Source organism: Acidovorax sp. LjRoot38, assembly GCF_964252975.1.
GTDB classification, from domain to species: Bacteria; Pseudomonadota; Gammaproteobacteria; order Burkholderiales; family Burkholderiaceae_C; genus Acidovorax; species Acidovorax facilis.
The window spans coordinates 337,171-522,333 of record NZ_CAXUPT020000004.1 but is presented as its reverse complement, the minus strand read 5'-3'; the positions used below and the strand labels follow the sequence as shown (position 1 = coordinate 522,333).

Genomic DNA, 185,163 nt, shown 5'->3' with positions numbered 1-185,163 from the left:
ACTTTCCTTCCTGATGAACAGAAAGGTGTCAACCTCATTCAGGACGGGTCACTGCCAAAACAAAGGGGCCTATTCAGGCCCCTTTTTCTTTGCCGGAAAAACTGCTCAGGAGTTCATGCTCAGTAGGTGAGCGTTTTCACACCCTGTGCGGTGCCCAACAGGCAGACAGACGCCTTCTGGTGGGCAAAAACCCCCACCGTCACCACCCCCGGCCACTGGTTGATGTCGGATTCAAACGCCAACGGGTCCGCGATCGAGAGCCCACGGACATCCAGGATGTGTTGACCGTTGTCGGTCACCAGAGGTTGCCCATCCCGCATCCGCAGCTGCGCCTGCCCCCCCATCGCCGCAAAACGCCGTGCAATGTGGTTGGCAGCCATGGGGATCACCTCGACCGGCAAGGGAAACTGCCCCAGCGCCTGGACCAGCTTGGATTCATCGGCAATACACACAAAACGCGTGGCCAGTGCCGCGACGATCTTCTCGCGCGTCAGCGCAGCGCCACCGCCCTTGACCATATGGCCTTTGCCATCGATCTCGTCGGCACCGTCGATGTAGACCGCAAGCGAAGCCACTTCGTTGGCATCAAACACTGGAATACCGAGCGCCTTGAGCCGCTCCGTGCTGGCCACCGAGCTGGAGACAGCACCCTTGATCTGGTCCTTGATGGTAGCCAGTGCGTCAATGAACTTGTTGACGGTGGAGCCGGTGCCTACGCCCACAATCTCGCCAGGCACCACATATTGCAGTGCGGCTTGGCCTACCAGGGTCTTGAGTTCGTCTTGGGTCAGGGAAGGAGTGGTCGTCATGGGAGAAAATCAGGGGTAATCCTTGAATTATCCCTCCATGTCCCTGATCCCCTACGCCCTCACCCGCCCCTTTCTCTTTGGCATGGATGCCGAGACCGCCCACGAACTCACCATGGACATGCTGGCACGCGGGCAGCGCACTCCGCTGCAGTGGGCCTGGTGCAACGAAACCGTGGACGACCCCGTGGAACTGGCAGGCCTGACTTTTCCCAACCGCGTGGGTATGGCGGCAGGCCTGGACAAGAACGCCCGCTGCATCGACGCGCTGGGTGCCATGGGCTTCGGCTTTGTCGAAGTGGGCACGGTGACGCCCAAGGCGCAGCCCGGCAACCCCAAGCCGCGCATGTTCCGCCTGCCCGAAGCCCGGGCGCTGATCAACCGCCTGGGCTTCAACAACGAGGGCCTGGACGCCTTCCTGCACAACGTGCAGCAGGCGCAATTTCGCACCCAAAGCCGCAAACATCCCCTTCTGCTGGGCCTCAACATCGGAAAGAACGCCACCACCCCCATCGAGAATGCCACCAGCGACTACCTGACCTGCCTGGAGGGCGTCTACGCCCACGCTGACTACGTCACAGTCAACATCAGCTCACCCAACACCCAGAACCTGCGCGCTCTGCAAAGCGACGCTGCCCTGGACGCCCTGCTGGGTGCCATCGCCGAAAGGCGTGAGGCCCTGGCCACACAGCATGGCCGCCGCGTGCCGGTGTTTGTGAAGATTGCCCCCGACCTCGACGAAGCCCAGGCGTCCGTGATCGCCGCCACACTGCAACGCCACGGGATGGACGGCGTGATCGCGACCAATACCACCATCAGCCGCACTGCCGTGCAAGGCCTGCGCCATGCAGGAGAGACCGGCGGCCTGAGCGGAGCGCCGGTTTTGGAGGCCAGCAACCAGGTCATCCGCCAGTTGCGGGCCGCACTGGGCAGCCGCTTTCCCATCATTGGTGTGGGCGGCATCATGAGCGCAGAGGATGCCGTCAGCAAAGTCCGCGCGGGCGCCGACGTGGTGCAGATCTATACCGGACTGATCTACGAAGGCCCCGCTTTGGTGGTGAAGGCCGCAAAGGCCATCAAAGCCATGGGTTGAGTCCAGGTCGCCCCGCTGAACCGGAAACACAAAGAGCCGCTGTGATCAGCGGCTCTTTGTGTTTGCGAGAGGCAGGCCGCCTTGCGCAGGTGCGTGCAGCACCGGCCTAGCGCCGCAGCCGCATCAACATGGGCAGCAGCACACCCGCCCAACGAATCAGGCGGCGCGGCCCTGCCACCAAGGCAACCCCTGCCATGGCCGCAACCGCCAGGGGATGCTCCCGCGCAAACCCTGCGGCGCGAAGCGCCAGGGATTCGTCCATGCCGCCTGCCCCAGGGTCACGCTGCGCCAAGGCCAGCGACTGGGCCCGCGCAGCCCTGCGAGCGCGAAGACGTTCGCGTTGCAGGGCAATGCGGTCCAGCACCCGCTGCTGGGCAGCCGTCGGCGGGGGAAACACAGGCTGCGACATGGGAGATGGAGATGAAGGGGTCGTCGCCATTACAAACGCTCCTTGATGTCACGCCAGTCCTGTGCGAGTTCGCGGCGCGTGAGGGCGAAGCCATTGCCCGCCTTCTGAACCACGGAAACCAGCGACATCAGCGTCGCGGCCCATCCCACAGTCCACACGGCCGCGACCAACCAGGCCACCAGCGTGCGATGGGGGGTATCCCAGAAATGAACCAGAACCGCCAACGAAAGCATGATCAAGGCCACCACCGTGAGCCCTGCCACCACGATGGTCAACACCAGCATCTGCTGCAGGCGTTGTTTCTGATCCTGCCATTCCAGACGGGCGAGGTCCATCCGGTCTTCGGCCGCAATGGCGCCTTCGATCACATTGGCGCGCCACCGGGCCACCAGCGACTCCAGCCCCAGAAGAGAAAGCCAGTTCATGCGCAGCCCCCGTGTTGTGCAACCGAGCCCTGACGGCCCGGATCAGCGGCGTGCAAGCAGGAAGCCCACCAGCGCGCCCACCGCCAGTGCGGCCCCGGCCACGCGCCATGGTTCATCATGCGCATAGCGGTCGGCCGCAAGTGCCGCTTCTTTGGCCTGGCGGGCGGCATCTTGCGCCGCACGCACGGCAGACTCGCGCACGTTGTGCATGCCATCGTCAAGACGCTGGCGCAGCAGCTTGATTTCCGGAACCGCGTCGAGATCTTTGTTGGCCAGTAGCCCCCGCAGATCAGAAACCAGCTTTTCCAGTTCGCCCTGGGTCGTGGTGGTGTCGGAAGCAGTCATACAAGCCTTTCTTTAAGCAACAAAAAAATCAGTCAGCCCTGTCGGCAGAGCCGTGCAGAACACCAGTTCATCTTAGTCACCCGCTCTGTTCCCCTTCGTAGGACGGGGTCTCAAGAGGTTACCGATTGCAAATGGCTTGCCCCAGATCAAACGAGTGCGGCCACATGTTCTGCAATCGCCAGAGAACTTGTCAACCCCGGGGACTCAATGCCAAACAGGTTCACGAGACCGGGGATGCCATGGACTGATGGTCCCTGGATCACAAAGTCCGCTGCCGGCTCATCCGGTCCGTGGATCTTGGGCCGCATGCCCGCATAGCCGGGTGCCAGCGCCCCGTCGCGCAGTGCGGGCCAGTACTTGCGGACCTCGGCGTAAAACGCATCTCCGCGTGCGGGGTCTACCAACAGGTCATCTGGCGAATCCACCCACTGCACGTCGGGGCCGAACTTGGCCTGCCCACCCAGGTCGAGTGTCAGATGCACGCCCAGGCCTGCGGCCTCGGGCACGGGGTAGATCAAGCGGCTGAAGGGGGCTTTGCCGGACAGCGTGAAATAGCTGCCTTTGGCATAGCGGGCATGGGGCACATGATCCACCCCCAGCCCTGCGAATCGGCGGGCCAGCGCGGGGGCGTGCAGCCCTGCTGCATTGACCACCGTGCGCGCTCGCAAGCGCGCACCGTCGAATGCTTCCAAATTTATAGCATCTTGCGCACATTCCGCAAGCGCCAGGGGCGAATTCAGTGCAACAAGTCCCCCCGCATGCTCCAGATCGCCCTGCAGCGCGAGCATCAGGGCATGGCTGTCCACAATGCCGGTGCTGGGCGAAAACAAAGCGGCAACACATTCCAGCGCAGGTTCCATGGCCTGGGCTTCATGGCGACCCAGCCAGCGCAAATCCAGCACGCCATTGGATTGCGCGCGTGCCTGGATGGACTCAAGACTTGACAACTGGCCCGGCGAGGTTGCCACCAGGAGTTTGCCGCAGCGGCGGTGAGGCACATTGCGCTCAATGCAGTAGGCATACAGCATGTCTCGGCCTCGCACGCACAGCTTGGCCTTCAACGAATCGGTAGGGTAGTAGATCCCGGCATGGATCACCTCGCTGTTGCGCGAGCTGATACCCGTTCCGATGGCATCGGCAGACTCCAGCACCATCACTTCGCGGCCCTGCAGGGCCAGCGCCCGCGCGACGGCAAGGCCCACGACACCCGCACCAACCACCACACAATCCACAGCATCCGCCATCACTCAGCCCTCCAATAGGCACCGCATCCTCAAACCTGCTCGAACCCGTCGAGCACATTGACGGCGTTGGTGCCCAGTTCTGCAGCCGCATAGCCACCTTCCAGCACAAAGACGGTGGGCAGGCCCGCCCGTGCAAGGCGCTCACCCACCCGGGTGAAATCGGCGGACGCCAGCGCAAACTTGGAGATGGGATCGCCCTCAAAGGTATCGAGCCCGAGGGAGACCACCAGGGCGTCGGCCCCCTGGCTGGCAATACGCGCACAGGCGCTTTCCAGCGCATCGAACCAGGTCGTCGCACTGGTGCCTGCAGGCAGCGGCAGGTTCAGATTGAATCCCGCGCCCTCGCCCACCCCGGTTTCGTCCGCATGGCCCAGATAAAACGGGTACTCGGTGCGGGGATCGCCATGGATGCTGATGAACAGCACATCGGCCCGGTCGTAGAAGATGCTTTGCGTGCCGTTGCCGTGGTGGTAGTCCACATCAAGCAACGCCACACGCTGTGCACCCTGGTTGCGCAGCACCTGTGCGGCCACGGCAGCATTGTTCAGAAAACAATAGCCGCCCATGAAGTCGGGGCCGGCATGGTGGCCGGGCGGCCTTGTGCAGCAAAACGCCGCGCGGGCCCCTCGCGCCACAAGGGTCGCAGCGCTGGCGGCAGCATCGGCTCCCGCCTTGGCTGCAGCCCAGGTACCCGACGCCATGGGCGTGCCGTTGTCCATGGAGTACAGGCCCAGGCGTGCCACAAAATTCTCAGGCTCCAGATCACTGCGCAAGGTACGCACGGGCCAGACCGACGGGAATGGCTGCACTCCAGCGTTGGCAGGGTCGAGGGCCAGCCAATGCTGCCAAGCGGTCTGCAAAAAGGCCAAATAGCGTGGCGCGTGCACCTGAGACAAAACGGGGGCACTATCCACATCCGGGGCCATCAGGCCATGGCCCCGCGCCCGCAGCGCCCCTTCGACATAGTCCACGCGTGCAGGCTTCTCAAAACACGGCACGCGTTCGCCGCGAAAAAATTCGTGGACGGGGGCGTGACCCTGGTGAAACGGATTGTGGAAGGTGATCATGGGTCAGGGCGTATCGATAGCGGCAAAGAGGCCAGAGGACAGCGAGTGCGGTTCCAGGAAATGCAACTCCCGTGGAATCATGGTCCGACACTTTAGTCTCTCTGCGGCGTGCAGCAGGCGAAACAGCCGCCTATGCAAACGCCCATGAAAAAACCCCTGCAGACCAAAATCTGCAGGGGTTTTCAAATTGGTGGGTGATACATGGATCGAACATGTGACCCCTGCCGTGTGAAGGCAGTGCTCTACCGCTGAGCTAATCACCCGACGTAGGCACCCTGAAACAGAGTGCATTCGCAAGAAGTCAAAAAGCGTGGTGGGTGATACATGGATCGAACATGTGACCCCTGCCGTGTGAAGGCAGTGCTCTACCGCTGAGCTAATCACCCGTGTCTCTGTGACAGCCCTCTATTATGGCACAGCTTTTCAGGCCGCCTGAACAGTTCTCCAAATTGTTTTGCCACCACTGGCCTTGTCGATCTGCACCAGTAGCTCCGCGTGGGCCACCTGTTCCTGCTCACTGGCACGCAGGACGGGCAGGCTCAATCCGCGCAGGTCGATGGCTGCGATCTTCAGGCCATCGCCACTGTCCTGCGCATCATCGGAAATCAGCAGGGCATCCTGGCCGCGCGTGAGATTGATGTATACATCGGCCAGCAGCTCGGCATCCAGCAAGGCGCCATGCAGCGTGCGGCCCGAGTTGTCCACACCCAGGCGGTCGCACAGGGCATCGAGCGAATTGCGCTTGCCCGGGTACATCTCCTTGGCCATGGCCAGCGTGTCGGTCACGCTCTCCACATAGGTGCGAAACGCGGGACGCCCCACCAGTTCCAGCTCCTTGTTCAGAAAGCCCACATCGAACGCGGCGTTGTGGATGATGATCTCGGCACCTTGCAGGTACTGCAGGATGTCATCCACCACCTCGGCGAACTTGGGCTTGTCCTTCAGGAACTCGTTGCTGATGCCGTGCACCTTCAGCGCGTCTTCGTGGCTGTCGCGGCCGGGATTGAAGTACAGGTGCAGGTTGTTACCGGTGAGCTTGCGATTGAGCAGCTCTACACAGCCCAGTTCAATGATGCGATCGCCCCCCTCGGCCGACAGGCCGGTGGTTTCGGTGTCCAGAACAATTTGCCGGGACATCAGTGGTTTTCCTTCGCGTGGTTGATCGTGTATTTCGGAATTTCGACGGTCAGATCGGTTTGCGCAAGGATGGCCTGGCACGACAGGCGCGATTGTGGCTCCAGGCCCCAGGCGCGGTCCAACAGGTCTTCTTCCTCTTCCTCGGCCTGGTTGAGCGAGCTCAGCCCCTGGCGCACGATGACGTGGCAGGTGGTGCAGGCGCAGCTCATGTCACAGGCGTGCTCGATGTTGATGTGGTTGTCCAGCAGGGCTTCGCAGATCGAGGTGCCAGCAGGCGCCGTGATTTCAGTACCTGCGGGGCAGTATTCGGGATGGGGGAGGATTTTGATGACGGGCATGGGGTGTCTTTTTCTTGTTCAGAGGGATGCGCCGGGCACGCTCAGAGGCTCGCGACGTTCTTGCCAGCCAATGCCTGCTGGATGCCGCGATTCATGCGCTGGGCCGCAAAACCTTCGGTGCCTTTGGCCAGTGCATCGGTCGCGGCTTCGATGACAGCGGCATCATCGGCATCGCGCTGGTGGCGCAGGGCCACCATCAAGGCATCGATGGCGGCGCGCTCCTTGGGGCTGAGCACATCGCCATCCGCATCCAACGCACTCTGGGTGGCGATCAGCATACGGTCGGCATCCACGCGCGCCTCGACCACGGCGCGAGCCTTCATGTCCTGCGCGGCAGTGGCAAACCCGTCCTGCAGCATGCGCGCAATCTGGTCATCGGAGAGACCATACGACGGCTTCACATCAATGCGCGCTTCCACACCGCTGCCCTGCTCCTTCGCACTCACACTCAAAAGTCCATCGGCGTCGACGGTAAAGGTCACACGGATGCGAGCAGCCCCTGCGGCCATGGGCGGGATGCCACGCAGCTCAAAACGCGCGAGGCTGCGGCAGTCTTGCACCAGGTCGCGTTCGCCCTGCACCACATGGATCGCCAAGGCGGTCTGACCATCCTTGTACGTGGTGAAGTCCTGCGCCTTGGCGGTGGGAATGGTCTCGTTGCGCGCCACGATGCGTTCCACCAGCCCGCCCATGGTTTCGATGCCCAGCGACAGCGGAATCACATCAAGCAGCAGCAGATCACCTGAGGTGTTGTTGCCCGCCAGCTGGTTGGCCTGGATGGCGGCGCCCAAGGCTACGACTTCATCGGGATTGAGGTTGGTCAGCGGCGGCTTGCCGAAGAACTCCTCCACGGCGCGCTGCACTTGCGGCATGCGGGTGGAGCCACCCACCATCACCACGCCTTGCACCTCGTCCCGTGCCAGATGGGCATCACGCAGCGCACGGCGCACTGCGGCCATGGAGCGTGCCGTCAAGTCGGCTGTGATCGCTTCGAAGTCCGACCGTTTGACGTCAAATCGGGCCTCAGCGCTTGATAGTAAGGCGCTGAATGCTGCCAAATCAGTAGCAGTCAAGGCCTCCTTGCAGGCGCGTGCAGCCATGCGCACGGCGGATTTGTCGGCTGCAGTGGTCGCCCGCAGCCCTAGCTGATGCAGTACCCAATCGGCCAGCGCGGCATCGTAGTCATCCCCCCCCAAAGCCGAGTCACCCCCCGTGGAAATGACTTCAAACACGCCCTGCGTCAGGCGCAAGATCGAGATGTCAAAGGTGCCTCCGCCCAGGTCGTATACGGCATAGACCCCCTCGCTGGCGTTGTCCAGGCCATAGGCAATCGCGGCAGCGGTGGGCTCGTTGATCAGGCGCAGCAGGTTAATGCCGGCAAGCTTGGCCGCATCCTTGGTGGCCTGGCGCTGCGCGTCGTCAAAGTAGGCCGGCACGGTGATGACGGCGCCATAGAGATCGTCGTTGAAGGTGTCTTCGGCTCGGTAGCGCAGCGTGGCCAGAATCTCAGCGCTGACCTCAACGGGCGACTTGTTGCCATCCACCGTAGCGAGACTGACCATACCGCCCTCGTCACTATCGGCAGCAACCACGAAGTCGTAGGGCAACTTGCCCGCTTCCGCCACGTCTTTCAGGCCACGCCCCATGAAGCGCTTGGCCGAGGCGATGGTGTTGCGCGCATCCTGGGCCTGCGCCGCCACGGCGTCATATCCGATCTGGCGACGACCGTTTTCGAGGTAGCGCACAACGGAGGGCAGCAGCACCCTACCCTGCGCGTCGGGCAGGCACTCTGCCACGCCATTGCGCACGGCGGCAACCAACGAATGGGTCGTGCCCAGGTCAATGCCCACGGCAATGCGCCGCTGGTGTGGGTCGGGAGATTGGCCGGGTTCGGAAATCTGCAAAAGCGCCATGAAATTTCGGGTCTCAACGTGGTGGAGCCTACCGTCACGTCAGCAAACGATAGAGGCCCCAAGGGGAAGGCAAAACCGCTCTATTGTCCCAGTTGCTCTCGGCGTCGTTCAATGTCGTCGGCAAATCGCGCAATGAACATGAGGGCTCTGACCTGGCGGGCCGCGCCCGCGTAGTCCTGCTGCTGGTCGATGAGTTGCTCGCACTGCGCCAGCGCGGCGCTGCGGGCCTGCGCGACAGCGTCGTCCAAGGTGTCGAGTTCGCTCTCTGCGCGGGCATCTTCCAAAGCCTCGCGCCACTCCATCTGCTGCATCAAAAACGCAGTGGGCATGGCCGTGTTGTCCTCGGCATTGATGGGGGCTGCGTGCAGTTCGCACAGGTAGGCCGCACGGCGCATTGGATCTTTCAGGCGTTGGTAAGCCTCGTTGATGCGCACGGACCACTGCATGGCCACGCGTTGCGCCGCCGCACCCTGCGCCGCGAATTTGTCGGGGTGGGCTTCGCGCTGCAGTTCCTTCCAGCGCGCATCGATGGCGCTGCGCTCCTGAGCAAAGCGGCGCGCAAGGCCAAACAATTCAAAGTCGTCAGATTGCAGGTTCATGCGCTAGTAGGCTGAATGCGGAAATCCAAGAAAAAACCGCCAGCACGCGACGCGATGGCGGTTCGACGGCGCGAAAGCAGCTGGTGATCAAACGCGGAAACTCTCCCCACAACCGCAGCGGTCACGCTCGTTGGGGTTGTTGAACTTGAAGCCTTCATTGAGACCCTCGCGCACAAAGTCCAGCTCGGTGCCGTCGATGTAGGCCAGGCTCTTGGGGTCAATCAGCACTTTGACACCGTGGTTCTCGAACACGATGTCCTCAGGCTCGCTGTCGTCCACATATTCGAGCTTGTAGGCAAGCCCGGAGCAGCCGGTCGTCTTGACTCCCAGGCGCACTCCCAGGCCCTTGCCTCGGCGGGACAAGTAGCGGTTGACGTGCCGTGCAGCGGCTTCTGTCAGCGTAATGGCCATGTCTCTCGATCTATTTATCTGTCAAATCAGGCAGCGGCAGTTGCAGTGGCTGCGTGCTTGGTCTTGTAGTCGAGCACCGCAGCCTTGATGGCATCTTCAGCCAGGATGGAGCAATGGATCTTGACGGGCGGCAGGGCCAGCTCTTCAGCGATCTCGCTGTTCTTGAGGGCTGCCGCTTCGTCCAGCGTCTTGCCCTTGACCCATTCAGTCACCAGCGAAGACGAGGCGATCGCCGAGCCACAGCCGTAGGTCTTGAAGCGCGCGTCTTCAATCACGCCGGTCTCGGGGTTCACCTTGATCTGCAGCTTCATCACGTCGCCGCAGGCGGGCGCGCCCACCATACCGGTGCCCACCGAATCGTCGCCCTTGTCGAACGAACCCACATTGCGGGGGTTTTCGTAATGGTCAACCACTTTTTCTGAGTAAGCCATGATGTGTACCTCTTCAATTCTTCCAAAATCTTCAGTAAATCAGTGCGCAGCCCACTGGATGGTGCTGATGTCGATGCCGTCCTTGTACATCTCCCACAGTGGGCTCAATTCGCGCAGGCGGGCCACGTTCTCGCGGATGGTGGAGATGGCGTAGTCGATCTCTTCTTCGGTCGTGAAACGGCCGATGGTCATGCGCAGGCTACTGTGTGCCAGCTCGTCGCTGCGGCCCAGGGCGCGCAACACGTAGCTGGGCTCCAGACTGGCGGACGTGCAGGCAGAACCCGACGACACCGCCAGGCCCTTGATGCCCATGATGAGCGATTCGCCTTCGACGAAGTTGAAGCTCATGTTCAGGTTCTGCGGCACGCGGCGCTCCATGCTGCCGTTGATGAACACCTGTTCAATGTCCTTTAAGCCATCGAGCAAGCGCTGCTGCAAGGCATGGGCCTTAGCATTGCTCTCGGCCATTTCTTCTTTGGCGATGCGAAAGGCTTCACCCATGCCCACGATCTGGTGCGTGGGCAAGGTGCCCGAACGCATGCCACGCTCGTGACCACCGCCGTGCATCTGCGCTTCCAGCCGAACACGGGGCTTGCGGCGCACATACAACGCGCCAACGCCCTTGGGTCCGTAGGTCTTGTGCGCGGTCATGCTCATCAGGTCGATGGGCAGCACGTTCATGTCGATCTCGACCCGGCCTGTGGCCTGGGCGGCATCCACGTGCAGCAGGATGCCCTTTTCACGGCACAGCGCGCCGATAGCAGGGATGTCCTGGATCACGCCAATTTCGTTGTTCACGAACAGGATGCTGATCAGTACCGTATCGGGGCGGATGGTGGCCTTCAGGGCATCCATGTTGACCAGACCGTCTTCCTGCACATCCAGATAAGTGGCTTCAAAACCCTGGCGCTCCAGCTCACGCATGGTGTCCAGCACGGCCTTGTGCTCGGTCTTGAGCGTAATGAGGTGCTTGCCCTTGCCTTTGTAGAAGTGCGCTGCACCCTTCAAGGCCAGATTGATGGATTCGGTAGCGCCGCTGGTCCACACGATTTCACGCGGGTCCGCACCGATCAAGTCTGCCACCTGCACCCGCGCCTTTTCAACCGCTTCCTCAGCCTCCCAGCCCCAGGCATGACTGCGCGACGCCGGGTTGCCGAAGTGTTCACGCAACCAGGGAATCATGGCATCGACCACACGGGGGTCCACGGGGGTGGTGGCGCCGTAGTCGAGATAGATGGGGAAGTGCGGGGTCATGTCCATGGCTGGCTCAGTAGTGGTTGCTGGCTGGCAAACGCAATAAGAAACAAAAACGGGTTCAAAAACTGTTCAGGGCGGTGCCGACCCCAGGGTCGACACAAGCCTTGGGCTATCAGGATTTGGCAAAAACGTTGCCCAGCGCGAACACGGAGTTCGGAGCATTCACGCGGATCGGCTTGACCACCGGGGTCGTCGAAATGGCACGGCGTACCACCGGCTTGTCTTCGATCTGCACGCCCTTGGCAATCTGTTCGTCCACCAGCTTTTGTAGAGTGACGGAATCCAGAAACTCGACCATGCGTTGGTTGAGCGATGCCCACAGCTCATGCGTCATGCAGCGGCCAGCTTCGCCCAGGCAGTTTTCCTTGCCACCGCACTGCGTGGCGTCAATGGGCTGATCCACCGAGACAATGATGTCGGCCACAGTGATGTCGCCCGCCTTGCGGGCCAGGGTATAACCGCCACCGGGGCCACGGGTCGATTCGACCAGCTCATGGCGGCGAAGCTTGCCGAAAAGCTGCTCCAGGTACGACAGCGATATCTGCTGGCGCTGGCTGATGGCCGCGAGGGTGACTGGGCCATTGTTCTGACGCAGGGCCAGATCAATCATGGCGGTGACCGCAAAACGGCCTTTGGTTGTGAGACGCATCGCAAGCTCCTTGTGCTAAGGCTTGTTCGTTGTAGAAACCGCCTGCACTGACTGTTGGTCAGCAAGGCACCGTCTCCGCCCCTTACTCCGAACAGTCGCCTGCCACGGAGCCCTTCATCGCTGGGCTGTTTTCTTGAGTATTTTGTGCGAGTATAACACAAATCCCTATCGAATCTGTCGGGTTAAAAAACCAACTAGTTTTTAATTGACCCGATAGTTATTTCCGATTGTTCTTTCGCCCATTACAAGGCCACCGAATCGTTGCCATGTGCACCAAATGCCTGGTCCTTGAGCCGCGTGAGCTGGTCGCGCACCCGGGCGGCCTGCTCGAACTCCAGATTGCGAGCGTGTTCCAGCATGAGTTTTTCCAGCCGCTTGATCTCGCGCGCCACGTCTTTTTCTGACATGTCCTCCACCTTGGCGCGCTGCAGGGCTTCCTGCTCCAGCCGTTCTGCGTCCTTACCGGCCTTTTCGCTGTAAACCCCGTCAATCAGGTCTCTTACCCGCTTGACAATGCTGCGCGGCGTGATTCCGTGGGCCTCGTTGTGTGCGATCTGCTTGATGCGCCGGCGTTCCGTCTCGCCCATGGCTTTTTTCATGGAGTCGGTGATGCGGTCCGCATAGAGGATGGCCCGGCCATTGAGGTTCCGCGCCGCACGGCCGATGGTCTGGATCAGGCTGCGCTCGGCCCGCAGGAAACCTTCCTTGTCCGCATCCAGGATCGCCACCAGCGACACCTCGGGAATATCCAGGCCTTCGCGCAGCAGGTTGATGCCCACCAGCACGTCAAAGGCGCCCAGGCGCAGGTCGCGGATGATCTCCACCCGCTCCACCGTGTCCACGTCGCTGTGCAGGTAGCGCACCTTCACGCCGTTGTCCGTCAGGTAGTCGGTCAACTGTTCAGCCATGCGCTTGGTCAGTGTAGTAATGAGTACGCGCTCATGCTTTTCAACACGAATGCGTATTTCTTGCAGCACATCATCCACCTGATGGGTGGCGGGACGTACTTCAACCTCGGGGTCCACCAGTCCGGTGGGGCGCACCACCTGGTCGACGATCTGACCGGAGTGCGTGCGCTCGTAGTCTGCCGGCGTGGCGGTGACAAAGATGACCTGCCGCATACGCTGTTCGAACTCCTCGAATTTGAGCGGCCGGTTGTCCAGCGCCGAGGGCAGGCGAAAGCCATACTCGACAAGCGTGGTCTTGCGCGAGCGATCGCCGCTGTACATGGCGTTGAGCTGGCCGATCATCTGATGGCTTTCGTCCAGGAACATCAGAGCGTTCTTGGGCATGTAGTCGGTCAGCGTGCTGGGCGGGTCGCCGGGCGCCGCGCCCGACAGGTGGCGCGTGTAGTTCTCGATGCCCTTGCAGTGACCTACTTCGCTGAGCATCTCCAGGTCAAAGCGCGTGCGCTGCTCCAGCCGCTGCGCCTCCACCAGCTTGCCATCGGCCAGCAGTTGCTTCAAGCGCTCGGCCAGTTCGATCTTGATGGTCTCCACCGCCGCCAGCACCTTGTCGCGCGGCGTCACGTAGTGGCTGCTTGGGTACACCGTGAAGCGCGGAATCTTCTGTTTGACCCGGCCCGTGAGCGGGTCAAACAGCTGCAGGCTCTCGATCTCGTCGTCAAACAGCTCGATGCGCACGGCCAGCTCGGAATGCTCGGCCGGAAACACATCAATGGTGTCGCCCCGCACGCGGAACTTGCCGCGCGAAAAATCAGCCTCATTGCGCTGGTATTGCATGCGTATCAGCTGTGCGATTACGTCGCGCTGGCCCAGCTTGTCGCCGGTGCGCAGCGTCATCACCATGCGGTGGTAACTCTCGGGCTCGCCGATGCCGTAGATGGCCGACACCGTGGCCACGATGACCACATCCGTGCGCTCCATGAGGCTCTTGGTGCACGAAAGCCGCATCTGCTCGATGTGCTCGTTGATGGCGCTGTCCTTCTCGATGAACAGGTCGCGCTGCGGCACATACGCCTCGGGCTGGTAGTAGTCGTAGTAGCTCACGAAATACTCCACGGCGTTCTTGGGGAAGAACTCGCGGAACTCGCTGTACAGCTGCGCGGCCAGCGTCTTGTTGGGCGCGAAGATGATCGCCGGGCGCCCCATGCGGGCGATCACATTGGCCATGGTGAAGGTCTTGCCAGAGCCCGTCACCCCCAGCAGCGTCTGGAAAGTTTCCCCATCGTTCAAACCTTCCACCAGCTTATTGATGGCCTCGGGCTGGTCGCCGGCCGGTGGGTACGGCTGGAACAGTTCGAAGGGGGAGTTGGGGAAATGGACGAACTCGCCGTCTTGCTTTTCCGTTATGACTTCTGTGAGATCCGGCATAGGTGCGGTCAACGATTGGTAGAGGCAGGCCGTTAAAATCGGCCGAACCCGGCACAGTACACCACGCCCGGATTCTTCGCTACTGACAACCTTTCAAGGATTTTCATGTCTCTGTTCACCGCCGTCGAAATGGCCCCCCGCGACCCCATCCTGGGCCTCAACGAGCAATTCAACGCCGACACCAACCCCAACAAGGTCAACCTGGGCGTCGGCGTTTATTTCGACGACAACGGCAAGCTGCCCCTGCTGCAATGCGTGCAGGCCGCAGAAAAGACCATGATGTCCACCCCCACGGCCCGTGGCTACCTGCCCATCGACGGCATCGTGGCTTACGACAACGCCGTGAAGGCTTTGGTGTTCGGCGCGGACAGCGAACCCGTCACCTCGGGCCGCGTGGCTACCGTGCAAGCGGTGGGTGGCACGGGCGGCCTGAAGATCGGCGCTGACTTCCTCAAGAAACTCAGCCCCAACGCCAAGGTGCTGATCTCCGACCCCAGCTGGGAAAATCACCGCGCACTGTTCACCAACGCCGGTTTTGAAGTCGGTACCTACACGTACTACGACGCGGAAAAGCGTGGCGTGAACTTTGAAGGCATGCTCGCCAGCCTGAACGCTGCAGCCCCCGGCACTATCGTTGTGCTGCACGCCTGCTGCCACAACCCCACGGGCTACGACATCACCCCCGAGCAGTGGGACCAAGTGATTGCGGCCGTCAAGGCCAAGGGCCTGACGCCCTTCCTCGACATGGCCTACCAAGGCTTTGGCCACGGCATCGCCGAAGACGGTGCCGTGATCGGCAAGTTCGTGGCTGCAGGCCTCAACTTCTTTGTCTCTACCTCGTTCAGCAAGAGCTTCAGCCTCTACGGTGAGCGCGTGGGCGGCCTGTCCGTGCTGTGCGCCGACAAGGAAGAAGCTTCGCGCGTGCTGAGCCAGCTCAAGATCGTGATCCGCACCAACTACTCCAACCCACCCATCCACGGTGGCGCAGTGGTGGCTGCCGTGCTGAACAACCCTGAGCTGCGCGCGATGTGGGAGAAGGAACTGGGCGAGATGCGCGTGCGCATCAAGGCCATGCGCCAGAAGCTGGTGGACGGTCTCAAGGCTGCGGGTGTGAAGCAAGACATGAGCTTCATCACCACCCAGATCGGCATGTTCAGCTACTCCGGCCTGTCCAAGGACCAGATGGTGCGCCTGCGCAATGAGTTCGGCGTGTACGGTACCGACACCGGCCGCATGTGTGTGGCAGCCCTGAACAGCAAGAACATCGACTACGTCTGCCAGGCGATCGCAAAAGTGGTCTAACCCCCTGAGTCGCTGACGCGCCTTCCCCCTTTCTCTCGATTTGCTGCGCAATTCGGGAAGGGGGACGCAGCCAGCGCGGCGGGGCGGCCCTTGCGCGGCTACCTTGCGCCGGTCGCGCTTGTTCGAAAGACAGTGGCGATGCGCGATCTGTGGATGTCCCCTTGATTCACGCTTCTGATCTTCAGCGCCGCTTTGTGAGCGAAGCGCTCCAGAACCCGCACAACGCGGCCCTTCTGGAGCGTTTGCCGTTTCTGGGCCTGCCCGATGCGTGGCTGGTGGCGGGTTGCCTGTTCCAGACGGTGTGGAATCTGCACTCCGGCGTGGCGCCCACGGCGAACATCAAGGACTACGACCTGTTCTACTTCGACGGCAACGACTTGTCCGAATCGGCAGAGCAGCAGGTGCAAGCCCAAGTCGCCGCCCTCTTCGCCGACCTGCCCATCACCGTGGAAGTCAAAAACCAGGCCCGCGTGCACCTCTGGTACGAACGCTGGTTTGGCTACCCGTATGCGCCACTGCAATCAGCCCGCAACGGGATCGAGCGTTTTCTGGTGCCCTGCACCTGCGTCGGGCTGCAACCTGCTGACAACCTGAGCGTCAACGAGTCCACCCTGTACGCGCCCTACGGGCTGGAAGAACTGTACGCAGGACTGCTCAAACCCAACCCCGCATGCCCGCATCTACCGCTGTTCCAGGCCAAGGCTGAAAGCTACCGAGAACGCTGGCCGTGGCTGACGATCCGGGCCACCGCCTGATCGGCAAAGCCGCCAATTTTTACGTCTTTTTGCCCCTTAGCGCTTGATTTAAAAGCGCTGGCAGCTATCAAAATAGAAGCAGCCGACGTTTTCCTGCATCACCCCCACTGCACCGACCGCATCGAGATCGACGCCGACTGGTAACCCGTATTGAAGAATCGCGGCATCTCGCTGGGCAAAACAGCTCCTGCTACGTACAGCAGCGGCAGATAGTGCTCGTGCGTGGGGTGCGCCTGCTGGGCCACCGCACCCAGTTTCTGGAAGTCCTGCAGGGCGCCCAACTGGCCCTTCTTGATCTGCTCCTGAACCACGGTGTCGAACTCGGTGGCCCAGTCATACGCTTCGTTGGCGGCCGAGCCACGGCGGGATGCGCGCAGGTTGTGCACGATGTTGCCGCTGCCCACGATGAGCACACCCCGCTCGCGCAAGGCCTTGAGCTGCTGGCCCAGCGCATAGTGCTCGGCCGGGGCGCGGCTGTAGTCCATGCTCAACTGCATCACCGGGATCCGAGCCTGGGGGAACATGGGCTTGAGCACCGACCAGGTACCATGGTCCAGGCCCCATTCACCTTCGTCCACACCCAGTGCCCCGCCGGTAGCGGGCGACTTGAGTTCGCTGGCGAGGCTGCGCGCCACCTGCGGCGCACCGGGCGCGGGGTAGCGCTGGTCGAACAGCGCCTGCGGAAAGCCGCCGAAGTCGTGGATCGTCTTGGGGTTGGCCATGCCCGTCAGCTGCCAGCCGCCGCGTGTGAGCCAGTGGGCCGACACACACAGGATGAGCTGCGGCTGCACCGCGCGTGCCATCAGCTCCGCGCCCATGGCCTGCCAGCTGCGGCGCCAGGCGTTGTCCTCGATGGCGTTCATGGGGCTGCCATGGCCCACAAACAGCACGGGCATGCGGGGCGAGGGCTTGAGCGCCTGCAGCGCGGTCGCCGTGGCGGCGCTGCTCAAAGACGAGGTCATGAAAGCTCCCGGAAAGGCGGCCAGACCCGTGAGGGCGGCCAAAGAGGTTCTGCGTTGCATGGGTCGGGGAGCGTAACAAATTATGTATAACGCGGGGAGTGAGCCCGCGCGCCCCTTGAAGTTCCAGCGCCGCGTTTTCTCCTTCCGTTCAAAACCAAAACACCGAGACAACCCCACACCCATGACAACTGCCCTGCCCCAGCCCCTGCGCAACGTTCGCGTACTGAGTCTCGCGCTCAACCTGCCCGGCCCTGCCGCCCTGATGCGCTGCGCGCGCATGGGGGCCGACTGCACCAAGCTTGAACCCCCGCCCGCCCCGGGCCACCCCAGCGCCGACCCCATGGGCATCTACAGCCCGGCGGCCTATGCCACGCTGCACAGCGGAGTGCGCGTGGTGCATGCCCACCTCAAGACGGCAGAAGGCCAGGCCGCGCTGCACGAAGAACTGACCCGCACCGATGTGCTGATCACCTCATTCCGCCCCTCGGCGCTCACCAAGCTGGGCCTCTCCTGGGAGGCGCTGCAAGCGAAGTACCCGCGCCTGTCCCTGGTGCGCATCGTGGGCGCAGCCGCCGAGCGTGCCGAAGAGCCCGGCCACGACCTCACCTACCTGGCCGATGCCGGGCTGGTCACCGGCACCGAGATGCCCCCCACCCTGTACGCCGACATGGGCGGCGCCCTGATGGCCAGCGAGGCCGTGCTGCAGGCCCTGCTGGAGCGTGGCCACACGGGCAGCGGCGTGTGCATCGAAGTCGCCCTGGCCGACGCCGCAGCCTGGCTGGCCCAGCCGCGCGACTGGGGCCTGACCACCCCCGAGGGCGACGTAGGCGGCAACCACGCGGGTTACCGCATCTACCCCTGCGCCGACGGCCGTGTTGCCGTGGCCGCGCTGGAACCCCACTTTGCCGCCAGTCTGTGCGCCGCTGCAGGCCTGCCCGCCACGGGCGACCCGCAGGTGCTGCGCGCCCCTGCCACGCACGCGGCCGTGGCAGCCTTCCTGTGCACGCAAACCCGCGCTCAACTCGATGCGCTCGCGGTGGCGCAGGACATTCCCTTGCACACCCTGGTTTGAGAATTCCGTTGACCGATGCAGAAACAAGGCACCGTCATCCGCTGGGACGCTACTCGCGCCTTCGGCTTCATCCGCAGCCCGGACACGTCCGCCGATGTGTTCTTTCATGTGCGGGACTACCGGGGCACCACCCCGCCGCGCGAAGGGATCGCCGTGGTGTACGAGGAAATTCATGTCGGCGGAAAAGGACCACGGGCCATGGCAGTGCTGCCTGCGGCCCAGCAAGGGGGCGCATCCCCGTCCCGCCCGGTGGCTACATCAACCCCTCAGCGGAGACGACACGAACCGTCGCAGCGGACGCCCCAACCCCAGGCTCAACGCCACCGACGCCCTGCAGAGTCCAGTGGCCCACCCACCCCCGCCGGTCCGGCGATGGTGTTGATGCTGGGCTGGGTGGCGCTGCTGGCATGGGGCTTCTGGGCGGGCCGACTCCCATGGTGGGTGTTGGGGGCGGCCCTGGCCGTCAACCTCCTGACGTTTCTGGTCTATGCCATCGACAAAAGCGCCGCGCAAAACGGCCAGTGGCGCACCAAAGAGAGCCATCTGCACCTGCTGAGCCTGGCAGGCGGCTGGCCGGGTGCTTGGTTTGCGCAGCAATGGCTGCGGCACAAATCCCGCAAGGTGGAGTTTCGCGCCGTCTACTGGGTCACCGTGGTGCTGCATTGCGGGGCGCTCGGGGCCTGGGCGGGCGGGTGGCTGCCATAGCGGCGCCACCAATGCAGTATCAATTTGATAGCTGATAGCGCTTGATACAAAAGCGTCAGGGGCAATTTTTAGTCAAACTTTGCAGCCCATCGCCCGCAACACAGGGGGCTGACGCGCAGATTGCCCGCTGGCCTACACCGTGCGCCACAGCCACGGGTTTCAATCCCAAAGGTCTAAAACACCTCGGGAGAAGCCCATGAAACCCCTCATTCTTGATTCCACCATGACCAACATGGGCGGCGTTTTCTACCCCACCGGCCATGTGTTCGCACTCTTCCCCGACGAAGACTGCGTGCGCCAGGCCGCCACCGCGTTGCAGGCCGCTGGCCACCAGGGCGACACCGCCTACGCCAGCCCCGAAGTCATTCTGCAAGAGATCGTCCGCACCCTGGGCACGGCAGATGCCCCGATGCCCTCGGTGGGCGCCGAGGGCGACATGGTGCGCCGCATTGCCGACCTGGCGGGCACTGGCCACCACGGCATGCTGATCGCCATGGCCGACAAAGACAATACCGACACCCTGGTGGAAGCCATTGCCCCCCAAGGTGCAGTCACCGCCTTCTACTACCGCACCTTCATCATCGAAGACCTGATCTCACAGCCCGCCGGTGACGGCCCGCAATCGGTGGTGGTGGGCACCCACGCAGCAGAAGGCTGAAGCTTGCATTCATCGCACAGCAGCGGTACCGGCCGGGCTGGCAACGCTGGTTGAAAACGGCAGAAGGAGTTTTGGCCGGGATCCAGCAAATCCCTCCGGGGCGCAAAGGCCCAGTGCTTGCGCCCGGTAAACGCTGCCGCAATACCGTGCCGGGGCATCACCAGCAGGATTTGCCGGTGGAACCCCACGGCCGTGCCCCCCCCGCTCCGGCATGCTCCACCACTGGTCGGCATAGCGCGCAGCCGCCAACCCATAGACACCGTGGGCGCAAACACCCTGGCTACCCAATCGCGCGATACCAGCTGGCGGCCATTCCACTCGCCGCCACGCAGGTAGAGCAGCGCCAGGCGCGCCATGTCGCGGGTGCGCATCTGCACGCTAAATTCACCGGTGGAGGTACCTTGTGGATCCGCCTCCCGCGACACATCCCGCAAACCCAACGGGCCAGACAGATGCGTCAGGGCGTAGGCATGGTCAGCGGGGCTTGCGTGCCGATGGTTTGGCCGCCCCGGTCACACGCGGCGGCAAGCCGGTGTGCTGGGTCAGCATGCGGCCCTTTTGGGGCTGCCCTGGCTTGGCAGGCCGGGATGGCAGCACTTTGGCGGCTTCTGCCTTCTGTCCCACGGGCGTCGAGTTCTTGCGCCGCGCACTCTGGTATCCGCCGTCGGTCAGCGGCTGGAAGGTCGGGATCAGGTGGTGCTTGCCGTTGCCGATCAGATCCGCGCGGCCCATGGCCTTGAGCGCCTCGCGCAGCAAAGGCCAATTGTTGGGGTCGTGGTAGCGCAGGAAGGCCTTGTGCAGGCGGCGGCGCTTGTCGCCGCGCACGATGTCCACAGCCTCGCTGTCGCGCGTGATCTTGCGCAGCGGGTTCTTGTTGCTGTGGTACATGGCCGTGGCCGTGGCCATGGGGCTGGGGTAGAAGGTCTGCACCTGGTCGGCGCGAAAGCCGTTCTTCTTCAGCCAGATGGCGAGGTTCATCATGTCCTCGTCGCTGGTGCCCGGGTGCGCGGCAATGAAGTACGGTATCAGGAACTGCTTCTTGCCCGCTTCTTCGCTGAACTTCTCGAACATCTGCTTGAACTTGTCATAGCTGCCGATGCCCGGCTTCATCATCTTGGTGAGCGGCCCCTGCTCGGTGTGCTCGGGCGCGATCTTCAGATACCCGCCCACGTGGTGCTGCACCAGCTCCTTCACGTATTCAGGGCTTTTCACAGCCAGGTCGTAGCGCAGGCCCGAGCCGATCAGGATCTTCTTGATGCCCTTCAATGCGCGGCCACGGCGGTAGATCTTGATCAGCGGGTCGTGGTTGGTGCCCAGGTTGGAGCAGATGCCCGGGTACACGCAGCTCGGTTTGCGGCAAGCAGCCTCAATCTCGGGGCTTTTGCAGCCCAGGCGGTACATGTTGGCGGTGGGGCCACCCAGGTCGCTGATGGTGCCGGTGAAGCCCTTGACCTTGTCGCGGATGTCCTCGATCTCCTGAATGATCGAATCTTCACTTCGACTCTGGATGATGCGGCCCTCGTGCTCGGTGATCGAGCAGAAGGTGCAGCCGCCAAAGCAGCCGCGCATGATGTTGATCGAGAACCGGATCATCTCCCACGCGGGGATCTTGGTCGCGCCGTCGTGGCTGCCGTTCTCGTCGGCGTAGCTCGGGTGCGGGCCACGGGCGTAAGGCAGGTCGAACACGTAGTCCATCTCCGCCGTGGTGAGCGGGATGGGCGGCGGGTTGATCCACACGTCGCGCGCGGTCACGCCCTCGCCGTGCGCCTGCACTAGCGCGCGGGCGTTGCCGGGGTTGGTTTCCAGGTGCAGCACGCGGTTGGCATGGGCATACAGCACGGGGTCGCTTTTGACCTGCTCGTAGCTGGGCAAGCGGATCACGCTTTTGTCGCGTGGGGGCACCTTGAGCTTGGCCTTGAGCGCCGGGTTCGCCACGAACACCATGGGCTGAATGGCGGGGTTGGGCTCGGCAGATTTTGGGTCTTTTGGGCCGCCAGCGCTTGCTCCACCTTCGCTAGTTGCTACGGCATCAGGAGCATCCTCCTTGCTACAGGTACTGCCCTGGGCAGCCGCCTGTTCGCTGGTGGTCATGTAGGGGTTGACGTGCGCCTCGACACGGCCAGGCTCGTCCACGCTGGTGGAGTCGATCTCGAACCAGCCCTTGCCGGTCTCATCATCAGGCCGGCGCACAAACGCCGTGCCGCGCACGTCGGTGATCTGTTCGACCGGCTCGCGTGCTGCGATGCGGTGGGCCACCTCAACCAGCGCACGCTCGGCGTTGCCGTACAGCAGCAGGTCACACTTGGCATCCACCACGATGGAGCGGCGCACCTTGTCGCTCCAGTAGTCGTAGTGCGCAATGCGGCGCAGGCTGCCTTCGATGCCGCCCAGAATGATGGGCACGTCCTTGAACGCCTCGCGGCATCGCTGGCTGTAGACGATGGCGGCGCGGTCCGGGCGCTTGCCGCCGATGTCCCCGGGGGTGTAGGCGTCGTCGCTGCGAATCTTCCGGTCGGCGGTGTACCGGTTGATCATCGAATCCATGTTGCCCGCCGTCACGCCCCAGAACAGGTTGGGCTTGCCCAGCACCTTGAAGGGCTCGGCGCTTTGCCAGTCTGGCTGGGCGATGATGCCTACGCGAAAGCCCTGGGCTTCGAGCGTGCGGCCGATCACGGCCATGCCGAAGCTCGGGTGGTCCACATAGGCATCGCCCGTCACCAGGATGATGTCGCAGCTGTCCCAGCCCAGTTTGTCCATCTCGGCGCGGCTCATCGGCAGGAACGGGGCCGTGCCAAAGCGCTTGGCCCAGTACGGACGGTAGCTGGTCAATGGCTTTGCGGCGCGCGCAAAAAAGGAGACGTCAACGGGGGCGTTCATGCAGAGGAGTTTCGCGGCCGGCCCTTGTGCGTCAAGGGCGTCGTGGGGCGCGGCTGTGGTGGTTAACCCGCGATTTTACGGCGGCAAGCCCTTTTTGTCGCTGCTTGCGCGTTGCCCTTGTGCGTTGGAGGTCTTGATGAACATCAGGCATATACTTGCCAAAGTCAATCAATTGCATGACTAAGGCATTCATGACCACGACCAGCACTACATCCCAGCCCACCTCCGCAGCCGTGAAAGCAGTGCGGCGTTTCAACCGCTTTTTTACCCGGCGGGTGGGCGTGCTCGACCCGTATCTGGGCAGCGACCTGTCGCTCACCGATGTACGCGTGCTGTACGAACTGGCGCACCGCGAGGCGCCCGTTGCCAGCGAACTGGCGCGCGACCTGGGCCTGGACGGCGGCTACCTGAGCCGCATCCTGCGCCGTTTTGAAGCATCCGGCTGGATGACCCGCAGCGCCAGCACCAAGGATGCCCGCCAGAGCATGCTCACCCTCACCCCCACGGGGCGCGAGGTGTTCGAGCCGCTGCAGCAACGCTCACACGACGAGGCCGCAGCCCTGCTGACCCCCCTGCCCCCCGCGCGCCAGCAGGAGCTGGTGGACGCCATGGAACGCATCGAAGCCTTGCTGGACCCCGCCAACGCGGCGCCTAAGGCCACGCGCATGGCCGTGCTGCGCGACCCGGTTCCTGGCGATATCGGCTGGGTGGTGCAACAGCACGGCGAGATCTACTGGCGCGAATACGGCTGGGACAGCCGCTTTGAAGCCCTGGTGGCCGACATCGCCGCGCAATTTTTGCGCAAGTTCCAGCCCGCGTGGGAGCGGTGCTGGGTGGCCGAACTGGACGGCGAACGTGTAGGCGCCGTGTTTGTGGTGCGCAAATCGGCCACCACGGCCCAGCTGCGCATGCTGATCCTGTCGCCCAAGGCGCGCGGGCTGGGTCTGGGTGCGCGCCTGACTGACGAGTGCATCGCCTTTGCGCGGGCCAAGGGCTACAAGAAGATGGTGCTGTGGACCAACAGCTGCCTGGCTGCTGCACGGGGCATTTATGCCAAACGCGGATTCAAGCTGGTCAAGTCAGAGCCGTATGAAGGTTTTGGCCAGCAGCTGGTGGGGGAGACGTGGGAGCTCAAGCTGTAACATCGCCGGCTTGGCACCTCACGTCGACAACTACCCAGAGAAGAACGCATGCAACGCGCCGCCTGGCCTCCATTGATGTACTGAACGCCCACAGCGTGAGCCTCCACTGCGCCTTTGGCACAGACGGTGGCAACCGCTGCCCTTGCTGGCCCCCTGCGCGGGCCAGCGCTTTGCTTTTTTCGTTTATTTCGAGTGCTCCGTTGCCATGACGGAGCTCGGAAGACGGAAGGCGGCAGTTCTCATCCTGGATACCGACATGCAACTTCTCGACACACTGGTGGCGCGCGCCATCCCTTGGGTGCCTCTCGCACTGATCCGCAAAATTTCTCGCCGCTACATCGCAGGCGACACCCTCGCCGAAGCCCTCGTGCGCGTGCATCAGCTCAACGCGCAAGGCTTCTCCGTGACGCTCGACGTACTGGGCGAAACCATCTCGACCCTGCAGCAGGCGCAGGCCACTGCCAACATCTACATCGAAGTGCTCCACGCCGTCCACGCCCAGGGATTGCAGGCCAACATTTCGATCAAGCCTTCCGCACTCGGGCTGCTGCTCGATGCGCAGCAGTGCGAACAACTCATCCTGAGCATTCTCGAAACCGCAGAGCACCACCGGAACTCCGTTTGCCTGGATATGGAGGACACGCGCTGTACCCAAAAGGAAATCGAATTGTTCGGACGCTTGCGGGAAGGCTTTGACAACGTCGGCCTGGCACTACAGGCCTATCTGCTGCGCACCTACCAGGACATTGAGCCGCTCTTGCGCAAAGCCAGCACCTTGCGCATCTGCAAAGGCATATACGTGGAGGATCGCTCGCACCTCGTGCACGAGGCCTGGAACGACCGCAGTGCCATCAACGAACACTTCCTGAAGCATGTTGAGCGTTGTTTCGAAGCAGGTAGCTTCGTCGGCATTGCCACGCACGATGCTGCATTGATCGCGCGCATCGTCGAACGGGCGCGCCGCGATGACATCGATCGAAGCCAATTTGAATTTCAGATGCTGCTGGGCGTGTGCGAACCCCTGCGCGACAAACTGCGGGACATGGGCTTCAACGTGCGCATCTATGTGCCCTTTGGCAAGGACTGGTATGGCTACAGCACACGGAGGCTGAAGGAGTCTCCCCGAATCGCAGGGCATATCGCCAAAGCGCTGATCGGGCTCTGAAAACACCCCATAAAAAAATGGTCCCTCAGGACCATTTTTTTGTGACGCGGTGGCAATACCACCACCGGCAGCAGGCGAAACAGCTACCACTCCCCCACTTCGCGCACCCGCTGGGCCAAGTCCGGGATCGCATCGTCCTCCACAACGGGTGCTGCCTGTACTGGGGCCATGACCGCCTCCGCCACACTTGGCTGCGCGCGCTGGGGCATCAACCGACCAAAAACGTGGCTGGCGAGGGTTTCATGCAGGGGAGCGGTAAATGGTGCGGCAAACATGGCAGTTCCTTTTCTGATGGCCTGAGTGCTTTCAAATCGGTAGCAGCAGGTTAGGCCACAGCAACAAGCCTCAAGTGTAGGAACGAGCGCCTTTTGCAGGTGTGACAGAACGCACAAACAACACGGTTTTGTCACGAAGGGCGCGCTTATCGCGACAAACGGCACGGTGCACGCCACAAATCGGCCGAATCCGCCACGCCGTAAACTCTTCGCCCCATGTCACAGACCCTGGCTGCGCCCGCGCACAGCGAAATCATCATCAAGAAAAGCCGCTTCATCGGCTGTGTGCAACCCATGGCCGACCGTGCCAGTGCGCAGGCGACGGTGGATGCCCTGTGGAAGCAGCACCCCGGCGCCGCCCACATCTGCTGGGCGCTGCTGGCGGGTGGCCAGTCGGCGGCGGTGGACGACGGCGAGCCTGGTGGCACGGCAGGCCGCCCCATGCTCGACGTGCTGCGCCACCAGGACCTGGAAGGCGTGCTGGCCACCGTGGTGCGCTACTTTGGCGGCGTCAAGCTGGGCGCAGGCGGACTGGTGCGAGCCTACACCGACACCATTGCCCAGGCCCTGCTGACTGCGCCCAAGGTCACGCTGCAACGCATGAAAACCCTGCAGTGCCATGTGCCCTATGCGCTGGAGGGGCTGCTGCGCCGCGAGATCGAGGCCGCGGGTGCGGAGCTGATCAACGTGCAGCACGGCACGCTCGTCACGCTGCAGTTGCGCTTGCCCGAGGCCCAGGCCGCCGCCTTTGTGCTGCGCATCAACAACAGCGGCCAAGGCCGCGTGGGCTGGACCGAGCCCGACGCCTGAGCTGGGAGTGTGGGCGGCAGAGGGAGCATCCGGCTGCAACCCGCGATAAACCGGTCTCGCGCGTTTCGCTTCGATGCCTTCTGCCGCCCACCCTCCTGGGGGCAGCCCAGCCGGACCTGGCGCCGACTCGGAACAAATGCCTTTACGCCTACAAGCGCTGTAGCGGCAGGCCGCCACACTCAGAGCTTTACCGGGCTGCTAAGGAGACGCTATGAGCCAACCGCTCGACACCATCATCATCGGCGCAGGCACCGCCGGTCTGGCCGCCCTGCGCGAAGTGCGCAAGCGCACGGAACGCTACCTCATCGTCAACGAAGGCCCCTGGGGCACCACCTGCGCCCGCGTGGGTTGCATGCCCTCCAAGGCACTGATCGAGGCGGCCAACGCCTTCCACCGCCGCCATACGTTTGAAGAATTCGGCCTGCGGGGCGCCAGCGCGCTGACCGCCGACCTGCCCGCCGTGCTGCAGCGCGTGCGCGATCTGCGCGACGACTTTGTGGCCGGCGCCCTCAAAGCCACCAGCGAACTGGGCAGCGCCCAGATGTCGGGGCGTGCCACCCTGCTGGGGCCCCACTCGGTGGACATTGACGGCACCGCCTACGCCACCCGCAGCCTCATCATCGCCACCGGGTCACGCCCCAGCGTGCCGGAAGAATGGCTCGCGTTTGGCGACCGCATGCTCACCACCGACACCTTGTTCGAGCAAAGCACCCTCGGCCCCCGCATTGCCGTGATTGGCATGGGCCCCATTGGGGTGGAGATTTCGCAAGCCCTTGCGCGGCTGGGCTTGCAGGTGGCCGCATTCACCACGGGCGATACGCTGGCGGGCCTGAGCGACCCAGTGCTCAACGCCGAACTGACAGCGCTGCTCAAGCAGGAAATGGTGCTGCACATGGGGGCCGAAGCGCAGTTGCGTGAAGTACCCGGCGGCATTGAAGTCACCAGTGGCAACAACCGCGTGGTGGTGGACCAGGTCATCGCGGCCATGGGCCGGGTGCCCAACATCCAGTACCTGGGCCTGGAGACGCTGGGGGTGCCCCTGGACCAGCGCGGCATGCCCACCGTCAATCCACAAACCCAGCAAATAGGCGATTTGCCCGTGTTTCTGGCCGGAGACGCCAACACCCATGCCCCCCTGTTGCACGAGGCCGCCGACGAAGGCCACATTGCGGGCATGAACGCGCTGGCTGACACCCCCACCCGCTTTCAGCGCCGCACCCCGCTGGGCATCGTGTTCTGCGACCCCAACATCGCCACCGTGGGCCAGCGCTTTGCCGACATGGACCCCGCCCACACCGTCACCGGCACAGCCAGCTTTGACAACCAGGGCCGCGCCCGCACCGCGCAGCAAAACCACGGGCGCATCTGCATCCACGCCGACCAGGCCACCGGCCGCCTGCAGGGCGCTGAAATGTGCGCCCCACAAGGCGAACACATGGCCCACCTGCTCGCGCTGGCCATTCAGCAAAAACTCACCGTGCACGATCTGCTGGGTATGCCGTTCTACCACCCTACGCTGGAAGAAGGCTTGCGCACTGCGCTGCGGGATACAGCACGGCAATTGCCCCAGGGGCGCGAGTCTGATTTGGCGACGTGCACGGCCATTGGGGTGGCGGCGTTGGAGTAAGAGCCTTAGAGCCTATTTACGATCTCCCAGGAGTCGCGCAGCGGTCTTTGCGGGATGGTATGCAAGGCGCGGTGCGCAGCCAATAGCTCGGCTATTGGCAAGCGCCGCAACGCCGCAGACCGCCCGCAAAGACCGCTGCCCGAAGGGTTGGAGCGAAATCGGGCGATTGAACGCCTCGGCTGCTTGCATGGGCATGAGCCCACGCGGCGCACCCGAAAGCATCCACTCATCCCGATTGCGCTCCAACGCGACCCCTGGGAGATCGTAAACAGGCTCTTAAGGATGACCTGCACAACTCCCTGCGGTCTGTGATAGCGCGGTCTCGAGCGGGCCACTGCGTTGCTTTTCTTGCCAATAGCGCGGCTATTGGCTGCAAAAAGACGCCTTGTGCCCCATCCCGATCCGCACTACCACCGCCTCGCGAAGGTTATGCAGGTCATCCTTAACAGGGCAGAGATGTAACACCCCTCAAGCCCACTTCCCAAATTGCCGATATCCACCCAGTACCCCAAGGAACCACCATGGACGTCGCCCTCACCAACAGCATCGTCAACACCGCCACCGCGCTGGCCAGTGCCAAGACTTCGGATGCGCTGAACATGGTGGTCTTGAAGAAGGCGCTGGACATGCAGGCCGTGTCGGCCGCCACGATGCTGGACGCCATGCAGCAGTCCATGCCCCAGCCTGCGCTGGCAACTTCTGGCACGCTGGGCACCCAGGTCAACACGTTCGCCTGAGCCGCTCGGCCACCCAAATCAAGGGGCGCGGAACTACCTCAGCCGCGCAGGCGACAGCCCTGCCACATCCACCTTCTCGCGCACCAGCTCCTCGGCCAGCGATTCGCCGCGCAACAACTGCCGGGCCAACAGCGAGGCACCTGCAGCGCTTTGAATCCCGTACCCACCCTGCCCGGCCAGCCAGAAGAAGCCGGGCACATGGTTGTCCCAGCCAATCACCATGTCGCCATCGGGCACGAACGAGCGCAGGCCCGCCCAGGTGTGGGAGGGGCGGCGGATCTGGAAGGTGGTTTTTTCCTCGATGTGATAAATCCCCGTGGCCACGTCCAGTTCTTCGGGCACCACGTCGTGCGGGTGTGTCGGGTCCGCGTTGGCGGGCGAGCCCAGCAGCTGGCCCGCATCGGGCTTGAAGTAAAAACTCTCGTCGATGCCGATCACCGCAGGCCAGTGCGTGGCGTCCATGCCCTCGGGCACGGCAAAGGTGAAGGCGGTGCGGCGGCGCGGCTCCAGGCCGATGGGCGGCACGCCTGCCAAGCCCGCTACCACGTCAGCCCAGGCGCCTGCGGCGTTCACAATGGTTTTGGCCTGCAGCACCCGGCCATCGGCCAGGGTCACCTTCCAGCTATCGCCAACGCGCTGCAGGGCCGTGACCTCGGCATTCGTCAGCACCTGGCCGCCGCGCTGGCGCAGGCCACGCAGGTAGCCCTGGTGCAGCGCGTGCACATCGATGTCGGCCGCCTCGGGCTCGCTCATGCCTGCGGCCACGGCTTCGGGCTTCAGGCACGGCAGCTGGGCCAGCAGTGCGGCCTGCTCCACCCATTCCACGTTGGGCGAGATCGCATGGGCTTCTGCATAGGCCTGTTTCAGCATGTCGAGCTGGTCCGGCCCGGCCACGTAGACCACGCCACGGGGCGAGAGGATGGGGTCTGACCCGAACTCCGGCGGCGGCGCGTCGTAAAAAGCGCGGCTCACCCGCGTCAGCGCCTGGATGTTGGGTGTGCCGTAGGTAGCCATGTACAGCGCGGCCGAACGGCCGGTGGTGTGGTAACCGGGCTGCGATTCGCGCTCCAGCAGCAGCACGCTGGCGCCCTCCCCACCGGCTTTGTCCTTTACCAACTGCCAAGCCACCGAGGCACCTGCAATGCCCGCGCCAATGACGATGGTGTCCACTGATTGCATGGTTTTGTCTCCTGGCTTCGTTCAGACCGCAGAGACTTGCGCCGCCGAGGTGGCACGGTCATCACGCGGCAGGCTGCGCGCATCACGCTGATCGGGCGCGCCGGTTACGATGGAGGTCAGCGCGGGATCGGCATTTGTTTGCATCAGCTTGGCGATGTCAGGCCGTGGGCGGGCCAGCCCGGCGATGCCCTTGAATGCTTGCTCCAGCGCGTGGCCCACGCCCAGCGTGTGGCGGTCGGCGCGAAAGCGCCCCACGATCTGCAGACCAAACGGCATCCCCACGTCATCCAGCCCGCACGGCAAACTGAGCGCTGGGTGCGTGGTCAACGTGGTCACATAGGTCAGCGCCAGCCATCGGTAGTAGTTGGCTTGCGGCTCGCCGTTGATGTGGCTGGCAAACAGCTGGGTCCACGCAAAAGGCGACACGGGCGTGGTGGGCGCCAGGATCACGTCGTACTGCTCATACAACTTCTGGAACCGCGCCAGGATTCGCGTCTGCTCGGCCTGCGCCCAGGCGCTGTCCAGCAGGGTCATCGCAGCGCCCATTTCGTAGTTGGCGCGGGTGTTGGGCCCCAGGCTGGCGGGGTCGCGCTCGTAGGCCTCGCGCGTGCTGGCCACAAAGGCTTCGGCGCGCAGCACGTCAAAGCAGCGGTGCACGTCACCCAGGTCGATGTCGATGGCATCGCAGCTGGCAAACAGGTGCTTCATGGCCTGCACCTTATGGCGGAACACTGCGCGGATGCCGTTGTCCACCGCGCAGGCGCCAAAGTCTTCGGTGTAGGCCACCCGCAGGCGGCTCAGGTCCACCGTTTCGGGCAACAAGAAGCTCATCGGGTCCAGCGGGTAGCTCAGCGGGTCGCCCGCCGACATGCCTGCCGTGGCGGCCAGCTGCAAGCAGGCCTCTTCCACTGTGCGGCCCATGGGCCCCACCACCGAAATAGGAGTCCAGCCCAGCAGCTTGCGCGAGCTGGGCACCACCCCCGGCGATGGCCTAAAGCCCACCACGCCACAAATGGACGCCGGTATGCGCAGCGACCCACCCGTATCCGACCCCGTGCACACCGGCAGCATGTCGCACGCCAGCGCAGCGGCCGATCCGCCCGACGAGCCCCCGGCATTCAGGTTCGGGTTGAACGGGTTGCCGGTGGCGCCCCACACCGTGTTGCGTGAGTTGGCGCCAGCACCCATTTCGGGGATATTGGTCTTGCCCGCCACGATGGCGCCCGCCGCGCGCAGCCGCGCCACCAGCACGTTGTCCTCCGCCGGGATATTGCTGCGGTAAATCTCCGAGCCGTAGGTAGTCAGCAGCCCGGCCGTGGCTTCGAGGTCCTTCACGCCCAGTGGAAGCCCGTGCAGCAGGCCCAGCGGTTCGCCACGCAGCACCGCCTGCTCGGCGGCCTTGGCCTCGGTGCGGGCGCGGTCGTAGCAGGTGGCGGTGATGGCGTTGACATGCGGGTTGACGGCCTCGATGCGCTCAATGCAAGCGTCGAGCAGCTCGACGGGCGAGACTTCCCGCGTGCCGATGTGATGGCGCAGTTCGTTGGCGGTCAGCTCGACCAGGGTGCTGTGTGAAGTCGTCATGTCGAATTTGTCTCCTGTTTCTTGCTTGCCTGGTGGGGAGCAGATCAGTCTGCCGTGATGGCCGCCCGCTGCGCCACGGCGCGCATCAACGGCAGTTCCTTGTCGATCAACTCGCTCACCGCCTTGGCAGAAGCATAGGTCGGTTCAAATCCCACGGCGATTAGTTTGTCGCGGGTTTCGGGGTCTGCCACCACCTGCGCCAGCGTCAGCTCCAGCCGTGCCTTGACGGCGGGCGGCAAGCCGCGTGGGGCCACCATGGCCAGCCAAGTGTCCATCTCCACGCCGGGGTAGCCACTTTCTGCGAGCGTGGGCACCTTGGGCAGCAGGGCCGAGCGCTTGCCCGCCGTCACGGCAATGGCCTTGATCTTGCCGTCTTTCAGCTGGGGCAGCGCGGCCGACACGGTATCGACGGTGAACGGAATCTGTCCGCCCATCAGGTCCACCATGGCGGGGGAGCTGCCCTTGTAGGGCACATGCTGGATCTTGAGGCCCGCCGCGTGGAAGAACATCTCGCCCGCAAACTGCGACGTGGTGCCGGCACCATACGAGCCGTACGAATACTTGTCGGGCGCGGCCTTCACCATGGCCACAAACTGCTTCACGTCGCTGACCGGCACGTCCTTGTTGGCCAGCAGGATCAGGCTGGTGCGCCCTGCGATGCCAATGGGCTCAAAACTCTTGACCGGGTCGTACGGCAGCTTGGCGCGCACGGCGGGGTTCACGGTGAAGGTGGTGCCCGAACTCATCAGCAGCGTGTAGCCGTCCGGCGCGGCCTTGGCCACATAGGCCGCGCCGATGGTGGTGCCCGCCCCTGCGCGGTTGTCAATCACCACGCTCTGGCCCAGCTTGTCGCCCAGCTTCTTGCCAATGAGGCGGCCCAGCACGTCGGTGGCGCCACCGGGCGGGAACGGAATCACCAGCGTGATGGGCTTGGTAGGGAACGTAGCCTCTTGCGCCACGGCAGGGCCCCATGCAGCGCCCCCCAAAGCACAGAGGATGGCGGACGACAAAAGCAGTTGTTTGCGGTTCATGGGGTGCTCTCCAAAGGTGACAAAGGTTGGGGGGATAGACGAATCAGGGAATGACAACAATCAGCCTTGCGCCGCGAGCACGGCCCGCCCACGCTGCACAAAGCCCTGGTACTGCGCATCGGGCACCAGCAGACCGCCCGTGGTCCACACCAGGTGTGTGGCGTTGCGCAGCACCGCGTCGATGCCCGTGCTGCGCAGCCAGGCCTGCCCGGCGGTAGTGCCCGTCAGCATGGCCGGGCCGCTGAAGCCTGCCGCAGCCGAGGGCTCGATGCGCTCGCCCAGGGCATCGAGCACCAGCACCAGCTGCGCAAACAAGGTGTCATCGGCCACGGTAAACACGCCCGACAGCAGCGGCTGCATCAGCTCGGCGGCCAGCAGCGACGCACGCGGCACGGCCAGGCCATCTGCCTCGGTGCGGTTGGTCAGGCCCCAGTCGTACACCGAGGGGTGGTCGCCCATCCCTGGTGTGGTGTCGGCCACCATCTGCACCATGAAGCATGGCGACTGCACCGGCTCGGCAAAAAAGCAAAACACATGCGGCCCCAGCAACTGCCGCAGGCCAAACGTGATGCCCGCTGGCGCGCCCCCCACCCCGCAAGGCAGGTACACGATGAGCGGGTGCTCGGCATCCACCGCCACGCCCTGTTCTGCCAACTGCTTTTGTAGGCGCAGCGCCGCCGCGCTGTAGCCCAGCAACAGCGAGAACGATTGCTCGTCGTCCACAAAGTGGCACAGCGGGTTGCTGGCCGCCTCGGCGCGGCCTGCGGCCACGGCGCGTTCATAGTCGCCGGTGTGCTCTACCACCTGCACACCGCGCTGGCGCAGACGGTCCTTCTTCCATTCCTTAGCGTCGGCCGACATGTGTACCGTGGCCTGGAAGCCCAGGGCCGACGCCACCACGCCAATGCTCATCCCCAGGTTGCCGGTGGAGCCCACCGCCACCTGGTAGCGGCCCAGCACCTCGCGCGCTGCCTGGGTGGCCAGCGCGCGGTAGTCATCACCAGGCTGTACCAACCCATGTTGCAGCGCCAGCCGCTCGGCCAACTCCAGCACCTCGTGCATGCCGCCCCGGGCCTTGATGGAGCCCGCCACCGGCAGGCTGTGATCGGCCTTGATGAACAGGCGCCCCTGCCCCTCGGCCAAACCGAGCGCAGGTTGCAACGCGGCGGCGGGCAGCAGAGGCGACTCCACTACGCCCCCGGTGGCAGCCAGCTCCGGGAACACCTGCGCCAGCAGGCCCGCAAAACGGGCCAACCGGTCGGCGGCGGCCTGCGTATCATCCAGACTAATGCTGCGCCCCAGCGCCTGCAAAGCAGCCGGTGGTTGCGCCTGCCGGGCCGGGTTGGACCACAGCGCGGGCTGGGCATTGCGCAGGCGGGTGGCCAGCAGCGCGTCCAAAGCAGGCGTTCGTTCAGCAGGCGTCATACAGATTCATTCAGTCGTTGAAGTCTTGCCTGCATTCTTCGCCGGTCACGCCGCTGTCACAAGCCATTTATAGTGAGCGCAGCATTAGTATTAATAATGGATATTCGCCTCTCCCCGTCCCTGCTGGCCTGGCTGCGCAGTTTTGATGCAGCAGCCCGCCATGGCAGCTTTACCAAGGCGGCGGCCGAGCTGTGCATTACCCAGGGCGCCGTCAGCCAGCAGGTCAAGCAACTCGAAGACTGGCTGCGCCGCCCGCTTTTCTTGCGGACCCCGCGCGCGCTGGTGCCCACGCCCGAGGGCAAATGGCTGGCCGTGGTGCTGCGCGAGAGCTTTGACGCCATCGAAAGCACGCTGGCCCAAATGCGCCAGCCGCCCGAGTCCGCCACCGCCACCTTGAGTTGCTCACCCTCGTTTGCCATGAGCTGGCTCACGCCCCGCTTGGGCGACTTCTTTCGCCAGCACCCGCACACCGGCCTGCGCGTGTTTGGCGAATTCCACACGCTGGACCGCACCCGCATGGTGCGCGACGGCATCGAGGCCGCCGTGCGGTTCGATTTAGGCGGCTACCGCGACCTGAACGCCACCGTGTTTCTGGACGAGTGGCTCATCCCCGTGGCCAGCCCCGAGTTCCTGGCCCGCCACCCGCCCATCACCCAGCCGCAAGACCTGCACGGCGACTGGCTGCTGCACGACGGCAGCGCCTGGGACGGCGCGGACACCTATGAAGAGTGGCAACACTGGTTTGCGCAGGTGGACGCCACGCCACCGCCCTGGGCAGGCGGCCAGCAGTTCAACCTGTCGCAATTGGCCCTGGGCGCCGCCCTGGCAGGCCAAGGCATCGCCATGGGCCGCGCTGCGCTAGTGCTGCAGGATGTGAAGGCGGGGCGACTGGTGCCGCTGCTGGGGCGCAGCGTGTTGTCGCGGGCGGCGTATTCGTTTGTGACCACAACACACCCGAGCCCGGCGATGCAGCTGGTGCGGGAATGGTTGGGGGATGAGGCGTTGCGGTTTTGTGGGGAGCGGGGGCAGGTGCTGCCAGCGCCGCTGGATGCCAGGTAGCTGGGTAGGTCAGGTAACGGCGCCCAACCGGCGCACTACCCAGCAACTAGGTGTCAGGTGGTACCCAGTGAGTCGAGGCAAATACTGCGGCTAAATATTCGATCTTTTTGGCCCCTAGCGCTTATTGAGCAAGCGCTAGCAGCTATTATTTTTTGACAGATTCTTGGCTGTTCATGGCGAATGAATCCTGAGATAACTGGCACAGGTGGCGTGGTTAACGAGGAAACCGCCCGCGCTCTGTGCGGGATGTATGGAGTGCCTGAGGGCGTTTTGCATCAAACCTCATCCTCGCGTTGGCCGCTAACCGCTAGTCGCTTTCCACGGGCTGGTGGCGGCCAGGCGATGGTAGCCTCACAAGGCAGTCGCCCCGGCCCTGGTCGCAATACCTGTCAAGCGGTCGATGGGCTCGGGGCGGTGCTCTAGGTATCCCTGCGCATAGTCCACCCCCATCTCCTTGAGACGCTCCAGCACTTCTGGGCTCTCTACAAACTCAGCCACTGTTTCCAATCCCATCAGTCTGGCGACATCTGCGAAGCAGCGAACCGCCGCTTCGTCCAGTGGATTGCTAAGGAGGGTTCGAATGAACTGCCCGTCGATCTTGAGGTAGTCAACGGGCAGGGCTTTGAGATACCCGAACGAAGATGCGCCAGCACCGAAGTCGTCAAGCGCGACTTTCACGCCGACTGCGCGAACATGGCCGATGAAGATTGCCGCGTCTGCAAGGTTTGTGACTGCGGCTGTTTCGGTGATCTCCAGGCAGAGCCTTGAACAGGTTGCTGCACCTGCTGCGGCGAACAGTGCGAGCGCCCACGCGTGAAAGGCCCTGTCGCCCACGGACTGGCCCGAGAGATTGACGCTGAGGCTGTCGATAGCGTCGGGTTCGTCCAAGCATTGCAGCCACCGGACCGCGTTTTGTAGGACCCAGCGGTCAATGCGCGACGCCAGATGAAAGCGCTCGGCGGCAGGTAGAAACACTCCGGGCTGCACCAAGGATCCATCGTCGTTTCTCAAGCGCAGCAGAACTTCGGCGTGAATGCCCAGCGCTTGATCCCTCAGGCAATGGATGCGCTGCGCAAACAACACAAAGCAATCGTGGTCCAGCGCGTGCTGGATCCGGGTCGTCCACTGCATCTCATGGTTTCTTTCGCGCATGGTTACGTCGGTTTCAAACCAAGCATGGACGCGATTCCTGCCAGCCTCCTTAGCCGCATAGCACGAGGCATCGGCAGCTTGCTGGATGGCTGCGGCATTGGCCCAACGCTTGTCCAGCGGAACGAGACCAATGCTGGTACCGATCCGAAAGCGTCGCTCCCCATGGATGAATCGAAAATCGTTCATGCGGTCACAGATCTTCTGGGCAACTCGGCTCGCCTGTTCCATGGTGCAGTGTTCAAGGATGATTGCGAATTCGTCACCCCCCAGGCGAGCAAGGGTGTCGAGCGTGCGGATCGAGTCCCCCAGCAGCTTGCTGACCTGCTGCAACAACTGGTCCCCGATGGCGTGACCACACGCATCGTTGACCAGCTTGAATTGGTCCAGATCGATATACAGCAGCGCATGGTTGCTGTCGTTCTCCTGCGCATGGCGCAGAGTTCTGAGCAATCGTGACTCGAACTCTGCACGGTTTACAAGCCCGGTTAGCGAGTCGTGCGTGGCCCGATAGGTCATCTCGCCGCTAAGCCTGCGCTGCTCGCTGACATCATGGAAGACGAGGACGACGCCGAGCATTTCGCCCTGCGGACTGCGAATGGGGGCCGCTGAGTCCTGGATGCCGTATTCAGTGCCGTCTCGCGCAATGAGCAAGGTTTTGGGGGCCAGGCCCACCGTCTTGCCTTCAGCCAAACAAGCGGCAACCGGGTCGGGTGCAGGCTCGCGCGTTTCTTCGTTGATGATGTGGAAAACCTGCAGCAGGGGACGCCCAATCGATTCCGAAGATAGCCACCCTGTCATTCGCTCGGCCACCGGGTTGAGCCAGCTGACCAGCCCATCGGCATTGGTGGTGATGACGGCGTCCCCAATCGACTGGAGTGTGACCCTCATCAGTTCGTGCTGCTGAGCCAGTTCGGCGCTGAGTCGCAGCATGGCATCGTCACGGCGTTTTCTCTCTGAAATGTCGATGTGGATACCGAACACCCACTCGGGCCTGCCATCGGCTGTGCGTGTGATAAGCCGCCCCCGATCTTCGACCCAAATCCAGGAACCGTCCCGATGGCGCAAGCGCAGTTCGGACACGTAGGCATCGCTGCGCCCAGCGAAATGCTCTCGCAGCAGCTGCTGAGTCTGGGGTAGTTCGTCCGGGTGGGCGATGTCCGCGCGGTACTGATTCGTTATGACCCCCAGTTCTTCGATGGTCCAGCCGATGATCTCTGCCCAGCGAGGGTTGACGATCACCTCGCCGGTTCGGACGTTCCATTCCCACGTGCCTGCGTTAGTACCCTCTATCAGATTGCGCAAGCGCTCATGTTCCCTTTGAAGCTCACGTTCTGCGCGCCTGCGAAGGGTCACATCCTCGACCACAGCCAAGCTGCGAATAGGCAGGCCTTGATCGTCTCGCTCCAGAATTGCTGATAGCAGCACGTCGACGATCGCTCCGTGGCTCGTGATCATTTGATAGGGTATTGCGTCACATCGGCCCGTCGCGAAAAAGGTGGGAAGTACTTCCTCTTTGGCGCGTCTACGGGATTCTTCTGTAAGGAAGTCTGAAGACAGTCTGCCGATAACGTTGTCCCGACGGTATCCAAGGCAAGCGAGCCACGCATCGCTCACGTGCAGAAGTCGGCCCTGGGCATCAATCGAGTGCAGCATAGCTGGCGTGGTTTCGTACATCGCCTGCAGCCGGCCCTGCGCAACCACCAGTGCCAGTTCTTGCTCTCGCCGCTGCGTGATTTCCTGAAGCGTGCCGCGCAGGCCACTGACGCTCCCTGACGCATCGCGCACAGCCTCGCCGCGCGCCTCCACCCAGCCTGGATGACCATCGGGTCGCCAGTAGCGCAGATCCAGAACGTAATCCTCGCCGGTGTGCAGCGCATTGGATACCCGCTCCGCGAGCCTGGCATAGTCTTCCGGCTGGTAAATGCGAGATTGATCTTCAAAACTGGGTGCAGGCGCCTGCGGGTCGCCGCCGAGCATCGAGTACAACTGGGGAGACCACGTAACCACATCTCCCTCGACTTGCCAGCTCCAACTGCCCGTTTGGCCAAGCCTCTGGGCTTCTTCCAATGCCAATTGCGTTGTCTTGAGTGCAGTAACGTCACTAACATTGACGAAGAAACCAAGTACCTCGCTGCCTGCGATATCGGGCACGTAGTGCGCCAGGATGTGGCGGGGACTTCCGTCGAAATTGGTGACAGCACGTTCGAAATGCTGTTGATGCCCGGCCAGCGCAGCGTGGGCGTATTCCTCGTTCCATTCAACGATGCGTTCGCCCAGCAGCTCTTCGCGCGACATGTCGATCAGCTCATGCGGCTGCCTGCCGAACCATTGTGCGTAGGCATGGTTGGCAAAGCGGCAGCGCAGACCCTTGTCCCAGTAAGCCACCATGCCTGGGATCGCGTCAGTGATGGCACGAATAAAGCGCTGGCTTTCGCCGAGCGCGAGGCCCGCCGACTCTGCCAGGTTGCGCTGTTCAATGAGTTCAGCCTCGAAGCGGTGGCGCTCGTGGGTGGAAACAAGGCTCCAAAAATAGGCGGGAGCGCCCTGGTATTCCCCCCGGCGACTATTGAGTAGCACAGGCACCCGGGTTCTGTCGCAACCGCTGACTTGCAAATGGATCTCGCTGATCTTCCCGTCCCGCAGCAAAGTGGGCCAAATATGGGTCTGCAGAAAAATGCGGCTGGCTGGCGGCAGCAGTTCCTCAAACAACGCTCCAATGCGATTCTCTCGTGCCCCTCCGACAAGCGCGAGAAGGGCTACATTCACGTCAAGCAGGCGGCCCGCTTCGTTCGTGACGACCACCGCGCAGGGCAATTGGTCCAACAGATTCATGGAAGGGGCCTTGCCTTTGCGTCAGGCAGCGACGCAAGCGTGATCAAGGTAGTCACGCATGGCCTTGATCACGAGAGATGGGTTGCTCATGTGCGCGCAATGGCCGGCAACGTCGAGCACTTGCAGTGTGCTGCCCGGCAGGTGTGCGTGGAGATACTCCCCGACGGAAAGTGGGGCCAGAGTGTCGCTGCGGTGTTGCAATAGCAGTGATGGCCGCGAGACCTTGGCCAGGTCAGCCCGGTTGTCCGCGAAGAAAGTGGCCCTGGCGAACACCTTTGCAACTGCCGGGTCCGTCGAGCAAAAACTGTCTGTCAGGGTGCTGGTCACGTCGCCGGCTCCTGCATTCCCCGCAACCACCGGCGCCAGGTAGTTGGCCCATCCCATGTAGTTCTGATCCATCAGCGCCAGCAGACCTTCCAGGTCGTCACGCTCGAAGCCCCCCGCGTAGCCGGGCGGGTCATTCAGAAAGCATGGAGACGGGCCCAGCAAAATCAGCCGGTCAAACAGCGAAGGCCGCTCGATGGATGCGAGCATGCCGATGCTGCAGCTGACGGAATGGCCTACAAAGGTCACTCCCTCGTCCAGACCAAGGGCATCGCACACTTCCAGGACATCCAGCGCGTAGCCCCGAAGATCGGCATACCGCAACCGGTCAAACGCCGCGCGGTCCGAGCCGCCGCTGCCCACATAGTCGAACAGCACTTGGCGGTGCGTAGCTCTGAACGCAGGTGTAATCAAGCTCCACATATCTTGATTGCACCCAAAGCCGTGCGCGTACATCAGCACAGGGCCTTCGTCGCCCAGAACTTTGACATTGTTTCGTTTCAAAACGCTGCTCATGGCGCATTCCCTCGGGTTGATACGGTATCAGGGCAAACCGGTTCCTACCATTTCGTAGGTTGCCATGCACTATAGCGACGCAGGCGCTGATTGGCCGGGTGAGATGGGCGGTGGTGCGGCCAAACCCCGCGTTTGACAATAGTTTGCAGTTCGCCTGTGAATCCGGGTGCAACGCCATCTCACTCGTGTGAGACGGGCAAGATCACGCCGTCATAGCCAAGAGTGGCGGCCGGTTTCTCGAGTGCGATCCAGCACTTGGCCGATATGAAAGACTCCAAGGTGATCGGGCAATTACCGCTGTGAGCCACACAGCGTCAGTTCGTCAATCCGAGACCGGTGGCCGCAGTCGCTGTATTGCCACCATTCCGGGCAGTCCCGGTGTCTAAGACATCAAATGCCAAGGAGCAGTGGCAGAGACTGGACTGACTTACCGCGGCCATACCTACTACTTTCCGCTACGCTGTGACGAAAATCTCGCAGCGAGATAAATACTATGATCTTTTTTAGTATTAAGAGTATAAATATAATCATGTCTACCGATCTCATCCCCACCCTCGCCGCCGCCCGCAAGGCCCACCAGATGACCCAGGCCCAGCTTGCCGAAAGCGCGGGCCTTAGCCGCATGACGGTGCAGCGCACCGAAGGCGGCGACCTGGATCCGCGCTATTCCACCCTGGCCGAGATGGCCCGCGTGCTGGGCATGGACATCATTGCCGTGCCCAGCAGCCTGCGGCCCAGCCTGGAGGCGTTCATCCAGTCGGGGGGCAAGTTTCTGGGCCAGCCCGAGGGGGTGGATGCGCCGCCATCCGTGGTGGACGGTCTGCGCCGCTGACGGTAGCAACACTCCATGAGCACCTCCATCCGCTACCTGCGCCTGTACCTGCACCGCCCGGCAAAGGCGGACGGGGCGGCGGGCGGTAGCGAGCCGATTGGCTACCTCTCGCAATACGGCGACATCCTGCGCGTGTCGTTTGACGAGAGCTACATCCGCAACCCGCAGCGCCCCACCCTGTCGCTGAGCTTTCAGGGTGCCGACGAGGCCGCGACGCAGCAGATCCTCGCGTCGGCGCGGGATGCGCGGCTGGTGCGCACCGATGGGCGCTGGCCGGTGTATTTTCAGAACCTGCTGCCCGAGGGCCACAACCGCGAGCGGCTTGCGCACGAGCGTGGCTGTAGCCCCGATGACGAGTTCGAGCTGCTGGCCGCCGCAGGCCACGACCTGATGGGCGCGCTGGAGGTGGAGCCCGTGCCTGCGCAAGACGGCATCCCGGACGTGGTGCGGCACTGGCACACGACCCAGGGGCTCGATGTGCTGGAGCCGGGGTTTGTGGAATACCCGGTGGAAGACGCGGCGTCGCTGCCCGGCGTGGTTACCAAGTTCAGCGCGGTGCAGGACGGCCGCCGCTACACGGTGCATCGCAAGGGCGCGGCGGGCAGCGTGATCTTGAAGCTGCCCACCACAGCCCACCCCGACCTCGTGGCCAACGAGTTCACCGGCTACCAGCTGTGCAAGGCGCTGGGCCTGCATTGCGCCGATGTGCGCGTCATCACCCGGGCCGAGGCCGACCTGCCCGATGCCGTGCCCTTCAACGAAATTTTGGCCGTGCAGCGTTTTGACCACCTGCCCGGCGGCGCCCGCGTGCACATGGAAGAGTTCAACCAGGTGCTTGGCTACACGCCGCGCCAGAAATACGGCAAAACCCATGGCAAGGGCGCGCTGCAGGATTGGGCCACCATGCTGCGCGTGCTCAACCGCCTGAGCCGCCAGCCGGTGTTGGACACGCGCGAGTTTCTGGCGCGCATGGTGGCCTTCATCCTGATGGGCAACACCGACGCGCACCTGAAAAACTGGGCCCTGGTCTACCCCGACGGCCGCGTGCCACAGCTGGCCCCGGTGTACGACCCGGTGTGTGTGGCCGCGTTTTTTGAGGGCGTGCCGGACCAGCAATATGCCGTGAACCGCGCCATCGACAACACCCTGCGGGCGCTGACCTGGGACGACATGGAAGGCCTGATGAAATCGGCCGGGCTGCTTCGCGTGCCCCGGCACCTGGCCTTGTTGCGCGACACGGTGGCGCGGGCCAAAACGGAATGGCCCGGCCTGCTGGAGAGCGCCCCGGCGTCTGTGCGCAATGTGGTGGCGCAGCGGCTTGCAGGCGATGTGGCCCTGGCCCGGTGATGGCGGGCCACGCGGCAAAATCGGCAGGCCTGCGCGCAGGGTTCGGCGCGGGCGGTGCCTTGTGACCCCGAACCGTTTTTTGATTTGCTCCATCCATGCACTCCCCGATCCCAAACACCACGCCCCCAACAACGTCTGGCTCCTTGCCGCCCGATGCGGACAGGGGCGCCCTGCAGGTCCCACACCTCAAACGCTGTTGGTCACGCTGGATGGCCGCACGCCAGGGCCAGGGTTTGAAGGGCGCCGAAGCGGAAGCCCACCGCACACAGATCGTGCTGGCCGCGCTGGGTGTGGGGCTGGAGCAGACCATGCAATACGTGCTGCGCGAGGCCCCGGAGTTCGCTGCCTTCGAGGACTGGATCGTGCGCACGGCGGGCGCGCCCGATGCCGCCACCGTGGCGCGGATTCAAGCCCTTGTGGATGGCGGCCCGGCGCCCGAAGCGGCCTTGCAGCTGCAGGCCCGGATCGATGCGATGGAGCCCGTGCTGAATGCGGACGACCTGGCGCATTGGGACGAGCATGGCTATGTGGTGGTACGCCAGGCCACCACGCCAGAGCACAGCGCCGCCGCCGCACAGGCGGTGTGGGAAGCCGTGCGCGCCGACCCCGCAGATGTGGAGTCGTGGTACGCCCACGCCCCGCGCAACACCATGGTGCAGATGTTTCAGCACCCGGCATTCGACGTCAACCGACGTTCCCTGCGCATCCACAAGGCATTTGCGCAGCTGTGGGGCACGGCAGACCTGTGGCGCAGCACTGACCGCTGTGGCTTCAACCCTCCAGAACGCCCCGGCTACCCCTACGGCGGCCAGGGCATGCACTGGGATGTGAGCCTGCACCAGCCTATTCCCTTTGCCACCCAGGGCATCCTGTACCTGACCGACACGCCCCCCGAACAAGGTGCCCTCACCCTGGTGCCAGGTTTTCACCGCCGGGTGGGCGACTGGCTGGCCCAGCTACCCGCTGGGGTCGAGCCCCGCCAGCAAGACCTGCATGCGCTGGGTGCCACACCCATCGGCGCGGGCGCGGGCGATCTGGTGATCTGGCACCAGGCCCTGCCCCATGGCCCCAGCCCCAATCGGGGCACGCAGCCCCGGCTGGTGCAGTACATCAACCTGGCCCCCGCCCAGGTGCCTTGCCACGACACCTGGGTCTGAGAGGCTGAGAGTCTTTTATCCATGCCCGCCTTGCACGCGAAAACTCTCAGCCTCTGAGGTGCGGCGAGCGGGGGGCGTACCTCCCCCAAAAACCGCAAAACTCATAGCAACAAAACCATACAGATAAAGCGCTAGCGGTCATTTTCGATTGAACCGGTCTTGCTAACTCACCGTGGCCGCTGCGCTTTGGTCTTCCTGCGGGTCTCGTAGCGCCGCATCAGCGGCGTCACCGACACACCGTGCAGCAGCACCGACGCCACCACCACCGCCAGCGTGATCGCCAGCAGGCGCTGCGCAATCACCGGGTGCAGGTCGTGTGTGATGGCGTACATGAGGTAGTAGATGGAGCCAATGCCCCGGATGCCAAACCATGCGATCAGGCGGCGCTGCGAGCGCTCTACCTTGGCGCCCACCAGCCCTGCATACACCGCCAGCGGGCGGATCACCAGCAGCAGCACGGGCACAAACCACAACGCCTCGGTGCCAAAGTCCACCACCGAAAGCAGCGCACCCACCACCAGCACCACGGTCACTTCGGCCAGGCGCTCCAGCTGGGCGTTGAAGCGCTCGACCGACTCCATCATGTGGCCCGGCGCCTGAGCGGCCACGGGGGCTTCACCATCGTTGTGGTCGCCTTGAACAGGTGATGCCACGGACGCCGCTGGTTCCGCCGCCGCACGCCGCAGCGCCAACCCGGCAGCAAACACCGCCAGAAAGCCGTAGGTATGGCACAACAAGGCCACGCCATAAGCCAGCGCGATGAGCCCCAGCACCATGAACTCGTCCGGGCCCAGCGCCTCGCGGTGGCGGATGCGCAGGTACAAAATGACCCGGCCCACAACCACGCCCAGCAGGTAGCCAATCAACAGGCCACCCACCACGGCCCAGAGCACGTCCACCGCCCACCAGCGCCAGCCACTCTCGCCCAGGTCGTGCAGCGACATCAGGCCCAGACCCAGCATCACCAGCGGAAACGCCGCCCCATCGTTCAGCCCGCCCTCGCCCGTCAGGCCAAAACGCAAGCGATCACGGTCTTGCGGGTCGGACACCTGCACATCGGACGCAAGCACCGGATCGGTGGGCGCCAGGATGGCCCCCAGCAGCACGGCAGCGCCCAGCGGCAGGTGCAGCAGCCACACGCCCACGGCGGTGATGGTGCCCACGGTGATCAGCATCGACACGGTGGCCAGCTGCACCGGAATGCGCCAGCGCCGGTCGCGCAGGGGCAGATCCAGCTTCAGGCCCACGGTAAACAGCGAGATGAGCACGGCAATCTCGGTCAGCCGCTCCAGCAGCGGGGCATCACCCACCGGGTCCAATACCAGCAGGCCCAGCCCCCAGGGCCCAATGCCAACGCCCACGGCCAGGTACAGGATGGCCGAGCTGAGCGGCACGCGCGCGATGAAGGAGCTGGTCAGCGTCATCACCACCAGCAGCAGGCCGACCAGCACAAAGCCCAGGGCGGGTAACAGCTCAGCGGTCATGGAACACAGACTGGAGGAGGAAAAGGTTGCACGCGCATTCCGCTACTGTGCACGCCACCCGGGCCCACCGCTGCGGGGGGGTGGCCCCCCGGGCTGTCAGCAGATGTCGCCAATCGGTGAGGCGCCTTTCGGCGTTACCTGGCGGTGCATCTGTGCACAATTCCGTGACTTTGGTGAAAGCCCATGAACGTCTCCACCCTCCTCAAGATCGCCATGGCCCTGCTCGTGGCGTTTTTTGCCGTCGAGAAGCTCAGGGTGCACTACGCCGACCAGCGGCTGCAAAACCACGGGGTGGCCGCTGTCTCTCAGCCACCGGCCGACAGCCCCGTGCAGGAGGCCACCAGCCAGGCGGCTTTCGAGTTCCGGGGCTACCAGGTCAAGCCACTGGCCACGTTTGCCGTGCGCGCACGGGTGTTGTCGCGCGAAGACTATTACGTGGGCAAGGAGGCCGAGCTGTCCCCGCTGGACCTGGCCCTGGGCTGGAAGCGCATGGCCGACCCTGCGGTGTACGAAGCCTTGAACATCACCCAGGGCGGCCGCTGGTACCGCTACACCTGGCGCGACCAACCGCCCATCCCGCTGCAGGAGATCATCGAATCGTCAGCCAACATGCACATGATTGCAGCCACGCCCGTGGTGGAGCGGGCGCTCAAAAAGGCCCGTGCGGGGGCCTACATCCGCATCACCGGCAGGCTGGTGGAGGTGACACACCCCAGCGGCTGGCGCTGGACGAGTTCGCTCACACGGTCGGATTCCGGGGCCAATTCCTGCGAGCTGGTGTTTGTAGAGTCGGTGCAGGTGGAGAACTGACCCGCCACCGGGCCCTGGTTGCTCCTCGCACTCCCAATTTGATAGCTGCTTGCGCTTTCCCATCAAGCGCCAGGCCCTGTTTTTACTCAAAATCTTACATCTCTACAGGGCAACCCGGGGGCTGGCGCGCCCAAAGTCTGGATACCCTTGGAAGGACAAGCCCCCGCCCGAACCACCGCCCGAAAGGATGCCCATGGCCAAGATCCTGGAAGTGAAATACGAAAACCAGGCCGACGCCCACATTTGCGAGGTGGCGCATGAAAGCCAGGCCGACCTGTGCTGGCACGAGGTGCACTACGCCACCCAGGCCAGCGGCGATGCGATCTGGTTCTTTGTGGCCTATGCCAACCAGGCCAGCTTCAAGGTCTACCGCGTCAAGCACGCCAGCCAGGCGGACCTGAAAATCTTCAGGGTCAGCACCCCGGAGCAGGCTGGCTGGCGAACCAAGGACCATCTGCTGATCGGCAAGCTGGGCAAATAGGTCCGGCCCCAAGAGCGCTGCGCCGTGTGAACCGCACCAGGCCCACCGCCCGACTCATCCCCCCACGCACTTTTGCACCTGTTCACCCAGGCCCGTGGCGCCCAGGCGCATCACATCACCGGGCTTGAGGAACCAGGGGTCGGGCTTTTGCCCCAGCCCCACACCGGCGGGCGTGCCGGTCAGCACCACGTCGCCGGGCTCCAGCGTCATGAACTGGCTGATGTACGACACCACGGTGGGCACGCCAAAGATGAAGTTGCGGGTGCTGCCGTTTTGCACGCGCTGGCCGTTGACCTCCAGCCACAGGTCTATGGCGTGCGGGTCGGGGACCTCGTCAACCGTGGCCAGCCACGGGCCGATCGGGGCAAAGGTGTCGTAGCTCTTGCCCTTGTCCCACTGGCCGCCGCGCTCCATCTGCCAGGCGCGTTCAGACACATCGTTGGCCAGCACATAGCCCGCCACATGCTGCAGCGCATCGGCCTCGGCCACTTGGCGCGCACGGGTGCCGATGACGATGCCCAGCTCGACCTCCCAGTCGGTCTTGACGCCGCCGGGCGGAATGCGCACATCGTCGTTGGGGCCGCTGAGCGCCGTCACGGCCTTCATGAACAACACAGGCTCGGCGGGCGGCTGCAGGCCCGCCTCGCGCGCGTGGTCGGCATAGTTGAGCCCCACGCACACGATCTTGCCCACCCCAGCCACCGGGCTGCCCAGGCGCGGTGTGCCATAGACGGGCGGCAGGCGGCTTGCGTCGATGGCGGCCAGGGCAGAAAGCGTGCGCGGGTTGAGCTGGGCCGGGCCCATGTCGGGCAGCAGCATGGACAGGTCGCGCAGCGTGCCGGTGGCGTCGATCAGGCCGGGGCGTTCTGCGCCGGGCTGGCCGTAACGGATGAGTTTCATGGCGGGAAATCCTGGTGGGGTCGGCGAAAGGTGGCAGCCGCAGCCAGAGCCGCGCTGCGCCGACACGCAGCATAGCGGCACGCAACCCCCAGCGTGCACACCAATCACCGGCCCTGCCTTGCCGCAAGACGAGGGCCGCATCCCCTGCGCAGCCCGTGTGGCGCGCGTAACATGGTGCGGGGTGCACCGCAGCGCCAGCCGCGCACCCAAAACAATCCTGATTTAATAGCTTCCAACGCTTACCAGATAAGCGCTAGCAGCCATTTTTACTCAATTTCTCCATGGCCACTGCCACCGATCTGCCCTCCCCGCCCCCGGAATCCCCGCCCCGGCCCCAACCCCGCAACCCGTCCGATCTGTTCTGGTCTTTCACCTGGCTGGCCCTGCAAGGGTTTGGCGGCGTGCTGGCCGTGGTGCAGCGCGAGCTGGTGGAGAAAAAGCGCTGGATGACGAACGAGGAGTTTGTCGAGGACTGGGCCGTGGCGCAGATCATGCCGGGCCCCAACGTGGTCAACCTCAGCATCATGATTGGCGACCGCTACTTCGGCCTGCGCGGCGCGTTGGCGGCGCTGGCGGGCATGCTGACCTTTCCGCTGATCCTGGTGCTGGCCCTGGCCGTGGTCTATGCGCAGTTTGCCAGCCACCCGGCCGTGGCCGGTGCGCTGCGCGGCATGGGCGCCGTGGCGGCGGGGCTGATTGCGGGGGTGGGCATCAAGCTGTTTGTGTCGATCAAAAACCACCCCCTCGGCCGCCCGCTGTGTGTGGCGTTTGCAGGGCTGACCATCGTGGCCATGGCGTGGCTGCGCTGGCCGCTGTTCTGGATTTTGCCGGTGATCGGTGGCGCGGCCTGCGTGCTGACGTGGAGAAAGCTCGCGCCATGAATGCAGCCACCACCCTCACCACATCCTTGACGGCCCTGAGCGCGGGCGACTGGTTCAACCTGTTCCTGTACTACCTGTCGCTGTCACTGCTGGCCGTGGGCGGCGCCATTGCCACCGCGCCCGACATGCACCGCTACCTGGTGGAGCGCAACGCCTGGCTCACCGACCCGCAGTTCAACGCATCCATCGCCATTGCCCAGGCTGCACCCGGCCCCAACGTGCTGTTCATCGCGCTGCTGGGCTGGAATGTGGGCATCAACGCAGGCGGCCCGGGCCTTGCAGGCTGGCTGCTGGGCGCCCTGGGCATGGCGGTGTGCATGCTGGGCGTGATGCTGCCCAGCAGCCTGCTGACCTGGACGGCCACCCGCTGGGGCCACCGCAACCGCGAGCGGCGCGGGGTGCGCGCCTTCAAGCAAGGCATGGCGCCGGTGGTCATTGGCCTGCTGCTGGCCACCTCGTGGGTGCTGACACGCGCACACGGCAACTTCGACACCGCTTGGCCCCTGTGGCTGCTCAGCGCCGTGACCGTGGTGCTGGTGTGGCGCACCAGGCTGCACCTGCTGTGGATGCTGGGCGCCGGGGCGGTGCTGGGGGCTATCGGCTGGGTGTAGCCTATGGCAGAGGTGCCGCGCTTGGCACCCCTGCGTGACACGGGGCTGGGTCAGCTGATCCGGCGCCCGTTTTCCGCGTACACGGCCAGGTAGATCGCGTCGGAGCCGATGTAGGGCGCCTTATTGCCAAAGCCAACGTTGAAGTCACCAAACGACAGCGCGCGGATGCTGGCCAGGCCCGCGCGCAGGCGGTCGCGTGTGAGGTCCTTGCCCGCGTTTTTGAGACCCTCGATCATGATCTGGCCGTTGAGCCAGCCTTCAAGCGCGCTGCCGCTGTTCAAGAAGGCCGGGTCAGCCCCGGTAGCCTTCATGGTGCTCTGAAACTTGCGAACCACCACCGATTTTTGCGAATTCGCGTCCGGAAACACCTGCACCAGCGCAAGGCCCCGTGTGGACGCAGCCAGCTTGGGCAGCTCGGACGAGATCACCGTAACCGACAGCCCCGCCAGCGGCACGCCCTGTGCCTTGGCACGGAAGGCCTGCACAAACGCGGTGTTGGCTGTGCCCGTGGTGGCCAGCAGGACGGCACCCGGGCGCTCTGCAGCCACCTTGTCGGCCAGCTCAGCGCCGTTCTTGCCGTCCACGGCCAGTGCAAACTCGCCACCGCGTTCGACCTTGATCTCGTCCAGCGCGCGGGACATGTCCTTGAGCACTTCCTTGCCAAACGGGTTGTCCAGGTACACCACGGCAATGCGTTTGAGGCCCATGTCCACGATCTGCTTGACCAGGCGCTGCGTCTCTTCGCGGTAGGTGGGGCGCAGGAAGAATACATGGCGGTTCTCAGGCGCACGCAGCGAGGTCGCGCCCGTCACCGGGCCCACGGTGGGAATGCCCTTGGATTCGATCAACGGCAGGATGGATGCCGTGTTGGCCGTGCCCAGCGGCGAGATCAGCGCGAACACCGACTGGGCCTCGACCATCTCGGTCACGTTCTTGAGGGTGCGTGCAGCCACATAGCCATCGTCCTTGGGGTCCATGCGGATTTCGCGGCCATGCACGCCGCCAGCAGCATTCACTTCAGCAAACGCGGCCTTCATGCCTGCCACCTGCTCGATGCCGGCCTGGCCCAAGGGGCCGGTCAGTGCGATGGAGCAACCCAGGTTGATGGTGCGGGCGGTCAGTGCTTCTTCGGCGGCCTGGGCCGTGTGGGCCCATGCGGGCAGGCCAGTGGCAGCAACGGCCTGGGTGGCGCGCAAGAGAAATTGACGACGGCTCATGGTGTGGGAGATCCCGAAGAAAGCAAAGGTGGGCAGCCTAGCGGCAGCTGGGGAAACTTGCTGTCAGTTCCGCGACAGAACATACCCAGAAAGGACCGGCTCTCTCCGGGGGATGCAGTACTTGGCGACGGCAGCCTGCAGTGCACAGGGTGCCGAACCGCACGACACCCCGGCATCGTGCGAGCCAACGCCGCACTCCGTGAAGCTCACCGGTGCACGTTGTGGATCAGCAGATCACCGCACAACGGCGGCGTCTGTCTGCGTCGCTGCGCCCATGGTTTTCCGACCTACAGGCCCTTGCGCCGAATTGCAGCAAATCCCGCAATGGCCAGAAGTCCGGCGAGGAACAGCATCGCCCACTCGGAAAGGGAGGGGATGGTCGAGGGCGGCACGAATCCATCCAAGTTGTTGGTGAAGGTGCACGCGATGGCCGCCCCTGCTGCAGTGGCCGCTGCATCCAGCGTAACGGTGCGCGTCAAGAGGTCGTTTGTCTGCGTTCCACCTGAACCCAGGCCGGTGCAACTGATGGAAGCCAGGGTGTAACCCAAGGGTGGCGCTGCTTCAGTGATGGAAGTGCTGACACCCGCTGCGGTCAGCGTCTGCGTCGCCCCAGCCACGGCCGAGCCGGATGCCAGGGTTGTGATGGACTGGTTGGCAAAGCCGTTGCTGCCGCTGAAGCCAAACGTACCCACGCCACCATTGGAGATTTTGGATACCGTGATCGAAGGCACGGTGGGGGCTGCACACACGCCAGGGAGCGAAATCGCATTGGCGCTCGTCGTGACGGTTCCGCCCGACGTCAAGGCTCGGCCGGACAAGGTGGCACCGGCGCCCATGGACATACCGGCGTTTCCAATGACCGTTCCGATGAAAGTGGAGTTGGCACCCAGTGTGGTTGCGGCAGTGGGCGCCCAAAACACATTGCCGGCGCAAGCGCCACCATTGAGGGAAACGATAGAGTCGGCGGCGGTGTTGAGCGCCGCAGTCGTCGCCCCGGCGCCGGGGCGAAAGACGTAGATTCCAGAACCGTTCAGGGTTACCGTCGAGCCAATACTCATGGCTCCCGTGCTGGAATAACAGCCAGGCGGGATCACTCCAGGCGTGCCGCCGCTCACAACGACGGCACTGAGATCAACGGCGGAGCCGAGGGGAATGCAGGTGCCCAGTTGGGAATCCAGATCCGCCAACGCAATGCCTTGGTCGGCAATCTCGGTATCACACGGCGTTTTGATGATCCCGGTCACTGTGGTGGGCGCAGTGGATGGGGGGGTGGTGTAGCAAACCGAGCCGTTGATCGTGGTCGGATTTCCACTGTTGGTAAAGGTGTCGGAAACGATGGCGAAGTTGCTGGCACTACCCAGCGGCGGTGCCGTCGCCGCCAATGCGCCACAGCTGTATGTCAGGGACAGCAGGGAAACAAGCCCCAGGCTCAGCAGCAAGGCGGGATTTTTTCGACCGAACTTGGACAGCAGCGGGGCAGCATCGCGTGTGGCGTATCCTGATTTGGTGAGGGTGGTTGTGCTGTCGGATGGCATGGTGTTAAACCTTCTGTGGTGACTTAAAAGTCATTAATCAAACAAAAACTTATCTTGTGTGACCCACAGTACTGCGCTTGTCTGCCCAGCGGTGCGATTTGCGCGACTTATGTCCACGGCGGCCATTAGTCGGGCAGTTGGCCTACACCCATGACCCCGTCCCGTTACACATGGGCGCCCCCTTGGGCAAGCCTTCCACGCATCGGCCCTGGTTGTGCCACGGCGATGCCTGAACCAGAACAGCGCTCACTTTGCGCCATTGGGCATTGGGCATGCGCAGTGCTTCTTGTGGAGAGGGGTGCGCAAGGGTCATTGCCCCCTATTGCCCCCTATTGACCCCTATTGACCCCTTGCATGCTCATCTGCCACTCGCATTCCAGCGTCGCTCCGTTGCAGAGATTGCTTCTACATGAGGGCCAAAGGCAGTGCGCGTGTCTGTCGCTTGTTCAAAAAGCAATACGGTTTAACGCCAAGCGGCTACCACTATCCAACGCACTTGCGGCTTGCCGCCCAACATCAGCAAAATGTGCCTGCAAAGCCAGAGACTTGAGGCATGCCCCTTTGAGGGATCAACCGTTGATCATGCTTGCGAAGGAACAGGCTGATTGACTGGCTTCGGACCCATGCGGTGTATCTAAAGTGCCTACCCATGCCGAATACACCCCGGCGCGATGTCTGAAGGAGTTTTTGAACAGCGGCCTGGGGACTGTGCCGCGCAGCCACCCAGCCTCATGAATCGCCAGGGGTCCGCACTCCAGGCATCCAGACAATGAACCAGGGAGACCCACACATGTCCGACGGAGCACCCGCTTGTCGCCGCCACAGCACATTTGCAGCCATGGCATTGAGCGCATTCGTTGGGCTGTGCGCGGCTCCGCAGGCCTCGGCGGAAGGCAGCCGTACGCTGTACCCCTCCACCTACCCTACCAGCGGCGGCACCTGTGCCAACACGCTCGACCGGGGATGCCGCGCCAACCTGGACCTCCAGCCAGGCAACCGCTATGTGGGCAAGGTCCAGCGCCGCACCTTCCTGTACGTCTACGCAAAGGCGGGCGAGTATGTGCTGCTGGGCTCCCGCAACCGCACGACGGGCGGCGACATCCTGGTCTACAACCCGCAGGATTTCGGCACACCGGGCGACGAGACCCTGCCGGCCAGCGCTGACTTCTCGTGCGCATCCAACACGCCGCCGCCGGGGAGCTTTGGCGGAAGTACTCTGGGAGAACTGAACTCCCGCGACCAGGAACTCGCGGGCCCCCACAGCGCCGACGGCAGCGCCACCGTCACCAACGGGTTCGCGCCCTGCGCCTACCGTGTTCCCGCCACCGGGATCTATGGCGTGCAGTTCATGCCCGCCACCAGTGGCAACACCAATCTGAATGCCGACATCTTCAATCCGCTGCCCAGCACCTCCACCGTGGCCGCGTGGGACGTCACGGTGCGGGCCTCGGCCAGCAGTCTCAGCGATCTCAATGGCCGCCTGTTCACCTACGCCTGGCTGGGCTTCACGGGGGTGAACAACCGCCCTGTCTATTCGCGCCACGACTACGTGACGCTTGATGGCTACCGCTACTCGCAGGCACTGGCGGGGCTCGATCCCAATGGCTTTGCGCTGTATGCCAACCGGCTGGGGTTTCTGGACAACGGGCAGCCCCTGTACAAGGGCGTGCGCGGCAGCGACTCGTTTGTGACGAACCTGGCGGCGGGCCTGTCGGCCCAGCGGCCGGAGTTTCCGATTTTTTTCAGCAGCATCGCCCCCGCAGCCCCCCACTCGGCCGAGGTCAACAAGGTGCTCACAGCGCTGCGCATTCCGCTCACGCCCCAGTCACCTTTGCTGTCGGCCGCCACATTCACCGGGCGCCTGCCCGGCGTGGGTTCACGCACCCTGCCGGGTGCGGGCGGCACGTTCCGGCTTTCGATCACCGGTGCCTCCACCTTCCAGATCGTCGTGAGCCGCGACGGTGTGGATTTCAGCCCCTCCAATACGGCCAACGCGGTCATCACGGGTATCGCCGCCACGGGCACACAGGATGTGCCGTGGGATGGCAACGATGCCGCGGGCATCGCCTTTCCCGCCAGCGCCACGCCCTACACCTACCGGGCATTCGCGCGTGCTGGCGAGATTCACCTGCCCATGATCGATACCGAGAACAACGGCAATGGCACCAGCACCGCCACGGCGACCTTTGGCGGTGGCCCCACCATCACCAAGCTCAACGGGCCGCAGGCTGGCAATACCACCGTCTATTTTGATGACCGGGGTTATGTCACCCAGAGTGGCACCCTGGTGGGTCAGGTGAACGGAACTCTCTGCCCCGGCTCCCCGCCACCCGCCTCCGACCCTGCGCAGGCCTTGGGCGGAGCGGATTCAACACTGGTCTATGGCGCTTCGCCACAGCTGTACCGCTGGTGGCCGCCCGGCGCCAATGCCAACGCCGACTGTGCAGCCACCGGCGGGTGGGGCGATGCCAAGGGGTTGGACCTCTGGACCTACATCACATCCCCGGCCGGCAATGGCGTGCTCTGGATTGACCCGCTCCTGCGGGATACAGCGGCGTCCATCTTTGTGCCTGCTGCAGCAAAGCCGGGCAGCGGGGTGCAGGGGCGCCTGACTTTTGCGAACCGTGGTGCAGACACAGCCACGGGGCTGCAGTACACCCTGACCCTGGATCACAGCTGTGCCGATACGGCAGTGAGCTTCTCCAATCTGCCCACCGGTGCGTCCGCATCCTGCGTGGACACGCTGGGCCAAGGCCGCTACGTGTTCTCGGGCTTCCCGGCCACGCTGGTAGGCGGCGCTTCGGTGCTCGGCGCCGATCCCGCGGCGCCCATGGCGTTCTCGTACACCGCCCCAGCGGCCGGAACCGTGACTGCGGCCGCCACGATTTCCGGCCCCGTGCCCGATGACCTGCCCGCCAACAACTCGGCCACCGGCACCACGGTGATCAGCCCGGTGGATCTGCAAACCACCGCCAGCGCGCCCCTGACGGCGTTGGCTGGTGAATCGGTGACCGTCCTGGCATCGTTTGCCAACCTGAGCGGTACCGCAGCGACACCCTGGACACCCAGCATTGCCATCGGGGCGGCGCTGAACTGCCCCTCTGCCGTGCAACTGGTGAGCGCCCCGCCCGAGGTGACCATGGTCGGCTTCGACGCTGCCACCTGTGCGGTGGCCCTCTCGGGCCTGCCCCCCACGCTGGCCGACGGGCAGATCCTGTCGTTGAGCTTCCGCTACCAGGCGCCCACCCTGGGTCAGGTGCCCATCGCCACCACGGTGGCAACCCCGGGGGACGCGCACACCGCCAACAACAGCGCCACGGCCACCACCACCATCGCGGTGGTGAACATGGTCATCAGCCTGTCGGGCATGCCGCTGCAAGCGATCTCCGGGCAGCCCTATTCCGGGACGTTTTCCTGCACCAATGCGGGACTGCTGGACGCCGTCGGTGGCACGCGCTGCGCCATCGACTCAGGACTCCCCGGGGGCCTGAGCCAGACCGGCTGCGTGCTGGACAGTACAAATGCGGCCTGGTCGGCGGGAGACACCGTGCCAGCAGGCGCCACCGTCATCTGCAGTGTGGCCGGTACGCCTGTCGCCATCGGGCAGATGGTGATTGTGGCCAGCACCGCCGCCGTGGGCGAGGCCATCCTGTCTGACAACACCGCCGCCCAGGGCTTGGCGGTGGTGCCCTTGCAAACCATCCCCACGCTCACACAGCCTGCGACCGTGGCACTGGCTGCGCTGCTTTTTCTGATGGCGGCGCGCCTGCGGCCCCGGCGCCGGGCGGGCTGATCGGCGTGTCCCGCAGGATTGGGGCCCCCGCCGGTGCACTTGAGCGCCTGAGAGCGTTTCAGGTGCGCTGGCGCAGCGCCTCGTACAGGCACACGCCGCTGGCTACCGATACGTTCAAGCTCTCCACAGCGCCCTTCATCGGGATGCTGACCAGCTCGTCGCAGGTCTTGCGCGTGAGCTGGCGCATACCGTCGCCTTCGGCGCCCAGCACCAGGGCCACGGGGCCTTTCAGGTCGACCTGGTAGATGGTCTTGGGCGCGTCGTCGCTGGTACCGATGCACCAGATGTTGCGCTCCTTGAGCTCATTCAAGGTGCGCGCGAGGTTGGTCACCATGAAGTACGGCATGGTTTCGGCTGCGCCGCTGGCCACCTTGGCCACGGTGGCGTTGATGCCCACGGCGTGGTCCTTGGGGGCGATCACGGCATGCGCGCCCGCACCATCGGCCACTCGCAGGCAGGCGCCCAGGTTGTGCGGGTCGGTCACGCCGTCCAGCACGAGCAGCAGGGGCTGCTCAATGCCGGCGGCTTCCAGGTCTTCCAGCAGTTCATCCAACGAGGTGGCAACCTTCACGGGCTCTACCCGCGCAGCCACGCCCTGGTGGCCATGGCTGCCAGCCAGCTTGGCGATGCGCACGCTGTCGGCTTCGATCAGGCGGGCACCGGCCTCGCGGGCGCGGTCGAGAAACTGGCGCATACGGGCATCGCGCCGCGTGGCCTCGTAGTAAATCTCGATGATGGATTTCGGCGCGGTCTTCAGACGCACGCCCACGGCGTGAAAGCCGAAGAGAACTTTGGGGCTGGACATGGGGGGATTATCTGCTGGCGCAGGGCACCGGCTTTGGAAAACTATCAATTTGATAGCTGCTAGCGCTTTATGAATAAGCGCTAGAGGCCAAAAACACTCAAAAACCTGGTTTCCGCCTTCCTCTCAGCGCGGCAAATAGCGCTTACACGACCCGCCCGGCTTCGATGGTGATACGCCGCTCGCACTGCTCAGCGATGGCGCGGTCATGGGTGACCAACACCAGCGTGGTGCCCTGCTCGCGGTTCAGGTCGAACATGAGCTTCATGATGGTTTCGCCGGTGGCAAAGTCGAGGCTGCCCGTAGGCTCATCGGCCAGCAGCACGGCAGGTTGCACCACAAACGCCCGCGCCAGCGCCACGCGCTGCTGTTCGCCACCCGAGAGCACCTTGGGGTAGTGAGAGAGGCGCTGGCCCAGCCCCACGCGGGCCAGCATGTCGGCGGCGACCTTGCGGGCATTTTTGCGAACTTCAGGGCGGTTGGCCAGCTCCAGCGGCAGCATCACGTTCTCCAGCGCGGTGAGGTTGCCCATGAGCTGAAAGCTCTGGAACACAAAACCCACCTTCTGGGCCCGCAGCGCAGCGCGCTCATCCTCGTCGATGGCAAAGAGGTCGTGGCCATCGAGCCGCACCGTGCCACGGCTGGGGGTGTCCAGCCCCGCGATGATGGACAGCAAGGTGCTCTTGCCCGAGCCCGACGCGCCCACGATGGCGGCGGTTTCCCTGGCGGCCAGGCGGAAATCGATATCCCGCAGAATGTCGAGGGTTCCGGTGGAATCCGTGACCGATTTGAAGACATGCTCCACGGCAATGATGGGTGTGGCAGCAGCTGTCTTGGGCAATGGAGAGGATTCGGACATGAAAGGCTCTTTACTTTGATTCGATATCAGCAACGGCGCCACTTTATCCTGCGCGCCTCTATCGGGCTTCTGGTGGGGCTTTCGGCGCCCTGCGCCATGGCCCAGGCAACGTCCAAGACAGCGGCCGCGCCGATGCGCCAGCCCGTGATCCTGGTGCTGGGAGACTCTCTGAGCGCCGAATATGGCCTGGCACGCGGCACGGGCTGGGTGGCGCTGCTCGAAAAACAACTGACCCAGGAAAAGCTGGCCGCTACGGTGGTCAACGCCAGCGTGAGTGGGGAGACTACTTCGGGCGGCCGTTCGCGCCTGGCGGCGCTGCTGGCGCAGCACAAGCCCAGCCATGTGGTGATTGAACTGGGCGGCAACGATGCCCTGCGGGGATTGCCGCTCAAGAACACGGAAGAGAATCTGACGGTTATGACGCAGGCGGCGCAAAAGGCCGGGGCCAAGGTGCTGCTGGTGGGCATGCAGGTGCCACCCAACTATGGCACCGACTACGCCAACAAGTTCGCGGGCTTGTTCACCACAGTGGCCAAGGCCCAGAAGGTGGCCGTGGTGCCCTTCTTCCTGAAGGGGGTGGCCGACGGGCCCGATCCGACCCGCCTGTTCCAGCCTGACCGCATCCACCCGCGCGCCGAGGCGCATCCGCAGATGCTGGCCAATGTGTGGCCGGAACTGAAAAAGCTGTTGCGCTGAGGGCTCAGGCGCCGGGAGCGCCTGTGGGCTGGTCCGGGGCCGCAGCATCGCCGCTGGGCTGGCCGTCAGCGGGCTGGTCGTCGCCTTGCGGATCGTCCGGCCTGCGCTGTGTTTTGGACCTCAGCTTCTCTTCCTTTTTTTTCTTTTTGGCGAGTTCGCGCTGGCGTTTTTCGTATCCGTAGTTGGGTGTTGCCAAGGTAATTGCTTCCTGAAGTTGAGACTCACTGTAACAGCATGGGTTTTTCAAGCCCCCGCTGGGGGGCGTTGGAGCGGGATGACCGATGCGCGGTACGCATGCCAGCTTGCAAAGCCCAGAACCGGCCCGGCCACCAGCACCCCGATGCCCCAGAACCAGAGGGAAAACACCACGATGGTGGTGATGAGTGCGCCCCAGAGCAGCATGACCAGGGGGTTCTCCAGCACCACGCGCATGCTGGTGATACCGGCCGTAAGCGCATCGGTGTCTCGGTCCAGAATCATGGGAATGGACACCACGGAGGTGGAGAACACCAGCGCTGCAAATACGCCGCCCACCACGAGGTACACCGCCACAAAGCTCCAGTTCTGCGGGCTGAAGACCGCCTGCAGCACGCCCGTGGTGGACGGCATGCCGGTGTTGAAGAACACGGCAAACACCACCAGCGATGCACGCCCCCACAGCAGCTCCAGCACCACAAGCACCAGCACCAGCATGCCCATGCTGCCCATGTGGCTGTCCCAGCAGGTGAGCGATTCGCTCAGCTCGGGCTTGAGCCCCGCCTCGCGCCGACGGCTGGTGTCGTACAGTCCCATCGCCAAGAAGGGGCCTACCAGCAGGCAGCCACTCGCCAGGGACATGGTGTATTCAGGCCGGGTGCGGAACACCCAGCCCAGCACCAGCGCCATGCACCAGAAGCAAACGCCATAAAACAGGGCAATGCCGGGAGCCGCGCGCACATCCTGCAAGCCCCTGGCCAGCCAACGGAACGGGTCCGCCAACCCCAGGCGCTGCAGGGTCACGGGCTGGGCCACCGAGGTGTCTGGCGCCGGTTGCTGGGCCGGATCGGCAGACGCAGGGAGGGGGTTGGAGGAATCCGATGGGGTGGCGCTCATTCGGGCAGTTCGTGGAAGTGGCAGCGGGACACCCGCGAACACTCACACTAAGCCAGCGCTCGGCGGTGCGCCACTGAGGAAACTACCACCCCGCGCAAAAAAGACAGGCCTCAGCCTGCCGGGAAGGCGTGCTCCAGGGCCTGCTGCAGATCGTTCCGCAGGTCTTCCACCGCCTCCAGCCCGATCGAAAACCGCACCAGCGTGCCCAGCTTCAAGTGTGCGGACGGGCGGCTGCGCATGCTGGCGATGTTGTACGGCACCACCAGGCTCATGGGGCCGCCCCAGCTGTAGCCCAGCTTGAACAGCCGCAGGCCGTCGCAGAACGCATCCACCTGCTTCTGGGTGTAGCGGGCATCAATCATCACGCTGAACAGGCCCGCTGCCAGCCCCGCCCCGCCCTGCCCGGCGCCACACAGTGCCTTCCAATGTGTGTGGCCGGGCGCGCCTTCCAGCGCGGGGTGCAGTACCTGCGCGATGGCGGGCTGCTGCTGCAGCCATCGCGCCAGAGTGCGGGCCGCTTCGTCATGGGCGCGGTAGCGCAGGCCGATGCTGGGCAGTGCGCGCAGCACAGCCTCCGCGTCGTTGGCCCCCACCCCCAAGCCCAGCCGCATGTGGGTGAGCTTGATCTTCATGTGCAGGCCCGGGTCCCGCGTCATGACGCTGCCCATCAGCACATCGCCACCGCCACTGGGGTACTTGGTGAGCGCGTGGGCCGAAATATCGACCCCCAGGCTGCCATCACCTGTGAGGTCAAACGGCGCAAACGCGAGACCCGCGCCCCAGGTGTTGTCCAGCGCGGTGATCACGCCGTGTGCGCGGCAGATCCGCACCTGCTCGCACAGGTCGGGAAACTCCATACTGACCGAGCCCGGAGCCTCCAGCCACACCAGCCGGGTTGCAGGGGTGATGCGGGCGGCCAGATCGGCTGGGTCGAGCGGATCGTAAAACCCATGGGTGATGCCAAAACGCGCCAGTTCACCATTGGCAAGGTCTTTGCCAGGGCCGTAGGCGTTGTCCGGGATCAGCACTTCGTCACCGGGCTGAAGCAGGGCCAAGGCCACGTTGGCAATGGCGGCAAGGCCGCTGGGAACCAGCACGCACTGCAGGCCGCCCTCCAGCGCACACAGGCGCTCTTCCAGAATGAAGGTGGTGGGCGTGCCGTGCAGCCCATAGGTGTAGCCGCTTTTGTCCTTCCATTCGCGCGAGCGCATGGCCGCGACGTTGGGAAAGATGACAGTGGAGGCCTTGTAGACCCCCGGCTGGGGTGCTACGAAACCAGCAGGAGGAACGTAGTCATGGTGGACGATGCGGGTGGCGAGGTCGGTGTCGTGCTCTTTCATGCCAACCATGGTAGCGCGCCGCCAGGGCGTGAACCCGGGCGGCGCGTGGTGTGAAGCGCTGTTTGCGGCGCCGGGGCTGATGCCAGCCCGCGCGCTTAGCTCGCGCTGACCACCAGCTGATTGTTCACAGAACTAACGCCATTCACGGCCTTGGCAATGCCTTCGGCGCGCTCACGGGCCACGGCGGAGGGTGCGGGGCCTTTCAGCGTCACACGGCCATTGGCTGTATCGACATCAATCTTCACTGCGCTCAGGTCGGGGTCCTTGGCAAGGCTGGCGCTGATCTGTGCGGTGATTTCTGCGTCACTCAGAAAAACCATGCCCTTGTTGGCGGCATCCTTGGCCGAAGATTCTGCACTCGCAGCACCCTGCTCCACCTTCGTCTGAGCGTTCTCCATGGCGCTTTCGGCCTTGGCGCGGGCTTCGGCAGCGGCCTGCTCGGTCTTTTCGACGGCGGAATCCAGGCGCTGGCCCACAGTCGGCTCTTCCTTCTTGCCGCAGGCAGACAGACCCAAGGCCAGGGCGCTCACGGCCAGGATGGTTGCAATACGGTGTGCAGGACGCTGGGAAATCTTCAGATTGTTCATGCGGAAACTCCTTGCGGTTGAAACATGGCGAGACTGTAAACGCAGGCAGGTGCGCACTAGGTCGGATGCAGCCTAGGCACCTGTAGGACGATGCCGCAAATTGCGCAAAGCTGGCCCGATGCCGAGGCGCGACAATGTACCCATGGCTTTTTCCGCTGCGTCACTCACCCGTTGGTTCCCCTTTTTGTCCTGGCCCCGGCCAGACCGCGCCCTGATCAAAGGAGAGTTCTGGGCGGGCATGACGGTGGGCCTGATGCTGGTGCCGCAGGGGGTCGCCTATGCAGCGCTGGCGGGCATGCCGCTGGTGACGGGTATCTATGCCTCGTTGATTCCTGCACTGGTGGCGGTGTTGTTCAGCGCATCGACGCGGCTCGGCGTGGGGCCTACAGCGCTTACCAGCCTGCTGATCGGCGCGTCACTCACAGGCTTGGCCGAGCCGGGCAGCGCGCAATGGGTGGCCATGGCAGCGTGGATCGCTTTGCTGTCGGGCCTGCTGCAGCTGGTCATGGGGATGGCGCGGTTTGGCTGGCTGCTCAATCTTGTGACGTCCCCCGTATTGAGCGGGTTTACCCAGGCAGCGGCGCTACTGATTTTGGGCTCGCAGCTGGCCGCACTCACCGGGTTACGGTCAGACTGGGGGGCGCTGCTGTCAACGCCTTCGACCGGGCTGTTTGACCTCACGGCGGCGGCTTTTGGCCTGGGCAGTCTGGCGCTGCTGATTTTGGCCCGCCGCTGGCGGCCGAACTTTCCTGCAGCCATTGTGGTGGTGGGCGCGGCCGGCGCCCTGAGCTGGGCCCTGCACTATGCCGACGCTGGCGGAGCCGTGGTGGGCGCGTTGCCCTCGGGTCTGCCGGCCCCGTACTGGCCCGGAGCGCTGCCATGGTCCAGCTTTTCTGCGCTGGTGATGCCGGTGCTGGTCGTCACGCTGGTGAGTTTTTTGGAGACGGCATCCAGCGCCAAGGTAGAAAGCCAGCGGTCCGGCGAGCGCTGGAATGAGAACCAGGACCTCATCGGCCAGGGCCTGGCCAAAATCAGCAGTGGGCTGTTTGGCAGCTTTGCAACCAGCGCCTCGTTCTCGCGCTCGGCCATCAACCTGTATGCGGGCGCCAAAAGCGGCTGGGCCACGCTGTTTGCCATTGCCCTGGTACTCGTGGTGCTGCTGTGGCTCACTCCGGCGCTTTACCACGTGCCGCAGTCGGTGCTGGCTGCCGTGGTGGTAACCGCCGTGACCAGCCTCATCAAGCCCGGCATGCTGCTGCGCCTGTGGCGGGTGTCAAGGGTAGAGGCCGTGATCGGCGGCATCACCTTCGCACTGACGCTGGCCACGGCCCCGCGCATGTACTGGGGCGTGCTGGTGGGTTTGCTGATGAACCTGAGCCACTTTCTGTACCAGCGGCTGCACCCCCGCATCATTGAAGTGGGCCTGCACCCGGATGGCAGCCTGCGCGACCGGCACCTGTGGCACCTGCCCGCTCTGGCTCCCCGGCTGCTGGCGCTGCGCATGGATGCCGAGCTGGACTTTGCCTCGGCCAGCGCCCTGGAGCGGCGCGTTACCGAGCACCTGGCCACCCATCCCGATGTAGTGCACCTGTGCCTGATGGCCCAGCCCATCAACCGGATCGACGTGACGGGCGTAGAGACCTTCGCGCAGCTGCTGGCCCTGCTGCAATCACGGGGGGGCACATTGCACCTCAGCGGCCTCAAGCTTCCCGTAGAGCAGGTTCTGCGCCAGGCCGGTTTGCTGGAGCCCGGAACGGGCCTTGCTATGTACCGCACCGACGCCGAAGCACTGGTAGCGCTGCAGCAGCTTCCGCAGCCGGTGGAACGGGTGTGATGCTGGAGCCTTTCACCCCCCTTTTCCCAGTACCGCTGCGGGTTTCACCTAGACCTGGGGCGGGGGGTCTTCCCGCTGGCGCACTGGTACACTGCACAAACTCTTTTTGCTCCATTTGTGTCTGACTCTGCGGCCTCTCATCTGGTAGATCTGCGCGACCTTCGCCTGGATACTGCCCACGCGCTGGTGGCTCAGGCTGGCGGCAGCGAAGCAGCGTTGCACCGCGAGGTGCCCTCGCGCTACCTGCAGGGCCTGATCGACGGACTGTGTGAACTCTCACTCAAAGACCCGCTCACCGGTCTGGCCAACCGCCGGCACTTCCGCGCCGTGCTGGAACGCGAAATCGACCGCGTCACCCGCTCGGGAGAGGCAGCATTGCTGCTGATGCTCGACATTGACCATTTCAAGAAGGTCAACGACACGCATGGCCATCTGGCTGGCGATATCGTGCTGCAGTCGGTGGCGCGCACGCTCAGTGCCTGCGTGCGCCCCATGGACACGCTGGCGCGCTACGGTGGCGAGGAGTTCGCCGTGGTGCTCCCCGCATGCCAGGCCGGCTTTGGCAGCGTGGTGGCCGAACGTATCCGGCGGGCCGTTGCCAACACGCCCATCAAGGTCTCGGGCTCGGTGGAGCTCCATGTCACGGTGAGCATTGGCGGCGCCTTTGCCCTGCAGTGGATCCGCTCCACCACCTTGCTGTGGACCGACCGTGCCGACCACCAGCTCTACCAGGCCAAGGCGGCAGGCCGCAACCGCGTCAGCATTGAGGAGCAACCCGACAGCACTGTCAGTGCCGAAGAGAAAAGCCTGTTGTTTGGCCCGCTCTACACCCCCTCGGGTTGGGGCGACCTGCCTCCGGTGGACCCCAACCCAACAGGCAGCGCCTACTGAAAGTTAGAAGATGAGCGACGCGCTGTCCCCTCCCCCACCCACATCGCCAGCGGCTCCTGCTGGCGCCGCCTCACCCTCGCACTCTGCAACGGGTGCCCGCATCATTGCCATCACCAGCGGCAAAGGCGGGGTTGGCAAGACCTTTGTGTCGGCCAACCTGGCTGCGGCCCTCACCCGCCGTGGCCAGCGCGTGCTGGTGCTCGACGCCGACCTGGGCCTGGCCAACCTGGACGTGGTGCTAAACCTGCACCCCAAAATCACCCTGCACGACGTCTTCACCGGCAAGGCCACGCTCGAAGAGGCCGTGATCCAGGCCCCGGGTGGCTTCAACGTGCTGCTGGCAGGCTCGGGCATGGTCGAGTATTCGCGCCTCACGCCCGAGGTGCGCAATCAATTCCTGAGCGTGATCCAGGCGCTCACGCCCCAGTACGACGTGGTGCTGCTGGACACCGGCGCCGGCATTTCCGACGTGGTGCTGTTTTCCATTTCGCTGGCGTCCGAGGTGCTCATCGTGGCCACGCCCGAACCCACCTCGCTGACCGACGCCTACGCCGCCATCAAGGTGCTGGCCATGCAGCAAAAGCGCCAGCATGTGCGCATGGTCATCAACCAGGCCGCGCGTCCAGGCGACGGCCGCGCCATCACCAGCCAGCTGCAGCAGGTGCTGGACCGCTTTGTCACCACTGAATCCGGTCGCCCGATGCGCTTGATCCACATGGGCGACATCCCGGCCGATCCCTCGGTACGCGACGCGGTCATGCGCCGCCAGTTGTTGCTGCTGCAAACCCCGGGCTGCCCTGCGGCCCTGGCGATTGCCCAATTGGCCAACAAGATCGAAACCACGCTGCTGACCCCGGCCGCCTGAGACGCTCGCAGGCGCCACAGCCCGGCAGCAGCGCGGTGCCCCCGCTGGCCTCAGCGAGTTGCCTTGACCGAAGTGAAAGCGCGCCCCTCGCTGCGCTCATTTGATTTGCCGTGAACCCCATCGACACCGTCCTGAACATCTCCTGCTACAAGTTCGTGCCTTTGCCCGATGCGGCGGCCCTTCGCGAGCTGCTGCATGCGCGCGCCACGGCGGCGGGACTCAAGGGCACCATCCTTCTGGCCGAGGAAGGCATCAACTTCTTTCTGGCGGGCGCGGCCGAGGCCGTGCGCGGGTTTGTCGATGCGCTGCGCACCGATGCCCGTTTTGCCGATCTGGAGCCCAAGGAAAGCTGGTCGGCCACGGTGCCGTTTCGCAAGATGCTGGTCAAGGTCAAGCGCGAGATCATCCGTATGGACCACCCCACCATCCGCCCCGCCCAGGGCCGCGCGCCCTCGGTGGACCCGGCCACCCTGCGACGCTGGCTGGCGCAGGGCCATGACGATGAGGGGCGCGAAGTGGTCACGCTGGACACCCGCAACGCCTTCGAGGTGGACGCTGGCACCTTCGACAACGCCATCGACTGGCGCATCGACAAGTTCACCGAATTCCCGCCAGCCCTGCGCGCGCACAAGACCGAGCTGCAGGACAAGACCGTGGTGAGCTTCTGCACCGGAGGCATCCGGTGCGAGAAGGCCGCGATCCTGATGCGCGAAGAAGGCCTCTCGCATGTCTACCAGCTCGAAGGCGGCATCCTCAAATACTTTGAACTGACCGATGGCGCGCACTACCACGGCGGCTGTTTTGTGTTCGATGAACGCAGGGTGCTGGCGGCAGACCTGTCTACCGACCCCTTACCCACCGACAGCGAAAACGCTATCAATAAGTGAGCTTATAGCGCTCATCCATCAAGCGCTAGATGCCAATTTTGCTTGAAATTTCAGGCATTCAAAGCCAACAATTTGGCCAAGTCAGGCCTTGAAGCGGCGCTCTGGCAGCGGAATCCACTCCACCTCCCCCGGCACCTGCCCCATGGCCTGGGCATCCCAGTCAGCGGCAGCCTGCACGATGCGGTCCTTGCGGCTGGAGACAAAGTTCCACCACATGTGGCGCGGCGCATCCAGCGCGTCGCCACCGATCACCATCAACCGCACCGGGGTATCACCTGCAGCAAGGTGTGTGGCCTGCCCGGGCTCCGCCACTGCCAGAATCTGCGCAGCCACGGTGTCTCCGTTGAGCTGGACCGGAGCATCCACGGTATAGACCGCCATCTCGGGCACCAGCGCCGGAATCTCCAACGTGGCACCGGCGGGCAACTGGACATCCAGGTACAGCGTGGGCGAATAGGTGGCAACTGGAGAGGTCTGCCCGAAGGCTTCTCCAATCAGCACCCGCACCGTGGCATCTCCCACCAGCACTTGCGGAATGGCAGCGGCAGGCGTGTGCACAAACGAAGGCTCTGCCTCTTCATGGGTCACCGGCAAAGCAGCCCACAGCTGAATGCCATGGTTCACGTAGGCCTGGTTTGCGAGACTCTCCGGGCGGCGCTCGGAATGCACGATGCCGCGCCCCGCCGTCATCCAGTTGATGGCACCGGGCTCAATCTGCTGCACATAGCCCAGGCTGTCGCGGTGCATGATGGCGCCAGAGAACAGGTAGGTCACGGTGGCCAGGCCGATGTGGGGGTGAGGCCGCACATCGTGGCCCGCATCGGGCTCCACCGTCACCGGACCGAAGTGGTCAAAAAACAGGAAGGGCCCCACCGCCTGGCGCTGCACGGCGGGCAGCAGGCGCCGTACCGTGAAGCCACCACCCAGGTCCTTGGCTTGGCCCGACAGACGCAGGGAAGCGTTCATGACAGCACCCCCATCGCATCGACGACAGAGACAAGGTCAAAAAGGTGATTCATCGGGTGGCTCCTTGAGGGCTGGACAACAACGCCGCCAGCCTACCAGCTTCAGCGGTTCAGCTGCCCAGCTTGGCAGCTATCTCTGCCACACGCTGGCCAAACTGCTTGCCGGTTTCCAGGTCGCCAGGGAACATCTCGGCGGCCGAGGCGTCCGATGGCGACTGCGCCATGGCGCCACTGAACGAGCCGATCCAGTTCACATCGTTGCGCGTGGCGGCCTTGGAGTTGGCGGGCATCATGCCGTTGCCCACCCACAGGCCGCCGTGCTGCATGGCCAGGTGGAACATGTAGTCCAGCGTGATCTGCTTGTCGCCATTGGTGCTGGCGCTGTTGGTAAAGCCTGCGAACAGCTTGTCCTTCCAGGCCTGGCTGAACCAGGGCTTGGACGAGGCGTCGGCAAACTTCTTGAACTGCCAGCTGGGGCCGGCCATGTAAGTGGGCGAGCCAAAGATGATGGCGCTGGCAGCGGCCAGCGTTTCCCAGCCGCCTTCGGGCAGATTGCCCTCGGCATCGATGGCGATCAACTGGGCGCCAGCGCCCTCTGCCACGGCCTGCGCCAGGCGCTGTGTGTGACCGTAACCCGAGTGGTAAACAACTGCGATGTGTGCCATGAGAAAACTCCTGTTGAAACGAGGGGAACAAGGAAAGCGAGAACGGCGGAAGAACGGATTGAATGCTGGAAACCACAGCCCTGCGGTCAGCAGGCCTTTTGAGGGGATCGCTCAGCGGCCCGACTGGCGCGCATCCAGGCTCCAGCCGCCTGCGCCAAACGCTGCCAGTGCTAGCAGGCCGCCGGTCACGCCCACGTTCTTGAAGAACATGAGCTGCTGCATCATTTGCTTGTCAGCGGGCAGGTCCCAGAACGCATGAAAGAAGAAGCTGGCCACCAGCGTGAAGAATGCCAGCGCGAGCGCTGCCAGACGCGTGCCAAAGCCGAAGATCAGCGCCAGGCTGCCCAGCACCTCGACCGCAGCGGCCACGGCGGCGGCCACGGTGGGCATGGGCAGGCCTACCGACGTGATGTAACCGACAGTGCCAGCAAAGCCGGTGAGCTTGCTGATGCCCGCAGGCAGAAACAGGGCGGCCAGCAACAGGCGCGATGCGAGAGCCAGGGGGTTTTGCAGGGATGTGAACATGGTGAAGAACTCCGGGTGAAAGTGGGTTGAAGAATGAACGTCGAATGTCAGGCGGCCAGATCAAACACCAGCACCTCGGCGTCGTGGCCATCGGTCAACGACAAGGTGGTTTCCTTTTCCATCAGCAGCGCATCGCCGCCCGACAGGGCTTGCCCATTGGCGCTGAGTGCACCGCGCACCAAGTGCACATAGGTCTTGCGGGCGGGGTTCAGCGCCAGCGTGGCGGATTCAGCGCCATCCAGCAAGCCTGCGTACAGGGCCGCATCGGCATGGATCTTGACCGAGCCCTGGGCGCCGTCGGGCGATGCCACCAAGCGCAGGGCGCCGCGCTTTTCAGCCTCGGCAAAGGTCTTTTGCTCGTAGCTCGGCGGGATGCCACGCACATTGGGCTCGATCCAGATCTGCAGGAAGTGCGTGGTCTGGCCTGCAGCGTGGTTGAACTCGCTGTGCTGCACACCGGTGCCTGCGCTCATGCGCTGCACGTCGCCGGGCGGGATGCCCTTGATGTTGCCCATGCTGTCCTTGTGGGCCAGTTCGCCCGACAGCACATAGCTGATGATTTCCATGTCGCGGTGGCCATGGGTGCCAAACCCGGTGCCCGGGGCGATGCGGTCTTCGTTGATGACCCGCAGGTTGCCAAAGCCCATGTGGGCAGGGTCGTAGTACCCGGCAAACGAGAAGCTGTGGAAGGAATTGAGCCAGCCATGGTCGGCGTGGCCTCGGTCTTGCGATTTACGAACAGTCAGCATGTGAGTGCTCCTTTCAAGACTCGACTGTAGGACTGCAGTGCGCCCTGCAGGGGCAGATGAATTGATGGCAATGTTCAAATAATCTGAATTAACATGGCACCACCATGCAAAACGCACGCGATGTCCTGACGCCCGATGCACTGACCATGCTGCAGGTGATTGCCGAAGCGGGCAGCTTTGCCGCCGCCGCCCGGCAATTGGGCCTGGTGCCCAGCGCCCTCACCTACCGCGTGCGGCAGATTGAAGACGCACTGGATGTGCTGTTGTTCGACCGCAGCGCACGCCAGGCCCGCCCCACGGAGGCCGGAGTGGAGCTGTTGCGCGAAGGCGCGCGCCTGTTGCAGGACATTGACGCCGTGGCCCACCGCGTGCGCCGCGTGGCCACGGGCTGGGAGCCGCAGCTCACGCTGTCCATCGACGGCATCATTTCGCCCCACACCATGCTGGAGCTGGTGGATGCGTTTTACGCCATGAAACCCCCGACGCGGCTGAAGTTGCGCGACGGCATCATGACCGGCACGCTGGAGGCGCTGACCTCCGGCCGGGCCGACCTGGCCATCGGCGTATCCGTGGCGGGCAACAACGTGGCGGGCCTGCAGCAGGGCACGCTGGGCGATGTATTGTTCATCTACGTAGTAGCGCCCCACCACCCGCTTGCGGCGGCTGCCGAACCGATCTCAGACGCCACCTTGCTGGAACACCGGGCCGTGGCCGTGGCTGATTCGGCCACACGTGGCGGCGCCACCATGGGCCTGCTCGGTGGGCAGGACGTACTGACGGTGGACACCATGCAGGCCAAGGTGCGCGTGCAGCTGCGTGGCCTGGGCGGCGGTTTTCTGCCCGAGCCCATGGTGCGCCCCTACCTGGAGGCCGGCCGCCTGGTCGAGCGCCGCGTGGCCCGCCCGGAACGCAACGTGCGTGTGCACTACGCCTGGGGCGGCCCGGGCTTCACCGCACCAGGCCGCGCGCTGCAATGGTGGCTGAACCAGCTGCAAAGCCCCACCACACGCCGCGCTCTGCTGGAAAACCACCATCATTTCTGATCCCGATCAAGTCCCGACAGGGTGATACCGCGTGTAGAGTGGTTCCTGTTGGTTTTGTATTGCATCTCGCTTGCCGACCGTCACCGAAAGGCCTCCCATGAGCAAACCCGATCCTCTTCCCGCCAAACGGCTCCGACGCAACACTGCACTGGCAACCCCCCCCGTTGCAGCCCCCGCAGCCCCCACCACGTTCTCTGGCAAACCCCAGCGCCACTTCGCCATCATCGGCGCTGGCATGGCTGGTATTGCCTGTGCACGCACCCTGGTGCAGGCCGGGCACCGCGTGACGGTGTTCGAGAAATCCTCCCAGGCGGGCGGCCGCACTGCCACCATCGACACCCCTTTTGGCAACTTTGATGCGGGTGCCCAGTACTTCACCGTGCGCGACCCGCGTTTTGCCCGCGCCATCGACACCGTGCCCGGCATCTGCAAGCGCTGGAGCGCCAATTCCGTGCAGGTGCTGGACGCCGCAGGCCGTGTGGCCGCTGCGGGCCTGCCCCACCGCGAAGCACACTGGGTGGCCAGCCCAGGCATGCAGTCCCTGGTGGGCGCCTGGGCCGAGCCGCTGCTCAAGGCCGGCCAGCTCATCACCCACACCCGCGTCACCTCCATTGAGCCCGATTCGTTGAACGCCCCTGGCTGGCAACTGCGCACCGAAGGGCCTGCGGGCAGCCAGCACGTCTATGCCGGTTTCGACGCTGTGCTGCTGGCCCAGCCTTCGGTGCCCGCCCAGGCCCTGCTGGCCAGCTCGGCGGTGGACACCCCGCTGACCGACGCCCTGTCCAAGGTGGCCATTGCCCCCTGCTGGACACTGATGCTGGCCTACCCGCAGGCCGTGCGCCCCGGCCTGACCACGCTGGGCCCGCAGTGGAATGCGGCACGCAGCACACACCACCGCATCGCCTGGCTGGCGCGCGAGTCGTCCAAGCCCGGCCGCAATGTGGTCGAACGCTGGACGGTGCAGGCCAGCCCCGCCTGGTCTGCCGAACACCTCGAAGACGACGAAGCCCGCGTGCAGGCCAAGCTCATCAAGGCCTTTGCCGAAGTCACGGGCATTCGTGCCGCCCCCGCCCATGCGGACACACGCCGCTGGCGCTATGCCCAGACCACCCACCCGCTGGGCAAGAGCCACCTGTGGGACAAATCCATGGGCCTGGGTGCATGTGGTGACTGGTGCCTGGGGCACCGGGTTGAAGACGCCTTCGTGTCGGGACTGGAACTGGCACTTGCCGTGGCATGACGGCCGAGGTGGGCGCTGCACGGCGCTACGTGGGCCGGTTTGCCCCTTCGCCCACGGGGCCGCTGCATGCGGGCTCCCTGGTAGCGGCCCTCGCCAGCTGGCTGGACGCGCGGGCACACCGGGGCCAGTGGCTTGTTCGCATTGAAGATGTGGACACACCCCGCTGCGTGCCGGGGGCGGACCGGCTCATCCTGCAACAGCTGGCCAGCTGCGGCATGGTGCCCGACGCTCCCCCCCAATGGCAGTCCACCCGCAGCCCGCTCTACCAGCGGGCGCTGGACCAATTGGTAGCCCAAGGCCACGCCTACCCCTGCGCCTGCTCGCGCAAGGATATCGAAGACGCCCATGCCGCCCAGGGCCACACGCGTGAGCGCCATGCCGCGCTGCCTTACCCAGGCACCTGTCGCCACGGGCTGCAGGGCCGCGCCGGGCGCGCATGGCGGTTCAATGTCACAGATTTCAAGCAAAAACAGGCCCTGGCGCTTGATGGCAAAGCGCCAGTAGCTGCAAAAATCATAGCAAATCATCTCCTGCAGTGGGAGGACCGCCGCCTGGGTCTGCAGCAGCAGGACGTGGAACAAGCGGTGGGTGATTTCATCCTGCGCCGGGCCGACGGGCTCTGGGCCTACCAGCTCGCCGTGGTGGTGGACGACGCCGACCAGGGCGTCACCGATGTGGTGCGCGGCGAAGACCTGGCCGACAACACCCCGCGCCAGATCTTGCTGCAGCAGGCCCTGGGCGTGCCCACGCCCCGCTACCTGCACACCCCGCTGGTGTGTGGCGACAACGGCGAAAAACTCTCCAAGCAGAACGGCGCCCGCGCGCTGGACCTGTCCCACCCGCTGCAGGCTCTGAACGATGCCGCGCGGGTGCTGGGCCTGCCATCGCTGCCTGCCCCGCACAGCCCTGGCATCTCTGACGCACTGACCCTGTGGGTCGCCGCGTGGCGACGAAACTACAATGGCGCACCGTGACCGAACTGACCCCTACCGCTTCCGCCCCCACCGCTGCGCCCGCTGCAGCCCCCGCGACGACATCTGGCGGGGTTCCCGCTGGCGTGACCCACCCCAAGACCATCAAAAGCTTTGTGCGCCGTGCTGGCCGCACCACCACGGGCCAGGCCAAGGCCTTTGAAGACTTCGGCCCCCGCTTTGTCCTGCCGTATGCCCCGGCGCCGCTCGACGCCGCTTCGGCCTTTGGCCGCACGGCACCGCTGATTCTCGAAATTGGCTTTGGCATGGGCGAGGCCACGGCCCACATCGCCCGCGTGCGCCCCGATGACAACTTCCTGTGCTGCGAGGTGCACGAGCCGGGGGTGGGCGCACTGCTCAAGCGCATTGGCGAACAGGAGCTGACCAACATCCGCATCCTGCAGCACGACGCCGTGGAGGTCATCGACCACATGCTGCCCGAGGGCAGCCTGGACGGTGTGCACATCTTCTTTCCCGACCCCTGGCACAAGACCAAACACAACAAGCGCCGCCTGATTCAGGGCCCGCTGGTGGCCAAGCTGGCGGCCCGCCTCAAGCCCGGTGGCTACCTGCACTGCGCGACCGACTGGCAGCCCTATGCCGAGCAGATGCTGCAGGTGCTGGGCGCCGAACCCCTGTTGCAGAACACCGCCACGGACTTTGCTCCGCAGCCCGACTATCGGCCCCTGACCAAGTTCGAGAACCGGGGCCTGCGGCTGGGGCATGGCGTGTGGGATGTTGTGTTCGTGCGACGACATTGACAAGCTGTGCCTAGTGCTCCACCGTACATCCCAATGAAGCCCATTCTCCAGAACCTGGTGGAAATGACTGGCCACCGCGACCACTTGCGGTTGGAGGTGTCGGTGCTGTCCACGCTGCAAACGCTCAGTGGCATCGTTGAAGTGCGCGCGCTGGAGCTTTTCACCGTTGACGGCGTGGCCCATGTACGCCCCCGTTCCTGGGTTGAGGACGGACAGCTCGTCTCGACCGATTCCGAAGCCGCCGCAGACCCTCGCCGCGAAACGCTGGAAAAATACCCCGCACTTCGCGATTGCGTAGCCAGCCAGGGGGACAGCGCCCTCGCATCGCCCCGCAGGGGGCGCCATGTGCTCTGGCTGCCGGTGTGGATGCATGACAAGGTCACCACCTGTCTGGAGATCACGCAGTCGCGCGCGTTCTCGGCGCACAAGCTGGAAGTGCTCAAGGGCGTGTTCCAGGTCTACCAGAACTACCAGAGCCTGCTGGACTACAGCGAACGCGACGCCCTCACCGGCCTGTTCAACCGCAAGACCTTCGATGAGCAGTTCTCGCGCCATGCGCTCAATGGCCTTTCCAGTGGCCGCCCGGGCACTGTTACCGAATCTCTTCCCCCCGAAGAAGGCTCACAGCCCGGCGAGCCCGTGCAGCAATGGCTGGCGGTGGTGGATATCGATCACTTCAAGCAGGTCAACGACCGCTTTGGCCACCTGTATGGCGACGAAGTGCTGATCCTGATTGCCAACATCCTGCGCAGCTCGTTTCGCAGCCACGACCGCATCTTCCGCTTTGGCGGCGAAGAATTCGTGGTGCTGCTGCGCTCCACCACGCTCAGCACCGCCCACAAGGTGTTCAACCGCTTCCGGCTTGCGGTGCAGGAATACAACTTCCCGCAGGTGGGCCAGGTCACGGTGAGCCTGGGTTTTGTGAGCACCATGCAGGGTTCGCCCGTGGAGATACTGGGGCAGGCCGACCAGGCGCTGTATTACGCCAAAGAGCACGGACGCAACCAGGTCTGCTTTTATGACGACCTGGTGGCCAGCGGCCAGCTGGCCGCCAAGGTGGCCAACGACGACGTCGAGCTGTTCTGAAGCTACCCAGGCGGAGCGAAAGGGCACCAATGCCCGCCTCCAGCGCATTGGCTCATTGGCTCATTGGCTCATTGGCTCATTGGCTCATTGGCTCATTGGCTCATTGGCTCATTGGCTCATTGGCTCATTGGCTCATTGGCTCATTGGCTCAACGACTCCAGGATCGCCTCCACATCCACTGCGTCCCGCTGCGCAGCAGGCAAGAACTGCTCCGCATACTCACGCCAGACCCCGCTGCGCAGGAAGAAGCGGAACACCTCGGCATCGATATGGCGTTCGCGCACCATGTGGCCCATGATCTTGAGCGATTCCGACAAAGTCTTGGGCGGCTTGTAGGGCCGGTCTGCCGCCGTCAAGGCCTCGAAGATATCGGCCAGTGTCATCACCCTGTCTGCCAGCGTCAGCTCTGAAGCCTTCAGGCGCCGGGGGTAGCCCGTACCGTCCAGTTTTTCATGGTGCGAGCCCGCAATCGACGGTACGCGCGCCAGATGCGGCGGGAACGGCAGGCCGCTGAGCATGACGATGGTCTGCACGATGTGATCGTTGATCTTGAAACGGTCTTCTGCAGTGAGCGTGCCGCGCTGGATCGACAGATTGTGCAGCTCGCCGAGGTGGGCTTGTTGCGGTGGCAGCACCATGTCAAAGCTCCACAGGTTGGCCGGGTTGCCAACCTCCACCGGCGGTTTGCGGGCACCCCAGGGTACGATGTGTTCAGGCCGATCTGCCAGCAGGGGCTCATTGGCGGGCAAGGGGCGCGTCGGCACATTCGCCAGCCGCCCCAATTCGGCTGCTGACAAGCCCAGCCGGTCATCAAAATGCCGCTGCCACACCTGGCGCCCGATGGTGGCCAGCCGCTTGATGTCGGCATCGGCCATGAACTCACCGCCCACATTGCTGCGGGCCACAAAGGCAAATTCTTCCTGCAGGCGGTCGCGCTGCTGCAAAAGCTCGCGCTGCAGCCGCACCGGGTCCACGCCGGACACGTGCTGCTTCCAGTAGTCCAGCTCCGCGTCGCGCCACAGCACCTCAAAGCGCATGCGCACCTCATGGATGCGGTTGTAAAGCGCCTCCAGCTTGGTCGCCTTGTCGATGATGTGCTCGGGGCTGGTGACCTTGCCACAGTCGTGCAGCCACGCGCCCAGGCGGAATTCGTAGCGCTCGGCATCCGTCATGGCGACGTGGGCAAATGGACCTTCCTCGGCCTCACACAGGCGCTGCATCAGGGATTCCGCCAACTGGGGCACCCGCTCGCAGTGGCCGCCGGTGTAAGGGCTCTTGGCGTCGATCGCGTCCGCCAGCAGGCGGATGACGGCATCGAACAGCTTCTTTTGCCCTTCGATCAAACTGCGCGTCTCGATGGCGACCGACAACGTGCCCGAGAGTTTCTCGACAAACGCCCGGAAGTGGACATCGTCCTGCTGCTGGTCCGCACGGTAGCGCAGCACCAGCAGGCCCAGCGGTTGGCCATCGCGCGTGCGTAGCTGCACGCGCAGCACGCGCTGGGGCGTGGCCTGGTCGTCATCAGGGTGCTGGTCGCCGTCGTGCGGCTCGGCAGGGTTGATGAAAAACACCATGGGCAGGTGCTCCGGGTAGAGCGACTGGTGCTCAGGATCTTCGCAATACCTTGCCGTGCGCAGCAGGCCCGCGCGCTGAGCCTCTACCAGGTACACCGCACCGCCGGTGCAGCTGGTGGCGCGCACCAGCTCGTAGAGCACGCTCGACAGCATGAGGTCCAGGCGCGACTCGGCGCTGATGTGGTGCGTGATGTGCAGGAACTCCTGGATGGTGTCGGACATGCGGTCCATCACCTGACCCAGTGCGCGCACCTCGCGCACGCGCGACATGTGGTGTTGTGTCGGCCGCCGGAAATCAAACCGTGCCAAGGCCTGCGCCTGCGTGGCCAGCCCCGACAGGCTGCGCCCCACACGCCTCCCGGCCAACCACCCAAAAGGCAGCATCAGCGCGATGAGCCCCAGGGACAGCCATACCTGGCGCTGCAAGTTTTGGTTCACATCCGCCAGCAGTTCCCGGGTGGGAATGGCCATCAGGATGTGCAGCCCCTCCCAGCGCTGCGACTTGAGTGACATGACCTTGGCCAGCCACTCCTCGCCACCTGCCACAAAGCGGCGCGAAGGCCCCTCTTTCATGTCCAAGCTGTGCAGGGCCTGCAGGCTTGGCACCCCCAGGCCGTCGAGTGTGCGCAGCTTGAGGCTGGGCTGGTCGCCATCCTCACGCACCAGCACGCGGGACATGTCCGGGTAGGCCAGCACGCGCTGGTCCTGGTCCACCACAGCGATCTCGGTGCGCGGCATCAGCCGCAGCTCGCCGATCTCGCGGCCCAGGTCGGTGAGCGCAACATCCAGGCCGATCACAGCACGGCCGTCTTCGCTGGGCTGGCTCAGCGTAACGCCGACCTCCTGCGTGGTGAAAAACACATAGGGGGCAGTGAGGACCTGCGTGTTTTTCTCAGCCGCCTCGGCATACCACGGGCGGGACCGGGGGTCATAGCGGTAGCCGGGACGCACGGAGGAATCGATGAGACGCAGCTGTGCGTCGTAATAGTTCCAGCGCCCCACCAGGCCCATCAGACCCGCCGCGCTGCGCTCCCGCGCCATCGACTGCACCAGGAATGCAGCCTCCGCAGGCGCCTGAAGCCGTGCCCGCAGCGCAGCGTTGCGCAGCGGACGCATGAGCAAAAACTGCCCGTCGGAATACCCGATGAAGACCGCCGACAGCAAAGCGTTCTGCTCCAGCAGGCGCACAAACACCGGCAGGCGGCGCAGCCGCGCCTGGAGGGTGGTGGCCGAAGCAATGGGATCAAACGCCAGCAGCCGCAGCGTGGCATCCGCCGGGTCGACGATATGGTGCACCCGCTCGCTGATCAACAGGCTGATGTGCTGCGCACTGTCGTCCGACGCCGCGATGATGGCCTGCCGCGCGCTGGTGCCTACCTGGTAGACCAAGAGCACCGTGAGCAGCAGCATGGCAGATACCACCACCGAGGCAATCACCACCTCGAACGGAACGGTGATGCGCCGCCACCAGGGCAGTTCGGCCCCTCCCGAATCAGGCGGACCGGAACGGGTGCCGTGGGCGGGCACCGGCTCTTGCGGACTTTCGCGCAGGGGGTCCATGCGCTTGAATGTAGGGGGAAAGCCGGTTTTCCGTCACCCTATTTTTGGCAGAAATGGCTGCCACACCACAGCGGCTGGTGCCGCTATGGTGACCGGTACATCAGCCCAGTTGCTGCGTGACCCAGCCTGTCACCGAAGCCAGCGCCGCCGGCAGCTTGGAGGCATCGGTGCCGCCGGCCATGGCCATGTCGGGCTTGCCGCCGCCTTTGCCACCCACTTGCTGGGCCACAAAGTTGACCAGCTCGCCGGCCTTGACCTTGCCCACGCTGTCGGCCGTCACGCCTGCAGCGATCTGCACCTTGTCGCCATCCACGGCGGCCAGCACGATGGCAGCGGTCTTGAGCTTGTCCTTGAGCTTGTCCATGGTGTCGCGCAGGGTCTTGGCGTCGGCACCCGGCAGCGCGGCAGCCAGAACCTTGAGGCCCTTCACATCCACGGCCTGATTCACCAACTCGTCGCCCTGGCTGGAGGCCAGCTTACCCTTCAAGGCAGCCACTTCCTTTTCGAGCGCGCGGGCGTTGTCCAGCGCCTGGCTGATGCGGCCGTTGAGCTCGGCCACCGGCGCCTTGAGCGTGCTGGCGGCCTGGTTTACGGTGTCTTCCAGGTTCTGCAAGTACGCCAGTGCGTTGGCGCCGGTCACGGCCTCAATGCGGCGGATGCCAGCAGCCACCCCGCCCTCGCCCACCACCTTGAACAGGCCGATGTCGCCCGTGCGCTGCACGTGCGTGCCGCCGCACAGTTCACGGCTGGTGCCGATGTCCAGCACGCGCACGGTTTCGCCGTACTTCTCGCCAAACAGCATCATGGCGCCGGTCTTCTGGGCCGACTCGATGTCCATCACGCGCGCTTGCGTGGGCTGGTTGGCCAGGATTTCTTCGTTGACGCGGCGCTCAATCTCGCGGATCTCGGCCGCCGTCACGGCTCCGTTGTGCGTGAAGTCAAAACGCGTGCGGTCGGCATTGACCAAGCTACCCTTTTGCTGCACATGGCTGCCCAGCACTTCGCGCAGGGCCTTGTGCATGATGTGCGTGACCGAGTGGTTGCGCATGGTGGCAGCGCGCACGGCGGTGTTGACCTGGGCCTGCACGGTGTCGCCCACGTTCAGCGTGCCCTCTTCGAGCGTGCCGTGGTGGCCAAACACATCGGCTTTGATCTTGAGCGTGTCACCCACCGCAAAGCGTGCCGACCCGCTGGTGATGACACCTTCGTCGCCCACCTGGCCGCCGCTTTCGGCATAGAACGGGGTGGTGTCCAGCACCACCACACCGTTTTGGCCGGCTTTCAGGGCCGCAGCGCTTGTTCCATCTACATAGATTGCTACGATTTTTGCAGTCTCTGCGAGCTGTTCGTAGCCCGTGAACTGGTTGGCGGCACCGGTGTACTCCAGCGCCTTGTCCATCTTGAACTTGCCGGCCGCGCGGGCCTGGGCCTTCTGCTTTTCCATGGCGGTCTTGAAGCCGGCCTCGTCCACTTCCACGTCGCGCTCGCGGCAGACGTCATTGGTCAGGTCGAGCGGGAAGCCGTAGGTGTCGTGCAGCTTGAAGGCCACGTCGCCGGGCAGCACCTTGGCACCGCCGTCCAGGGTAGCGTCCAGGATTTCCATGCCGTTGGCCAGCGTCTCGAAGAAGCGCTCTTCTTCCACCTTGAGCACCTCGGTGATGCGCTGTTCCTGCTCGCGCAGGGATGGGTAAGCATCGCCCATCAGGCGCACCAGGTCGGCCACCAGCTTGTGGAAGAACGGCGTCTTCTTGCCCAGCTTGTAGCCGTGGCGGATGGCCCGGCGCACGATGCGGCGCTGCACGTAGCCACGGCCTTCGTTGCTGGGGATCACACCGTCGCTCACCAAAAACGCTGTGGCGCGGATGTGGTCAGCGATCACGCGCAGGCTCTTGTTGTTCAGGTCCGTCACGCCGGTCTCACGGCCAGCGGCCTTGATGAGCGCGTCGAACAGGTCGATCTCGTAGTTGCTGTGCACGTGCTGCAGGATGGCGGCCAGGCGCTCCAGGCCCATGCCGGTGTCCACGCAGGGCGCGGGCAGCGGCGTGACGGCGCCGGTTTCGTCCATGTTGAACTGCATGAACACGTTGTTCCAGATCTCGATGAAGCGGTCGCCGTCTTCATCGGGGCTGCCGGGAGGGCCACCCGCAATGTGCGGGCCGTGGTCATAGAAGATTTCGCTGCAGGGGCCGCAGGGGCCGGTGTCGGCCATCATCCAGAAGTTGTCGGACTTGTAGCGGCCGCCCTTGTTGTCGCCGATGCGGATCACGCGCTCGGGTGGCAAGCCGATTTCCTTGGTCCAGATGTCGTAGGCCTCATCGTCTTCCTGGTAGACCGTGGCCAGCAGACGCTCTGGCGGCAGCTTGTAGACCTCGGTCAGCAGCTCCCAGGCCCACTTGAGCGATTCGCGCTTGAAGTAGTCGCCAAACGACCAGTTGCCCAGCATCTCAAAGAAGGTGTGGTGGCGCGCGGTGTAGCCCACGTTTTCCAGGTCGTTGTGCTTGCCACCCGCACGCAGGCAGGCCTGAACCGACACCGCCCGGTTGTACGAGCGCTTGTCGGTGCCCAGGAACACGTCCTTGAACTGCACCATGCCCGAGTTGGTGAACATCAGCGTGGGATCGTTGCCGGGCACCAGGGGGCTCGACGGCACCACGGTGTGGCCCTTGGAGACGAAGAAGTCCAGGAAGGACTTGCGGATGTCAGCGACAGAAAAAGTGGGAGTGCTCATGGTGTTGTGGAGTGGTTGCACGCAGCAGGCAGGCCGCAGGACCCGCGCCTGCGCGCTGCCTGTCGCTGCCCCTATGGGGACCAACCTTTCATTATAGGTTTGCAGGCTGGCGGTCCGTGGCGGGAGGGCGACAGGGCGGGGATAGACGCCCCCACTCCATGCGCCAACGGATGCGGAAAAATTCGCTTGCGCGCTTTAAATATCTTGTTAATATATTAGTAACTGAAACCCTCCCACTCATCCAAGGAGCCCCTCGTGAACCCACAACCCCGCTGGCAAGGCATCTTCCCCGCCATCACCACCAAGTTCCACGCCGACGAGTCCATCGACGCCGAGGGCACAGCCCGCCACATCGACTTTCAGATCCGCAACGGCATCCACGGGCTGGTCACCTGCGGTTCTCTCGGCGAGGCCAGCACCCTCACGCTGGAAGAAAAGCTCCAGGTTGCCAAGATCGCCCTCGAAGCCGCTGACGGCCGCGTACCCGTGCTCGCCAACGTGTCCGAAACCAGCACCCGCGAGGCCCTGCGCTACATCGACGGCGGTAACAAGCTCGGTGTGGCCGGCTACATGGTCATGCCCTCGGTGATCTACGTGGCCGATGCCCGCGAGGCCATGGCCAATGTGCGCGCCATGGCGGGCGCCGCCCAGCGCCCCCTCATGGTCTACAACAACCCTGTGGCCTACCGCGTGGACCTGAAACCCGAGCACATGGTGGAGCTGGCCGACTGCGAGTGGATCGCCGCCATCAAGGAAAGCACCGGCGACATCCGCCGCATCACCGACCTGCGCAACACTGTGGGCGACCGCTACCAGCTCTTCCTGGGCGTGGACGACCTGGCTTACGAAGGCCTGGCCCTGGGCTGCGACGGCCTGCTGGCCGGCGTGGGCTGCGCCTTCCCGCGCGAGACCGTGGCGCTGTACGACCTGATGAAAGCGGGTAAATTTGCCGAGGCGCTGCCGCTCTACCAGTGGATGACGCCTATGCTGCACCTGGATGTGTCCAACAAGCTCGTGCAGAACCTCAAGCTCATCGACGCACTGGTGGGTGTGGGCACCGAACACATGCGCCGCCCCCGCCTGCCCCTGGTGGGCGAAGAACGTGCGTTTGTGGAGAGCGTGGTGCGCAAGGCCCTGGCCACACGCCCCACAAAATACCAATCTGTAGCCTGAGACACTGAGCGCCCTACTCCACCACCACAGCACCATGCAACGCATCCACGTGATCGACTCCCACACGGGCGGCGAGCCGACCCGGCTTGTCATCGACGGTTTTCCGGACCTGGGCACTGGCACCATGGCCGAACGGCGTGCGCTGCTGGCCGAGCGCCACGATGCCTGGCGGGCCGCCACCGTGCTGGAACCGCGTGGCAGCGATGTGGTGGTGGGGGCGCTGCTCTGCGCGCCGCAAGACCCGGCCAATGCAGCGGGCGTGATCTTCTTCAACAACAGCGGCTACCTGGGCATGTGTGGCCACGGCACCATCGGGCTGATCGCATCGCTCGCCTACCTGGGCCGCATCACCCCTGGCGAGCACCGCATCGAAACCCCGGTGGGCACCGTAACCACCACCCTGCACACCGATGGCTCTGTCAGCGTGCGCAACGTGCCGGCCTACCGCCTGCACCATCAACTGGCGGTGGATGTGCCCGGCTACGGCCGCGTGGTGGGCGATGTGGCCTGGGGCGGCAACTGGTTCTTCCTGATCTCAGACCACGGCCAGCGTGTAGCCAGTGACAACCTGGAGGCGTTGATGGCCTACAGCTGCGCCGTGCAGCAAGCCCTCAAAGACCAGGGCATTCGGGGCGACAACGGCGGCGAGATTGACCACATCGAGCTGTTTGCCGACGACGACCGGGCCGATGACCCCGCCGACAGCCGTAACTATGTGCTGTGTCCCGGCAAGGCCTATGACCGCTCGCCCTGTGGCACGGGCACCAGCGCCAAGGTGGCCTGCCTGGCGGCTGACGGCAAGCTGGCACCGGGCGCACTCTGGCGCCAGGCCAGCATCATCGGCAGCCAGTTCGAGGCCAGCTACACGCTGCAGGACGATGGCAAGGTCATCCCCACCTTGCGGGGCCGCGCGCACATGAGCGCCGACGCTACTTTGCTGATTGAAGACAAGGACCCCTTCGGCTGGGGCATCCGGCTTTAACCCGACCCTGCTGCTGCACCCGCGCCCCATGCAACACACCGATGTCCTTGTGATTGGCGCTGGCATCGTGGGTGCCGCCTGCGCCCATGCGCTGGTGTCGGCCGGGTTGTCGGTCTGCGTCATCGATGCGCGCCTCGGCGGTGCCACTGCGGCGGGCATGGGCCATCTGGTGGTGATGGATGACAACCCTGCCGAGCTGGCGCTGAGCCAGACGTCGCTGGACCTCTGGCACACCTGGGCACCCCACATGGATGCGGGCTGTGCTTTCACGCCCTGCGGCACGCTCTGGCTGGCCGCCAACGATGCAGAGCTGCAGGCGGCCCATGACAAACGCAGCACCCTGCAAGCACACGGAATCGCCTGCGACATGCTCGACGCGGCCGCCCTGTCCCGCGCAGAACCCGCACTGCGCCCCGGTCTGGCGGGTGCGCTCAAGGTGCAGGGGGATAGCGTGGTCTACGCCCCGCGCGCAGCCCAGTGGCTGCTGGACCGGGCCGCAGCCCACGGACACCTTGTGTTGGAGCAAGCTGAAGCGATGCAGATCGACGGCCACACCGTCACCCTGCGCGACGGAAGCCAGCGCAGCGCAGGCGCCATCGTGCTGGCCGGCGGCATCCAGGCCCCGCAGCTGTGCCCCGGCCTGCCGTTGCGGCCCAAGAAGGGCCACCTCGTCATCACCGACCGCTACCCAGGCACCGTGCACCACCAGCTGGTGGAGCTGGGCTACATCACCAGAGCGCACCACAGCGACGGTACCTCCGTGGCCTTCAACGTGCAGCCCCGGCCCACAGGGCAGTTGCTGATCGGCTCGTCGCGCGAGTTCGACACCACCGACCTCGCCGTCAACAACGCCGTGATGGCGCGCATGCTGCAACGGGCACTCGACTACCTGCCAGGCTTGGCCGACCTCAACGCCATCCGCACCTGGACCGGCTTTCGCGCCGCCACGCCTGACAGCCTGCCGCTGATTGGCGCGCACCCCGAACACCCGCACCTGTGGCTGGCCGTGGGACATGAAGGACTGGGGGTGACCACCGCCCCGGCCACCGCGCAGTTGCTGGCGGCCCAGATCGCAGGGTGCACCCCGGCGATCGACCCCACGCCCTATGCCCCTGCACGCTTTGCAGGCCTGAGCACACCATGACCGCATCCAGAACACCCGCCCTGGTGCACATCGTGGTGAATGGCACACCACTGCAAGTGCCCGCAGGGACCAGCGTCGCCGCCGCGCTGGCGCAGCAAACTCCAGGCACCACGCGCACTTCCATCACTGGCGAGCCACGGGCGCCGCTGTGTGGCATGGGTGTGTGCCACGAATGCAGGGTCCGCATCCACGGCCGCACCCGCCTGGCGTGCCAGACGGTCTGCACCGAGGGCATGTCGATTCACACCGATGTCGGCACAGCACCCGGGAGCGCCACACCATGAACCAGCCCGTGACCCCACCCATGACCGAGCAACACTCGGCGCACGAGCGCTGCGACATCCTCATCATCGGCGCGGGCCCCGCAGGTTTGGCGGCTGCCCTCGCTGCCGCGCCCGGCGGGGCAGCGATCACCATCGTGGACGACAACCCGCAGCCCGGTGGGCAAATCTGGCGCGACGGCCCCCAGGTGGTCTTGCCCGCCCTGGCGCAACAGCACCGCGCGGCGCTGGCCCGGCACACCAACATCCGCCTGCTGCCTGGCACCCGCGTGGTGGGCCTGGGTGATTCCCAACCCAGCGACAAGGCCCCTACCCTGCTGCTGGAAGACGCAGACCGGGGCTGGACGCAGCACAGCCACCGCATCATCCTGTGCACCGGAGCCCGCGAGCTGCTGCTGCCATTTCCGGGCTGGACGTTGCCCGGTGTGACGGGTGCAGGCGCCTTGCAGGCCCTCATCAAGGCAGGGCTCGACGTGCGCGGCCAGCGCATCGTCATTGCAGGCACAGGCCCTCTGCTGCTGGCCGCTGCCGCCACCGCCAACAAAGCGGGTGCCACCGTGGTGCGCGTGGCGGAGCAGGCGCCATGGAGCGCGCTCGCTGGCTTTGCAGCGCAACTGCCGCGCTGGCCTGCCAAGGCGTTGCAAGCCCTCACGCTGCTTCACGCACAGTTGCGCGCCAGCAGGCATGTGCTGGAAGTCCAAGGCACCACGCAGGTGCAAACAGTGAGGCTGCGCAAAGGCCAACACGCCGAAGAAACCATGGCTTGCGACCGCGTGGCCTGCGGGTTCGGGCTGGTGCCCAACACCCACCTGGGACAGATGCTGGGCTGCACACTGGGCGGGCCGCTCAGCGGTGGCCAGGGCCTGGCTGTCGATGCCCACATGCGCACCAGCGTGCCCGGTGTGTTCGCCGCGGGTGAAGCCACCGGCTTTGGCGGCAGCGAACGTGCACTGGTTCAGGGCGCCATGGCAGGACATGTGGCAGCGGGACAGGTGCAACAGGCCCAGGCGCTGCGCCCGCAACTGGCACGCTGGGAGGGCTTTGCGCAGGCGCTGCACGCTTCTTTTCCACTGAACAAAGCACTCAAAACCCTGGCGCAACCCGGCACCCTGGTGTGCCGCTGCGAAGACGTGCCCTACGCTGCACTGGCCGATCGCGACGGCTGGATCGATGCCAAGCTCCACACCCGCTGCGGCATGGGCGCGTGCCAGGGCCGCATTTGCGGCGCTGCCGCACAGCACCTGTTTGGCTGGACGCCTGCGCCCCCACGGCATCTGCTGGCGCCCACACGCATTGGCACGCTGGCCGCCTGCACGCCCGCGCCCACCACCAGCGCTCAGCGCGGGCCCGCAACTCCCTCGGGCTGACGCGCGCGCAGCCGTTTTCCCCCGTCCTTCCTTTCAGGGCTTACCCGCACCCAGCAGGCATCCATCTTGCTTTTAAATATATTTGTTAGATATTAAAAAGTACAAGGCTTTTTCTTTCATCGCCGCGCCCTCCTCCCCAGGAACCCCATCATGCCCACGCCCAACAGTCCACCCGCCCCGCAATCTCCGGCGCCGCGCGCTCCCGTCCGCTGGGTGCTGGCGCTGTCCACGCAGGTTCTGCGCATGGAGCGGCACCTGCTCACCGCCCTCATGACGTTGCTGGTGCTGCTGATCCTGCTCAACGTGGTCACGCGCTACACCGGCATGCCGATCTACTGGGTGGACGAGGCGGCGGTCTACACGGTGGTCTGGCTGACCTTTGTGGGCGCCTCGGTCATGACGCGGCTGCGCATGGACTTTGCCGTGACCATGCTGACCGACCACCTCGGCGCGCGGGGTGCCCAGGCGTTCAAGGTGGCAGCCACCTGCGGCGTGCTGCTGTTTGGCCTGGCCATGCTGGCGATGTGCTGGATGTGGATGGACCCCATCGGCATTGCGCGCTACGGCTTTGACGCCAAGGAGTTTGCGGCCGAGAGCTTCAACTTCATCTACACCGAGCGCACCCAGACGCTGAACTGGCCCACCTGGGTGCTGCAGCTGATCCTGCCGATCTTCTCCGCCACCTTCAGTTTGCATGCACTGGCCAACCTGCTCGAAGACATGGGTGTCGCAGAGCGTGTGACGCACTCAGGCTTCGACGTGGTCAGCGCCGACGCCGTGAACTGACTGACCTCTACACCAGGACCCCACCATGATCACCACCCTGTTTTTCCTTGCCGCGTTGCTGGTGGGTGTGCCCATCGGGGTCTGCCTGTGTCTGGCAGGCATGGTCTACATCGTCAGCATCGGAAGCCCGGTGCTGTTCCAGTCGTTTCCGATGCAGATGTTCGGTGGAGTGGACAGCTACGGGCTCATCGCGATTCCGCTGTTCATCCTGATCGGCGAGATCATGAACAGCGGCGGCATCACGCGGCGGCTGGTGGACCTGGCCATGGCCTTTGTCGGCTCGGTCAAAGGCGGGCTGGCCTATGTGAACATCCTGGCCAACATGCTGGTGTCGTCCATCATCGGCTCCGCCACGGCGCAGGTGGCCATCATGTCGCAGGTGATGGTGCCCGAGATGGAAAAGCAGGGCTACGACAAGACCTTTGCAGCCGGCCTCACGGTGTATGGCGGCATGCTGGGGCCCATCATTCCGCCCTCGGTGATGTTTGTGGTCTACAGCGTGCTGGCCCAGGTGGCCGTAGGCGACATGCTGATTGCAGGCATCCTGCCCGGCGTGCTGCTCACCGTGCTGTTCTTTGTCGTGATCGCGCTCATGGGCTTTGTCTACAACTACCCGCGCAGCGAAAAGCGCACGCTGGCCCAGCGCGCGCGCACCGTGGTGCAGGCCAGCCCCACGCTGCTGATCCCCATCATCATCGTGGGCTCCATCCTCAGTGGCCTGGCCAACCCGACCGAATCTGCCGCCGTGGGTGCGCTGGTATCGGCGCTGGTGGGTCGCTATGTGACCAAGGAGTTCCGCTTCAACGCCATGCCCGCCATCCTGCTGCGCTCGGCCATTTACTCGGCCATCGTGCTGTTTCTGGTGGCGGCGGCGGCCGTGTTCTCGTGGCTGCTGATCTACGGCAAGGTGCCGCAGATGGTGGCCGCCTGGGTGCAGACCGTGGCACACGATCCGGTCACCTTTTTGCTGCTCACCAACGTGATCCTGCTGGTCATCGGCACGGTGATCGACGGCATCCCCGGTCTCATCATGACCGCCCCCATCCTGCTGCCGATTGCCACCGAGGTCTATCACATTGACCCGCGCCACTTTGGTGTGGTGATCGTCGTCAACCTGGTGCTGGGGCTGATGACTCCGCCCGTGGGCCTGAGCTTCTTTGTCGCGTCGGCCGTCACCGGGGCCAAGCCAGGAAAGATGTTCATCGTCACGCTGCCGTTTTTCATCATCAGCTGCGTGGCGCTGGTGATGTTGTCGCTGTTCCCCAGCCTGTCGCTCGGTTTGCTCAAGTAGCCCGCCGAGCAACAGATCCCCCGTCCCCCTCCCAAGGTTCTTTCACACGGAGTTCACCATGACGACCACGCCCGCCCACACTGTCACCCGCCGCCACTTCATCCAGCGCCACGCCGTGGCCGCTGCCACCGTCACGGGGCTGGGCTTTCCAGCGCTGGTACGTGCAGCCGATGCCAAGGAGTTTCGCCTGGGGCTGATCACGCCTGCGGGCCACTCCTGGAACCGCGCCGCGCTGCAGTTTGGCGAGGCACTCAAGAAGGAAACCGATGGCCGACTGAGCGTCACGGTCTTCCACTCGGGCCAGCTGGGCAACGAAGCGGCGATGATGCAGCAGCTGCAGTCCGGCGCGCTCGACATGGGCTGGATCCAGGCGGCCGAGCTCGGCTCGCGCGTGTCCAGCATCGCGGCGATCAATGCTCCGTACCTGGTGCGCTCCACGCCTGCCGTGGCCAAACTCGTCAAACACCCATCTGCCACCAAACTGCTCGAAGTGCTGCCGCGCGAGACCGGCACCATCGGCCTGGGCTGGGGCATCACCGGCATGCGCGCCGTGTTCTCCACCAAGGACATCGCCGTGCCCACCGACATCAAGGGCATGAAGCTGCGCATCAACCCCACGCCCGTGTACCGCGACTTCTACCAAATGCTGGGCGCCGCCCCCACGCCCATCCCCACGCCGCAAGTGTTCGACGCGATGAGCAACGGCCAGGTGGATGGGTTGGAGGCGGACATCGAGTTCTCGTGGAACCAGCGCTTCGACAAGGTAGCCAAGACCCTGCTGCAGATGAACGCCCTGTTCATGCCGTTCGCGCCGCTGGTCTCCGGCCGCATCTGGCAGGGGCTGGATGCCAAGGACAAGGACATCATCCGCAAGCTGGTGGCCCAGTCGCTGGATGCGCAGATCAACGACATCGTGACCACCGAGGCCGGGCTGATCGAGAAGTTCAAGGGCACGTCCATCGCCTTCAAGACGGCATCGTCGTTCAACCCCGACGGCATCATCCAGGAGTTCGACAAGCTGTGGCTGCCCAAGGCGCCGCAGATTGCCGAGCTGCGCAAGGCGGGCGCAAGCCTCTGACAGTCCGCAAGGGTCACCGGGGCCGCATCCCATAAGATGCGGCCTCCCGCAACGTCCTTCACGCCCGATGACACTCCGCCGCCCCTCCCCCCAGCAAGACCCCGCGCCCAAGCGGCGCGCGGCGGACGTGGCCTACGACGCCATCGAGACCATGATCTCCACGCTGCAGCTGCAGCCCGGCAGCCCCGTGGTGGAGGCCGAGATCGCCGAGAGCACGGGCCTGGGCCGCACGCCGGTGCGCGAGGCACTGCTGCGCATGGTGTCCATCGGGCTCATCGTGCAGCAGCCCCGGCGCGGGCTGCTGGTGTCGCACATCGACCTGGCCGATCACCTGGACGTGATCCAGACCCGCCGCGTGCTGGAGCGCCTGCTGGCCTCCAACGCCGCACGCCGCGCCACGGCGCCGCAGCGCCAGGCCATCGTGCGTTGTGCGGAAAACATGGTGCAGGCCGCAGCGCGCGGCCACCTCGACGACTACATGCTGGCCGACCATGAACTGGACCTCGTCACCCACCAGGCCAGCCAGAACCACTCGGCCGTCAAATGCGTGCAACCGCTCATCGTGCAGTGCCGCCGATTCTGGTATGCCTACCAGCACGAAGGTGAGGTGTCAGAGGGCGCCCGCGCGCACATGCAGTTGGCGCAGGGCATTGCCAGTGGCGACGAAGCCCAGGCCATTGCCGGCGCGGAGCAGTTGATGGAGTATCTGGAGCGGTTTGCGCGGCGCATCATTGACCGGTAGCACGCGCCACCACGCACACAGCGCCTGCAACCGCGCGGACAGCCTCAGTTCCAAAGGGCAATTGCTCTAATTTTTATAGCTTATCGCGCTTTACCACTAAGCGCTGGCGGCCAAAATGGCCTAAATTTTTCACCCCAGCAGCGGCAACAGCAGGCCTATTCCGACACTTGCTGGCCCAGCAGAATGCGCTGCTCCAGAAAGCGCCACAGACGCTCGTCCTGGCTGAACGCCACGTTAAACCGCAGCCAGCCCGTGGGGCGCGGCTCCACCAAAAACAGCTGACCGGGGCCGAGCATGATGCCCGCACCCGTGGCTTCCTTCGACAGCTCGGCACTGTCGGGCAGATCAGGATGGCGCGCCCACAGGTACATGCCCGCCTCGGGCTCGTGAAACAGCTCGAACCCCAGGTTCAGCAAGCGTCGCCCCACCGTGCGGTGTGCCTCGGCCAGCCGCTCGCGCAGGGACTTGAGGTGCTTGCGCCAGCGCCCATCGGTCACCACGCCAAAGGTGATGCGCTCGGTGATCTCTGACGAGGTCAGGCCCGAGATCATCTTGAGCTGCACCAGCTCATCGAGCAGATCGCGCCGCGCCGCCAGAAAGCCGGTGCGCAGGTTGGGCGAAATCGTCTTGGAGAAACTGCCCAGGTAGATCACACGGTTGAGCTGGTCCAGGCTGGCCAGCGAGGGGCGCACACCAGGGTCCATGTCGGCATAGATGTCGTTCTCTACCAGCATGAAGTGGTGCTGCTCGGCCAGTTGCAGCAGCCGGTGCAAGTGCGCCACCGATGCCACCGAACAGGTCGGGCTTTGCAGACGCGGCTGCGTGAAGAACACCGTGGGCTTGTGCTCGGCCAGCAGGGCCTCTAGCGCCGGCAGGTCGTAGCCGGTGGCGGTGCGCGGCACACCCACCACCTGGGCTCCTGCAAAGCGAAGCATGAACAACAGGTTGGGGTAACCCGGGTCGTCCACCAGCACCACGTCACCAGGCTTGACCATGCGGCGCGCCACCAGGTCCAGTGCCTGGCTGGAGCCCTGGGTCAGCAGCACCTGGTCGGCGTCCACCGCCAGATGGTGTTCGGCCAGCGACTCGGCCACCACCATGCGCAGCGCCATGTGGCCGTGGGGCAGGCCATAGCCATCCAGCTCGGGCCCGTCGGACGACAGCTGACGCATGCTGCGTTTGACCGCATCGCCAAACAGCCAGTCGTGAGGTAACCAGCCGCAGCCGGGTTTCATGGGCAGGTTGCGGTTTTCAAAAATTTGTTTGAGGTACCAGCGCGCATCAAAACGGGGCACCGGCCGCTCGGGCGCACCAGTACCGGGCGACGCGCCCTCATCGCCCCGTCGCTTCACAAAAAAACCTGCATTGGCGCGCGACACCAGCCAGCCCTGCGCCACCAGGCGGTCGTAGGCCTCGACCACGGTGAACACGCTCACGCCGTGGGCTGCCGCAAAGGCGCGGATGGAGGGGAGCTTGGCACCAGGTTTGAGCACCTGGCCAGCGATGAGACCCCGCAGGCCATCAACGATCTGGCTGACCAGCGGTGTCTGAAGATCCGGGCTGAGAGTGAGCATCAAAAGAACAGGGAAAGGGGCCAAATTGTGCACCGGGCCAACACCCGCGAACTCAGGGATTGCTTGTACAGGACGGGGCACCTGCACAGTGTGCTCCCGTCAACAGCGACGCGTGCCTGGAGGTACCACCACGGAACCCGCATCCGGTCCGGCCGGGATGCCCCTATTGTCCGTCAGCCCCACCTACCCTGGGGCAGCGGTCTCCAGCGATTTGCAGGGCTGTGGGATGTCTTGCGCGTTGATGATGCCGCGCTCGAAAAGGCCCGCAGACCGTGAACGGTAGTGCCCAACCGATGGGCGGTATTCAGTCTTTTGTCCGATGCAGCGGCTGTCGGATTGCATCCACCGCCCGTCCCTTTTCCGCCGCCGCAATGCGCACACACCCATGCCCCAGCGATAGGCTTGCCCCCCAACTCGATTGGCATCGGTGACCGCAAATCGGGTTTGAAAACCAATACCCAACACACCGAGGGACACCCATGCTGACACGAACATCTGAACTCAACTCTTCACGGATTTTTCAACCCAGGCCATGGGCCATTGCCTTGGGTCTATGCCTGGGCACAGCCACAGGCCCTGCACTGGCGCAGGCGGCCCACACCCCACCGGCAGGCTACAAGCCGTGCGCCGTCGAGGGACAGAAATGCAGCTTCAGCGGCGCAGCCAACGTGGTCTATGGAGCAGGCACGACCTGGACCAGCCCCCGCAGTTTCACCAACGGTGTCAGTTGCAGCAACGCCACCTTTGGCGACCCCCTGTGGGGTGTGCAAAAGGCTTGTTATGCCAGCGCACCGTCGCCAGCTCCTGCGCCCGATCCCGTGCTGACAGCACCGCCACCGGGCTACACCTTGTGTGCCGTCGAGGGGCAGCAATGCAGCTTTACCGGTACGGCCAAGGTGGTCTATGGGGCTGGCACCACCTGGACTGCCGCGCGCGCATTCACCAACAACGTGATGTGCAACAACGCCACCTTTGGCGACCCCCTGCGGCAGGTGAAAAAGGCGTGCTACGTCAGCAGCCCCGTCCCAACGCCCGCCCCGCCCGCCCCACCGCCAACGCCTCCGGCACCGCCGGCTCCACCGGCGCCTCCGCCAGCACCGACGCCCGGGGGCTCCGTAACGTACTACTTCTCGGACTGCCAGGCGGGCGCCGCCACCGGTTGCGTGCCAGGGAGCAATTCCAACCCCGGCACGCAGGCGGCACCCAAGCAGAACCTCACGGGGATCAATGTCAACACACTGCCTGCGGGCACAGCACTGCTTTTTGCGCGCGGCGGTGCCTGGGTAGTGGGTGTCACCACGTTCGAGAACATGAACGTCCGCGCAGACGCGCCCCTCACCTTCGATGCGTATGGCGCAGGGCCCGCCCCCCTCCTCAACACCAACAACAATGCCATCGCGCCCTTTGAGCTGGGAGGGCGCTATGCCAACACCTCCAACGACGGCGGCTACGTGTTCCGCAATTTGCGACTCCACGGCTCCAACAACTCGGCCTGGGGCTTCTGGCTGAGTGGCAATGTCCGCGACATCGTGATTGAGAACGTGGAGATATCCGGCTTCCAGATTGCCATCCACTCGCAGGCACGCGCTCCCCACGGTGTGAACAACGTGCTGATCCGCAACAACCACATCCATCACAACGGAAGCATGGGCATCCTGGGCCAGTTCCGCAACAGCGTGATCGAAGGCAACCTGATCGAGGCCAACAACTTCAGCGGCAGCGGCTTCAACCACGGCACCTACCTGTCGGGCAGCCATGGACTGAGTGGAACCAACGTCACCTTGCGCAACAACCGCTACATCCGCAACTCGGTGGTCAATGGCATCTGCCAAGGGGGCAACATGACCTTCCACGGCCAGATGGACGGCGTACTGATTGAGGGCAACCGGATTGAGCAGGATGCTGCGACGGATGGCTGCTGGGAGATGTCGATCACGCAGGGGTATGACTCGGCCGAATGGTTCCGCAACTTCGTGGTGCGCAACAACACACTCATCAACGCCGGCAACACGGGCATGGCAGTGCAGTCGGCACCCGGGATCGTGATTGAGGGCAACGTCATCATCAATACGCAGACGACGTTTCAGACAGCCATCAATGTGGGCCACACCGAATTCCAGAATGGCGATGTACCCGATGGAAACGCTGTGGTGCGTAACAACATTGCATGTTTCCCCACACCCCACGCGGGCAGCACGGTGGTGCGCGTGATTGCACCGAACAGTGTGGTCACGAACAACACCATGGTGACCGGGGCGGCTGCAACGACCGGGGTGTGCGCCCGGTAGCAGAGCGTTCTCGTTACGGCCAGCAGAGGCCTCGCAGCACGCTGCGAGGCCTTTTTTGTTCTTAGAACCTGTTCAAGATCTTTTCAGGGTCGCACAAGTACCTTGCCGGGATGGGATGCAAGGCGCGGTGCGCAGTTGATAGCTTGGCTATCAGCAAGCGCCGCAACGCCGCAGACCGCCCGGCAAGGCACTTGCCCGCAGGGTTGGAGTGAAATCGGGCGATTGGACGGCTCAGCTGCTTGCATGGGCATGAGCCCATGCGGCGCATCCGAAGCTTCCACGTCCATCACGATGGCACTCCAATGCGGTCCCTGAAAAGATTTTGAACAGGTTCTTACGCACTGTTTTGGAAGATGGCAAGCGGCCCGCCGCTGCATCCCGATACAAGACCCTTCAATCCCCCGGGTGCCCGGTTTTCCTGCAGATCAGCGTGGGGGATTGCACTACGGCTGCGCAAAAGGGGCTGCATTGTGCACCGTGTTGGCGCACACCAAATCAGGGATTGCCTGTACAGGATGGAGGACCTGCACAGTGCGCGCAAAACAGCATGCCGGTGTACATGGACGGGCCGTGGCGCGAATTCCAGAATTCGCCCATTCCTTCATTTCGTGTTCAACCCACCCGCCCACCGCCATGCAGCAAGACCGCCACTTCACCAACGCCGCCCTCCTCACCCGCCGCCATGCCGCTGTGGCCCGGGGCGTGGGTCAGGCCCATGAACTCTTCGTACAGAAGGCGCTTAACGCCGAGCTGTGGGATGTGGAGGGCCGCCGCTTCATCGACTTTGCCGGTGGCATCGCCGTGCTCAACACCGGCCACCTGCACGCCGGAGTGATCGCTGCAGTCAAAGCCCAGCTGGAGCTGTACACCCACACCTGCTTCCAGGTGGTGGCGTACGAGCCCTACGTGGAAGTGTGCGAGCGCCTGAACACCCTGGCCCCCGGCGCGTTTGCCAAGAAGAGCCTGCTGCTCACCACGGGCGCCGAGGCTGTGGAAAACGCCATCAAGATCGCCCGCGCCTACACCAAACGCCCCGGCGTGATCGCCTTCACGGGCGGCTACCACGGCCGCACCAACCTCACGCTGGGCCTTACCGGCAAGGTCGCGCCTTACAAGATCGGGTTCGGCCCCTTCCCTGGCGAGATGTACCACGCCCTGTTCCCCAACGCGCTGCATGGCGTCAGCGTGGAGCAGGCCCTGCATTCAGTGGAGCTGATCTTCAAGAACGACATCGAGCCCGAGCGTGTGGCAGCCTTCATCCTTGAGCCCGTGCAGGGCGAAGGCGGCTTCTACGTGGCGCCACCCGAATTCGTCACCGGCCTCAAGGCCCTGGCAGACCGCTACGGCATCCTGCTGATCGCTGACGAAGTGCAGACCGGCGCTGGCCGCACCGGCACTTGGTTTGCATGCGAGCAATGGCCCGTGGCGCCCGACCTCATCACCACTGCCAAATCACTGGCAGGCGGCTTCCCCTTGTCTGGCGTGGTGGGCCGCGCCGACGTCATCGACGCCCCTGCAGCCGGTGGCCTGGGTGGCACCTATGCGGGCAGCCCCGTGGCCTGTGCCGCAGCGCTGGCGGTGATCGATGCGTTTGAAAAGGAAAACCTGCTGGCCCGCAGCCAGGACATGGGTGCGCTGCTGGTCAGGGCACTGAAAGAAATGGCCGCCACAGTCCCCGCCATCGGCGATGTGCGCGGCCTGGGTGCCATGGTGGCGATCGAGGTGTTCGAAGACGGTGATGTCCACCGCCCCGACGCCGCACTGACCAAGAAAGTCGTCGCCGAAGCCGCCAAGCGCGGGCTCATCCTGCTGTCGTGCGGAACGTATGGCAACGTGATCCGCATCCTGGTGCCGCTGACCGCCTCCAACGAGCTGCTCGAAGAGGGCCTGGCCATCCTGGCCGACAGCTTTGCCGCGCTGGGCTGACATGCGACCCGACCTTCATTCTGCTTACAAGGTGCCCCCAACCATGAACCCATCAGCAGAGCCCCTGGTCCGCTTCAGCGGTGTGCAAAAGACGTACGACGGTGAACAACTGGTGGTGCGCTCGCTAGACCTGGACATCCAGCGCGGTGAATTCCTGAGCCTCCTCGGGCCCTCGGGCTCGGGCAAGACCACCACACTGATGATGCTGGCGGGGTTTGAGTCCCCTACTGCGGGCGACATCCTACTCGATGGCAAGCAGATCACCGGCACGCCGCCCCACAAGCGCAACTTTGGCATGGTGTTCCAGAACTACGCGCTGTTCCCCCACCTCACCGTGGGTCAGAACGTGGCTTACCCGCTTACCGTGCGCAAGGTGCCCAAGGCCGAACAGGCCGAGCGTGTGAAGAAGGCGCTGGACATGGTTCGCCTGACCGGCATGGCCGACCGCCTGCCCACGCGCCTGTCGGGCGGCCAGCAGCAGCGCGTGGCGCTGGCCCGCGCCCTGGTGTTCAACCCCCAGCTGGTGCTGATGGACGAGCCCCTTGGCGCGCTGGACAAGCAGCTGCGCGAGCATATGCAGATCGAGCTGAAAGAACTGCACCGCCAGCTGGGCGTGACCTTTGTCTACGTGACCCACGACCAGGGCGAGGCCCTGACCATGAGCGACCGCGTGGCGGTGTTCAACGAAGGGGTCATTCAGCAACTCGCCGATGTGGAAACCCTGTACGAAGCGCCATCCAACCGATTCGTGGCCGGCTTTGTGGGCGACAACACGGTGCTTTCGGGCACCCTGCAAGGCGCGGGCGCCGACACCGCCATCCAGCTGCCAGGCGGCTACCTGTTGCCGGGTGTGAACGTGAACCAGGCCGCACTGGGCTCTGCCGTGCATGCCTGTGTTCGGCCCGAACGCATCGTGCTGCATGCGCATTCCGAGTACCCCAAAACCTCGGCAATTCCCGCCACGGTGGCGCGCGCCATCTACTACGGCGACCACCTGCGCCTGATGTGCGACCTGGGCCATGGCCAAGAGCCCGCCACGGTGAAGGTGGCGCTGGCTTCGTCCGCTAGCAACCCCCATCCACAGCCGGGTGATGCCGTGCTGCTGGAGTTCCCCCCGGTCTCCACGCGCATTTACGTGGTCTGACCACCGGCACAGCCACACCCTTTTCCCGTCCCCTGTTCCTCCACAACCCTAAGGAAAAACTGCACCATGAAAAAGAGCCTTATAGCCTGCGCCTCTCTGGCCGCCTGCCTGGCACTTCCCAGCTTCGCGCAGCAGCAACTGACCGTCGTGAACTTTGGTGGCGCCAACGCCAACGCGCAGAAAAAGGCGTTCTACGAGCCCTATGAAAAGCTGGGCAACAAGATCGTGGCCGTGGAATACAACGGCGAGCAGGCCAAGATCAAGGCCATGGTCGAGGCCAAGAAGGTGACCTGGGACGTGGTGGAGCTGGAGTCACCAGACGCTGCACGCGGCTGCGACGAGGGCCTGTATGAAAAACTCGATTACAGCAAGATCGTGAGCAAGTCAGACCTACTGCCCGCTGCGGTGTCCGACTGCGCCGTGGGCATCTTCGTGTGGTCCACCGTCATGGCCTACAACGGCGACAAGCTCAAGACCGCCCCCACGAGCTGGGCCGACTTCTGGGACACCAAGAAGATCCCTGGCAAGCGCGGCATGCGCAAGGGTGCGCGCTACAACCTCGAATTCGCGCTGATGGCCGATGGCGTGAAGCCCGCCGATGTGTACAAGGTGCTGGCCACCAAAGACGGTGCCGACCGCGCCTTCAAGAAGCTGACCGAACTCAAGCCCAACATTCAATGGTGGGAAGCAGGTGCCCAGGCGCCGCAGTTCCTGGTGGCGGGCGACGTGGTGCTGACCACCGTGTTCAACGGCCGCATCGACGCGGCCAACCGCGAAGGCCGCAATCTCAAGATCTACTGGCCCGGCGGCATCTATGACCTGGACTACTGGGCCATCCCCAAGGGCACGCCGAACAAGGACGCGGCGGTGAAGTTCATCGCCTACACCATGCAGACGGCCAACCAGGCTGCTTACGCGCAGAACATCGCCTATGGTCCGGCCAACACCACGGCCCTCGCCAAGCTGGACAAGAAGGTGCTGGACGATCTGCCTACCTCGGCGAGCAACGCCAAGGAAGCCATCCAGTTCGGCGTGAGCTTCTGGGCCGACCAGGGCGAGGCGCTGGAGAAACGCTTCGCAGCCTGGGCCACCCAATAAGTCAGAAAACCGCACCCTCGGAGCACAAGACACCATGCAAGCCTCTTCTGCCATCGCCCCCGCCGCGCTTGCGCTGGACGCCCACGGACCCGGCGCACTGCGCAAGGCGCTGTCGCGTGCCGAAGCGCGGCGCAAATGGCGGGCCTTTGCCCTGACCCTGCCCTTGCTGGTGTTCTTGCTGCTCACGCTGCTGGTCCCCATTGCCGCGCTGCTGCAGCGCGGCGTGGAGAACCCCGAGGTCGCCAACACGCTGCCCGCGACCATCGAGGCCTTGCATGGCTGGGACCGCCATGAGGCACCAAACCCCGCTGCCTATGCCGCGCTGATCAAAGACCTGGCCCGCCTGCCCGACAGCTCTGATGCAGGTGCCCTGGCGCGCAGGCTGAACTCGGAAGTGCCTGGAGCACGTTCGATGGTGATGGGCGCTTTCCGCGCCCTGCCCCTGCAGGGCACGCCCGAGTCCATCCGCGACCAGCTGATCGACAAGGATGCACGCTGGGGCGAAGCGCCTTTCTGGCGTGCCATTGCCAAAAACGGGGCGCGCTGGACGCCCGACTACCTGCTCGCCTCGGTGGACCTGCAGCGCGATGCGCTTGGCCAGGTCGAACGCATGCCCGAGGAGCAGCGCGCGTTTGGCGGCATCCTGCTGCGCACCTTTCACATCAGCTTTGTGGTTACGGTGCTGTGCCTGCTGCTGGGCTACCCGCTGGCCTGGTGGCTGGCCTCGCTGCCCGCACGCCAGGCCAATGTGCTGATGATTCTGGTCCTTGTGCCGTTCTGGACGTCGATCCTGGTGCGCGTGGCCGCATGGATCGTGCTGCTGCAGTCCGAGGGGCTGGTCAACCGGGGGTTGATGGGCCTGGGCGCCATTGCCGAGCCTTTGCCACTGCTGTTCAACCGCACGGGCGTGGTGATTGCCATGGTGCACATCCTGCTGCCCTTCATGGTCCTGCCGCTGTACAGCGTGATGAAAAGCGTGCCACCCACCTACCTGCGCGCTGCGGTGTCGCTGGGCAGCTCGCCCATCGCCGCGTTCTTTCGGGTGTATGTGCCCCAAACCTACCCGGGCATTGGTGCTGGGGCGCTGCTGGTTTTCATTCTGGCCATCGGCTACTACGTCACCCCCGCGCTGCTGGGCGGGGCCGACGACCAGATGCTGAGCTACTACATCGCCCGCTACACCAACGTCGAAGTGAACTGGGGCATGGCCTGCGCGCTGGGCGCCCTGCTGCTGGTCGCCACCTTACTGCTCTACGGCGTGTACCGCCGGTTCGGCAAAGCCGAATTGAGCCTGGGCTAACCGCTTCAAATGACACTCACCATGCGCCATCTTCTGCCCCAATTCCCACTGTACGCCACGTTGGCCGACAAGCTCGGCTGGTGGGCGGTGCGCGCCCTGTGCGTGGCCGTGCTCGTGTTCCTGCTGACCCCCATCCTGGTGATGGTGCCGCTGTCGTTCTCCGAGAGTTCATTCCTGGCCTACCCCATTCACGGCTGGTCGCTCAAGTGGTACCGCAACCTGTTCGAATCCGCCGAGTGGGCGCGCGCCACGCGCAACAGCTTTATCGTGGCCCCGGCCGCCACGTTGATCGCCACGGCCCTGGGCACACTGGCGGCGGTGGGGCTGTCGCGCGCCGACTTCCGATTCAAGGGCTTGCTCATGAGCATCCTGATTGCGCCCATGGTGGTGCCCATCATCGTCGTGGGCGTGGCCACCTACCTGTACTTTGCGCCGCTGGGCCTGGCCGACAGCTACTTCGGGCTCATCATCGTGCACGCCGCCCTGGGCGCACCTTTTGTGCTGACCACCGTGTTGGCGACTCTGGCAGGCTTCAACCACAACCTCGTGCGTGCCTCGCTAAGCCTGGGTGAGACGCCGTTCAACACTTTCTTTCGCGTCACGCTGCCTGTGATTGCACCGGGCGTGATCTCCGGCGCGCTGTTTGCGTTTGCCACGTCGTTTGATGAAGTGGTGGTCACCCTCTTCCTGGCCGGTGCCGACCAGTCCACACTGCCGCGCCAGATGTTCAACGGCATCCGCGAGAACATCTCGCCCACCATTGCCGCCGTGGCCACGCTGCTCATCCTGTTCACCACCAGCTTGCTGCTGGCGCTGGAGTGGCTGCGCGGTCGCCGTGCCTGATATGCCCCTTGCCGCCCGGGAGTTCACATCGGCGACATGCGGCCGTCGCCCAGGCGGCTGACAATGCCCGCTGCCGCTTCGTGCGTGAACCTCGATCTGCCCACGTTTAGCCCCCTTTCTCAAGGACCATCCCATGGACATGAAGACATCCCCCCTCGCCCAACTCAACGACCCCAGCCTGCTCAAGACCGATGGCCTGATCAACGGCCAGTGGGTGGCGGGAAGCAGCCGTTTTGATGTGAACGACCCGGCCACGGGCCTCAAGCTGGCGGACGTGGCCAACCTGGGCCCGAAAGACGCAGAAGCCGCCATTGCCGCCGCCAACGCCGCCTGGCCTGCCTGGAAGACCAAGACCGCCAAGGAGCGCAGCATCATCTTGCGCAAGTGGTTCGACCTGCTCATGGCCAATCAGGACGACCTGGGCCGCATCATGACCGCCGAACAAGGCAAGCCCCTGGCCGAAGCCAAGGGCGAAGTGGCCTACGGCGCGAGTTTTGTGGAATGGTTTGCCGAAGAGGCCAAGCGCATCAACGGCGAGACCCTGCCCCAGTTTGACAACAACCGCCGCCTGCTGGTGCTCAAGCAACCCATCGGCGTGTGCGCGGCCATCACGCCATGGAACTTCCCGCTGGCCATGATCACCCGCAAGGTCGCGCCTGCGCTGGCTGCGGGCTGCCCCGTGGTCATCAAGCCAGCCGAGCTGACACCACTCACAGCCCTGGCCGCCGCCGAGCTGGCCATCCGCGCGGGTATTCCGGCCGGTGTGTTCAACATCCTGCCCGCAGACAGCGACAACTCCATCGCCATCGGCAAGGTGCTGTGCGCGAGCGACGTGGTGCGCCACATCAGCTTCACGGGCTCCACCGAAGTGGGCCGCATCCTGATGGCGCAGTCCGCCCCCACGGTCAAGAAGATGTCGCTGGAACTGGGCGGCAACGCGCCCTTCCTCGTGTTTGACGACGCCGACATCGACAGCGCCGTGGAAGGCGCCTTTGCCAGCAAGTACCGCAACGCGGGCCAGACCTGCGTGTGCACCAACCGCTTTTATGTGCAGGAAGGTGTGTACGACGAGTTCGTGGCCAAGTTCGCCGCCAAGGTCAAGACAGCCAAGGTGGGCAACGGTTTTGAAGCTGGGGTGAACCAGGGCCCGCTGATCGAGGAAGCGGCACTAACCAAGGTGCAGCGCCACGTGGACGACGCGCTGGCCAAGGGCGGCCAGGTGGTGGCCGGCGGCCAGCGCCTCACCAGCCTGGGCTCCGGCCAGTTCTTCGAGCCCACGGTGGTCGCCAACGCCACGGCCGACATGCTCTGCGCGCGCGAGGAAACCTTTGGCCCCTTTGCCCCGGTCTTCAAGTTCACGACCGAGCAGGAAGCCATCGACGCGGCCAACAACACCGAGTTTGGCCTGGCCAGCTACTTCTACAGCCGCGACGTGGGCCGTATCTTCCGCGTGACCGAGGCGCTGGAATACGGCATGGTGGGTGCCAACGTGGGCATTCTGGCCACCGAGCACGTGCCCTTTGGCGGCGTCAAGCAGTCGGGCCTGGGCCGCGAAGGCTCGCACTACGGCATGGACGACTACGTGGAGATCAAGTACCTGTGCCTGGGGGACATTCAGAAATAAGCAGCCCCACAAAATGCTACAAATTTTATAGCTTCTAGCGCTTTACCATTAAGCGCTAGCAGCCAAAATCATTCAAATTCTGGTGGCTGGCGGTTGGTGTAGCTCGCGTTGCCCAGCCCCGTGCCCACCGTCAGCACCGCCCAGCGCTTCACGTCCTGCATGAAGGGCATTTCAGACAGGCCCTGCACCACTGCATCGTTGTGCAGGCACACCTGGGTGCGGCCGTCGCCGATGTGCGGTAGCCGCTCGCACAGGTCGCGAGGCAGGTGAAAGCGGGTGCTCTCCCAGTTGCCCGGCAGGTTCTGCGTGCCACCGGCCAGCGAGCCGTCTTCCACGATGAGCCCCGGGCAGGCCACGCCGATGTAGGGCGCCAGGCGGATCTTCTTTTTCTCGGCGTACGCGATCAGGCCTTCGAGCAGCGTGGCGATGCCCTCGACCAGTTCGTCGCGCAGGGGTTCGTCGTTGGCATGGGCCCATTTCTCGCGGCGCACCACCTCGGCCAGCGAAAGATCGGGGGCGCGATGCAAATGGGTTTGCACGATGCCGCAGCGCACATTGGTGCCGCCAATGTCCACCGCCAGGATGGCGTCGTAGCTTTGCAGCAGCGCGGGGGGCGCCAGATGCACCCAGCCAATCAGGCCGCCCTCGTCCGCATGATGGCGCAGCGTGCGCAGCTCCACGGGCACCTTTTCGGCCTTGAGGATCTTGCGGGTGCCATCGATGGCGCGGCCACCCACCTCGCTCTGGTGAAAGCCCCCGCCGATGATGATGCGCTCCACGCCGCGCCAGGTCTTGTGTTTCAGAAATCGCTGCACCACGTGCGCCAGCTGCATCGCGTAGTCTTCCGACGCGGCTTCGATGGCTTGGGCGGCCACGCCGTCTTTCTCCAGCAACGCATCCAGCTTGTGTTTGCTGAGTTCGCGCGTGGGCTTGGTGCCCATAGGGTCCTTGCCCTCCATGGATGCATACAGCTTGCGCCAGGCATCGAGCATGTGGCGAAAGGCCGTGCGGCTGGCGACATCCCCCACGTAGCCTTCGCCGTCGCTCAACTCGAGGCTATAGCCTTCGATGATGACCGAGGCCAGCCGCATGTCACCATGCGGCCCGACGATGCCCAGCTCGCGTTGTGCCTTGGCGTCCTTGCCTTCCTGCGCCGTGCTTGGCTTTTTGCTGGCGGCTGGTTTCTGTGCTGAGTTCTTGTCTTTGGAAGCCATTCATTTCCTCACACGATAGTGCCCCTCCAAAGGAGGTCGTTCCAGCATGGTGGCGTGGGTGGCGGCCGCGTGGCGTCAGCCAATGGCTTGACATGCCCTACCGGATGGGCGCGCGCCCATGCCGTCATGCGTGCAGCATGCGCGGTCAAAACAACAGCAAAGGCAAGGACGGGGGGAGATGATCAGCCGAAGAGGGCTGGAGCGGGTGAAGGGAATCGAACCCTCGTATGAAGCTTGGGAAGCTGCCGTTCTACCATTGAACTACACCCGCCTTCTGTAAGCCGTTGACGGACAACGGTATTTCAGTGAGGCCTGTGAAAACACCGGGTTGGCAGTTGCCGTGCCAGAGTTTCATCAGCAGCCGTATTGTAGCCACGCGGCGGCGCGCCCGAAACGGGTTTGGCCAGAGGCTTGCGTCCCATGTTTGCGCCCCTTCGGCGGGATGCAGACCGAAGGCAGCACAATGGAGCCTTCACAACTACCCGCGAAAGAAGGAAAAGCCCCATGCAACTGAGCGACGACCGCACGCAGGCCACCCTGGCAATCAACAAAACGCTCACAGCGCCAGAGATCGAAAATCTGATTCGTGAGTTGGCCATGTTGCGCTCGCAGATGACGCCCGAAGTCACCCCAGCCCCCCAGGACAGCAATGGGAGCGGGGTCCCGGTGATGTCGCAGGACAACCCCACCCTCGCCATCCAGTACCCGCTGGAAGACGCGCACGTCACCGTGTACCTGCGCAGTATCGGCCTGGGCTGGACCGCATGGCGGCTGCATCCCGACACCCAGCGGGCATTGGCTGAATTCTTCAATTCACGGCTTCCAAAAAGCGCGCCAGCCAAGAGCAAGCCCATTCCGTTTCGCTGATCCTGCCATGGCGAAGCTCCGCTAGCGCCCGCGAGTGCGCGGGCGTTCAGCCGGAGATTGCCGGGTTGCGGGAGCCCCCACGCGCCCGGTTTGGCAAACCGGGGCTGGCACTGGCGCCACCCAGATTGAACTGCGCAATGGCAGACACCATCTGGTGTGCCTGCGTCTGCAGGCTGCTGGCCGCAGCAGCCATTTCTTCCACCAGGGCGGCATTCTGCTGAGTAGTCTGGTCCAGTTGCGTCACTGCCTCTCCCACCTGGCCCACACCAGCGGTCTGCTCGCTGCTGGCAGCGCTGATTTCAGAGACCATGTCGGCCACGCGCTGGATAGAGCTCACGACTTCCTGCATCGTGGTGCCCGCCTGATCGGCCAGCACCGAGCCCTGCTGCACCATGGCGCTGCTGGCGCCGATCAGTTCTTTGATGGCCTTGGCCTCGGCGGCGGTGCGCTGAGCCAGGTTGCGCACTTCAGCAGCCACCACGGCAAAGCCCCTGCCTTGCTCGCCAGCACGAGCGGCTTCAACCGCAGCGTTCAGGGCCAGGATGTTGGTCTGGAAAGCAATGCCGTCGATGACGCCAATGATGTCGGCAATCTTCTGGCTGCTGGTGTTGATGTCCTGCATGGTGCTGACCACCTTGGACACCACTTCACCGCCTTGCGCGGCCACGCGGCTGGCGCCCACAGCCAGCTGGTTGGCCTGGCTGGCGCTGTCGGCGTTGTGTCGAATGGTGGCACCCAGCTGCTCCATGCTGGCCGCCGTTTCTTCCAGAGAGCTGGCCTGGCTTTCGGTGCGGCCCGACAGGTCCTGGTTGCCTTGGGCAATTTCGGTGCTGGCCGACGACACGCTTTCGGCACTGGTGCGCACGGTGCTCAGGCTTTCTACCAAGCGGACACGAAAGCCTTCCATGGCCTGGGCCAGGCTGCCGATTTCGTCGCGGGATTTCAGGGTGACTGCGTGGGTCAGGTCGCCCTGCGCCAGGTAACCCAGCGCGGTGCTCAGCTGCTGCACGGGCGCACCCACGAGGCGGCGTGTGGCCACCACCAGTACCACCGTCAGCAGTGCCAGCGCCACCAGCACACCCAGCCACAGCCAGGTGAGCACGCTGCGGGCCTCGCCCATCATTTCAGACTCCGGCGCCTCGGCCACTATGGCCCAGTTCCAGGGCTTGTAGCGCTCCACCGCGACATAACGCGCGGCGGTGTCACCGTCGCCAATGCGGCGCGGCGACCAGCTCGATTCAAAATCGCCGGTTTGCTCGATACCCGACAGTGAAGCAAGCCAGGCCTTGGCGTCATCCACTTTCTCATCGACCTTGAGCGCTGCGTTGGCGCCCGTCAAACCAAAAACGTTGCCCCGTGCAGGGCCTGCTGAAATATTGACCGCGTAGACAGCGCCCGTGGCAAACAGCTTCTGGCCCGCCATCACGGTGTTGAGCTTGCCCAGAATGGGGCCGATGTCCGAACCGATGAACAGGATGCCGATGGTGCGGTTGCCTTCGCGGATGGGTTCATACACCGTCATGTACTCCCGGCCAAACAGATTGGCGCGGCCGATGAAGGTTTTGCCTTCGTTCATCAGTTCGTAGGCAGGGTGCTTGCGATCGAGAAGGGTCTTGTAGGCGCGGTCTCCGTCCTGCTTCTTGAGCGAAGTGGTCACACGGATGAAGTCGTCGCCCGTGCGCGCGAAGATGGTGGCGACGGCACCCATGCTGTCTTTGGAAAACCGATCCACCACCTCAAAGTCGCCATTGATCGGCACCCCCTGAAATGCAAGCGTGGCCTCGGGCTTGCCGTCAGCCCCCGGCGCATCGCTGAGCGAAAAATTGCCCGGAAAATTGGCCTTGAACAGGGTGAAATCGCGTTTGGCCTGCTCTTGCGCGGTTTCGTCAAACGTCTGCACCAAGGTGCGCAACTGGGCTGCGTATTGCTGGGCATCGCCGCGCGATAGCCGTCCAAAGTTTTGCCAGAGCAAGGCGCTGACGATACCCATGGTGATGAGCAGCACAAGCAGCAGGCTGAGTAACGCCGCAAGCGACAGCTTGAACGCGACGGAACGGTGTGTAGTGGTGGGGCTCATTGTTGTTTTCTTCTGCAGTTTCCGGGCCCTCTGCCCAGAACAGGTAACCAAGTTACCTTATCTGTGTGTAAAAACAAAACCCAAAGCAATGCCATGCTTTCATGAGGGCCACCCCGCCCTCAACGAGCAAATAGCGATTGCTAGTGGTAAACCCTAATCTTCCAGACTCAGCCGCTGCCTGCTCTCAAACATCCGCGGCACGCCCAACACCGGGTCCGCAAACTCCAGGGACCTCGCCAGCAGTTGCAGAGGCCGCGAGTAGTCTCCTTCGGGAGGATCGTTGACCACTGGATAGAACGGGTCGTTGCGCAGGGGCAGGCCCAACGCTGCCATGTGTACGCGCAGTTGGTGCCGTTTGCCGGTGATCGGCATGAGACGGTACCGGGCCCAGGCGCCAGACCTTGCTACCTCCAGCATCTGCATCTGTGTGTGGCTGTTGGGCTCGCCGGGCACTTCCTGCATGCGAAAGAACTGAGGGCTTTCCTCCAGGCGGCTCATGTGTTCGCGCGGAAACACGAGGTCTTCGCGCCACGGCGCAATCGCGTCGTAGTGTTTGGTGATCTGCTTGTCACGGAACAGCGCCTGGTAGGCCCCGCGTGTGCGCTGCTGCACCGATAGCAGCACCAGCCCCGCCGTGTCCCGGTCGATGCGGTGCAGGGGCGACAGTTCAGGCAACCCCAGCTGTCGCTTGAGGCGCACCAGCAGTGTGTTGTGCAGATAGCGGCCCGACGGTGTCACGGGCATGAAATGGGGCTTGTCGGCCACCACGAGGTGCTCGTCTTGGTACAGCACCGTTTCTGGGAAAGGCAAGGCGGGCTCTGCGGGCAGGCTGCGGTAGTAGTACACGCGCAAGCTGCCTTCAAACGGCCGCCCGGGCGACACGGGCTCCCCGCGTTCGTCCACCACATCCCCCGCCTGCATACGCTGCAGCCATTCGTCGCGGGTCACGACGGGCAGACGCTGCGCCAGAAAGTCCAGCATGCTGCCCTGCCCCTGGCTGGGCAGCACCACGCAGCTTGGGCCCACGCCATCGCGCATGGGCGGGGCGTGGGGGTGGTGGGGGTTGTGCATGGTGCGCGGATTTTAGGGCGCGGCAGCACCGTTTTCCGCCTGTAGGACAAGGGCGGCAGTTGCGTCTGCACTGCCACTGGGCGCGCCAATGCGGGCTAGCATGAACCCAGGAGGCCCGGTGCCGCATGAGCAAACGCGGCACCCACCCATGTCCCGTGCAGCATGGCTGTTCTGCGGCATGCGGCCATAACCCATACGCCCTTCATGCCGTCACCTACCACGCCTTCTGCCGATCTTCCCCGCCCTGCCGCGTCCACCGGCCACCCCGCACCCGCCTCGGGGGTTGGTCGACGTGTAGCACGGTGGTTGCTGGTGGCCCTGGGTGTAGTGGCCGCGCTGCTGGTGCTGCTCGGCGCCTTGCTGGCAGTGATCGACTGGAGCCGTGCAAAACCCTGGGTCAACGAAAAAGTCAGCGAAGCCACGGGCAGGCACTTTGCGATTGAGGGCGAATTGTCGGCAGCCTGGCACTGGCCCCAACCCCTGGAGGAAGGATGGCGACGATGGATACCTGGCGTCACCATCCAGGCCGAGCGCCTGGTGATGGACCAGCCGGCGGGGTTCATCCCCCCCTTCCAGCGTGCCGATGGCAAAACGCCTCCCAAGGACAACGCCGATCTGCCGGAAGCGCCCGCCATGGCCCGCATCGGCAGCGCCACCGCCACGGTGCGCCTGCTGCCGCTGCTGGGGCGGCATCTGTCGATCGACACCGTGGCACTCACCAGCCCCCAGGTGGCGCTGGCCCGCACCGCCGATGGCACCAACAACTGGACCTTTGAGCGCAAGGACAGCCCCAGGAGCGGGTGGAGCTTCGATGTAGACCGGCTCGTGCTCAAGCGGGGCGTGTTGGCCTATGCCGATGGCATGAAAGACCTGGACCTGCAGGCGCGCATTGACACAACGGAGCCCATTGCCCCCACCAGCCCACCCGGCAGCCCGGCCGCCAAGGCTTCCGCCAGCGCCGCCAGTGGCACAGCCCCGACGGCAGCGATCGCGGCCCCCGGCACATCCTCCCAGGGGGCGATGCCCTATGGCCTGCGCTTTGAACTGAAGGGCCGCTATGCCAAGGCCCAGATCAAGGGACAGGGGCGCGCGGGCCAGGTCATCAGCCTGCGCAACAAGGTGGTGAACTATCCGCTGCAGATTGATGCCAGCGCGGGCAGCGTGGCACTGTCGGCTGAAGGGGTGCTGGCCAACCCCGGGGCGCTCTCGGGGCTGGATTTTCAGGTGTTCCTCCAAGGCGGCAGCATGGCCGATCTGTACGACCTGACCGGGCTGGTGCTGCCCAACACCCCGGCGTTTGAAACGCGCGGACGGCTGACCGGGAGCCTGGAACCCGAACGCGCGGTGTGGGAGTACAACGATTTTCGCGGCAAGGTGGGTCAGAGTGATCTGCAGGGGTCGCTGAAATACACCTCGGGCAAACCGCGCCCCCGGCTCACCGGCACCATGACATCGAACCAGCTGCGCCTGGCAGACCTGGGGCCGACGCTGGGCACCCGCGTGTCCGGCAACACGCAACGCACCCGCAGCCAGGGTGGCAAGGTGCTGCCGGATTCGCAATTTGCGGCCGAGCGGTGGAATGCCATGGACATGGACATCGTGTTCAAGGGCCGCCACATCATCCGCCCCGAGAGCCTGCCGCTGCAGGACCTGAGCACACGCGCCGTAATGGAAAACGCGCAGCTCAGACTGGCGCCCCTCACGTTTGGCGTGGCAGAAGGCAAGATCGAATCGCAGGTCACCATCGATGGCCGCAGCGCCCCCCTCAAGGCCCAGATACGCGGCACCGTGCAGGGACTGCAGTTGTCGGCCCTGTTCCCCAAGGTGCAGCTCATGAAGAAAAGTTTTGGCCGCATGGACGGAGCCATTGCCCTGGAGAGCACCGGCAACAGCATGGCCGTACTGCTGGGCCACGGCACGGGCGAGATGCGCCTGTATGTGCGCGAGGGCACGCTGAGCAAGCAGATGCTGGACCTGGCCGCGCTCAACGTGGGCAGCATCGTCGTGGGCAAGCTCTTTGGCGAAAACAAGGAAGTGCACCTGCGCTGTGCGGTGGCCGACTTCATGGTGGTGGATGGCTTGGCAACCGCCCGCGTCGTGAAAATGAGTACCGATGATGCCGTGGTGGAGGCCACGGGCACCATCGACCTGGGCACCGAGGCACTGGACCTGCGCATCAAGCCCGAATCCTTGCAATGGAAGTTCTTTTCGCTGCGTTCACCCCTGTATGTGAGGGGCACGTTTGGCAACCCGGATGTGGGCGTCGAGGCCGGACCGCTGCTGCTGCGCGCAGGCGCGGCGGTGGTGGCTGCCGTGGTGGCCCCCGCCGCGCTGGCCCTGGTGCCCATCACCGTGCCGGCAGCAGACGACGACACCCATTGCAAGCCGCTGCTGAACCTGGCCCAGCAGCCTGTCAAGCCCGGAGTCCAGGGGGCAGCCGGCACGGCCTCGCAGCCGGCACGGCAGGCCGCCAGCAAGGCAGACCCTTCGCGCTGATCCACAGCGACTGCAACGATTGCGAGCGCGGAATAATCGCGCCATGAAAATTGCAAAGATTCTGGGCCTCACCCTGCTGGCCGCGCTGGTGGCGGGCCTGTTACTGCCAGAGCGCATCCAGATCCCCGTGGCCGGGGCCTCCGCAAAAGACTGGAATTCCAAGTCCTTCTGGTTCGAACCCTGGGGCAGCTCGGGTGTGCACAAGGGCATCGACATCTTTGGCAAGACCGGCACGCCAGTGCTGAGCACTACGGATGGCGTCGTGCTGTTCACAGGAGAAATCGCCAAAGGCGGCAAGGTGGTGCTGGTGCTCGGGCCGCGCTGGCGGTTGCATTACTTTGCGCACCTGGACTTGATCGGCACAGGCGCCTTCTCCTTCGTGGCGTCTGGAGAGGCGATTGGCACGCTGGGCGCCAGCGGCAATGCGCAGGGCAAGCCGCCACACCTGCACTATTCCATCGTGCGAATGCTGCCCGCGCCGTGGAAGGTGGATGGCGCTACGCAGGGCGCCAAAAAAGCGTTCTTCATCGACCCCCACGCTTATCTGCTGGAACGGTGACCGCAAGGGAGTCAGAAGGATGATCCGAAGCGGTTCAGCAGGTCAGTGAAAGTCCCGGCTGCCTTGCAGCGCCTGGGCCATGCGACCGAGCAGCGGCGTCAAGTCCTTGAAGCGCTGGGCCACCAGGTGGCGCACTACCGACGCTGATGGCGATGGCGCATCGGCCCCCTCCCCCTCGGGCACGCTGCACTGCCACACGCCTTCCACCGCCAGCAATTGCGACCTGAGCAGCGCATTGCGCCATGTCTCCACCAGCGCAGGCCACACGATCACGTTGACGGGACCCGTCTCGTCCTCCAGCGTGACGAACATCGTGCCTTTGGCCGTGCCGGGGCGCTGGCGCACAGTGACGATGCCGCAGGCGCGCACCTTGCGGCCATGGGGCACGGTGTTCAGCTGCAGGGCGGTCTGCAGGCGCCAGCGCGCAAGGCGGGGGCGCAGCAGGGCCAGCGGGTGGCGGCGCAGTGTGAGGCCGGTGGCGGCGTAGTCGAAAAGAATCTCTTCGCCCTCGGGCGCGGCGAGCAGTTGCAGGGGCGCTTCGTGCACGGGTACATCGCGCAGCAGGGGCGGTGCCGTGTGCTGCGCGGCCGCCTCCCACATCTGCTGGCGCCGGTGGCCTGACAGGCCCGCCAGCGCATCGGCTGCAGCGAGCGCCTGTAGGTCTTGCTGGCTCAGCTGTGCGCGCAGGGCCAGGTCTTCGGTGTTGGCAAAGGCAGGGCCTGTAGCGCGGGCCTCTACCAGTCGTTCGGCAGCATCTTTGTGCAGGCTGCCCACCAGCCGCAAGCCCAGACGCACAGCGGGCTGCGGCAGTGGCGGCACGCCCAGCCCCCGCGCCGGTCTCAGTGGCTCTGGTGTGCCCTCCAGCGTGCAGTCGATGTCGCTGCAGGTCACGTCGATGGGCAGCACACGCACGCCGTGGCGGCGCGCATCCTGCACCAGTTGCGAGGCGGTGTAAAAACCCATGGGCAACGAATTGAGCAGCGCGGCCAGAAAACACGCGGGCTCATGGCATTTGAGCCAGCTGCTGGCATAGGCCAGCAAGGCAAAGCTGTGGGCGTGGCTTTCAGGAAAGCCATATTCGCCAAAGCCCAGCATCTGCTGGAAGATGGCCTGGGCAAACTCGGTACGGTAACCACGCGCTTCCATGCCTCCAACCAGTGGGCGCTCGAACCGGTGCACGCCGCCCTTGCGCTTCCAGGCCGCCATCGACCGGCGCAGATCGTCAGCCATACCCGCAGAGAACCCGGCTGCCACCATGGCGATCTGCATCACCTGCTCCTGAAAAATCGGCACGCCCAGCGTGCGCGCCAGGGCCGCTTCCAGTTCGGGCTTCTCCAATTGCAGTGGCTCGCCCCTGCGCCTGCGTTCGCGCGCCTGCAGGTAGGGGTGCACCATGCCGCCCTGAATAGGCCCGGGCCGCACAATCGCCACCTCCACCACCAGGTCGTAGAACTCGCGCGGCCGCAGGCGCGGCAGCATGCTCATCTGCGCGCGGCTTTCGATCTGGAACACGCCCACGGTGTCAGCGGCGCAGATCGTGTCGTAGGTGGCGGGGTCTTCGCGCGGAATGCCCTGGAGGTCCCAGCGCTCACCGCGCAAGGCTTCGCGCAAATTCAGGCAGCGGCGCAGCGCGCTGAGCATGCCAAGGGCCAGCACATCGACCTTGAGCAGGCCCATGGTGTCCAGGTCGTCCTTGTCCCACTGGATGACCGATCGGTGCTCCATGCTCGCGGGCTCCACGGGCACCAGGCGCGTGAGCTTGCCCTGCGTGAGCACAAAGCCGCCCACATGCTGGCTCAGGTGGCGCGGAAAGCCTTTGAGGTCCGCCGCCAGTTCCAGCCACAGCTGGGCCGTGTGCCGGTGCAGCGGTGCACCCAGGCTTTCAGCCAGTTCCTGCAACCGGTCGGTGGCAAACTGCTCGTCAAACCAGTGGTGGTCCTTGGCAAAGGCATCGACCAAGGACGGCGCCACGCCCAGCGCCTTGCCCACATCGCGCAGTGCGCTGCGCGTGCGGTAGGTGGTAACCACGGCCGCGATGGCGGCGCGCTCGCGGCCGTATTTTTCGTAGATGTACTGGATGACCTCCTCGCGCCGGTCGTGCTCGAAGTCCACGTCGATGTCGGGCGGCTCCTTGCGCTCTTTGCTGATAAAGCGCTCGAACAGCAGGTGTGAGTTTTCGGGCGGCACGGCCGTGATGCCCAGCATGTAGCAGACCACCGAATTCGCGGCCGAGCCACGCCCCTGGCACAGGATGCCCTGGCTGCGCGCGTAGCGCACGATGTCGTGCACCGTGAGGAAGTACATCTCGTACTGGCAGTGTGCGATCAGGTCCAGCTCTTTGCGGATCTGCGCCTGCACCTTCTGTGGCGCGCCCTGCGGGTAAACGCCTTGCACACCCGCCTGCACCAGCCAGGCCAGTGCCTGCGCGGGGGTCATGCCAGCGGGCACGGTCTCCAGCGGGTACTGGTACTTGATTTCGTCCAGGGTGAACGTGCAGCGCCCCGCCACGGTGAGCGTGGCGTCCAGCAACTCGGGCGGGTAGATGCCCGCCAGCCGCACGCGCCGGCGCAGATGGCGCTCGGCATTGGGCTGCAGCGCAAACCCGCATTCGCCCACGCTGCGGCCCAGGCGTACGGCGGTGATCACATCCTGCAGCGGCTTGCGCGAACGGGCGTGCATGTGCACATCGCCCGCTGCCACCAGCGGCAAGCCCAGCGCCGCACCCACACGCTGCAGCGTGGCCAGCCACAGGCTGTCGTCCGGGGCCAGGTGCAGTTCGACGGCCAACCAGATATGGCCATCAAAATTTGAGTCAAATTGGCCTCTAGCGCTGGATAGACAAGCGCCAATAGCTATCAAATCAGAAGCATCAAAGCGTTGCCGGATAGGCGCCAGCAGCAACTCGCACCCTTGCAGCAATCCCCAGGGGCTGCGCGGGCCCACGTGGTACTGCCCCTTGGATGCGACCGCACGGGCCGCGGTGATGAACTCACACAGATTGCCCCAGCCCTCGGCATCGCGCGCCAGGGCCACCAGCCGCAGGTCGTCACCCCACAAAAACTCGCTGCCCACGATGAGGTGCAAACCACATTCCTTGGCGGCCTCCCAAGCGCGCACCACACCCGCCACCGAGCATTCGTCCGTCAGCGCGAGGGCCTGGTAGCCCAGCGCCAGCGCGCGCTTCACGAGTTCCTGTGGATGCGATGCACCACGCTGGAAGCTGAAGTTGGACAGGCAGTGCAGCTCGGCATAGCCCGGCAGCACGGTGGCTGGTGCAGGCGATGCAGAGGAAGGTGTCAGGCCCATGGAGCCTCCGCAGACATCACCCAAACACCCCATGCAGGAACCAGCGATGGGGCCGCACGGCGACAGGGGGACCATCCGACACGGACGGCACCGGCGCCAGCCGCTCGCGGAACACCCACACCAGCCCCGCCACATCGTTGTGCGCCACAAAGTAGTCGCGCAAGGCCAGGGCACCTTCACCGGGGGCCGGGCCTGCGCCCTCCCCGGCCGCAGACCACCAGCCCGCTTCAAAGCGGTGGGGCCCGGCCAGCAGTCGCAGCAGGCCGTGGTGGCAGGGGCGGTTGCCCTGCACCGCCAGCCGCCGGGGCGGGTTCAGCAGCCAGGTGGGCAGCAGCAGGGCATCGGGGGCTGCATCCAGCGCCGTCTTGGCAACACTGACGGAGGCATTCCGGGCTGCAGCGTGCTTTGCGGCCGCCGCCGTCACGCGCAGCACCTCGGCCGCCGGGCGCCACTGCTGCATGCATTCGGGGCGGTGGTCGGCCTGCAGCACCGGGGCCTGCACATGGTCTGCTCCCAGGCGGGCTGACAGGCGCTCCAGCAACTGGTGCAAAGCCTCGCCCTGGGCGCCAGCAGGGTCTGCGCCGCCCAGATGGTCGGGCGGCAGCAGGCTCGCACTGCGGTGTGGCAGCGGGGCCGCCTCCAGCAAACGCAGCGTGATCTGATTGACCGGCGCGGCCAGCGTGGTGCGCGCCAGATTTTCAGACAACAGGCGCCGCAGATGCCCCATGTCCTGCGTGGCCTGGGCCGTGCGCACCTGCAGCGCCTGCGTGGGGGCGATGGCCACACCATCGATGCGCCGCAGGTCATGGCGCCAGGCCAGCTCCAGGCCCAGCACGCCCTGCTGCCGCGCTTGCAGCCAGCCTTGCAAGGCCGTGAGGCAGCGGCTGGCGCTCCAGAGCAGCGCATCGGCCGACTCTGCCAGCGCAGGCAACTCGCCCGTCAGCACAAACTGCTCGGGCAGCTCCAGCCAGGCGTGGGCCTCGGGGGCATCCCCCAGGGCCTGGTCCAGCACCCGCAGCACCGCCGCACCAAAACGCCGCGACACCCCGGCGCGGGGCAGCGCCCGCAGTGCCCCCCAGGTGCGGCAGCCCATGCGCTCCAGGCTGGCCACATGCGGGCGCAAGGCTGTGAGTGTGTGCAGAGGCAGGCTCAGCGGCCCCTGTGCAGGGAGAGCCTGCCCCGCCAACGCCATACGCAGCCGGGCCTGCGCCACCAGGGCTGTGGGGCCACTGCCCCAGATCACGGGTGCGCCCGTCGGCTGTGCGCCCGCCGCCGTCCCTTCCCCTGCAGGCCCACACTCGCCAGCGACCTGGGCAGCGGGGGGGGCAGAGCACCTGGCAGATGCCCCGGCCCAGGCCCAGGCCTGCAGCACCTGGGCCAGCAGCACTTCGCGCCCGCCCCACAGCCGCTCGGTGGTGGACACCTCCAGCAGCACGGCCTCTGCATCCACCAGTGCCACACGCGGGGTAAAACGCAGGGCCCACCAGCCTGCCGCAGCGGTGTGCACAACCCCTGCAGGCGGTGCGGATGCCTCATCGCACCAGGGCAATGGCAGCGCGATCCAGTGCATGCGCCCTCCCCTCTGGCCCCGCCCCCAACGGCACCAGCGGCTCCAATGAAGGGCGCATGGGCAACGCCCCCGATGCCTTGGCTGCCGCAGCAAGGCGACCTGCCACCAAGGTGCTGCCAGCATCCACCTGCGCTGCACGCCTGCGCCCGGCCTGGGCTGCCAGCACCTGGGCCAGCCGGGGATGACAGCCCGGCAGATCCAGCCTTTGCGCCAGGGGCGGCCCCCGGCGCTTGAGAATGTGCACCTGCATCCCGGGGACTGTGCATACACCTCCCGGCATGGCCATCCCCTGCACCTGTAGCCGCAGCAAGGCTGGTGAGGCCTGCGCCGCAGCACTGGCCGGGCGAAACACCCATAGCAGTTGACGTTGCTGCGCTGCTGCCAGTTGCAGCCTGCGCAGGGCTGCGGACTGCACCTGCGGCAGCCAGGCCATCACGGCCAGAACCTCCCGGCAACGCAACGCCTGCTCTGCCGCCCAGAGCGCAGCGGCGGCATCGGCCCGCACCACACACAGCCGCTCGGCTGACAAGCCCTGGGCCTGCAGCGCCGGTCCAAAAGGCTCGCAAGGCGGCGCTACCACCACCACCGCCCCCGAGCGCGGGGCAGTGGCCTGTACCAGGGCAGGCAGCACCAGCTGCCATTCGTGCAGGCCCGCCAGGGGCTGCAGCACCTCGCTCAACGCCCCCACCGGCCAGCCCCCACCGGGCAACTGCGCATCCAGAGGACCATAACCGGTGGACTGCACCTGCAACTGGCCCGCACCCAATGCGTCCGCATGCCAGACACCGGGCACGGTCAATGGCAGATCGGACGCGACAACCCCCAGGGAGCGGCGTAGCGCAGGCATGGCGAAGACGAGAAGAACAATATGAATACTGTAAATATAACCAGTATTTCGAGCAACGGGGCAACTGGCGGAGAAGACTTTGGGGTGAGGGGCTTTTGGAGGCAACGCGTCCCAGGTCCTATAAAACTGGGACAACGCACACCACGCTCCCTACAATGGGCAGGACAAAAAAGAGAGGGTCCGTTGAATGAAAACAATCCAATCGGCAGCAGTCGCCCTGTTGCTGCTCCTGTCCGGCAACACGTTCGCGGCCTATACGCTCTACTTTTTTGAAAGCGGTGGCAATGTGGTCGCCAGTGGCAGTGGCAGCATGAATCTGGGGGCCCTCTCGCCTGCGGGCAGCGGGCCTCTGTCCCCCGGGGTCATTGCTTCGGCTGGGTTGGTCTTCACCGGCACGGCTGGCACCGTGGACGCCTACCTGGGGATATCCGGCCCACCAGCGTTCGGAGGCGGAGGCCCTGTCGGGGCGAATGCAGGATCTGGCGACATGGTGGGCCTGGACAGCACAATGCCCGGTTTCGTCTTCGCCCCGGCAGGTTACGTCTCGGGCTCTGCGCTCACGTCCTCGGCCACCTGGACTGCGACCTCGCTGGCCAGCCTGGGGCTCACACCGGGCACCTATCTCTGGACCTGGGGCACGGGCCCGACAGCGGATTCATTCACGGTCCACATCGGCATCGCGCCGCCAGCATCCATTCCGACGCTGTCTGAATGGGGGCTGCTGGTCCTCGCGGTGCTCATGGCTGGCTGGGCGATGCACCATCGGTTCTGGCTGCGAAGCCGGGTGGGCTGACCACCCTTTTCAAAGCTTCCGCACTGCCCAATCACACCAATCCGCCACCGCTGCATCCGCAGGGGTGGCGCGGTCTGCCAGTTGCGGCCAGCGGCGATAGCTGGCATTCACAGTACTTTGCAGCTGCCACAGCGCCTCGCGCCCCACCAGCGCCACTTCAGCCATCCCAATAGCATCGCCCTGCAACTGGGTCATGAGTTCACCCTGCTGCCGAGGGTGTGAACCGGCCTCCAGCAAGGCTTTTTGCAAAGCCAGCAGCCGCGCATCGAGGAACACAAAGGCGCTTCCCGGCAGTGCCTTGACACTGGTTTCGGGAGGCAGTGCGGTCTTGAGCTGATCCCAGCATTCAAAAGCTTCGGCCAGCAGGTCGATCTGGCGCGAGGCATCGTTGCCCAGCGGCATGAGGGCAGACTCCCGGGCGACTTCTTCCTGCAGCAGGGGCAGGATGTGTGCCACCAGGGCCGATGGAAATTTGCGATGGTTCAGCCGCAGCACCAGCGACAGGCGCTGCGCGGGCATGTCGTCGTATTTTTCATAGAACGCCGCCACCACCTCGGCCAGCAACAGGATGCGGCCCAGGACAGAGATGTCTGCACCGGCCAGGCCACGCGGGTAGCCGCTGCCATCCATGCGCTCGTGGTGTTCCAGCACCGCCACATCCACAGCCCGGGGATAGACCTGGGTATCGCGGATCATGAGCATGGCGGTGATGGGGTGCGCCACCAGATGCTTGCGCTGAACACCAACGACCTTGTGGTCGGGATCGTCCCAGGCCGGATCCATGTGCAGCACACCCAGATCGTGCAGCAAAGCTGCTGCCGCAAGATTGGCGCAGTCGCGCTCAGCAAGACCGCTTTTGATGCCCAGGAACACGGCCACCGTCATCATCTGCAGGCTGTGTTGAAACAGCCCGGGCCGCTGATCGCGCATCACGGTGAGCTTGCAGGCCATGGATGGAGGCAAGGGCAGCGAGCGCAGCGGCGCCAGCAGCCGGGCAGCCGAGCCGAGGGCTTCTGCCAGCAGGCTGGGCAGCACCTCCTGTTCGCTCATGGCCTGCCCCGCCGCGAGCAAAGCGGGTACGTCCACGGGATTCTCGATGGACAGATGGCGGTCAATGGGCTCGCGCAGCTTGTGCTGCACCAGGCGGTCATACAGGCGGCTGTCGATGCGCGCGCCTTTTTCGACCAGCTTGATACCTTTGTCGGTGTAAATAGCTGCGTCAGCAACCACCGTGCGCCGGTCAGCCATGTCGGTCAACGCGCGCAAGTAGTGGGGGCTGTCCGAAGTGTCGATGCCCGCAGGCGCAAGGGTGTCCGTCATGCAGATAACAAAAGCTTATTCGGGACTATAGAGCGTTCTCCCCGAGGGGCATCCACGAAAAATACCCGGGCCACACACAGTCTTGAGCCAGATCAAGTCCCAGTCGCCGTCCCCCAGTGTTTCACAAGGCCGGGAGACTTCCCTGCACGCCATTCACCACCCGATTCAGCCCGTCCTGCAACCATGGGGCACCATTCCGGATAAACGCTTCATTCATTGCATGCAAAAGCGGTTCAAGCCTTCTTTTCAGGCTAAAAATTTGGGTAAACCCTGAAATTTTCTGGCGGCATTGTTTCCAATACTGGAACAGTTAGTTTGCGACTCGGTGGTTTTTCTTTGGACTTCACCCGCGTACAGTTCAACCCATCGATGAGCCGAACCCGCAAGGCGACTCACCGAACCCGGTTCAGGAATGGTTTTTTGACCCGGCTTTTTTGAGACGCTTTTTAACTTCCAAGGATTTTCATCATGAACAACACCGCCCGCTTCCTCTCCATCGCTGCCGTTGCCGCTTTCGCCTCTTTCGGCGCACAGGCTGACGAAGCCGATGCTTCGCAATTCGCTACCAAATTTGAAACCAACCGCACCCGCGCTGAAGTGCAGGCAGAAGCCGCCAGCGTTGCCCAGACCCGCTCCATCGAGCCGGCAGGCTCGCGTGTGTTGACCTACACGTCCACGGCTGACCGCGCTGCCGTGCGTGCCCAGGCTGCCGAAGCCCTGCGCGCTGGCCAGATCCCTTCGGGTGAGCGTGGTTGATTCTTGTTGAATCCACGGTTCACACGTTTTCGTATTGCCAAGTACCTCGTCCCTATTTTTTGAATTTCACTGGAGTTTCACCATGAACAAGTCTGTCCGTTTCCTCTCTATCGCCGCTGTTGCCGCTTTCACTGCTTTCGGCGCCCACGCTGACGAAGCCGATGGTTCGCAATTTGCCCTGAAGTTCGACACGAACCGCACCCGTGCCGAAGTGGCCGCTGAAGCCGCTACCGTGGCCCAGACCCGCAGCATCGAGCCTGCTGGTTCGCGTGTGGTGACCTACACGTCCACGGCTGACCGCGCTGCTGTGCGCGCCCAGGCTGCTGAAGCCCTGCGCACTGGCAAGATCCCTTCGGGCGAATTCAGCGCCATGTAATTTGCACGGCAGGTACTGCGGTCGTTGTCACGGCTGCAGCCCGATGCTGAAAGCAAAAGGCCGAGGCCCCTCACGGAGCCTCGGCCTTTTTTGCGTTTGAGGAACGCCCCCAACAACGGTCAAGGAATCAGCGTCACGCCCGTTTTGGCTTGCAGGGCATCAAACGTCACGCCCGGAGCCAGTTCCACCACCTTCAGGCCTTGGGGGGTGACGTCCATCACCGCCAGGTCGGTGATGATGCGGTCCACTACGCCCACGCCCGTCAGCGGCAGCGTGCACTGGGGCAGGATCTTCAGGTCTTCGGTGCCGTCCTTCTTCTTGGCAACGTGTTCCATGAGCACGATCACGCGCTTGACACCCGCCACCAGGTCCATCGCGCCGCCCATGCCCTTGACCATCTTGCCGGGGATCATCCAGTTGGCCAGATCGCCCTTTTCGCTGACCTGCATGGCGCCCAGGATGGACAGGTTGATCTTGCCGCCACGGATCATGGCAAAGCTGTCATGGCTGCCAAAGATGGACGAGCCCTTGATGGTGGTCACGGTCTGCTTGCCAGCGTTGATCAGGTCCGCATCCACCTCATCTTCGTTGGGGAACGGGCCGATGCCGAGCATGCCGTTTTCGGACTGCAGCCACACTTCCTTGTCGGCGGGCACGAAATTGGCCACCAGCGTAGGGATGCCAATACCCAGATTCACGTAAAAGCCGTCTTCGAGCTCATGGGCGGCACGCGCCGCCATTTGGTCTTGACTCCACGACATATGTATTTCTCCAGCTTGTTCGGTGACGGCAGGCTTGCACGCCTGCTTTTCGATAAACGCAGGCTTAAACGCCCGCCTTCTCAGTGATGGTGCGCTTTTCGATGCGCTTTTCCGGGTTCGGGTTGTGCACGATGCGGTGCACATAGATGCCGGGCAGATGGATCTGGTCCGGCACCATGGCACCGGTTTCCACCACCTCTTCCACTTCAACGATGCAGACCTTGCCGGCCATGGCAGCGGCAGGATTGAAGTTACGGGCCGTCAGACGGAACTGCAGGTTGCCCGACTTGTCGGCGCGGTGCGCCTTGACCAGCGCCACCTCAGGCACGAGCGAGCGTTCCATCACATAGGTTTCGCCGTCGAACTCGCGCAGTTCCTTGCCCTCGGCCACGATGGTGCCCACACCGGTCTTGGTAAAGAAAGCAGGAATGCCCGCGCCGCCTGCACGCAGCTTCTCGGCCAGCGTGCCCTGGGGCGTGAACTCCAGCTCCAGCTCGCCGGCAAGGTATTGGCGCTCGAACTCCTTGTTTTCGCCCACGTAGGACGAAATCATCTTCTTGATCTGGCGGGTTTCCAGCAGTTTGCCCAGGCCAAAGCCATCGACACCTGCGTTGTTGGAAATCACGGTGAGGTTCTTGACGCCGGAATCGCGCAAGGCGTCGATCAGCGCTTCAGGAATGCCACACAAACCGAAACCACCCACAGCCATGAGCTGGCCGTCTGCAACCACGCCCTTGAGGGCCTCAGCTGCGGAGGGGAATAACTTGTTCACCACGATCTCCTTGTGAATTTGGATGCGCTACGATACTACGTACCCGATTAAGTAGTATCCCGTAAAGACTTGCACTATGGACGTTGCCAATGGACGTTGATTACCGACTCGCTTTTGACATGGCCCCCGTGGGCCTGGTGCTGTCGCGCAACCGCACCATGGTCGATTGCAACCGGCATGTGTGCGAGATGTTCGGCGCCTCGCGCGAGGTGCTCATCGGTCAGTCGTTCCAGATACTTTATCCAAGCGCCGACGAATACGAGCGCCTTGGCGCGCACATGGAACCTATTCTGAACGCCAAAGGCCACTATGCCGACAACCGCATCATGAAGCGTGCCAACGGCGAGGTCTTCTGGTGCCATGTGTCGGGCCGTGCGCTCAACCGAGATGCCCCGCATGAATCAGGCATCTGGAGCTTTGAGGACCTGAGTTCGCAACGCCCCGTGAAGGCCGAGTTGACAGGCCGCGAACGCGAGGTGGCCGCGCGCCTGTTGGAGGGACTGACTTCCAAGGAGATCGGCCGGGCCCTGGAGATCAGCCACCGCACGGTGGAGATTTACCGGGCACGCCTCATGCGCAAGTACAACGCATCCACCGCTGCCGACCTAGTACACAAATTGCTCGCTGGTTGAGCCCTACTTAGGGCCGTCGATCACGTCAGCAGCTGTGCGAAAAGCCTCGACTGCCGTCGGCAGGCCGCAGTAGATGCTGGCGTGCAGCAACACTTCCTGGATCTCTGCCGCTGTAGCGCCGTTGTTGAGCGCGCCGCGCACGTGGCCCTTAAGCTCATGCTGCTTGCCCAGCGCGGTAAGAAACGCCACCGTGATCAAGCTGCGCGTCTTCATGTCCAGCCCCGGCCGCTGCCAAACATCGCCCCAGGCATTGCGGGTGATGAACTCCTGGATCGGCTGGGTGAACGCCGTGGCATTGCCAAAGGCATTGGCGACAAAGTCCTCGCCCATGACCTGCTTGCGTGTGGCCAGACCTTTGTCGAAGTCCTTGGTGGATGGGAGTTGTTGTGTCATGCGGGCTCTCCGGTTCAGTTGAGGCCGCCATCGTAGCCGCAGCGCCTGCACGAAAACACAAAGCCACCTGCCATACCCTGTGAAGGGCCAGGCAAGTGGCTTTGTCAAAGTGCTAAGCCCCAGGTTTACGCTGCCGCGAGATCAAAGCGATCCAGGTTCATCACCTTGGTCCAGGCGCGGGCGAAGTCCTGCACAAACACGGCCTGGGCATCGCTGCTGGCATAGACCTCGGCCAGCGCACGGAGCACGGAATTCGAGCCAAACACGAGGTCGACCACGGTGCCGGTCCATTTCTTGGCGCCTGTGCTGCGGTCCACCCCTTCCAGCACACCGGTTGCGCTCGCTGACTTCTGCCATTGGGTGCGCATGTCGAGCAGGTTCACAAAGAAGTCATTGCTCAACGTTTCCGGGCGCTGCGTAAAAGCTCCGTGAGGCGCCTGGCCCATGTTGGCACCCAGTACCCGCAAACCGCCGACCAGCACCGTCATCTCTGGCGCAGTCAAGGTCAGCTGGTTCGCGCGGTCAATCAGCAGTTCGGCCACAGCGCCCTCCAGCCCGGGGCGCACGTAGTTGCGAAAGCCATCGGCCACGGGCTCCATCACTTCGAACGATGGCACATCGGTTTGCTCCTGTGAGGCGTCGGTGCGGCCGGGGGTGAAAGGCACGGTCACGTCCTGCCCGCCTCGCTTCGCGGCAGCCTCCACAGCGGCGCCACCGGCCAGCACGATGAGGTCGGCCAGCGAGATTTTCTTGCCGCCCGTCTGCTCGGCGTTGAACGCGCGCTGGATGGCTTCGAGCTGGCCCAGCACCTTGGGCAGCTGTGCAGGCTGGTTCACTTCCCACTCCTTCTGCGGAGCAAGGCGAATGCGCGCGCCGTTGGCACCGCCACGCTTGTCGCCACCCCGGAAAGTAGCGGCAGAAGCCCACGCCGTCGATACCAGCTCAGAGATCGACAGGCCCGACGCCAACACCTTGGCCTTGAGTGCCGTGATGTCTTGTTCGTTGACCAGAGCATGGTCCACTGCAGGAACAGGGTCTTGCCAGACCAGCACTTCGGCGGGCACTTCAGGGCCCAGGTAGCGTGCACGCGGCCCCATGTCGCGGTGTGTGAGCTTGAACCAGGCGCGCGCAAATGCGTCGGCAAATTGCTCAGGGTGCTCCAGGAAGCGGCGCGAGATCTTCTCGTAAGCCGGATCAAACCGCAGCGACAGGTCGGTGGTGAGCATCGTGGGTACCAGCTTCTTCGACGCATCGTGCGCGTGTGGAATCGTGGCCTCGGCACCCTTGGCCGTCCACTGGTGGGCACCGGCCGGGCTCTTGGTCAGCTCCCACTCAAAGCCGAACAGGTTTTCGAAGAAGTTGTTGCTCCACTTCGTGGGCGTGGTGGTCCAGGTGACTTCCAGGCCGCTGGTGATGGTGTCGCCGCCCTTGCCAGAACCATGGCTGCTCTTCCAGCCCAGGCCTTGCTCCTCGATGCCCGCGCCTTCGGGCTCCTTGCCCACCAGCGCAGCGTCGCCCGCGCCATGGGTCTTGCCAAAGGTATGGCCACCCGCGATGAGCGCCACGGTTTCTTCATCGTCCATGGCCATACGCGCAAAGGTGTCGCGGATATCGCGCGCGGCGGCGATGGGGTCAGGGTTACCGTTGGGGCCTTCGGGGTTCACATAAATCAGGCCCATCTGCACAGCAGCCAGCGGATTGGCCAAGTCACGCTCACCGCTGTAGCGCTTGTCCCCGCCCAGCCAGGTGTTCTCGGCGCCCCAGTACACGTTTTCATCGGGTTCCCACACGTCGGGGCGGCCACCGGCAAAGCCGAAGGTCTTGAAGCCCATGGACTCCAGTGCCACGTTGCCGGTCAAGATCATCAGGTCGGCCCACGAGATCTTGCGGCCGTACTTCTGCTTGATGGGCCAGAGCAGGCGGCGTGCCTTGTCCAGATTGGCGTTGTCGGGCCAGCTATTGAGCGGCGCAAACCGCTGCTGCCCTGCCCCTGCGCCGCCACGTCCGTCCGCCAGGCGGTAGGTTCCGGCGCTGTGCCAGGCCATGCGCACAAACAATGGCCCGTAGTGGCCAAAGTCTGCGGGCCACCAATCCTGCGAGTCGGTCATCAGCGCATGCAGATCGGCCTTTACGGCAGCAAGGTCCAGGCTCTTGAATTCTTTTGCGTAATCGAAGCCGTCGCCCATGGGATCGGTGAGCGGGGAGTTCTGGTTCAGGGGACGGATATTGAGCTGGTCTGGCCACCAGTCGGCATTGCCACGGCCCTTGGGCGCGGCAGCCTTGGTGTGGTCAAACGGGCACTTGTTGGTCTCTTGTGTCATGAGGCACTCCTGTTGGCGTTGGTGAGCAGCCGATGTTATGGAGTGCATATCTTTATGAAAAGGCAATAGTTTTTATTAATTCAATAGTTTTTCTCTAATTTCGGCAAATGCAGCGGACTACCGGCCTCCTTGCACCCGCACGTATCGAACAGCACCGAGCGGACCCAGCGGTGCCCCGGGGAGCGGTGGGTGCGTTCATGCCAGGCAGCAGTTTTAACGAAGCCAGGTATGGCCACTGGTGGCTCCAGCACAACCAGCCCGCGTGCATCCGCGACCACCCGCTGGGGCACCACCGCGATCAGGTCGCTATTGCGCAGGATCTCCGGCAGCACCAGAAAGCTGGTGATCGACAGCACCACCCGGCGCGACCGGCCCAGGCGTGCCAGCACCTCGTCCGTCACGCCGCAGAAGCTGCCGCCCGTGTACGAGATGAGCGCATGGTCCAGCGCGCAGAAGCGGTCCAGCGACAGCGCGCCGCCTTTCGCATCCGGGTGCCCGGCGCGCATCACGCACACGTAGCGCTCGTCAAACAGGTGCCGGGCATACAGGTCGGGCGCCGTGTTCTCGGGGCTGATCAGGGCCAGATCGATATCGCCCCGCTCCAGCCGCTCGTACACCGGCAGGTGCTGGGCCGGCACCACGGCCACGCGCACGCCGGGCGCGCGGCGGCGCAGCATGGCCAGGAATGGCACCACCACCGCCTGCAGCGCGTAATCGGTGGACGCGAGCTGCACCGTCATCTGCGCCGTGGCAGGGTCAAAGGCCTGAGGTTGCAGCAGCGACTCGATCCCACCCAGCAGCTCCTTGACCGGCGCGGCCAGCTCCTGCGCGCGCAGCGTGGGCGTGATGCCACGCTGTGTACGCACGAATAGCGGGTCATCGAAGCTTTCGCGCAGCCGGGTCAGCATGCCGCTCACCGCAGGCTGGGTGAGCGACAGGCGCTGGGCGGCGCGGGTTACGCTGCGTTCGTCGAGCAAGGCATCCAGTGCCTTGAGCAGGTTCAGGTCCATGGCCCTGATATCAATTGCCATGATTTCAGAAATAATAACTATCGATTTGGTTTATGGCTGCATCGTACCCACCATCTTCACTGTGCGTGGCCGTGGTGTCTTTGCCCCCGCCCCCAGCCCGAAATTCCTTTTCTATTTAACCGACAAGAAAGCAAGCTGCATGTCTGCCCTGTTCACACCGTTCCAGCTCAAAAGCGTCACCCTGCGCAACCGCATCGCGATCCCGCCGATGTGCCAGTACAGCGCGGTGGACGGCTTCACCAATGAATGGCACCAGGCGCATTACGCCGGTCTCGCTCGCGGCGGCGCAGGCCTGGTGATTGTCGAGGCCACGGGCGTATCGCCCGAAGGCCGCATCACCCCGGCCTGCACAGGCCTTTGGAACGACCAGCACGTCGAAGGCATGGGCCGCATCGCCGCCAGCATCAAGGCCGCTGGCGCCGTGCCCGGCATCCAGATCGCCCACGCAGGCCGCAAGGCCAGCGCCCAACGCCCCTGGGAAGGCGATGACCACATTCCCGAGAACGACGCGCGTGCCTGGCAGCCGATAGCACCGTCCGCCATTGCTTACGGCGGCGGTCTGCCCCGGGTACCCCAGGCCATGACACTGCAAGACATTGCCCGCGTGCAGGCCGACTTTGTGGCCGCCGCACGTCGCGCACTGGCCGCAGGGTTCGAGTGGCTGGAACTGCACTTTGCCCACGGCTACCTGGCGCAGAGCTTCTTCTCGCCCCACAGCAACCAGCGCACCGACCAGTACGGCGGCAGCTTTGACAACCGCGCGCGCTTTCTGCTGGAAACCGTGGAGGCCGTGCGCAAGGTGTGGCCCGCGCACCTGCCACTCACGGCACGCTTCGGAGTCATCGAATACGACGGACGCGACGAGGAAACCGTGGCCGAGTCCATTGAGCTGGTGCGCCAGATGCGCGAACGTGGCTTGGATATGGTCAACGTCAGCGCGAACTTCGTGATTGCCGAGACGCAGATTCCCTGGGCAAACCCCGCCTTCCTGGCCCCGGTCGCACAGCGCGTGCGCAGCGAAGCCGACCTGCCCGTGGCCTCGTCGTGGGGCATCGATGACCCGAAAATCGCTGAACGTGCAGTGGCCGACGGCCAGATGGATTTGGTGATGATCGGCCGCGCCCACCTGTCCAATCCGCACTACACCTACCACCTGGCGCAGGTGCTGGGCGTGCAAAAGCCTGAATGGAACACGCTGCCCGCGCCCTACGCGCACTGGCTGTCGCGCTATCGCGGCGCCGCAAAGGTCGCCGCAGCCCAGTAAAGCTCTGAAAAACGCCCTTGCCCTTTGGCCCGACGTTCAGTCCGGGTCGAGCGGTGCAGGGGTAGCCCCGGCGCATCCAGCTGTGCGTGCAGGATGTGGCCGTGGGTCGAATCGGTCACGAACACCGTTTGTCCGCCCTGCCCGCCATAAGCCAGATTGGTAGTGGAGGCTCCGGCAGGCCCCCGCAGCACCAGCACGGGCTCGGCCCGGTGGTTGAGCACCCACACATAACCCAGGCCCGGGTTGGCCACCAACAGGCGCCCCGCCCCATCCACCGCAAGCCCGTCCGGGCCGCTCGGGCCGTACGACGTGAAGAACTGCCCCACCTTGGCCACGCTGCCATCGGGGAGCAGCGGCACGCGCCACACGCAGTTGCCACGTGTGGCGGCCAAGTACAGCACGCGGCCGTCGGGCGACAGGGCCACGCCATTGGGGCTGGGCACGTTGGCCAGCAACAGGTCGAGCTGGCCATTGGGGCGCAGCCGGTACAGGCGCCCGCTCGGGTCGTGCAGGCCGCTCTGGCCCTGGTCGGTGAAGTACAGGTTGCCGTCGGCGTCGAAGATCAAATCGTTCACGCCCTTGAAGCGTTCGCTGTTGCGGCGCTCCAGGTACGGCGTGACCCTGCCGGTCGCGATATCGAGCCGCATCAACCCGTTCTTGTAGTCGGTGATGAGCAGCGTGCCCGCATCCATGAACTTCATCCCATTGGGCTCGCCGTCGTACTCGGCCACCAGCGTCCACGCGCCCTGCGGGTCGATGCGGAAGATGCGGCCCCAGGGGATGTCGGTCACGTACAGGTTGCCCACGCCGTCGAACACCGGGCCTTCGAGGAACGAATCGGTGACAGTGCCGCCCCGGTTGGCATCGGCCCAGGCGCTGCGCTCGGGGCGGCGGAAAGTGTCGGGCATGGAGCTGAAAAACGCCAGCTCGCGGAGCTCGGGGGATTGCAGCAGAAACATGGAAGGGGCTTTCTTTGTCAGGAGATGGCGCCGAAACCATAAAGCCGCGCCGGGTTGTCCACCAGGATACGGTCCGTCGCCGCATCCGAGCCCGCCCAGGCGCGCAACAGGTCCACCAGGTCGGCATCGTTCACCGTGCCCGGCGCCTCGGTGGTGTGGGGCCAGTCGCTGCCCCACACCAGGTGACTGGGGGCCGCCCGCACCAGGGCTTGCCCCAGCGGCAGGGTGTCGGCGTAGCTGGGGCCCTGCACGGCAGAACGCATGTAGGCGCCCGAGAGCTTGACCCAGGTGTTGCCGCTTTCCAGCAAGCGGCGCAGCACGCCAAAGGCTCGGGCCGATGGACCTTCGGCCAGGTCGATGCGCCCCAGGTGGTCGATGACCAGCGGCACCGGCAGCGCCTGCAGCACAGGCGCCAGCGCCATGATCTGCTCCGGGTGCGCGAACACCTGGATGTGCCAGCCATCGCAGTCCGCATGCCGTGCAACCTTGCCCGCCAGCGTGCTCAGCATCTGCGCCGTGGTGGTGCCCCACGATTGGGGTGAGACAAAGTTGACCCGCAGCCCGCACACGCGGCGCGCGGCCAGCCGGGCCAGCTCTGCATCGCTCACGCTGGGGTCCACCACGGCCACGCCGCGTGCGTCGTCACCCAGCTGGTCCAGCGCATCCAGCGTGCAGGCGTTGTCGGTACCGTAGGTGGATGGCGTGACCACCACAGTGCGGGTGGTGCCCAGGCGCACCTGCAGCTGCCGATACGCGGCCACGGGCGCCACCGGTGGCGTGCGCGGCCAGTGGCTCGATGGCACAAAGCGCGGGTCAAAGATGTGCATGTGGCTGTCGCACGCGCCGGGCGGCAAGCGGCGCTGCGGGCGGTTCAGGCCCACGGAGTGGGGCACCGGATTCATTGCTTCTCAATACCCACTTTGACCGCCACCGACTCCCACAGCTGGGCATCTGCCTTCAGCTTGTCCGCAAAGGCAGCTCCACTGAGCACGCTGGGCACGGCGCCGAGGTCTGTAGCAAAGGTCTGAAGATCGGCACTGGCCATGGCTTTGGTGATTTCCTGGCGCAGCTTGTCCAGTACCGTCTCTGGCGTGCCCTTGGGAACCCACAGGCCGGTGAAATTGACCACCTTGTAGCCCGGCGCACCCGCTTGGGCAAACGTGGGCACATCGGGCACGGCCTTGAGCCGCTGCTCGCCGCTCACAGCCAGCAGGCGCACTTTGCCGCCACGCACCTGCCCCATCACTCCTGGGGTCGATGCAATCTGGAAGTCGATGGTCCCGCCCAGCAACGCCAAGGTGGCTTCTCCAGCGCCTTTGAAGGGCACGTGGGTGGCCTTGAGGCCGCTGGCACCTTGCAATGCTTCTGTGGCGAAGTGAGGCATGGTGCCCGCTCCACCGGTGCCGTAGTTGAGCTTGCCCGGGTTGGCTTGGGAATTTGCCACCAGGTCGCCCAGCGTTTTGAACGGGGAGTTGGCGGCTACCACCACGGTGGTGGGGGCGAAGTTGAAACCGGCCACAGGCACCAAGTCGTTTGCGTAGTCCCAAGGCAGCTTCTTGAACACCTGGGGCAGGATGGAGTACGTGGTGTCATTAGCCAAGAGCGTGTAGCCATCACCTGGCGAACGCGCCACCTGGTTGGCACCGATGGTGCCTGTGCCACCCGCCTTGTTTTCGACAAAAAAGCTCTGGCCGGTTTGCTCCGTGAGTTTTTGGGCAATGCGCCGGGTCACCTGGTCTACCGCGCCGCCTGGAGGATATGGCACCACGATCTTGACAGCTTTGTCCGGGTAGCCGGTCTGTGCCATGGCATGGGCCATAGCGAAGGTCAGCGCCAGGGCTGCGCCCAGTGAGGTGTGAATGCGTTGCATGAGAGTCTCCTTATTGTTCAATCTGCTTTGAGGTCGAGAGCTTTGGCAATCTGGCCATAGGTGGTCACTTCGCGGGCCACGCGGCTGGCAAAGGTATTGCCGCAGACCGATTCAGTCTCCATGCCCATGCCGCGCACTTTCTCGGCAGCCGGCTGACTCTTGGCAAAGTCGGCCGCAGTGCGCTCCAGCGCCAGGGCGATGGGCTCGGGCAGGCCCGCAGGGGCCAGCACGCCGTACCACACGTCGGCAGCGTAGTTGCCGCCGCCTGCCTCTGCAAACGTGGGTACCTCGGGCACCAACGCCGAGCGCTGGGGCGCGCCCACGGCCAGCGCACGCAGCTTGCCGCTATGGATCTGCGGCAGCACCGACCCCAGGGTCGCGAAGGAGCTGTCGAGCTGCCCCCCCCATCAGGTCCGTCACCACGGGCGCGGCGCCCTTGTAGGGCACATGGTTGAATTGCAGGCCCTGGGCGCGGGCAAAGATCTCGGTGGCGAAGTGGCCTGAGCTGCCCACCCCTGCGGTGCCCGCGGTCACGCGGCCGGGTTCGGCGCGGGCCTTGGCTTGGTAGTCGGCCAGGGTCTTCACCGGCAGGCTGGGAGCCACCACCAGTACCGTGGGGCTGCTGGCCACCGTGCAAAGCGGGCGGAAGGACTTCACTGCATCAAACTTGACGCGGCCCTGGTACAGCGCCGGAATCATGGTGTGGTTGGTGGCGCCGAACAGCAGCGTGTAGCCATCGGCCGGGGCGCTGGCCACGGCCTGGGCAGCAATGATGGTGCCCGCGCCGGGCTTGTTGTCGATGATGAACGGCTGGCCCAGCGCGCGGCTGGCGTGGTCGGCAAACGCACGCGCCACCACGTCGGTGGGGCCACCGGCGGCAAAGCCCACCACCAGCTTCACGGGCTTGATGGGGTAGCCTGCCGCACCTGCTTGTGCGTGGGCCGCACCAGACGCTATAAAAACCATAGCTGCCAGCGCTTGAGGGACGAGCGCCAGAGGCGTATTTTTCTTCAACATGGCGAAGACTCTTTCAATCAATGCGGATGCCGCTGGTGCGAATCACCTCGGCCCACTTCGTGGTTTCAGCTTTCAAAAAGCTGCTGAACTCCTGCGCGCTGGAGCCCACGCCCTGCACGCCCAGTTCGGCAAAGCGCTTCTTCATCTCGGGGCTGGCCACGATGGCGCGGATTTCGGCCTCCAGCCGCTCCAGCACGGGGCGCGGCGTGCCTGCGGGGGCGAACAAGCCATTCCACTCGCTGACCTGAAAGCCGGGCACACCGGACTCGGCCTCGGTCGGCACCGCCTCCCAGCCATCGGAGCGGCGGGGCGATGTGATGGCCAGCGCACGCAGCTTGCCGCTTTTGACGAACGGACCGCTGGCCGTGGCGGCGCTGAACATCACATCCACCTGCCCGCCAATCAGGTCGGTGAGCGCAGGCGCACCGCCCCGGTACGGGATGTGGGTAATGGCCACTTTCTGTCCCTGCTTGAACAACTCGCCCGCCAGGTGCTGTGCGCCGCCGTTGCCCGCCGATGCGTAGGTGAGGTGGCCCGGCCGCGCCTTGGCGGCCTTGGCCACATCAGCCACCGACTGGAAGGGCGAGTTGGCGGGCACCACCATGAGCAGCGGCACCTGCAGCACCAGCGAGATGGGCGCAAAGTCCTTGGCCGCATCGAACGGCAGCTTGGGGAACAGGCTGGGGTTGACGGTGAAGGCCGTGGCGTCGAGCAGCAGCGTGTAGCCATCGGCCGGTGCCTTGGCCACCGCCGCCGCGCCAATGGTGCCGCTACCGCCAGGGCGGTTGTCCACCACCACCTGCTGGCCCAGGCGTTGGCCCAGTTGCGTGGCCAGCAGGCGCGCGGTGTTGTCCGCATTGCCGCCGGCCGGGTATGGCACCACTAGCTTGAGAGGCTTGTCCGGCCAGGTGCCCTGGGCCTGCGCAGGCGTTGCGCCCAGCGTGCCTGCAGTCGCGGTTACTACCAAAACCATAGCTGCCAGAGCTTTATTCACGAGCGCTAGTGGCAGATTTTTCTTAAAGTTTTGTTGCATGTTTTTTGTCTCCGGGGGCCGGTGTCGCTCAGCGCTCCAGCCTGCGCGGCACGGGCCCCTTTGTTGTTGTGAACGAAACAGGTGCTCAAGCAGCCCCGGCACTGCGCGCCAGCACGGCCAGCAGGTTCTTCGCGGCACCCACGCCCATGTTCACGTAGGCGTCGCTCGTCACACCGCCGATGTGGGGGCTGAGGATGAAGTGCTTCTCGCCCTGGAAGGGATGGCCCGCCGTCATCGGCTCGACCGCAAAACTGTCCAGCCCTGCCGCCATCACCTGGCCCGAACGCACGGCCGCCAGCAGCGCGGCCTCGTCGATCAGGCCGCCACGCGCCGTGTTCACCACGATCACGCCGCGCTTGCACTGCGCCAGCGTGGTGGCGTTCAGCATGCCCCGGTTCTCGTCAGTCAGCGGGCAGTGCAGAGACACGGCATCGGCTTCGCGCCAGATCGTCTCCAGGCACACACTCTGCACATAGTCCGGCAGGTTCTTCGCAAACGGGTCAAAGCCGATCACTCGCATGCCCAGGGCGTCGGCCATCTTGGCAAACCGCAGGCCGATGGCACCCAGGCCCACCAGGCCCACGGTGCGGCCACCCAGCTCCAGGCTTTTGTGCGTGGCTTTGTCCCAGTGGCCCGCGTGCATGCGCGCGTCGAGCTGCACCACCGATTTGGCGCAGGCCAGCAGCAGCGCCAGCGCCTGCTCGGCCACGGCCGCAGCGTTGGCGCCTACGGCGGCCACCACCTCAATGCCCCGGGCCTTGGCCGCCACCTTGTCGATGGTGTCGGTGCCACTGCCGTGCTTGGAGATGACCTTGAGCGCCGGGGCCGCGTCCATCACCGCAGCGCCCACCTTGCCGTAGCGCACGATGATGGCCACGGGGTTGTGCGCACCGCACAGGGCCACCATGTCTTCTTCGGTAGGCGTCTTGCCTGCGTAGACGATGTCGTAGCCCGTGAGCAGGTCCAGGGCTTGCTGCGCCAGATCGGCGCCGGTGACGATGATGGTTTGGCTCACAGCGATTCCCCTTCCTTCAGCACGCCCGCAGCGCGCAGCGCGGCAGGCAGCCATTTCGATGCGGTGTCGCCGCGTGCAATGGCTTCGATGCGAGCGGCTTCGTCCGCCACCTTCTTGTCGGCCAGGGCCAGCATGGCGGGGGCTTTTTCGCGCTCGATCACCACCACGCCATCAGCATCGCCCACGACCAGGTCACCCGCGTTCACCACGGCACCACCGGCGCAGATGGGGTGGTTGATGCGGCCGGGCACGTACTTGGTGGGCCCAGCGGGGTTGAAGCCCGCGCTGAACACGGGGAAGTCCAGCTCCAGGATCTCCAGCTTGTCTCGGATGGCGGCGTCCACGATCACGCCGGCCAGGCCGCGCTTCTTGCAGGCGCTGAGCATCAGCGTGCCCATCAGGGCCGCCGTCTGGTCGCCCTTGCCGTCGATCACCAGCACATCGCCCGGCTGAGCCAGGGCAATGGCGGCGTGGATCATGAGGTTGTCGCCGGGGCGCACTTCGACGGTGAAGGCAGGGCCCGCCACCTTCATGTTCTGGTGCACAGGGGCCACACGGCCGTGCATGGTGCCGCGGCGGCCTGCCACGTCGGCCAGGATGGCGGCCTGGTAGGTGGCGGCTTTTTGCACTACGTCGGCGCTCACGCGGTCGATGGTGCGGATGATTTCAGGGAGTTGGCTCATGGGGAATCCTTGGAAAGAACGCGGAGATGCTGGGGAGCGAATGGGCGCGGCTGACTGGGATGCGCGTGCAAGGCGCCCATGCCGCAGCGCAACCAGCCCCGGACTCAGCGGCTGGCGAAGTGCAGACGAAATGCGAAGGTGAAGAAGTGGGGCGGGCAGATACGCGGGACAAACCGCCCCCCCAGCGTGAGCCCGTCAGTCCAGGCTGGCGCCGGAGTCCTTGACGATCTTGGCCCAGCGCGGCACTTCGGCTTTGAGCAGCGCGCTGAACTGCTCGGCGGTGCCGCCCAGCACATCGCCGCCTTCGGAGCGCAGCTTGTCGGCCACATCGGGCTGCTGCAGGGCCGCGTTGATGGCCTTGTTGAGCTGCGCCAGGATGGGTGTGGGCGTACCGGCAGGGGCCAGGATGCCGAACCAGGTCACGGCCTCAAAGCCCTTGTAGCCCGACTCGGCCAGCGTGGGCACATCCGGCAGTTGCGGCGAGCGCTTGGCCGAGGTGATGGCAATCACCTTGAGCTTGCCGTTGCGCACCTGGCCCAGCAGCGTGGGCACCGACGACATGTACAGGTCGATCTGCCCGCCCACCAGGTCCGTCATGGCCTGGGCCGCGCCCTTGTAGGGGATGTGGCGCAGCTTGATGTCGGCGGCGTTTTCGGCCAGCTCCCCGGCCAGGTGGGCCACGGTGCCGTTGCCCGAATAGCCCAGCGTGAGCGCATCGGGCTTGCCCTTGGCGGCCGCCACCACATCAGCGTAGCTCTTGAAGGGTGAGTTGATGGGCGCAGCCATGACGATGGGCGAGGACGAGACGAGCGCCACGGGCACAAGGTCCTTGAGCGGGTCGTACGGCAGCTTGGGGTACAGCGTGGGGTTGATGGCCAGGTTGCTGGTCTGGCCAATGACGAGCGTGTAGCCGTCGGCGGGTGACTTGGCGGCGGCATCCACCCCCAGGTTGCCGCCCGCGCCGGGGCGGTTGTCCACGATGACGTTCCACTTGTTCTGGTCCGTGAGCTTTTGCGCCACCGTGCGGGCAATCATGTCGGTGCCTCCGCCGGGAGGGAACGGCACGATCAGGCGGATGGGTTTGCTGGGGTAAGCGGCCTGCGCCAGAGCGGCCCCGGTGGGTGCGGCTGCGGCCGCAAAGCCCAGGAAGGCAGCGCACAGGGAGCGCGAAAGCGAAGTGAAGGCGGTCATGAATTTGTCTCCGTTGTGGTGGTTCGTCACGCCGGTCTGCAGGGCCTTTGTTGTGATACGTGTTCTGGTCCGGCGCCGTGGGTGCGACTGTACGCAGACGTTTCAACCCATACAATGCAGTTGCGTACCATGAAACGAATTGCCCCATGAGCAACCACCCCGCCAAGCCCTCCCAACCCCTCGCCCCCGCGCCCCGTCCCATGGCTCCGGCAGATGCAGAACCCGGTGGTGGTGTCATCGCCGTCACACGTGCCCTGCAGGTGCTGGAAGCCTTTGCACTGGGCGAATCCAGCCTGCCCCTGGCCGAGCTGAGCCGCCGCTGCGGCCTGCACAAGACCACCGTGCTGCGCCTGGCGCGCACGCTGGCGCAGTCGGGCTTCATGGTGCAGCGCGAGGACGGCGACTGGCGCCTGGGCCCGGCCGCAGGCTGGCTGGGGGCGCGCTACCAGGCCGGTTTTGACGTGCAGAACGTGCTGGAGCCCGCGCTGCGCGAGCTGACTCTTGCCACGGGCGAAAGCGCCGCGTTTTATGTGCGCGAAGGCAATGTGCGGACCTGCCTCGTGCGTGTGGAAGGCCCGCAGGCGCTGCGCCACCACGCACGCATGGGCGAAGGCCTGCCGCTGGACAAAGGATCGCCGGGCCGTGTGATCCTGGCGTTTTCGGGCGAGCCGGGCAAGGCCTATGAAGAGATCCGCAAGAAGGGCTACCACTGGTCGATTGGCGAGCGCGAACAGGGCGTGGCCACGGTGTCGGCGCCGGTGTTTGGCATGCACTGGCGGCTGATGGGCTCGGTGTGCATTTCGGGCCCGGCATCGCGCCTGCCCGCCGAAAAGCTCGAAGCGCTGGCGCAGACAGTGATGGCTGCGGCCACCCAGTTGTCGTATGCGCTGGCGGGCAATTCGGCCGCGCCCGCACAAAGCCCTGTACGAGCCACCCAGTGGCATCCGTGATACTTGCCCCGCAACCTCAACTCACAAAAACCACAGGAGACCGCCGTGAGCCGCTACCCTTTTCCCGACCTGAACACCCTGCCCGAAGACATCCGCGCACGCATCGTGGAAGTGCAGGAGAAGGCGGGCTTCATCCCCAACGTGTTCCTGGCATTTGCGCGCCGCCCGGCCGAGTGGCGAGCGTTCTTTGCCTACCACGATGCACTCATGCTGAAAGAAGAAGGCAGCCTGACCAAGGGCGAGCGCGAGATGATCGTCACTACCACCAGCGCGGCCAACCAGTGCCTGTATTGCGTGGTGGCGCACGGCGCGATCCTGCGCATCTATGAAAAGAAACCCCTCATCGCCGACCAGGTGGCCGTGAACTACCGCAAGGCCGACATCAGCCCACGCGAACGCGCGATGCTCGACTTTGCGATGAAGGTCTGCCAGCGCTCGCACGAGATCGAGGACGCCGACTTCGCTGCGCTGCACGCCCACGGCTTTGACGACGAGGACATCTGGGACATCGCGGCCATCACTGCATTCTTTGGCCTGAGCAACCGCATGGCCAGCTTTGCGGGCATGCAGCCCAACCCAGAGTTTTACTTGATGGGACGGGTGCCCAAGCAGAAGTAAGTGCCCTGGCGCATTTACTATCAATCTAATAGCCAATAGCGCTTATCCAATAAGCGCTAGAGCCCAATTTCATTCAAATTCTATCCGCAGAGACCAGCGCCCGCATCCAGTCCGGCAAGGGCGCTGCCTTCTGCTGCGGGAAGTCCACCCAGATGGTGGTGGCGCCACCTGCCGCGCAAATCACGCCGGGCTGGTCCACGCGCTCCATCGTGCCCCAGGTCTCAAACGTGGTGCGGCCCGGGTCGCTCACGTAGAGCTTGAGCAACACGTCGGCCGGGTATTCGAGCTGCTTGTAGAAATTGCAGAACGCATTGACGATGACAGGCCCCTGTCCGCGCGGGTCGGGGTTGCAGCCCACCGACACCATCCACTCGATGCGCGCGGTTTCCAGGTAGCGGAAGTACACGGTGTTGTTGACATGGCCCATCGCATCCATGTCGCCCCAGCGCACCGGGAACCGCATCTCAAAGACCAGCTTCTTGACCTCAGGGATTTCGATCTTCATACCCGCTCGTGCCCCAGGGATCAGACCGCGAAGCCGTCGTCGGCTGCGATCACCGCGCCATTCACAAAATGGCTCTGGTCACTGGCCAGCATCACCAGCAGCGCATCCAGGTCCTGCGGCTGGCCCACGCGCTTGCGCGGCAGCATGTCCATGAGCTTCTTGCCCTGCTCGGTCTGCCAGTGGTGGTGGTTGATTTCCGTGTCGATGTAGCCGGGGCAGATCGCATTCACGTTGATGCCGAACCGGCCCCACTCCAGGGCCATCGCCCGGGTCATCTGCACCACAGCTGCCTTGCTCATGCAATAGGCGCCGATCTGCGGCAGCACCTTCAGGCCCGCCATCGAAGCGATATTGATGATGCGACCGCCGGTGAAGCTGCCCGGCGCTGCACCGCGGGAGCGGGCCAGCATGCGCCTGCCCACCTCTTGCGCCACAAAGAAGGCGCCCTTCACATTGGTGTCGAAGATGAAGTCATAGTCCTCGGGCGTCACGTCCTGGATGCGCTGCGTGGTGCTCACGCCGGAGTTGTTCACCAGAATGTCGATGGAGCCCATTTCGGTCTCGGCATGTGCCACGGCGGACTTGATGGAGTCGTGGTCGGTCACGTCCAGCTCGATCACATGGGCGTCACCGCCCTCGCCTTCGATGCGCGCGCGCAGCTCCTTGAGTTTTTCCACCCGGCGGCTGGCCAGCACGACGCCTGCGCCAGCGCGGGCCAGGGTGCGGGCAAACTGCGCGCCCAGCCCGCTGGAGGCGCCCGTGATGAAGGCCACGCGGCCGGACAAGTCGATGCTGTATGCCATTTAGAGTCTCCCTACTGATCAAAATAGAACGGTCGTTCGATTGTCTATATTCCGTGAATACAATCAGTCGCCAGACAGACAGAGCGCGGTCGGCGCTCTGTAGAAAATAATCCATTATCAAACGCCCGACGAGAAGCCCATGACCAACGAAGAAATCCTCGCCCAATACGGCCCCCGCGAATCCATGGAATACGACGTGGTGGTCGTTGGCGGCGGCCCTGGCGGCCTTGCCACTGCGATCCGCCTGAAGCAACTGGCGGCCGAAAAAGGCCAGGACGTCTCGGTGGTGGTGCTGGAAAAAGGCTCCGAACCCGGTGCGCACATCCTGTCGGGCGCCATCATGGACCCCAAGGCCCTCACCGAGCTGATCCCCGACTGGAAAAAGCGCGGCGCCCCGCTCAACCAGCCCGTCACCGACGACGCCTACATCTTCCTGTCTGAAAAATCGGGCTTTCGCGTGCCCAACATGTTCCTGCCACCGTTTGCGCAGAACCATGGCAACTACATCATCAGCCTGGGCAACCTGACCAAGTGGCTGGGCGAGCAGGCAGAGGCCCTGGGCGTGGAAATCTTCCCCGGCTTTACCGCCGCAGAGGTCCTCTACAACGATAACGGCTCCGTCAAGGGTGTGGCCACGGGCAATCTGGGCATCGGCAAGGACGGCGAGCCCACCGAAAACTTCCAGCTCGGTATGGAGCTGCTGGGTAAATACACCGTGTTTGCCGAAGGCGCACGCGGCCACCTGGGCAAGCAGCTGATTGCCAAGTTCCACCTCGACAAGGACCGCGACCCGCAGAGCTTTGGCATTGGCGTGAAGGAACTCTGGGAAATCGACCCCAAGAAGCACCAGCCCGGCTTTGTGATGCACACCGCTGGCTGGCCCATGGAGAACGACACCTACGGCGGCGCCTTCCTGTACCACCTGGAGGGCAACAAGGTGGCCGTGGGCTTTGTGACCGGCCTGGGCTACCAGAACCCCTACCTCAGCCCCTTCGAAGAATTCCAGCGCTGGAAGACGCACCCGAACGTCCGCTACTACTTCGAAAACGAAAAGGGCGAAGTCACGGCCAAGCGACTGTCGTATGGCGCGCGTGCCATCAACGCCAGCGGCATCAACGCCCTGCCCAAGACCGTGTTCCCGGGTGGCGCACTGGTGGGCTGCAATGCGGGCTACCTGAACGTGGGCCGCATCAAGGGCAGCCACGCCGCCATCAAGACCGGCATGCTGGCCGCTGAAGCCGCCTACGACGCCGTGGTGGCAGGCCGCCAGCACGACGAGCTGACAGCCTACCCCGAAGCCTTTGAAAAGAGCTGGCTGCACACCGAGCTGAACAAGGACCGCAACTTCAAGAACTGGTTCAAGTACGGCCTGACCACGGCCACGCTGATGAACGGTTTCGAACAATTTGTGCTGCGCGGCCACATCCCCTGGACGTTGCACCGCGACAAGCCCGACCACGCGTACCTCAAGCCTGCGGCCGAGTGCAAACCCATCGTCTACCCCAAGCCCGATGGCAAGCTCACGTTCGACCGCCTCTCCAGCGTGTTCATCAGCAACACCAACCACGAAGAGAACCAGCCCGCCCACCTCACGCTCAAGGACGCGAGCGTGCCGGTCAACATCAACCTGGCCAAATACGCAGGCCCCGAGGCACGCTACTGCCCGGCGGGTGTTTACGAGTTTGTGCCCGACACCACCAAAGGCGGTGATGCCCAGCGCCTGCAGATCAATGCGCAAAATTGCGTGCACTGCAAGACCTGCGACATCAAGGACCCCACGCAGAACATCGTGTGGGTCACGCCGGAAGGCGGCGGCGGTCCGAACTATGCCGGCATGTGAGCACCATCAGAATTCATAGCACCTAGTGCTTAAAGGGCCTGCGCTGCAGGTCCTTTTTTATTGATGTCTCTGGCACTGACGCTCACGCGGCTGCGCGCGTGAGCTGAAACTGCCCCATCGCACCCGCCAGCCGGTTGGCCTGGTCCTTGAGGCTCTGGGCCGCTGCAGCGCCCTGCTCCACCAGCGCGGCGTTTTGCTGCGTCATGTGGTCGAGCTGGTCGACCGCCTGGCTCACCTGGCCGATCTGTGTGCTCTGCTCGCTGCTGGCTTCGTTGATCTCGGACATCAGCGTGGTCACCCGCTCCACGCTCTGCACGATATCGCCCATAGTGGAACCTGCGGTGACCACCAGCCGGGCGCCGTCACTCACCTTGTCTACGCTGGTGGAGATCAGCGCCTTGATCTCGCGCGCCGCATTGGCACTGCGCCCTGCGAGGCCCCGCACTTCGCTGGCCACCACGGCAAAGCCGCGCCCCTGTTCGCCCGCGCGGGCGGCCTCCACGGCGGCGTTCAGTGCCAGGATATTCGTCTGGAACGCAATGCCATCAATGATGCCAACGATGTCGGCGATCTTCTTGCTACTGGCGTTGATCTCTTCCATGGTCTTGACCACCTGACTGACCACTTCGCCGCCTTTGCTGGCCACTTCGGTGGCGTTCAGCGCCAGGGCATTGGCCTGGCGCGTGCTGTCGGCATTGGCGGCCACCATCTGCGCCAGCTGCGCAATGCTGGCCGCCGTCTGCTGCAGGTTGCTGGCGGCATGCTCGGTGCGCATGCTCAGGTCAGTGTTGCCCGCAGCCACCTCCGAGCTGGCCACATGGATGGATTCGCCCGAGTCACGCACCTCGGTCACCACGTAGTGCAGCGACTCGACCATCTTGTCCAGCGCCGTGAGCAGCTGGCCAATCTCGTCGGTGCGCTGGGTTTGCATGCGCACCGTCAGGTCGCCCCGCGCCACCAGGTCGGCCGCCTCGCAGGCCTGGCGCAGCGGCAGCACGATGGAGCGCCGCAGCAGCCAGCCAAACAGCGCCGACAACGCCACCACCACCAGCACCGCCACAGCACTGACCCATTGCGCACGGGACGCGTCGGTAATCATGCTGTCACCCGCTTTCAGGGATGACTGCTCGGAGGCTGCGAGCAACTGGTCAATGGAGCGCAGGTACTGGGTCAAAGCAGCAGCGTGTTCCTGCAACTCCTTCTGGCTGATGATCTTGGCTTCGAGGGCGTTTTGCACCAGCGCATCCCGCAACACTGCATATTTCTGGCGTTGTTCCTGGGCTTCGGTCCACAGCGGCCCGGCGCTCTCGCTGGAGGACGCCTTGGCCATCGCTTCTTCAATGCGCTTGCGCATCGCGTCTTCAGCGGCGATTTGGCTGCGCATCTCAGCCACCAGCGGGAACACGTCGGACGACAACGTGGCGCGCAATGCAATCTGGCCGATATAGACAGACTGCGTTTTCCAGTCCCGCACCGTGCGCTCAATGGGCAGCTGCTCTGCAGTCAGCAGCGTAGCCTGGCGGCTGGTGTCCTGGCCCGTCAGCCAGGTGGTGGCGCCGAGCAAGGCCACCGCGAAGCCCAGAATGCCAAAGCTGGCCGCCAGCTTCTGCCCCACGCTCAGGGTGCGGCTGCGCCGCGCAGGCTCTGGACTCTGGGCGGCAGAGTCTGTTGTGGCACGGCTGACATCCGCTTGTACAGGTGCGGCGGAGAAGGTGGCGCCGCCAAGCGCCCCGGAAGTGGCTGGCAAGTAGTTCATGAGCGTTCTCCTGGTTCATTTCCCGCACCGTGCGGGGGTGGAAACCAGTGGTGGCAAGCGCTGTGCCCAGTGTGTCCCCGCAGGTACATCGCACACAGCACATGCCCCACTGGGGTCAGCGGCCCATCACGTCACGACGTGACACATTCGCCAAAGCCGCCACCGCCGGGGGTAGCGATCTCGAACACATCGCCAGGCTCCATCAGCGCCGCGCCGATATGGCCCAGCTCTTCCACCTGGCCGTTGGCACGCAGCACGCGGTTGGCACCGGGCCGGCCGGGCTGGCCGCCTGCCATGCCAAAGGCGGGGTTCAGGCGCCCGTTGGACAAAATGCTGGCCGTCATCGCCTCCAGAAAGCGCACGCGCCGCACGCCACCATCACCACCCGCCCAGCGGCCTGCCCCGCCGGACCCGCGCTGGATCTCGTAGCTGTCGAGCACCACGGGGAAGCGGAACTCCAGCACCTCGGGGTCGGTCAGGCGCGAATTGGTCATGTGCGTCTGGACCACGCTGGTGCCGTCAAACCCGCGCACCGTGCGGCCCGAAGCATCGAACACCGCACCGGCACCGCTGCCGCCGGCAATGGTTTCGTAGTACTGGTACTGCGCATTGCCAAAGGTGAAGTTGTTCATGGTGGGCTGGCTGCCCGCCATCACGCCCAAGGCGCCGAACAGCGCATTGGTGATGCAGGTGGAGGTCTCCACATTGCCCGCCACCACCGAGGCCGGCGGGTTGGGGTTGAGCATGGAGCCCTGCGGGATGATGACCTGCAGGGGTTTCAAGCACCCGGCATTGAGCGGAATGTCATCGTCGACCAGCGTGCGGAACACATACAGCACCGCCGCCATGCACACAGCACGCGGGGCGTTGAAGTTGTTGGTCTGCTGCGCACTGGTGCCTGCAAAGTCGATCACCGCGCTGCGCTCGGCCACATTGACCTTGACCGACACGCTGATCTGCGCGCCGTTGTCCAACTTCAGGGTGAACTGCCCGTCTTTGAGCTGCGTGATCACGCGGCGCACCGACTCTTCAGCGTTGTCCTGCACATGGCGCATGTAGGCCTGCACGACATCCAGGCCAAACTGCCCCACCATCTTCGAGAGTTCCTGCACACCCTTCTCGTTGGCAGCGATTTGCGCGCGCAGATCGGCCAGGTTCTGCTGGGGATTTCGGCTGGGGTATGGCGTGGTGCCGCCACCCGTCGTCAGCAGGCTGCGCACCTCTTCTTCCAGAAAGATGCCACGGTCCACCAGCTTCACGTTGTTGATCTGCACACCCTCTTCGTCGATACGCGTGGAGAACGGTGGCATCGAGCCCGGCGTGGTGCCACCGATGTCGGCATGGTGGCCCCGGCTGCCCACATAAAAGGTGGGCTCGGCGCCTTCGGCCACGTACACCGGGGTGATCACGGTCACATCGGGCAGATGGGTGCCGCCATGGTACGGGTCGTTGAGCATGTACACATCGCCCGGGTGCATCTTCCCCGCGTTCTCGCGGATCACGGTCTTGATACTTTCGCCCATGCTGCCCAGGTGCACGGGCATGTGCGGCGCGTTGGCGATCAGGTTGCCCGTGGCATCGAAGAGCGCACAGCTGAAGTCCAGGCGCTCCTTGATGTTGACCGAGTAGGCCGTGTTCTGCAGCTGCAACCCCATCTGCTCAGCGATGTTCATGAACAGGTTGTTGAACACCTCCAGCAGCACCGGGTCTACCGTGGTGCCTGCGGCGTACTGCACCTTGCGCGCGGTGACGCGGTCCAGCACCAGGTGATCCAGGTCCGTGAGGCGCGCAGACCAGCCGGGCTCCACCACGGTGGTGGTGTTCTTCTCGGCAATGATGGCCGGGCCTGGTATCACGTCGCCAGGGTGCAGGTCCTCGCGCACCACCAGGGCGGCATCGTGCCATGCGCTGCCCGAGTACATCTTCACCGTCTCGCGCTGTGGGTGCTTGCGGTGCGGATGCAGGGGAAGGCGCGGCTCGGCAGGGGCATCGCCCGCAATCATGGCCTCGACCGACACGGCCTCCACCACCAGACCCTTGCCTACCATCAGGAAGGCAAAACGCTGGCGATAGGCAGATTCGAAAGCGGCCTGGATGCTGGCCATATCGCCAAACGGCACCACCAGGGCAGAATCGGTGCCTTCGTAGCGCACGTGCACGTTGTGGCGCACCTGCACCGGATTGGCGCTGACCTGCTGGCGCTCCAGCTCGGCCTGGGCCGCAGAGCCCAGTGCGTCCAGGCGTTCCGCAATCAGCGGCAGCGATGCGGCGGCCAGCGGCATCTCCACCGCCTGTTCGCGGATCACCGTCTGGTCCGCCAGACCCATGCCATAAGCACTGAGCACGCCCGCCAGCGGGTGCACAAACACACGCGACATGCCCAAAGCGTCGGCCACCAGGCAGGCATGCTGGCCGCCCGCGCCACCAAAACACTGCAGCGTGTAGCGCGTCACGTCGTAGCCGCGTGCCACGCTGATCTTCTTGATGGCGTTGGCCATCTGCTGCACAGCGATCTGGATGAAGCCTTCGGCCACTTCTTCGGGCTTGCGCTGGGTCTGCGCAGCAATTTCCTCAAAACGGGCGCGCACCGCATCGGCGTCCAGTGTTTCGTTGGCGGCGGGGCCAAACACGCTGGGGAAGTAACGCGGCTGCACCTTGCCCACCATCACGTTGGCATCGGTCACGGCCAGCGGGCCGCCCCGGCGGTAGCTCACCGGACCTGGGTTGGCGCCTGCGCTTTCGGGGCCCACTCGGAAGCGGGCACCGTCGTAGGCCAATACCGAGCCGCCGCCAGCCGCCACCGTGTGGATGCTCATCATGGGGGCGCGCATGCGCACACCGGCGACGTGGGTTTCGAACTCGCGCTCGAACGCACCGGCGTAGTGACTTACATCCGTGGACGTTCCGCCCATGTCAAAGCCGATGACCTTTTCATGCCCGGCCAGGCCCGCCGTGCGCGCCATGCCTACGATGCCACCTGCGGGCCCCGACAGAATCGCATCCTTGCCCTGGAAGGTACCCGCATCGGTGAGGCCCCCCGAAGACTGCATGAAGAACAGCTTGACGCCCGGCATCTCGCTGGCGACCTGCTCCACATAGCGGCGCAGGATGGGCGAGAGGTACGCATCCACCACGGTGGTGTCGCCCCGGCTCACGAACTTCATCATGGGGCTGGTTTCGTGCGAAGTGCTGATCTGCGTGAAGCCCACCTCTTTGGCGATGCGCTGAGCCGCCTGTTCATGCTGTGTGTAGCGGTAGCCGTGCATGAACACAATGGCCACGCTGCGCAAACCACGCCCGTAGGCTGCCAGCAGGTCGCCGCGCAAGCTGGGCTCGTCCAGTGCCTGCAGCACATCGCCATGGGCGCCCACCCGTTCGCACGCTTCGATCACCTCGGCGTACAAAAGCTCGGGCAACTGGATGTGGCGGTCAAACAAACGGGGACGGTTCTGGTAGGCAATGCGCAGCGCGTCGCGAAAGCCGCGCGTGGTCACCAGCAGCGTGGGCTCGCCCTTGCGCTCCAGCAATGCGTTGGTGGCCACGGTGGTGCCCATCTTCACGCACTCCACCAGCGCGGGTGTCACGGGCTCGCCGGGCTTCAAACCCAGCAGGTGGCGGATGCCCGCCACGGCGGCGTCCTTGTACTGCTCGGGGTTTTCAGACAGCAGCTTGTGGGTGGTCAGCGAGCCATCGGGCCGCTTGGCCACGATGTCGGTGAATGTGCCCCCACGGTCAATCCAGAACTGCCAGCGGGGAATGTGGGTGGTGGGTGCAAGTTGTGTCATGGTGTGATGGTTTGCAAAGTGAAATGAAAGGGTTCGGTGCTCGCTCAGGCCGCCAGGGCCAGAGGCGAGCGGGCCGGGGAGCGCGGCGCGCGAGCCAGTGCCTCCAGCACCGCGCGCACAGAAGGAATGGAGGGCGCTGTGACCATGGCCTTGTCAGCTCCGCACCAGGGGCGGCTCAGTGCAGCGATCCAGGGCATCACGACATGGATGTCCGAGGGCGGCAGGGTCTGCATGCTGTCCACAACAATGCTCAGCTCCTGCGCCAGGCGCGAGCCCGGTGCAAAGCGCCAGTGGTACTGGCCGCAACCCAGGCGCACCGCGCGGCTGTCTTTTTCGGTCATGGCCACGAGCCAGGGGCAGTGAAACTCCGCGCACGCAGGATCGGGAGGATCGGCCAGACAGAAGCTGTACACGTTTTCATAAGTGCGGCCAAAGCGGCGTACCAGGGTTTCGGCAATGGCGTCGCGGCCGTGGGCCACCGGCGGAAAGTCCATGTCGCCCTGCCGCACGTCCATGCGCAGCAGCGCGCCGCCGGCAAAGGCCCGCTCGATCAGGTGAGGCCGGTTGCCATCCTTGGCCAGCAGATACATCTCGATGGTGTCGGAAGGGGTTTGCATGGTGATTCCTTGGTGATGCCAACAATCCAATGGCCTAGCGCTGCGTGTAGTACGGGATGAAGAGCTGGTTGGCCTCGCTCCCCACGGACCGCACCCATTCGCGGGAAAACCGTTCGCCCAGGCGTTTGAGTTCGGAGTCCAGCACCGCGGTGGGGGGCTCGACCTTGATGCCTTTGCGCTGCAGTTCGATCACCGACTCCTCGGCCACGGCGGCGCTCATCGCCCAGCCCCGTTTTTCGGCGTCTGCTGCAGCCTGGCTCACGGCCTGGCGCACCGGGGCAGGCAGTGCGTCAAACGCCTGCTGGTTCACAAAGACGATGTTCTTGGGGAACCAGGCGTTGATACCGTAGTACTGCTTGATCTGGCCCCAGACCTGGTTTTCCACCCCGGTCAGGGCCGATGTGATCATCGAATCCAGCTTTCCGGCCGCCAGGGCCTGGTTGACCTCGACCATGGGCACATCCACGGGCGTGGCGCCCAGCAGCTCGGCAATACGCACCGTGCCCGGGTTGTAGGTGCGCATGCGGGTTCCCTTGAAATCCACCGACGAACGCACCGGGACCGTGGTGAACAGCCCCTGCGGAGGCCACGGCACGGCGTACAAGGCTTTGAGCCCCTTGCGCGCCATGTGCACTTCGATCAACGGTCGCTGCACATCCCACATGCGCCGTGCGTCGGCATAGCTGCGGACCACAAAAGGCACGGAATCGCCACCTGCCATGGGGATCTCGCGCACCAGGCTCGTCATGATGGTTTCGCCCGCCTGGGCCTTGCCGTCCTGCACCGCCTGAGGAATCTCAGCCAGTTTGAACAAGGCGTTGTTGGCATGCACTTCAATGCGCAATGCACCGGCTGAAGCACGCTCCACGTCCTGCGCAAACTGGACGATATTGCGCGTGTGGAACGACTCCGCCCGGTAGCCCGTGGCCAGCTTCCACTGGGTTTGGGCGTGCAGCACCGGGGCCACGGCAAGCGCGGCCAACAACACGATGGTCTTCATGGTGAGCTCCTGTACGGATTTTTCGGCGAGGGGTGCTGCGGGGTCAGCCCTGCATCTGGCGTGGCAGCCAGAGCACGACGTCGGGCACGAAATACGTCAGGATGACCGCAACGATCATCAGTGCGAACAAAGGCAGTGCAGTGCGGGCGATCCAGGTAACTTCGCGGCGCGTCATGCCCTGCAGCACAAAGAGGTTGAAGCCCACCGGCGGCGTGATCTGCGCCATCTCCACCACCAACACGATGAAGATGCCGAACCACACCAGGTCAAAGCCTGCAGCTTCCACCGTGGGCAGCAGCACCGCGATGGTCAGCACCACCATGGAGATGCCATCCAGGAAGCAGCCCAGCAGGATGAAAAACACGATGAGCAGCAGCATCAGCGCAAAGGGCGACAGGTGCAGGGCGCCGATGAACTCGGCCAGGTGGCGTGGCAGGCCGATGAAGCCCATGGCCAGTGTGAGGAACGCGGCGCCCGCCAGGATGAGGCCGATCATGCAGTACACGCGGCAGGCAGCGACCAGCCCGTCCTTGAAGCGCGCCCAATCGAGTGATCCCTCAATCTTCGCCAGAATCAGCGACCCGCCCACACCCAGCGCCGCGGCCTCGGTGGCGGTGGCAATACCGCTGTAGATGGCGCCCAGCACCACCACGATGAGCGACACCACAGGGATCAGGTGGCGCGACGCATAGAGCTTCTGCACAAAGCTCAGGCGGGCATCAGGCGCTGGCACCTTGTCCTTGTTGAACAAGGCCCACACGACGATGTAGCCCATGAACAGGGCTGCCAGCATCAGACCTGGAATCACGCCGGCCAGGAACAACTTGGAGATCGACACATTGGCCGCCACGCCATAGACGATCATGATGATCGACGGCGGGATCAGCAGGCCCAGCGTGCCTGCGCCAGCCAGTGTGCCCACCGAGATGTCTTCGGGATAGCCACGCTGCTTGAGTTCGGGCAGCGTGATCTTGCCGATGGTCGCGCAAGTGGCCGCCGATGAGCCCGAGATGGCAGCGAAGATGGTGCAGCCCACCACGTTCACATGCAACAGGCGGCCGGGCAGACGGTCCAGCCAGGGCGCCAGGCCTTTGAACATGCTGCTCGACAGCTTGCTGCGAAACAGTATCTCGCCCATCCAGAGGAATAGCGGCAAGGCCGTGAGCGTCCAGCTGGAGGTAGACCCCCAGATGGTCAGCATCATGCTGTCACCCACGGGGCGGCTGGTAAAAAGCTCCATACCGACCAGCGCCACCGCAAGCAGTGACAGGCCGATCCACAAACCCGAACCGAGCACTGCAAAGAGCACCACGATCAGGCCAAAGGCAATGATGACGTCCATGTTGATTTCTCCTGCAGGGGGTTACTCGGAACGGGCCGATTCAGACACGGCCATGAAGGCCACGCCCTGAAAGCGCAGGATGAGCGCATGGGCAAACGACAGCGCAAAGCCGATGCAGCCCATGGCCATGCTGATCTGGGGAATCCACAGCGGCGAAGCATCGGCCGCAGGCGAAATGTCGTGCGTGACGTAGGAAATCCACACCGAGCGCACTGCGTAGCAGGCGATATAGGCCGTGAGCACCAGTGCACTGGACAGGCAGAACCATTCAAAGGCGCCGCGCCAGCGTGACGGCAGCCGGTCGAGCAACAGGGTCACCCGGATGTGGTCTCCGTTTTGCAATGTGCCGGGCAATGCAAAGAACAGCGCTGCGGCGATGGCGTAGCCTGCATACGCGTCGAGACCGTCGATGTTGACGTGAATGACCTCGCGGGCAAACACGCCCAGCGTGACTGCGGCGAACGCAGCCAGCATGGACAGGCAGGACAGCAACATCAGCAGCCTGTAGAAATTTCGGACGAGTTTGTCCATGGCGTACTCCGGTAACGCTTGAAAAAAATGAGGGGGAGTGGCGACGAAAGAACTGGGCAGCATGCGCCTGTGCTACCCCGGCCCCACTGCGGGGGCCCGGAAAACGCCAGTTACTTCTTGCGGTAGGCGTCGATGATGGCCTGCCCCTCAGGTCCGGCAGACTTGATCCAGTCGGCCGTCATGGATTCGCCAATGCTTGCGAGTTCCTTCTTGATGCTGTCGCTGGGCTCGGCCACGGTCATGCCTTTGGCGCCCAGCTCTTTGATGAACTCCTTGTCCACGCGCTCGCTTGTGGCCCAGCCGCGCTCTTCAGCGGCGGCCGCAGCCTTCAGCACAGCATCCTGCAAAGGCTTGTCCAGGGCATCAAACGCCTTCTGGTTCACCACGGTGGCATTGCGCGGCAGCCACGCGCTGACGGGATAGAAGTGCTTCACCTGCTCATACAGCTTGGATTCCACGCCGCTGGCACTGGACGTCAGGAAGTTCTGCACGGTGTTGGTAGCCAGAGCCTGGCCCAGCTCCGACAGCTGGATCGTCACCGGCTGCGCCTTGAGCAGTTGCGCAATGCGCGTGGTGGCGGGGTTGTAAGCCCGCATCTTGGTGCCTGCGAAGTCCGCGGGCGTACTCACGGGCTTGAGCGAGTAGAGCGACTGGCCAGGCCATGGCACGGTGAACAGCACCCTCACGCCCTGCGCAGCGAGCAGCTTTTCCTGCGCAGGCTTGGCGGCCAGATAAAGGCGCTTGGAATCGGCATAGCTGGTGGCCAGGAATGGAATCGAATCCACCCCAAACAGCGGGTTTTCGTTGGTAGCGCCCGAAAGGATGAACTCGGCCGAGGGCACCTGGCCAGTTTGCACCGCACGCTTGATTTCGTTGGCCTTGTACAGCGAGCCACCGGGGTGCAACACGATCTTGAGCTTGCCACCCGTGAGCTGATCCACCTCGTTGGCGAACTGCTGCACGTTCTGCGTCTGGAAGCTGTTGGCGCCATAGCCCGTGGGCAGGTCCCACTTGATCTGGGCCTGGGCGGCGCAGACGCTGAGGACTGCGGACAAACAAATTGTGATTTTCTTCATGGTGGAACTCCTTGTTGAAAGCGGATCAGAAACTGGCGAGCTGGTGGTTGAGAAGGTCGGTGACCAGCATGCAGCCCGGTGCATGCGTGATGCAGAACGCGGGCTGGGCATTCAAGATGGCCGATTGCGGGGTGACGCCGCAGGCCCAGAAAACAGGGATTTCGCCCGGCATCAGCGCTACGGCGTCCCCGTAGTCGGGATGGGCCAGATCGGCGATGCCGATCAGGGCCGGGTCACCGATGTGCACAGGCGCTCCATGCACATTGGGGAAACGCGAGGTGACCTGCACCGCACGGATCACATCCGCTGCGGGCATGGGACGCATGGTCACCACCATGGCACCGCCAAAAGGGCCGGCCGGTTCGGTTTGCACGTTGGTGCGGAACATGGCCACGTTCTTGCCTTCGTCGATGTGGCGCAGGCGGATGCCTGCCTCGATCAATGCGGACTCGAACGAAAACGAACATCCCAGGATGAAGGTGACCAGGTCCGGCCGCCAGAGGCTGGCAATGTCCGCCACCTCCTCCGACATTTCACCGTGGCGCCAGATGCGGTACAGCGGCACATCACTGCGGATGTCGATGTCCTTGCCCAGCGAAGGCAGGGTGAACTGGCCGGGCTCGCTGACCGCCAGCACGGGGCAAGGCTTGGGATTGCGCTGGCAAAACCGCAGAAAGTCACTGGCAAGCACCTCAGGCAGGATGACCACGTTGCCTTGCACATGGCCGTCTGCGAGACCGCTGGTGTGTGATGTCCACAGGCCCTTGCGGATGGTGTCGCGGACGTGGTTCGGATTGCTGGTGCCCTCAGGGCCAAACACCGCGAGCGAATTTTCTTGAGCTAAGTCCACCGTATTTCCTTGCATTGAGAAAAGTCAATTGCATGACGTTGGACGGATTGTGTTGGGGTGTAACTGCGCTGGCAAATTCAAAAAATTTCTCTTAGCTCATCGATTTTTTCGATGCACTTCATTGGGGCGAAGCAAACCAATTTGGTGCTCAGGGTTAACCCTTGGACTTCTATTTAGGGTTAACCCGAACCCTAGAAAGGAGAATTTGCACACGCGCAGCCGCACCGAACTGCGCATGTCGATTCAATGCGAAGTCCTCGGGGCTGCGCCGTGAAGGCAGACAGCGCAACCGCAGTGCGCGCAGCGGAAAAAGGAGCGTGCGTGGTCCCCGCGCTCAGGCGCGGGCCTTGCGGGGCCTGGGCTCTGGGGCTTGCTGCGCTTCGATGAAGCTGAGCGCCGAACGCACGATCGCCTCCATCGCGGGCGAAGACGGGTCTTCGCGGTAGCTCACGTGAATGGGCAGCGGACGCAGCGCAATGTCGCAGGCCAGCGCACGAAGATCCGGGAATGCCAGCATCCTCTGCACCGCCAGGCGCGGCAGCGTGGCAACGCCAAAACCGCCCTGCACCAGCTGCACCATGGCAGAGATTGAGGAAATGGTGTGCACGCAGCGCGGCTCCACCTGCGCCTGGCGCAGCGTGTCCAACAGGTACACATGGGGCTGAGAACCGCGCTGAAAGGTCAGGATGTCGGTTCCGGCAAAGTCTTCCGATGCATAGCGCCGCTTGCGGTGGATCTTGCTGTTGCCGACGAACACCATCTCCATCGGCGTCAGCGCCTGGCTGCGAATGCCTTCGGCCGATGCGGGCAAGGCCGCAAACACGGCATCCAGCGTGCCCCGGCGGATCTGATCCAGCAGCACCGGCGTGGATTCGACCGTGAGCTCCAGCTCCAGCAGCGGGTTGTCCTTGCGCAGTTGTTCCACCCAGGGGATGAGCCACGAGTGGAGCACCGACTCAATGGCGCCCAGCCGAATCGACACTTCCAGCGGGCCGCCCGAGCCCATCTCGGCCTTGAGCTGGCGTTGCAGCTCCAGCATCCGCTTGGCGTACGTCAGAAAGCGCGTGCCCGCCACTGTGAGCTTGAAATGCTTGTCGCGCCGGTCCAGCAGCAGCACGCCCAGTTCTTCCTCCAGCGCCGCCACGCGGCTGGACATGGCCGACTGCGTCAGAAAGAGTTTTTCCGCCGCGCGCGTCACGCTCTTGAGGGAGGCCACCCAGTAAAAGGCTTCGACAAAACGCAGGTTCATGGTGGTGGTTCTCCGGCCTTGCTGGCACGTTGCAAGCTCCTTGGCGGTGCACCGTGGTGGTGCAACATCCCCCAAGCCAGCGCCGAAAGGCGTGGCCATTCTGCCGTTGATCCGCGTGTTCCACAGCCTTTGAACCGCAAAAGCAGAGCATCGCCGGGTTTCCTCGATGCCTGCGCAATGGAATTGCGACCGGATGCAAATACTATAAAAACAATAGCTATTGGCGCTTTACAGATAAGCGCTAGAGTCCAATTTCATTCAAACTCACCCCACAAACAGGGGCAGATCGGCCTTCTTGAGCGTGCGCAGCACGAAGCTGGAGCGGCTGTGCCGGATGCCTTTGATCTTGTAGAGCTTCTCACGTAGCAAGCGCTCGTAATCGCGCGTGTCCTTCACGACGATGCGCAGCAGGTAGTCGTAGTCGCCCGACACCAGGTGCGCCTCGATCACCTCAGGAATGCTGGCGAGTGTTTCGCCAAATTTTTCGAGCGTGTTGTCGGAATGGCTGTCGAGCGTGACCTGCACCAGCACCGTGTCGGCCAGGTCCAGCGACTGTGGGTTGATGCGCACGGTATAGCCCTGGATCACACCCGCCTCTTCCATCTTCTTGATGCGGCCCCAGCAGGGCGATGCGCTCAGGCCCACGGCCTGCCCGATCTCTTGCAGGCTGGCGCGGGCGTTGCCTTGCAGTACAGCGAGAATTTTTCTATCTAGTCGATCCATCGGTCTGATTATTCAACAATCTTCTTGAATTCAGAAAATTATTCTGTCATTCACGCCATTTGAAGCGAATTCAGTAAATTCATCTCATCCGCCCCGCGCATACTTCTTCCATCAAGGCGCTCTTACCGGAGCGCACAAACTGACAAGGCCCCGGCTGGTTACCGCCAGCACGGGGCCCTTGGCATTTTTGGCGGCGCCCATGCCCACCAGAAGCGTCTTGGCAAGCGCCCTGGTGGGTAGTTAATAAGCACGCTTACCAGCACAAACCCCGATGCCTGCGCCGATGCTGCACCGCCATAATTTGGCAGAGGCTGGGGCCTGCTCTGCAAGGAGCAACCGTGCATCCCCACCAACCCAGCCCACCATTAACAGGAGACAGCATGCAACTGACCAAACTCGTCGTCGGCCTGAGCCTTGCGCTCGGCTTTGTGGCCACCGCTGCCGCGCAGACCACCATGCGCATCAGCATCTCGACCGCCCAGAATTCCCACCAGGGGATTGCCATCGACACGTTTGCCAAGGAAGTCGAAAAGCGCACCAGCGGCCGCTACAAGGTGCAGACCTTCTACAACGGCGCCCTGGGCGGCGAGCGCGAATCGATCGAAGCCGTGCAGCTGGGCACGCAAGAGCTGGCGTTCAGCTCCACGGGGCCCATCCCCAACTTTGTTCCTGAAACCAAGATCCTGGACGTGCCTTTCCTGTTCCGCGACAAGGCGCATGCCCGTGCGGTGCTGGACGGCCCCATCGGCCAGGAGATGCTGACCAAGTTCGACAGCAAGGGCTTCAAAGCCCTGGCCTGGGCCGAGAACGGCTTTCGCCACATGACCAACAGCAAGCGCTCGGTGAACACGCCCGAGGACCTCAAGGGCCTGAAGATGCGCACGATGGAGAACCCCGTGCACATTGCCGCGTACAAGGGCTTTGGCATCATCACCACGCCCATGGCCTTCCCCGAAGTGTTCACGGCCCTGCAACAAGGCACTGTGGACGGCCAAGAGAACCCGCTGCCCGTGATCATCTCGGCCAAGTTCGACCAGGTGCAAAAGCACCTGACACTGACCGGCCACGTGTATTCCCCCGCCATCTTCGTGATGAACAAGGGCGCTTTCGAGAAGCTGTCGACCGCGGACAAACAGGCCTTCATCGACGCCGCCAAGGAAGGCACCAAGGCCAACCGGGCCCGCGTGGATGAAGACGACGCCAAGGGTGTGGCCGACCTGCGCGCCAAGGGCATGACGGTGGTGGACAACCCCGACAAGTCCAAGTTTGTGGCCGCACTGGCCCCCGTAAATGCCGAATTCGAAAAACAGTTCGGCAAGGCCACGCTCGACAAGATCCGCGACTTCAAGTGATGCCCGCGCTACTATCGTTGTAGTAGCAACCAACGCCCGTAGCGCAAGCGCTATCGGGCGTTTTTGCTCCCGCCCCAGGCTTCTTGCCTGATTGCTTACCGTGTTGTTCCCCCTGTTGTTTCAACTGCCCATGGCTGGCACTGCCCCATGAAAAATGCTTTTCTCACCTTTGAGCGATGGACCACGTTCATCGCCATGCTGGGGGCCTGCGCCATGCTGGCCCTGTCTGCCTCGCTGGGCATGTTCCAGATCCTCATGCGCTTTGTGCTGGAGCAGCCTGCCGAATGGACGGAAGTGCTGATCCGCTTCAGCCTGATCTGGATGGTGTTCCTCGCCATCCCCGCCGCCTTCCGCCAGGGCGCGATGGTCAGCGTGGATGTGCTTTACCGCTGGAGCCCTCCCGCCCTGCGGCGGGTGCTGGACTGGGTGGTCGCGTTGGCAGCCCTGGCGCTGATCGGCATCGTCATCTGGTACGGCTGGGACTACGCTCAACGTGGTGGCGTGCAGAGCATGGCGGGGCTGGAATCCGTCTCCATGTTCTGGGCCTACCTGGCCATGCCCGTCGGCGGCCTGTTCTGCACTGTCGGCATCATCGGCAATCTCATCGACCCCCTGCGCATGGAACTGGAGACCGCCCAATGAGCATGGTCATGATTTCAACGATGGTGATTTGCTTTGCACTCACCATTTCGGTGGCCGTGTCCATCGGCCTCGCCTCCATCCTGGGCATCCAGGCATCCAACGCCAACATGCTGATCTCGGTGAAGGAGATGTTCGCCTCGATCAACAAGTTTCCGCTGGCGGCCATCCCCTTCTTCATCCTCGCGGGCAACCTCATGGAGACCGGTGGCATCTCGCGCCGCCTGGTGGAGTTTGCCAAGAGCATCGTGGGCGGCGTGCAGGGCGGCCTGCCCATGACCTGCGTGCTCACCTGCATGATCTTCGCGGCCGTGTCGGGCTCGTCGGTGGCCACCACGTTTGCGATTGGTGCCATCCTGATCCCCGCGCTCATCAAGCATGGCTACCCCACCAGCTATGCGGCTGCGCTGCAGGCCACAAGTGCCGAGCTGGGTGTGATCATTCCGCCCTCAATCCCGATGATCCTGTACGGCGTGAGCGCCGAAGTGTCCATTGGCGAGCTGTTCATCGCGGGCTTTGGCCCGGGCCTGCTGATCAGCGGTGCGCTGATGCTCTTCGTATGGGCGTATTGCAAGTACAAGGGCTGGGGCAAGAACGACGGCGATGGCCGCATGCCGTTTGGCAAGGCCACGCTGCAGGCAGGCTGGGCGCTGCTCATGCCTGTGATCATCCTGGGCGGCATCTACGGCGGCGTGTTCACCCCCACCGAGGCATCGGCCGTGGCCGTGTTCTACGCGCTTATCGTGGGGGTGGTGATCTACCGCGAGATCCGCATCAAGGACCTGTTCGCCATCCTGCGCAAGTCGGCCATCTCGTCGGCGGTGATCATGTTCATCATTGCCAATGCCGGGCTGTTTGCGTTCCTCATCACACGTGCCGGGGTGCCCGATGCCATCGGCCGCTGGCTCGAAGCCGTGCTGCAGTCCCCTGCCCTGTTCCTGCTGGGGGTGAATGCGGCGCTGTTCGTGATCGGCATGTTCATCGAGACCAGCGCCGCCATCATCGTGCTGGCGCCCATCCTCGCGCCCGTGGCCATGCACTTCGGCATCGACCCGGTGCATTTCGGGCTGATCATGGTGGTGAACCTGGCGCTGGGCATGATCACCCCGCCTTTTGGAGTGAATCTGTTTGCGGCCTGCACGGTGGCCAGAATCTCGCTGGACCGCATCATCAAGCACTTACTGCCTTTTGTTTGTGTGATCCTGGTTTGCCTGATGATCATCACGTACATACCCTCGATCTCACTCGCTCTCCGAGATCTGGTCTACGCAAAGTAGTTAGAATCGTTAGGTCAGGAGAGAGTGCCTAGCCCCACAGGCCACCGCACCGCCGAAGGCGCAGGCAGCAGCCGAACGCTCAGGCAAAAGGACTGACAACCGCCCGCAGTGATGCGGGCGTTCCCTTGCTGGAGAGAGATGGCCCACCGCACCCGCGTGTCGAGGCCATCCACCGAAGGAGCAAACCGCACGGCCAGCCAGGGCGCTGCGGTGAATCTCTCAGGTAAAGCGGACAGCAGGGCAAATCCCGTGGCCACCTTGTGGCTGCGGCCCTCATTTGCCCCGGAGTTCCGCCATGTCAGCCACCGCCCCCCTGCTTACCACGCCCCTGAACGCCCTGCACATCGAGCTGGGCGCCCGCATGGTGCCGTTCGCCGGCTACTCCATGCCCGTGCAATACCCCGCTGGGCTGATGGCCGAACACCAGCACACGCGCAGCGCGGCGGGCTTATTTGACGTCTCGCACATGGGCCAGCTCAAGCTGGTCGGCCCTGACGCCGCAGCGGCGTTTGAAACCCTGATGCCGGTGGACGTGATCGACCTGCCCGTGGGCAAACAGCGCTACGGGCTGCTGCTCACTGACGAAGGCACGGTCATCGATGACCTGATGTTCTTCAACCAAGGCGTGGTGGATGGCGAGCCCACGCTGTTCGTGATCGTGAACGGTGCTTGCAAGGTGGGCGACATTGCGCACATCACGGCCCGCATCGGCCAGCGCTGCAAGGTGGTGCCCATGCCCGACCACGCCCTGCTCGCTCTGCAAGGCCCGCGGGCCGTCACCGCCCTCGCCCGCCTCGCGCCCGGCGTGGAAAAGCTGGTGTTCATGACGGGCGGCGATTTTTCCATTGCGGACTGCGACTGTTTTGTGACCCGCAGCGGCTACACGGGCGAAGACGGTTTTGAAATCTCGGTGCCCGCCGCGCAGGCCGACACCCTGGCCCGCGCCCTGCTTGCTCAGCCCGAGGTCAAACCCATCGGCCTGGGCGCCCGCAACTCGCTGCGGCTCGAAGCGGGCCTGTGCCTGTATGGCAACGACATCGACACCACCACCACGCCGCCTGAAGCCGCGCTGAACTGGGCCATCCAGAAGGTGCGTCGCACGGGAGGCGCCCGCGCAGGGGGTTTCCCCGGAGCAGACAAGGTGCTCGCGCAGATCGACAACCCCGCCAGCCTGCAGCGCAAGCGCGTCGGCCTCGTCGCACTGGAGCGTGTGCCCGTGCGCGAACACACCGAATTGCAGAGCGAAGACGGCCAGAAGATTGGCGAAGTGACCAGCGGCCTGCTGGGCCCCACGGTGAACGAACCCGTGGCTATGGGCTATGTCACACCCGCCTTCGCCGCCATCGGCACGCGGGTGAACGCCATCGTGCGCGGCAAGGCCGTGCCCATGGAAGTGCGTGCCATGCCCTTTACCCCCGCGCGCTACTACCGCGGCTGACCGTCTGAAACTGCGCCAGCCCGGCTACAGTCTTGGCTGGCATCGGCACTTTTGTTTGTTTCCCCCCTTTTTTTCTGGAGCCCCCATGACCGTCAAGTTTTCCAAGGATCACGAGTGGATCGACATCTCCGACCACGAAGCCGCCACCGTGGGCATCACGGTACACGCCCAGGACGCGCTGGGCGATGTGGTGTTTGTGGACCTGCCCGAAGTCGGCAAGACCTTCACCCAAGGTGAAGTCGCCGGCGTGGTGGAGTCCGTCAAAGCCGCCGCCGACGTGTACATGCCCGTCAGCGGCGAAATCGTCGAGGTGAACGAAGCCCTGCGCGCCGACCCCTCGCTGGCCAACACCGACCCGCTGGGCGCTGGCTGGTTCTTCAAGGTCCACGTGACCGACATGATGCAATTCGACGCGCTCATGGACGAACCTGCGTACGCAGAGTTCGCCAAGAACGCCTGATCTCCGGATCTTTTGTTCCCCGAGGCCCGGCGCCCTGCCGGGCCAATGTGCCTCCTTGTTGTCCCACGCCGCCGCCGATGACCACCCTCGCCCCCCTGACCACGCTCGCAGCGCTTGAAAACGCCACCGAATTCCTGCCACGCCACATCGGCATCGATGCGGCCGATGAAGCGCACATGCTGTCGGTGATTGGCGAGGCCTCGCGCCGCGCCCTCATCGACTCCATCGTCCCGCGCTCCATTGCACGCAGCAGCGCGATGGACCTGCCCCTGCCGATCACGGAAGCGGCGGCGCTGGCCGAACTCAAGGCGATGGCATCGAAGAACCAGGTCCTGAAGAGCTTCATCGGCCAGGGCTACTACGGCACCCACACACCGGGCGTCATCCTGCGCAACATCCTGGAGAACCCCGCCTGGTACACGGCCTACACGCCGTACCAGGCCGAAATCTCGCAAGGCCGCATGGAGGCGCTGGTCAATTTTCAGACCATGGTCTGCGATCTGACCGGCATGCCGATTGCCAATGCGTCGATGCTGGACGAAGCCACGGCCGCCGCTGAGGCGATGACGCTGGCCAAGCGCTCCGTCAAGAGCAAGAGCAATGTGTTTGTGGTGGCCGGTGATGCCCACCCGCAAACCATCGAAGTGATCCAGACCCGTGCCAAGCCCCTCAATATCGAAGTGGTGCTGGCCAACTCCGCCGCCGAATGGGATGCAGCGCTGAATGGCGAGTATTTCGCCGTGCTGGCCCAGTACCCTGCCACCAGCGGCCGCATTGACGACCTGCGCGCTGATGTGGAGAAGGCGCATGCCAAACAGGCGGCCTTCATCGCAGCGGCCGACCTGCTGGCCCTCACGCTGATCACCCCGCCCGGTGAATGGGGTGCCGACATCGTCGTGGGCACCACGCAGCGCTTCGGCATGCCCATGGGCGCGGGTGGCCCGCACGCTGCCTACATGGCCTGCCGCGACGAGTTCAAGCGCAGTCTGCCCGGCCGCCTGGTGGGCGTGAGCGTGGATACACATGGCAAGCCCGCCTACCGCCTGGCCCTGCAAACGCGCGAGCAGCACATCCGCCGCGAAAAGGCCACGTCCAACATCTGCACCGCGCAGGTGTTGCCCGCCGTGATCGCCAGCATGTACGCCGTGTACCATGGCCCCGATGGGCTCAAGCGCATTGCACAGCGGGTGGCCAGCTACACCGCCATTCTGGCCAAGGGGCTCGCCCAACTGGGCGCACCGGTGCGCCCGCAGGCGTGTTTTGACACGCTGACGCTCAAAACCGATGGCGCTACTAAATCCATAGCTGCTCGCGCAGTACAGCTGGGCGCCAACCTGCGAATTTATTTCGGAAACTACCTGTGCATCTCCTTGGACGAGACCACCACGCGCGCCGACATCGAGCTGCTGTGGAAAGTCTTTGCCCAGGACGGCCAGGCGTTGCCCACGTTCGATGCTTTTGAGAAAGGCGTGGAGTTGCTGATTCCGGCCGAGCTGCGCCGCACCAGCAGCTACCTCACGCACCCGGTGTTCAACACCCACCACTCCGAAACCGGCATGCTGCGCTACATCCGCCAGCTGTCTGACAAGGACCTGGCGCTGGACCGCAGCATGATCCCGCTGGGCAGCTGCACCATGAAGCTCAATGCCACGAGCGAGATGATCCCCATCACCTGGCCCGAATTCGCCAACGTGCACCCCTTCGCACCCGCTGACCAGTTGCAAGGCTACAAGGAGCTGGACGAACAACTGCGCGCCTGGCTGTGCCAGGCCACGGGCTACGCAGGCATCAGCCTGCAGCCCAACGCCGGATCGCAAGGCGAATACGCGGGCCTGCTGGCCATCAAGGCCTACCATGAGGCCCAGGGCGATAGCCACCGCAACATCTGCCTGATCCCCAGCAGCGCACACGGCACCAACCCCGCCAGCGCCCAGATGGTGGGCATGCAGGTGGTAGTGACCGCCTGCGACGCCAACGGCAACGTGGACATGGCCGACCTGCAGGCCAAGTGCGAACAGCACAGTGCCAACCTGGCCTGCATCATGATCACCTACCCGAGCACGCACGGCGTGTTCGAAACGCAGGTGAAGGAGCTGTGCGCCCTGGTGCACAGCCACGGCGGCCGGGTGTATGTGGACGGCGCCAACATGAACGCCCTGGTCGGCGTGGCCGCCCCTGGCGAGTTCGGCGGCGACGTGAGCCACCTGAATCTGCACAAGACCTTCTGCATTCCGCACGGCGGTGGCGGCCCCGGCGTGGGTCCCGTGTGTGTGGTGGCCGATCTGGTGCCCTACCTGCCTGGTCATGCCACGGCCGGTGTGGCCGGCGGCGTGGGTGCCGTGTCGGCAGCGCCTCTGGGCAATGCCGCCGTGCTGCCCATCAGCTGGATGTACTGCCGCATGATGGGCGCCGAAGGCCTGCAGGCCGCGACCGAAACCGCCATCCTCTCGGCCAACTACATCAGTGCACGCCTCAAGGATCACTACCCCACGCTGTACGCGAGTGCCAATGGCCACGTGGCGCACGAGTGCATCCTGGACCTGCGCGGCCTCAAGGACACCAGCGGCGTGATGGCTGAGGATGTCGCCAAGCGCCTGATCGACTACGGCTTCCACGCGCCCACGCTGAGCTTCCCCGTGCCCAACACGTTGATGGTGGAGCCCACCGAGAGCGAAACGCTGTTCGAGATCGACCGCTTCGTCGACGCGATGATTGCCATCCGCGAAGAGATCCGCCAGATCGAATCCGGCGTCTGGCCGCAGGACAACAACCCGCTGAAGAACGCACCCCACACGGCCGAGAGTCTGCTGGGCAGCGAATGGGCTCGCCCTTACGCCCGCGAAGCCGCCGCTTACCCGGTGGCCGCCCTGCGCCAGGCTAAGTACTGGTCTCCTGTTGGCCGCGTGGACAACGTATGGGGTGACCGCAATCTGAGCTGCAGCTGCATCCCGGTGTCTGACTACGCCTGAGACGCCTGAATTGCCTGAACGCAGTGACCTCGACCACCAGCGCCTGCACTGTCTGCCAGCCGCGTGCGCTGGACGCGCTGGTCCGGTCTGAACCTGCCCTGGCCGCTCTGTGGCAGGCCCTGCCCCGCCGTCAGTTCGGCGCAGGCACGCTGCTGCAGCCCGCGGGCGAGACCAGCACGCGCTGCTGGCAGGTGCGCAGCGGTGTGGTTCGGCTGTTCTACCTGAACGAACAAGGAACCGAACGCAACCGGTCGTTTCACGGCACCGGCAGCTGGGTGGCTGGCAACCTGCCGCCTCTGGCGCTGCCCAGTCCTTATGCCATCGAGGCCCTGGCACCCGTAGAGGCTGTGGAGCTGACCTATGCCACCTTGCAGCAGTGGCAACGCAGCTTTGCCCACATCGGCCCCTTGTTGGAAGAGGCCCTGGGCTATGTGTTTCAGCAGCACGCACAGCGCGAAGCCGAGTTGTTGAGCCACCCGCCCGAGGTGCGCTACCAATCTTTTCTCGCTACACACGGTGATTTGACGCCCCACCTGCCGCAGCACCATGTGGCCAGCTACCTGGGCATCTCGCCGGTATCGCTATCACGCATCCGGGCACGGCTGGGCTTGGTGGAAGCGTCACGCGGCGTTTGAGAATTTTCAGCGTTCCTGTGGCCACGCACTGACCGTGCGATCCCGCCCTGGCATCACCACCTGGGGCAATTTTTCCTTGTCCATGAGGGCGTCACCTGCCACCAGCCCGTTCAGATGCAGCAGGTGCGCGGTGATGCCGTACACCTCGTCATCGGTCAGGCTCTTGGGCGCGTGCATCGGCATGCCCCGACGCACATAGTCGAACACCGTCGTGGCATAAGGCCACATCGCGCCCACCGACAACACCTGCAGCGGGTACTTGCGCACGCGCAGGGGGCGCAGCGGGTCGCTCCAGCCGATAAAACCATCTGTGCCCACCAGCCGGGCGGCGGGCCCTTCGATTCCCTTTGCGCCGTGGCAGGCGGCGCAGTGCATGGCATACAGCCGCGCGCCCTGCTCCACGCTGCCCCGGCCGGGTGGCAGATTGCGGCCGTTGGGGAAGACGGTGATGGCATAGCGATCGATGTCGGCAGGCGACAGCGGCTGGCCTAAGCCGATGACAAGTGGCGGCGCAGCTGGTGCAGGAGCCGCAGCGGACGGCGCCTGGACCTCGCTGGCTCTGCCTGCACTCAGCAGTCCCACCACCATCGCCACGGCCACGCCCCGCCGCAGGGTGGCGCGTCCTGCGGGCAGCAATTGGCTGCACAGGTCTTCACGCATAGACGTTCTCCACGCGGCCATCGGCCTGCACGCGCCAGGCCTGCACCGCGTTGTAGTGGTTGAACGAGTGCATGGCATAGCGCCGCTTCCATTCACTGCGCAGTGGCTGTGTACGACCATGCTCGTCCGTGGCGCGGCTCATCAGGTCGGCCTTGCGGCCGTTCCACTGCCAGGGCAGCGTGAAGCGCGTAAAGGCCCGGTCCAGTACCGGGCCGTGCAGCTGCGCCGCAGCCCAGGTGCGACCTCCGTCCAAGGACACATCCACACGCGCTATGCGCCCCCGGCCCGACCAGGCCAGACCAGCGATTTCGCAAAACCCATGGGGCTCAGGCAAACGCTGCTGGCCGGAGGGGTGCGTGATCACCGACTTCACTTCCATGTGGAACGCGAAGCGCTCGATCCGTCCATCGGCCAACACTTGCGTGTACAGACCCGACTCGTCCTTGGTGTAGGCGGGCGCGTCGGTCACTTCGAGCCGGTGCAGCCATTTCACGTTGACGTTGCCCTCCCAGCCCGGCATGAACAGGCGCATGGGGTAGCCCTGCGAAGGCCGCAGCCGCTCTCCGTTCTGGTACAGCGCCACCATGCCGTGCTCCAGCAAGGCCTTCAGCGGCAGGCTGCGGCTGTGCGATCCACCGTCGGCGCCTTCGGCCACCACCCATTGGGCACTGTCCTTCACCCCCGCTTCGTTCAGTAGATAGGCCAGCGGCACGCCCGTCCACTCCGAACACGACACCTCGCCCGCAATCTCGCCCAGCGTCTGGTCCAGAGCCGTGGGCGATAGCGCGTTGGCGGCTGAGTTGCCCGCGCATTCCAGAAAATGCACGCGGCTGACCATGGGGTAGCGCAGCAGGCGTTCCAAGTCAAAGCGCAGCGGTTTGTGCACCAGCCCATGCACCTTCAGTGTGTGGCGCTCCGGCGCAATGTCGGGCACGCCGTTGTGGTGCACGGCAAAGTGCAGGCCGCTGGGGGTGATGATGCTGCGCTGGTGCTGCAACGGCGTGCGCCACACCGGAAAGCCTGCCGCAGTGGACAAGGTCCGCTCCACCTGCGCCTCCTGTGCTGCGGGCAGGCCGTACGGCAGATCGGCCCCACCGGGGCGGGTCATCGCATCGGGCAAGCGGGCGGCCAGTGGCCGTGGCTGCGCTGCCTGCGCCGCCGCCATACCCACGCCCCCCGTCGCAAGCCCCCCCAAAAAAGTCCTCCGAGCCAGTCCGCTGTGGCCGTTGAATGAACGCATCCGTCATCTCCGCAAAAACAAGCACTCGGCACCCATTGGCCGCAGCTGCAGTGTTGTCATCCGCATGCCGCTGCGCATTAACGTTGGTTAACGCGCCCACAGTGGATCGGCACCAGCCACGGCGCCACGCCCTTTACACTGGCGCGCCGCTTGCAGCCCAACCGTTGCTGACGAGCAAAATGGCGTTCTGACTTTTCCCCCTTTCTTTTTGTTTCAAGGACTCCCCGTGCGCATTTCTTCCGCCCTTGTGCTCATTGGCCTTCTGGCTGCCCCCTTTGCCTCTGCCCAGGCCGCAGGCCCCGTCACCACGGCCAGTGGCCTGGTCTATGAATCGCTCAAGGACGGCACCGGCGATTCGCCCAAGGCCACCGACACCGTCAAGGTGCACTACAAAGGCATGTTTCTGGACGGCAAGGAGTTCGACAGCTCCTACAAGCGCGGCGAGCCGACGTCGTTCCCGCTCAACGGCGTGATCCCCTGCTGGACCGAAGGCGTGCAACGCATGAAGCCGGGTGGCAAGGCCAAGCTGACCTGCCCGCCCTCCATCGCTTACGGCGCCCGGGGAGCCGGTGGCGTGATCCCACCCAATGCCACGCTCAACTTCGAGATCGAACTCATCTCCATCGGCCGCTGACCCCATGCTGCTCAAGGTCGGTGATCTCGCGCGGCGCACCGGCCTGACGGTGCGCACGCTGCACCACTATGACGAGATCGGGCTGCTCAAGCCTTCAGGCCGGTCCGAGGCGGGCTACCGCCTCTACAGCCAGGCCGATGTGCAGCGACTGCACGGCATCCAGACCATGCGCCAGATGGGCCTGGCGCTCAGCGACATCGGGGCGCTGCTGGCGGGTGACGGCATGGCCCCCGAACGCATCATCGGGCAGCAGATCCGCTCGCTGGACCAGCAAATCGCGCAGGCCACCGAACTGCGCGGACGCCTGACCATGCTGAGGGACGGCCTGATGGCCGGTGCCGAGCCAGACATGGGCAACTGGCTGGAGGCCCTGGCGCTGATGACGACCTATGGCAAGTATTTCAGCTCGGCCGAACTCAAGCACATCTTTCAGAACTGGAACCTCATTGAGGCTGACTGGCTGATCGTCAAAGACCTGGTGCGCAGTGCCATGGACCGCCAACTGGCACCCGACACACCCGAGGTGCAGGCGCTGGCCTACCGCTGGATGGCGCTCATGCTGCACTGGATGAAGGGCGATCTGGACCTGCTGGAGCGCTGGGGCCATATGTTCCGCACCGAACCCAGCACCCAGGGGCGCAACCATGCACCGCCGGGTGAAATGATCGAGTACATCGAAACGGCCATCAAGCTGCGCATGGCGCTGCTGGAAAAGTACCTGACCCGCAACGATCTGCGCACACTGGGCCATGTGCCCCATACCGACTGGGCAGCGCTGGAGCAAGACGTTCAACAGCTTCTGGCCCGCGCCCTTCCTCCCCACCACCCCGATGCGGTGGCTGCCGCTTTGCGCTGGAACGATCTGTTCGACACACTCACGCGGCGCAGCCCCGAGTTGCGCCAAAAGCTGCTCATGGCCTCAGCCAATGAACCGCTGCTGCAGGCAGGCTCGCCCCTGAGTGCTCCCGTGCGCGCCTATCTGCAGGCAGCGCTGGCGCACGCCATGCCAGCACCTGCGGCCGCTGTGGTATCCCCACACCGCTGACAACAGCACCGCCCCAAAAAGTCAGAAAAGTGCTTGACCCTCACGCAACGTGAGGCTTCACAGTCGGTCCCTATGAATGGACCGACTCACACCCCAGAATCCGCCGCCCCGGGCCGAAAACTGCATGCCCTGGACAATCTGCGCGCCGCCATGATGTGGCTGGGCATCGTGCTGCATGTTTCGGTCATTTACATGAGCCGGCCGTCTCCCCTGCCCTGGCACGACGATTTGTCCACGTCGGTGGCCGACTTGCTGGTGGCGGTTATCCATGCGTTCCGCATGCCCCTGTTTTTTATCCTGGCCGGTTTTTTTGTGTCGGCACTGGTGCAGCACCGAGGGCTGGCGGGCATGGTGCGCAACCGGCTGCGCCGCCTGGGCCTGCCTTTTGTGGTGTTCTGGCCGCCCTTGTTGGCGGTCAGCGCCTTGCTGGGCCTGTTGTTCCTGCACCGCATGGCCCATGGCACCTGGGGCGTGGACCGCAGCCTGCTGCCCCACGGCCCCAACGTACCCAAAGGCCCGCCGACCATGCACCTGTGGTTTCTGTGGATGCTGCTGTGGCTGGCCGTGTTCACGCCTGTGGTGTGGGCTGCAGCACGTGCGCTGCCCGGCGGCGTGCAAAAAGCCCTGGGGCGCTTCGCCGCCTGGCTGGGCGGTTCGGCCCTGGGCGTTGTGGCGCTCACCCTTCCACTCGCCTGGATCGGCGCCCACTACGACCACGGAATTGTCACGCCCAGCGGTTCCTTTCTGCCTCCCTTGGCGGAATGGCTCCACAACGGGCTTTTCTACGGATTCGGGCTGTGCCTGTACACGCAGCGCAGGGACTTGATGGTGCGCTACGCAAGGCACTGGCCCGTGCTGGCGGGCCTGGGGCTCGTTTGCTTCCTGATCACTGCATTCTTGTCGGAAGTGCTGGCCCAGCCTGAGGCTTCGGCCTTTGCTCTGGTCCTGGTCACCGGTGCCTTCACCGAGATCCTGGCCGAGCCCGTCTCTGCCACCCGGCACCTGCAGTTCTGGATGGCACTGGCTTACAACGCCGCGTCCTGGTTGTGGAGCTTTGCGCTGATCGGACTCTTTCTGCGCCACGTCGGACAGCCCCGTGCCTGGCTGGCCTACCTGGCCGACAGCTCGTACTGGGTGTACCTCGTGCACCTGCCGCTGACGATTGGTTTTGGCGCGCTGCTGTATGGCGTGCCGATTCCCGTCCTGGCCAAGATGGCTCTCAACGTGCTGGCCACCACGGCCCTGTGCCTGGCCAGCTACCACCTGTGCGTGCGATTCACCGCCGTGAGCCAGTGGCTCAACGGGCGCCGGCACACCCGCAAATCTTTTGGAGACTCTGTTCATGCGACCTGAAATGCCCCATCACCCTTCGCCCCCCCACCCAAAGAGCGCCCCCCAGGACCCGCGCGCCGCGCTGTTCAAGGACCCCAACTTTCGCTGGATGACGAGCGGCTCCTTCCTGTCCATGCTGGGCGACCAGTTCACGCTGATTGCACTGCCCTGGCTGGTGCTGCAGATGACGGGCGACACCCTGGTGCTGGGCACCGTGCTGGCCCTCATCAGCGTGCCGCGCGCACTGTTCATCCTGATCGGCGGAGCACTGGTAGACCGCCACTCGCCCAAGCAGGTGCTGATGATCACCAAATACATCAACCTGGTGCTGCTGGCCGTGCTGGCGGGGCTGGTGCTTGCAGGCACCCTGACGCTGTGGATGGTGTATGCGCTGTCGCTGGGCATTGGCCTGGCCACGGCCTTCAGCATTCCTGCTGGCACGGCCATGATGCCGCACGTGGTGGCGCGCTCGCAGTTGCAGGCCGCCAATGGCATCAGCCTGGGCCTGCGCCAGCTGACCATGTTCCTTGGGCCCCTGCTGGCAGGGCTGCTCATTGCGCTGTTTGGTGCGGGCGACGCAGTCAAAGAAGTCGCCAGTGCACCGGCCCATGCCAACGCCACCGGCATCGGCCTGGCCTTCGCGCTGGATGCCCTGAGCTTTGCGGTGTCCGCCTGGACGCTGTCCAAGGTGCAGACCCATGCAGGCAACTCGGCCCCGGCTGCCGCACCCCAGGCGGTGCTGGCATCGGTGGCGCAGGGCCTCGTTCACTTCTGGCGCGATGGAGAACTGCGCACCTGCTTTCTCTACTGGAGCGCCATCGCCCTGTTCATCATGGGCCCCATCCACATCGCCATCCCCGTGCTGGCCAGCAGCACGCCAGCGCTGGGCGCGGCCGCGTTCGGCACCATGGTGGGCGCCCATGGCGCGGGCACGCTCCTGGGCATGGTGGCGTCGGGCATGTTGCCGAGGCTGCGTTTTGGCAGCCTGGGCATGACCATCCTGGCGTTCGACGCCATCATCGGTGTACTGTTCATGCCTCTGGGGCTGATCACGGCCGTGTGGCAGGGCGCAACGCTGATGCTGGTCATCGGCCTGCTCGGCGGCTTCATGCAGGTGAGCGTGTTCACCTGGATCCAGCAACGTGTGCCACCGGCCCTGATTGGCCGGGCGATGAGCCTGTTCATGTTCATCTTCATGGGCCTGGCCCCCATCTCCGCAGCCGTCACGGGCTGGGTGATGAAAAGCATCACGCTGACCCAGCTGTTTGCGGCCAGCGGAGGTACGCTGGTGGTGCTGGCCGCGCTGGCTTTTGTACTGACGCCCATGCGCCGCGTGACGGATGCAGCACCCGCCACACGCTGAGGCTCCCCACGCAAAAAAGGCTGGACCACCGTCCAGCCTTTTTTGCGCCTTAGGAGGAGATCCTCAGACTTCAGTCACGAACTGCTCGCGGGGGCGGCGCACCTTCTTCAGGTTCACCAGCCAGTCGCCTTCATCGGCGCGGTAACCCAGCGGCAGGATCGACACGCTGCGCAGGCCACGTGCCCGAAGGCCCAGGATCTCATCGAGCGCGTTGGGGTCAAAACCTTCCATGGGGGTGGAGTCCACCTCTTCAAACGCAGCGGCGATCAGTGCGGCACTCATGCCAATGTAGGCTTGGCGGGCTGCGTGCTGGAAGTTCACCTCGGCATCGCGCTGGGGGTAGCTGTTCAGCAGCATCTGGCGGTAGTTTTCCCAGCCTTCGTTCTTGAAGCCACGCTGGTCATTGGTCAGATCGAACATCATGTTGATGCGGTCGGCCGTGTAGTTGTCCCATGCAGCAAACACCAGCAGGTGCGAGCCGTCGGTGATCTGGGCCTGGTTCCAGGCGATGGGCTGGATCTTGGCGCGCACAGCGGGATCGGTCACCACGATGATTTCAAAGGGCTGCAGGCCACTAGAGGTGGGCGCCAGGCGCGCGGCTTCGAGAATGCGCTCCACCTTCTCCTGCGGAACCGCCTTGGTGGGGTTCATCTTCTTGGCGGCATAGCGCCATTGCAGTTTGTTCAGCAGGGGTTGGGCAAGGGAGGTGTCGTCGATGGGGTTCATGGCAAAAATTCCTGACAGTCAGTAGCGATCGGGTTGGATCTAAAAAATGCGGGATGGTGGAACTGTAGGGATCCGAATCTCCTTCGGTAAGCCCCGTGAGAGAAAAGGATTGTTCGCAATTGATCAACAATCGCCCCTTGAAAGAGGCGCTGAAGCCGTTCACCCCGGTCTCTGCGTGTACGAGCCCCCGGGGCCTGCAGGATCCGCAGGCTTGCGGGCGTACACTCGTGGCCATGCTTTCTGGCCCACAGCATTGCGCAGCGCGCGCACTTTCCTCGCGCCAAAACCCCTGGCCGCGCCCCTCCCATGAGTGAACCCGACCTGTCGTTTCTGGACCCTGCGGGGCGGCAGCCCGCTCCCACAGGTCACGCGCCCGGGACACCCACCCCGCGTGCCACGCCCCCCAGCACAGGAGCCGAGGGCCTGGTGGCTGAGCTGCGCGCCTACCAGGCAGAGTTGGAGAGCCAGAACAAGGTCCTGCGCTACAGCCAGACCGTGGCGGAAAGCGCCTACGAACGCTTCGAGACCCTGTTTGCCAGTGTGCCGCTGGCCCTCATGGTGGTGGACGAACACGACATGGTGGTGCAGGCCAACTCGATGGCGCACCGCTCGTTCCAGCCCACCGAACGCGACCGCCCGCTCACGGCACTGATGCCCTTTGTGCGCCCGCAGGACGCCCGGCGCGTGCGCGAGGCCTTCGCGCTGGCGCAGGACCTGGGCCGCAGCGAGGTCAAGGAGGTCGTTTTTTCCATCAATGCAGATACGCCCATCACGGGCGACCTGCACATCGCGCACATTGAGGCCCCGCAAAGCAGTGGTCCCCCCCTGTCGCAGTTTCTGTGTGCAGTGATCGACCAAGGCCCACTGCTGGCCGAGCGCCAGGCGCTGCAGCACAGCGCCATTACTCTGCAGCAGCGCAACGAACAGATCCGCGCCAGTGAGAAGCGGCTGGAGGCCATCATCAACTCCGCGCTGGACGCCATCATTTGCGTGGACCAGCACCAGCGCATCACCGTGTTCAACCCTACGGCGGCAGCGCTGTTCCAGTGCAGTGCCAGCGACGCGCTGGGCAGCACCCTTGACCGCTTTTTGCCCGATGCGGCGCAGGCGCTGGCGTTTGCCCAGCTCACCACCCAGGCCCTGCTGGGCGAGATGACGGCGTTGACCGCCAGCGGCAAGGAACTGGCCGTGGAAGTGAGCGTGTCGTTCGAGCGCCATGCCGAGGGCGAAACCACCACCGTGTTCGCCCGCGACCTGACCGGGCGCAAAAAGGCCGAGGCGCACCGCAGCGAGCTGGAAGCCCAGCTGCGCGAGTCGCACAAGATGCAGGCCGTGGGCACCATGGCGGGCGGCATTGCTCACGACTTCAACAACATCCTGGGCGCGATCCTGGGCAATGTCGAACTGGCCAAGGCCGACTGTGCAGCAGGTTCGCCCGTGCTGGAAAGCCTGATGGAGATCGACAAGGCCGGTCGGCGTGCGCGCGACCTGGTGCGCCAGATCCTCACCTTCAGCCGCAACGAGCCACCGCAGCGCTCCGCAGTGTCGTTGGCCGAAGTGGTGCACGACACCGAACGCCTGCTGCGCGTCACCCTGCCCCCCGCCATCGAGCTGCACATGCAGTTGCAAGCAGGCCTGCCCCCCGTGCTGGCCGATGCCACGCAGGTCGAGCAGGCCCTGCTCAACCTGTGCACCAATGCGGTCCATGCCATCCAGAGCCAAGGCACCGAGCGCGGCAGCATCCATGTGGAAGCCGCTGCCGTGCAGCCCGACCAGCGCCTGAGCGAACGGCTGGGCCTGGCCCCCGTGGACTATGTCGCACTGACCGTGCGCGACAGTGGCCCCGGCATGGACGCTGCCACGCTGGAACGCATCTTCGAGCCCTTCTTCACCACCAAGCCCGTGGGCCAGGGCACGGGCCTCGGCCTGGCGGTGGTGCACGGCGTGATGCGCACACATGAAGGCGGCGTGGACGTGCACAGTGCCCCCGGCCAGGGCAGCCGGTTCACGTTGTACTTTCCGGTCGCCCACAGCGCGGCGCAAAGCACCCTGGATGCGCAGCCCACTCAAGCGGTGCAGGCCGCACCAGCATCCTCCGCACCCTCGACGCCTCCCGCCACCGATACCCCCGGCAGCGCACCGCGCAAGAAGCACCACGTGATGTACGTGGACGATGACCAGGCCCTGGTGTTTCTGGTTCAGCGCCTGCTGCGCCGCCGGGGCTATGAGGTCAGCGGCTACACCGACCCGCACGAGGCCACTGCCGCGCTTCGCGCTGCCCCGCAGGCCTTTGACCTGCTGGTCACCGACTACAACATGCCCGGCTTCTGTGGAGTGGACCTCGTGCGCGAAGCCCGCCTGATCCGCCCCGACCTGCCCGTGGCCCTGGCCTCGGGCTACGTCACGGCCGAAATCGAACAGGCTGCGCTGGCCGAAGGCGCACAGGCATTGATTCACAAGCCCAACGACGTGGAAGAGCTTTGCGCCACCGTGCAGCGCCTGGTGGGCGGGGACAGCCATGCCGCAGGCTGAAACCAGCGCGCTTGCTGCGGACACTGCTGGCCTACCCGCCCCGGTGGCACTGCATGAGGATGCCGATCTGCTCGTGCTCTGCAAGCCCTCAGGCCTGCTGTGCGTACCAGGGCGCGGCCCCGACAAGCAAGACTGCCTGAGTGCCCGCGCTCAGCAGCACTGGCCCGGCGCACTCATCGTGCACCGGCTGGACCAGGCCACCTCAGGCCTGGTGCTCATGGCCCGGCATGCCGATGCACAACGGCGCCTGAGCCTGGCGTTCGAACAGCGGCAGATTCACAAGCGCTACGTCGCAATCGTGCAAGGCCTGGTGGCAGAACCGCCCGGCTCCTGGGCAGACATCCATCTGCCCATCGCTGCCGACTGGGAGCGACGCCCCCTGCGCGTGATTGATGCAGAGCACGGCAAGCCCAGCCACACCCGCTGGCGCCCCCTGGACCACAACACGGCGGCAGGAACCACGCGGGTCGAGCTCGAACCCGTCACTGGCCGCACGCACCAACTGCGCGTGCATCTGGCCGCCCTGGGCCACCCGATCCTGGGAGACGCGCTGTACGCCAATGCCGCCACCCAGGCCCAGGCGCCACGCCTGCTGCTGCATGCCGGGGAACTGGCCTTGGCCCACCCCACCACCGGGCAGGCCATGCGGTGGGAGCTTGCAGCTGATTTTTGAAGTTATTTGCCACCCAGCGCTTGAAGGGTGTCATTTATAGCTATATTTTTAATAGCAAGCCATGCTCAATGACTGGGCAGCAGGGCCGTCACCGAATGGCTCAATTGTTCCTGCCAGGGCAAAGCGTCCACCACCGTGGACAGCAGTTCCAGGTTCTTGTGCCACCCGGTGTCGTTGCCCGTGGAATACACCAGCATCACGTTGCTGCGGGGCTGGCCCAGCCGTGCCCAGGCAAAGGGCCGTTGCGCTGTCCAGAGACTGATGTGCCAGTCCCAGCCAATGGAAACCACGGGGCAGGACGCGCTCACCCATTCGGTATAGCCGCTGATGGTGGTTTCGCAGCCGCACACTGCGGTGCGTGGCACCACCAGGTCCAGGTCTACCGCCGACATCAGATGGTGGATGGGCAGGGACAGCAACTCGTCAATCGACAGGCGCAGCAGGCCATCCGGCGACACCTGCATGGCGTTCACGCCCGCTCCCCACAGGCCACCCAGGTTGCGGCCCATCCCAGCTTGGTGCGGTCTGGCTGTGCGCAAGGGCCTACAGCGCCCCCGGGCCGCTGCATCAGCCCAGCAACCCCAGCATGGCGGCACGCACGGTGGCAGCCGTCTTGTTGGTGGTTTGCAGTTTGGTCACGGCATTCTTGACGTGGAAGTTCACGGTGTTTTCCGACACATCCAGCAGCGAGGAGATGTCGGCAGAGGTCTTGCCGTCGGCGGTCCATTTGAGCACCTCGATTTCTCTGGCCGTCAGATGCGGCTGCATCTCTTCGGCCTGGCGTGTCGTAAAGATGCGCGACAGGATCAGGTGCGCAATGTGCGCCAGCCAGCGCATCTTCATCTCGCTGTGGGCAATCTCGTCGGGTGTCAGGGCATCGGACGAACGCGCCAGCGTCAGCATGCCGCGCACCCCGCCCCCATCAATGCACGATTGCGCCCATCCAAAGCGCAGGCCAAACGATCGCGCGTCCTCCCAGAAATCCTGGGCTGATGCAAACACGTCGTCCGACCAGACCAGCGGGGTCTGCTTGCGGCACCCATGCTGCACCGTGGGGTCCACCTGCACATAGCCCTGCTGCACATACCGCTCCTGCCAGGCCGGCGGGTAGTTGTTCAAGAAAATGGTCTTTGGGTTGGACAGGGGCATGGGTACCCGCAGGCCATAGGCGCAGTACTCAAACCCCAAGGCGTGCGCAGCAAGCTCGATTTTGCAAAAAACCTCTTGCTCAGACTGCGCGCGGTCCATCACCCCCAAAAGATCTTCTTGCCAGCTTGTCATAGGACTCCAACACCGAGCACCACCCCACAGAGACTGACCATCCGCATGCGAATTACGCACCATCAACCGCCGTTACGTTTTTCCACATTCTGGCGGCATTGAAGCCCTTTGGCGAGTTGATTTTGAGAGGGACGGGGTCAGGCAACACCTACCAGAGTTGGTAGTTACAAATATTTTCGGGTGATTTTCTAATGGGGAAAACTCATGAGGGAATCTCCGATGCGCATCACCTCTGGCTGCTCTGCGGAACTGCGTCCACCACTGATGACCCGCATGGCCCGGTACCGGCACCGCGTTTTTGTGGAAAAACTGGGCTGGCAGCTGCACTGCCGCGATGCCCTGGAGCTGGACCAGTTCGACCGGGACGACACCGTCTACGTCATCGCCCAGAACGAAGACGGCGAGGTCATCGGCACCGCCCGGCTTCTACCCACCACCCGCCCCTACCTGCTGGCCGAGGTGTTTCCGCAACTGCTCAACGGTGCCCAGGCCCCCGACGCGCCGGAGGTGTGGGAGCTGTCCCGCTTTGCATCCATGGATTTTTCAGGTCCCACGGGCTCTGCGCTCGACCAGTTCTCCTCGCCCATCACCACCGGCCTGCTGCAGGCGGCCAGCCGGTGCGCCATGGCACACGGGGCCCAGCGCATGGTCACTGTCTCGCCACTGGGGGTGGAGCGCCTGCTGCGCCGCACGGGTTTTGAATCGCATCGCCTGGGCCCGCCCACCGTGGTCCAGGGCCATCCGCTTTTTGCCTGCTCCATTCGGTGCAAGTGACAACACGAACCCGCCTGCTGACACGCTCGCCGCCCACAGCCCTTGCCTGACATGACCATGCCGCAGCCTTCCTCGCTCCAGCACCCGGCACAGGGCCCGACCCCTGCGGCTGCGGCTGCCTCTCCAGGCCTGACGCCCCACGGCCTGCGGGTGGTGATCCCGCATGCCGGACGGGTGACAGGTCCCCTGCGCGAGGACCTGCTGCAGCAGCGCCCCGTCACCCTCTGGCTCACCGGCCTGAGCGGCGCGGGCAAGTCCACCCTGGCCTATGCGCTGGAGGAAGAACTGCATGGGCTCGGGTTTGCGAGTTTTGTGCTGGACGGGGACAACCTGCGGCACCGGCTCAACCGCGACCTCGGTTTCAGCGCCGCCGAGCGCTCGGAAAACATTCGGCGCGTGGCCGAAGTCGCCGCCCTCATGAACGACGCCGGGCTGATGGTGTTCACCGCACTCATCTCCCCCCAGCGCAGCGACCGTGCCATGGCCCGTGCGCTCATCGGAGAACACCGCTTTCTGGAGGTGCATGTGAGCACCCCGCTCAACGTGTGCGAGGGCCGCGACCCCAAAGGCTTGTACACCCTGGCGCGAGCGGGGCACATCCCACAGTTCACAGGGGTTTCCGCCCCCTACGAGGCACCCGAATCGCCTGATTTCAGCATCGACACCGCCCACCTGAGCCTGCCCGATGCCTGCGCGCAGGTGCTCGCGCTCCTGCGCCAGCGCGGGTACATCCGCTAGGGCTGTCTTTTTTTGCACGTTTCTTTCCATGTCTACCGACCACGCCCCAGTCTCCGCCCCGGCGCCAGCCCCCACGGCCCATGGGGTGCACGCCTATGACCTCTTCAACGGTGATGCCGACGGGCTGTGTGCGCTGCACCAGCTGCGCCTGGTAGAGCCCCGCGACAGCTTTCTCATCAGCGGCGTAAAACGGGACATTGCCCTGTTCGACCAGCTGCCCTCGGGGCGGCCACTGCAGGTGACGGCGCTCGACATCTCGTGGGACCGCAACGCGCAGGGCGTGTGCCGGGTCCTCAATGGCGGCGGCAACGTGACTTATTTCGACCACCACAGCGCAAAAACCCTTTTTCGCCACCCGCAGCTCACCGCCCACATTGACACCGGCCTGGACGTCTGCACCAGCATCCTGGTAGACCGCCACCTGGGCGGCGTTTTGCGCCAGTGGGCCATCGTGGCGGCCTACGGTGACAACCTGGACGCCGTGGCCGACCGCATGGCGCGCGAGCATGGCTGCACGGCGGCCACACGCGGTGCGCTGGCGCAGCTGGGCTACCTGCTCAACTACAACGCCTATGGCGAAAGCCGCGAAGACCTGCACTTTTGCCCCGTGCAGCTGTACCGGTCACTCCATCGCTTTGAAAGCCCGCTCGACTTCATGGCCAAGGCCTACGAATTCCGCCGCCTGCAAGAAGGCCATGCCAGCGACCAGCAGGCCGTGCAGGACCTGGCCCCCTACACCGCCAACGACCGGGCCACCGTGTACGTGCTGCCCGACCGCGCATGGGCCCGGCGTCTGTGCGGCACCCTGGCCAACCAGCTGGTGGCGCGCAACAACGGGCGTTCGGTCGCCGTGCTCACGCCCCGTTCGGACGGCGACTTTCTGGTGAACCTGCGTATCGGCAGCGCCAGCGCCAGCCGTGCCGACATTTTCTGCAGCCGCTACCCGGCGGGTGGCGGTCGCCATGGCGCGGGCGGCATCGACCGGCTGCCCGACCAGGATATGGATCGCTTCATCAACGAGTTCTTCGCGCACTTGGAGGCAGACACACCATGAACCAGCCAACCCGCACCACACGCCCGCTTCCGCTGTTGATGATTCCGCTGCGGCGCTGCGGCAGCCATGCACTGCGCCTGCGCCTGAACGCCAGCCCACAGTTCCACTCCCCCTACCCCCTGCACATCGTGGACTTCATGCCCCTGGTGCCACTGTATGGCGACCTGCGCGACGACAGCGCGTACCGGCAGATGGTCAAGGACGTGGTGGGACTGCAGCAATCCAGCATGGTGAAGTGGCCGGGGGTGCATTTCGACGCCGAGGAGATCTTCAACGCGCTGGAGAACGAACCCCGCAGCGTGCACCGCATTGTGTGGGAGCTGCTGCTGCGCAGTGCGGAGCAGCACGGGGCCAGCGTGGCCATGGACAAGTCGCTCGACAGCGTCCACTACGCGCACGACCTGATGGCCCTGTTTCCGGATATGCGCTTTCTGAACGTGGTGCGCGACCCCCGGGCGCAGGTGGCTTCGATGAACCGGGCGATCATTCACGACTTCGACACCACACTCAACGCCCTGGCCTGGGTCAAGGCCCACGCCACCGGCCGCGCACTGGCATTGCGCTACCCGGACCGCGTGCTCACCATCCGCTACGAAGACTTCCTGGGCGACCAGGAACACACGCTGCGGCGCATCTGCCAGTTCATCGGCATCGAGTTTCTGCCACAGATGCTGGACATCGCAGCATCGCAAGAGGCGCAAGACCTGTCCCGCATGTCCGCCCTGTGGGAGTCCAACTGCTTTGCCCCCCTGCCAGCCAACAAGGACAAGTTCAAGACCCAGCTACAGCCCCACGAGATCGAGACCATCGAAAGCCTGGCGTGGGAAACCATGCACTACTACGGCTACGAATGCATGACCGAGGCCCAGGCCCTGCCCCCCACGCCCGTGGTGCTGGCGCAGTGCCACCAGCAGTCAGAAAAACGGCGCGTCGAGGCCTGGGAGCAGTTGCTGCGCAGTGCGCCGCGCGACTATGCGGCCCGCCGCGTGCGGGCCGACTACCTGGAGCGCGTGCGCCAGCGCCTGCAAAGCACCAGCTCCCTGGAAACCGGGGCAGCGGCCTTGTCCTGACCAGCGCGGCAAACCAACCTGGTCCACAGGCACCCGACCCCAGCCCCCTTCACACACCTTCGCCACTGCACCCTCAAGGAACCGCCATGCGCATCAAAGACCTGAAACTGGGCATTCGACTTGGAGTGGCATTCGGGCTGCTGCTACTGATCACCATGGTCATCGCTGTACTCGGCGTCATGAGCGTGACCGCCCTGCAGCACAGCAACGAGCACATTGCCACCTCGGAACTCAAGCGCCAGGGCATCGTGCACCAGTGGCAGACCGACATCCAGATGAACTGGTTGCGCACCGAGGCCTTCCTCAAAGCCAACGACGCCCAGTACGCCGGCAAGCTCAAGAAAGACATGTCTGCCGTGGTCGAGGTGCAAAGCAAGCGCATGCAGGAGGTGCGCAGCTACCTGTTGTCCGGCAAGGAAATGCAGCTTTACGACCAGGCCATCGCCGCGCGCGATGCCTACCGCGTCAAGCGCACCGAACTCGTCAAAGCCAAGGAGGCGGGACAGGACGTGGCCGCGCAGGCCGATACCGTGCTGGCGCCCGTCTTTCAGAGTTACGCGGCCGTGCTGCAAGAGCTGACCCACACGCTGGACGAAGGCGTGGCCAGCACCCTGAAGGACACCACGCGCAAGGCCGAGGCCAGCACCGCCTGGGTGAGCGGCAGCACCGTGCTGGCCATCCTGGTGGGGTTGTTCCTGGCGTGGTGGACCACCCGCTCCATCACCGCCCCTGTGCGGCAGGCCGTACAGGCCACCACGGCCATCGCGGCGGGTGACCTGGCCACTCCCATTCCCCAGGGGGCCAAGGACGAGCCGGGCCAGTTGCTCACCGAGCTGGCACACATGCGTGCCAAGCTGGCCGACATCGTGGCCAACGTGCGGCAAAGCGCCGAAAGCGTCTCCACCGCCAGTGCAGAAATCTCGCAGGGCAACCACGACCTCTCGGCCCGCACCGAACGCCAGGCCAGCGCGCTGCAGCAAACCGCTGCTTCCATGGAGGAGCTGGGCTCGACCGTGAAGCAGAACTCCGACAGCGCCCAGCAAGCCAACAAGCTCGCCCGCAATGCCAACGACGTGGCCGTGCAGGGTGGCGAAGTGGTGGCCCAGGTGGTGGAGACCATGAAGGGCATCAACGACAGCTCCAAGAAAATTGCCGACATCATCAGCGTGATCGATGGCATCGCCTTTCAGACCAACATCCTGGCACTGAACGCCGCCGTGGAAGCCGCGCGTGCGGGCGAGCAGGGCCGGGGCTTTGCCGTGGTGGCCACCGAAGTGCGGGGGCTGGCGGGCCGGTCGGCCGAAGCTGCCAAGGAGATCAAGGAACTCATCTCGGCCAGCGTCAGCCGTGTGGACCAGGGCACGGCCCTGGTCGACAAGGCCGGGCAGACGATGACGGATGTCGTCCAGTCGATCCGGCGTGTGACGGACATCATGAGCGAGATCAGTGCCGCCAGCGCCGAGCAGAGCGACGGCGTGGGCCAGGTGGGTGAAGCCGTGATGCAGATGGACCAGGCCACGCAACAGAACGCAGCCCTGGTCGAAGAAATGGCCGCCGCCGCCAGCAGCATGAAGAGCCAGGCCCTGGATCTCGTCCAGCTGGTCTCGGTGTTCCAGTTGGATGCAGCAGGCAGCAGCACCCCGCTGCCTGCCGCCAGCCGGGCGCCCACACCATCGGCCCACACGGCCCACCCAGCCCTGGCACCGGTTGCGCGTGTCGGCGCGCCCCGCGCCATCGCTGCAGCCTGAGGCGCCGCAAGCCAAGGCGATGGTTTAGGGCCTTTTGAGGCCCTGGCGCTTGATGGTTCTCATTGTTAGCTATAACTAATATAGCAAACAAGACCGCATCCAGGCGCGACCAACGAACCTACCCTTGCACCGGCCTCGACATCGCCCACTGCACCGCCAAAATGCTGGCCAGCACCACCAGCATGCCCCCCAGCGCCACCCCCGTCATGGCCTGCCCCAGCAACACCCAGCCCAGCAGCACGGCCGTGACCGGACTCAGCAGCCCTAGCGACGACACCGCCACCGACGGCAACCGCGCAATGCCACGAAACCACAGCGCGTAGGCCAACAGGGCACCAGCCAGACTCAGATAGACATAACCGCCTACCTGCGCAGCCGAGAGCGCGGGCAGCGGCGGGTCGACCACCCAGGCCACGGGCGCCAGCATGATGCCGCCCGCCAGCAGCTGCCAGCCCGTAAATGCCAGCACCGGCAGGTCCGACCGCCAGCGCCGCGACCAGAATGTGCCCGCTGCCATGCACACCGTGCCCACCAGCGCTGCAGTAACGCCCACCATGTCCCACCGCGCCCCCGGCGACAGCAGCAGCGCCGCCATGCCCAGCACGCCCAGGGCACCCGCCGCCAACGCCAGGCCGGGCGGGCGCCGATGGTCCAGCGCCCAGACCAGCCCCATCACCACCAGCGGGCCTATGGCGCCCACCACAGCCGCCACGCCCCCCGGCAACCGGTAGGCCGCCACAAACAGCAGCGCCTGGAAGACCCCGATGTTCAGCGCCGACAGCACCAGCAGGCGCCGCCACCCCACCCAATCGCCCCACGCCGGCCAACGGCGGCACCACAACACCAGCAGCAGGCCGGCAGGCAGCGTGCGCAGCAGCGCCGCAGTGAACGGCCGGTCGGGCGGCAACAGCTCGGTGGTGACGATGTAGGTGGAGCCCCAAATGACCGGGCCCACGGCCGTGGTGAGCGCATCCAGCCAGGGAGAGGTACGATGGTTTTGCATGGCAATTTATCTTTAATTCAAGATAAATAATCCTACCACGCCCGTACCCTACAATCTTGAATTCAAGATAATTTCATCACCAACACCATGGCCACTCAACGCCAACCCGACGCCGTGGACGCCATCCTGGCCCAGTGGCACCGTGAGCGCCCCGACCTGGACGTGAGCCCCATGGGCCCCATCGGCCGCATCAAACGCTGCGCCGCGCTGTTGCAGCGCAGGCTCGACGAGACCTTTGCCGAATTCGGCCTGAGCTATTGGGAGTTCGACGTGCTGGCCACGCTGCGCCGCAGCGGCGCTCCACACTGCCTGGCACCGACCACGCTGTTTTCCACGCTCATGGTCACCTCGGGCACCATGACGCACCGCATGGGCAAGCTCGAAGCCCAGGGCTGGATCACCCGCCGGCCCAACCCCGACGACGCGCGCAGCTCGCTGGTACAGCTCACGCCCGAGGGGTTGGCACTGATCGACCGCGCAGTGGAAGCCCATGTGGCCAACGAGCACCGCATCCTGGCGCCACTGAAGGCCGCTGACCTTGCGGCACTTGACGCCCGGCTGGCACTGCTGCTGGCGGCGCTGGAGTCGCCCACAGGGCAGTAATTACCCCCGGCCATGGGTACTGCGCAGTAACATGGCGGGATGCCCCAAAACCACCTCACCATCCTCACCGGCGCATCGCGCGGCATGGGCCTGGCCATGGCCCAGCAGCTTTTGAAGAGCGGCAACACCCTGGTCTGCATCGCGCGCAGCACCAACGCCGACCTGGCCATTGAAGCGAAAGCGGCAGGCGTCACCATCGAACAGTGGCAGCAAGACCTGTCGCAGGGCGAACAGGCCGCCCACAAGCTGCAGGCCTGGCTGCAGGCGCAAGGCCCGCAGGCATTTGCCAGCGCCACGCTGATCAACAACGCGGGCATGATTCCGCAGATTGCACCGCTGTCACACAGCAATGTGGACGACCTGGCCACCGCCCTGCGTGTGGGGCTGGAAGCGCCCATGCAACTGACCGCCGCCTTCCTGGGTGCAACGGACAGCTGGACGGTGCCCCGCAAGGTACTCAACATCTCCTCGGGCCTGGGCCGCCGGGCCATGGCCTCACAGGCCGCCTACTGCGGGGCCAAGGCCGGCATGGACCACTTCACGCGCTGCGTGGCGCTGGACGAGGCCCTCAAGCCCCATGGTGCCAAGGTATGCTCGCTGGCGCCTGGAGTGATCGACACCGACATGCAGGTCCAGCTGCGCGGCGCCGACCCGGCCGCCTTCCCGGACCGCCAGAATTTCGCCAACCTCAAGACGGGTGGCCAACTCACATCGCCCACCGACGCCGCTATCCGCGTGCTCGCCTGGCTGGAGCGCGCAGACTTTGGCACCAACCCGGTGGCCGATGTCAGAGATGCCTAAAGCCCCGAAACTCCTGTTTTTATAGCTGCTCGCGCTTTCTGGATAAGCGCTAGCGGCCAATTTAGCCTCAAATTCATCTGAAAGGACCTCCCCATGACCCGTGAAGTCGTCGTCGTCAGCGCAGTGCGCACCGCCATTGGCACCTTTGGTGGCAGCCTGAAGGACGTGCCTCCTACCGAACTGGGCGCACTCGTGGTGCGCGAATCGCTTGCACGTGCCAACGTGGAAGGCAAGGACGTGGGCCACGTGGTGTTTGGCCATGTGGTCAACACCGAACCCAAGGACATGTACCTGTCGCGCGTGGCGGCCATCAACGGTGGCTGCGGCGAAGGCACGCCTGCTTTCAACGTGAACCGCCTGTGTGGCTCGGGCCTGCAGGCCATCGTCAACGCCAGCCAGTCCATCCTGCTGGGCGACACCGACGTGGCGATTGGCGCCGGCGCTGAAAACATGAGCCGCGTGCCCTTTGCCAGCCTGAACATGCGCTGGGGTGCCCGCATGGGCGACACCAAGATGGTGGACATGATGATCGGCGCTCTGCACGACCCCTTCCACAACATCCACATGGGTGTGACGGCCGAGAACATTGCCGCCAAATGGGGCATCACGCGTGAAGACCAGGACAAGCTGGCGGTGGAAAGCCACAACCGCGCCGAACGCGCCACGCAAAATGGGGTGTTCAAAGACCAGATCGTCCCCGTCACGCTCAAGAGCAAAAAGGGCGACGTGTTGTACGCCACCGACGAGCACTTCCGCCCAGGCGCCACGATGGACGACCTGGCCAAGCTCAAGCCCGTGTTCATCAAGGAAAACGGCACGGTGACGGCCGGCAACGCCTCGGGCATCAACGACGCTGCCGCCGCCGTGGTGCTGATGGAAGCCGGTGCCGCCAAGGCCCGCGGCGCCAAGCCCCTGGCACGCCTGGTGGCCTACGCCCACGCAGGTGTAGACCCCAAGTACATGGGCATCGGCCCCGTGCCTGCCACGCAGCTGGCGCTGAAAAAGGCGGGCCTCACCGTCAACGACCTGGACGTGATCGAAGCCAACGAAGCCTTTGCCGCCCAGGCCTGCGCAGTGACCAAGGACCTGGGCCTGGACCCTGCCAAGGTCAACCCCAATGGCTCGGGTATTTCGCTGGGCCACCCTATTGGCGCCACCGGCGCGCTCATCACCGTGAAAGCCATCCACGAGCTGCAACGCATCCAGGGCCGCTATGCGCTGGTGACCATGTGTATCGGCGGCGGCCAGGGCATTGCAGCGATTTTTGAACGCATCTGACCTCCCTGCGGGTGGGAACACTGCCATCGCCACCCGCGATGCTGCCACCCGCCATTGGCAAGGCGGGCGCCTCCGGTCATCAGCGATCATTGGCGCCCGCTGACCCAGATCAGCCAGGTGGCGTGTGCCCAGCCACCGCCTGCACATTCCATGAACCGACGGAGACAAACCACACCATGATTCGCACCCTGCTTTCCTTCACCGCGATCGCTTTTGCCGTGGGCACCACCGCGCACGCCCAGGCACCCGCACCGGCTGCGGCCTACCCCACCAAGCCCATCCGCCTGATCGTGCCCTTCCCGCCCGGCGGCGGCACCGACATCCTCTCGCGGCTGGTGGCCACCAAACTCACCGAAAGCGCCAAGTGGACCGTGGTGGCCGACAACAAGGCCGGCGCGGGCGGCACCATCGGCATTGGCGAAGCTGTCAAGGCCGCGCCCACGGGCTATGACCTGGTGATGGGCCAGAAGGACAACCTCGTGATCGGCCCCTGGCTGTACAAAAACCTGCCCTGGGACCCCACCAAGGACCTGACCGCCATCGCCCACGTGGCCTACACGCCCGTGGTCATCGCCACCAGCGTCAACTCCAAGTACAAAACGCTGGCCGACGTGGTGGCCGCCGCCAAGGCCTCGCCCGGCACCATCACCTATGGCTCGCCCGGCAACGGCACCTCCATCCACCTGGCAGGTGACCTGTTCGAGAAGGCCGCAGGCGTCAAGCTGAGCCACATCCCGTACAAAGGATCGAACCCCGCGTTGATGGATGCGCTGGCGGGCAACGTGGACCTGCTGGTCTCGTCCCTGCCCTCTGCCATGGGCCAGATCAAGGCAGGCAAGCTGCGTCCGCTGGCCGTCACGTCGGCCAAGCGCAGCTCGTCGCTGCCCGAAGTGCCCACCGTGGCCGAGTCGGGCTTCAAGGACTTTGATGTGAGCACCTGGTACGGCGTGTTTGCCCCAGCCGGTACACCCGCCGCCGTGGTGACCACCGTGAACGCTGAAATCAACAAGCTGCTGGCCACGCCCGACATGAAGGCCGCCATCCAGGCCCAGGGCGCCGAGCCCGAAGCCATGTCGCCCGCACAGTTTGGCACCCTGCTCAAGACCGACTACGCCAAGTGGAAGGGCATCGTGGAAGCCTCCGGCGCAAAGATTGAGTGACCCCCTGAGGCGCTTCGCGCCTTCCCCCTGAAGGGGGACGCACCCGGTGGCCTGGCGGAGCCAGATCCACGGGTGCACTGGTGGGAGGCGCGCCTGTTCCGCGAGCTGTGGGAAGCGGATGCGCAGCGTTGTCGAGAACTGCCATGAAAAACGGCCCCGTAAGGAGCCGTTTTTTTATGGAGCAACTCGCTCAGTCGCGCACCACCAGCACGGGGATATGCACCACACCCAGCACGCGCTGCGTGACGCTGCCCAGCACCAGCTTTTCAAGGCCGCGCCGACCGTGGGAACCCATCACGATGAGATCGGCGCCTGTGCTCTCCAGCGCGCGCAGGATGCCGTCGTGCACGGCATGGCCCTCGCCCACCACGGTGGTCACAGCCACACCGGCTTCGGCCATGGCTTTGCGCGTGGCTTCCAGGGCCGCGTTGGCTTCGGAGGTAGCGGCATTGATGTACTGCGCCTGGCCATACGCAAAATCGGCCCCCACGCCCGTGAAGGGATAGGGGTCTACCACATAGACCGCCGTCACGGCGCTGCCAAAGGTCTTGGCCAGCCCGGCCGCCTTGGACACGGCCAGCATCGAGGTGTTGGAACCATCGACTGGAACCAGAATGTGCTTGAACATGGTGCTTCTCCTTGGGTTGATGGGTGAGTCAAGCTTGTGGCCCGACTTCTTGAACCAGAGTGTGAACCGCCACCATACCCCGCATCTTGATTCGCATCAAATCGGCTGCACACATGCGCTGCTGCAGGCGCTTGTGTTCAGGCTGCCGGGGTCTGCCCCACCACGTCCGCCCCCTGAAAGTTGCCGCGGCGGCAGGTGACCACCAGGGTGTCGCGGTACCCGCCTTCGGCCAACGGCTGAATGGGGGTGGACTCGTGGATCATGCGGGCATCGTCCAGCAGCAGCAAAGACCACGGCTCGGTCAGCGTAAAGCGCTGGCCGCTCGGGCCTGCGGCCTCGAACACGCGCGTCTCGCCGCCCTTGACGCCCTCGCGCCCCACCAGGAAGACGGCCACAAGGTCCACGCCATCGCGGTGCGCCCCCTCGGGCGTGGGCCGGCCAATGCCGTCGGTGGTGTCGATGCGGAACTGGTGCGCCTCGATGAACCAGGGCACGGGCGCCTCGGACGGAGCAAACACGGCATCGGACACCCCAGCCAGCGCAGCCAGCAGCTGCTGCCACACCGGCTGGGCCACGGTGGCAGCCTCCATGGGCGCAAACCAGCGCTCCATGCCGCCATGCAGCGCGTTGTATTCCACAGGTTGCCAGTGCGCCCGGTGCGGTGCCTGCTGCAGTTGCCCGCCCTGCACCACAAAACACGCATGGCGGCGGCGCCGGTAGCGGCCACCGTCCTTCAGAAAATCATCGGGCGGCAACGCCGCCCAGTCGCCATTCAGGGCCATCAGCGACGAAAGATCGCAGCCCACCCAGCGGGCCACATCGGCAGGCGACAGAACGGCGTAGCCCGCCTGGCGAAGCTGGCTCGCCACATCGGAGGGAGCCGTGAACGGAGGAGAAAAAGTGACTTGGGCCATAGAAGCCCGAGCTTAACCGCTGGCGCCGCAGGTCTTCTGCGGTGGCTCAAGCAAGGTGCGGCAGGGCCTGCCACCTGCGTGGCATCCCGCAGCACTGCAATCGGCCTTCCCCCTCAGTCGTTAGCCGCTCGCCGCTCGCCATTAGCCGTTAGCCGTTAGCCGTTAGCCTATCAATCGCGGTTGCCGTGGCCCTTGCCGTTGCCATGGCCGCGCCCCCGGTCATGGTCACGGTCGTGCTTGCCACCGTGGCGGTGGTCGTCGTCCCAGCGGCGGTCATCGCGGCCGTGGGCACGGGGTGGAGGGCCACGGCGTGGTGGTGGCTCCTGCACAAAATACACCGGTTGGTTGCAGGCGTTGTAGCGGCCACAGTGTTTGCCCCAGTTCTTGGCATGGCCGGGCGGCACATACAGGTAGATGGGTGCCCGTGGCACCACCACTGCCGGGCGGTGGATGATGACCGGCTCGGCGTAGATCAGCGGCGGTGGTGGCGCATTGCCGATGTTGATGCGGCCGTACACGCCGGGCGCCAGTTCGCCGCCCACGGTGGCGTTGACATAGGCCTGCGCGTGGGCGCCGCCAGCGGCTGCCAGCAGCAGCGCGGCCATCGCGCCAGACAGGAGAAGACGGAGTGAGTGCATCGTGGTCATGGTGGTGTTTTTCATGGGGGACTCCTTGTTTTTGCCACCCGGAGCCGCCACCCGTTGGGCGGCTGCGGTAGGCTGGCCCTGGTTTGTAACAAGGCCTGCCACACCCTACACCGCGCAGGGTGCACAGGATGTAAGGAAATGGCGACAGAACCCCTTGCCGGCCTCGCAGCGGTCAATTTTACAAGCAAAATTTGCTTCTAGCGCTTACCTATCAAGCGCTAGCAGCTATCAAAATAGAAGCACCCTCCAACAACAGACGGCCCTACACCACCGCCCCTGCCGGCGCCTCCCGCAGTGCGCTGGCAGGTCCGGGCCGCCCAAACAGGTAGCCCTGCCACATGTGGCAGCCCAGGCTGGCCAGCATGTCGCGCTGCTCGCAGGTTTCCACGCCTTCGGCAATCACGCCCAGGTCCAGGCTCTGGGCCAGGGTGACGATGGTGCGGGCAATGCTGGCATCGTTGGCGTCGGTGAGCAGGTCGCGCACAAAGCTCTGGTCGATCTTGAGCTGGTCCAGCGGCAGGCGTTTGAGGTAGCTCAGGGACGAGTACCCGGTGCCGAAGTCGTCGAGCGAAAACCCCAGGCCCAGCGCCCGCAGCGTGGTCATGCGCTCGACCGTGTCCTCCACGTCGTCGAGCAACAGTGTCTCGGTCAGCTCCAGCTTCAGGCGCTGCGGATTGGCCCCCGTCTCTTCAAGCACCCCCAACACCTCGTCCACAAAGTGCGGGTGGCGGAACTGGCGCGCGCTCACGTTGACGGCCAAGGTCCAGGGGGCGGTGGCCGGGTCTTTTTCCCACTCCACCAGCTGCAGACAGGCAGTGCGCAATATCCACGCCCCCAGCGGCACGATGAGGCCCGAGGCCTCGGCCACCGGAATGAACTCGGCCGGCGACACCAGCCCCCGCTGCGGGTGCTGCCAGCGCACCAGCGCCTCGGCCCCCACCATGCCGCGGGCTTGGCTGATCTGGGCCTGGTAGTGCAGCAGGAACTGGCCGTCGCGCAGAGCCTCGCGCATCCCGGACTCCAGGGCCGTGCGCGCTGTGACGGCGGCCTGTGTGCGCGGATCAAAGAACCGCATCGTGTTGCGCCCGGCACCCTTGGCCTGGTACATGGCCATGTCGCCCCGCTTGAGCAGTTCGTCCACTGAGCCCTGCGCATCGGCATACAGCGCCACGCCGATGCTGCACGAGCTGTGGTACGTGTGCCCCCCAAGCGGGTAGCCTTGCGCCAATGCGAGCAGCACCGCGCGCCCCACGGTTTCTGCCTGGGCGGCGGCTTCGTGGGCCTGTGGGCTCAGCCCCTCGATCAGCAGCACAAACTCGTCGCCCCCCAGCCGCGCCACGGTGTCGCCGCTGCGCACACAACCGCCCAGGCGGGCCGCCACCTGGCGCAAGAGCTGATCGCCGAACTCGTGGCCCTGTGTATCGTTCAGATCCTTGAAGTTGTCCAGGTCCACAAACAGCAGTGCCCCGCCCGCACCGGAGCGCGCCGAGGTGGCCAGGCTGTGCTGCAGACGGTCGTTCATGAGGCGGCGGTTGGGCAGACCGGTGAGCGGGTCGTAGAACGCGAGCAGACGGATCTCCTCCTCGGCCGCCTTGCGGTGCGAGATGTCGGTCAGCGTGCCCACATAGTGCGTGACCTCGCCTTGTGCAGAACGCACAGCCGTCACCGTGATCCACGCGGGGTACACCTCGCCGTTCTTGCGCCGGTTCCACACTTCGCCCTGCCAGGCACCGGTGCTGCGCAGCGCACTGTGCAGGCCTTCGTAAAACTGCGCATCGTGGCGGCCAGACTGCAGCAATGCGGGGGTCTGGCCCACGAGCTCCTCCACCGTATACCCCGTGAGGCGTGCATACGACTGGTTGGCCTTGAGGATGCGCTGGTCCGGCCCTGTAACCACCATGCCCTCGAAGGACTCGAACACGGACGCCGCGATCCGCAGCGACTCCTCGGCCCGGCGGCGCTCGGTGATGTCGGTGGAGATACCGCACAGCGCGTGGATGCTGCCGTCGGGCAGGCGAAGGGGAATCTTGACCGACAGGTAGGCACGGGTCACGCCATCGGCCAGGTGGGTATTGACCTCTTCCACCTCCAGCCGCTCGCCGTGCTCCAGCACGCGCCGGTCGTTCTCCTGAATCTGTACGGCAGTGGCCTGGTCAAAAAAAGCCGTGTCGTCCTGCCCCACCACCTCGCTCGCGGGCCGCCCGAACAGCTCCAGGATATGGTGGTTCGCATATTGGTAGCGATAGTCCCGCCCCTTGATGTAGATGAAGGCGCCCACGCTGTCGAGGATGGCCGCCAGCTTCTGCTCGCTGACCTGAAGGTGGCGTGTGCGCTCCTGCACCTTGCGCTGCAGCACCACGGCCGAGAGCGCGGCCAGCAGCCCGAACAACGCCAGCCCCGCCACACCCCACCACGCCCAGGGGGGAATGCGCGCGCCCTGCTCCTGTCCGCCCCAGCGGCGCAGAACCTGGGTGTATTGCGTGTCGGCACCGCTGCGCCAGTCCTGCACTGATCGATCAATGGCATCCAGCACATCGGCGTTGCGTCCGAGGCCGGTGGCAAAGTACAAGGTGGCGGGCTGGAACACGATGCCCGAATCCGCCAGCCCATACTGGGCCGCATGAAAGTTGCCGAACAGGTGGTTGGCAATCACCGCATCCGCATCGCCGTTCTGTACAAATTCGAAAGCCTCGGTCAGTGTGGACGCGTCGATCAGCAGCACCGCGATTCCAAAACTGTCCATCATGCTCTGGAAGGTTGCGCGCTGCACCGAGCCCTTGAGCACCGCCACACGCTTGCCCGCCAGGTCGAACATCGACTGGATGGAACTGCCCCGCGCGCGGTAGACCTGCGACCAGCTGTGCAGCACAGGCGAGGCGTGAAAGTCGAACAGCCGCTCGCGCTCGCGGGTGCGGGCGACGTCGGGCATCAGGTCAATCTGCCCGGCTGCCAGCGCATCCAGACAGTCCTGCCAATCGCAGGGCACATAGCGCAGTGTCCATTGCTCTCGGGTGGCCACCAGCTGCAGCAGGTCCACAAAGATGCCTGAGGGCTTGCCCTCCGCGTTCACAAACACCTTGGGTTCGTTGGAGTACACCCCCACGCGCAGTTCGCGCGGAGCCGCCATCGCAACGCCACATGCCCACAGCAACGCCAACAGCACTGCCCATCGCAGCCAGCCGACGCAATGGCTCCCGAACCGGTACACGCATGGACTCACAGCTTGGCCCTATCGAAATCAGGGAAATAAGACCCATGGTAACGAAAGCTTGCAAAAACATCCAAATGCAATCTGCCACCGCCGGGCTTGGAGTAGCATGTGCCCACCCCCGCTTCGCCCAGGAGACAGCGATGCCCCACGAACGCCGCCACTTTGTCCGCGTCGGCTTTGACGCACCGGCCCTGCTGACCACATCCACCGACGCATTCAGCGTGCATGTGCTGGACCTGTCCCTCAAAGGCGCGTTGATCATGGTGCCCGCGCAGGCCGACCTGGAGCCGGGCATGCTCTGCCAGCTGACCATTCCCCTGGCCGAAACCGGCAACCACATCGCCATGTCCACCGAAGTCGCGCATACCGAAGGCCTGCACACCGGCC

At 64.5% G+C, this 185,163-nt stretch carries 162 protein-coding genes, 3 tRNA genes, 1 pseudogene and 2 riboswitches (1 of these 168 only partly in view); of the genes and pseudogenes, 80 read left to right on the top strand and 86 right to left on the bottom strand.

Annotation, left to right across the window (positions count from 1 at the left end; all coding sequences use genetic code 11):
* Positions 1 to 119: 119 nt before the first annotated feature.
* Entirely contained in the window at positions 120 to 809 is a 690-nt protein-coding gene (gene rpiA / locus ACSQ22_RS10105) for a ribose-5-phosphate isomerase RpiA (RefSeq protein WP_121506478.1), read from the bottom strand.
* 37 nt (positions 810 to 846) lie between these two features.
* Between rpiA and ACSQ22_RS10100 the strand changes: the two genes are divergently transcribed.
* On the top strand, positions 847 to 1,899 hold the full coding sequence (locus tag ACSQ22_RS10100) for a quinone-dependent dihydroorotate dehydrogenase (protein ID WP_436130209.1): 1,053 nt from the start codon (positions 847 to 849) through the stop codon (positions 1,897 to 1,899).
* 106 nt (positions 1,900 to 2,005) lie between these two features.
* Here the strand turns inward: ACSQ22_RS10100 and ACSQ22_RS10095 are convergent, their stop codons facing one another.
* The 16 genes from ACSQ22_RS10095 to uvrB all read right to left on the bottom strand — a co-directional run bounded on the left by ACSQ22_RS10095 (position 2,006) and on the right by uvrB (position 14,457).
* Positions 2,006 to 2,338, bottom strand: coding sequence for a hypothetical protein (locus ACSQ22_RS10095; RefSeq protein WP_436130208.1), 333 nt, complete (start codon positions 2,336 to 2,338; stop codon positions 2,006 to 2,008).
* The gene (locus tag ACSQ22_RS10090) at positions 2,338 to 2,733 is read right to left on the bottom strand and encodes a phage holin family protein (protein ID WP_055395878.1); all 396 of its coding nucleotides are present in this window, start codon (positions 2,731 to 2,733) and stop codon (positions 2,338 to 2,340) included. The genes ACSQ22_RS10095 and ACSQ22_RS10090 overlap by 1 nt, the downstream gene beginning before the upstream one ends.
* A 42-nt stretch (positions 2,734 to 2,775) precedes the next feature.
* Entirely contained in the window at positions 2,776 to 3,078 is a 303-nt protein-coding gene (locus tag ACSQ22_RS10085; protein ID WP_008904788.1) for a DUF883 family protein, read from the bottom strand.
* A 146-nt stretch (positions 3,079 to 3,224) separates the two neighbouring features.
* The gene (locus tag ACSQ22_RS10080) at positions 3,225 to 4,322 is read right to left on the bottom strand and encodes an NAD(P)/FAD-dependent oxidoreductase (protein ID WP_436130207.1); all 1,098 of its coding nucleotides are present in this window, start codon (positions 4,320 to 4,322) and stop codon (positions 3,225 to 3,227) included.
* A gap of 29 nt (positions 4,323 to 4,351) precedes the next feature.
* A complete protein-coding gene (locus ACSQ22_RS10075; protein ID WP_436130206.1) occupies positions 4,352 to 5,389 on the bottom strand; it encodes a histone deacetylase family protein in 1,038 nt (345 codons plus the stop codon).
* Positions 5,390 to 5,577: 188 nt separating this feature from the next.
* Positions 5,578 to 5,652 (bottom strand) — tRNA-Val (locus ACSQ22_RS10070).
* A gap of 48 nt (positions 5,653 to 5,700) precedes the next feature.
* Positions 5,701 to 5,775: transfer RNA gene (locus ACSQ22_RS10065), tRNA-Val, on the bottom strand.
* Between the two features lie 37 nt (positions 5,776 to 5,812).
* Positions 5,813 to 6,526, bottom strand: coding sequence for a DNA polymerase III subunit epsilon (dnaQ, locus tag ACSQ22_RS10060; RefSeq protein WP_228895222.1), 714 nt, complete (start codon positions 6,524 to 6,526; stop codon positions 5,813 to 5,815).
* The gene (gene fdx, locus ACSQ22_RS10055; protein ID WP_228895220.1) at positions 6,526 to 6,864 is read right to left on the bottom strand and encodes an ISC system 2Fe-2S type ferredoxin; all 339 of its coding nucleotides are present in this window, start codon (positions 6,862 to 6,864) and stop codon (positions 6,526 to 6,528) included. Before fdx ends, dnaQ begins: the two co-directional genes overlap by 1 nt.
* 41 nt (positions 6,865 to 6,905) lie before the next feature.
* Positions 6,906 to 8,777, bottom strand: coding sequence for a Fe-S protein assembly chaperone HscA (hscA, locus tag ACSQ22_RS10050; protein ID WP_436130205.1), 1,872 nt, complete (start codon positions 8,775 to 8,777; stop codon positions 6,906 to 6,908).
* An 80-nt stretch (positions 8,778 to 8,857) separates the two neighbouring features.
* Positions 8,858 to 9,376, bottom strand: coding sequence for a Fe-S protein assembly co-chaperone HscB (gene hscB / locus ACSQ22_RS10045; protein WP_228895215.1), 519 nt, complete (start codon positions 9,374 to 9,376; stop codon positions 8,858 to 8,860).
* Between the two features lie 87 nt (positions 9,377 to 9,463).
* Positions 9,464 to 9,787, bottom strand: a complete 324-nt coding sequence (gene iscA, locus ACSQ22_RS10040; protein ID WP_008904781.1) for an iron-sulfur cluster assembly protein IscA — start codon at positions 9,785 to 9,787, stop codon at positions 9,464 to 9,466.
* Positions 9,788 to 9,813: 26 nt separating this feature from the next.
* The gene (gene iscU / locus ACSQ22_RS10035) at positions 9,814 to 10,218 is read right to left on the bottom strand and encodes a Fe-S cluster assembly scaffold IscU (protein WP_121420096.1); all 405 of its coding nucleotides are present in this window, start codon (positions 10,216 to 10,218) and stop codon (positions 9,814 to 9,816) included.
* 39 nt (positions 10,219 to 10,257) lie between these two features.
* Positions 10,258 to 11,478: an IscS subfamily cysteine desulfurase gene (locus tag ACSQ22_RS10030; protein ID WP_436130204.1), complete on the bottom strand. Its 1,221-nt coding sequence runs from the start codon at positions 11,476 to 11,478 to the stop codon at positions 10,258 to 10,260.
* A 109-nt stretch (positions 11,479 to 11,587) separates the two neighbouring features.
* The gene (iscR, locus tag ACSQ22_RS10025; RefSeq protein WP_436130203.1) at positions 11,588 to 12,124 is read right to left on the bottom strand and encodes a Fe-S cluster assembly transcriptional regulator IscR; all 537 of its coding nucleotides are present in this window, start codon (positions 12,122 to 12,124) and stop codon (positions 11,588 to 11,590) included.
* A gap of 242 nt (positions 12,125 to 12,366) precedes the next feature.
* The gene (gene uvrB, locus ACSQ22_RS10020) at positions 12,367 to 14,457 is read right to left on the bottom strand and encodes an excinuclease ABC subunit UvrB (RefSeq protein ID WP_436130202.1); all 2,091 of its coding nucleotides are present in this window, start codon (positions 14,455 to 14,457) and stop codon (positions 12,367 to 12,369) included.
* A 105-nt stretch (positions 14,458 to 14,562) separates the two neighbouring features.
* Here uvrB and ACSQ22_RS10015 point away from each other — a divergent pair, with 105 nt between their 5' ends.
* Positions 14,563 to 15,759, top strand: coding sequence for an amino acid aminotransferase (locus ACSQ22_RS10015; protein WP_436130201.1), 1,197 nt, complete (start codon positions 14,563 to 14,565; stop codon positions 15,757 to 15,759).
* Between the two features lie 161 nt (positions 15,760 to 15,920).
* Positions 15,921 to 16,514 (top strand): nucleotidyltransferase family protein, encoded by a 594-nt coding sequence (locus ACSQ22_RS10010; RefSeq protein WP_436130200.1) that lies wholly within the window; start codon positions 15,921 to 15,923, stop codon positions 16,512 to 16,514.
* Positions 16,515 to 16,612: 98 nt separating this feature from the next.
* On the opposite strand, the gene ygiD is transcribed toward ACSQ22_RS10010, so the two are convergent.
* The gene (gene ygiD / locus ACSQ22_RS10005) at positions 16,613 to 17,518 is read right to left on the bottom strand and encodes a 4,5-DOPA dioxygenase extradiol (protein WP_436130218.1); all 906 of its coding nucleotides are present in this window, start codon (positions 17,516 to 17,518) and stop codon (positions 16,613 to 16,615) included.
* A 139-nt stretch (positions 17,519 to 17,657) separates the two neighbouring features.
* Between ygiD and ACSQ22_RS10000 the strand changes: the two genes are divergently transcribed.
* The 3 genes from ACSQ22_RS10000 to ACSQ22_RS09990 all read left to right on the top strand — a co-directional run bounded on the left by ACSQ22_RS10000 (position 17,658) and on the right by ACSQ22_RS09990 (position 19,911).
* Entirely contained in the window at positions 17,658 to 18,548 is an 891-nt protein-coding gene (locus tag ACSQ22_RS10000) for a CoA transferase (protein WP_436130199.1), read from the top strand.
* A gap of 15 nt (positions 18,549 to 18,563) precedes the next feature.
* Positions 18,564 to 19,253 (top strand): DUF1294 domain-containing protein, encoded by a 690-nt coding sequence (locus tag ACSQ22_RS09995; protein ID WP_436130198.1) that lies wholly within the window; start codon positions 18,564 to 18,566, stop codon positions 19,251 to 19,253.
* 196 nt (positions 19,254 to 19,449) lie between these two features.
* Positions 19,450 to 19,911 (top strand): hypothetical protein, encoded by a 462-nt coding sequence (locus ACSQ22_RS09990; protein WP_121420036.1) that lies wholly within the window; start codon positions 19,450 to 19,452, stop codon positions 19,909 to 19,911.
* 474 nt (positions 19,912 to 20,385) lie between these two features.
* On the opposite strand, the gene ACSQ22_RS09985 is transcribed toward ACSQ22_RS09990, so the two are convergent.
* Positions 20,386 to 22,788, bottom strand: a complete 2,403-nt coding sequence (locus ACSQ22_RS09985) for a YgiQ family radical SAM protein (protein ID WP_436130197.1) — start codon at positions 22,786 to 22,788, stop codon at positions 20,386 to 20,388.
* 176 nt (positions 22,789 to 22,964) lie between these two features.
* Here ACSQ22_RS09985 and ACSQ22_RS09980 point away from each other — a divergent pair, with 176 nt between their 5' ends.
* Complete coding sequence (locus ACSQ22_RS09980) at positions 22,965 to 23,930, top strand: bifunctional helix-turn-helix transcriptional regulator/GNAT family N-acetyltransferase (protein WP_436130196.1); 966 nt, start codon at positions 22,965 to 22,967, stop codon at positions 23,928 to 23,930.
* Positions 23,931 to 24,186: 256 nt separating this feature from the next.
* Positions 24,187 to 25,095 carry a proline dehydrogenase family protein gene (locus ACSQ22_RS09975; protein WP_436130195.1) on the top strand — a complete coding sequence of 303 codons (909 nt, stop codon included), beginning with the start codon at positions 24,187 to 24,189 and terminating at the stop codon, positions 25,093 to 25,095.
* An 83-nt stretch (positions 25,096 to 25,178) separates the two neighbouring features.
* Here ACSQ22_RS09975 and ACSQ22_RS09970 read toward each other — a convergent pair whose 3' ends face one another.
* Entirely contained in the window at positions 25,179 to 25,370 is a 192-nt protein-coding gene (locus ACSQ22_RS09970; protein ID WP_218301018.1) for a hypothetical protein, read from the bottom strand.
* Between the two features lie 216 nt (positions 25,371 to 25,586).
* Between ACSQ22_RS09970 and ACSQ22_RS09965 the strand changes: the two genes are divergently transcribed.
* The 3 genes from ACSQ22_RS09965 (at position 25,587) to ACSQ22_RS09955 (ending at position 28,544) form a co-directional block, all read left to right on the top strand.
* Entirely contained in the window at positions 25,587 to 26,180 is a 594-nt protein-coding gene (locus tag ACSQ22_RS09965; RefSeq protein ID WP_121506494.1) for an IMPACT family protein, read from the top strand.
* A gap of 211 nt (positions 26,181 to 26,391) precedes the next feature.
* The gene (locus ACSQ22_RS09960; protein ID WP_436130194.1) at positions 26,392 to 27,807 is read left to right on the top strand and encodes a dihydrolipoyl dehydrogenase; all 1,416 of its coding nucleotides are present in this window, start codon (positions 26,392 to 26,394) and stop codon (positions 27,805 to 27,807) included.
* Positions 27,808 to 28,328: 521 nt separating this feature from the next.
* On the top strand, positions 28,329 to 28,544 hold the full coding sequence (locus ACSQ22_RS09955; protein WP_121420030.1) for a putative motility protein: 216 nt from the start codon (positions 28,329 to 28,331) through the stop codon (positions 28,542 to 28,544).
* Positions 28,545 to 28,577: 33 nt separating this feature from the next.
* Here ACSQ22_RS09955 and ACSQ22_RS09950 read toward each other — a convergent pair whose 3' ends face one another.
* From ACSQ22_RS09950 to ACSQ22_RS09935, 4 genes are read right to left on the bottom strand one after another with little or no spacing between them, the layout of a single operon-like run.
* Positions 28,578 to 29,723 (bottom strand): NAD(P)/FAD-dependent oxidoreductase, encoded by a 1,146-nt coding sequence (locus ACSQ22_RS09950; RefSeq protein WP_436130193.1) that lies wholly within the window; start codon positions 29,721 to 29,723, stop codon positions 28,578 to 28,580.
* A 21-nt stretch (positions 29,724 to 29,744) separates the two neighbouring features.
* Entirely contained in the window at positions 29,745 to 31,304 is a 1,560-nt protein-coding gene (locus ACSQ22_RS09945) for an amidase (RefSeq protein WP_436130192.1), read from the bottom strand.
* Positions 31,305 to 31,348: 44 nt separating this feature from the next.
* Positions 31,349 to 32,335 carry a Bug family tripartite tricarboxylate transporter substrate binding protein gene (locus ACSQ22_RS09940; RefSeq protein WP_436130191.1) on the bottom strand — a complete coding sequence of 329 codons (987 nt, stop codon included), beginning with the start codon at positions 32,333 to 32,335 and terminating at the stop codon, positions 31,349 to 31,351.
* A gap of 60 nt (positions 32,336 to 32,395) precedes the next feature.
* Positions 32,396 to 33,760: a D-serine ammonia-lyase gene (locus tag ACSQ22_RS09935; RefSeq protein ID WP_436130190.1), complete on the bottom strand. Its 1,365-nt coding sequence runs from the start codon at positions 33,758 to 33,760 to the stop codon at positions 32,396 to 32,398.
* Between the two features lie 96 nt (positions 33,761 to 33,856).
* On the opposite strand from ACSQ22_RS09935, the gene ACSQ22_RS09930 reads away from it, so the two are divergent.
* On the top strand, positions 33,857 to 34,819 hold the full coding sequence (locus ACSQ22_RS09930; protein WP_436130189.1) for a LysR substrate-binding domain-containing protein: 963 nt from the start codon (positions 33,857 to 33,859) through the stop codon (positions 34,817 to 34,819).
* A gap of 351 nt (positions 34,820 to 35,170) precedes the next feature.
* On the opposite strand, the gene ACSQ22_RS09925 is transcribed toward ACSQ22_RS09930, so the two are convergent.
* Positions 35,171 to 38,803 carry a PAS domain S-box protein gene (locus tag ACSQ22_RS09925; RefSeq protein ID WP_436130188.1) on the bottom strand — a complete coding sequence of 1,211 codons (3,633 nt, stop codon included), beginning with the start codon at positions 38,801 to 38,803 and terminating at the stop codon, positions 35,171 to 35,173.
* Positions 38,804 to 38,824: 21 nt separating this feature from the next.
* Positions 38,825 to 39,643, bottom strand: a complete 819-nt coding sequence (locus ACSQ22_RS09920; RefSeq protein ID WP_409860765.1) for an alpha/beta fold hydrolase — start codon at positions 39,641 to 39,643, stop codon at positions 38,825 to 38,827.
* Positions 39,644 to 40,172: 529 nt separating this feature from the next.
* On the opposite strand from ACSQ22_RS09920, the gene ACSQ22_RS09915 reads away from it, so the two are divergent.
* From ACSQ22_RS09915 to ACSQ22_RS09905, 3 genes are all read left to right on the top strand, one after another.
* Positions 40,173 to 40,475, top strand: a complete 303-nt coding sequence (locus tag ACSQ22_RS09915) for a helix-turn-helix transcriptional regulator (RefSeq protein ID WP_010458494.1) — start codon at positions 40,173 to 40,175, stop codon at positions 40,473 to 40,475.
* A 15-nt stretch (positions 40,476 to 40,490) separates the two neighbouring features.
* Positions 40,491 to 41,822 carry a type II toxin-antitoxin system HipA family toxin gene (locus tag ACSQ22_RS09910; RefSeq protein WP_436130187.1) on the top strand — a complete coding sequence of 444 codons (1,332 nt, stop codon included), beginning with the start codon at positions 40,491 to 40,493 and terminating at the stop codon, positions 41,820 to 41,822.
* Positions 41,823 to 42,031: 209 nt separating this feature from the next.
* Positions 42,032 to 42,979, top strand: coding sequence for a phytanoyl-CoA dioxygenase family protein (locus tag ACSQ22_RS09905; RefSeq protein ID WP_436130186.1), 948 nt, complete (start codon positions 42,032 to 42,034; stop codon positions 42,977 to 42,979).
* Positions 42,980 to 43,146: 167 nt separating this feature from the next.
* Here the strand turns inward: ACSQ22_RS09905 and ACSQ22_RS09900 are convergent, their stop codons facing one another.
* On the bottom strand, positions 43,147 to 44,463 hold the full coding sequence (locus ACSQ22_RS09900) for a cation:proton antiporter (protein WP_436130185.1): 1,317 nt from the start codon (positions 44,461 to 44,463) through the stop codon (positions 43,147 to 43,149).
* A gap of 183 nt (positions 44,464 to 44,646) precedes the next feature.
* Between ACSQ22_RS09900 and ACSQ22_RS09895 the strand changes: the two genes are divergently transcribed.
* Both ACSQ22_RS09895 and ACSQ22_RS09890 read left to right on the top strand, forming a co-directional pair.
* Positions 44,647 to 45,273, top strand: a complete 627-nt coding sequence (locus tag ACSQ22_RS09895) for a hypothetical protein (RefSeq protein ID WP_436130184.1) — start codon at positions 44,647 to 44,649, stop codon at positions 45,271 to 45,273.
* 193 nt (positions 45,274 to 45,466) lie between these two features.
* Positions 45,467 to 45,754 carry a DUF6150 family protein gene (locus tag ACSQ22_RS09890; protein ID WP_055401176.1) on the top strand — a complete coding sequence of 96 codons (288 nt, stop codon included), beginning with the start codon at positions 45,467 to 45,469 and terminating at the stop codon, positions 45,752 to 45,754.
* 54 nt (positions 45,755 to 45,808) lie between these two features.
* Here the strand turns inward: ACSQ22_RS09890 and ACSQ22_RS09885 are convergent, their stop codons facing one another.
* Positions 45,809 to 46,654 carry a fumarylacetoacetate hydrolase family protein gene (locus ACSQ22_RS09885; RefSeq protein WP_436130183.1) on the bottom strand — a complete coding sequence of 282 codons (846 nt, stop codon included), beginning with the start codon at positions 46,652 to 46,654 and terminating at the stop codon, positions 45,809 to 45,811.
* A gap of 281 nt (positions 46,655 to 46,935) precedes the next feature.
* Between ACSQ22_RS09885 and ACSQ22_RS09880 the strand changes: the two genes are divergently transcribed.
* Together ACSQ22_RS09880 and ACSQ22_RS09875 are read left to right on the top strand one after the other, a co-directional pair.
* Positions 46,936 to 47,535: a chromate transporter gene (locus ACSQ22_RS09880; protein ID WP_431152914.1), complete on the top strand. Its 600-nt coding sequence runs from the start codon at positions 46,936 to 46,938 to the stop codon at positions 47,533 to 47,535.
* Entirely contained in the window at positions 47,532 to 48,146 is a 615-nt protein-coding gene (locus ACSQ22_RS09875; protein ID WP_436130182.1) for a chromate transporter, read from the top strand. Before ACSQ22_RS09880 ends, ACSQ22_RS09875 begins: the two co-directional genes overlap by 4 nt.
* Before the next feature lie 50 nt (positions 48,147 to 48,196).
* On the opposite strand, the gene ACSQ22_RS09870 is transcribed toward ACSQ22_RS09875, so the two are convergent.
* Together ACSQ22_RS09870 and ACSQ22_RS09865 are read right to left on the bottom strand one after the other, a co-directional pair.
* Positions 48,197 to 49,363, bottom strand: coding sequence for an ABC transporter substrate-binding protein (locus tag ACSQ22_RS09870; protein WP_218301006.1), 1,167 nt, complete (start codon positions 49,361 to 49,363; stop codon positions 48,197 to 48,199).
* Positions 49,364 to 49,650: 287 nt separating this feature from the next.
* The gene (locus ACSQ22_RS09865; protein ID WP_436130181.1) at positions 49,651 to 50,898 is read right to left on the bottom strand and encodes an IPTL-CTERM sorting domain-containing protein; all 1,248 of its coding nucleotides are present in this window, start codon (positions 50,896 to 50,898) and stop codon (positions 49,651 to 49,653) included.
* 790 nt (positions 50,899 to 51,688) lie between these two features.
* On the opposite strand from ACSQ22_RS09865, the gene ACSQ22_RS09860 reads away from it, so the two are divergent.
* Complete coding sequence (locus tag ACSQ22_RS09860) at positions 51,689 to 54,691, top strand: hypothetical protein (protein WP_436130180.1); 3,003 nt, start codon at positions 51,689 to 51,691, stop codon at positions 54,689 to 54,691.
* 58 nt (positions 54,692 to 54,749) lie between these two features.
* Here ACSQ22_RS09860 and rlmB read toward each other — a convergent pair whose 3' ends face one another.
* Both rlmB and ACSQ22_RS09850 read right to left on the bottom strand, forming a co-directional pair.
* Positions 54,750 to 55,496 carry a 23S rRNA (guanosine(2251)-2'-O)-methyltransferase RlmB gene (gene rlmB, locus ACSQ22_RS09855; RefSeq protein ID WP_056644258.1) on the bottom strand — a complete coding sequence of 249 codons (747 nt, stop codon included), beginning with the start codon at positions 55,494 to 55,496 and terminating at the stop codon, positions 54,750 to 54,752.
* Between the two features lie 142 nt (positions 55,497 to 55,638).
* Complete coding sequence (locus ACSQ22_RS09850) at positions 55,639 to 56,352, bottom strand: ABC transporter ATP-binding protein (RefSeq protein ID WP_055398119.1); 714 nt, start codon at positions 56,350 to 56,352, stop codon at positions 55,639 to 55,641.
* A 15-nt stretch (positions 56,353 to 56,367) separates the two neighbouring features.
* On the opposite strand from ACSQ22_RS09850, the gene ACSQ22_RS09845 reads away from it, so the two are divergent.
* Positions 56,368 to 57,048, top strand: coding sequence for an arylesterase (locus tag ACSQ22_RS09845; RefSeq protein ID WP_426308194.1), 681 nt, complete (start codon positions 56,368 to 56,370; stop codon positions 57,046 to 57,048).
* Between the two features lie 4 nt (positions 57,049 to 57,052).
* Here ACSQ22_RS09845 and ACSQ22_RS09840 read toward each other — a convergent pair whose 3' ends face one another.
* From ACSQ22_RS09840 to ACSQ22_RS09825, 4 genes are all read right to left on the bottom strand, one after another.
* Entirely contained in the window at positions 57,053 to 57,244 is a 192-nt protein-coding gene (locus tag ACSQ22_RS09840) for a hypothetical protein (protein ID WP_218301002.1), read from the bottom strand.
* Positions 57,245 to 57,291: 47 nt separating this feature from the next.
* On the bottom strand, positions 57,292 to 58,140 hold the full coding sequence (locus ACSQ22_RS09835; protein WP_436130179.1) for a DUF2189 domain-containing protein: 849 nt from the start codon (positions 58,138 to 58,140) through the stop codon (positions 57,292 to 57,294).
* A 110-nt stretch (positions 58,141 to 58,250) separates the two neighbouring features.
* The gene (locus ACSQ22_RS09830) at positions 58,251 to 59,489 is read right to left on the bottom strand and encodes a PLP-dependent transferase (protein WP_436130178.1); all 1,239 of its coding nucleotides are present in this window, start codon (positions 59,487 to 59,489) and stop codon (positions 58,251 to 58,253) included.
* An 86-nt stretch (positions 59,490 to 59,575) separates the two neighbouring features.
* Positions 59,576 to 60,067 (bottom strand): BON domain-containing protein, encoded by a 492-nt coding sequence (locus tag ACSQ22_RS09825; protein ID WP_436130177.1) that lies wholly within the window; start codon positions 60,065 to 60,067, stop codon positions 59,576 to 59,578.
* Between the two features lie 142 nt (positions 60,068 to 60,209).
* Between ACSQ22_RS09825 and ACSQ22_RS09820 the strand changes: the two genes are divergently transcribed.
* The 4 genes from ACSQ22_RS09820 to ACSQ22_RS09805 all read left to right on the top strand — a co-directional run bounded on the left by ACSQ22_RS09820 (position 60,210) and on the right by ACSQ22_RS09805 (position 64,544).
* Positions 60,210 to 61,901 carry a SulP family inorganic anion transporter gene (locus ACSQ22_RS09820; RefSeq protein ID WP_436130176.1) on the top strand — a complete coding sequence of 564 codons (1,692 nt, stop codon included), beginning with the start codon at positions 60,210 to 60,212 and terminating at the stop codon, positions 61,899 to 61,901.
* Positions 61,902 to 62,018: 117 nt separating this feature from the next.
* The gene (locus ACSQ22_RS09815; protein ID WP_055398112.1) at positions 62,019 to 62,792 is read left to right on the top strand and encodes a GGDEF domain-containing protein; all 774 of its coding nucleotides are present in this window, start codon (positions 62,019 to 62,021) and stop codon (positions 62,790 to 62,792) included.
* Between the two features lie 10 nt (positions 62,793 to 62,802).
* Positions 62,803 to 63,657, top strand: coding sequence for a MinD/ParA family protein (locus ACSQ22_RS09810; RefSeq protein WP_121506525.1), 855 nt, complete (start codon positions 62,803 to 62,805; stop codon positions 63,655 to 63,657).
* A 119-nt stretch (positions 63,658 to 63,776) separates the two neighbouring features.
* Positions 63,777 to 64,544, top strand: coding sequence for a sulfurtransferase (locus ACSQ22_RS09805; protein ID WP_121422718.1), 768 nt, complete (start codon positions 63,777 to 63,779; stop codon positions 64,542 to 64,544).
* A gap of 81 nt (positions 64,545 to 64,625) precedes the next feature.
* On the opposite strand, the gene ACSQ22_RS09800 is transcribed toward ACSQ22_RS09805, so the two are convergent.
* From ACSQ22_RS09800 to ACSQ22_RS09785, 4 genes are all read right to left on the bottom strand, one after another.
* A complete protein-coding gene (locus ACSQ22_RS09800; RefSeq protein ID WP_121419998.1) occupies positions 64,626 to 65,510 on the bottom strand; it encodes a pirin family protein in 885 nt (294 codons plus the stop codon).
* 109 nt (positions 65,511 to 65,619) lie between these two features.
* Positions 65,620 to 66,174, bottom strand: a complete 555-nt coding sequence (locus tag ACSQ22_RS09795) for a flavodoxin family protein (protein WP_436130175.1) — start codon at positions 66,172 to 66,174, stop codon at positions 65,620 to 65,622.
* A 111-nt stretch (positions 66,175 to 66,285) separates the two neighbouring features.
* A complete protein-coding gene (locus tag ACSQ22_RS09790) occupies positions 66,286 to 66,699 on the bottom strand; it encodes a DoxX family protein (RefSeq protein ID WP_055398108.1) in 414 nt (137 codons plus the stop codon).
* 47 nt (positions 66,700 to 66,746) lie between these two features.
* Complete coding sequence (locus ACSQ22_RS09785) at positions 66,747 to 67,448, bottom strand: pirin family protein (RefSeq protein WP_121506527.1); 702 nt, start codon at positions 67,446 to 67,448, stop codon at positions 66,747 to 66,749.
* Between the two features lie 104 nt (positions 67,449 to 67,552).
* Between ACSQ22_RS09785 and ACSQ22_RS09780 the strand changes: the two genes are divergently transcribed.
* The 5 genes from ACSQ22_RS09780 to ACSQ22_RS09760 all read left to right on the top strand — a co-directional run bounded on the left by ACSQ22_RS09780 (position 67,553) and on the right by ACSQ22_RS09760 (position 72,549).
* On the top strand, positions 67,553 to 68,491 hold the full coding sequence (locus ACSQ22_RS09780) for a LysR substrate-binding domain-containing protein (protein WP_055398106.1): 939 nt from the start codon (positions 67,553 to 67,555) through the stop codon (positions 68,489 to 68,491).
* 97 nt (positions 68,492 to 68,588) lie between these two features.
* Positions 68,589 to 69,731 carry an NAD(P)/FAD-dependent oxidoreductase gene (locus tag ACSQ22_RS09775; protein WP_255669567.1) on the top strand — a complete coding sequence of 381 codons (1,143 nt, stop codon included), beginning with the start codon at positions 68,589 to 68,591 and terminating at the stop codon, positions 69,729 to 69,731.
* Positions 69,728 to 70,705, top strand: coding sequence for a tRNA glutamyl-Q(34) synthetase GluQRS (gluQRS, locus tag ACSQ22_RS09770; protein ID WP_431152901.1), 978 nt, complete (start codon positions 69,728 to 69,730; stop codon positions 70,703 to 70,705). The genes ACSQ22_RS09775 and gluQRS overlap by 4 nt, the downstream gene beginning before the upstream one ends.
* Complete coding sequence (gene trmB, locus ACSQ22_RS09765; protein ID WP_055398104.1) at positions 70,702 to 71,463, top strand: tRNA (guanosine(46)-N7)-methyltransferase TrmB; 762 nt, start codon at positions 70,702 to 70,704, stop codon at positions 71,461 to 71,463. The genes gluQRS and trmB overlap by 4 nt, the downstream gene beginning before the upstream one ends.
* 33 nt (positions 71,464 to 71,496) lie before the next feature.
* Positions 71,497 to 72,549, top strand: a complete 1,053-nt coding sequence (locus ACSQ22_RS09760) for a GGDEF domain-containing protein (RefSeq protein ID WP_055398103.1) — start codon at positions 71,497 to 71,499, stop codon at positions 72,547 to 72,549.
* Between the two features lie 140 nt (positions 72,550 to 72,689).
* Here the strand turns inward: ACSQ22_RS09760 and ACSQ22_RS09755 are convergent, their stop codons facing one another.
* Together ACSQ22_RS09755 and alaS are read right to left on the bottom strand one after the other, a co-directional pair.
* Positions 72,690 to 75,683 carry an HD domain-containing phosphohydrolase gene (locus ACSQ22_RS09755; RefSeq protein WP_436130174.1) on the bottom strand — a complete coding sequence of 998 codons (2,994 nt, stop codon included), beginning with the start codon at positions 75,681 to 75,683 and terminating at the stop codon, positions 72,690 to 72,692.
* A gap of 100 nt (positions 75,684 to 75,783) precedes the next feature.
* On the bottom strand, positions 75,784 to 78,411 hold the full coding sequence (gene alaS, locus ACSQ22_RS09750; RefSeq protein WP_436130173.1) for an alanine--tRNA ligase: 2,628 nt from the start codon (positions 78,409 to 78,411) through the stop codon (positions 75,784 to 75,786).
* 255 nt (positions 78,412 to 78,666) lie between these two features.
* On the opposite strand from alaS, the gene ACSQ22_RS09745 reads away from it, so the two are divergent.
* The 9 genes from ACSQ22_RS09745 (at position 78,667) to ACSQ22_RS09705 (ending at position 87,255) form a co-directional block, all read left to right on the top strand.
* On the top strand, positions 78,667 to 79,584 hold the full coding sequence (locus ACSQ22_RS09745; protein ID WP_010458555.1) for a dihydrodipicolinate synthase family protein: 918 nt from the start codon (positions 78,667 to 78,669) through the stop codon (positions 79,582 to 79,584).
* A gap of 34 nt (positions 79,585 to 79,618) precedes the next feature.
* Complete coding sequence (locus ACSQ22_RS09740) at positions 79,619 to 80,566, top strand: 4-hydroxyproline epimerase (RefSeq protein ID WP_436130172.1); 948 nt, start codon at positions 79,619 to 79,621, stop codon at positions 80,564 to 80,566.
* A gap of 28 nt (positions 80,567 to 80,594) precedes the next feature.
* A complete protein-coding gene (locus ACSQ22_RS09735; protein WP_436130171.1) occupies positions 80,595 to 81,710 on the top strand; it encodes an NAD(P)/FAD-dependent oxidoreductase in 1,116 nt (371 codons plus the stop codon).
* Positions 81,707 to 81,994 carry a (2Fe-2S)-binding protein gene (locus ACSQ22_RS09730; RefSeq protein ID WP_199731199.1) on the top strand — a complete coding sequence of 96 codons (288 nt, stop codon included), beginning with the start codon at positions 81,707 to 81,709 and terminating at the stop codon, positions 81,992 to 81,994. Before ACSQ22_RS09735 ends, ACSQ22_RS09730 begins: the two co-directional genes overlap by 4 nt.
* Positions 81,991 to 83,358: an FAD-dependent oxidoreductase gene (locus ACSQ22_RS09725; protein ID WP_436130170.1), complete on the top strand. Its 1,368-nt coding sequence runs from the start codon at positions 81,991 to 81,993 to the stop codon at positions 83,356 to 83,358. The genes ACSQ22_RS09730 and ACSQ22_RS09725 overlap by 4 nt, the downstream gene beginning before the upstream one ends.
* A gap of 150 nt (positions 83,359 to 83,508) precedes the next feature.
* Entirely contained in the window at positions 83,509 to 84,144 is a 636-nt protein-coding gene (locus ACSQ22_RS09720) for a TRAP transporter small permease (protein WP_436130169.1), read from the top strand.
* 25 nt (positions 84,145 to 84,169) lie between these two features.
* Entirely contained in the window at positions 84,170 to 85,435 is a 1,266-nt protein-coding gene (locus tag ACSQ22_RS09715; RefSeq protein ID WP_121419988.1) for a TRAP transporter large permease, read from the top strand.
* Between the two features lie 58 nt (positions 85,436 to 85,493).
* Positions 85,494 to 86,513, top strand: coding sequence for a TRAP transporter substrate-binding protein (locus ACSQ22_RS09710; RefSeq protein ID WP_108498414.1), 1,020 nt, complete (start codon positions 85,494 to 85,496; stop codon positions 86,511 to 86,513).
* Between the two features lie 67 nt (positions 86,514 to 86,580).
* Entirely contained in the window at positions 86,581 to 87,255 is a 675-nt protein-coding gene (locus tag ACSQ22_RS09705; RefSeq protein WP_055398092.1) for a GntR family transcriptional regulator, read from the top strand.
* Positions 87,256 to 87,410: 155 nt separating this feature from the next.
* Here the strand turns inward: ACSQ22_RS09705 and ACSQ22_RS09700 are convergent, their stop codons facing one another.
* Positions 87,411 to 88,829 carry a PLP-dependent aminotransferase family protein gene (locus ACSQ22_RS09700; protein ID WP_055398091.1) on the bottom strand — a complete coding sequence of 473 codons (1,419 nt, stop codon included), beginning with the start codon at positions 88,827 to 88,829 and terminating at the stop codon, positions 87,411 to 87,413.
* A gap of 479 nt (positions 88,830 to 89,308) precedes the next feature.
* On the opposite strand from ACSQ22_RS09700, the gene ACSQ22_RS09695 reads away from it, so the two are divergent.
* The 7 genes from ACSQ22_RS09695 to ACSQ22_RS09665 all read left to right on the top strand — a co-directional run bounded on the left by ACSQ22_RS09695 (position 89,309) and on the right by ACSQ22_RS09665 (position 99,052).
* Entirely contained in the window at positions 89,309 to 91,117 is a 1,809-nt protein-coding gene (locus ACSQ22_RS09695; protein WP_436130168.1) for a right-handed parallel beta-helix repeat-containing protein, read from the top strand.
* A gap of 633 nt (positions 91,118 to 91,750) precedes the next feature.
* Positions 91,751 to 93,043, top strand: coding sequence for a 4-aminobutyrate--2-oxoglutarate transaminase (gene gabT / locus ACSQ22_RS09690; RefSeq protein WP_436130167.1), 1,293 nt, complete (start codon positions 91,751 to 91,753; stop codon positions 93,041 to 93,043).
* Between the two features lie 43 nt (positions 93,044 to 93,086).
* Positions 93,087 to 94,187, top strand: a complete 1,101-nt coding sequence (locus ACSQ22_RS09685) for an ABC transporter ATP-binding protein (RefSeq protein WP_228895131.1) — start codon at positions 93,087 to 93,089, stop codon at positions 94,185 to 94,187.
* A 66-nt stretch (positions 94,188 to 94,253) separates the two neighbouring features.
* A complete protein-coding gene (locus ACSQ22_RS09680; protein ID WP_228895129.1) occupies positions 94,254 to 95,285 on the top strand; it encodes an ABC transporter substrate-binding protein in 1,032 nt (343 codons plus the stop codon).
* A gap of 34 nt (positions 95,286 to 95,319) precedes the next feature.
* On the top strand, positions 95,320 to 96,585 hold the full coding sequence (locus ACSQ22_RS09675) for an ABC transporter permease (RefSeq protein WP_436130166.1): 1,266 nt from the start codon (positions 95,320 to 95,322) through the stop codon (positions 96,583 to 96,585).
* Between the two features lie 21 nt (positions 96,586 to 96,606).
* The gene (locus tag ACSQ22_RS09670) at positions 96,607 to 97,428 is read left to right on the top strand and encodes an ABC transporter permease (protein ID WP_228895125.1); all 822 of its coding nucleotides are present in this window, start codon (positions 96,607 to 96,609) and stop codon (positions 97,426 to 97,428) included.
* A 133-nt stretch (positions 97,429 to 97,561) separates the two neighbouring features.
* Positions 97,562 to 99,052 carry an NAD-dependent succinate-semialdehyde dehydrogenase gene (locus ACSQ22_RS09665; protein ID WP_436130165.1) on the top strand — a complete coding sequence of 497 codons (1,491 nt, stop codon included), beginning with the start codon at positions 97,562 to 97,564 and terminating at the stop codon, positions 99,050 to 99,052.
* 68 nt (positions 99,053 to 99,120) lie between these two features.
* Here the strand turns inward: ACSQ22_RS09665 and ACSQ22_RS09660 are convergent, their stop codons facing one another.
* Together ACSQ22_RS09660 and ACSQ22_RS09655 are read right to left on the bottom strand one after the other, a co-directional pair.
* Positions 99,121 to 100,266 carry an ROK family protein gene (locus tag ACSQ22_RS09660; protein ID WP_436130164.1) on the bottom strand — a complete coding sequence of 382 codons (1,146 nt, stop codon included), beginning with the start codon at positions 100,264 to 100,266 and terminating at the stop codon, positions 99,121 to 99,123.
* Positions 100,267 to 100,463: 197 nt separating this feature from the next.
* Positions 100,464 to 100,537 (bottom strand) — tRNA-Gly (locus tag ACSQ22_RS09655).
* Positions 100,538 to 100,770: 233 nt separating this feature from the next.
* Here ACSQ22_RS09655 and ACSQ22_RS09650 point away from each other — a divergent pair.
* Complete coding sequence (locus tag ACSQ22_RS09650; RefSeq protein WP_436130163.1) at positions 100,771 to 101,133, top strand: hypothetical protein; 363 nt, start codon at positions 100,771 to 100,773, stop codon at positions 101,131 to 101,133.
* A 46-nt stretch (positions 101,134 to 101,179) separates the two neighbouring features.
* On the opposite strand, the gene ACSQ22_RS09645 is transcribed toward ACSQ22_RS09650, so the two are convergent.
* A complete protein-coding gene (locus ACSQ22_RS09645; RefSeq protein ID WP_436130162.1) occupies positions 101,180 to 103,210 on the bottom strand; it encodes a Cache 3/Cache 2 fusion domain-containing protein in 2,031 nt (676 codons plus the stop codon).
* A 153-nt stretch (positions 103,211 to 103,363) separates the two neighbouring features.
* On the bottom strand, positions 103,364 to 104,281 hold the full coding sequence (locus tag ACSQ22_RS09640; protein WP_436130161.1) for a pseudouridine synthase: 918 nt from the start codon (positions 104,279 to 104,281) through the stop codon (positions 103,364 to 103,366).
* Between the two features lie 204 nt (positions 104,282 to 104,485).
* On the opposite strand from ACSQ22_RS09640, the gene ACSQ22_RS09635 reads away from it, so the two are divergent.
* Entirely contained in the window at positions 104,486 to 106,777 is a 2,292-nt protein-coding gene (locus tag ACSQ22_RS09635) for an AsmA family protein (RefSeq protein WP_436130160.1), read from the top strand.
* Between the two features lie 43 nt (positions 106,778 to 106,820).
* On the top strand, positions 106,821 to 107,336 hold the full coding sequence (locus tag ACSQ22_RS09630) for a M23 family metallopeptidase (protein ID WP_436130159.1): 516 nt from the start codon (positions 106,821 to 106,823) through the stop codon (positions 107,334 to 107,336).
* A 42-nt stretch (positions 107,337 to 107,378) separates the two neighbouring features.
* Here ACSQ22_RS09630 and ACSQ22_RS09625 read toward each other — a convergent pair whose 3' ends face one another.
* From ACSQ22_RS09625 to imuA, 3 genes are read right to left on the bottom strand one after another with little or no spacing between them, the layout of a single operon-like run.
* Positions 107,379 to 110,642 carry an error-prone DNA polymerase gene (locus ACSQ22_RS09625; RefSeq protein ID WP_436130158.1) on the bottom strand — a complete coding sequence of 1,088 codons (3,264 nt, stop codon included), beginning with the start codon at positions 110,640 to 110,642 and terminating at the stop codon, positions 107,379 to 107,381.
* A gap of 16 nt (positions 110,643 to 110,658) precedes the next feature.
* Complete coding sequence (locus ACSQ22_RS09620) at positions 110,659 to 112,212, bottom strand: Y-family DNA polymerase (RefSeq protein WP_436130157.1); 1,554 nt, start codon at positions 112,210 to 112,212, stop codon at positions 110,659 to 110,661.
* Entirely contained in the window at positions 112,175 to 113,059 is an 885-nt protein-coding gene (imuA, locus tag ACSQ22_RS09615; RefSeq protein WP_436130156.1) for a translesion DNA synthesis-associated protein ImuA, read from the bottom strand. Before imuA ends, ACSQ22_RS09620 begins: the two co-directional genes overlap by 38 nt.
* Before the next feature lie 187 nt (positions 113,060 to 113,246).
* On the opposite strand from imuA, the gene ACSQ22_RS09610 reads away from it, so the two are divergent.
* Positions 113,247 to 113,852, top strand: coding sequence for an IPTL-CTERM sorting domain-containing protein (locus tag ACSQ22_RS09610; RefSeq protein WP_121419972.1), 606 nt, complete (start codon positions 113,247 to 113,249; stop codon positions 113,850 to 113,852).
* Positions 113,853 to 113,861: 9 nt separating this feature from the next.
* On the opposite strand, the gene ACSQ22_RS09605 is transcribed toward ACSQ22_RS09610, so the two are convergent.
* The gene (locus tag ACSQ22_RS09605) at positions 113,862 to 115,172 is read right to left on the bottom strand and encodes an HD-GYP domain-containing protein (RefSeq protein ID WP_436130155.1); all 1,311 of its coding nucleotides are present in this window, start codon (positions 115,170 to 115,172) and stop codon (positions 113,862 to 113,864) included.
* Between the two features lie 468 nt (positions 115,173 to 115,640).
* Between ACSQ22_RS09605 and ACSQ22_RS09600 the strand changes: the two genes are divergently transcribed.
* Together ACSQ22_RS09600 and ACSQ22_RS09595 are read left to right on the top strand one after the other, a co-directional pair.
* Positions 115,641 to 115,928, top strand: a complete 288-nt coding sequence (locus ACSQ22_RS09600) for a DUF4148 domain-containing protein (protein WP_121419970.1) — start codon at positions 115,641 to 115,643, stop codon at positions 115,926 to 115,928.
* Positions 115,929 to 116,010: 82 nt separating this feature from the next.
* Entirely contained in the window at positions 116,011 to 116,304 is a 294-nt protein-coding gene (locus tag ACSQ22_RS09595) for a DUF4148 domain-containing protein (RefSeq protein WP_121419969.1), read from the top strand.
* Between the two features lie 119 nt (positions 116,305 to 116,423).
* Here the strand turns inward: ACSQ22_RS09595 and ACSQ22_RS09590 are convergent, their stop codons facing one another.
* The gene (locus ACSQ22_RS09590; protein WP_055402417.1) at positions 116,424 to 117,065 is read right to left on the bottom strand and encodes a CoA transferase subunit B; all 642 of its coding nucleotides are present in this window, start codon (positions 117,063 to 117,065) and stop codon (positions 116,424 to 116,426) included.
* A 64-nt stretch (positions 117,066 to 117,129) separates the two neighbouring features.
* Positions 117,130 to 117,837: a CoA transferase subunit A gene (locus ACSQ22_RS09585; protein WP_055402415.1), complete on the bottom strand. Its 708-nt coding sequence runs from the start codon at positions 117,835 to 117,837 to the stop codon at positions 117,130 to 117,132.
* 89 nt (positions 117,838 to 117,926) lie between these two features.
* Between ACSQ22_RS09585 and ACSQ22_RS09580 the strand changes: the two genes are divergently transcribed.
* Complete coding sequence (locus tag ACSQ22_RS09580) at positions 117,927 to 118,469, top strand: PAS and helix-turn-helix domain-containing protein (protein ID WP_055402413.1); 543 nt, start codon at positions 117,927 to 117,929, stop codon at positions 118,467 to 118,469.
* A 3-nt stretch (positions 118,470 to 118,472) separates the two neighbouring features.
* On the opposite strand, the gene ACSQ22_RS09575 is transcribed toward ACSQ22_RS09580, so the two are convergent.
* From ACSQ22_RS09575 to ACSQ22_RS09565, 3 genes are all read right to left on the bottom strand, one after another.
* Complete coding sequence (locus ACSQ22_RS09575; protein WP_176885831.1) at positions 118,473 to 118,862, bottom strand: carboxymuconolactone decarboxylase family protein; 390 nt, start codon at positions 118,860 to 118,862, stop codon at positions 118,473 to 118,475.
* A 125-nt stretch (positions 118,863 to 118,987) separates the two neighbouring features.
* The gene (gene katG, locus ACSQ22_RS09570) at positions 118,988 to 121,183 is read right to left on the bottom strand and encodes a catalase/peroxidase HPI (RefSeq protein ID WP_436130154.1); all 2,196 of its coding nucleotides are present in this window, start codon (positions 121,181 to 121,183) and stop codon (positions 118,988 to 118,990) included.
* A gap of 80 nt (positions 121,184 to 121,263) precedes the next feature.
* Positions 121,264 to 122,214 (bottom strand): LysR family transcriptional regulator, encoded by a 951-nt coding sequence (locus tag ACSQ22_RS09565; protein ID WP_436130153.1) that lies wholly within the window; start codon positions 122,212 to 122,214, stop codon positions 121,264 to 121,266.
* Positions 122,215 to 122,353: 139 nt separating this feature from the next.
* On the opposite strand from ACSQ22_RS09565, the gene ACSQ22_RS09560 reads away from it, so the two are divergent.
* Complete coding sequence (locus ACSQ22_RS09560; protein ID WP_436130152.1) at positions 122,354 to 123,478, top strand: NADH:flavin oxidoreductase/NADH oxidase; 1,125 nt, start codon at positions 122,354 to 122,356, stop codon at positions 123,476 to 123,478.
* Here ACSQ22_RS09560 and ACSQ22_RS09555 read toward each other — a convergent pair.
* The 8 genes and pseudogenes from ACSQ22_RS09555 to ACSQ22_RS09520 form a co-directional block, all read right to left on the bottom strand.
* Positions 123,442 to 124,437 (bottom strand): SMP-30/gluconolactonase/LRE family protein, encoded by a 996-nt coding sequence (locus ACSQ22_RS09555; protein ID WP_436130151.1) that lies wholly within the window; start codon positions 124,435 to 124,437, stop codon positions 123,442 to 123,444. The genes ACSQ22_RS09560 and ACSQ22_RS09555 overlap by 37 nt on opposite strands.
* Before the next feature lie 17 nt (positions 124,438 to 124,454).
* Positions 124,455 to 125,339 (bottom strand): amidohydrolase family protein, encoded by an 885-nt coding sequence (locus tag ACSQ22_RS09550; protein ID WP_436130150.1) that lies wholly within the window; start codon positions 125,337 to 125,339, stop codon positions 124,455 to 124,457.
* A complete protein-coding gene (locus ACSQ22_RS09545; protein ID WP_436130149.1) occupies positions 125,336 to 126,307 on the bottom strand; it encodes a Bug family tripartite tricarboxylate transporter substrate binding protein in 972 nt (323 codons plus the stop codon). Before ACSQ22_RS09545 ends, ACSQ22_RS09550 begins: the two co-directional genes overlap by 4 nt.
* 17 nt (positions 126,308 to 126,324) lie before the next feature.
* Positions 126,325 to 127,324, bottom strand: a pseudogene (locus ACSQ22_RS09540) (tripartite tricarboxylate transporter substrate binding protein).
* A gap of 13 nt (positions 127,325 to 127,337) precedes the next feature.
* Positions 127,338 to 128,297 carry a tripartite tricarboxylate transporter substrate binding protein gene (locus ACSQ22_RS09535; RefSeq protein ID WP_436130148.1) on the bottom strand — a complete coding sequence of 320 codons (960 nt, stop codon included), beginning with the start codon at positions 128,295 to 128,297 and terminating at the stop codon, positions 127,338 to 127,340.
* Positions 128,298 to 128,442: 145 nt separating this feature from the next.
* Complete coding sequence (locus ACSQ22_RS09530) at positions 128,443 to 129,372, bottom strand: NAD(P)-dependent oxidoreductase (protein WP_436130147.1); 930 nt, start codon at positions 129,370 to 129,372, stop codon at positions 128,443 to 128,445.
* Complete coding sequence (locus tag ACSQ22_RS09525; RefSeq protein ID WP_228895083.1) at positions 129,369 to 130,055, bottom strand: RraA family protein; 687 nt, start codon at positions 130,053 to 130,055, stop codon at positions 129,369 to 129,371. Before ACSQ22_RS09525 ends, ACSQ22_RS09530 begins: the two co-directional genes overlap by 4 nt.
* 195 nt (positions 130,056 to 130,250) lie before the next feature.
* Positions 130,251 to 131,246 carry a tripartite tricarboxylate transporter substrate binding protein gene (locus ACSQ22_RS09520; RefSeq protein WP_121422712.1) on the bottom strand — a complete coding sequence of 332 codons (996 nt, stop codon included), beginning with the start codon at positions 131,244 to 131,246 and terminating at the stop codon, positions 130,251 to 130,253.
* 146 nt (positions 131,247 to 131,392) lie between these two features.
* Between ACSQ22_RS09520 and ACSQ22_RS09515 the strand changes: the two genes are divergently transcribed.
* Together ACSQ22_RS09515 and ACSQ22_RS09510 are read left to right on the top strand one after the other, a co-directional pair.
* Positions 131,393 to 132,196 carry an IclR family transcriptional regulator gene (locus ACSQ22_RS09515; protein ID WP_370108519.1) on the top strand — a complete coding sequence of 268 codons (804 nt, stop codon included), beginning with the start codon at positions 131,393 to 131,395 and terminating at the stop codon, positions 132,194 to 132,196.
* A gap of 45 nt (positions 132,197 to 132,241) precedes the next feature.
* Positions 132,242 to 132,814, top strand: a complete 573-nt coding sequence (locus ACSQ22_RS09510) for a peroxidase-related enzyme (RefSeq protein ID WP_055402394.1) — start codon at positions 132,242 to 132,244, stop codon at positions 132,812 to 132,814.
* Positions 132,815 to 132,887: 73 nt separating this feature from the next.
* Here the strand turns inward: ACSQ22_RS09510 and ACSQ22_RS09505 are convergent, their stop codons facing one another.
* Both ACSQ22_RS09505 and ACSQ22_RS09500 read right to left on the bottom strand, forming a co-directional pair.
* A complete protein-coding gene (locus ACSQ22_RS09505) occupies positions 132,888 to 133,319 on the bottom strand; it encodes an acyl-CoA thioesterase (RefSeq protein ID WP_431152866.1) in 432 nt (143 codons plus the stop codon).
* 20 nt (positions 133,320 to 133,339) lie between these two features.
* A complete protein-coding gene (locus ACSQ22_RS09500) occupies positions 133,340 to 134,122 on the bottom strand; it encodes an SDR family oxidoreductase (RefSeq protein ID WP_436130146.1) in 783 nt (260 codons plus the stop codon).
* Positions 134,123 to 134,261: 139 nt separating this feature from the next.
* Between ACSQ22_RS09500 and ACSQ22_RS09495 the strand changes: the two genes are divergently transcribed.
* Positions 134,262 to 135,962 carry an electron transfer flavoprotein-ubiquinone oxidoreductase gene (locus ACSQ22_RS09495; RefSeq protein ID WP_436130145.1) on the top strand — a complete coding sequence of 567 codons (1,701 nt, stop codon included), beginning with the start codon at positions 134,262 to 134,264 and terminating at the stop codon, positions 135,960 to 135,962.
* 82 nt (positions 135,963 to 136,044) lie between these two features.
* Here the strand turns inward: ACSQ22_RS09495 and ACSQ22_RS09490 are convergent, their stop codons facing one another.
* The 10 genes from ACSQ22_RS09490 to ACSQ22_RS09445 all read right to left on the bottom strand — a co-directional run bounded on the left by ACSQ22_RS09490 (position 136,045) and on the right by ACSQ22_RS09445 (position 148,891).
* The gene (locus ACSQ22_RS09490) at positions 136,045 to 137,718 is read right to left on the bottom strand and encodes a methyl-accepting chemotaxis protein (RefSeq protein ID WP_121419958.1); all 1,674 of its coding nucleotides are present in this window, start codon (positions 137,716 to 137,718) and stop codon (positions 136,045 to 136,047) included.
* A 131-nt stretch (positions 137,719 to 137,849) separates the two neighbouring features.
* Positions 137,850 to 141,503, bottom strand: coding sequence for a hydantoinase B/oxoprolinase family protein (locus ACSQ22_RS09485; protein ID WP_436130144.1), 3,654 nt, complete (start codon positions 141,501 to 141,503; stop codon positions 137,850 to 137,852).
* A 44-nt stretch (positions 141,504 to 141,547) separates the two neighbouring features.
* Positions 141,548 to 142,120: a hypothetical protein gene (locus ACSQ22_RS09480; RefSeq protein ID WP_055402385.1), complete on the bottom strand. Its 573-nt coding sequence runs from the start codon at positions 142,118 to 142,120 to the stop codon at positions 141,548 to 141,550.
* A gap of 34 nt (positions 142,121 to 142,154) precedes the next feature.
* Entirely contained in the window at positions 142,155 to 143,120 is a 966-nt protein-coding gene (locus tag ACSQ22_RS09475) for a TRAP transporter substrate-binding protein (RefSeq protein WP_055402383.1), read from the bottom strand.
* A 43-nt stretch (positions 143,121 to 143,163) separates the two neighbouring features.
* Complete coding sequence (locus ACSQ22_RS09470; protein ID WP_055402381.1) at positions 143,164 to 144,462, bottom strand: TRAP transporter large permease; 1,299 nt, start codon at positions 144,460 to 144,462, stop codon at positions 143,164 to 143,166.
* Positions 144,463 to 144,483: 21 nt separating this feature from the next.
* Positions 144,484 to 144,993, bottom strand: a complete 510-nt coding sequence (locus tag ACSQ22_RS09465) for a TRAP transporter small permease (RefSeq protein WP_218299710.1) — start codon at positions 144,991 to 144,993, stop codon at positions 144,484 to 144,486.
* A 110-nt stretch (positions 144,994 to 145,103) separates the two neighbouring features.
* On the bottom strand, positions 145,104 to 146,069 hold the full coding sequence (locus ACSQ22_RS09460; protein WP_218299709.1) for a TRAP transporter substrate-binding protein: 966 nt from the start codon (positions 146,067 to 146,069) through the stop codon (positions 145,104 to 145,106).
* A 25-nt stretch (positions 146,070 to 146,094) separates the two neighbouring features.
* Positions 146,095 to 146,934, bottom strand: a complete 840-nt coding sequence (locus tag ACSQ22_RS09455; protein WP_255577604.1) for a putative hydro-lyase — start codon at positions 146,932 to 146,934, stop codon at positions 146,095 to 146,097.
* Positions 146,935 to 147,253: 319 nt separating this feature from the next.
* Positions 147,254 to 148,168, bottom strand: a complete 915-nt coding sequence (locus ACSQ22_RS09450) for a LysR family transcriptional regulator (RefSeq protein WP_218299708.1) — start codon at positions 148,166 to 148,168, stop codon at positions 147,254 to 147,256.
* Positions 148,169 to 148,432: 264 nt separating this feature from the next.
* Entirely contained in the window at positions 148,433 to 148,891 is a 459-nt protein-coding gene (locus tag ACSQ22_RS09445; protein ID WP_010458688.1) for an Lrp/AsnC family transcriptional regulator, read from the bottom strand.
* Positions 148,892 to 149,271: 380 nt separating this feature from the next.
* On the opposite strand from ACSQ22_RS09445, the gene ACSQ22_RS09440 reads away from it, so the two are divergent.
* The 7 genes from ACSQ22_RS09440 (at position 149,272) to ACSQ22_RS09410 (ending at position 157,661) form a co-directional block, all read left to right on the top strand.
* Positions 149,272 to 150,243, top strand: a complete 972-nt coding sequence (locus ACSQ22_RS09440; protein ID WP_436130143.1) for a TRAP transporter substrate-binding protein — start codon at positions 149,272 to 149,274, stop codon at positions 150,241 to 150,243.
* Between the two features lie 147 nt (positions 150,244 to 150,390).
* Positions 150,391 to 150,885 (top strand): TRAP transporter small permease, encoded by a 495-nt coding sequence (locus tag ACSQ22_RS09435; protein ID WP_218299705.1) that lies wholly within the window; start codon positions 150,391 to 150,393, stop codon positions 150,883 to 150,885.
* Positions 150,882 to 152,159, top strand: coding sequence for a TRAP transporter large permease (locus ACSQ22_RS09430; protein WP_121506572.1), 1,278 nt, complete (start codon positions 150,882 to 150,884; stop codon positions 152,157 to 152,159). Before ACSQ22_RS09435 ends, ACSQ22_RS09430 begins: the two co-directional genes overlap by 4 nt.
* Before the next feature lie 5 nt (positions 152,160 to 152,164).
* Positions 152,165 to 152,264: riboswitch (glycine riboswitch) on the top strand.
* A 13-nt stretch (positions 152,265 to 152,277) separates the two neighbouring features.
* A riboswitch (glycine riboswitch) is annotated at positions 152,278 to 152,405 on the top strand.
* A gap of 49 nt (positions 152,406 to 152,454) precedes the next feature.
* Complete coding sequence (gcvT, locus tag ACSQ22_RS09425; RefSeq protein ID WP_436130142.1) at positions 152,455 to 153,597, top strand: glycine cleavage system aminomethyltransferase GcvT; 1,143 nt, start codon at positions 152,455 to 152,457, stop codon at positions 153,595 to 153,597.
* Between the two features lie 85 nt (positions 153,598 to 153,682).
* A complete protein-coding gene (gcvH, locus tag ACSQ22_RS09420) occupies positions 153,683 to 154,057 on the top strand; it encodes a glycine cleavage system protein GcvH (protein ID WP_055397402.1) in 375 nt (124 codons plus the stop codon).
* Between the two features lie 77 nt (positions 154,058 to 154,134).
* Positions 154,135 to 157,026, top strand: coding sequence for an aminomethyl-transferring glycine dehydrogenase (gene gcvP / locus ACSQ22_RS09415; protein WP_436130141.1), 2,892 nt, complete (start codon positions 154,135 to 154,137; stop codon positions 157,024 to 157,026).
* Positions 157,027 to 157,049: 23 nt separating this feature from the next.
* Positions 157,050 to 157,661 carry a Crp/Fnr family transcriptional regulator gene (locus ACSQ22_RS09410; RefSeq protein WP_431152855.1) on the top strand — a complete coding sequence of 204 codons (612 nt, stop codon included), beginning with the start codon at positions 157,050 to 157,052 and terminating at the stop codon, positions 157,659 to 157,661.
* Between the two features lie 6 nt (positions 157,662 to 157,667).
* Here ACSQ22_RS09410 and ACSQ22_RS09405 read toward each other — a convergent pair whose 3' ends face one another.
* Positions 157,668 to 158,321, bottom strand: a complete 654-nt coding sequence (locus ACSQ22_RS09405) for a c-type cytochrome (protein WP_431152854.1) — start codon at positions 158,319 to 158,321, stop codon at positions 157,668 to 157,670.
* Positions 158,314 to 159,561, bottom strand: a complete 1,248-nt coding sequence (soxC, locus tag ACSQ22_RS09400) for a sulfite dehydrogenase (protein ID WP_436130140.1) — start codon at positions 159,559 to 159,561, stop codon at positions 158,314 to 158,316. The genes ACSQ22_RS09405 and soxC overlap by 8 nt, the downstream gene beginning before the upstream one ends.
* A 232-nt stretch (positions 159,562 to 159,793) precedes the next feature.
* On the opposite strand from soxC, the gene ACSQ22_RS09395 reads away from it, so the two are divergent.
* From ACSQ22_RS09395 to ACSQ22_RS09380, 4 genes are all read left to right on the top strand, one after another.
* Positions 159,794 to 160,195 (top strand): FKBP-type peptidyl-prolyl cis-trans isomerase, encoded by a 402-nt coding sequence (locus tag ACSQ22_RS09395; RefSeq protein WP_369801340.1) that lies wholly within the window; start codon positions 159,794 to 159,796, stop codon positions 160,193 to 160,195.
* A 4-nt stretch (positions 160,196 to 160,199) separates the two neighbouring features.
* A complete protein-coding gene (locus tag ACSQ22_RS09390) occupies positions 160,200 to 161,240 on the top strand; it encodes a MerR family transcriptional regulator (RefSeq protein WP_121419944.1) in 1,041 nt (346 codons plus the stop codon).
* Between the two features lie 72 nt (positions 161,241 to 161,312).
* Positions 161,313 to 162,593 (top strand): acyltransferase family protein, encoded by a 1,281-nt coding sequence (locus ACSQ22_RS09385; protein ID WP_436130139.1) that lies wholly within the window; start codon positions 161,313 to 161,315, stop codon positions 162,591 to 162,593.
* Complete coding sequence (locus tag ACSQ22_RS09380; protein ID WP_436130138.1) at positions 162,583 to 163,935, top strand: MFS transporter; 1,353 nt, start codon at positions 162,583 to 162,585, stop codon at positions 163,933 to 163,935. The genes ACSQ22_RS09385 and ACSQ22_RS09380 overlap by 11 nt, the downstream gene beginning before the upstream one ends.
* Before the next feature lie 63 nt (positions 163,936 to 163,998).
* Here ACSQ22_RS09380 and ACSQ22_RS09375 read toward each other — a convergent pair whose 3' ends face one another.
* Positions 163,999 to 164,661: an NAD(P)H-dependent oxidoreductase gene (locus ACSQ22_RS09375; RefSeq protein ID WP_055397419.1), complete on the bottom strand. Its 663-nt coding sequence runs from the start codon at positions 164,659 to 164,661 to the stop codon at positions 163,999 to 164,001.
* A 306-nt stretch (positions 164,662 to 164,967) separates the two neighbouring features.
* On the opposite strand from ACSQ22_RS09375, the gene ACSQ22_RS09370 reads away from it, so the two are divergent.
* Both ACSQ22_RS09370 and ACSQ22_RS09365 read left to right on the top strand, forming a co-directional pair.
* The gene (locus ACSQ22_RS09370; protein WP_121506583.1) at positions 164,968 to 167,193 is read left to right on the top strand and encodes a PAS domain-containing hybrid sensor histidine kinase/response regulator; all 2,226 of its coding nucleotides are present in this window, start codon (positions 164,968 to 164,970) and stop codon (positions 167,191 to 167,193) included.
* Positions 167,180 to 167,866, top strand: a complete 687-nt coding sequence (locus ACSQ22_RS09365; protein ID WP_199731197.1) for an RluA family pseudouridine synthase — start codon at positions 167,180 to 167,182, stop codon at positions 167,864 to 167,866. The genes ACSQ22_RS09370 and ACSQ22_RS09365 overlap by 14 nt, the downstream gene beginning before the upstream one ends.
* Positions 167,867 to 167,931: 65 nt before the next feature.
* On the opposite strand, the gene ACSQ22_RS09360 is transcribed toward ACSQ22_RS09365, so the two are convergent.
* Entirely contained in the window at positions 167,932 to 168,375 is a 444-nt protein-coding gene (locus ACSQ22_RS09360; RefSeq protein ID WP_055397425.1) for a DUF4902 domain-containing protein, read from the bottom strand.
* A 58-nt stretch (positions 168,376 to 168,433) separates the two neighbouring features.
* Positions 168,434 to 169,147 carry an autoinducer binding domain-containing protein gene (locus ACSQ22_RS09355; RefSeq protein ID WP_055397427.1) on the bottom strand — a complete coding sequence of 238 codons (714 nt, stop codon included), beginning with the start codon at positions 169,145 to 169,147 and terminating at the stop codon, positions 168,434 to 168,436.
* 219 nt (positions 169,148 to 169,366) lie between these two features.
* Here ACSQ22_RS09355 and ACSQ22_RS09350 point away from each other — a divergent pair, with 219 nt between their 5' ends.
* The 5 genes from ACSQ22_RS09350 (at position 169,367) to ACSQ22_RS09330 (ending at position 174,531) form a co-directional block, all read left to right on the top strand.
* Positions 169,367 to 169,921, top strand: coding sequence for an acyl-homoserine-lactone synthase (locus tag ACSQ22_RS09350; RefSeq protein ID WP_228895053.1), 555 nt, complete (start codon positions 169,367 to 169,369; stop codon positions 169,919 to 169,921).
* A 57-nt stretch (positions 169,922 to 169,978) separates the two neighbouring features.
* Complete coding sequence (cysC, locus tag ACSQ22_RS09345) at positions 169,979 to 170,659, top strand: adenylyl-sulfate kinase (RefSeq protein WP_055397584.1); 681 nt, start codon at positions 169,979 to 169,981, stop codon at positions 170,657 to 170,659.
* 28 nt (positions 170,660 to 170,687) lie between these two features.
* The gene (locus ACSQ22_RS09340) at positions 170,688 to 171,713 is read left to right on the top strand and encodes a hypothetical protein (RefSeq protein ID WP_228895052.1); all 1,026 of its coding nucleotides are present in this window, start codon (positions 170,688 to 170,690) and stop codon (positions 171,711 to 171,713) included.
* Positions 171,710 to 172,783 carry a sulfotransferase family protein gene (locus tag ACSQ22_RS09335; protein WP_228895050.1) on the top strand — a complete coding sequence of 358 codons (1,074 nt, stop codon included), beginning with the start codon at positions 171,710 to 171,712 and terminating at the stop codon, positions 172,781 to 172,783. The genes ACSQ22_RS09340 and ACSQ22_RS09335 overlap by 4 nt, the downstream gene beginning before the upstream one ends.
* Before the next feature lie 86 nt (positions 172,784 to 172,869).
* On the top strand, positions 172,870 to 174,531 hold the full coding sequence (locus ACSQ22_RS09330; RefSeq protein WP_121419936.1) for a methyl-accepting chemotaxis protein: 1,662 nt from the start codon (positions 172,870 to 172,872) through the stop codon (positions 174,529 to 174,531).
* Between the two features lie 118 nt (positions 174,532 to 174,649).
* Here ACSQ22_RS09330 and ACSQ22_RS09325 read toward each other — a convergent pair whose 3' ends face one another.
* The gene (locus ACSQ22_RS09325) at positions 174,650 to 175,534 is read right to left on the bottom strand and encodes an EamA family transporter (RefSeq protein ID WP_436130137.1); all 885 of its coding nucleotides are present in this window, start codon (positions 175,532 to 175,534) and stop codon (positions 174,650 to 174,652) included.
* Positions 175,535 to 175,621: 87 nt separating this feature from the next.
* Between ACSQ22_RS09325 and ACSQ22_RS09320 the strand changes: the two genes are divergently transcribed.
* The 4 genes from ACSQ22_RS09320 (at position 175,622) to ACSQ22_RS09305 (ending at position 179,376) form a co-directional block, all read left to right on the top strand.
* Positions 175,622 to 176,137 carry a MarR family winged helix-turn-helix transcriptional regulator gene (locus ACSQ22_RS09320; RefSeq protein WP_121419934.1) on the top strand — a complete coding sequence of 172 codons (516 nt, stop codon included), beginning with the start codon at positions 175,622 to 175,624 and terminating at the stop codon, positions 176,135 to 176,137.
* A 39-nt stretch (positions 176,138 to 176,176) separates the two neighbouring features.
* Positions 176,177 to 176,938, top strand: coding sequence for an SDR family NAD(P)-dependent oxidoreductase (locus tag ACSQ22_RS09315; RefSeq protein WP_228895045.1), 762 nt, complete (start codon positions 176,177 to 176,179; stop codon positions 176,936 to 176,938).
* A 93-nt stretch (positions 176,939 to 177,031) separates the two neighbouring features.
* The gene (gene bktB / locus ACSQ22_RS09310) at positions 177,032 to 178,216 is read left to right on the top strand and encodes a beta-ketothiolase BktB (RefSeq protein ID WP_055397440.1); all 1,185 of its coding nucleotides are present in this window, start codon (positions 177,032 to 177,034) and stop codon (positions 178,214 to 178,216) included.
* Between the two features lie 176 nt (positions 178,217 to 178,392).
* On the top strand, positions 178,393 to 179,376 hold the full coding sequence (locus ACSQ22_RS09305; RefSeq protein WP_055397442.1) for a tripartite tricarboxylate transporter substrate binding protein: 984 nt from the start codon (positions 178,393 to 178,395) through the stop codon (positions 179,374 to 179,376).
* 190 nt (positions 179,377 to 179,566) lie between these two features.
* Here the strand turns inward: ACSQ22_RS09305 and ACSQ22_RS09300 are convergent, their stop codons facing one another.
* The 4 genes from ACSQ22_RS09300 to ACSQ22_RS09285 all read right to left on the bottom strand — a co-directional run bounded on the left by ACSQ22_RS09300 (position 179,567) and on the right by ACSQ22_RS09285 (position 184,692).
* Positions 179,567 to 180,004 (bottom strand): universal stress protein, encoded by a 438-nt coding sequence (locus ACSQ22_RS09300; protein ID WP_055397444.1) that lies wholly within the window; start codon positions 180,002 to 180,004, stop codon positions 179,567 to 179,569.
* Between the two features lie 137 nt (positions 180,005 to 180,141).
* Complete coding sequence (locus ACSQ22_RS09295) at positions 180,142 to 180,918, bottom strand: 2OG-Fe dioxygenase family protein (protein ID WP_228895043.1); 777 nt, start codon at positions 180,916 to 180,918, stop codon at positions 180,142 to 180,144.
* A 170-nt stretch (positions 180,919 to 181,088) separates the two neighbouring features.
* A complete protein-coding gene (locus tag ACSQ22_RS09290; protein WP_228895041.1) occupies positions 181,089 to 181,580 on the bottom strand; it encodes a hypothetical protein in 492 nt (163 codons plus the stop codon).
* A gap of 247 nt (positions 181,581 to 181,827) precedes the next feature.
* A complete protein-coding gene (locus tag ACSQ22_RS09285; RefSeq protein ID WP_436130136.1) occupies positions 181,828 to 184,692 on the bottom strand; it encodes an EAL domain-containing protein in 2,865 nt (954 codons plus the stop codon).
* A 224-nt stretch (positions 184,693 to 184,916) separates the two neighbouring features.
* Here ACSQ22_RS09285 and ACSQ22_RS09280 point away from each other — a divergent pair, with 224 nt between their 5' ends.
* Positions 184,917 to 185,163: the 5' portion of a PilZ domain-containing protein gene (locus ACSQ22_RS09280; RefSeq protein ID WP_055397452.1), read on the top strand. Its footprint extends 128 nt past the window's final position; 247 of the gene's 375 nt are visible here — the first part of the coding sequence; it begins with the start codon at positions 184,917 to 184,919; its stop codon lies off the right edge, out of view.

Excerpts from the sequence above, each read along its gene's own strand:
- ACSQ22_RS09940 (WP_436130191.1), bottom strand. The coding sequence starts at position 32,335 with ATGAACCGCAAACAACTGCTTTTGTCGTCCGCCATCCTCTGTGCTTTG.
- ACSQ22_RS09670 (WP_228895125.1), top strand. The coding sequence starts at position 96,607 with ATGCGCCATCTTCTGCCCCAATTCCCACTGTACGCCACGTTGGCCGAC.
- ACSQ22_RS09935 (WP_436130190.1), bottom strand. The coding sequence starts at position 33,760 with ATGACGCCTGCTGAACGAACGCCTGCTTTGGACGCGCTGCTGGCCACC.
- ACSQ22_RS09975 (WP_436130195.1), top strand. The coding sequence starts at position 24,187 with ATGCAACTTCTCGACACACTGGTGGCGCGCGCCATCCCTTGGGTGCCT.
- alaS (WP_436130173.1), bottom strand. The coding sequence starts at position 78,411 with ATGAGCACTCCCACTTTTTCTGTCGCTGACATCCGCAAGTCCTTCCTG.
- ACSQ22_RS09825 (WP_436130177.1), bottom strand. The coding sequence starts at position 60,067 with ATGAACAATCTGAAGATTTCCCAGCGTCCTGCACACCGTATTGCAACC.
- ACSQ22_RS09870 (WP_218301006.1), bottom strand. The coding sequence starts at position 49,363 with ATGAGCCGTCGTCAATTTCTCTTGCGCGCCACCCAGGCCGTTGCTGCC.
- ACSQ22_RS09685 (WP_228895131.1), top strand. The coding sequence starts at position 93,087 with ATGAACCCATCAGCAGAGCCCCTGGTCCGCTTCAGCGGTGTGCAAAAG.
- ACSQ22_RS09405 (WP_431152854.1), bottom strand. The coding sequence starts at position 158,321 with ATGCGTGAAGACCTGTGCAGCCAATTGCTGCCCGCAGGACGCGCCACC.
- ACSQ22_RS09930 (WP_436130189.1), top strand. The coding sequence starts at position 33,857 with ATGGATATTCGCCTCTCCCCGTCCCTGCTGGCCTGGCTGCGCAGTTTT.
- ACSQ22_RS09565 (WP_436130153.1), bottom strand. The coding sequence starts at position 122,214 with ATGGCAATTGATATCAGGGCCATGGACCTGAACCTGCTCAAGGCACTG.
- ACSQ22_RS09505 (WP_431152866.1), bottom strand. The coding sequence starts at position 133,319 with ATGAAGATCGAAATCCCTGAGGTCAAGAAGCTGGTCTTTGAGATGCGG.
- ACSQ22_RS09725 (WP_436130170.1), top strand. The coding sequence starts at position 81,991 with ATGAACCAGCCCGTGACCCCACCCATGACCGAGCAACACTCGGCGCAC.
- ACSQ22_RS09990 (WP_121420036.1), top strand. The coding sequence starts at position 19,450 with ATGAAACCCCTCATTCTTGATTCCACCATGACCAACATGGGCGGCGTT.
- ACSQ22_RS09830 (WP_436130178.1), bottom strand. The coding sequence starts at position 59,489 with ATGGTTGGCATGAAAGAGCACGACACCGACCTCGCCACCCGCATCGTC.
- iscR (WP_436130203.1), bottom strand. The coding sequence starts at position 12,124 with ATGCGTCTCACAACCAAAGGCCGTTTTGCGGTCACCGCCATGATTGAT.
- ACSQ22_RS09340 (WP_228895052.1), top strand. The coding sequence starts at position 170,688 with ATGTCTACCGACCACGCCCCAGTCTCCGCCCCGGCGCCAGCCCCCACG.
- gluQRS (WP_431152901.1), top strand. The coding sequence starts at position 69,728 with ATGACGGCCGAGGTGGGCGCTGCACGGCGCTACGTGGGCCGGTTTGCC.
- ACSQ22_RS09455 (WP_255577604.1), bottom strand. The coding sequence starts at position 146,934 with ATGCAAGGAAATACGGTGGACTTAGCTCAAGAAAATTCGCTCGCGGTG.
- ACSQ22_RS09440 (WP_436130143.1), top strand. The coding sequence starts at position 149,272 with ATGCAACTGACCAAACTCGTCGTCGGCCTGAGCCTTGCGCTCGGCTTT.
- iscU (WP_121420096.1), bottom strand. The coding sequence starts at position 10,218 with ATGGCTTACTCAGAAAAAGTGGTTGACCATTACGAAAACCCCCGCAAT.
- ACSQ22_RS09330 (WP_121419936.1), top strand. The coding sequence starts at position 172,870 with ATGCGCATCAAAGACCTGAAACTGGGCATTCGACTTGGAGTGGCATTC.
- ACSQ22_RS09500 (WP_436130146.1), bottom strand. The coding sequence starts at position 134,122 with ATGGCATACAGCATCGACTTGTCCGGCCGCGTGGCCTTCATCACGGGC.
- ACSQ22_RS09360 (WP_055397425.1), bottom strand. The coding sequence starts at position 168,375 with ATGGGCCGCAACCTGGGTGGCCTGTGGGGAGCGGGCGTGAACGCCATG.
- ACSQ22_RS09910 (WP_436130187.1), top strand. The coding sequence starts at position 40,491 with ATGAGCACCTCCATCCGCTACCTGCGCCTGTACCTGCACCGCCCGGCA.
- ACSQ22_RS09980 (WP_436130196.1), top strand. The coding sequence starts at position 22,965 with ATGACTAAGGCATTCATGACCACGACCAGCACTACATCCCAGCCCACC.
- ACSQ22_RS09875 (WP_436130182.1), top strand. The coding sequence starts at position 47,532 with ATGAATGCAGCCACCACCCTCACCACATCCTTGACGGCCCTGAGCGCG.
- ACSQ22_RS09490 (WP_121419958.1), bottom strand. The coding sequence starts at position 137,718 with ATGAACTACTTGCCAGCCACTTCCGGGGCGCTTGGCGGCGCCACCTTC.
- ACSQ22_RS09460 (WP_218299709.1), bottom strand. The coding sequence starts at position 146,069 with ATGAAGAAAATCACAATTTGTTTGTCCGCAGTCCTCAGCGTCTGCGCC.
- soxC (WP_436130140.1), bottom strand. The coding sequence starts at position 159,561 with ATGCGTTCATTCAACGGCCACAGCGGACTGGCTCGGAGGACTTTTTTG.
- ACSQ22_RS09645 (WP_436130162.1), bottom strand. The coding sequence starts at position 103,210 with ATGAGCCCCACCACTACACACCGTTCCGTCGCGTTCAAGCTGTCGCTT.
- ACSQ22_RS09895 (WP_436130184.1), top strand. The coding sequence starts at position 44,647 with ATGAACGTCTCCACCCTCCTCAAGATCGCCATGGCCCTGCTCGTGGCG.
- ACSQ22_RS09730 (WP_199731199.1), top strand. The coding sequence starts at position 81,707 with ATGACCGCATCCAGAACACCCGCCCTGGTGCACATCGTGGTGAATGGC.
- fdx (WP_228895220.1), bottom strand. The coding sequence starts at position 6,864 with ATGCCCGTCATCAAAATCCTCCCCCATCCCGAATACTGCCCCGCAGGT.
- ACSQ22_RS09710 (WP_108498414.1), top strand. The coding sequence starts at position 85,494 with ATGACGACCACGCCCGCCCACACTGTCACCCGCCGCCACTTCATCCAG.
- ACSQ22_RS09450 (WP_218299708.1), bottom strand. The coding sequence starts at position 148,168 with ATGAACCTGCGTTTTGTCGAAGCCTTTTACTGGGTGGCCTCCCTCAAG.
- uvrB (WP_436130202.1), bottom strand. The coding sequence starts at position 14,457 with ATGCCGGATCTCACAGAAGTCATAACGGAAAAGCAAGACGGCGAGTTC.
- ACSQ22_RS09580 (WP_055402413.1), top strand. The coding sequence starts at position 117,927 with ATGGACGTTGATTACCGACTCGCTTTTGACATGGCCCCCGTGGGCCTG.
- ACSQ22_RS09720 (WP_436130169.1), top strand. The coding sequence starts at position 83,509 with ATGCCCACGCCCAACAGTCCACCCGCCCCGCAATCTCCGGCGCCGCGC.
- ACSQ22_RS09665 (WP_436130165.1), top strand. The coding sequence starts at position 97,562 with ATGGACATGAAGACATCCCCCCTCGCCCAACTCAACGACCCCAGCCTG.
- ACSQ22_RS09955 (WP_121420030.1), top strand. The coding sequence starts at position 28,329 with ATGGACGTCGCCCTCACCAACAGCATCGTCAACACCGCCACCGCGCTG.
- gcvT (WP_436130142.1), top strand. The coding sequence starts at position 152,455 with ATGTCAGCCACCGCCCCCCTGCTTACCACGCCCCTGAACGCCCTGCAC.
- ACSQ22_RS09385 (WP_436130139.1), top strand. The coding sequence starts at position 161,313 with ATGAATGGACCGACTCACACCCCAGAATCCGCCGCCCCGGGCCGAAAA.
- ACSQ22_RS09850 (WP_055398119.1), bottom strand. The coding sequence starts at position 56,352 with ATGTCCGAATCCTCTCCATTGCCCAAGACAGCTGCTGCCACACCCATC.
- ACSQ22_RS09325 (WP_436130137.1), bottom strand. The coding sequence starts at position 175,534 with ATGCAAAACCATCGTACCTCTCCCTGGCTGGATGCGCTCACCACGGCC.
- ACSQ22_RS09560 (WP_436130152.1), top strand. The coding sequence starts at position 122,354 with ATGTCTGCCCTGTTCACACCGTTCCAGCTCAAAAGCGTCACCCTGCGC.
- ACSQ22_RS09810 (WP_121506525.1), top strand. The coding sequence starts at position 62,803 with ATGAGCGACGCGCTGTCCCCTCCCCCACCCACATCGCCAGCGGCTCCT.
- ACSQ22_RS09555 (WP_436130151.1), bottom strand. The coding sequence starts at position 124,437 with ATGTTTCTGCTGCAATCCCCCGAGCTCCGCGAGCTGGCGTTTTTCAGC.
- ACSQ22_RS09435 (WP_218299705.1), top strand. The coding sequence starts at position 150,391 with ATGAAAAATGCTTTTCTCACCTTTGAGCGATGGACCACGTTCATCGCC.
- ACSQ22_RS09950 (WP_436130193.1), bottom strand. The coding sequence starts at position 29,723 with ATGCAATCAGTGGACACCATCGTCATTGGCGCGGGCATTGCAGGTGCC.
- rpiA (WP_121506478.1), bottom strand. The coding sequence starts at position 809 with ATGACGACCACTCCTTCCCTGACCCAAGACGAACTCAAGACCCTGGTA.
- ACSQ22_RS09965 (WP_121506494.1), top strand. The coding sequence starts at position 25,587 with ATGTCACAGACCCTGGCTGCGCCCGCGCACAGCGAAATCATCATCAAG.
- ACSQ22_RS09970 (WP_218301018.1), bottom strand. The coding sequence starts at position 25,370 with ATGTTTGCCGCACCATTTACCGCTCCCCTGCATGAAACCCTCGCCAGC.
- ACSQ22_RS09520 (WP_121422712.1), bottom strand. The coding sequence starts at position 131,246 with ATGACCGCCTTCACTTCGCTTTCGCGCTCCCTGTGCGCTGCCTTCCTG.
- ACSQ22_RS09660 (WP_436130164.1), bottom strand. The coding sequence starts at position 100,266 with ATGGCTTCCAAAGACAAGAACTCAGCACAGAAACCAGCCGCCAGCAAA.
- ACSQ22_RS09985 (WP_436130197.1), bottom strand. The coding sequence starts at position 22,788 with ATGAACGCCCCCGTTGACGTCTCCTTTTTTGCGCGCGCCGCAAAGCCA.
- ACSQ22_RS09640 (WP_436130161.1), bottom strand. The coding sequence starts at position 104,281 with ATGCACAACCCCCACCACCCCCACGCCCCGCCCATGCGCGATGGCGTG.
- ACSQ22_RS09390 (WP_121419944.1), top strand. The coding sequence starts at position 160,200 with ATGCTGCTCAAGGTCGGTGATCTCGCGCGGCGCACCGGCCTGACGGTG.
- dnaQ (WP_228895222.1), bottom strand. The coding sequence starts at position 6,526 with ATGTCCCGGCAAATTGTTCTGGACACCGAAACCACCGGCCTGTCGGCC.
- ACSQ22_RS09680 (WP_228895129.1), top strand. The coding sequence starts at position 94,254 with ATGAAAAAGAGCCTTATAGCCTGCGCCTCTCTGGCCGCCTGCCTGGCA.
- ACSQ22_RS09740 (WP_436130172.1), top strand. The coding sequence starts at position 79,619 with ATGCAACGCATCCACGTGATCGACTCCCACACGGGCGGCGAGCCGACC.
- ACSQ22_RS09795 (WP_436130175.1), bottom strand. The coding sequence starts at position 66,174 with ATGGCACACATCGCAGTTGTTTACCACTCGGGTTACGGTCACACACAG.
- ACSQ22_RS09515 (WP_370108519.1), top strand. The coding sequence starts at position 131,393 with ATGAGCAACCACCCCGCCAAGCCCTCCCAACCCCTCGCCCCCGCGCCC.
- ACSQ22_RS09755 (WP_436130174.1), bottom strand. The coding sequence starts at position 75,683 with ATGGACCCCCTGCGCGAAAGTCCGCAAGAGCCGGTGCCCGCCCACGGC.
- ACSQ22_RS09800 (WP_121419998.1), bottom strand. The coding sequence starts at position 65,510 with ATGAACGCTTCCCTGCGTCTGTCGGGCCAAGCCAAGGACCTGGGTGGT.
- ACSQ22_RS09305 (WP_055397442.1), top strand. The coding sequence starts at position 178,393 with ATGATTCGCACCCTGCTTTCCTTCACCGCGATCGCTTTTGCCGTGGGC.
- ACSQ22_RS09380 (WP_436130138.1), top strand. The coding sequence starts at position 162,583 with ATGCGACCTGAAATGCCCCATCACCCTTCGCCCCCCCACCCAAAGAGC.
- ACSQ22_RS10090 (WP_055395878.1), bottom strand. The coding sequence starts at position 2,733 with ATGAACTGGCTTTCTCTTCTGGGGCTGGAGTCGCTGGTGGCCCGGTGG.
- ACSQ22_RS09495 (WP_436130145.1), top strand. The coding sequence starts at position 134,262 with ATGACCAACGAAGAAATCCTCGCCCAATACGGCCCCCGCGAATCCATG.
- ACSQ22_RS09630 (WP_436130159.1), top strand. The coding sequence starts at position 106,821 with ATGAAAATTGCAAAGATTCTGGGCCTCACCCTGCTGGCCGCGCTGGTG.
- ACSQ22_RS09595 (WP_121419969.1), top strand. The coding sequence starts at position 116,011 with ATGAACAAGTCTGTCCGTTTCCTCTCTATCGCCGCTGTTGCCGCTTTC.
- ACSQ22_RS09350 (WP_228895053.1), top strand. The coding sequence starts at position 169,367 with ATGCGCATCACCTCTGGCTGCTCTGCGGAACTGCGTCCACCACTGATG.
- hscA (WP_436130205.1), bottom strand. The coding sequence starts at position 8,777 with ATGGCGCTTTTGCAGATTTCCGAACCCGGCCAATCTCCCGACCCACAC.
- ACSQ22_RS10100 (WP_436130209.1), top strand. The coding sequence starts at position 847 with ATGTCCCTGATCCCCTACGCCCTCACCCGCCCCTTTCTCTTTGGCATG.
- ACSQ22_RS09865 (WP_436130181.1), bottom strand. The coding sequence starts at position 50,898 with ATGCCATCCGACAGCACAACCACCCTCACCAAATCAGGATACGCCACA.
- ACSQ22_RS09590 (WP_055402417.1), bottom strand. The coding sequence starts at position 117,065 with ATGTCGTGGAGTCAAGACCAAATGGCGGCGCGTGCCGCCCATGAGCTC.
- ACSQ22_RS09695 (WP_436130168.1), top strand. The coding sequence starts at position 89,309 with ATGCTGACACGAACATCTGAACTCAACTCTTCACGGATTTTTCAACCC.
- ACSQ22_RS09290 (WP_228895041.1), bottom strand. The coding sequence starts at position 181,580 with ATGAAAAACACCACCATGACCACGATGCACTCACTCCGTCTTCTCCTG.
- ACSQ22_RS09780 (WP_055398106.1), top strand. The coding sequence starts at position 67,553 with ATGCAAAACGCACGCGATGTCCTGACGCCCGATGCACTGACCATGCTG.
- ACSQ22_RS09835 (WP_436130179.1), bottom strand. The coding sequence starts at position 58,140 with ATGAGCGCCACCCCATCGGATTCCTCCAACCCCCTCCCTGCGTCTGCC.
- ACSQ22_RS09735 (WP_436130171.1), top strand. The coding sequence starts at position 80,595 with ATGCAACACACCGATGTCCTTGTGATTGGCGCTGGCATCGTGGGTGCC.
- ACSQ22_RS09625 (WP_436130158.1), bottom strand. The coding sequence starts at position 110,642 with ATGGGCCTGACACCTTCCTCTGCATCGCCTGCACCAGCCACCGTGCTG.
- ACSQ22_RS09575 (WP_176885831.1), bottom strand. The coding sequence starts at position 118,862 with ATGACACAACAACTCCCATCCACCAAGGACTTCGACAAAGGTCTGGCC.
- ACSQ22_RS09820 (WP_436130176.1), top strand. The coding sequence starts at position 60,210 with ATGGCTTTTTCCGCTGCGTCACTCACCCGTTGGTTCCCCTTTTTGTCC.
- imuA (WP_436130156.1), bottom strand. The coding sequence starts at position 113,059 with ATGCCTGCGCTACGCCGCTCCCTGGGGGTTGTCGCGTCCGATCTGCCA.
- ACSQ22_RS09475 (WP_055402383.1), bottom strand. The coding sequence starts at position 143,120 with ATGAAGACCATCGTGTTGTTGGCCGCGCTTGCCGTGGCCCCGGTGCTG.
- ACSQ22_RS09715 (WP_121419988.1), top strand. The coding sequence starts at position 84,170 with ATGATCACCACCCTGTTTTTCCTTGCCGCGTTGCTGGTGGGTGTGCCC.
- ACSQ22_RS09470 (WP_055402381.1), bottom strand. The coding sequence starts at position 144,462 with ATGGACGTCATCATTGCCTTTGGCCTGATCGTGGTGCTCTTTGCAGTG.
- katG (WP_436130154.1), bottom strand. The coding sequence starts at position 121,183 with ATGACACAAGAGACCAACAAGTGCCCGTTTGACCACACCAAGGCTGCC.
- ACSQ22_RS09485 (WP_436130144.1), bottom strand. The coding sequence starts at position 141,503 with ATGACACAACTTGCACCCACCACCCACATTCCCCGCTGGCAGTTCTGG.
- rlmB (WP_056644258.1), bottom strand. The coding sequence starts at position 55,496 with ATGTCCAGCCCCAAAGTTCTCTTCGGCTTTCACGCCGTGGGCGTGCGT.
- ACSQ22_RS09860 (WP_436130180.1), top strand. The coding sequence starts at position 51,689 with ATGTCCGACGGAGCACCCGCTTGTCGCCGCCACAGCACATTTGCAGCC.
- ACSQ22_RS09890 (WP_055401176.1), top strand. The coding sequence starts at position 45,467 with ATGGCCAAGATCCTGGAAGTGAAATACGAAAACCAGGCCGACGCCCAC.
- ACSQ22_RS09545 (WP_436130149.1), bottom strand. The coding sequence starts at position 126,307 with ATGCAACGCATTCACACCTCACTGGGCGCAGCCCTGGCGCTGACCTTC.
- ACSQ22_RS09920 (WP_409860765.1), bottom strand. The coding sequence starts at position 39,643 with ATGAGCAGCGTTTTGAAACGAAACAATGTCAAAGTTCTGGGCGACGAA.
- ACSQ22_RS09945 (WP_436130192.1), bottom strand. The coding sequence starts at position 31,304 with ATGACGACTTCACACAGCACCCTGGTCGAGCTGACCGCCAACGAACTG.
- cysC (WP_055397584.1), top strand. The coding sequence starts at position 169,979 with ATGCCGCAGCCTTCCTCGCTCCAGCACCCGGCACAGGGCCCGACCCCT.
- gcvH (WP_055397402.1), top strand. The coding sequence starts at position 153,683 with ATGACCGTCAAGTTTTCCAAGGATCACGAGTGGATCGACATCTCCGAC.
- ACSQ22_RS09430 (WP_121506572.1), top strand. The coding sequence starts at position 150,882 with ATGAGCATGGTCATGATTTCAACGATGGTGATTTGCTTTGCACTCACC.
- ACSQ22_RS09600 (WP_121419970.1), top strand. The coding sequence starts at position 115,641 with ATGAACAACACCGCCCGCTTCCTCTCCATCGCTGCCGTTGCCGCTTTC.
- ACSQ22_RS10095 (WP_436130208.1), bottom strand. The coding sequence starts at position 2,338 with ATGGCGACGACCCCTTCATCTCCATCTCCCATGTCGCAGCCTGTGTTT.
- ACSQ22_RS09880 (WP_431152914.1), top strand. The coding sequence starts at position 46,936 with ATGGCCACTGCCACCGATCTGCCCTCCCCGCCCCCGGAATCCCCGCCC.
- ACSQ22_RS09535 (WP_436130148.1), bottom strand. The coding sequence starts at position 128,297 with ATGGTTTTGGTAGTAACCGCGACTGCAGGCACGCTGGGCGCAACGCCT.
- ACSQ22_RS09605 (WP_436130155.1), bottom strand. The coding sequence starts at position 115,172 with ATGACGGACACCCTTGCGCCTGCGGGCATCGACACTTCGGACAGCCCC.
- ACSQ22_RS09785 (WP_121506527.1), bottom strand. The coding sequence starts at position 67,448 with ATGCTGACTGTTCGTAAATCGCAAGACCGAGGCCACGCCGACCATGGC.
- ACSQ22_RS09620 (WP_436130157.1), bottom strand. The coding sequence starts at position 112,212 with ATGCACTGGATCGCGCTGCCATTGCCCTGGTGCGATGAGGCATCCGCA.
- ACSQ22_RS09335 (WP_228895050.1), top strand. The coding sequence starts at position 171,710 with ATGAACCAGCCAACCCGCACCACACGCCCGCTTCCGCTGTTGATGATT.
- ACSQ22_RS10030 (WP_436130204.1), bottom strand. The coding sequence starts at position 11,478 with ATGGACATGACCCCGCACTTCCCCATCTATCTCGACTACGGCGCCACC.
- hscB (WP_228895215.1), bottom strand. The coding sequence starts at position 9,376 with ATGAACCTGCAATCTGACGACTTTGAATTGTTTGGCCTTGCGCGCCGC.
- ACSQ22_RS09760 (WP_055398103.1), top strand. The coding sequence starts at position 71,497 with ATGAAGCCCATTCTCCAGAACCTGGTGGAAATGACTGGCCACCGCGAC.
- ACSQ22_RS09885 (WP_436130183.1), bottom strand. The coding sequence starts at position 46,654 with ATGAAACTCATCCGTTACGGCCAGCCCGGCGCAGAACGCCCCGGCCTG.
- ACSQ22_RS09375 (WP_055397419.1), bottom strand. The coding sequence starts at position 164,661 with ATGAACCCCATCGACGACACCTCCCTTGCCCAACCCCTGCTGAACAAA.
- ACSQ22_RS10075 (WP_436130206.1), bottom strand. The coding sequence starts at position 5,389 with ATGATCACCTTCCACAATCCGTTTCACCAGGGTCACGCCCCCGTCCAC.
- ACSQ22_RS09370 (WP_121506583.1), top strand. The coding sequence starts at position 164,968 with ATGAGTGAACCCGACCTGTCGTTTCTGGACCCTGCGGGGCGGCAGCCC.
- ACSQ22_RS09320 (WP_121419934.1), top strand. The coding sequence starts at position 175,622 with ATGGCCACTCAACGCCAACCCGACGCCGTGGACGCCATCCTGGCCCAG.
- ACSQ22_RS09355 (WP_055397427.1), bottom strand. The coding sequence starts at position 169,147 with ATGACAAGCTGGCAAGAAGATCTTTTGGGGGTGATGGACCGCGCGCAG.
- ACSQ22_RS09960 (WP_436130194.1), top strand. The coding sequence starts at position 26,392 with ATGAGCCAACCGCTCGACACCATCATCATCGGCGCAGGCACCGCCGGT.
- ACSQ22_RS10000 (WP_436130199.1), top strand. The coding sequence starts at position 17,658 with ATGACAACTGCCCTGCCCCAGCCCCTGCGCAACGTTCGCGTACTGAGT.
- ACSQ22_RS09295 (WP_228895043.1), bottom strand. The coding sequence starts at position 180,918 with ATGGCCCAAGTCACTTTTTCTCCTCCGTTCACGGCTCCCTCCGATGTG.
- ACSQ22_RS09925 (WP_436130188.1), bottom strand. The coding sequence starts at position 38,803 with ATGAATCTGTTGGACCAATTGCCCTGCGCGGTGGTCGTCACGAACGAA.
- ACSQ22_RS09905 (WP_436130186.1), top strand. The coding sequence starts at position 42,032 with ATGGCCGCACGCCAGGGCCAGGGTTTGAAGGGCGCCGAAGCGGAAGCC.
- ACSQ22_RS09525 (WP_228895083.1), bottom strand. The coding sequence starts at position 130,055 with ATGAGCCAACTCCCTGAAATCATCCGCACCATCGACCGCGTGAGCGCC.
- ACSQ22_RS09300 (WP_055397444.1), bottom strand. The coding sequence starts at position 180,004 with ATGTTCAAGCACATTCTGGTTCCAGTCGATGGTTCCAACACCTCGATG.
- ACSQ22_RS09465 (WP_218299710.1), bottom strand. The coding sequence starts at position 144,993 with ATGGACAAACTCGTCCGAAATTTCTACAGGCTGCTGATGTTGCTGTCC.
- ACSQ22_RS09635 (WP_436130160.1), top strand. The coding sequence starts at position 104,486 with ATGCCGTCACCTACCACGCCTTCTGCCGATCTTCCCCGCCCTGCCGCG.
- ACSQ22_RS09790 (WP_055398108.1), bottom strand. The coding sequence starts at position 66,699 with ATGTTCACATCCCTGCAAAACCCCCTGGCTCTCGCATCGCGCCTGTTG.
- ACSQ22_RS09900 (WP_436130185.1), bottom strand. The coding sequence starts at position 44,463 with ATGACCGCTGAGCTGTTACCCGCCCTGGGCTTTGTGCTGGTCGGCCTG.
- ACSQ22_RS09705 (WP_055398092.1), top strand. The coding sequence starts at position 86,581 with ATGACACTCCGCCGCCCCTCCCCCCAGCAAGACCCCGCGCCCAAGCGG.
- ACSQ22_RS09550 (WP_436130150.1), bottom strand. The coding sequence starts at position 125,339 with ATGAATCCGGTGCCCCACTCCGTGGGCCTGAACCGCCCGCAGCGCCGC.
- ACSQ22_RS10080 (WP_436130207.1), bottom strand. The coding sequence starts at position 4,322 with ATGGCGGATGCTGTGGATTGTGTGGTGGTTGGTGCGGGTGTCGTGGGC.
- ACSQ22_RS09915 (WP_010458494.1), top strand. The coding sequence starts at position 40,173 with ATGTCTACCGATCTCATCCCCACCCTCGCCGCCGCCCGCAAGGCCCAC.
- iscA (WP_008904781.1), bottom strand. The coding sequence starts at position 9,787 with ATGGCCATTACGCTGACAGAAGCCGCTGCACGGCACGTCAACCGCTAC.
- bktB (WP_055397440.1), top strand. The coding sequence starts at position 177,032 with ATGACCCGTGAAGTCGTCGTCGTCAGCGCAGTGCGCACCGCCATTGGC.
- ACSQ22_RS09675 (WP_436130166.1), top strand. The coding sequence starts at position 95,320 with ATGCAAGCCTCTTCTGCCATCGCCCCCGCCGCGCTTGCGCTGGACGCC.
- ACSQ22_RS09995 (WP_436130198.1), top strand. The coding sequence starts at position 18,564 with ATGCAGAAACAAGGCACCGTCATCCGCTGGGACGCTACTCGCGCCTTC.
- ACSQ22_RS09315 (WP_228895045.1), top strand. The coding sequence starts at position 176,177 with ATGCCCCAAAACCACCTCACCATCCTCACCGGCGCATCGCGCGGCATG.
- ACSQ22_RS09775 (WP_255669567.1), top strand. The coding sequence starts at position 68,589 with ATGAGCAAACCCGATCCTCTTCCCGCCAAACGGCTCCGACGCAACACT.
- ACSQ22_RS09445 (WP_010458688.1), bottom strand. The coding sequence starts at position 148,891 with ATGGATCGACTAGATAGAAAAATTCTCGCTGTACTGCAAGGCAACGCC.
- gabT (WP_436130167.1), top strand. The coding sequence starts at position 91,751 with ATGCAGCAAGACCGCCACTTCACCAACGCCGCCCTCCTCACCCGCCGC.
- gcvP (WP_436130141.1), top strand. The coding sequence starts at position 154,135 with ATGACCACCCTCGCCCCCCTGACCACGCTCGCAGCGCTTGAAAACGCC.
- ACSQ22_RS09285 (WP_436130136.1), bottom strand. The coding sequence starts at position 184,692 with ATGGCGGCTCCGCGCGAACTGCGCGTGGGGGTGTACTCCAACGAACCC.
- ACSQ22_RS09480 (WP_055402385.1), bottom strand. The coding sequence starts at position 142,120 with ATGCAAACCCCTTCCGACACCATCGAGATGTATCTGCTGGCCAAGGAT.
- ACSQ22_RS09700 (WP_055398091.1), bottom strand. The coding sequence starts at position 88,829 with ATGCTCACTCTCAGCCCGGATCTTCAGACACCGCTGGTCAGCCAGATC.
- ACSQ22_RS09610 (WP_121419972.1), top strand. The coding sequence starts at position 113,247 with ATGAAAACAATCCAATCGGCAGCAGTCGCCCTGTTGCTGCTCCTGTCC.
- ACSQ22_RS09650 (WP_436130163.1), top strand. The coding sequence starts at position 100,771 with ATGCAACTGAGCGACGACCGCACGCAGGCCACCCTGGCAATCAACAAA.
- ACSQ22_RS10015 (WP_436130201.1), top strand. The coding sequence starts at position 14,563 with ATGTCTCTGTTCACCGCCGTCGAAATGGCCCCCCGCGACCCCATCCTG.
- ACSQ22_RS10085 (WP_008904788.1), bottom strand. The coding sequence starts at position 3,078 with ATGACTGCTTCCGACACCACCACGACCCAGGGCGAACTGGAAAAGCTG.
- ACSQ22_RS09365 (WP_199731197.1), top strand. The coding sequence starts at position 167,180 with ATGCCGCAGGCTGAAACCAGCGCGCTTGCTGCGGACACTGCTGGCCTA.